The organism is Luteimonas huabeiensis HB2 (assembly GCF_000559025.1).
In the GTDB taxonomy this organism is placed as follows: Bacteria; Pseudomonadota; Gammaproteobacteria; order Xanthomonadales; family Xanthomonadaceae; genus Luteimonas; species Luteimonas huabeiensis.
This window is the reverse complement of the sequence record NZ_JAAN01000035.1, coordinates 1-225377: the sequence shown is the minus strand read 5'-3', so window position 1 is coordinate 225377 and position 225377 is coordinate 1. Positions and strand designations below refer to the sequence as shown.

At 71.6% G+C, this 225377-nt stretch carries 192 protein-coding genes, 1 tRNA gene, 2 pseudogenes and 2 riboswitches (1 of these 197 running past the window's edge); of the genes and pseudogenes, 107 read left to right on the top strand and 88 right to left on the bottom strand.

Annotated features, from left to right (window positions below; genetic code table 11):
- The 4 genes from Z164_RS0115350 to Z164_RS0115335 form a co-directional block, all read left to right on the top strand.
- Positions 1-220: the final stretch of a tryptophan 2,3-dioxygenase gene (locus tag Z164_RS0115350; RefSeq protein WP_024891569.1), read on the top strand. It extends 656 nt beyond the left edge of the window; only the last 220 of its 876 coding nucleotides appear in the window; its start codon lies off the left edge, out of view; its stop codon occupies positions 218-220.
- A gap of 10 nt (positions 221-230) precedes the next feature.
- Positions 231-893, top strand: coding sequence for an energy-coupling factor ABC transporter permease (locus Z164_RS20750; RefSeq protein ID WP_024891568.1), 663 nt, complete (start codon positions 231-233; stop codon positions 891-893).
- A gap of 58 nt (positions 894-951) precedes the next feature.
- Positions 952-2541 carry an AbgT family transporter gene (locus tag Z164_RS0115340; RefSeq protein WP_024891567.1) on the top strand — a complete coding sequence of 530 codons (1590 nt, stop codon included), beginning with the start codon at positions 952-954 and terminating at the stop codon, positions 2539-2541.
- A gap of 125 nt (positions 2542-2666) precedes the next feature.
- Positions 2667-4193, top strand: coding sequence for a peptide MFS transporter (locus Z164_RS0115335; RefSeq protein WP_024891566.1), 1527 nt, complete (start codon positions 2667-2669; stop codon positions 4191-4193).
- A 42-nt stretch (positions 4194-4235) separates the two neighbouring features.
- Here Z164_RS0115335 and Z164_RS0115330 read toward each other — a convergent pair whose 3' ends face one another.
- Entirely contained in the window at positions 4236-4748 is a 513-nt protein-coding gene (locus Z164_RS0115330; RefSeq protein WP_024891565.1) for a MarR family winged helix-turn-helix transcriptional regulator, read from the bottom strand.
- A gap of 103 nt (positions 4749-4851) precedes the next feature.
- Between Z164_RS0115330 and hppD the strand changes: the two genes are divergently transcribed.
- The 3 genes from hppD to Z164_RS0115315 all read left to right on the top strand — a co-directional run bounded on the left by hppD (position 4852) and on the right by Z164_RS0115315 (position 8118).
- Positions 4852-5958: a 4-hydroxyphenylpyruvate dioxygenase gene (gene hppD, locus Z164_RS0115325; RefSeq protein ID WP_024891564.1), complete on the top strand. Its 1107-nt coding sequence runs from the start codon at positions 4852-4854 to the stop codon at positions 5956-5958.
- A gap of 122 nt (positions 5959-6080) precedes the next feature.
- Entirely contained in the window at positions 6081-7403 is a 1323-nt protein-coding gene (hmgA, locus tag Z164_RS0115320) for a homogentisate 1,2-dioxygenase (RefSeq protein WP_052338483.1), read from the top strand.
- A 73-nt stretch (positions 7404-7476) separates the two neighbouring features.
- Entirely contained in the window at positions 7477-8118 is a 642-nt protein-coding gene (locus tag Z164_RS0115315; protein ID WP_024891562.1) for a hypothetical protein, read from the top strand.
- Between the two features lie 49 nt (positions 8119-8167).
- On the opposite strand, the gene mnhG is transcribed toward Z164_RS0115315, so the two are convergent.
- The 7 genes from mnhG to Z164_RS0115280 all read right to left on the bottom strand — a co-directional run bounded on the left by mnhG (position 8168) and on the right by Z164_RS0115280 (position 14978).
- On the bottom strand, positions 8168-8563 hold the full coding sequence (mnhG, locus tag Z164_RS0115310; RefSeq protein ID WP_425477234.1) for a monovalent cation/H(+) antiporter subunit G: 396 nt from the start codon (positions 8561-8563) through the stop codon (positions 8168-8170).
- Entirely contained in the window at positions 8563-8832 is a 270-nt protein-coding gene (locus Z164_RS0115305; RefSeq protein WP_024891560.1) for a K+/H+ antiporter subunit F, read from the bottom strand. The genes mnhG and Z164_RS0115305 overlap by 1 nt, the downstream gene beginning before the upstream one ends.
- Positions 8829-9317, bottom strand: coding sequence for a Na+/H+ antiporter subunit E (locus Z164_RS0115300; protein ID WP_024891559.1), 489 nt, complete (start codon positions 9315-9317; stop codon positions 8829-8831). The genes Z164_RS0115305 and Z164_RS0115300 overlap by 4 nt, the downstream gene beginning before the upstream one ends.
- Position 9318: 1 nt before the next feature.
- A complete protein-coding gene (locus tag Z164_RS0115295; protein WP_024891558.1) occupies positions 9319-10845 on the bottom strand; it encodes a monovalent cation/H+ antiporter subunit D in 1527 nt (508 codons plus the stop codon).
- Positions 10842-11204, bottom strand: coding sequence for a Na+/H+ antiporter subunit C (locus Z164_RS0115290; protein WP_024891557.1), 363 nt, complete (start codon positions 11202-11204; stop codon positions 10842-10844). Before Z164_RS0115290 ends, Z164_RS0115295 begins: the two co-directional genes overlap by 4 nt.
- A complete protein-coding gene (locus tag Z164_RS20745) occupies positions 11204-14005 on the bottom strand; it encodes a monovalent cation/H+ antiporter subunit A (RefSeq protein ID WP_081770203.1) in 2802 nt (933 codons plus the stop codon). The genes Z164_RS0115290 and Z164_RS20745 overlap by 1 nt, the downstream gene beginning before the upstream one ends.
- Positions 14006-14087: 82 nt before the next feature.
- Positions 14088-14978, bottom strand: a complete 891-nt coding sequence (locus Z164_RS0115280) for a universal stress protein (RefSeq protein ID WP_024891556.1) — start codon at positions 14976-14978, stop codon at positions 14088-14090.
- A 118-nt stretch (positions 14979-15096) separates the two neighbouring features.
- On the opposite strand from Z164_RS0115280, the gene Z164_RS0115275 reads away from it, so the two are divergent.
- Positions 15097-15996: an NAD-dependent epimerase/dehydratase family protein gene (locus Z164_RS0115275; RefSeq protein ID WP_024891555.1), complete on the top strand. Its 900-nt coding sequence runs from the start codon at positions 15097-15099 to the stop codon at positions 15994-15996.
- A 4-nt stretch (positions 15997-16000) separates the two neighbouring features.
- Here Z164_RS0115275 and Z164_RS0115270 read toward each other — a convergent pair whose 3' ends face one another.
- Positions 16001-16483: an Mpo1 family 2-hydroxy fatty acid dioxygenase gene (locus Z164_RS0115270; RefSeq protein WP_024891554.1), complete on the bottom strand. Its 483-nt coding sequence runs from the start codon at positions 16481-16483 to the stop codon at positions 16001-16003.
- A gap of 251 nt (positions 16484-16734) precedes the next feature.
- Here Z164_RS0115270 and Z164_RS0115265 point away from each other — a divergent pair, with 251 nt between their 5' ends.
- Positions 16735-19614 (top strand): TonB-dependent receptor domain-containing protein, encoded by a 2880-nt coding sequence (locus Z164_RS0115265; RefSeq protein WP_052338472.1) that lies wholly within the window; start codon positions 16735-16737, stop codon positions 19612-19614.
- Positions 19615-19670: 56 nt separating this feature from the next.
- Here Z164_RS0115265 and Z164_RS21465 read toward each other — a convergent pair whose 3' ends face one another.
- From Z164_RS21465 to Z164_RS0115250, 3 genes are all read right to left on the bottom strand, one after another.
- A complete protein-coding gene (locus Z164_RS21465) occupies positions 19671-21503 on the bottom strand; it encodes a tetratricopeptide repeat protein (protein WP_024891552.1) in 1833 nt (610 codons plus the stop codon).
- Between the two features lie 4 nt (positions 21504-21507).
- Positions 21508-21975, bottom strand: coding sequence for a hypothetical protein (locus tag Z164_RS0115255; protein ID WP_152540961.1), 468 nt, complete (start codon positions 21973-21975; stop codon positions 21508-21510).
- Between the two features lie 67 nt (positions 21976-22042).
- The gene (locus tag Z164_RS0115250) at positions 22043-22969 is read right to left on the bottom strand and encodes a phosphoribosylaminoimidazolesuccinocarboxamide synthase (protein ID WP_024891550.1); all 927 of its coding nucleotides are present in this window, start codon (positions 22967-22969) and stop codon (positions 22043-22045) included.
- Between the two features lie 165 nt (positions 22970-23134).
- On the opposite strand from Z164_RS0115250, the gene Z164_RS0115245 reads away from it, so the two are divergent.
- The 5 genes from Z164_RS0115245 (at position 23135) to trpE (ending at position 27472) form a co-directional block, all read left to right on the top strand.
- Complete coding sequence (locus Z164_RS0115245) at positions 23135-23461, top strand: J domain-containing protein (RefSeq protein ID WP_024891549.1); 327 nt, start codon at positions 23135-23137, stop codon at positions 23459-23461.
- 64 nt (positions 23462-23525) lie between these two features.
- Positions 23526-24200 (top strand): ribulose-phosphate 3-epimerase, encoded by a 675-nt coding sequence (rpe, locus tag Z164_RS0115240; RefSeq protein ID WP_024891548.1) that lies wholly within the window; start codon positions 23526-23528, stop codon positions 24198-24200.
- A gap of 4 nt (positions 24201-24204) precedes the next feature.
- On the top strand, positions 24205-24702 hold the full coding sequence (rraA, locus tag Z164_RS0115235; RefSeq protein WP_024891547.1) for a ribonuclease E activity regulator RraA: 498 nt from the start codon (positions 24205-24207) through the stop codon (positions 24700-24702).
- Positions 24703-24911: 209 nt separating this feature from the next.
- The gene (gene yegS, locus Z164_RS0115230; RefSeq protein WP_024891546.1) at positions 24912-25871 is read left to right on the top strand and encodes a lipid kinase YegS; all 960 of its coding nucleotides are present in this window, start codon (positions 24912-24914) and stop codon (positions 25869-25871) included.
- A 101-nt stretch (positions 25872-25972) separates the two neighbouring features.
- Positions 25973-27472, top strand: coding sequence for an anthranilate synthase component I (trpE, locus tag Z164_RS0115225; protein ID WP_024891545.1), 1500 nt, complete (start codon positions 25973-25975; stop codon positions 27470-27472).
- A 19-nt stretch (positions 27473-27491) separates the two neighbouring features.
- Here trpE and Z164_RS0115220 read toward each other — a convergent pair whose 3' ends face one another.
- Positions 27492-28643: an FAD-dependent oxidoreductase gene (locus Z164_RS0115220; protein ID WP_201769605.1), complete on the bottom strand. Its 1152-nt coding sequence runs from the start codon at positions 28641-28643 to the stop codon at positions 27492-27494.
- 134 nt (positions 28644-28777) lie between these two features.
- Here Z164_RS0115220 and Z164_RS0115215 point away from each other — a divergent pair, with 134 nt between their 5' ends.
- The 4 genes from Z164_RS0115215 to Z164_RS0115200 are packed head-to-tail and all read left to right on the top strand — an operon-like array spanning position 28778 to position 32059.
- Positions 28778-29356, top strand: coding sequence for an anthranilate synthase component II (locus Z164_RS0115215; RefSeq protein WP_024891543.1), 579 nt, complete (start codon positions 28778-28780; stop codon positions 29354-29356).
- Positions 29357-29398: 42 nt separating this feature from the next.
- Positions 29399-30448, top strand: a complete 1050-nt coding sequence (trpD, locus tag Z164_RS0115210) for an anthranilate phosphoribosyltransferase (RefSeq protein WP_024891542.1) — start codon at positions 29399-29401, stop codon at positions 30446-30448.
- 55 nt (positions 30449-30503) lie between these two features.
- The gene (gene trpC / locus Z164_RS0115205; RefSeq protein ID WP_024891541.1) at positions 30504-31322 is read left to right on the top strand and encodes an indole-3-glycerol phosphate synthase TrpC; all 819 of its coding nucleotides are present in this window, start codon (positions 30504-30506) and stop codon (positions 31320-31322) included.
- Positions 31319-32059 (top strand): haloacid dehalogenase-like hydrolase, encoded by a 741-nt coding sequence (locus Z164_RS0115200; protein WP_024891540.1) that lies wholly within the window; start codon positions 31319-31321, stop codon positions 32057-32059. The genes trpC and Z164_RS0115200 overlap by 4 nt, the downstream gene beginning before the upstream one ends.
- Positions 32060-32378: 319 nt before the next feature.
- On the opposite strand, the gene Z164_RS0115195 is transcribed toward Z164_RS0115200, so the two are convergent.
- Together Z164_RS0115195 and crp are read right to left on the bottom strand one after the other, a co-directional pair.
- Positions 32379-32843 carry a GNAT family N-acetyltransferase gene (locus Z164_RS0115195; RefSeq protein ID WP_024891539.1) on the bottom strand — a complete coding sequence of 155 codons (465 nt, stop codon included), beginning with the start codon at positions 32841-32843 and terminating at the stop codon, positions 32379-32381.
- A gap of 5 nt (positions 32844-32848) precedes the next feature.
- Positions 32849-33481, bottom strand: coding sequence for a cAMP-activated global transcriptional regulator CRP (crp, locus tag Z164_RS0115190; protein WP_043690273.1), 633 nt, complete (start codon positions 33479-33481; stop codon positions 32849-32851).
- Positions 33482-33668: 187 nt separating this feature from the next.
- On the opposite strand from crp, the gene speD reads away from it, so the two are divergent.
- From speD to maiA, 7 genes are all read left to right on the top strand, one after another.
- Positions 33669-34460, top strand: a complete 792-nt coding sequence (gene speD, locus Z164_RS0115185) for an adenosylmethionine decarboxylase (protein WP_024891537.1) — start codon at positions 33669-33671, stop codon at positions 34458-34460.
- 184 nt (positions 34461-34644) lie between these two features.
- Positions 34645-35073 carry a 50S ribosomal protein L13 gene (gene rplM / locus Z164_RS0115180; protein WP_024891536.1) on the top strand — a complete coding sequence of 143 codons (429 nt, stop codon included), beginning with the start codon at positions 34645-34647 and terminating at the stop codon, positions 35071-35073.
- 54 nt (positions 35074-35127) lie between these two features.
- Positions 35128-35520, top strand: coding sequence for a 30S ribosomal protein S9 (gene rpsI / locus Z164_RS0115175; RefSeq protein WP_024891535.1), 393 nt, complete (start codon positions 35128-35130; stop codon positions 35518-35520).
- 69 nt (positions 35521-35589) lie between these two features.
- Positions 35590-35664: transfer RNA gene (locus tag Z164_RS0115170), tRNA-Gln, on the top strand.
- 175 nt (positions 35665-35839) lie between these two features.
- Positions 35840-36577: a 2OG-Fe dioxygenase family protein gene (locus tag Z164_RS0115165; RefSeq protein ID WP_024891534.1), complete on the top strand. Its 738-nt coding sequence runs from the start codon at positions 35840-35842 to the stop codon at positions 36575-36577.
- 66 nt (positions 36578-36643) lie between these two features.
- Positions 36644-37627, top strand: a complete 984-nt coding sequence (locus Z164_RS0115160; RefSeq protein ID WP_024891533.1) for a fumarylacetoacetate hydrolase family protein — start codon at positions 36644-36646, stop codon at positions 37625-37627.
- 103 nt (positions 37628-37730) lie between these two features.
- Positions 37731-38387 carry a maleylacetoacetate isomerase gene (gene maiA, locus Z164_RS0115155; protein WP_024891532.1) on the top strand — a complete coding sequence of 219 codons (657 nt, stop codon included), beginning with the start codon at positions 37731-37733 and terminating at the stop codon, positions 38385-38387.
- A 17-nt stretch (positions 38388-38404) separates the two neighbouring features.
- On the opposite strand, the gene Z164_RS0115150 is transcribed toward maiA, so the two are convergent.
- A complete protein-coding gene (locus tag Z164_RS0115150; protein ID WP_024891531.1) occupies positions 38405-39538 on the bottom strand; it encodes a PilT/PilU family type 4a pilus ATPase in 1134 nt (377 codons plus the stop codon).
- Positions 39539-39629: 91 nt separating this feature from the next.
- Here Z164_RS0115150 and Z164_RS0115145 point away from each other — a divergent pair, with 91 nt between their 5' ends.
- From Z164_RS0115145 to Z164_RS0115100, 10 genes are all read left to right on the top strand, one after another.
- Positions 39630-40010, top strand: coding sequence for a DUF4398 domain-containing protein (locus Z164_RS0115145; protein ID WP_024891530.1), 381 nt, complete (start codon positions 39630-39632; stop codon positions 40008-40010).
- A gap of 4 nt (positions 40011-40014) precedes the next feature.
- On the top strand, positions 40015-40599 hold the full coding sequence (locus Z164_RS0115140; RefSeq protein ID WP_024891529.1) for a hypothetical protein: 585 nt from the start codon (positions 40015-40017) through the stop codon (positions 40597-40599).
- Positions 40600-40972: 373 nt separating this feature from the next.
- Complete coding sequence (locus Z164_RS0115135; RefSeq protein ID WP_024891528.1) at positions 40973-41194, top strand: HP1242/YdcH family protein; 222 nt, start codon at positions 40973-40975, stop codon at positions 41192-41194.
- 183 nt (positions 41195-41377) lie between these two features.
- Positions 41378-42754: a pyridoxal-phosphate dependent enzyme gene (locus tag Z164_RS0115130; RefSeq protein ID WP_024891527.1), complete on the top strand. Its 1377-nt coding sequence runs from the start codon at positions 41378-41380 to the stop codon at positions 42752-42754.
- 77 nt (positions 42755-42831) lie between these two features.
- A complete protein-coding gene (locus Z164_RS0115125) occupies positions 42832-44019 on the top strand; it encodes a cystathionine gamma-synthase (protein WP_024891526.1) in 1188 nt (395 codons plus the stop codon).
- Positions 43973-44854 (top strand): ABC transporter permease, encoded by an 882-nt coding sequence (locus tag Z164_RS0115120; RefSeq protein WP_081770200.1) that lies wholly within the window; start codon positions 43973-43975, stop codon positions 44852-44854. The genes Z164_RS0115125 and Z164_RS0115120 overlap by 47 nt, the downstream gene beginning before the upstream one ends.
- Entirely contained in the window at positions 44844-46202 is a 1359-nt protein-coding gene (locus Z164_RS0115115) for an ABC transporter ATP-binding protein (RefSeq protein WP_024891524.1), read from the top strand. The genes Z164_RS0115120 and Z164_RS0115115 overlap by 11 nt, the downstream gene beginning before the upstream one ends.
- Positions 46199-47845 (top strand): class I SAM-dependent methyltransferase, encoded by a 1647-nt coding sequence (locus Z164_RS22555; protein ID WP_024891523.1) that lies wholly within the window; start codon positions 46199-46201, stop codon positions 47843-47845. Before Z164_RS0115115 ends, Z164_RS22555 begins: the two co-directional genes overlap by 4 nt.
- Positions 47827-50112 (top strand): glycosyltransferase family 2 protein, encoded by a 2286-nt coding sequence (locus Z164_RS0115105; RefSeq protein WP_024891522.1) that lies wholly within the window; start codon positions 47827-47829, stop codon positions 50110-50112. Before Z164_RS22555 ends, Z164_RS0115105 begins: the two co-directional genes overlap by 19 nt.
- Positions 50113-50120: 8 nt before the next feature.
- The gene (locus tag Z164_RS0115100; RefSeq protein WP_236621808.1) at positions 50121-52382 is read left to right on the top strand and encodes a glycosyltransferase family 2 protein; all 2262 of its coding nucleotides are present in this window, start codon (positions 50121-50123) and stop codon (positions 52380-52382) included.
- Between the two features lie 800 nt (positions 52383-53182).
- On the opposite strand, the gene Z164_RS0115095 is transcribed toward Z164_RS0115100, so the two are convergent.
- From Z164_RS0115095 to Z164_RS0115040, 12 genes are all read right to left on the bottom strand, one after another.
- Complete coding sequence (locus Z164_RS0115095) at positions 53183-54607, bottom strand: hypothetical protein (RefSeq protein WP_024891520.1); 1425 nt, start codon at positions 54605-54607, stop codon at positions 53183-53185.
- Entirely contained in the window at positions 54604-55005 is a 402-nt protein-coding gene (locus tag Z164_RS0115090; protein WP_024891519.1) for a GtrA family protein, read from the bottom strand. Before Z164_RS0115090 ends, Z164_RS0115095 begins: the two co-directional genes overlap by 4 nt.
- A complete protein-coding gene (locus Z164_RS0115085) occupies positions 55005-56294 on the bottom strand; it encodes an NAD(P)/FAD-dependent oxidoreductase (protein WP_024891518.1) in 1290 nt (429 codons plus the stop codon). The genes Z164_RS0115090 and Z164_RS0115085 overlap by 1 nt, the downstream gene beginning before the upstream one ends.
- The gene (locus Z164_RS22550) at positions 56295-58475 is read right to left on the bottom strand and encodes a hypothetical protein (protein WP_152540960.1); all 2181 of its coding nucleotides are present in this window, start codon (positions 58473-58475) and stop codon (positions 56295-56297) included.
- Positions 58476-58522: 47 nt separating this feature from the next.
- Positions 58523-59785, bottom strand: coding sequence for a hypothetical protein (locus Z164_RS22545; RefSeq protein ID WP_152540959.1), 1263 nt, complete (start codon positions 59783-59785; stop codon positions 58523-58525).
- Positions 59786-59816: 31 nt separating this feature from the next.
- Complete coding sequence (locus Z164_RS0115070; protein ID WP_024891515.1) at positions 59817-60761, bottom strand: NAD-dependent epimerase/dehydratase family protein; 945 nt, start codon at positions 60759-60761, stop codon at positions 59817-59819.
- Between the two features lies 1 nt (position 60762).
- The gene (locus Z164_RS0115065; protein ID WP_024891514.1) at positions 60763-61491 is read right to left on the bottom strand and encodes an SDR family oxidoreductase; all 729 of its coding nucleotides are present in this window, start codon (positions 61489-61491) and stop codon (positions 60763-60765) included.
- A gap of 2 nt (positions 61492-61493) precedes the next feature.
- Positions 61494-62798 (bottom strand): FAD-binding oxidoreductase, encoded by a 1305-nt coding sequence (locus tag Z164_RS0115060; RefSeq protein WP_024891513.1) that lies wholly within the window; start codon positions 62796-62798, stop codon positions 61494-61496.
- Positions 62798-64180, bottom strand: a complete 1383-nt coding sequence (locus tag Z164_RS0115055; protein WP_052338470.1) for a UbiA family prenyltransferase — start codon at positions 64178-64180, stop codon at positions 62798-62800. The genes Z164_RS0115060 and Z164_RS0115055 overlap by 1 nt, the downstream gene beginning before the upstream one ends.
- A 30-nt stretch (positions 64181-64210) precedes the next feature.
- Positions 64211-65170 (bottom strand): lysylphosphatidylglycerol synthase transmembrane domain-containing protein, encoded by a 960-nt coding sequence (locus Z164_RS0115050; RefSeq protein ID WP_321166287.1) that lies wholly within the window; start codon positions 65168-65170, stop codon positions 64211-64213.
- A gap of 24 nt (positions 65171-65194) precedes the next feature.
- Entirely contained in the window at positions 65195-66133 is a 939-nt protein-coding gene (locus Z164_RS0115045) for an electron transfer flavoprotein subunit alpha/FixB family protein (protein WP_024891510.1), read from the bottom strand.
- A gap of 89 nt (positions 66134-66222) precedes the next feature.
- The gene (locus tag Z164_RS0115040; protein ID WP_024891509.1) at positions 66223-66969 is read right to left on the bottom strand and encodes an electron transfer flavoprotein subunit beta/FixA family protein; all 747 of its coding nucleotides are present in this window, start codon (positions 66967-66969) and stop codon (positions 66223-66225) included.
- A 210-nt stretch (positions 66970-67179) separates the two neighbouring features.
- Here Z164_RS0115040 and rfbB point away from each other — a divergent pair, with 210 nt between their 5' ends.
- The 8 genes from rfbB (at position 67180) to galE (ending at position 74403) form a co-directional block, all read left to right on the top strand.
- The gene (rfbB, locus tag Z164_RS0115035) at positions 67180-68235 is read left to right on the top strand and encodes a dTDP-glucose 4,6-dehydratase (protein ID WP_024891508.1); all 1056 of its coding nucleotides are present in this window, start codon (positions 67180-67182) and stop codon (positions 68233-68235) included.
- Positions 68232-69119, top strand: coding sequence for a glucose-1-phosphate thymidylyltransferase RfbA (gene rfbA, locus Z164_RS0115030; protein ID WP_024891507.1), 888 nt, complete (start codon positions 68232-68234; stop codon positions 69117-69119). The genes rfbB and rfbA overlap by 4 nt, the downstream gene beginning before the upstream one ends.
- Entirely contained in the window at positions 69116-69673 is a 558-nt protein-coding gene (gene rfbC, locus Z164_RS0115025) for a dTDP-4-dehydrorhamnose 3,5-epimerase (protein WP_024891506.1), read from the top strand. Before rfbA ends, rfbC begins: the two co-directional genes overlap by 4 nt.
- Positions 69670-70575, top strand: coding sequence for a dTDP-4-dehydrorhamnose reductase (gene rfbD / locus Z164_RS0115020; protein WP_024891505.1), 906 nt, complete (start codon positions 69670-69672; stop codon positions 70573-70575). The genes rfbC and rfbD overlap by 4 nt, the downstream gene beginning before the upstream one ends.
- Before the next feature lie 69 nt (positions 70576-70644).
- Positions 70645-71391 carry a CoA transferase subunit A gene (locus Z164_RS0115015; RefSeq protein WP_024891504.1) on the top strand — a complete coding sequence of 249 codons (747 nt, stop codon included), beginning with the start codon at positions 70645-70647 and terminating at the stop codon, positions 71389-71391.
- Entirely contained in the window at positions 71391-72029 is a 639-nt protein-coding gene (locus Z164_RS0115010; protein ID WP_024891503.1) for a CoA transferase subunit B, read from the top strand. The genes Z164_RS0115015 and Z164_RS0115010 overlap by 1 nt, the downstream gene beginning before the upstream one ends.
- Positions 72030-72060: 31 nt before the next feature.
- Complete coding sequence (locus Z164_RS0115005; protein ID WP_024891502.1) at positions 72061-73401, top strand: UDP-glucose dehydrogenase family protein; 1341 nt, start codon at positions 72061-72063, stop codon at positions 73399-73401.
- 27 nt (positions 73402-73428) lie between these two features.
- On the top strand, positions 73429-74403 hold the full coding sequence (gene galE / locus Z164_RS0115000) for a UDP-glucose 4-epimerase GalE (RefSeq protein ID WP_024891501.1): 975 nt from the start codon (positions 73429-73431) through the stop codon (positions 74401-74403).
- Between the two features lie 52 nt (positions 74404-74455).
- On the opposite strand, the gene Z164_RS20720 is transcribed toward galE, so the two are convergent.
- Together Z164_RS20720 and Z164_RS0114990 are read right to left on the bottom strand one after the other, a co-directional pair.
- Positions 74456-75772, bottom strand: a complete 1317-nt coding sequence (locus Z164_RS20720; protein ID WP_024891500.1) for a glycosyltransferase — start codon at positions 75770-75772, stop codon at positions 74456-74458.
- Positions 75769-77412, bottom strand: a complete 1644-nt coding sequence (locus tag Z164_RS0114990) for an electron transfer flavoprotein-ubiquinone oxidoreductase (RefSeq protein WP_043690270.1) — start codon at positions 77410-77412, stop codon at positions 75769-75771. Before Z164_RS0114990 ends, Z164_RS20720 begins: the two co-directional genes overlap by 4 nt.
- A gap of 56 nt (positions 77413-77468) precedes the next feature.
- Here Z164_RS0114990 and Z164_RS0114985 point away from each other — a divergent pair, with 56 nt between their 5' ends.
- The gene (locus Z164_RS0114985; RefSeq protein ID WP_236621807.1) at positions 77469-78092 is read left to right on the top strand and encodes an alpha-ketoglutarate-dependent dioxygenase AlkB family protein; all 624 of its coding nucleotides are present in this window, start codon (positions 77469-77471) and stop codon (positions 78090-78092) included.
- 31 nt (positions 78093-78123) lie between these two features.
- Here Z164_RS0114985 and Z164_RS0114980 read toward each other — a convergent pair whose 3' ends face one another.
- The 5 genes from Z164_RS0114980 to Z164_RS0114960 form a co-directional block, all read right to left on the bottom strand.
- On the bottom strand, positions 78124-79035 hold the full coding sequence (locus Z164_RS0114980; protein WP_024891497.1) for a branched-chain amino acid transaminase: 912 nt from the start codon (positions 79033-79035) through the stop codon (positions 78124-78126).
- 110 nt (positions 79036-79145) lie between these two features.
- Positions 79146-80408 carry a M12 family metallo-peptidase gene (locus Z164_RS0114975; RefSeq protein WP_024891496.1) on the bottom strand — a complete coding sequence of 421 codons (1263 nt, stop codon included), beginning with the start codon at positions 80406-80408 and terminating at the stop codon, positions 79146-79148.
- 192 nt (positions 80409-80600) lie between these two features.
- The gene (locus Z164_RS0114970; RefSeq protein WP_024891495.1) at positions 80601-81194 is read right to left on the bottom strand and encodes a hypothetical protein; all 594 of its coding nucleotides are present in this window, start codon (positions 81192-81194) and stop codon (positions 80601-80603) included.
- Positions 81195-81235: 41 nt separating this feature from the next.
- Positions 81236-82060, bottom strand: coding sequence for a methylenetetrahydrofolate reductase [NAD(P)H] (gene metF, locus Z164_RS0114965; RefSeq protein WP_024891494.1), 825 nt, complete (start codon positions 82058-82060; stop codon positions 81236-81238).
- Between the two features lie 37 nt (positions 82061-82097).
- Positions 82098-82445 (bottom strand): BolA family protein, encoded by a 348-nt coding sequence (locus Z164_RS0114960; RefSeq protein ID WP_024891493.1) that lies wholly within the window; start codon positions 82443-82445, stop codon positions 82098-82100.
- A 95-nt stretch (positions 82446-82540) separates the two neighbouring features.
- Between Z164_RS0114960 and Z164_RS0114955 the strand changes: the two genes are divergently transcribed.
- The 3 genes from Z164_RS0114955 (at position 82541) to Z164_RS0114945 (ending at position 84820) form a co-directional block, all read left to right on the top strand.
- Positions 82541-83098, top strand: coding sequence for a DUF3228 family protein (locus Z164_RS0114955; protein ID WP_024891492.1), 558 nt, complete (start codon positions 82541-82543; stop codon positions 83096-83098).
- 124 nt (positions 83099-83222) lie between these two features.
- Positions 83223-84383 (top strand): zinc-dependent alcohol dehydrogenase, encoded by a 1161-nt coding sequence (locus Z164_RS0114950; protein ID WP_024891491.1) that lies wholly within the window; start codon positions 83223-83225, stop codon positions 84381-84383.
- On the top strand, positions 84383-84820 hold the full coding sequence (locus tag Z164_RS0114945) for a hypothetical protein (RefSeq protein WP_024891490.1): 438 nt from the start codon (positions 84383-84385) through the stop codon (positions 84818-84820). Before Z164_RS0114950 ends, Z164_RS0114945 begins: the two co-directional genes overlap by 1 nt.
- A 54-nt stretch (positions 84821-84874) precedes the next feature.
- Here Z164_RS0114945 and ahcY read toward each other — a convergent pair whose 3' ends face one another.
- Positions 84875-86320, bottom strand: coding sequence for an adenosylhomocysteinase (ahcY, locus tag Z164_RS0114940; protein WP_024891489.1), 1446 nt, complete (start codon positions 86318-86320; stop codon positions 84875-84877).
- 30 nt (positions 86321-86350) lie between these two features.
- Positions 86351-86427: riboswitch (S-adenosyl-L-homocysteine riboswitch) on the bottom strand.
- Between the two features lie 118 nt (positions 86428-86545).
- Between ahcY and Z164_RS0114935 the strand changes: the two genes are divergently transcribed.
- The 3 genes from Z164_RS0114935 (at position 86546) to Z164_RS0114925 (ending at position 89946) form a co-directional block, all read left to right on the top strand.
- A complete protein-coding gene (locus Z164_RS0114935; protein WP_024891488.1) occupies positions 86546-86785 on the top strand; it encodes a CopG family transcriptional regulator in 240 nt (79 codons plus the stop codon).
- The gene (locus tag Z164_RS0114930; protein WP_201769604.1) at positions 86782-87270 is read left to right on the top strand and encodes a TA system VapC family ribonuclease toxin; all 489 of its coding nucleotides are present in this window, start codon (positions 86782-86784) and stop codon (positions 87268-87270) included. Before Z164_RS0114935 ends, Z164_RS0114930 begins: the two co-directional genes overlap by 4 nt.
- A gap of 207 nt (positions 87271-87477) precedes the next feature.
- Positions 87478-89946, top strand: coding sequence for a S9 family peptidase (locus Z164_RS0114925; protein ID WP_024891486.1), 2469 nt, complete (start codon positions 87478-87480; stop codon positions 89944-89946).
- Positions 89947-90386: 440 nt separating this feature from the next.
- Here the strand turns inward: Z164_RS0114925 and Z164_RS0114920 are convergent, their stop codons facing one another.
- The 3 genes from Z164_RS0114920 to Z164_RS0114910 all read right to left on the bottom strand — a co-directional run bounded on the left by Z164_RS0114920 (position 90387) and on the right by Z164_RS0114910 (position 93610).
- On the bottom strand, positions 90387-91118 hold the full coding sequence (locus tag Z164_RS0114920; RefSeq protein WP_024891485.1) for a proteasome-type protease: 732 nt from the start codon (positions 91116-91118) through the stop codon (positions 90387-90389).
- A gap of 78 nt (positions 91119-91196) precedes the next feature.
- Positions 91197-92198: an alpha-E domain-containing protein gene (locus Z164_RS0114915; protein ID WP_024891484.1), complete on the bottom strand. Its 1002-nt coding sequence runs from the start codon at positions 92196-92198 to the stop codon at positions 91197-91199.
- Complete coding sequence (locus Z164_RS0114910; RefSeq protein ID WP_024891483.1) at positions 92198-93610, bottom strand: circularly permuted type 2 ATP-grasp protein; 1413 nt, start codon at positions 93608-93610, stop codon at positions 92198-92200. Before Z164_RS0114910 ends, Z164_RS0114915 begins: the two co-directional genes overlap by 1 nt.
- A 221-nt stretch (positions 93611-93831) precedes the next feature.
- On the opposite strand from Z164_RS0114910, the gene Z164_RS0114905 reads away from it, so the two are divergent.
- The 3 genes from Z164_RS0114905 (at position 93832) to Z164_RS0114895 (ending at position 97656) form a co-directional block, all read left to right on the top strand.
- Complete coding sequence (locus tag Z164_RS0114905; protein ID WP_024891482.1) at positions 93832-94344, top strand: Hsp20/alpha crystallin family protein; 513 nt, start codon at positions 93832-93834, stop codon at positions 94342-94344.
- A gap of 125 nt (positions 94345-94469) precedes the next feature.
- A complete protein-coding gene (locus Z164_RS0114900; protein ID WP_024891481.1) occupies positions 94470-95552 on the top strand; it encodes a glycosyltransferase family 4 protein in 1083 nt (360 codons plus the stop codon).
- Positions 95545-97656 (top strand): amylo-alpha-1,6-glucosidase, encoded by a 2112-nt coding sequence (locus Z164_RS0114895; protein ID WP_024891480.1) that lies wholly within the window; start codon positions 95545-95547, stop codon positions 97654-97656. The genes Z164_RS0114900 and Z164_RS0114895 overlap by 8 nt, the downstream gene beginning before the upstream one ends.
- 102 nt (positions 97657-97758) lie before the next feature.
- Here Z164_RS0114895 and metK read toward each other — a convergent pair whose 3' ends face one another.
- Complete coding sequence (metK, locus tag Z164_RS0114890) at positions 97759-98988, bottom strand: methionine adenosyltransferase (RefSeq protein ID WP_024891479.1); 1230 nt, start codon at positions 98986-98988, stop codon at positions 97759-97761.
- Positions 98989-99194: 206 nt separating this feature from the next.
- On the opposite strand from metK, the gene olsF reads away from it, so the two are divergent.
- The 3 genes from olsF to Z164_RS0114875 all read left to right on the top strand — a co-directional run bounded on the left by olsF (position 99195) and on the right by Z164_RS0114875 (position 103203).
- Positions 99195-100883, top strand: a complete 1689-nt coding sequence (gene olsF / locus Z164_RS0114885; RefSeq protein WP_024891478.1) for a bifunctional ornithine lipid synthase OlsF — start codon at positions 99195-99197, stop codon at positions 100881-100883.
- On the top strand, positions 100880-101695 hold the full coding sequence (locus Z164_RS0114880) for a UDP-2,3-diacylglucosamine diphosphatase (RefSeq protein WP_024891477.1): 816 nt from the start codon (positions 100880-100882) through the stop codon (positions 101693-101695). Before olsF ends, Z164_RS0114880 begins: the two co-directional genes overlap by 4 nt.
- Before the next feature lie 443 nt (positions 101696-102138).
- Positions 102139-103203: a metal-dependent hydrolase gene (locus Z164_RS0114875; RefSeq protein ID WP_024891476.1), complete on the top strand. Its 1065-nt coding sequence runs from the start codon at positions 102139-102141 to the stop codon at positions 103201-103203.
- Between the two features lie 82 nt (positions 103204-103285).
- Here the strand turns inward: Z164_RS0114875 and Z164_RS21455 are convergent, their stop codons facing one another.
- The 4 genes from Z164_RS21455 to Z164_RS0114855 are packed head-to-tail and all read right to left on the bottom strand — an operon-like array spanning position 103286 to position 107685.
- Positions 103286-104362 carry an alpha/beta hydrolase family protein gene (locus Z164_RS21455; RefSeq protein ID WP_152540957.1) on the bottom strand — a complete coding sequence of 359 codons (1077 nt, stop codon included), beginning with the start codon at positions 104360-104362 and terminating at the stop codon, positions 103286-103288.
- Between the two features lies 1 nt (position 104363).
- On the bottom strand, positions 104364-105377 hold the full coding sequence (dusB, locus tag Z164_RS0114865) for a tRNA dihydrouridine synthase DusB (RefSeq protein WP_024891474.1): 1014 nt from the start codon (positions 105375-105377) through the stop codon (positions 104364-104366).
- Positions 105378-105416: 39 nt separating this feature from the next.
- On the bottom strand, positions 105417-106379 hold the full coding sequence (locus tag Z164_RS0114860) for a ribokinase (RefSeq protein WP_024891473.1): 963 nt from the start codon (positions 106377-106379) through the stop codon (positions 105417-105419).
- A 10-nt stretch (positions 106380-106389) separates the two neighbouring features.
- The gene (locus Z164_RS0114855; RefSeq protein ID WP_024891472.1) at positions 106390-107685 is read right to left on the bottom strand and encodes a NupC/NupG family nucleoside CNT transporter; all 1296 of its coding nucleotides are present in this window, start codon (positions 107683-107685) and stop codon (positions 106390-106392) included.
- 135 nt (positions 107686-107820) lie between these two features.
- On the opposite strand from Z164_RS0114855, the gene Z164_RS0114850 reads away from it, so the two are divergent.
- The 6 genes from Z164_RS0114850 to Z164_RS0114825 all read left to right on the top strand — a co-directional run bounded on the left by Z164_RS0114850 (position 107821) and on the right by Z164_RS0114825 (position 113981).
- On the top strand, positions 107821-108789 hold the full coding sequence (locus Z164_RS0114850) for an aldo/keto reductase (RefSeq protein ID WP_024891471.1): 969 nt from the start codon (positions 107821-107823) through the stop codon (positions 108787-108789).
- Positions 108790-108985: 196 nt separating this feature from the next.
- Entirely contained in the window at positions 108986-109183 is a 198-nt protein-coding gene (gene hemP, locus Z164_RS0114845; RefSeq protein ID WP_024891470.1) for a hemin uptake protein HemP, read from the top strand.
- 125 nt (positions 109184-109308) lie between these two features.
- Entirely contained in the window at positions 109309-111540 is a 2232-nt protein-coding gene (locus tag Z164_RS0114840) for a TonB-dependent hemoglobin/transferrin/lactoferrin family receptor (RefSeq protein WP_024891469.1), read from the top strand.
- Between the two features lie 2 nt (positions 111541-111542).
- Positions 111543-112175 carry a hypothetical protein gene (locus tag Z164_RS0114835; RefSeq protein ID WP_024891468.1) on the top strand — a complete coding sequence of 211 codons (633 nt, stop codon included), beginning with the start codon at positions 111543-111545 and terminating at the stop codon, positions 112173-112175.
- A 55-nt stretch (positions 112176-112230) separates the two neighbouring features.
- The gene (locus tag Z164_RS0114830) at positions 112231-113205 is read left to right on the top strand and encodes a DUF6607 family protein (protein ID WP_024891467.1); all 975 of its coding nucleotides are present in this window, start codon (positions 112231-112233) and stop codon (positions 113203-113205) included.
- Positions 113206-113702: 497 nt separating this feature from the next.
- Complete coding sequence (locus Z164_RS0114825; protein WP_024891466.1) at positions 113703-113981, top strand: DUF493 family protein; 279 nt, start codon at positions 113703-113705, stop codon at positions 113979-113981.
- Between the two features lie 228 nt (positions 113982-114209).
- Here Z164_RS0114825 and Z164_RS0114820 read toward each other — a convergent pair whose 3' ends face one another.
- Complete coding sequence (locus Z164_RS0114820; protein ID WP_152540956.1) at positions 114210-114695, bottom strand: hypothetical protein; 486 nt, start codon at positions 114693-114695, stop codon at positions 114210-114212.
- Positions 114696-114880: 185 nt separating this feature from the next.
- Between Z164_RS0114820 and lipB the strand changes: the two genes are divergently transcribed.
- From lipB to Z164_RS0114790, 6 genes are all read left to right on the top strand, one after another.
- Positions 114881-115540: a lipoyl(octanoyl) transferase LipB gene (lipB, locus tag Z164_RS0114815; protein WP_024891464.1), complete on the top strand. Its 660-nt coding sequence runs from the start codon at positions 114881-114883 to the stop codon at positions 115538-115540.
- A 64-nt stretch (positions 115541-115604) separates the two neighbouring features.
- Positions 115605-116618 carry a lipoyl synthase gene (gene lipA / locus Z164_RS0114810; protein WP_024891463.1) on the top strand — a complete coding sequence of 338 codons (1014 nt, stop codon included), beginning with the start codon at positions 115605-115607 and terminating at the stop codon, positions 116616-116618.
- Positions 116619-116797: 179 nt separating this feature from the next.
- Positions 116798-118984, top strand: coding sequence for a carboxy terminal-processing peptidase (locus tag Z164_RS0114805; RefSeq protein ID WP_024891462.1), 2187 nt, complete (start codon positions 116798-116800; stop codon positions 118982-118984).
- Between the two features lie 325 nt (positions 118985-119309).
- Positions 119310-120227, top strand: coding sequence for a drug/metabolite exporter YedA (gene yedA / locus Z164_RS0114800; RefSeq protein ID WP_024891461.1), 918 nt, complete (start codon positions 119310-119312; stop codon positions 120225-120227).
- Entirely contained in the window at positions 120224-121126 is a 903-nt protein-coding gene (gene rarD / locus Z164_RS0114795) for an EamA family transporter RarD (RefSeq protein WP_024891460.1), read from the top strand. The genes yedA and rarD overlap by 4 nt, the downstream gene beginning before the upstream one ends.
- A 10-nt stretch (positions 121127-121136) precedes the next feature.
- Complete coding sequence (locus tag Z164_RS0114790) at positions 121137-122471, top strand: FAD/NAD(P)-binding protein (protein ID WP_052338466.1); 1335 nt, start codon at positions 121137-121139, stop codon at positions 122469-122471.
- A gap of 30 nt (positions 122472-122501) precedes the next feature.
- Here Z164_RS0114790 and Z164_RS0114785 read toward each other — a convergent pair whose 3' ends face one another.
- The 6 genes from Z164_RS0114785 to Z164_RS0114760 form a co-directional block, all read right to left on the bottom strand.
- Entirely contained in the window at positions 122502-123560 is a 1059-nt protein-coding gene (locus Z164_RS0114785; protein ID WP_024891458.1) for an alpha/beta fold hydrolase, read from the bottom strand.
- 156 nt (positions 123561-123716) lie between these two features.
- Positions 123717-124040 (bottom strand): hypothetical protein, encoded by a 324-nt coding sequence (locus Z164_RS0114780; protein ID WP_024891457.1) that lies wholly within the window; start codon positions 124038-124040, stop codon positions 123717-123719.
- On the bottom strand, positions 124040-125386 hold the full coding sequence (locus Z164_RS0114775; protein WP_024891456.1) for an ABC transporter permease: 1347 nt from the start codon (positions 125384-125386) through the stop codon (positions 124040-124042). The genes Z164_RS0114780 and Z164_RS0114775 overlap by 1 nt, the downstream gene beginning before the upstream one ends.
- 3 nt (positions 125387-125389) lie before the next feature.
- Positions 125390-126547, bottom strand: coding sequence for an ABC transporter permease (locus Z164_RS0114770; RefSeq protein ID WP_024891455.1), 1158 nt, complete (start codon positions 126545-126547; stop codon positions 125390-125392).
- Between the two features lie 36 nt (positions 126548-126583).
- Positions 126584-127309 (bottom strand): ABC transporter ATP-binding protein, encoded by a 726-nt coding sequence (locus tag Z164_RS0114765; RefSeq protein ID WP_052338465.1) that lies wholly within the window; start codon positions 127307-127309, stop codon positions 126584-126586.
- Positions 127306-128553, bottom strand: a complete 1248-nt coding sequence (locus tag Z164_RS0114760) for an efflux RND transporter periplasmic adaptor subunit (protein WP_024891453.1) — start codon at positions 128551-128553, stop codon at positions 127306-127308. The genes Z164_RS0114765 and Z164_RS0114760 overlap by 4 nt, the downstream gene beginning before the upstream one ends.
- Before the next feature lie 206 nt (positions 128554-128759).
- Between Z164_RS0114760 and Z164_RS0114755 the strand changes: the two genes are divergently transcribed.
- The 4 genes from Z164_RS0114755 to Z164_RS0114740 are packed head-to-tail and all read left to right on the top strand — an operon-like array spanning position 128760 to position 133606.
- The gene (locus tag Z164_RS0114755; RefSeq protein ID WP_024891452.1) at positions 128760-129695 is read left to right on the top strand and encodes an ABC transporter ATP-binding protein; all 936 of its coding nucleotides are present in this window, start codon (positions 128760-128762) and stop codon (positions 129693-129695) included.
- The gene (locus tag Z164_RS0114750; protein WP_024891451.1) at positions 129692-130465 is read left to right on the top strand and encodes an ABC transporter permease; all 774 of its coding nucleotides are present in this window, start codon (positions 129692-129694) and stop codon (positions 130463-130465) included. Before Z164_RS0114755 ends, Z164_RS0114750 begins: the two co-directional genes overlap by 4 nt.
- A gap of 53 nt (positions 130466-130518) precedes the next feature.
- A complete protein-coding gene (locus Z164_RS0114745; protein ID WP_152540955.1) occupies positions 130519-132405 on the top strand; it encodes a CIA30 family protein in 1887 nt (628 codons plus the stop codon).
- Between the two features lies 1 nt (position 132406).
- Positions 132407-133606: a sensor histidine kinase gene (locus tag Z164_RS0114740; protein ID WP_081770209.1), complete on the top strand. Its 1200-nt coding sequence runs from the start codon at positions 132407-132409 to the stop codon at positions 133604-133606.
- Here the strand turns inward: Z164_RS0114740 and Z164_RS0114735 are convergent.
- Both Z164_RS0114735 and Z164_RS0114730 read right to left on the bottom strand, forming a co-directional pair.
- Positions 133603-134013 carry a type II toxin-antitoxin system VapC family toxin gene (locus Z164_RS0114735; protein WP_024891448.1) on the bottom strand — a complete coding sequence of 137 codons (411 nt, stop codon included), beginning with the start codon at positions 134011-134013 and terminating at the stop codon, positions 133603-133605. The two genes, Z164_RS0114740 and Z164_RS0114735, sit on opposite strands and share 4 nt — an antisense overlap.
- On the bottom strand, positions 134010-134276 hold the full coding sequence (locus Z164_RS0114730; RefSeq protein ID WP_024891447.1) for a type II toxin-antitoxin system prevent-host-death family antitoxin: 267 nt from the start codon (positions 134274-134276) through the stop codon (positions 134010-134012). The genes Z164_RS0114735 and Z164_RS0114730 overlap by 4 nt, the downstream gene beginning before the upstream one ends.
- 169 nt (positions 134277-134445) lie before the next feature.
- Here Z164_RS0114730 and Z164_RS0114725 point away from each other — a divergent pair, with 169 nt between their 5' ends.
- From Z164_RS0114725 to Z164_RS0114710, 4 genes are all read left to right on the top strand, one after another.
- Complete coding sequence (locus Z164_RS0114725) at positions 134446-135048, top strand: response regulator transcription factor (protein WP_024891446.1); 603 nt, start codon at positions 134446-134448, stop codon at positions 135046-135048.
- 71 nt (positions 135049-135119) lie between these two features.
- Complete coding sequence (locus tag Z164_RS0114720; RefSeq protein WP_024891445.1) at positions 135120-135317, top strand: zinc-finger domain-containing protein; 198 nt, start codon at positions 135120-135122, stop codon at positions 135315-135317.
- 13 nt (positions 135318-135330) lie between these two features.
- Complete coding sequence (locus Z164_RS0114715) at positions 135331-136440, top strand: glycosyltransferase (RefSeq protein WP_024891444.1); 1110 nt, start codon at positions 135331-135333, stop codon at positions 136438-136440.
- The gene (locus tag Z164_RS0114710; RefSeq protein WP_024891443.1) at positions 136437-137771 is read left to right on the top strand and encodes an O-antigen ligase family protein; all 1335 of its coding nucleotides are present in this window, start codon (positions 136437-136439) and stop codon (positions 137769-137771) included. The genes Z164_RS0114715 and Z164_RS0114710 overlap by 4 nt, the downstream gene beginning before the upstream one ends.
- Before the next feature lie 31 nt (positions 137772-137802).
- Here Z164_RS0114710 and lpxL read toward each other — a convergent pair whose 3' ends face one another.
- Positions 137803-138747, bottom strand: a complete 945-nt coding sequence (gene lpxL, locus Z164_RS0114705) for an LpxL/LpxP family Kdo(2)-lipid IV(A) lauroyl/palmitoleoyl acyltransferase (RefSeq protein WP_024891442.1) — start codon at positions 138745-138747, stop codon at positions 137803-137805.
- A 49-nt stretch (positions 138748-138796) separates the two neighbouring features.
- On the opposite strand from lpxL, the gene waaA reads away from it, so the two are divergent.
- Entirely contained in the window at positions 138797-140125 is a 1329-nt protein-coding gene (waaA, locus tag Z164_RS0114700; protein ID WP_024891441.1) for a lipid IV(A) 3-deoxy-D-manno-octulosonic acid transferase, read from the top strand.
- Positions 140126-140305: 180 nt separating this feature from the next.
- On the opposite strand, the gene Z164_RS0114695 is transcribed toward waaA, so the two are convergent.
- The 3 genes from Z164_RS0114695 to Z164_RS0114685 all read right to left on the bottom strand — a co-directional run bounded on the left by Z164_RS0114695 (position 140306) and on the right by Z164_RS0114685 (position 143210).
- Positions 140306-141673: a TolC family outer membrane protein gene (locus Z164_RS0114695; protein WP_024891440.1), complete on the bottom strand. Its 1368-nt coding sequence runs from the start codon at positions 141671-141673 to the stop codon at positions 140306-140308.
- An 87-nt stretch (positions 141674-141760) separates the two neighbouring features.
- On the bottom strand, positions 141761-142423 hold the full coding sequence (locus Z164_RS0114690) for a protein-L-isoaspartate O-methyltransferase family protein (protein WP_024891439.1): 663 nt from the start codon (positions 142421-142423) through the stop codon (positions 141761-141763).
- Positions 142424-142544: 121 nt separating this feature from the next.
- Entirely contained in the window at positions 142545-143210 is a 666-nt protein-coding gene (locus Z164_RS0114685) for a TetR/AcrR family transcriptional regulator (protein WP_024891438.1), read from the bottom strand.
- Between the two features lie 67 nt (positions 143211-143277).
- On the opposite strand from Z164_RS0114685, the gene Z164_RS0114680 reads away from it, so the two are divergent.
- Complete coding sequence (locus Z164_RS0114680) at positions 143278-144411, top strand: efflux RND transporter periplasmic adaptor subunit (RefSeq protein ID WP_024891437.1); 1134 nt, start codon at positions 143278-143280, stop codon at positions 144409-144411.
- 321 nt (positions 144412-144732) lie between these two features.
- On the top strand, positions 144733-147903 hold the full coding sequence (locus tag Z164_RS0114675; RefSeq protein ID WP_024891436.1) for an efflux RND transporter permease subunit: 3171 nt from the start codon (positions 144733-144735) through the stop codon (positions 147901-147903).
- A 51-nt stretch (positions 147904-147954) separates the two neighbouring features.
- Here the strand turns inward: Z164_RS0114675 and leuB are convergent, their stop codons facing one another.
- From leuB to ilvD, 10 genes are all read right to left on the bottom strand, one after another.
- Positions 147955-149043, bottom strand: a complete 1089-nt coding sequence (gene leuB / locus Z164_RS0114670; protein ID WP_024891435.1) for a 3-isopropylmalate dehydrogenase — start codon at positions 149041-149043, stop codon at positions 147955-147957.
- A complete protein-coding gene (leuD, locus tag Z164_RS0114665) occupies positions 149033-149656 on the bottom strand; it encodes a 3-isopropylmalate dehydratase small subunit (protein WP_024891434.1) in 624 nt (207 codons plus the stop codon). The genes leuB and leuD overlap by 11 nt, the downstream gene beginning before the upstream one ends.
- Positions 149656-151101: a 3-isopropylmalate dehydratase large subunit gene (leuC, locus tag Z164_RS0114660; protein ID WP_024891433.1), complete on the bottom strand. Its 1446-nt coding sequence runs from the start codon at positions 151099-151101 to the stop codon at positions 149656-149658. Before leuC ends, leuD begins: the two co-directional genes overlap by 1 nt.
- A 79-nt stretch (positions 151102-151180) precedes the next feature.
- Positions 151181-152755, bottom strand: coding sequence for a 2-isopropylmalate synthase (locus Z164_RS0114655; RefSeq protein ID WP_043690265.1), 1575 nt, complete (start codon positions 152753-152755; stop codon positions 151181-151183).
- Complete coding sequence (locus tag Z164_RS20710) at positions 152752-153900, bottom strand: threonine dehydratase (protein WP_052338464.1); 1149 nt, start codon at positions 153898-153900, stop codon at positions 152752-152754. The genes Z164_RS0114655 and Z164_RS20710 overlap by 4 nt, the downstream gene beginning before the upstream one ends.
- Positions 153900-154859 carry an aminotransferase class IV gene (locus tag Z164_RS0114645; RefSeq protein WP_024891431.1) on the bottom strand — a complete coding sequence of 320 codons (960 nt, stop codon included), beginning with the start codon at positions 154857-154859 and terminating at the stop codon, positions 153900-153902. The genes Z164_RS20710 and Z164_RS0114645 overlap by 1 nt, the downstream gene beginning before the upstream one ends.
- A complete protein-coding gene (locus Z164_RS0114640) occupies positions 154850-155086 on the bottom strand; it encodes an ACT domain-containing protein (RefSeq protein ID WP_024891430.1) in 237 nt (78 codons plus the stop codon). The genes Z164_RS0114645 and Z164_RS0114640 overlap by 10 nt, the downstream gene beginning before the upstream one ends.
- On the bottom strand, positions 155070-156887 hold the full coding sequence (ilvG, locus tag Z164_RS0114635; protein ID WP_024891429.1) for an acetolactate synthase 2 catalytic subunit: 1818 nt from the start codon (positions 156885-156887) through the stop codon (positions 155070-155072). The genes Z164_RS0114640 and ilvG overlap by 17 nt, the downstream gene beginning before the upstream one ends.
- Positions 156887-157915, bottom strand: coding sequence for a ketol-acid reductoisomerase (ilvC, locus tag Z164_RS0114630; RefSeq protein WP_024891428.1), 1029 nt, complete (start codon positions 157913-157915; stop codon positions 156887-156889). The genes ilvG and ilvC overlap by 1 nt, the downstream gene beginning before the upstream one ends.
- Positions 157916-157968: 53 nt before the next feature.
- The gene (ilvD, locus tag Z164_RS0114625; protein WP_024891427.1) at positions 157969-159861 is read right to left on the bottom strand and encodes a dihydroxy-acid dehydratase; all 1893 of its coding nucleotides are present in this window, start codon (positions 159859-159861) and stop codon (positions 157969-157971) included.
- A 547-nt stretch (positions 159862-160408) separates the two neighbouring features.
- On the opposite strand from ilvD, the gene Z164_RS0114615 reads away from it, so the two are divergent.
- Positions 160409-161488, top strand: coding sequence for a 3-deoxy-7-phosphoheptulonate synthase (locus Z164_RS0114615; protein WP_024891426.1), 1080 nt, complete (start codon positions 160409-160411; stop codon positions 161486-161488).
- An 84-nt stretch (positions 161489-161572) separates the two neighbouring features.
- On the opposite strand, the gene thrC is transcribed toward Z164_RS0114615, so the two are convergent.
- From thrC to thrA, 3 genes are all read right to left on the bottom strand, one after another.
- The gene (gene thrC, locus Z164_RS0114610) at positions 161573-162871 is read right to left on the bottom strand and encodes a threonine synthase (protein WP_024891425.1); all 1299 of its coding nucleotides are present in this window, start codon (positions 162869-162871) and stop codon (positions 161573-161575) included.
- A gap of 179 nt (positions 162872-163050) precedes the next feature.
- The gene (locus Z164_RS0114605; RefSeq protein WP_236621805.1) at positions 163051-164094 is read right to left on the bottom strand and encodes a homoserine kinase; all 1044 of its coding nucleotides are present in this window, start codon (positions 164092-164094) and stop codon (positions 163051-163053) included.
- Positions 164091-166652, bottom strand: a complete 2562-nt coding sequence (gene thrA, locus Z164_RS0114600; protein WP_024891423.1) for a bifunctional aspartate kinase/homoserine dehydrogenase I — start codon at positions 166650-166652, stop codon at positions 164091-164093. The genes Z164_RS0114605 and thrA overlap by 4 nt, the downstream gene beginning before the upstream one ends.
- A 336-nt stretch (positions 166653-166988) precedes the next feature.
- Here thrA and Z164_RS0114590 point away from each other — a divergent pair, with 336 nt between their 5' ends.
- Positions 166989-167342 (top strand): winged helix-turn-helix domain-containing protein, encoded by a 354-nt coding sequence (locus tag Z164_RS0114590; RefSeq protein ID WP_024891422.1) that lies wholly within the window; start codon positions 166989-166991, stop codon positions 167340-167342.
- A gap of 361 nt (positions 167343-167703) precedes the next feature.
- Here the strand turns inward: Z164_RS0114590 and Z164_RS0114585 are convergent, their stop codons facing one another.
- Positions 167704-169761, bottom strand: coding sequence for a TonB-dependent receptor plug domain-containing protein (locus Z164_RS0114585; RefSeq protein ID WP_081770197.1), 2058 nt, complete (start codon positions 169759-169761; stop codon positions 167704-167706).
- A 173-nt stretch (positions 169762-169934) separates the two neighbouring features.
- A riboswitch (TPP riboswitch) is annotated at positions 169935-170029 on the top strand.
- Between the two features lie 79 nt (positions 170030-170108).
- Here Z164_RS0114585 and thiC point away from each other — a divergent pair.
- Entirely contained in the window at positions 170109-171998 is a 1890-nt protein-coding gene (gene thiC, locus Z164_RS0114580) for a phosphomethylpyrimidine synthase ThiC (RefSeq protein ID WP_024891420.1), read from the top strand.
- A 115-nt stretch (positions 171999-172113) separates the two neighbouring features.
- A complete protein-coding gene (locus Z164_RS0114575) occupies positions 172114-172710 on the top strand; it encodes a DUF4136 domain-containing protein (RefSeq protein ID WP_024891419.1) in 597 nt (198 codons plus the stop codon).
- 31 nt (positions 172711-172741) lie between these two features.
- Here the strand turns inward: Z164_RS0114575 and Z164_RS21450 are convergent, their stop codons facing one another.
- Both Z164_RS21450 and Z164_RS21445 read right to left on the bottom strand, forming a co-directional pair.
- A complete protein-coding gene (locus tag Z164_RS21450) occupies positions 172742-173032 on the bottom strand; it encodes a contact-dependent growth inhibition system immunity protein (RefSeq protein ID WP_024891418.1) in 291 nt (96 codons plus the stop codon).
- A gap of 14 nt (positions 173033-173046) precedes the next feature.
- The gene (locus tag Z164_RS21445; RefSeq protein WP_024891417.1) at positions 173047-173790 is read right to left on the bottom strand and encodes an RNase A-like domain-containing protein; all 744 of its coding nucleotides are present in this window, start codon (positions 173788-173790) and stop codon (positions 173047-173049) included.
- A gap of 183 nt (positions 173791-173973) precedes the next feature.
- Between Z164_RS21445 and Z164_RS0114560 the strand changes: the two genes are divergently transcribed.
- The 4 genes from Z164_RS0114560 (at position 173974) to Z164_RS22040 (ending at position 181541) form a co-directional block, all read left to right on the top strand.
- Positions 173974-176337, top strand: coding sequence for a winged helix-turn-helix domain-containing protein (locus tag Z164_RS0114560; RefSeq protein ID WP_052338463.1), 2364 nt, complete (start codon positions 173974-173976; stop codon positions 176335-176337).
- A 111-nt stretch (positions 176338-176448) separates the two neighbouring features.
- Positions 176449-177291 carry a helix-turn-helix domain-containing protein gene (locus tag Z164_RS20695; RefSeq protein WP_043690262.1) on the top strand — a complete coding sequence of 281 codons (843 nt, stop codon included), beginning with the start codon at positions 176449-176451 and terminating at the stop codon, positions 177289-177291.
- Between the two features lie 297 nt (positions 177292-177588).
- A complete protein-coding gene (locus Z164_RS0114550) occupies positions 177589-180477 on the top strand; it encodes a TonB-dependent receptor plug domain-containing protein (RefSeq protein ID WP_024891415.1) in 2889 nt (962 codons plus the stop codon).
- Positions 180478-180881: 404 nt separating this feature from the next.
- Positions 180882-181541 (top strand): hypothetical protein, encoded by a 660-nt coding sequence (locus Z164_RS22040; RefSeq protein WP_236621804.1) that lies wholly within the window; start codon positions 180882-180884, stop codon positions 181539-181541.
- 88 nt (positions 181542-181629) lie between these two features.
- On the opposite strand, the gene Z164_RS0114545 is transcribed toward Z164_RS22040, so the two are convergent.
- Both Z164_RS0114545 and ppa read right to left on the bottom strand, forming a co-directional pair.
- Complete coding sequence (locus Z164_RS0114545) at positions 181630-182754, bottom strand: HDOD domain-containing protein (protein WP_024891414.1); 1125 nt, start codon at positions 182752-182754, stop codon at positions 181630-181632.
- A 124-nt stretch (positions 182755-182878) separates the two neighbouring features.
- Complete coding sequence (ppa, locus tag Z164_RS0114540) at positions 182879-183412, bottom strand: inorganic diphosphatase (protein ID WP_024891413.1); 534 nt, start codon at positions 183410-183412, stop codon at positions 182879-182881.
- A 218-nt stretch (positions 183413-183630) separates the two neighbouring features.
- On the opposite strand from ppa, the gene Z164_RS0114535 reads away from it, so the two are divergent.
- On the top strand, positions 183631-185163 hold the full coding sequence (locus Z164_RS0114535) for a M91 family zinc metallopeptidase (RefSeq protein ID WP_024891412.1): 1533 nt from the start codon (positions 183631-183633) through the stop codon (positions 185161-185163).
- A 264-nt stretch (positions 185164-185427) separates the two neighbouring features.
- Positions 185428-185967: a hypothetical protein gene (locus Z164_RS0114530; protein WP_024891411.1), complete on the top strand. Its 540-nt coding sequence runs from the start codon at positions 185428-185430 to the stop codon at positions 185965-185967.
- Between the two features lie 27 nt (positions 185968-185994).
- On the opposite strand, the gene Z164_RS0114525 is transcribed toward Z164_RS0114530, so the two are convergent.
- Both Z164_RS0114525 and Z164_RS0114520 read right to left on the bottom strand, forming a co-directional pair.
- The gene (locus Z164_RS0114525) at positions 185995-186798 is read right to left on the bottom strand and encodes a murein L,D-transpeptidase catalytic domain family protein (protein WP_024891410.1); all 804 of its coding nucleotides are present in this window, start codon (positions 186796-186798) and stop codon (positions 185995-185997) included.
- Between the two features lie 38 nt (positions 186799-186836).
- Entirely contained in the window at positions 186837-187874 is a 1038-nt protein-coding gene (locus tag Z164_RS0114520; RefSeq protein WP_081770208.1) for a L,D-transpeptidase, read from the bottom strand.
- Between the two features lie 63 nt (positions 187875-187937).
- On the opposite strand from Z164_RS0114520, the gene Z164_RS0114515 reads away from it, so the two are divergent.
- Complete coding sequence (locus Z164_RS0114515) at positions 187938-190163, top strand: TonB-dependent receptor domain-containing protein (RefSeq protein ID WP_024891408.1); 2226 nt, start codon at positions 187938-187940, stop codon at positions 190161-190163.
- A gap of 202 nt (positions 190164-190365) precedes the next feature.
- On the opposite strand, the gene Z164_RS0114510 is transcribed toward Z164_RS0114515, so the two are convergent.
- Positions 190366-192396 (bottom strand): sodium-translocating pyrophosphatase, encoded by a 2031-nt coding sequence (locus Z164_RS0114510; protein WP_024891407.1) that lies wholly within the window; start codon positions 192394-192396, stop codon positions 190366-190368.
- Positions 192397-192604: 208 nt separating this feature from the next.
- Between Z164_RS0114510 and Z164_RS0114505 the strand changes: the two genes are divergently transcribed.
- The 5 genes from Z164_RS0114505 (at position 192605) to Z164_RS0114485 (ending at position 197089) form a co-directional block, all read left to right on the top strand.
- Positions 192605-193126 carry a hypothetical protein gene (locus Z164_RS0114505; RefSeq protein WP_043690291.1) on the top strand — a complete coding sequence of 174 codons (522 nt, stop codon included), beginning with the start codon at positions 192605-192607 and terminating at the stop codon, positions 193124-193126.
- Positions 193127-193272: 146 nt separating this feature from the next.
- On the top strand, positions 193273-194211 hold the full coding sequence (gene rimK / locus Z164_RS0114500) for a 30S ribosomal protein S6--L-glutamate ligase (protein WP_024891405.1): 939 nt from the start codon (positions 193273-193275) through the stop codon (positions 194209-194211).
- A gap of 279 nt (positions 194212-194490) precedes the next feature.
- Complete coding sequence (locus Z164_RS20690; protein ID WP_024891404.1) at positions 194491-194973, top strand: hypothetical protein; 483 nt, start codon at positions 194491-194493, stop codon at positions 194971-194973.
- A 90-nt stretch (positions 194974-195063) separates the two neighbouring features.
- Positions 195064-195747 (top strand): response regulator transcription factor, encoded by a 684-nt coding sequence (locus Z164_RS0114490; RefSeq protein ID WP_024891403.1) that lies wholly within the window; start codon positions 195064-195066, stop codon positions 195745-195747.
- Positions 195734-197089, top strand: a complete 1356-nt coding sequence (locus Z164_RS0114485; RefSeq protein WP_024891402.1) for a sensor histidine kinase — start codon at positions 195734-195736, stop codon at positions 197087-197089. The genes Z164_RS0114490 and Z164_RS0114485 overlap by 14 nt, the downstream gene beginning before the upstream one ends.
- Before the next feature lie 55 nt (positions 197090-197144).
- Here Z164_RS0114485 and Z164_RS0114480 read toward each other — a convergent pair whose 3' ends face one another.
- The 4 genes from Z164_RS0114480 to Z164_RS0114465 form a co-directional block, all read right to left on the bottom strand.
- Positions 197145-197813 (bottom strand): ABC-type transport auxiliary lipoprotein family protein, encoded by a 669-nt coding sequence (locus Z164_RS0114480; RefSeq protein WP_052338477.1) that lies wholly within the window; start codon positions 197811-197813, stop codon positions 197145-197147.
- Between the two features lie 164 nt (positions 197814-197977).
- Positions 197978-198904 (bottom strand): MlaD family protein, encoded by a 927-nt coding sequence (locus tag Z164_RS0114475; protein ID WP_024891400.1) that lies wholly within the window; start codon positions 198902-198904, stop codon positions 197978-197980.
- A 2-nt stretch (positions 198905-198906) separates the two neighbouring features.
- Positions 198907-199695 carry an ABC transporter ATP-binding protein gene (locus Z164_RS0114470; protein ID WP_236621811.1) on the bottom strand — a complete coding sequence of 263 codons (789 nt, stop codon included), beginning with the start codon at positions 199693-199695 and terminating at the stop codon, positions 198907-198909.
- Positions 199696-199754: 59 nt separating this feature from the next.
- The gene (locus Z164_RS0114465; RefSeq protein ID WP_024891398.1) at positions 199755-200861 is read right to left on the bottom strand and encodes an ABC transporter permease; all 1107 of its coding nucleotides are present in this window, start codon (positions 200859-200861) and stop codon (positions 199755-199757) included.
- Between the two features lie 122 nt (positions 200862-200983).
- On the opposite strand from Z164_RS0114465, the gene Z164_RS0114460 reads away from it, so the two are divergent.
- Positions 200984-202234 (top strand): threonine/serine exporter family protein, encoded by a 1251-nt coding sequence (locus Z164_RS0114460; protein ID WP_024891397.1) that lies wholly within the window; start codon positions 200984-200986, stop codon positions 202232-202234.
- 66 nt (positions 202235-202300) lie between these two features.
- Here the strand turns inward: Z164_RS0114460 and Z164_RS0114455 are convergent, their stop codons facing one another.
- The 3 genes from Z164_RS0114455 to Z164_RS20680 form a co-directional block, all read right to left on the bottom strand.
- The gene (locus tag Z164_RS0114455; RefSeq protein WP_024891396.1) at positions 202301-202663 is read right to left on the bottom strand and encodes an H-NS histone family protein; all 363 of its coding nucleotides are present in this window, start codon (positions 202661-202663) and stop codon (positions 202301-202303) included.
- A gap of 304 nt (positions 202664-202967) precedes the next feature.
- The gene (locus Z164_RS20685; RefSeq protein WP_043690258.1) at positions 202968-204674 is read right to left on the bottom strand and encodes a proline--tRNA ligase; all 1707 of its coding nucleotides are present in this window, start codon (positions 204672-204674) and stop codon (positions 202968-202970) included.
- A gap of 138 nt (positions 204675-204812) precedes the next feature.
- Positions 204813-205220 carry a DUF4124 domain-containing protein gene (locus tag Z164_RS20680; RefSeq protein ID WP_052338476.1) on the bottom strand — a complete coding sequence of 136 codons (408 nt, stop codon included), beginning with the start codon at positions 205218-205220 and terminating at the stop codon, positions 204813-204815.
- A gap of 125 nt (positions 205221-205345) precedes the next feature.
- Here Z164_RS20680 and pssA point away from each other — a divergent pair, with 125 nt between their 5' ends.
- From pssA to rimI, 3 genes are read left to right on the top strand one after another with little or no spacing between them, the layout of a single operon-like run.
- Complete coding sequence (pssA, locus tag Z164_RS0114440) at positions 205346-206170, top strand: CDP-diacylglycerol--serine O-phosphatidyltransferase (RefSeq protein ID WP_024891395.1); 825 nt, start codon at positions 205346-205348, stop codon at positions 206168-206170.
- Complete coding sequence (locus Z164_RS23715) at positions 206167-206424, top strand: hypothetical protein (RefSeq protein WP_081770207.1); 258 nt, start codon at positions 206167-206169, stop codon at positions 206422-206424. Before pssA ends, Z164_RS23715 begins: the two co-directional genes overlap by 4 nt.
- Positions 206421-206906, top strand: coding sequence for a ribosomal protein S18-alanine N-acetyltransferase (gene rimI / locus Z164_RS0114430; protein ID WP_043690282.1), 486 nt, complete (start codon positions 206421-206423; stop codon positions 206904-206906). The genes Z164_RS23715 and rimI overlap by 4 nt, the downstream gene beginning before the upstream one ends.
- A gap of 4 nt (positions 206907-206910) precedes the next feature.
- Here the strand turns inward: rimI and lptG are convergent, their stop codons facing one another.
- Together lptG and lptF are read right to left on the bottom strand one after the other, a co-directional pair.
- A complete protein-coding gene (gene lptG / locus Z164_RS0114425; RefSeq protein ID WP_024891392.1) occupies positions 206911-208020 on the bottom strand; it encodes an LPS export ABC transporter permease LptG in 1110 nt (369 codons plus the stop codon).
- Positions 208017-209102 carry an LPS export ABC transporter permease LptF gene (gene lptF / locus Z164_RS0114420; RefSeq protein WP_024891391.1) on the bottom strand — a complete coding sequence of 362 codons (1086 nt, stop codon included), beginning with the start codon at positions 209100-209102 and terminating at the stop codon, positions 208017-208019. The genes lptG and lptF overlap by 4 nt, the downstream gene beginning before the upstream one ends.
- A 168-nt stretch (positions 209103-209270) precedes the next feature.
- On the opposite strand from lptF, the gene Z164_RS0114415 reads away from it, so the two are divergent.
- From Z164_RS0114415 to Z164_RS0114405, 3 genes are all read left to right on the top strand, one after another.
- On the top strand, positions 209271-210776 hold the full coding sequence (locus Z164_RS0114415) for a leucyl aminopeptidase (protein ID WP_024891390.1): 1506 nt from the start codon (positions 209271-209273) through the stop codon (positions 210774-210776).
- 15 nt (positions 210777-210791) lie between these two features.
- Positions 210792-211214, top strand: a complete 423-nt coding sequence (locus Z164_RS0114410; protein ID WP_024891389.1) for a DNA polymerase III subunit chi — start codon at positions 210792-210794, stop codon at positions 211212-211214.
- 142 nt (positions 211215-211356) lie between these two features.
- A complete protein-coding gene (locus Z164_RS0114405; RefSeq protein ID WP_024891388.1) occupies positions 211357-214128 on the top strand; it encodes a valine--tRNA ligase in 2772 nt (923 codons plus the stop codon).
- Positions 214129-214194: 66 nt separating this feature from the next.
- Here the strand turns inward: Z164_RS0114405 and Z164_RS0114400 are convergent, their stop codons facing one another.
- A complete protein-coding gene (locus tag Z164_RS0114400; RefSeq protein WP_024891387.1) occupies positions 214195-214719 on the bottom strand; it encodes an RDD family protein in 525 nt (174 codons plus the stop codon).
- 72 nt (positions 214720-214791) lie between these two features.
- On the opposite strand from Z164_RS0114400, the gene xerD reads away from it, so the two are divergent.
- From xerD to Z164_RS23710, 5 genes and pseudogenes are all read left to right on the top strand, one after another.
- Positions 214792-215757: a site-specific tyrosine recombinase XerD gene (xerD, locus tag Z164_RS0114395; protein WP_043690255.1), complete on the top strand. Its 966-nt coding sequence runs from the start codon at positions 214792-214794 to the stop codon at positions 215755-215757.
- A gap of 72 nt (positions 215758-215829) precedes the next feature.
- Positions 215830-216672: a DsbC family protein gene (locus Z164_RS0114390; RefSeq protein ID WP_024891385.1), complete on the top strand. Its 843-nt coding sequence runs from the start codon at positions 215830-215832 to the stop codon at positions 216670-216672.
- A gap of 71 nt (positions 216673-216743) precedes the next feature.
- Positions 216744-220775 (top strand): phosphoribosylformylglycinamidine synthase, encoded by a 4032-nt coding sequence (gene purL / locus Z164_RS0114385; protein WP_024891384.1) that lies wholly within the window; start codon positions 216744-216746, stop codon positions 220773-220775.
- Between the two features lie 854 nt (positions 220776-221629).
- Positions 221630-224449, top strand: a pseudogene (locus Z164_RS22825) (ESPR domain-containing protein); the annotation flags it as partial.
- An 85-nt stretch (positions 224450-224534) separates the two neighbouring features.
- Positions 224535-225377, top strand: a pseudogene (locus tag Z164_RS23710) (ESPR-type extended signal peptide-containing protein); the annotation flags it as partial.

Below are 225377 nucleotides of genomic sequence, written 5' to 3'. Positions count from 1 at the left end.
GTACTCGCTGTGCGAGGACCTGGTGGACCTGGAATCGCAGTTCCAGCTGTGGCGGTTCCGCCACATGCGCACGGTGATGCGCATCATCGGCTTCAAGCGCGGCACCGGCGGCTCCAGCGGGGTCGGTTTCCTGAAGCAGGCCCTGGAGCTGACCTTCTTCCCCGAACTGTTCGACGTGCGCACGCGGCTGGGCCAGCCGGCGCCGGGCGCGCCGGGCTGACGGCGCGCGCATGGGCGCCGCCGAGGTCGCGCTGCCGGCCTGGTCGCACGCGCTGGCCTGGGCGGGCGCGCTGCTGGCGCTGCTGCGCGGCGCCGGGCCGCTGCGCGCCTACGTGCGCGGCGCCGACGCGGACGCGCTGCGCCTGCTGCTGATCGCGACGGCCGCGCTGGCGGGGATGCGCTGGTTCAACACCGCCGCGCTGCAGGGGGTGATGCTGCACTTCCTGGGCGCGACGATCGCCACGCTGATGTTCGGCGCCGGCGTGGCCTGCTGGGCGATGGCCGCGGTCAGCCTGGCCGGCGTGCTGCTGGGCGCGGCGTGGCACGGCTGGGCGGTGGACTTCCTGGTCGCCGGCGCGCTGCCGGTGGCGGTCACCGCGCTGGTCTCGCGCGCGGCGCTGCGCTGGGCGCCGCGCAACATCTTCGTCTACGTGATGCTCAATGCCTTCGCCGCGGCCGCGCTGGCGATGGCCGCCTCGGTGCTGGCCAAGGCCGCGCTGACGGCCTGGCTGGGCGGGCGCGCGGCCGCTGCCTACCTGGCGGCGACGCCGCTGCTGATGTTCGCCGAGGCGTTCTTCGCCGGCACGGTGATGGTGCTGATCGTGGTCTACCGGCCGCACTGGTGCCGCAGCTTCGACGACCGCGACTACCTGTGGCCGCAGCGGCCCATGTGAGCGGGCGGGGAATGCTCTAGGATGCGGCAGGTCTCGATTCGACGGGGATCCCGACCGCATGACCCAGCCCGGCACCGACCCATCCGCGCCCGGCGCGCCGACCGGCCTCATGGGCCGCTTCCTGGACGCGGTGGAGCGCGTCGGCAACCGGCTGCCGGACCCGGCGATGCTGTTCCTGCTGCTGATGCTGGCGGTGTGGGCCCTGTCCTGGGCGCTGTCGGGCGTCGACTTCCAGGCCATCGACCCGCGCAGCGGCGAGCCGATCCAGGTGGTGAACCTGCTGTCGGGCGAGTCGCTGACCGGCTTCATGGCCAACATGGTGCGCACCTTCGTCGGCTTCGCGCCGCTGGGCATCGTGCTGGTGGCGATGCTGGGCCTGGGCGTGGCCGAGCACACCGGCTTCATCAACGCGGCGCTGCGGCGCGTGCTGTCGGTGACCCCGAAGCGGCTGCTGACCCCGGCCCTGGTCGCGGTGGCGGTGCTGAGCCACGTGGCGGTGGATGCGGGCTACGTGCTGGTGATCCCGCTGGGCGGGGTGATCTTCTACGCCGCCGGCCGGCACCCGCTGGCGGGCATCGCGGCGGCGTTCTGCGGCGTCTCCGGCGGGTTCTCGGCCACCCTGTTCGTGCCGTCCTCGCTGGATCCGATGCTGGCCTCCTTCACCCAGGAGGCCGGCCGGGTGCTGGACCCGGCGCTGGAGATCAACCCGCTCAACAACTGGATCTTCACCACCGCCTCGACCTTCCTGATCGTGGCGATCGGCTGGTTCGTGACCGACCGGCTCGTCGAGCCCCGGCTCCAGCGCACCGCGGTGGACGGCGATCGCGCCGATCTGCCGACGATGCAGCCGCTGAGCGCCGCCGAGCGCCGCGGGCTGCTGTGGGCGATGCTGGCGATGCTGGTCGCCGCCGGGCTGTTCGCGCTGAGCCTGGTGCCGGAGACCTCGCCCTGGCGCGCGCCGGCCGAGGCGGTGCCCGAGGGCAGCCATCCGCTGCTGGTGGCCGCGGCGCCGGTGATGCAGTCGATCGTGGCGCTGATCTTCGTGCTGTTCCTGATCCCGGGCGTGGTCTACGGCTACGTCGCCGGCACGGTGCACAGCCACCGCGACGTGATCGCGGCGATGACCAAGGCGATGAGCGGGATGGGCTACTACATCGTCATCGCGTTCTTCATCGCGCAGTTCCTCGCCGGCTTCAACGGCTCGGGCCTGGGCACGCTGATGGCGGTGGAGGGCGCGGACTTCCTGCGCGCGCTGGGGCTGCCGATGTGGCTGACGATCATCGGCCTGATCGCGATGACCTCGATCGTCAACCTGTTCATCGGCTCGGCCTCGGCGAAGTGGGCGCTGCTGGCGCCGATCATGGTGCCGCTGATGATGCAGCTGGGCGTGTCGCCCGACCTGACCCAGGCGGCCTACCGCGTGGGCGATTCGATGACCACGATCATCACCCCGCTGATGCCGTACTTCCCGCTGATCGTCGTGTTCTGCCAGCGCTACGTGAAGTCGGCCGGCATCGGCACCCTGGTCTCGCTGATGATCCCGTACTCGCTGGCGCTGTCGGTGCTGTGGACGCTGTTCCTGCTGGCGTTCTGGGCGCTGGGCGTGCCGCTGGGGATCGGCGCGAGCTACGACTACCCGGCAACGTAGCGCGCCGCCGGCCGCGGCCGGCCTTTGACGCGGACCGCCCGGGTCGGTAATGCTGCCGCGTCCCGCGGCCAGGCCGCGGGCGCTGGCCTTTCCGTCCCACCCGCGTCCCAGGGGAACCCTACCGCATGAGCGTCGACGCCATCGCGCCTAAACCCGCACCGATCCCGCCGCAACCGCCGGCCGAGCCGCCGACCTACCCGCAGTGGCTGGGGCATCCCAAGCCGCTGTGGATGCTGTTCATGACCGAGTTCTGGGAGCGCTTCGCCTTCTACGGCATGCGCTGGGCGCTGGTGCTGTACATCGTGGCCCAGTTCTACCGCGGCGACGCGTCCGGCGAGGCGCCGGCCAGCGAACTGTACGGGGCGTACCTGGCGCTGGTGTACGCGGCGGCGATCTTCGGCGGCTACGTCGCCGACAAGCTGATCGGCTACCAGCGCGCGATCCTGCTCGGCGCGCTGTTCATGGCCGCGGGGCTGTTCCTGATCACGATCCCTACCGATGCCTGGCTCAAGCTCGGCCTGGCCACCATCATCGTCGGCAACGGCCTGTTCAAGCCGATCATCTCGACCATGGTCGGCAAGCTCTACGCGCCGACCGATTCGCGCCGCGACTCCGGTTTCACGATCTTCTACATGGGCATCAACATGGGCGCGTTCCTCGCGCCGATCCTGACCGGCCTGCTGGCCGAGAAGGTGTTCGGCAGCGACGGCATGCCGGCCTACAAGGTGGTGTTCATCGCCTCGGGCATCGGCATGATGATCAGCCTGCTGTGGTTCTGGTTCGGCCGCAAGCAGCTCAAGGGCGTCGGCGCGGCCCCCGCCGGGGCGACGGGCCCGGGCCGGATGGTGGCGGTGACGATCGGCGCGCTGGCCGCGATCCCGGTCTACTACTTCCTGCTGACGATCGACGCCGGCGTGCTGAACTGGATCCTGATCGCGCTGTTCGTGGCGCCGGCGATCATGCTGCTGGTCGAGGGCATCCGCGAAGGCGCCAGGCAGCGCGACATGGTGATCGCCATGCTGATCATCTTCGGCTTCAACGTGCTGTTCTGGATGTTCTTCGAGCAGGCCGGCAGCTCCTTCAACTTCCTTGCGCAGAACATCGTCGATCGCGACCTGGGCGGCTGGATGTTCCCGGTCGGCTGGTTCCAGTCGGTCAACTCCATCGCGATCATCACCCTCGCGCCGATCGTCGCCTGGCTGTGGGTGAAGATGGGTTCGGCCAACCCGTCGATCCCGCGCAAGTTCGGCCTGGGACTGATCTTCAATGGCCTGGCGTTCCTGCTGCTGATGTTCGCGCTGTCGAGCCTGGTGGACCCCGCCACGCTGAAGATCCCGTTCTGGACGCTGTTCATGGTGTACGTCATCCAGTCGGTGGGCGAGCTGTGCCTGTCGCCGATCGGGCTGTCGATGACCACCAAGCTGGCGCCGGCCAAGCTCACCGGCCTGGCGATGGGCGGCTGGTTCCTGTCGATCGCGATCGGCAACAACCTGTCGGGCATGTTCGCCAGCAGCGTCAGCGGCGAGGGCGGCATGACGCTCGCCTCGGCGCATGCGGGCTACACGTTCGGCTTCTGGGCGCTGCTGGGCGCCGGCGTGCTGCTGTTCCTGATCGCGCCGCTGATCCAGAGGCTGATGCACGGCGTGAAGTAGCCGCGCGCGGCGCCCGCCCGGCGCACGCCGGGCGGGCACGCCTCATTCGCCCGGCGGCGGCGGGCCGGCGGCTTCGGCCTCGGCCTCCAGCTCCAGCCGGTCGAGCCGGTCCAGCAGGCCGAACAGCAGCGCGCGCTCGTCGTCGCTCATGCCCGCCAGCAGCCGGCGCTCGAAATCGAGCGCGAGCGGCGCGATTTCGCGGTAGATCCGCTGCCCTTCCGGCGACAGCCGCAGCACCGAGCGGCGGCGGTCGCCATCGTGGGTCTCGCGTTCCAGCCGTCCGGATTCCAGCAGCCGCGAGACCGCGCGGCTCACCGCGACCTTGTCCATCGCGGTGCGCCGGGCGACCTCGTTGGCCGACAGCTCCGGGAAGCGCCCCAGCACCGCGATCACCCGCCACTCGGTGATCGCCAGGCCGAAGCGGTCGGAATAGACCTGGGCGATCGCCGAGCTGACCCGGTTGGACAGCACGCTCAGGCGATAGGGCAGGAAGCGTTCCAGCCGCAGCGGCGGCTCGGGACCGGGGGCGGGAGCGGGGGAGGCGTCCTTCGGCATGCTGCATCGCACCTTGCAAATGGTTACAGGTGAAACTATAAAAGACGTTTCGAGCCAACAGGGCTGCCGCCGGCGGCCCGCCCGCCACGCCGAGGAGCCGACCATGAGCGCGCAGCCGCAGACTTCGAACCCGCCCGCCAATCTTGGCATGCAGGTCACCACGTTCGAGAACCCGATGGGCATCAACGGCTTCGAGTTCGTCGAATTCGCCGCGCCGGCGGGCGAGGGCCCGCGCATGCGCCGGTACCTGGAGAACCTCGGCTTCACCGCGATCGCCCGGCACCGCGAGCGCGACATCACCCTGTTCCGCCAGGGCAGGATCAACTTCCTGCTCAACCAGACGCCGGATTCGTTCGCCTCGGATTTCGCCGCCCAGCACGGGCCCTCGGCCTGCGGGTTCGCGATCCGCTTCCGCAAGGCGCCGGCCGAGGTGCTCGAGCACGTGCTGGCCAGCGGCGGCGAGAAGGCCGACCACAAGGCGGAGACCGGCGCGGTGGCGTTCCCGGCGATCAAGGGCATCGGCGACTGCATGCTGTACCTGATCGACGACGGCAGCGAGAACGTCTACGCCGACTACGAGCCTCTGCCCGGCGTGGAGCAGCACCCGCGCGGCTTCGGCCTGACCTTCATCGACCACCTGACCCACAACCTGTTCCTCGGGAACATGCAGAAGTGGTCGGACTACTACGAGAAGCTGTTCAACTTCCGCGAGATCCGCTACTTCGACATCAAGGGCGCCAAGACCGGCCTGCTGTCGAAGGCGATGACCGCCCCCGACGGCGTGGTGCGCATCCCGCTCAACGAGTCCAGCGACGAGAAGAGCCAGATCAACGAGTACCTGCGCGACTACAAGGGCGAGGGCATCCAGCACATCGCGCTGTTCACCGACGACATCTACGAGTCGGTGGAGAAGATGCGCGCGGCCGGGATCGAGTTCCTCGACACCCCGGACACCTACTTCGAGGTCATCGACCAGCGCATCCCCGACCACGGCGAGGACGTCGCGCGGCTGGCGAAGAACAAGATCCTGATCGACGCCGACCCGGAGACCAAGAGCCGCAAGCTGCTGCAGATCTTCACCCAGAACGCGTTCGGGCCGATCTTCTTCGAGATCATCCAGCGCAAGGGCAACGAGGGCTTCGGCGAGGGCAACTTCCAGGCGCTGTTCGAATCGATCGAGCGCGACCAGATGAAGCGCGGCGTGCTGTAGGCGCGGTCCGCTCCGGCCGCGCCCGGCGCCGCCCCGGATCCGCGTTCTGCCGCGCGAACCCGTGCCAGACTCCCCACCGGACCAAGCAGATGAACGCATCGACCGACGATACCGTGATCGCCATGCCGCAGCGCGACGCCGACGGCCTGCAGCCGCGCGGCTACATGAGCGGATTCGGCAACGAGTTCGCCAGCGAGGCGGAACCGGGCACGCTGCCGGTGGGCCAGAACTCGCCGCAGCGGGTGGCCCACGGGCTGTACGCCGAGCAGCTCTCGGGCACGGCGTTCACCGCCCCGCGCGCGCAGAACCGGCGCAGCTGGCTGTACCGCATCCGCCCGGCCGCCATGCACGGCGCGTTCGAGCCGTTCGCGCAGCCGCGGCTGCACGACGATTTCGGCGACGGTCCGGTGTCGCCGGACCAGCTGCGCTGGAGCCCGATGCCGCTGCCGGAGACGCCGGTGGATTTCGTCGAGGGCCTCTACACGGTGGCCGGCAACGGATCGCCGGCCGCGCAGACCGGCATCGGCGTGCGCCTCTACGCGGCCAACGCGCCGATGCGCGGGCGCTACTTCTACAGCGCCGACGGCGAGCAGCTGATCGTGCCGCAGCAGGGCCGGCTGCGGATCGCCACCGAGCTGGGCGTGCTGGACGTGGCGCCGCAGGAGATCGCGGTGATCCCGCGCGGCGTGCGCTTCCGGGTGGAACTGCCCGACGGCCCGTCGCGCGGCTACGTGTGCGAGAACTTCGGCGCCCTGCTGCGCCTGCCCGACCTGGGGCCGATCGGCGCCAACGGCCTGGCCAACCCGCGCGACTTCCTGACGCCGCAGGCGGCCTACGAGGACGTGGACGGCGAGTTCGAGCTGATCGCCAAGTTCCAGGGCCACCTGTGGCGTGCCGAGATCGGCCACTCGCCGCTGGACGTGGTCGGCTGGCACGGCAACTACGCGCCCTACAAGTACGACCTGCGCCGCTTCAACACGATCGGCTCGATCAGCTTCGACCATCCGGACCCGAGCATCTTCCTGGTGCTCACCTCGCCCAGCGACACGCCCGGCGTGGGCAACCTGGACTTCGTGATCTTCCCCCCGCGCTGGCTGGTGGCGCAGCACACCTTCCGGCCGCCGTGGTTCCACCGCAACGTGGCCAGCGAGTTCATGGGCCTGGTGCACGGCGTCTACGACGCCAAGGCCGACGGGTTCGCGCCGGGCGGCTGCTCGCTGCACAACTGCATGACCGGCCACGGCCCGGACGCGGCCACCTTCGAGAAGGCCTCGGCGGCGGACCTGTCGAAGCCGGACGTGGTGACCGACACGATGGCCTTCATGTTCGAGTCGCGCGCGGTGATCCGGCCGACCCGGCAGGCGATCGAGGCCGCGCACCGGCAACGCGACTACCAGGCCTGCTGGGCCGGGCTGCGGCGCCACTTCTCGCCGCCGCGGGGCTGACCGCGCCCGTTCGCGGGCCATCGACGCGCGCTGGCCGAGGCTGGCCGCTCCTACGCCGTTCCCGGAGCGCCCCGTGAGCAATCCCATCGCGCCATGGTCCGCCGCCTGCCTGCTCGCGCTCGCGCTGGCCGCCTGCGAGCGCGCGCCGTCGCCCGCGCCGGAGACGCCCTCGACCGATGCCGCCGCCGCATCCGTTCCGGACGCGCTCGACCGGCCCGACGCGCCGCCGCCGTTCGATGCGCCCGAGGCCGTGCCCGCACCGGGCGCGATCGGCTGGGCGGGCTTCGGCTCGGCCGCGTTCGGCGCCGACCCGGAGGCGGTGCGCCAGGCATGGGGGCGCGACCTCGGCGAAGCCGGGACGTCCGAACCCGGCGGCTGCCGCTACCTGGTCCCGCAGCCGCGGGGCACGGCCGGCGACCGCATCGCCTTCATGATCGAGGGCGAGCGCTTCGTGCGCATCGACGTGCGCGCCGCGGACATCGAGGCGCCGGGCGGCGGCCGCGTCGGCATGGACATCGCGCGGATCGATGCGCTGTATCCCGGGCTGGTCGAGCGCCGGCCGCACAAGTACGTGGAGGGCGCGCACGACCTGCGCATCCCGGCGCCCGACGGCGGGCGCAGCGTGCTGCTGTTCGAGACCGGCGCCGACGACCGCGTCGCGGCGTGGCGCATCGGCGTGCCGCCGCAGGTCGACTACGTGGAAGGTTGCGGCTGATCCGCGGACGCGCGCGGCGCCGGCGTGGGTGCCGGGCCGGGCCGGGCGCTCAGCCGTCGTCCCGCTCGCCGGCCCGCTCGGCCGCGCGCTCGTCGGCGTCGTCGCGGATGTGTCCTTCCGGGTCCGGGATTGTGGACGGGTCCGTGGGCCGGCCTTCCATCAGCGACAGCGCGGCGCGCGACATCAGGTGCGCGGCCACCGGCGCGGTCAGGAACAGGAACACCGTGATCAGCAGTTCGCGCGGATGCAGGCCGCTGCCGTACACGGTGTGGTAGACGATCGAGGCGAGCAGGATGCACCCCACGCCCAGGGTGCTGCCCTTGGTCGGGCCGTGGATGCGATGGAAGAAGCCGGTCATCTTGACCAGCGCGAAGCTGCCCAGGAACACGAAGAAGCACCCGATCGCGAGCAGCAGGATGGTGAGGCCGTCGAGCAGCGTCGCGATCATTCGACGATGTCCCGGCGGATCACGTACTTGCTCAGCACCACCGTGCCGAAGAAGCCGAGCATGGCGATGATCAGCGCGGCCTCGAAGTAGATCTCGGTGTCCAGGTGCATGCCGAACAGCACCAGCTCGGCGATGGTGCTCACGTACAGCGTGTCGAGCGCGAGGATGCGGTCGGGCGCGGAGGGGCCGCGGATCAGCCGCCACAGCGACAGCAGCATGGCCAGCCCGACCACGCTCATCCCCGCGACGATGGCGATTGCGATCATGGGAACACCTTGCGCAGGGGCGCTTCGTAGCGGCGCTTGATGCCGTCGACCATCCGCTGCGGATCGTCGATGTTGAGGCAGTGCACCAGCAGGTAGCGCCGGTCCTCGGAAAGCTCGGCGGTGACCGTGCCCGGGGTGAGGGTCATGATGCTGGCCAGCACGGAGATGCCGTGGATGTTGGTCAGTTCCAGCGGGACCCAGACGAAGCCCGAGCGCAGCTTCGCCTCCGGCCCCAGCACCTGGAGGGCGACGGTGACGTTGGCGACCACGACGTCCCAGATCAGCTTCAGCCCCAGCGGCACCAGGATGCCGACGTTGCCCAGTTGCGCGAACTCGCGCTGCAGCCGGGCGGCGAGCTGCGGCATCGCCCAGGCCAGCAGCAGCGCCATCAGCACGTTGCCGGCGCTGTAGTCCTCGGCCATCAGCAGCCAGAAGACGAAGACCGTCAGGCTCTGCGGGATGGAGGGCAGGAGGCGTCGTCTCATCTCAGGGCTCCCTCAGCAGCGGCAGGGTATCGCGGACCGCGCGCACGTAGTCGGCGGGGGCGAGCAACTGCGCGGCGATCGCCTGCGCGTGGCGCAGCACCGGTTCGGCGGCCACCGTCATCGCCAGGCCGTAGGCGATGAGCAGCACGGTCGCGCCGATCTCGATCCCGCGGATGGTCGGCGGCGGCGGCTGCGGCAGGTCCGGCACCTCGACCCGCCAGAACAGCCGGGTGCCGGTGCGCGTCAGGCCGATCAGCGCCAGCAGGCTGCTGCCCAGCACCGCGGCGTAGACCCAGCCCGCGTCCTCGCCCGGGACCGCGTCGAGCAGCAGGAACTTGCCGATGAAGCCCGACAGCGGCGGCAGGCCGACGATCGAGATCGCCGCGATCAGGTACAGGGTGCCGGTCAGCGCGCGCAGCGGCGGCGCGGGATCGAGGACGCGGTCGCCGATCCGGCCGCGCTCGCGCTGCACGATGTGCGCGATCAGGAACATCGCTGCGGCGGCGAAACAGCTGTGCGGCAGGTAGTACAGGCCGGCGGCGATGGTGCCCGGCCGGGCGAGGGCGAAGGCGACGAACAAGGTGCCGGCCGACAGCAGCACCAGGTAGGCGGCGCCGATGCGCAGGCGCAGCGCGCCGACCACGCCGAGCCCGGCGAGCACCAGGGTCACCATGCCGAACGTCAGCAGGGTGTCGCGGCCGAAGCCGGCCATCGCCCCGGCCTCGTCGCCGAAGACCAGGGTGGTCATGCGCAGCAGCGCGTACAGGCCGACCTTGGTCATGATGGTGAACAGCGCCGCCACCGCGGCCGGCGCCCGCGAGTAGGTCTCCGGCAGCCACAGGTACATCGGCAGCAGCGCGGCCTTGGCGCAGAACACCACCAGCAGCATCCCGCAGGCCGCGCGCACGATGGCCAGGTCCTGCGGGGCGACCTCGGCGATGCGCACCGCGATCTCGGCCAAGTTGAGCGTGCCGAGCAGGCCGTACAGCAGCCCCAGCGCGATCAGGAACAGCGTCGAGGCGGCGATGTTGAACACGACGTAGTGCAGGCCGGCCGCCATCCGCGCGCCGCGTCCGCCGGACAGCAGCAGGCCGTAGGAGGCGATCAGCATCACCTCGAAGAACACGAACAGGTTGAACACGTCGCCGGTGAGGAACGCGCCGTTGAGCCCGGCCAGCTGGATCTGGAACAGCGCGTGGAAGTGCAGCGCGCGCTTGTCCCAGCCGGCGCAGGCGTAGAGCAGGCAGGGGATGGCGAGCAGGGTGGTGGTCAGCACCATCAGCGCGCTCAGGCGATCGAGCATCAGCACGATGCCCAGCCGCGCCGGCCAGTCGCCGAGCAGGTAGACCTCGATGCCGCCCTGCGCGGCGCGGGCGAACAGCGCCAGCGCCGCGGCCAGCAGCAGCGACAGGCCGATCCAGGCGCCGGTGCGCAGCACCGAGGTGTTGTGGCGGCGCTCGAGCAGCAGCAGGATCGCGCCGGTCAGCAGCGGCACCAGGATCGGGGCGAGGATCAGGTGCTGCGTCATGGGCGCTCGTCGGGCTTGCGGTCGGGCTCATGGCCGTCCACGTGGTCGCTGTGCAGGTCGGCGTGGTTGCGCATGGCCACCACCACGGTCACCGCGGTCATCGCGAAGGCGATCACGATCGCGGTCAGCACCAGCGCCTGCGGCAGCGGATCGGCGTAGTTCGCCAGCGTCGGCTCGGCGCCGCCGCGCAGCACCGGCGGACGGCCCACGACCATGCGGCCGGCGGAGAAGATCAGCAGGTTGGTGGCGTAGGACAGCAGGGTCAGGCCCAGGATCACGTCGAAGGTGCGCGCGCGCAGCAGCAGGTAGACCCCCGCTGCGGTGAGCACGCCGATGGCGCTGGCGAGTGCGAGTTCCACTAGAGCTTGTCCTCCTCGGCCTGCTGGCGCTGCTTGACGGTGCCGATCGTCGACAGGATCAGCAGCGCGCCGGCGAACACCACGATGTAGACGCCGGTGTCGAACACCAGCGCGCTGGCCAGCGGCAGCTGGCCGATCACCGGCAGCTCGAGATCCAGGTGCCCGCTGGTGAGGAACGGCAGCCCGAACAGCAGCGAGCCGAGGCCGCCGATGCAGGCGACGATCAGCCCGACGCCGATGCCGCGCAGGTAGTCGAAGCCGAAGGTCGCCTCGACCGCGCGCGCGCCCTGCAGCACGTACTTGATCAGCACCGGCACCGCGATCGCGAGGCCGGCGATGAAGCCGCCGCCCGGCGCGTTGTGGCCGCGCAGGAACAGGTAGATCGACACCGTCATCGCCAGCGGGAACAGCAGTTGGGTGAGGTCGGCCGGGATCGGCAGCTGCACCGGCGGCCCGGGCACCACCTCGTCGGGCTTCAGCCGCGCCCAGCGCAGCAGCGCGTGCACCACCAGCGCGGCGACCGCGAACACGGTGATCTCGCCGAAGGTATCGAAGCCGCGGAAGTCCACCAGGATCACGTTGACCACGTTGGCGCCGTAGGCCTCGGGCAGCGAGCGGGCGAGCATCTCGCCGGAGATCGTCTGCGAGGGCCGCATCAGCACGCCGTAGGCCAGCGCGGCCACGCCGACGCCGGCGGCGGTGGAGATCAGCGCGTCGCGCCAGCGGCGCACGCGGGTGCGCGATTGCTTGGACTGCTTGGGCAGGTAGTTGAGCGCCATCATCATCAGCGCGATGGTGACCATTTCCACCAGCAGCTGGGTCAGCGCCAGATCGGGCGCTGACAGCAGGGTGAAGGCCACGCTGACCATCAGGCCCACCGCGCCGATCACGATCAGCGCGGTCAGGCGCCGCCCGTGCACGGCCACGGTGGCGAGGGTGCCGGCGACCAGCACCGCCCACACCACCCAGCCCAGCAGCGGCATCGGCTGCGGCGCGCCGAAACCCTCGAACCCGAGCGCGCGGTCGGCGGCGTCGCCGACGAACGGCGCCGAGCCGACCGCCAGCACCACCACGATCATCCAGAACAGGCTGCGGCGGATGCCGCCCGCGGCCACGCGTTCGGTGAACTTGCCGGCCGCGGAGAACAGCGCATCGATGTTGACCTGGAACAGGTACTGGCCCCAGGAGCGCAGCATGGCGTCGTGCAGCGCGAACAGCCGGCGCAGGGCGAAGTAGAACGCCACGCCGCCGACCACGCCCAGCACGCTCATCGCCAGCGGCAGGTTCCAGCCGTGCCAGACGGCGAGGGTGAAGTCGGGCGCGGCCGTGCCCAGGGTGCCGGCCACGGCGGTCTTGAGCATCGGCTCGACCGTCAGCGCGGGCAGGATGCCGACGGCCAGGCAGATCAGCACCAGCACCGCGACCGGGATCCGCATCCAGCGCGGCGGCTCGTGCGGGTCCAGGTCGAGGTCGCGCGGGCCGTGGCCGAAGAAAGTGTCGTGGACGAAGCGCAGGCTGTAGGCCACGCCCAGCACGCCGGCCAGCGCTGCGGCCACGGTCACGAACAGGCGCATGCCGTCCTGGGCCTCCACCTGCAGCGCCTCGGCGAAGAACATCTCCTTCGACAGGAAGCCGTTGAGCAGGGGAATGCCGGCCATCGCCAGCGAGGCGATGATCGCCAGCGCGCTGGTCCAGGGCAGGAAGCGGCGCAGGTTGCCGAGCCGGCGCATGTCGCGGGTGCCGGTCTCGTGGTCGATGATGCCCGCGGCCATGAACAGCGAGGCCTTGAAGGTGGCGTGGTTGACGATGTGGAACACGCCGGCGACCACCGCCATCGGCGTGGACAGGCCGAACAGCAGCGTGATCAGGCCCAGGTGCGAGATGGTCGAGTAGGCCAGCAGGCCCTTGAGGTCGTGCTGGAAGATGGCGTACCAGGCGCCGACCAGCAGGGTCAGCGCGCCGACCACGGTGACCACGTAGAAGAACAGGTCGGTGCCGGCGAGCGCCGGGTGCAGGCGGGCGAGCAGGAACACCCCGGCCTTCACCATCGTCGCCGAGTGCAGGTAGGCCGACACCGGGGTGGGCGCGGCCATCGCCTGCGGCAGCCAGAAGTGGAAGGGGAACTGCGCGCTCTTGGTGAAGACGCCGGCCAGCACCAGGGCCAGGATGGCGGGGTACTCGGCGCTGGCGCGGATTGCGTCGCCGGAGGCGAGCACCACGTCGAGATCGAAGCTGCCGGCCACGCGGCCGATCAGCAGCACGCCGCCCAGCAGTGCCAGCCCGCCCAGGCCGGTGATGGTCAGCGCCATCCGCGCGCCCTGGCGGGCGTCCTCGCGATGGGTCCAGAAGCCGATCAGCAGGAACGAACTGATCGACGTCAGCTCCCAGAACACCACCAGCAGGAGCAGGTTGCCGGCCAGCACCACGCCCAGCATCGCGCCCATGAACAGCAGCAGGTAGGCGAAGAAGCGCGGCGCGCAGTCGCGCGGGCTGAGGTAGTAGCGCGCATACATCACCACCAGCGCGCCGATGCCCAGGATCAGCCCGGCGAACATCCAGGCCAGGCCGTCCATCCGCAGGGTCAGCTGCAGGCCGGCCGACGGGATCCACGGCAGCACGGTCTTGGGCTGCCCGCCCGCCATGATCTCCGGCGTCAGCGCCGCGACGAGCGCCAGGCCGACCAGCGGCGCGCCCGCGGCGACCCAGGCGATCGCGCCGCGCGACAGCGTGCGCGGCAGGGCCGCCACCGCTGCCGCGACCGCGAACGGCAGCGCCAGGAGGATGAGGAGAATCGAAGGCATGCAGGGAATGCGCGATTCGCGAGCAAGGCGTTCGATTCTAGCAGGCGTTTTGCGGCGCTCCGCGAGCCCCCGGCCGGGCCGGTCAGTCCTGCCGGCGGACGATCAGCGTGTCGATGTCGACCGTGTCGAGCAGGCGCTGCGCCACGCTGCCCAGCAGCATGTCCGACAACGCGCTGCGCCCGTGGCTGCCCAGAATCGCGAGGTCGGCGCCGTCGGCGGCGACCCAGGCATCGATCAGGCGCACCGGTTCCACGGGCTCGATCACGCACTCGATCCGCCCGCGCACCCCATCGCCGAGGTCGAGTCCGTCGAGATGCGCGGCGGCGGCCGCGCGCGCTTCCCCGGCGGCCGCCGCGCCCAGCGCGGCGCGGCTGCGCGCGTTGTCGACCAGGCCCAGGCGCGGCGCGTCGGCGCCGTGGACCAGCGCGTAGCGCGGGGCGTCCGGAAACAGCCGTGCGGCGGTTTCGAGCGCGCGCCCGGCGGTGGCGGAGAAGTCGCTGGCCACGGCGAGCCTGCGGTACGCGCCGCGGACGCGGTCGTGGACCACCAGCACCGGCAGCGGCGAATGCCGCGCCAGCCAGGCGATCGTCGAACCCACGACCGGCCGCTGGAAGGCCTCGTTGCGCGCGATGCCGAGCACGATCAGGCCGCAGTCGTGGGCCCGGGCGGCCTCGAGCAGGGCCGGGCCCGGGGCGCCGTGGGCGATCACCGCCTCGGCCCGGGTCAGGCCGGCGTCGTCGAGGTCGCGGCGCAGCCGCCGCCGCGCAGCCTCCGGGGGCGATTCCCGGCGCGCCCACGCCGGCAGCGGCAGGACTTCGTCGCGGATCTCCTGCGCGCGTTCGTCGGGCGCGACCGTCGCGGCGACCAGCCGCGCGTCCCATTGCGCGGCCAGCTGGGCGGCGCGGTCGAGCGCGCGGTCGCAGCGCGCGCTGAGGTCGGTGGCCAGCAGCAGGGCCGAGGGCGGAAGGCGCATGTCCTGGTCCGGAAAGAGCGATGGCCGTTGCGAGTCTACCCGTCCCGGTCGCGCGGCGCGGCTATGCTGTCGCGATGACGCCACGCCCCCATCGCTGCGCACGTTCGGCGAGCCGCGCATGAGCGACCGCGCGCGACGGGCGCTGGTGTTCGGCGCCAGCGGGCAGATCGGCGCGGCGCTGCTGGCGCGGCTGCGCGCGGCCGGCTGGCGGGTCGATGCGGTGTCGCGCACGCCGCCGGCCGATGGCGACGATGCCGGGTTGCGCTGGCATCGCGGCGGCTTCCCCGGGTTCGAGCCGCCGTCGCCGGAGTACGACACGGTCTTCAGCTGCGGCCCGCTCGACCGCTTCTCGCACTGGTACGCCGCCGCGCGGCTGCGGGCGCCGCGGGTGGTCGCGTTCGGCTCGACCAGCCTGGCCACCAAGGCGGACGCCGAGGACGCCGGCGAACGCGCCCTGGCCGCCACCCTGCGCGAAGCGGAGGCGCGCGTGTTCGAGGCGGCGCGCAGGCATGGCGCGCAGGCGACGCTGCTGCGCCCGACGCTGGTCTACGGCGCCGCGCGCGACGCCAACCTGTGCCGGATCGCCGCGATCGCCCGGCGCTGCGGCGGCTTCGTGCTTCCGCGCGACGCCACCGGGCTGCGGCAGCCGGTGCATGTGGACGATCTGGCGCAGGCCGCCGTGGCCGCGGCCCGGGCACCGGCCGCCGGCGGCCGCGCCTACGCCCTTCCCGGCGGCGAGACGCTGCCCTACGACGAGATGGTGCGGCGCGTCCTGGCCGCGTTGCCCGGCAGGCCGCGGCTGTGGCGGGTGCCGGTCCCGCTGTTCCGCGCTGCGCTGGCCGCCGCGCACGCGGCCGGCCGCCTGCGCGGCCTGCCCGCCGGCGCGGTGGCGCGCCTGCGCGAGGACCTGGTCTTCGATGCGGGGCCGGCCCGGGCCGACCTCGACTATGCGCCGCGGCCGTTCCGCCCCACGGCGCGGATGCTGCTCGCCGACGCCGCCGATCCGAAGCGGCCGTGAACGCTCACCAGCGCAGGCCGAGCAGCCGGTAGCCCTTGGCCAGCACCCAGGCCGGACCGATCAAGAGGTACACCAGATCGGTCAGGAAGCTGGGCTTGCGCCCTTCGATCTTGTGGCCGACGAACTGCGCGATCCAGGCCGCCACGAACACCGCCAGCGCCAGGGCGAGCAGCCCGCGAGCGCCGAGCGAAGCGTGCAGGACGTGGGTGAGCGCGCCCATCGCGAGGAACATCCCCGCCATGCCCAGGCCCAGCCGGCGCGAGGCGCGGAAGTAGAACAGCCAGGCGGCGAACATCGCCAGACCCGCCCAGGCGCCGGGACGGAGCAGGCCCTCGGCAGTGGGAATGCACCACAGCAGGGCGATGACGCTCCACAGGATCAGCGGGACGGCGACGACGTGGATGCGCTGGTTGGTCCGGTTGCGGTGGTCGTCGGAGTAACTGGCGAACCAGCGGTCGATCGGGCGCTCGGCGGCGTGCGCGCTCATGTTTCCCTCCGGATGGTTTCTTCTGAAACATTATCTTCCGCCCCGGTGGGGCGTCCCGGCGGCATTCTGCGCCGGTTTGGGAACTGCAGCACGGTTGTAAAAATCCCGTATTGACGTCGAAAAATTTGTGTTACGTTCAGGTCGCGCCAGGGAGCCGGGCGTATTCGCCGATACCGATGCCCAGGGAGCGGGGGGGAGGGCAGGGGTTTCGAAGAACGAACACCAAGCATTTTTCACGCAAGGGGAGAATCATGACGCACGTCCGCAGAATCGCCGCTCGCCGCAATCGCTTGTCCGTCGCCCTCGCCGGGGCGCTGTGTTGTTCCGGGAGTTTCGGGGCCATCGCGCAGGACACCGTCCCGCCTCCGGCGCCCTCCGAGGATCCGGCCGCGACCCTGGATACGGTCACCGTCACCGGTACCCGCCTGCGCAGCCAGACCATGACCGCCGCCAGTCCGGTGGCGGAGATCCAGAAAGAGGAGTTCCAGTACTCGGGCGCGACCAAGGTCGAGGACCTGGTGAACCAGTATCCGCAGCTGGGCTTCCAGAACGGCTTCGACAACTTCATGAACAACCCGTCGCAGGGCTACGCCACCGTCGACCTGCGCGACCTGGGGCCCCAGCGCACGCTGACCCTGGTCAACGGCCGCCGCATTCCGAAGGGCCTGGGCGAGACGCCCGACCTCAGCATCATTCCCTCGGCGCTGGTGCAGCGCGTGGACGTGCTGACCGGCGGCGCCTCCGCGGTGTACGGCTCCGACGCGGTCGCCGGCGTGGTCAACTTCGTCCTCGACGACGAGTTCGAGGGCGTCAACGTCAACCTGGGCTACTCGGCCTACCAGCACGACAACGACAACCGCTACATGCAGGGCCTGATGGATGCGGCCGGCTACGATTACCCCACCGGAAATTCCGGCTTCGACGGCATCTCGCGCAACATCGACCTGTCCATCGGCGGCAGCTTCGGCAACGGCGGCCATGCCGTGGCCTGGGCGACCTGGCGCAAGAACGAGGCGATGCTGCAGGGCGAGCGCGACTATTCGTCCTGCGCGCTCAACAACAGCGGCACCGCCTGCGGCGGCTCCGGCGGCGCCGATCCCGCCAACTTCACCATCCTGGCGCCGTCGCTGACCGGCGGCAACACCGCGGCCCACCTCGGTGCCGACGGCACCTGGCAGCCCGGCGTCGGCGCGCTCTACAACTACGCGCCGATCAACTACTACCAGCGCCCGGACAGCCGCTACACCGCCGGCACCCGCATCAAGTACGAGATCACCCCGCACTTCGTGCCCTACGTGGAGGCGATGTTCGTCAACCGCCGCAGTTCCACCCAGATCGCGCCCAGCGGCACCTTCAACACCGACGTCGACGTGGCCTGCGACAACGAGATCATCGGCACCCTGTGCGGCGACCTGGGCATCACCGACGACGAGATCACGGTGCTGGTCAACAAGCGCAACGTCGAGGGCGGCCCCCGCATCTCCAAGGCCGAGTCCACCAACTACCGCATCACCACCGGCCTGGGCGGCGAGATCAACGAGCGCTGGAACTACGACGCCTCGTTCACCTACAACCGCAGCTCGATCAAGGAAGAGAGCGTCAACGACTTCATCACCGATCGCGTGCGCTCCGCGTTGCTGGGCTGCCCGGACGGCTCGTTCGACGGCTGCGTGTTCTACAACGTCTGGCAGGACGCGGTGACCGAGGAAGCCGCGCAGGCCCTGCAGGGCGTGGGCATCGTCAACTACGTGACCTCGATGAAGACCGTCAACGCCTACGCCTCGGGCGACCTGGGCGTCGGCCTGCCCTGGGCGGCGGACCGCCCGATCGCGCTGGCGCTGGGCTACGAATGGCGCGAGGAGACCTACGAGCGCACCCCCGACACCAACATGGCGACCGGCAACTTCACCGGCCTCGGCGGCCCGACGACGCCCCTGGCGGGCGAGTTGTACGTGCACGAGTTCTTCCTGGAGAGCGCGGTGCCGCTGATCGCCGATGCCGGCGCGCTGAGCGGGCTGGACCTGGAGCTGGGCTACCGCTATTCCGACTACAGCAACTCCGGCGGCGTGAACACCTACAAGGCCGGCCTCGGCGCCAGCTTCGACGACGGCCGCTACCTGCTGCGCGCCGGCTGGAACCGCGCCATCCGCGCACCCAGCATCAACGAACTGTTCAGCGCCCAGGGCATCGCCCTGTGGGGCGGTTCCGATCCCTGCGCGGGCCCGACGCCGACGTTCACCGTCGAGCAATGCGCGGCGACCGGTCTTGCGCCGTCCCAGTACGGTTTCGTGCCGGACAATCCGGCCGGCCAGTACAACCAGTTCGCGGGCGGCAACCTCGGCCTCGACCCCGAGACCGCGGACACCTGGACGATCGGCTTCGCCGCCAGCCCGATCGACGATCTCAACCTGGCCATCGACTATTACCGCATCGAGGTCGAGGACTCGATCACCGACATCGGCCCGCGGGTCATCATCGACCTGTGCGCGGGCGGGCAGAGCGCGATGTGCTCGCTGATCCGGCGCAATCCGACGACCGGCGACCTGTGGCTGGGCAGCAATCCGGAGACCTCGGGCCTGGTCGTCAACACCCTGGGCAACTACGGCAGCTTCGACTTCAGCGGCATCGACCTGTCCGCCTCCTATGCCTGGGCGCTCGGCCCGGGACGGATGACCGCCTCGATCGTCGGCACCCACCTGCTGGAGCAGACCTTCCAGCCGATCGCCGACGATCCGACCACCGCCTACGATTGCGCCGGGCTGATCAACGAAGCCTGCAACGCGCCCGAATGGCGGCACATCGCCAGCCTGCGCTACGGCTTCGACCGCTACAGCGTCGGCCTGCGCTGGCGCTACGTGGGCGCGCTGGACTACGAGGGCATCGACGGCACGCCGGGCACCGACGACCGACTGCTGATCGCCAACGGCCATCGCCTCGGCAGCTACAGCTACTTCGACCTGTCCGCCTCGATGGACCTGTGGGACGTCGCCACCTGGACGGTGGGCGTGAACAACATCGCCGACAAGGAGCCGCCGCTGGTGGGCGGCACGCTGGTGCTCAACGGCAACTCCCTGGGCGGCTACGACCAGGCCGGTCGCTACATCTTCAGCACGCTGAGCTTCCAGTTCTGACCGCACCGGACGGGCGGCGACGTCGCCGCCCGTCCGCAGGCCCGGCATGACGCCGCTCAGGCGGCGGGCAGCATGTCCACCGCGATGGTGAGCCGCGGCGCGGGGCTGGAGAACGGCACCGTGCCGTGCCAGACGTAGGAGGGAAACAGCGCCAGGCGCCCCGGCGCGGGCCGGACGATGCGCCGTGGCGGCAGCGCCAGGCCCAGGTCTTCCAGCGGCTGGCCCAGCTGCAGGCAGCCCGCGGGGTGGGGGCCCTCGCGCCGCACGTCCTCCGGCAGGGCGACGTAGAACGCCGAGCTCAGCCAGCCCTGCGGATGGATGTGGTTGGCGTGCCGCCCGGAGGCGCGCAGCCGCACCGACCACGAGCCGAGCATGCGCACGTCGCGGCGCTTGCGGCCGAGGAAGGGGTGGCGGTCGTCCTCGGGCAGCGCCTGCAGCCAGCCGCGCACGGCCTCGTGCAGCGCGGCCTGCGCCGCATCGAGAATCGGATCGCCGCGGCCGAACAGGCGCCCGGGCGTCTGCGAGCCGTTGCGCACGCTCTGGTCCACCGGCTCGCGCACGGCCCGGTGCAGGGCCTCGAGGCGGGCGGCGAGGGCGTCGAGGAAGGCGGCGGGATCGCGGTAGCCCGGCGGCGGCCGGACCTCGACGTCGCCGACCAGGCGATCGTAGTCGCACAGCCAGAACTCGCGCGCGTCGCCGGCCAGCCGCCAGGCGGTGCCCAGGTGGCTCCAGGCCTCCTGGTCGCCGGGCGCGAGCCGGGTCGCGGCCTCGGCGAGCTCGCCCGCGCGGCGCCAGTCGCCGCGGCGGAACAGGTGCCGCGCATGGGCGTTGAGGAAGGCGACGTGGTCGCGGCCGAGCGCGCGATGCGCCTCGGCGAACGCCGCCGCGGCCTCGTCCATCCGGTCCAGCCGGTCCAGCGCCTCGGCGCGCAGCCAGCACAGCGTGGGGTCGTCGCCGTGGCGCAGGCGCAACGCTTCGGCCGCGGCCAGCGCCTCCTCCGCGCGACGGGCGCGCAGCAGCAGCCGGGCGAACGCCAGCCACAGCGGCCGGTTGCCGGGCTGGGCGCGCGCGGCGGCGCGGAATCCCGCCAGCGGATCCTCATCCCCGTGTTCCCACAGCAGGCGGGCCAGGGTGTCGTGGCCGCCGGCGTAGGCCGGGTGCCGCATCACCAGGCGGCGGGCGTTGTCGAGCGCGGCCTCGGGCTGCCCCGCGTCCACCAGCGCCCCGCTGAGCGCGTCGAGCAGGTCGGGGCCGACCTCGCCCAGGGCTTCGGCGCGGCGCAGGCAGCGCAGCGCCGCTTCGACGCGCCCGGCCAGCCGGTGGACGGCGCCCAGCGCCGCCCAGGCCGGCGCGTGCGCCGGTGCGCGCGCGACCGCCTGCTCCAGCGCCTGCGCGGCGGCGTCCCAGTCGCCTTGCGCGCGCAGCGCATGGCCCAGGCCGAGCCAGGCTGCGGCGGAATCGGGCGCCAGCGCCAGGGCGCGCCGGCAGGCATCGACCGCGCGCGCGGGATCGCGCAGCTGCAGCGCGAGGCGGCTCTGCTGCAGTGCGGCCTCGGCGCTGCCGGCGGCGCGGCCGAGCAGGGCGTAGGCGTCCTCGAGGCGGCCCGCCCGGCGCAGGCAGGCGGCGGCATTGGAGAGCACCGGCACGCTGTCCGGTGCGCGCTGCAGCGCCTGCTCGAAGGCCGCCAGCGCTTCCGGCAGGCGCCCGCCGTCGGCCAGGCACATGCCGAGCAGTTGCCAGGCGTCGGCGGCCTCCGGCGCTTCCTGCAGCAGGCGCCGCGCCTCCTGTTCGGCCCGGAGCGTCTCGCCGTGGCGCAAGTGGCCCAGCGCGCGCGAAAACCGTGCCGCCTGCGAGGCCGTCAGCGGTCGCGGCCCGGCGGGCGCGGGCATCGCGTCAGCGCACCCGCCGCACGCGCAGCGAGACGCCCGCCGGCGTGCGCAGCAGGTAGCCGCCGAGCGCGCCGGTGCGCACGCTCACGCTGTCGCCCTCGGCGACGTGGCCGCGGCTGCCGCCCTCGGTGGTGGCCCAGGTCTGGCCGTTGTCCAGCGTCACCACCCGGCGGCCGCCATCGGCGTAGGTCACCCGCGTCACCCGTGCCTCGATGCGCTCGGGCACCGGTTCGGCGGCCGGCGCGCCGGTGCGATCGGGCAGGCCGAAGTCCTCGCGGGCCAGTTCCGCCGCCGCGTGCCGCGCCGCCTCGCTGGGCGGAAAGGCACGGTCGTAGCAGGCCAGCCGCTCCGCGGCGCGCGCCACTTCCGCGCAGGCGTGCGAGGCGGGCGGCGCCGCCGTCGCGATCGGGTGCGCGCAGATCGCGGCCGGCGCGCACGCCAGTGCGATCCGCAGGGCCATGTTCCGTGCCATCGGCATCTCCCCGGGGCCGTCTTCCGCCCTCGTCGGGAGCATACCCGAGCCGCGCGGCGGCGCGCGGTCAGCCGATCTCGATCCCGGCCAGGCGCTGCAGCGCCTCGGCGTAGCGGGCGCGGGTGCGCTCGATCACCTCGGCCGGCAGGCGCGGCCCGGGCGCGGTCTTGTCCCAGTCCTGGGTCTCCAGCCAGTCGCGCACGATCTGCTTGTCGTAGCTCGGCGGGCTGCTGCCCACGGCGTATTCCTCGGCCGGCCAGTAGCGCGAGGAGTCGGGGGTGAGCATCTCGTCCATCACGTAGAGCCGGCCGTCGGCGTCGGTGCCGAACTCGAACTTGGTGTCGGCCAGCAGGATGCCGCGCGCGGCGGCGTACTCGGCGGCGTAGCGGTACAGGCGCAGGGTGGCGTCGCGGATCTGCTCGGCCAGTTCCGCGCCGATGCGGCGGACCATGCTGTCGAAGTCGATGTTCTCGTCGTGCTCGCCGACGGCGGCCTTGGTGGACGGGGTGAAGATCGGCTCGGCGAGCCGCTCGGCCTGGCGCAGGCCGTCGGGCAGGGCGATCCCGGAGACGCGCCCGGTGCGCTGGTAGTCCTTCCAGCCGCTGCCGATCAGGTAGCCGCGCGCGATCGCCTCCACCGGCACCGGCCGCAGGCGACGGGTCACCACCGACCGCTGCGCGTAGGGCGCCGGGTCGATGCCTTCGGGCAGCACGTCGGCCACCGCGATGCCGGTCAGGTGGTTGGGCATCAGGTGCGCGGTCTTCTCGAACCAGAAGTTGCTGATCCGGCACAGCATCTCGCCCTTTCCGGGGATCGGGTCCGGCAGCACCACGTCGAAGGCGGACAGGCGGTCGGTGGCGACGATCAGCAGGTGGTCGCCGGTCCCGCGCGCGCCCTGCGGCAACTGGCGCTCGGGCAGGTCGAACACGTCGCGAACCTTGCCGCGATGGCGCAGCGGCAGGGGCAGGTCGGCTTGGATGAGCGTGGTGGACAAGGGCGTCGGCCCCGCGCACTGGAGGGCCGGGCAGTGTAGCGCGGGGCAGGGATCAGGGGGCAGGGGCCAGAGGCCAGAGGCCGGAGGCCAGGGGGCAGGGGATTCCACTCTTTGGCTCTTCCCTGATCCCTGGCCTCTGATCCCTGGCCCCTTACACTAAGCGCCATGAACCGCTGGTACGGGAAACTCCTGGGCTTCGTCGCCGGCTGGCTGCTGCTGCGCCACCCGGCCGGCGGGCTGGTCGGCCTGCTGATCGGCCACGCCCTGGACGCCGACTGGCTGCTGCCGCAGCGCGCGGCGCCGTACAAGGTGCTGGGCCTGACCCGCAGCGCCAGCGATGCCGAAATCGACCAGACCTACCGCCGCCTGATCTCGCAGTACCACCCGGACCGGGTGGCCAACGCCGAGCCCGAACTGCGCGCGCAGGCCGAGCGCCGCGCCGCCGAGATCAACGCCGCCTACAGCCGCATCCGTCGCCGCCGCCGGCGCTGATGCCCCGCGCGCCGCTCGGCCGCTTTCTCCATCCGCTCCCCTTCCTCCAGGCTCCCACGACACCATGCAGCCCACGATCATCGCGCCGTCCATCCTGTCCGCCGACTTCGCCCGCCTGGGCGAGGAAGTCGATGCCGTGCTCGCCGCCGGCGCCGACTGGGTGCATTTCGACGTCATGGACAACCACTACGTGCCGAACCTGACCATCGGGCCGCTGGTCTGCGAGGCGCTGCGCCGGCATGGCGTGACCGCCCCGATCGACGTCCACCTGATGGTGGAACCGGTCGATCGCCTGGTCCCGGACTTCGCCCGCGCCGGGGCGACGCTGATCAGCTTCCATCCCGAGGCCAGCCGCCACGTCCACCGCACGATCCAGCTGATCAAGGCCGAGGGCTGCCGGGCCGGGCTGGTGCTCAACCCGGCCACGCCGGTGGAGGCGCTGGACTACGTGCTGGAGGACCTGGACCTGGTGTTGCTGATGTCGGTCAACCCCGGCTTCGGCGGGCAGGCCTTCATCCCGTCGGCGCTGGACAAGCTGCGCCGGGTGCGCGAGCGCATCGACGCCACCGGCAAGCCGATCCGGCTGGAGATCGACGGCGGCGTGAAGCCGGACAACATCGGCGAGATCGCGGCCGCCGGCGCCGACACCTTCGTCGCCGGCTCGGCGATCTTCGGCCAGGCCGACTACGCCGACGTGGTCGGCCGTCTGCGCGCGGCCGCCGATGCGGCGCGGCGCTAGCGACATGGCCTCCCCGGGCGCGTTCTCCACCTGCGACCTGTGCGATCGGCACGGCGAGCGCGTGCGCGTGCTGGCGCTGCCCTGGCGCGACTACGGCGGGCGGGCGGCGTTCTGCGGCCCGGTCGCCACCGTGCTGGCGTTCGAGGACAACTCGCGCGTGCGCGAGGCGGTGAACGCGGCGGGCGAGGGCCGGGTGCTGGTGGTGGACGGCGGCGGCTCGCTGCGGCGTTCGATGCTGGGCGACCAGCTCGCCGAGGCCGCGGTCGCGAACGGCTGGGCCGGGGTGGTCGTGGCGGGGGCGGTGCGCGACGTGGCGGCGCTGGCGCGGCTGGACCTGGGCGTGCGCGCGCTGGGCGCGAGCCCGCGCAGGACCGACAAGCGCGGCCAGGGGCTGCGCGACGTGGCGCTGGAGATCGGCGGCGCGGCGATCGCGCCGGGCGATCTGCTGTGGGCGGACGCCGACGGCATCGTGGTCGCCGACGGCGCGCTCGACAGCCCCTGACGCACGAAGGGCGCGCCCCTTGGAGCGCGCCCTTCGCCGGAAGAAATTGGAGGCGATCCAGCCTCCGCCCGTCGTCCCTGATATGGCCTCCCATGTTCCGGGCCATTCGTGACGGCACGATGACGGCGGGCCGCTCGCGGCGCGCGCGCCGCACGCTCTACACTGCCGCGCCGGACCCCGCGTCCGCTTCCCGCCTCCCGCGCATGTCCATGGACGCAAGCTCCTGGTTCCTGATCCTCAACGGCAAGGCCGCGGGCGACGAGGCCCTGCGCGAGGCCGTGGCCGCGCAGCGCGAGGCCGGCCGGCGGCTGGCGGTGCGGGTGACCTGGGAACGCGGCGACGCCGAGCGCTACGTGCGCGAGGCCGTCGCCGCCGGCGCCACCCACGTGGTCGCCGGCGGCGGCGACGGCACGCTGCGCGAAGTGGCCGGGGCGCTCGCCGGCACCGATCGCGACGCCGGCGCGCTGCCGGCGCTGGGCGTGTTGCCGCTGGGCACCGCCAACGATTTCGCCAGCGCGGCCGGCATCCCCGAGGCGCCCGCGGACGCGCTGGCGCTGATCGCCGGCGCCGCGCCGGTCGCGGTCGACCTGCTGCGGCTGCGCGCCGACGACGCCGTGCATTGGTGCGCCAACCTCGCCAGCGGCGGTTTCGGTACCCGGATCACCCTGGAGACCCGCGAAGGTCTGAAGAAGATGCTGGGCGGGCTGGCCTACTTCCTGACCGGCATCGCCCGGCTGGGGCGCATCGAGCCCACGCCGGCACGGCTGCGCGGCCCCGGCTTCGAGTGGGCCGGCGACTTCATCGCCCTGGGCGTGGGCAACGGCCGCCAGGCCGGCGGCGGGCAGGCGCTGTGCCCGGAGGCGCTGATCGACGACGGGCTGCTGGACGTGACCGTGGTGCCGGAGCTCTCCGGCGAGGTGGCCGCGACGATCGGCGCGGTGGTCAGCGAAGGCAAGGCCGCCGCCCTGGAACAGGTCGCCGCGCGCGCGCGGCTGCCGTGGATCGAGATCGAATCCCGGCAGCCGCTGCCGCTCAACCTCGACGGCGAGCCGGTCCAGGCGCGCCATTTCCGCATCGACTGCGTGCCCGGCCGGGTGCGGATGGCGCTGCCGGCGGATTCGCCGCTGCTGGCGCGCACGCGCGAGCCGCACGCGCAGCCGCTACAGTAGCGCCCCATGTTTCGACACCGCCCGCTCCCGATGCCCGCCGCCCGCGCGCGATGGTGACGCCGCCAGCCGCCGTCGCCCGTCCATCCATCGTGGAGCCATTCGTGATCACCCAGCAGCAGTTCGACCGCTTCGCCGCCGAAGGCCATACCCGCATCCCGGTGGTGCGCGAGGTGCTGTCCGACCTCGACACCCCGCTGTCGGTCTACCTCAAGCTCGCCGACGGCCCGCACACCTACCTGTTCGAATCGGTCGAGGGCGGCGAGCGCTTCGGCCGCTACTCGATCATCGGCCTGCCGGCCTCGCGCGTGTACGCCTTCCAAGGCCGCACGCTGACCGTCGGCGAGTACGGCGAGACGATCGAGACGCGCGAGGTCGAGGACCCGTTCGCCGAGGTCGAGCGCCTGCGCGCCGAGCACCGCGTGCCGCGCCTGCCGGGTCTGCCGGGCTTCGCCGGCGGCCTGGTCGGCTGGTTCGGCTTCGAGTGCATCGAGTACATCGAGCCGCGCCTGGCGCGCGCGGCGCGGGCGGACGTGCGCGACGAGCTGGGGACGCCCGACATCCTGCTGATGCGCAGCGAGGAGGTCGCGGTGTTCGACAACCTCAAGGGCCGGCTGTACCTGATCGTGCACGCGGACCCGCGCCAGCCGCAGGCCTGGGCGCGCGCCGGCCGCCGGCTGGACGCGCTGACCCACCGCCTGCGGCAGGGCGGCGCCGGCTACCCGGAGACGCTGCAGCCGGCGGCGCTGGACGAGGCCGACTTCGTCTCCGGCTTCACCCGCGAGGGCTTCATCGCCGCGGTGGAGAAGACCAAGGAATACATCGCCTCGGGCGACGCCTTCCAGGTCGTGCTCTCGCAGCGGATGTCGGTGCCGTTCAACGCGCGGCCGGTGGACGTCTACCGCGCCCTGCGCGCGCTGAACCCGTCGCCCTACATGTACTTCCTCGACGTCGGCGGCACCCAGGTGGTCGGCAGCTCGCCGGAGATCCTGGTGCGCCTGCAGGGAACCGGCGACGGCGGCAGCGAGGTCACCGTGCGCCCGATCGCCGGCACCCGCCCGCGCGGCGCCACGCCGGAGGAGGACCAGGCGCTGGAGGCGGAGCTGCTGGCCGATCCCAAGGAGCGCGCCGAGCACCTGATGCTGATCGACCTCGGCCGCAACGACGTCGGCCACGTCTCCGAGCCGGGCAGCGTGGAACTCGGCGAGCGCTTCGTCATCGAGCGCTACAGCCACGTCATGCACATCGTCAGCGAAGTGACCGGGCGCCTGAAGCCCGGCCTGAGCTACGCCGACGTGCTGCGCGCGACGTTCCCGGCCGGTACCGTCAGCGGCGCGCCCAAGGTGCGCGCGCTGGAGATCGTCCGCAGCCTCGAACCGGTCAAGCGCAACGTGTATTCCGGCGCGGTCGGCTACATCGGCTGGCACGGCGACGCCGACACCGCGATCGCGATCCGCACCGCGGTGATCCAGGACGGCCGCCTGTACGTGCAGGCCGGCGCCGGCATCGTCTACGACTCCGATCCCGAGAAGGAATGGGACGAGACCATGAACAAGGGCCGCGCGCTGTTCCGCGCGGTGGCGCAGGCGGCGCGGGGGCTGTAGCGGCGCTGCCGGCGCGGCTTCAGCCCTGGCCGCCGAACAGGCGACGGTGGCGCGCCAGGATGTCCGCGGTGGTGGCCGGATCGGGGGCCGTGGACCATGCGCCGCGCTCGTGGGTGCCGCCCAGTTGCAGGCCGTCGCGGCGCGGGAACAGATAGGTGCCGCCGGCGCCGATGACCGCGTAGTCGATCTCCGGCTGCGGCACGATCACCGCCAGCTGGCCGCGTACCGGCTGCAGGCTGGCGTCGCCGAACAGCGCCCGCGCGCCGAGCCCGGTGCAGTTGACCGCCAGCCGCTCCGGCAGCGCGCGCACGTCCTCCACGCCGCGCAGCGCCCGCACCTCGATGCGGCCGCCGGCCAGGCGGAAGGCGTCGGTCATCGCCGGCAGGTAGATCGTCGGCTCGATGATCATGGTCTGCACTTCGTGCAGGTAGCGGTCGCCGAGCGGGTGCGTGCCGGGCGCGTGGGTGCGCGCGCGGAACAGCTCCGGGGTCAGCGCCCATTCCCAGCCCGGCGACCACGCCGGGCGCCGCGAGACGAAGTACAGCGGCATCCAGCGCACGCCGTAGCGCTCGCCCGGCAGCAGTTGGAAGCGGCGGTGGGCGAAGCGCGCGGCATGCGCGAGCTGGGCGCCGAAGGCGTCGCTGCGGTGCTCGGCGTCGAGCAGCCCGCTGGGCCCGAACTGCGCGCCGGCGACGTTGGAGACGGTATCGGGCGGCAGCTCGCGGGCGTAGATCGTGACCTCGAAGCCATGGTCCTGCAGCAGCCGCGCCGTGGCCAGCCCGACCGCGCCGCAGCCGAGTACCGCAGCGCGGCGCTCGGGCTGCGCCAGCGCGTGGCGCAGGACGAGATCGGCGGTGCCCCAGGACAGCGTCACCCCGCAGCCGCCGTGGCCGTAGTGGTGGATCACCAGGGTGTCGCCGAAGCGCTCGGGCTCCACCCGGAAGCCGGCCGGACGGAACGGTCGCAGGCCGGCGACCTCGCGGATCAGCAGGCTCGGGTCCAGGTCCGGCAGCGGCAGCGCGAGACGGCCGGCGGCCGGGACGGGCCCGGCCGCGCGCGTGGCGCAGCCGCCCAGCGTCAGCAGCGCGCCGCCGGCCAGCGCGCCGGCGAGCAGGCGGCGGCGCGAGCGGTCGTGGGTATCGGGCATGTGGTGCGGGGCGTCGGCGCGCATGGGCGGAAGCGGGCGGTGCGCGATGGCGGGGCGCCCGAGGGTAGCCCATCGGCGCCGCGCCGGGCGTGCGGGCGGCTGATAAGCTGGCGCCCCCGCGCGTGCCCCACGCCGATCCATCGATCGCGGACCGACCCATGCTGTTGATGATCGACAACTACGACAGTTTCACCTGGAACCTCGTGCAGTACCTGCAGACGCTGGGCGCCGAGGTGCGGGTGGAGCGCAACGACGCCCTCGACGCGGACGCGATCGAGCGCCTGCGGCCGGACCGCATCGTGATCTCGCCCGGCCCGTGCACGCCGGACGAGGCGGGGGTGTCGCTGCAGGTGATCGAGCGCCTGGGGGCGAGCACGCCGATCCTCGGCGTGTGCCTGGGCCACCAGGCCATCGGCCAGGCCTACGGCGGCAAGGTGGTGCGCGCCGGCCGGATCATGCACGGCAAGACCTCGGCGATCCGGCACGAGGGGCGGGGCGTGTTCGCCGCGCTGCCCGACCGCTACGAGGCCACCCGCTACCACTCGCTGGTGGTCGAGCGCGAAAGCCTGCCCGACTGCCTGGAGATCACCGCCTGGACCGAGCACGACGACGGCGGGATCGAGGAAATCATGGGGCTGCGCCACCGCGAGTACCCGGTGGAGGGCGTGCAGTTCCACCCCGAGTCCATCCTGACCGAGCACGGGCACGCGCTGCTGAAGAACTTCCTCGACCGCTGACCGCCCCGTCCGCCTCCCGATCCCGAGCCCCCGATCCCCGACATGCCCATTACCCCGCAAGAAGCCCTGCAGCGCACCATCGAGCACCGCGAGATCTTCCACGACGAGATGGTCGATCTGATGCGCCAGATCATGCGCGGCGAGGTCTCGCCGACGATGAGCGCGGCGATCCTGACCGGGCTGCGGGTGAAGAAGGAGACGGTGGGCGAGATCGCCGGCGCGGCCGCGGTGATGCGGGAGCTGGCGCGGCCGGTGCCGCTGGACGACCGCCGCGGCCTGGTCGACATCGTCGGCACCGGCGGCGACGGCTCGCATACCTTCAACATCTCCACCTGCTCGATGTTCGTCGCCGCCGCCGCCGGCGCCCGGGTCGCCAAGCACGGCAACCGCAGCGTGTCCTCGAAGTCGGGCAGCGCCGACGTGCTGGAGGCGCTGGGCGCGGCGATCGAGCTGCAGCCCGAGCAGGTGGCCGAGTCCATCGCCCGCACCGGCATCGGCTTCATGTTCGCGCCGGTCCACCACCCGGCGATGAAGGCGGTGGCGCCGGTGCGCCGCGAGATGGGCGTGCGCACGATCTTCAACATCCTGGGCCCGCTGACCAACCCGGCCGGCGCGCCGGCGATCCTGATGGGCGTGTTCCACCCGGACCTGGTCGGCATCCAGACCCGCGTGCTGCAGGAGCTGGGCGCCGAGCGCGCGCTGGTGGTCTGGGGCCGCGACGGCATGGACGAGATCTCGCTGGGCGCCGGCACCCTGGTCGGCGAACTGCGCGACGGCCGCGTGCGCGAGTACGAGGTGCATCCGGAGGACTTCGGCATCGCGATGTCGGCCAGCCGCAACCTGCGCGTGGCCGATGCGGCGGCATCGAAGGCGATCGTCCATGAGGTGCTGGCCGACCGCCCGGGCCCGGCCCGCGAGGTCGTCGCCCTCAATGCCGGCGCGGCGCTGTACGTGGCCGGAGTGGCGGACTCGCTGCCCGAGGGCATCGAGCGCGCCCGCGCGGCGATCGCCGACGGCGGCGCGCGGCGCCGGCTGGAGGCCTTCGTGCAGACCACGCGCGAGCTGGCCGCGGCGTCCGCCGCCGGCCGCTGAGCGCGCGCCGGGCGGGGACGGTAAGGTACCGTCCCCGCCGCAGCCGTCTTCGCCCATGTCCGACATCCTGCAACGCATCCTCGAACGCAAGCGCGCCGAACTGGCCGAGCGCGCCACGACGACTCCGCTGGCCGAGCTGCGCGCCCGTGCCGCCGATGCGCCGCCGGCGCGCGGCTTCGTCCGCGCGCTGGAGGCGGCGGTGGCGCAGGGCCGGGCGGCGGTGATCGCCGAGGTCAAGAAGGCCAGCCCTTCGAAGGGGGTGATCCGCGCCGACTTCGACCCCGTCGCGATCGCGCGCAGCTACGAGGCCGCCGGCGCGGCCTGCCTGTCGGTGCTCACCGACCGCGACTTCTTCCAGGGCGCCGATGCCTACCTTGCCGCCGCCCGCGCCGCCTGCGCGCTGCCGGTGCTGCGCAAGGACTTCACCATCGATCCCTACCAGGTCCACGAGGCGCGCGCGCTCGGCGCCGACTGCATCCTGCTGATCGTCGCCGCGCTGGACGACGCCCGCCTCGCCGAACTGGCGGCGCTGGCGCAGGCGCTGGGCATGGACGTGCTGGTGGAAGTCCACGACGGCGACGAGCTGGCCCGCGCGCTGCGGCTGCCGGCCACGGCCGGGCGCATGCCGCTGCTGGGCGTCAACAACCGCAGCCTGCGCACCTTCGAGGTCTCGCTGGACACCACGCTGTCGCTGCGCGACCGGGTGCCGGCCGGGCGCCTGCTGGTGGCCGAGAGCGGGATCCACGCGCACGAGGACGTGACCCGCCTGCGCGCGGCCGGCGTGCACGCCTTCCTGGTGGGGGAGGCCTTCATGCGCGCCGAGGATCCGGGCGCCGCCCTGCGCGCGCTGTTCCACGCGGACGCCGGGCCGTGAGCGCGCCGGCGCCCCCCTTCCCGGGCGAGCGCGAGGGCGCGCCGACGGTGGTCTTCGATTTCGACCACACCCTCTACGACGGCGATTCCGGCAGCCACCTCTTCGCTTGGCTGATCCGGCGCCACGCCTGGCGCGTCGTGCTGGCGCTGCTGGCCGCGCCGGTGCTCGGGCCGATGATCGCCTGGCTGCCCACGCGCCGCCGCGGCATTTCCGGCTTCGTCTGGATCGGCACCGTGGGCCTGCGCGGTCCGCGCACGCTGGATGCGCTGATCGACCGCTACGTCGCCGCCGACGCCGAGGCGATCCGCGCGCGCCTGCTGCCCGTCGCGCTGGCGGTGCTGCACCGGCATCGCTCGGCCGGCGACCGCGTGGTGGTGGCCACCGGCGCGCCGCCGGAACTGGCGCGCGCGATCCTGGCCTTCGTGGCCCACGAGACGGTCCCGGTCATCGGCAGCCAGACCGGACCGCGCGCCGGCGCGGTGCTGGTGACCCGGCACTGCCACGCCGAGGAAAAGATGCGGATGCTGCGCGAGGCCGGCTACGAGGCGATCGACGTGGCCTACAGCGACAGCACCGCCGACCTGCCGCTGCTGGTCGCGGCGCGGACGCCGGTGGTGGTCAATCCCAAGCCCGCGGCGGTGGCGCGCTTCCGCCGCCTGCTGCCGGCCGGCACCCCGATCCTCAACTGGGGCTGCCGCGAGCGCGGCGGCGAGCCGCTCGCTTCCGACGAAGCCTGAGCGCTATCCACATCCGGTGTGGATGGCGGCGAGGCAAAGCTGTGGGTAAGGCTGCCAAGCCATTGAGCGGACGACGGTCGGCGCTTGTGTGGCGAAAAAATGACCGCACCGGGGAAAGGCGCTCGGCGGCGTCGTGCGGGCCCGATTCGCGCGCGGACCGGCGGTCCGGTCCTGGCTATCCACATGCCGTGTGGATGGGGCCGGTACAAAGCTGGGGATAACGTTTCCAAGCCATTGAACGGACAGCGGTCGGCGAATGTGTGGCGAAAAAATGACCGCGCCGGGCGCGGTCGGCGCCAACCGTCGCCGTGACGGGCGGTCAGGCGTCGCCGAGGCGCTTGATGAAGCGCAGGGTACCGTCGCTGTAGCCGCAGGCCTTGTAGAAGGCGTGGGCATCGGTGCGCTGCGAGCCGCTGGTGATCTCCAGCCGCGCCGCGCCGCCGAAGCGCGCCCGGCGCTCGGCCTCGCGCAGCAGCTGCCGGCCCAGGCCGCGGCCCTGGGCGTCGTTGCGCACCACCAGGGCGGTGATCCGGCACGTGGTGGTGCCCAGCGGCAGGTAGTACATGAAGTCCAGCGCCAGCAGGCCGCAGACCACGCCGCCGCAGCGCGCGACCACCAGGGCCTGGCGATCGTTGTCGATGATCGCGCGGATGCGCTGGGCGGCGTCGTGGACGTCGCAGGGGTAGCCCATTTCCGACAGCAGGGCGGCGACGTCGTCGGCGTCGACCAGGGAGGCGCTGCGCAGGTCGGCTTCCGGCAGCGCGGTCGCGTCGGCGCGGCCCATCGCGGTCAGCGGGTCCCGTACAGCACGATGGTCTTGCCGCGGGCGTGCAGCTTGCCGTCGGCCTGGAGCTTCTTCAGCACCCGCCCGGCCATCTCGCGCGAGCAACCGACCAGCCGCGCCAGTTCCTGCCGCGAGATCCGCAGCTGGGTGCCGTCGGGATGGCTCATGGCCTCCGGCTCCCGGGTCAGGTCGTGCAGCGTGCGGACGATGCGGTCGGTGACGTCCAGGAACGCCAGCCGGCCGGCCTTGCGGCTGGTGTCGATCAGGCGCCGGGACAGCTGCGCGCCGATCGCGTACAGGATGCGGGTGGCGTCGTGGGCCAGCGGGCCTTCCAGCAATTGCTGCAGGCGCTCGTAGCTGATCTCGGCCAGCTCGCACTGGATGCGGGTGCGCAGGATCACCTCGCGGCTGTCGGAGTCGATGAACAGTCCCATTTCGCCCACGAACTCGCCGGCGCCGAAGTAGCCCAGCACCAGTTCCCGCCCGTCGTCCTCCTCGGCGATGATGCTGACCGAGCCGCTGACCACGTAGTAGAGGGTGCCGGCGGGGTCGCCCGGCCTGAAGATGTCGGTGCGCGGCGGGTACCGGCGGCGGTGGCAGTGCGCCAGGAATCGTTCGATGGTCGCCGGCGTGGGCATGAGGGGGTGCACCGGTCGCTGGATCGGAGGAATGACGGCCACAGTGGTCGCGCTCATCGCCTGAACAGAGAGGGGAATGCCGCGAGAGTAGGCGGTTGCGGGCCAGTGGGCAAACCCGGGGGGGCGGACTCGGGGCGATTGCCTCATAATTCGCCCTTTCGCCGGTCCAGCAGTGAGGGTCGACCACGTGGTCAAGCCGTTGCCCCGCCTGAAGCTCCAGGGCTTCAACAACCTGACGAAGGCCCTGTCCTTCAACATCTACGACGTCTGCTACGCCGCGTCGGAGGACGAGCGACGCCGGTACATCGAGTACATCGACGAGGTGTACAACGCTGACCGGCTGACCCAGATCCTGACCGACGTGGCCGAGATCATCGGCGCCAACATCCTCAACATCGCCCGGCAGGACTACGACCCGCAGGGCGCCTCGGTGACCATCCTGATCTCCGAGGAGCCGGTGATCGACAGGAAGGACGCCAAGGGCGTGATCTCCGACGCCGTGGTGGCGCACATGGACAAGTCGCACATCACCGTGCACACCTACCCGGAAACCCACCCGGACAACGGCATCGCCACCTTCCGCGCCGACATCGACGTCGCCACCTGCGGGGTGATCTCGCCGCTGAAGGCGCTCAACTACCTGATCGAAAGCCTCGAGTCCGACATCGTCATCATGGACTACCGGGTGCGCGGCTTCACCCGCGACATCAAGGGCAAGAAGCACTACATCGACCACAAGATCAACTCGATCCAGGACTACCTGGCCAAGAACATCCGCTCGCGCTACGAGATGCTCGACGTCAACGTCTACCAGGAGAACATCTTCCACACCAAGATGCACCTGAAGGACTTCGACCTCGACCAGTACCTGTTCGAGGAGAAGGCGCGCAATCTCTCGTTCAAGGAGCGGATGAAGATCGAGGCGCGCCTGAAGCGCGAGATCGAGGAGCTCTACCACGGGCGCAACCTGGCCGACTGAGGGCGGCGCGCCTTCCGGGCCGGCCCCCGCGGGGGCCGGCCGGCCACTTGCGGCGGCGGGGCGGGCCCGCTATGATTCCGCTTCTTTGTTCCGCCCACATCGCGAGGCGACCTTCCGCGCCCGGCCCAGCCGCCGCCCGGAAGCAGCCCGACCAGCGACCGAGCCGAGTACCGGAAATCCCGTCATGAAGACTTTCAGCGCCAAGTCCGAGACCGTCCAGCGTGACTGGTACGTCGTCGATGCCACCGGCAAGACCCTCGGCCGCCTCAGCAGCGAGATCGCGCGCCGCCTGCGCGGCAAGCACAAGCCCGTCTACACCCCGCACGTCGACACCGGCGACTACATCATCGTGGTCAACGCCGAGAAGGTCGCGGTGACCGGCAAGAAGCTGACCGACAAGCACTACCACCGCTTCACCGGCTACATCGGCAACCTCAAGACCGAGTCGCTGGGCCAGGCGCTGGAGCGCCATCCCGAGCGCGTCATCGAGATCGCCGTCAAGGGCATGCTGCCGAAGAACCCGCTGGGCCGCGCGATGTACCGCAAGCTCAAGGTCTACAAGGGCGCCGAGCATCCGCACGCCGCCCAGCAGCCGCAGCCCCTGGATATTTAACGCGAGTCCTCGCAAGAGCCCGCGCATCCACGCGGACTTCCAAAGGTAGAACCCATGGCTATCTCCCAGAATTACGGCACCGGCCGTCGCAAGTCCTCCGTCGCCCGCGTGTTCCTGCGCAAGGGCTCGGGCAACATCACCGTCAACGACCGTCCGCTGGACGAGTTCTTCGGCCGCGAGACCGCGCGCATGATCGTGCGCCAGCCGCTGGAGCTGACCAGCAACACCGACAAGTTCGACATCGTGGTCACCGCCGTCGGCGGCGGCACCACCGGCCAGGCCGGTGCGATCCGCCTCGGGATCGCCCGCGCGCTGGTGGAATACGACGAGTCGCTCAAGCCCGAGCTGCGCAAGGCCGGCTTCATGACCCGCGATGCCCGCGAGGTCGAGCGCAAGAAGGTCGGCCTGCACAAGGCGCGTCGCGCGACCCAGTTCTCGAAGCGTTAACCGGCGTTCCCGCCGGTGCTGCCCCACGGGGTGCGGCGTCGGCGGATCGACGCTACAATCGGCATCCACAGCCCCGTCGCCAAGTGGTAAGGCACCTGACTCTGACTCAGGCATTCGGTGGTTCGAATCCATCCGGGGCTGCCAATTTCCGCGCCGCCGCGCCCGCCCCTCGGCGCGCACGAAAAACCCGCCGCCCGGCGGGTTTTTCTTTGGCCGGCTCCATGCCCGCATGGGCCGGCGGTTCGCGCGCGGGTGGCCGCTGGCGGCCCCGCAGCGCGACAATGGGCGCCGGCCGCCGCGGCCGCTGTCAGGATCGCGCATGAACGCAATGCTCCCCCCGCCCTCCACGCCGTTGGCCGACGTGGCCGCGGCCATGCGCGACCGCGGCTTCGCGGTGCTGACGTCCTCCGACGTCGCCCGTCTGGCCGGCGTTTGCGTGGACGACCTCGAGGCGATGCGCGAGAGCTGGGACCGGCTGCCGCCCGATACCTACCTGATGGACGGCGGCCGCTATCGCCGGCGCCGGCATGCCTGCTTCGTGGTCGAGGGCGGCGCGGTCGTGCAGGCCCCGCACCGGGCCCACTGGCAGCCGCGCGACTACAACGCCCTGCACGGCGGCATGCGCCGCTGGTTCGAGCCGGTGGAACCCGGCATCGTCGAGCGCCGCGCCTGGCAGGGGCTGGTGCGCGGTCTGGCGGGGCTGGCCGACGCCCTGCGCGGCGCACGGACGTGGTACGTGGAGGCGCACCAGTTCCGCATCGACACCAGCGACGGCATCGGCCGGCCCACGCCGGAGGGGGCGCACCGCGATGGCGTGGACCTGGTGGCGGTGGCGCTGGTGGCGCGGTCGGGCATCAAGGGCGGCGAGACCCGGGTGTTCGAGGCCGCCGGCCCCCACGGGCAGCGGTTCACCCTGTCCGCGCCGTGGTCGCTGCTGCTGCTCGACGACGCCCGGGTGATCCACGAATCCACGCCGATCCAGCCGCTGGCCGGCCACGGCCATCGCGATACGCTGGTCCTCACGCTGCGCGCGGGCGGGTTCCAGGGCGACGATTGAACGGCCGGTCCGCGCGGCCGGCAAATGGTTACAATTGAAATCGATTGTCCCGGAGAAGAGGCGTCCATGAAGCTCGGTTCCCTGAAGGAAGGCGGCCGCGACGGCACCCTGGTGGTGGTCTCGCGCGACCTGGCCCGCGCGGTGCGCGCGGATGCGATCGCGCCCACGCTGCAGCGCGCGCTCGAGACCTGGGCGGACGCCGCGCCGGCGTTGCAGGCGCTGGCCGAGCGGCTGGAGCGGGGCGAGGCCGACGGCGCCTTCGACCTCGACGTCGAGCAGCTCGCCTCGCCGCTGCCGCGCGCCTACGAGTTCGTCGACGGCAGCGCCTACCTGCCCCACGTGGAGCGCGTGCGGCGCGCCCGCGGCGCCGAGGTGCCGGAGAGCTTCTACACCGACCCGTTGATGTACCAGGCCACCAGCGCCGGCTTCCTGGCCCCGCGCGAGCCGGTCCGGGTGACCAGCGAGGACTACGGCATCGACTTGGAGGCGGAGATCGTCGTGGTCACCGACGACGTGCCGATGGCCGTGGATCCCGCGCGGGCCGCCGGCCACGTGAAGCTGGTGGGGCTGGTCAACGACGTCTCCCTGCGCAACCTGATCCCGGCCGAGCTCGCCAAGGGCTTCGGGTTCCTGCAGTCCAAGCCCCGCTCGGCGCTGTCGCCGGTGTTCGTCACGCCCGACGAACTGGGCGAGGCCTGGCGCGAGAACAAGCTCCACCTGCCGCTGGTCACCCACGTCAACGGCCAGTGGTTCGGCGCGCCGGATGCCGGCGTGGACATGCAGTTCGATTTCGCCCAGCTGATCGCGCACGCGGCGCGTACCCGCCCGCTGTCGGCGGGCACGCTGGTCGGCTCGGGCACGATCGCCAACCACGACACCTCGAAGGGCGCCTCCTGCTTCGCCGAGAAGCGGACCGTCGAAACGCTGGAGCACGGCGCGCCGCGCACGCCGTTCCTCGCCTTCGGCGACGTGGTGCGCATCGAGATGCTCGATGCGCAGGGGCGTTCGATCTTCGGCGCGATCGAGCAGCGCATCGAGCGGGCGGACTGACGAAAGCGCGTCCCGCACGGGACGGACGGCATGCGCGCGCGCGGGCGGCCGGGTTAACGTGCCCTTCGGTCCGGCAGCGCGCCGGCGGGGCAGGGGACGACACATGACCGAGCGCCTGGCGCTGTATTCCTACTGGCGATCGAGCGCGGCCTACCGCGTGCGCATCGGCCTCAACCTCAAGGGCCTGCCGTACGAGACCGTGCCCGTGCACCTGGTGCGCGACGGCGGCGAGCAGCTCCGGCCCGAGTACGCCGCGCAGAATCCGCAGAAGCTGGTGCCGGTGCTGGTGCACGGGCAACGCCGCATGCGGCAGTCGCTGGCGATCCTGGAGTACCTGGACGAGGTGTGGCCGCAGCCGCCGCTGCTGCCCTCGTCCGCCCGCGGCCGCCAGCGCGTGCGCGAACTCGCGCAACTGGTCGCCTGCGACATCCATCCCCTGAACAACCTGCGCGTCATGCGTTTCTTCGAGCACGAATGGCACGTGCCGCAGCCCGAGCGCGACGAGTGGATGAAGCACTGGATGACCGAGGGCCTGGGCGCCTTCGAGGCGCTGCTGCGCGATCACCCCTCGACCGGCGCCTTCTGCGACGGCGACCAGCCGGGCCTGGCCGACTGCTGCCTGGTGCCGCAGCTCTACAACGCCCGGCGCTTCGGCGTGTCGCTGGATGCCTTCCCGACCCTGGCCGCGGTCGAGCGGGCCTGCCTCGCGCTGCCGGCCTTCGACGCGGCGCGCCCCGAGCGGCAACCCGACGCGCCGTAGCGCCGAGACGGCGGCCGTCAGCCGGCGACCGGGCCGCTGCGCAACGGCTCCTCGGCGGAGAACACGTCGGCGTAGGGATCGTGCACGTCGCCGCCCTCGGAGAGGCGGAACTTCAGCGCCAGCCCGTCGCGGGAGTCGGCCGCCTTCAGCGCTTCCTCCAGGTCGATGCGGCCTTCCTTGTGCAGCCGGAACAGGCACTGGTCGAAGCTCTCCATGCCTTCCTCCAGCGATTCCTCCATCGCCTGCTTGATCTCGTGCACCTGGCCGCGGCGCAGCAGGTCGCGGATCATCGGCGTGTTGATCAGCACCTCGGCGGCCGGCAGCCGCCGCCCGTCGATGCCGACGACCAGGCGCTGGCTGACCACCGCGCGCAGGTTCAGCGCCAGGTTCATCAGCACGTTCTTGTGCGCGGACTCGTTGAAGAAGTTGAGGATGCGCTCGATCGTCTGGTCGGCGTTGTTGGAGTGCAGCGTGGCCAGGCACAGGTGCCCGGTCTCGGCGAAGGCGATCGCCGCCTCCATGGTGGTGGCGTCGAGGATCTCGCCGATCAGGATCACGTCCGGCGCCTCGCGCATCGCGTTCTTGAGCGCGTTGTGGAAGCTGTGGGTGTCCAGCCCGACCTCGCGCTGGTTGACGATCGACTTCTTGTGCCGGTGCAGGTACTCGATCGGGTCTTCGATCGTGAGGATGTGGCCCGGGGTGCTGGCGTTGCGGTGGTCGATCATCGAGGCCAGCGTGGTCGACTTGCCGGAGCCGGTGGAGCCGACGATCAGCACCAGCCCGCGCGGCGCCATCACGATCTGCTTGAGCACCTGCGGCAGTTGCAGCTCCTCGATGCTGGGAATCGTGCTGCGGATGGCGCGGATCACCATGCCGATCTCGCCGCGCTGCTTGAACACGTTGACCCGGAAACGGCCCGAATCGCGCAGCGACAGGGCCATGTTCAATTCCAGCTCGCGTTCGAACACCGGGACCTGGCCCTCGTCCATCAGCGAATAGGCGATCTTCTTGACCATGCCCGGCGGCAGGCTGGTGTGGCCCAGCGGATAGAGCCGGCCCTCCACCTTGATGTAGACCGGGGCGCCGGTGGTCAGGAACATGTCCGACGCGTTCTTTTCCGTCATCAGCTTCAGGAAGTAGCCGATGTCCATGAATGATCCCCCTGGCAAGCCCGGCCGCCCGTTGCGCGGCGGGCGGATGCTATCGACAATTGGCCGCGTGTTCCCCTTCCGGCGCGGACCGATGCTCACCACTTTCGCACAAATTCCGCGGGTCCTGCAGGCGCTCGCGCTCGCAAGCGTGCTGGCGCTCACAGCTTGCGCCAGCCTGCCGCCGCCGACGGCGGAACTCTCCACCGCGCAGCAGGCGGTGGCGCGTGCGACCGCCGCGGATGCCGACCAATACGCGCACGACGAGATCGAGCGCGCGCGCGCCTTGCTGGCCCAGGCGCAGTCGGCCATGGCCGCCGGGCGCGACCACGAGGCGCGCGACGCCGCGCTGGCGACGGCGGCGCTGGCCGACCTCGCCCATGCCCGCAGCCGCCAGGCGGTCGCCGACAACGAGTTCGCCCAGCACCGCGCGCAGATCGACGACCTGCGCCGCCAGCTGCAGCTCGAGGACTGAACCGATGAAGACCCTCCTGCCGATCCTCCTCGCCGCCGCGCTCGCCGCCGCGGCCCCGGTCGTCCTGGCCGACGACGGTGATGCCGCGCTGATGGCCCAGCGGCTGCAGGCGCTGGAGGCCGACCCGGCGACCAGCGGCTTCGCGGCGCTGGAGAAGCTGCAGGCCCGCCAGGCCATCGAGGCCTACCTGGGCGCCAACGCCCGTCAGCGAGATACCCTGCGCCGGGTGGCCGGGTGGCGGGTGGAGACCGCCGAACTGGCCGCGCGCACCGAAGCGCGCCGGCGCGAGATCGATCGCCTGGAGCGCACGCGCGCCGAGTTGCTGGTGGAGGCCGCCCGGCGCGAGGCCGACCGCGCCCGCGCCGAGGCCGAGCGGATGCGCGTGCAGGCGCAGATCCAGGCCGAGGAAGCCGCACGCCTGCGCGAGGCGGCGGATGCCGAGCTGATGGCGCGGCAGCAGGCCGAGAGCGTGCTGGAAGGCGTGGCCAGCGATCAGGCGGCCCGGCTGCGGGCGGCCCGCGCGCGCGAGGCCGAGCTGGCGCGGAAGGAAGCCGAGCTGCTGCGCCAGGCCGAGCAGGACGGCGACTGACCCGCCGTCGCCGTTGCGATGGCGTTCAATGAAATCACGAGTGGGGTGAATAGGCTGGGGGCGCGCAGGCACGCCACGTCGCGGCCCCCGGCGTCCGTTCCGTGTCCGCAACGTGCCCGGTCCCGCGCATGCTTGGCCCTTGTCGGTCTCTCGCTCTGGGAGTAGGGTCGAAGCCGGACCGGGACGTGCCGTCCCGCCCAAGCAGGCCATGACGACGACGCTCCCGACCCCCGCTGCGATTTGCGTCCAGGACCGAGCGGTCCGCGGCGAGGTGGCGGTGGATGTCCGTTTCCGGTCTGCTGCCCCGATCGCGCCCCGGCCCCTGGCCGGGGCGTTGTCGTTTCCACTCCAAGCGAGTACAGAGGAGGCTTCCATGTTCGAAGGGCAACCCCAGGCGGAGATCGAAGCGGTGTTCCAGGCCAATCCGGAGTTCCGGCGGCTGTACCACCACCACCAGGAGCTCGACAAGAAGGTCATGGATGCCGAACTCGGCGTGCTGCCGATCGACGAAACCACCCTGGCGCAGATGAAGCGCGAGAAGCTCCACGCCAAGGATCGTCTGATCCGGATGTACGACGCCCTCCAGCGGCATTGATGCGGCGGCGGGCCGCGGCACCCCGCGGCCCGCCAGCCCGGGCGGTCCGCCGCGCCCGCTCCGGCGGGCGGCCCGGCTCCTTTTCTTCCGCGGGCGACGCCGGCTTCCTCGTCGGCCGGCGCCGCCCGCGGGGAATCCGCGGCGGTGCGATAATCGCGGCCCCGCCTTTCCGCCGCGAGCGCCATGCCGATCCACGCCTCCGTCCTCGACCTCATCGCCGACACCCCGATCGTCAAGGCGCAGCGCCTGGATGCCGGCGTATGCGAGCTCTACTTCAAGCTCGAGAGCCAGAATCCGGGCGGATCGATCAAGGATCGCATCGGGCTGTCGATGATCGAGGCCGCGGAACGGCGCGGCGACATCCGCCCGGGCGACACCCTGGTCGAAGGCACCGCCGGCAATACCGGCATCGGCCTGGCGCTGGTGGCCCAGCAGAAGGGCTACCGGCTGATCCTCGTGGTGCCGGACAAGATGAGCCGCGAGAAGATCTTCAACCTCAAGGCGATGGGCGCGGAGGTGGTGCTGACCCGTTCCGACGTGGCCAAGGGGCACCCCGAGTACTACCAGGACCTGGCGGCGCGGATCGCCGCCGAGACGCCCGGCGCCTACTTCATCAACCAGTTCGGCAACCCGGACAATCCGGCCGCGCACGAACACGGCACCGGTCCGGAGATCCTGCGGCAGATGGCCGAGGTCGGCGGGCTGGACGCGATCGTGTTCGGCTGCGGCAGCTCCGGCACCATGACCGGGCTGTCGCGGCACTTCGCCGCGCACGCGCCCGGGGTGGAGATGATCCTGGCCGACCCGGTGGGTTCGATCCTCGCCGAGTACATCAACCAGGGCACGCTGAGCGAGAAATCGGGCAGCTGGATGGTGGAGGGCATCGGCGAGGACTTCCTGCCTTCGATCTCCGATTTTTCCCGGGTCCGCAAGGCCTATGCCATCAGCGACAAGGAGAGCTTCCTGGCCGCGCGCGAGCTATTGAGCGCCGAGGGCATCCTGGGCGGGTCCTCGACCGGCACCCTGCTGGCCGCCGCGCTGAAGTACTGCCGCGAGCAGACCGTGCCGAAGAAGGTGCTGGTCTTCGTGTGCGACACCGGCAACAAGTACCTCTCCAAGATGTACAACGACTACTGGCTGCTCGACAACGGCTTCGTCGAGCGCGAGCAGCACGGCGATCTGCGCGATCTGATCCTGCGCCCCTACAGCCGTCGCGACACCGTGGTGGTCGCCCCGGGCGACCTGCTGATGACCGCCTACCAGCGCATGAAGCTGTACGACGTCTCGCAGCTGCCGGTGATGGACGGCGAGACGCTGGTGGGCATCGTCGACGAGAGCGACGTGCTGCTGCACGTCTACGGCGACGAAGCCCGGTTCCGCGATCCCGTCTCCACCGCGATGGTCAGCAAGCTCGACCGCCTGGATGTGAACTCCCCGATCGAGGCGCTGCTGCCGGTGTTCGACCGCGGCCAGGTGGCGATCGTCGTGGACGGCGAGCGCTTCCTCGGCCTGATCACCCGCATCGACCTGCTGAACTACCTGCGCCGGCGGGTGCAGTGAGGCCGTCCGCATGCTGAACGGAGGATCCGGCCCGCGCTGCTAGAATCCCGCCACTTCACCGGAGTCCCCCATCCGAAATGTCTGACCAAGAGCCACGGCGCCAGGAGCGCGCGAGCGAGCTCTCGCCGGCCACGCTGGCGATCCACGGCGGCCAGCGGCCCGACCCCTCCACCGGGGCCGTCATGCCGCCGATCTACGCCACCTCGACCTACGCCCAGACGAGCCCCGGCGAGCACCAGGGCTTCGAGTACTCGCGCACCCACAACCCGACCCGCTTCGCCTACGAGCGTTGCGCCGCGGCGCTGGAGGGCGGCAGCCGCGGCTTCGCGTTCGCCTCCGGGATGGCGGCCACCGCGACCCTACTGGAACTGCTGGACGCCGGCAGCCACGTGGTGGCGATGGACGACGTCTACGGCGGCACCTACCGCCTGTTCGAGCGGGTGCGTCGGCGCAGCGCCGGGCTCGAGGTGAGCTGGACGGACCTGAGCGACGCCGCCGCCTTCGAAGCGGCGATCCGCCCGGAGACCCGCCTGGTCTGGATCGAGACGCCGACCAACCCGATGCTGAAGCTGGTCGACATCGAGGCCATCGCCGCGGTCGCCCACCGGCGCGGACTGCGGGTGGTGGTCGACAACACGTTCGCCTCGCCGATCCTGCAGCGGCCGCTGGCGCTGGGCGCCGACCTGGTGCTGCATTCGGCGACCAAGTACCTCAACGGCCATTCCGACATGGTGGGCGGGATGATCGTGGTCGGCGACGACGCCGAGCTCGCCGAGCAACTGGCCTTCCTGCAGAACTCCGCCGGCGCCGTGCAGGGCCCGTTCGACAGTTTCCTGGCCCTGCGCGGGCTGAAGACCCTGCCGTTGCGCATGCGCGCGCACTGCGAGAACGCCCAGGCCATCGCCGAGTTCCTGGCCGCGCACGACGCGGTGGCGCAGGTGATCTACCCGGGACTGCCCTCGCACCCGCAGCACGCGCTGGCCAAGCGGCAGATGTCGGGCTTCGGCGGCATCGTCTCGGTGCGGCTGAAGGGCGGCTTCGAGGCCGCGAAGCGCTTCTGCGAGCGCACCGAGCTGTTCACGCTCGCCGAATCGCTCGGCGGCGTGGAGAGCCTGGTCAACCATCCCGCGGTGATGACCCACGCCTCGGTGCCGGAGGCGCGGCGCGCCCGCCTGGGCATCGCCGACGAGCTGGTGCGGCTGAGCGTGGGGATCGAGGATGCGAACGACCTTATCGACGATCTCGACCGGGCGCTGGGGGGCTGACGTGCATTCGAGTTCGATCCATCCTCCGGTCCTCACGCTGACGGGGCCGTTCAACGCCTGGCTGAAGCATCGTTCGCTCACCATCGAACTGGCCCGGCGCGACGTGCTCGGCCGCTACCGCGGCGCCAGCTTCGGGCTGCTGTGGTCGCTGATCAGCCCGTTCTTCATGCTGGTGGTCTACACCATCGCGTTCGGCTACATTTTGCGCGCGCGCTGGCCCGGCACCAGCGGCAACACCGCCGACTTCGCGATGCTGCTGTTCATGGGCCTGATCGTGCACGGCTTCTTCGCCGAGTGCTTGACCCGCGCGCCGTCGCTGATCGTGGGCAATGCCAATCTGGTCAAGAAGATCGTCTTCCCGCTCGACGTGCTGCCGTGGACAGTCGTGCTCTCGGCGCTGTTCCACACGCTGACCAACTTGCTGGTGTTCCTGCTGTTGAACCTCCTGTTGCGCGGCGAGATCCATGCGACGGTGCTGTTGTGGCCGCTGGTGATCCTGCCCCTTGGCTTGGTGGCGTTGGGCGTGATCTGGCTCGTCTCCTCGTTGAGCGTGTTCCTGCGCGACATCGGTCAGATCACCGGCGTGCTGGCCACCGCGATGCTGTTCCTGTCCTCGGCGATCGTGCCGGTGGACACGCTGCCGGCGCGCTACCAGGTGATCTTCCGCCTGAATCCGCTGACCTTCATCATCGACCAGACGCGGGAAGTGGCGTTCTGGGGGCGGGCGCCAGACTGGGCGGGGCTCGGTGCCTACGCATTGGGGGCGCTGCTGTTCGCTTACTGTGGCTTCGCGGTGTTCCAGAAGACGCGTCGGGGGTTTGCCGATGTCCTCTAACGGCCTCGTCGCCGCGGCCGCCGGCGAAGATCTGATCATCGATGCCCGTGGCCTGGGCAAGTGCTACCACGTCTACGACCGGCCCTCGCATCGCCTGTTGCAGGGCCTGTTCGGCGACAGCCGGCGCTACTACCGCGAATTCTGGGCGCTGCGCGGGGTGGACCTGCAGGTGCGCCGTGGCGAGACGCTGGGCATCATCGGGCGCAACGGTTCGGGCAAGTCCACGTTGCTGCAGTTGATCGCCGGTACCCTGTCGCCGACCGAGGGCTCGATCCAGGTCCGCGGCCGCATCGCCGCGCTGCTGGAGCTGGGCAGCGGCTTCAACCCCGATTTCACCGGGCGAGAGAACGTCCACCTCAACGCTTCGATCCTGGGTCTTTCGGCCGCAGAGATCCAGGCGCGGATGGAGGCGATCCTGGCCTTCGCCGATATCGGCGAGTTCATCGATCAGCCGATCCGAAACTATTCCAGCGGCATGGTGATGCGGCTGGCGTTCTCGGTGATGGCCCACGTCGACGCCGACGTGCTGATCATCGACGAAGCGCTGGCGGTGGGCGACGCGTTTTTTACCCAGAAGTGCATGCGCTTCCTGCGGGAGTTCAAGGAGCGCGGCACGCTGCTGTTTGTCAGTCATGACGACGCCTCGGTGAGCGGCCTGTGCGACCGTGCGATGTGGCTGGACGGCGGCACCCCGCGGGGCTATGGCCCTTCGCGCGACGTGGTGCAGATGTACCTGGAATCGGTGATCGCCGCGCGCCAGGGCGAAGCGGGGGTGCGCACCGCCGGCGGCACCGGCGAGTCGGCCGAGCGCGAGCGCTACGACATGCGCCGCGACTGGATCAACCGGACCAACTTGCGCAACGACATCGAGGTGGTGCCGTTCGACCCGGGCACCCCCGGTTTTGGCGAAATGCGCGCGCGCATCGGCGACGTGACGTTGCGCGACGGGGGCGGCCGCGAACTCGCCTGGTGCGTGGGCGGCGAATCGGTACGGTTGGAGGTTGAGGTGATCGCCGATGCGCCGGTGACCCGGCCCATCGTCGGTTTCTATCTCAAGGACCGGCTGGGCCAGCTGCTGTTCGGCGACAATACCTACCTCACCACGCTGGGCAATCGCGTCGATGCCGGCGCCGGCGAGCGCTTGCGCGCGGTCTTCGAGTTCGAGATGCCGCGTCTGAAGGCCGGCGACTACTTCATCACCATCGGCGTGGCCGACGGCGGCAGGGACGACCACGCGGTCCAGCACTGGGTGCACGAAGCCCTCGCGCTGAAATCCAACTGCCAGTCCTGGTCGATTGGCATCCTCGGTCTGCCGATGGCGCGCATCGCACTGGAGAAGGTCCCATGAGCGGGGAGTCCACGAGCGGACGCTTCCGGCTGGAAGCGCATCCGGTGGTGCTGCAGAAGCCCCGGGTCGCGCAGCCGTACTCCTGGGTGGGACACATTCCCTTCGCCTACCTGGTGGTCGATCTCGTGCGGCCCGACGTCCTGGTGGAGCTGGGTACCCACACGGGCAACTCCTACCTGGCGTTCTGCCAGGCGGTGGATCACCTCGGTCTGGCCACGCGCTGCGTGGCGGTGGATTCCTGGCAGGGCGACGATCATGCGCAGCGCTACGGCGAAGGCGTGTACGCGACGCTCAGCGCCTATCACGATCCGCGCTACGGCCGCTTCTCCACCCTGAGCCGTAAGTTTTTCGACGAGGCGGTGGGCGATTTCGCCGACGGCTCGATCGACTTGCTGCACATCGACGGGCTGCACACCTACGAAGCGGTCAAGCACGACTTCGAGACCTGGCTCCCGAAGCTGAGCACGCGCGGGGTGGTGTTGCTCCACGACAGCGCGGTGGCCGAGCGCGACTTCGGCGTCGGGCGGTTCCTGCAGGAACTGTCGGCGCGTTACCGCACCTTCGAGTTCCGCCACAGCAACGGGCTGGGCGTGGTCTTCGTGGGCGAGCAGCAACCGGCGCCCTTGGTGGCGTTCGCTGACGCGCTGGAGGCCGACCCGCAGTTGGGTGCGTTCCTGGCTGCGATGGCGCCGCAACCCGGCGCCGTCGGCGACGCGGGCTCGGGCGTGGAGGCGTTCGAGGACGTGCGCGTCTACTTCGGCCAGACCGGCAGCGACTATGCGGAGACGCGGCAGAGCTGCGCCAGCCGCGACCTCGCGGCCGGCCCGGCGGTCTTGCGCCTGTCGTTGGAACAGGCCGGTGCGTTTTCGCGAATCCGCATCGACCCCGCCGAGCGTCCCGGTATCTTCGGCATCGCGCGCTGCGCGCTGCTGGCCGAGGACGGCGCAGTGCTGCGCGAGATCGAAGGGCTGGAGCGCCGCGTGCTGTCGGTGGGTGGTGTCGGGTTGCCGCCGGCTGCGCCCAACTGGGTGCGCTGGGGCGCGCTGGACGCAGACCCGTTCGTCGAGCTCGATCTGGCGGATGCGCTCGCGGACCTGCCGCGTCCTCCCGCAGCGCTGGAAGTGACGCTCGACTACGAGGCCATCGTGACCGACCCCGCAGGCGCGAGCGTACTCAAGGTGGTTCGCGACTCCCTGTCGAAGGGCTTGCAGCGGCGGCAGCACCTCCAGCACATCGAGAACATGCTCGGCACCGCGCTTCACGAACTGCGGGAGATGGCTGCAGCGGCCCGGGACGATTCGGCGACCCTGGTCGCGCTGCGCACCGGACAGGACGAGTCGCTGATCGCGATGGACGCCTTTCATGAACGTCTGTCGGACATCGCGGGCTCCGTACAGGGCATCGGATCGGACACGTCTGCGCTGCGCGACGCCCTCGCGTCGTTGCAGCATGCGGCCAACGGGGCCGCCCAGCATGCCCTGAACCGCGTCGAGCGCGACGAGGCCCTGGCGGCCGAGACCACCGCGCGGCTCGAGGTGTTGCAGCAGGCGGCGCAGGATGCCCTGGCGCGTCTCCAGGCGGCACAGGATGCCTTGACGCATCTCCAGGCGCTGCAGGAGCGGCGATGGTGGAAACCGCGGTGACGCTGGCCGGCTCCGATTCCGAACCAGGCGCATCGATGGTGTCAGGCGCGCGCTGGCCCGACGGCTTCGTCCAGCTCGAGCGTCGCGATGCGGACGAATGGGACAGCCTGGGTGAAGACCCGCAGTTCCTGTACGGCTTGCGACCGCCGCTGCCGGCCGGCTGGTACCGGCTGCGCGCGACGCTGCGCGCCGTGCGAGACTATGTGGTTGACCCCTGCCTCTACGTGGACCTCGGCCGGGGTTTTGGCGAGGATCAGCGCATGCCGCTGCGCTACGACCCGAGGACCGGCCGTCTCGACGCGATCGTGCGCTTCGACGGCGAGGCCTGTCGCCTGCGCTTCGACCCCACCACGACGGCCTGCCGCTTCGTGTTCGGTGGCCTGCGCTGGGACCGGCTCGGCGAGGCGGAGGCGACCTGGCTGATGGCGCGCGCGCTGGTGCGCGGCGGCGCGCCGGACCCCTACCACGCCGCGCGCCTGTGCGAAGGCCTGCGCGCCTCGCGGCGGGAGGACGGACCGGCCGCGGCGCTGGAACTGGCCTGGGCCGAGTACCGCGGCGACGGTGAGGCGCAGGACGACGCGGCCTATCTGGACTGGATCCGGGCGCAGGAGCAGCCCGCGCTCACGCAGAGCGCGCCTCCGCCTGCGAGCGCCGGCGCGCCGACATTCACCGTCGTGCTGCTGCCGTCCGGTAGCCGGGCGGGCCAGGAGGCCTGCCTCGATGCGCTGCTCGGGCAGTCCTATCCGCATTTCGAGATTCTGGTGCCCCGGGGCATGGCCCGGCCCGACGTCGCCGGCGCGCCCGTCGTGCGTGAGCTCGACGACGAGAGCGCCGCCTGTCCGGGCGCGAGGCAGGCGAGCGGCCGCTACCTGACCTGGATCGACGGCAGGCAGCGGATGCCCCCGCACGCGCTGGCCAGCGTGGCACGGGCACTCGAGTCCTGCCCGGACGCGAGGTTGCTCTATACCGACGAGGACTTTCTGGCCACCGATGGTACCCGCCGCCGGCCCTACTTCAAGCCCGCCTGGGACCCCGACCTGCAAGCGCAGCACGACTACGTAGGGCCGTCCTCGTTCCTGTCGCGCGCATGGCTGGTGTGCTGGCTCGATGCCGCGCGACCGTCGCGCGCCTGGCGCTACGCCGCCATCCTGGCGGCTGGTGCCGAGGCGGGTCCGGGCGGCGTCCTGCACCTGCCAGTGGTCGCCCGCCACCATCTCGGTCCGCCGGGCGAACCGGCGGCGCCGCTGGATGCGTTCGCCGCCACCGGCGACATGGACCGCGCGCTGACGATGCATCTCGCGCGGACGGCGCCGGAAGCCGAGGCCGTCGCGCAGGGCGCGGGGCGGTCCACGCGTGTGCGCTATCCGCTGCCAGATGGCGTTCGCTGCGACATCGTCATCCCCACCCGCGACCGCGTGGACCTGTTGGCGGTCTGCGTCGACAGCATCCTGGCGCTCACCGATGGCGCCGACTACCGGGTCACCATCGTCGACAACGGCTCGGTGGAGCCTGCGACCCACGCCTACTTCGAGCGCGCGCAGCAAGATGCGCGCGTGCGGGTGCTGGCCTACGACGCGCCGTTCAACTATTCGGCGATCAACAACTTTGCAGTGTCGCACTGCGAGAGCGACATCGTCGTGCTGCTCAACAACGACATCGAGGTCATCGACGGCGGCTGGCTGCGCGAATTGGCTTCACAGGCCTGCAGGCCCGGCGTCGGTGCGGTGGGCGCCAAGCTGCTGTATCCGGATCGGACGCTGCAGCACGCCGGGGTGATCCTGGGCGTGAAGGGCGTCGCCGCGCATCCGTATGCGCGCCGTGGCCGTGGGCATCCGGGCCAGTTCGGGCGGGCGCTGGCGGTGCAATCGATGTCCGCGGTCACCGCCGCCTGCCTGGCGGTGAGCCGCAGCGTCTTCGACGAGGTCGGTGGGCTCGACGAGTCGCTGGCCGTGGCGTTCAACGACGTGGACTTTTGCCTGCGCATCGTACGTGCGGGCTATCGCAACCTCTGGACGCCGTATGCAGAGCTGCTGCACCACGAATCGGCGAGCCGGGGCTACGAGGACGACCCGGTGAAACAGGCCCGCTTCGCCTCCGAAGTCGAGACGATGCAGCAGCGTTGGGGCGAAGCGCTGGAGCGGGATCCTGCATACAGCCCGAACCTCTCGCTGAGCGGCCGGGCGTTCACCGTCGATCCGCTACGGGAAGCGGATTTCACGCCCAGAACCGCGGCGCTCCCGATGCCGAGCTCCAAGGACGAATCATGAGCGACCCCATGTCCTTCAACCTGCGACCGTTCAACCAGCTCGAGCCCGTCGGACCCGCCGGCGCGCAGCCGCAGCGCTGGCGCGCCGCCGGCAACGACCCGTCGTTCGATGTCGAACTGGCGAACGGCCCGCTAGCTGGCGGGTGGTACGAAGCCCAACTGCGGCTTAAGGTGTTGCGCGGCCGCCTCCACGCGCCCTCGCTGTATCCGGACTACGCGCGCGGCTATGTGGTCGAAGCGGAGCGGCAAGTGCTCCCGCTCTCGGACGCGCGTCCGGGTGCTCATTCGGTCTCGCAACTAGTGCGATTGACTTCAGACGTCACCCGTCTGCGCTTCGATCCCAGCGTACTCCCATGCGAATTCGAGATCGAGGCGTTCACGCTGCGGCGGCTCAGCCGAGTGGAGGCTGGGCGCTACATGTTCGGCCGGGTGCTGGGCTCGCGCGAGGGGCTGGGCAAGTTGCGCTTCTCCGCGGCGACGTTTGCCGATCTGCTGCGGGGCGGGCCGAGGCTGATGGCCGAGCGGCTGTACCACAAGTACGCCACCTACACCGCCGACAGCGACTTGTCCGACTATGCGATTTGGGTCGATTTTTACGACGACTGTTCCCCGGAGGGGATCGCGCAGGCTCTGGCGGCGATGCCGCCGCTGGAGCGCACGCCCAAGTTCTCCATCGTGGTGCCCACCTACAACACCGACGAGCGCTGGCTGCGCGCCTGCATCGATAGCGTGATCGCGCAGGCCTATCCGCACTGGGAGCTGTGCATCGCCGACGACGCTTCGCCGGATTCCACGGTCTGGCGCACGATCGAGCAATACGTCGCGGCCGACAGTCGCATCCGCGCAGTCCGGCGGGAGACCAACGGCCATATCGCGGCGGCCTCCAATAGCGCGTTGGAGCTGGCTACGGGAGACTACGTCGCGCTGCTCGATCACGACGACGCGCTCCATCCGCTCGCGCTGCAGCACTGCGCGCTTGCGCTGCAGCAGAATCCCTCGTGGCGGATGCTGTTCACCGACGAGGACAAGATCGACGAAGCAGGCAGACGCTCCGATCCATATTTCAAGTCGGACTGGAATCCGGACCTGTTCCTGTCGCAGAACTGCGTCTGCCACCTCGGCGTCTATGCGCGCGACCTGGTGACCGAGATCGGTGGGTTCCGTCAGGGCTACGATGGCGCACAGGACTGGGACTTGGCGCTGCGGGCGGCCGAGCGGCTGCGTGCCGACGAGATCGGCCACGTGCCTCGGGTGCTCTATCACTGGCGCATGATCGAGGGCTCGACCGCGCTCGCACCGGGTGAAAAGAACTATGCGCATCTCGCTGCACTACGGGCGATCCAGGACCATTTCGACCGCACCGGAACGCGTGCCACGGTGAAGGAGATTCCGGGCTTTAGCGGCTACTATCGCACTGTGTATGAGATTCCAGATCCCGCGCCACTGGTTAGTATCCTCATTCCTACGCGCGATCGGGCGGATCTGCTGAAGCAGTGCATCGACTCGATCCTGGAACGGACCGATTACCCGGCCTTCGAGATTTTGGTGATCGACAATGGTTCGCGCGAACGGGCGACTTTCGCTTATTTCGCAGCGCTGGAGAAATTGGGCAACATCCGTGTCCTGCGCGACGACAGTCCCTTCAACTACTCCGCACTCAATAACTGCGGCGCGCGTGAAGCCAAGGGTGAGTTGATCGGGTTGCTCAACAACGACGTCGAAGCAATACATCCCGAGTGGTTGTCAGAGATGGTCTCGCACGCGCTCAGGCCCGAGATCGGCGTCGTAGGCTGCATGCTCTACTACCCTAACGACACCATCCAGCACGCCGGTACTTTTCTCGGGATCGGCGGCGTGGCGGGCCATGCCTACGTCGGCATGTCGCGCGGCTATCCCGGCGACAAGCACCGCGCTGGCCTCGTTCAGAACGTCAGCGCGGTGACTGCGGCGTGCGCCGTGGTGCGTCGCGAGGTCTTCGAGCAGGTCGGCGGACTCGACGAACAACTGGTCGTGGCCTTCAACGATGTCGACTTCTGCCTGCGGGTGCGTGAGGCCGGTTACCGCAACCTCTGGACGCCGTTCGCAGAGCTTTACCACCACGAATCGGCATCGCGTGGCTACGAAAATACGCCTGAGAAAATCGAGCGTTTCAAGCGCGAGGAGCGTTTCATGCAGGAGCGGTGGGGCAAGCTCTTGGAGCTCGATCCATACTATAATGTTAATTTTAGCTTGGTGGATGCGCCTTTTACTCTGGCATATCCGCCCAGATAATCATCTGGCTGAGCGCGCCTTTGGAGATGTTGTAATCGGTTCTGCGGCGTGACGCGATGGAAATGCCAGTTCTGTGCCCTGCCAGTACATTGCTGGCCCGCAGTTCGGATTCTAGACGACGCTCAGTAAAGGGCCTGGGGACTGGCCTGCGCGCTTGGTCGTACAAATCGCTCCAACTGACTGGTCTCCAGCTCGTTCGGAAATTCGTCGGGCTCTCGCGGACTAGGTCGATCTTATCTCAAAAAACCGTTAACTGAGGATCTTCCATGCGCTACCGTTGTGCCGTGCTTGCTTCTGTTCTAATCGCGATCTTTGGCATTGGCTGCTCTAGGCATGAAGCGCCAGTCCCCGAAACGCCCGTAAGCGGGGGCGGAGGCGCCCAGGCAAACTCTTACTCCCCCCCGCCCGGCCTCGTCGCCGGAGGGAACTGCGCGTTGGATGCGGTCGGTGGCGTGAGCCCGGCGGAAGCGCGCCCGCGATCAGGCGAGACATTGGTATTCGCGGGGTGGGTCAGTGATGCCGATGGCAAGGCTCCCGATCGCGCGTATCTTGTTCTGGTGGGGGGCGCGAGCTCCTTTCAGTTTAGAATCCGGGTCGGCGATTCCAGGCCGGATGTGGCTGCAGCTTTTGGAAATCCAGCCCTGGGACTCTCTGGTTACAATGCGCTCATCAATCTGGTGAACGTGCCGCCTGGCTCGTATCGCATATCCATTCTCATGACAGATGCGGCGCCGGTCGAATGTTCTCCGGGGGCGGAAATCACTATCGACCCGTAGCCAGTGATCAATCTTTTGCTGCGCTCAACTGCCAGCGGGCGCGTCTTCGGGCTCTGCCGAGGGCGGCGGGAGTGGCGATGTCCAACCAAGCGCCTGCCTGATCGAGTGGTTATCCAGTAACGCTTTCAGGCGTGTGTGGTCAGGGTAGGGGAGGGCGAAGAAGGGTACGTCGAGCGCAGCAGGATCGTTGGAGCGGAGATATCGAAGGGTGTTGGATTGCTGTACTGCCAACGCTTCCGAGCGCGTACGCAATTGTTGGAAGTCAGCCGGGGTGCGGGCCAAGAGACCGCCTATCAGGACGGCGAAGAACGCCACTGATAGTGTCGCTGCCGGAATGCGCGTGCGCCACGGTTCCCTGAAGCATCCGGCGAGCATGGACAAAGCGAACCAGGCATTGGCGAAAAGGCCGGGTATTAGGAGTTCGACATAGCGGGAGGGCACCTCGACAAGGCCTTCGCCGCGGCCCGCGCCGATCGCGAGGGCTTGAACGAGGCTCCAGCCATAAAGTCCCGCCATCACAAGGTCGGTGCGCGTCACCGTCTTGTGCGCCGCCCGCCAGGTCAGGGCCACCGGTGCCGGGAGCCACAGATAGAACATGGCCCAATGATAACCAGTAATTGGCCATCCAAGGAGATGATTGAGCGCATCGAGAACAGCGATCGCAGTTTTCGGACGAAGGATTTGGTGCTGAGGAATCTGCGGTGTCGTGGCATAAGCCGCGATAGCCATAGCGAGGAGGAGGACGCTGGTGACCGCGGCAGGCCATCGCCGGCCCGGTAAGAAGACGCACGCCATCGCGAGAACGCAGGCCGCCACAAGCGGCGTGATCAAGCCAGACGCCATGGTGAGACAGGCGAATGCCGACAATAGAAAAATGCCCCCTGCTGCGAGTACGTTGCTATGGTGCCGTGCCGCTAGGATCACCGCCGCGATGCTGGCCGCGAGCATGAAGTAAAACTGGCTCTGGAACCCCACCAGGGTGTTCTCCCATGAGAAGGGGAGCACGGAAAACAGGAATATGAGCGCGGCTAACGCTTTGTGGACCAAGGTCGGGCGACCGCCGTAAGAGCCAACGGTCGCACTCCAAAGCAGCATTGCTGGAATCAACCCATAGATGCATGCGCTCAAACGCGCCTCGTCCATGTTGCTCCAGCGACCGGTGAGCTCGTACAGCACGATGGTGACCAGTTTGGTCGGGAGGATCCGGTGCTCATTGTGGGCGCGCAACAGGTGTTCCATGCCGAAATGCCCTTCGATCCAAGGACGGAGGACATGGTCTGCCTCGCCATCCCATTGATCCCAGAACGGCATCGGAGAGGAAAATAGTTGTACGTAGACAAGCCGGACGAAGATGGCGCAGAGTGCAACGATTCCGACGAATAGCCAAGGGCGCGCAGTAGTCTCGTGGGCCGGGCCTGGCCCCGTCCTTGCACCAGTGTGCACCGTCATGCCTTCCGACTCCTGAATGTCAGCGCCCTGTGCCCTATGTAGCTGGTGACCACAGGCACCGCGACTCCGAACGCGTGCGCAACGGTCTCCGGATAAAAAGTCATGCCGATGACGGGGAACAGCCAGCGTGCCAGCAGCAGGCTTATCGCGAGTGTCTGCAATACCGCGAGTATATTGACCAAGATGAACCACGTCGCTTGTGAGTGCAGTGAATTGTCCGCGTGTGTAAACACGAAACGGCGATTCAGCGCGAAGGCGGCGGCCATCCCTATGCAATAGGCAACTGCTATCGCCGCGGTGTAGGGAAGTGCCAAGCTGAGAATGATGCGGGAACCGAAGTTCGCGATCGCGGCGACGCCGCCGGCCAAGATGAATAACAGGAATTGACGGGACGCCATCAACGCAGGGCTACCTCGGCAAGACGGCGACCTACGTCGAGGCTTTCGGAAATCGATCGGTCCTCCGGGTAATAGTATCCGGTATCCGCCATGTAGAACCCCGCAATCGGCGACTCCATCGGGGGAAGGGCACCCTGGAAGCCGGGCGGACAGATGGTTTGCGCGAACTCGTAGCGATGGCAGCTCGTCGCCATCACCCAACTGGGATCGAAGGACGAATTGAGCATTGGCAGATAGCTCACCACCTCGTCGATCAGAGCTTGGTCTGTACTCTTCCACTTGGGGTGCGTCTTCGGCATGTAGAAGGGGGCGTAAAGAATATGTTGCTTCCCGTCCAGTGGATTCAAGTTGCTGTACTCAATCACTCCAGGAATTTCAATCCGCGAATCGCTTATGTTCATCCAGAAATTATCGGAAATAGCGTGCCTGAGCTTGAGGATCACACAAGCGACAGGGATATTTTCGATGGACTCGATCTTTCTCCGGTAGTCTTCAGGCAGCGTGGGAACCATGCGCGGCACATACTGAATCGGAGATGTAGAGAGCACGCCGTCATACGCAGCCCAGCCACGGGCCGACAGAATGCCAGTGACTTTCCCGTCCTGGGTGGTCACTTCCTGGACCGGGGCGGCCAGTAGAATGCGCCCTCCGCGCGCCTGGATATCGCCCGCCAGGGCATCCAGTACGAGATCCGAGCCTCCTTCTAAGTAGCCCAGGCTCTCCTTGAAAAGGCTCTCTCGCGACAGCGCGATACGCTTGATCCGGGTGCCGATCCAACTCGCTGACAAGTTATCTGCGTACTCGAAGAACTTCAGCCGGAAGGAGTCTCTCCACATTACTTCGTATGCGCCATCGCCAATCCATTTACGAATCCAGGCCCCTGCTTCTTCCTTGTCGAGCGCACTCCAGTCCCGGATCCCCTTCGTATGCATGACATGCAAGGCGTAGCGTATCTTTTGTATCGGGCTTAGGTGCGGAAACGCCAAGAGGGCGAGCGGCGAGCCCCATTTGTAGAGCTTGCCCCGATAGAAGTAGCCCATTTTTGTGTTCGTCCACTTCAACCGATCGGATAGGCCGTAGCGCTTCAGGAGATCGAACAGGGGGTAATCGGTCCGGCAGACGAAATGATAGTAGCGCTCGATGTCGAGCCCGTTGAAGTCGAAATGCGCGGACATGCCGCCGATGCGGTCGTCACGCTCGTAGACATCGACATTATGGCCGGCATCTATTAGCGCGGTCGCAGCTCGCAGGCCCATAGGGCCGGAGCCGATAACGGCAAAACGTGTCATTCAATTAATCCTTGGGTGCGATCGGGGAGTGTGTATGGTGCTGCTTAGAAAACCACCGAATATCAGGGTGCCAAGAGTAAAAACACCGGCCACGTAAAATCCGTGCAGCACGACTGCGGAATGAGCGCGGTCGAAGGCGAATACATATAAGGCGAGAAGGATGCTGCACAGCGCGAGACTGCGGAATAGGCCGGGCGCCGCATGCCATGTCAACGTCATCACAATCAGCATCGCGAGCATCGGTAATGCATAGGCGCCCTGGTGCACGGAGACCGACCCGGGCTCGAACATCGCCGCGATCCAAACGAGCAATCCGCAGCAGGTCGCCAAAAAAGCCGCCATGAATCCAGGAGGCACGCGGCGACGTCGTGCAAGTAACACAATCAAAGCGAGGGCTGCCACGGCGGGACCGAAGAACCAAAGCGAGTGGGAGAAATGGAAGAAGCTGCCAGCATAGAGCTGTTCCCACGCAGCTCGATGGGCCATGGGATCGCCGAAGCTCTTCATTAGTTCATAGAGAGCGCGGAAAAAGTCCACCGTTCCTGTCGCGATGTGTCCGACGTTCTCTAGCCGGCCTTCCAGCCATGTCCTTGGAGTGAGCTCGGAATACGAGTCAGCGAGCGTTTCGCCGAGAGACCGGTCGTCGACGTCGATCTGTCCAGCGAGATGCCACTTTGCCAGACGATCTCCGGGCGGGTCTATGTATCGCTGATATAGCATCCACGGGGCGTATACGGCCAGCGACAACGGCGCGATGGATAAGAGAGGTCGGAACGCGGTCTTGGGCTGCAGGGCGAGTGCGGCGACTGTCGTGCCCAACAACGCAAAAAGCGCGCCGCCGTGGGACAGCATCGCCAAGCCTGCAGCCAGCGCGGCGGCCAAGTTCAGCCATCGTGAGGACATCTGTGCGTTCCGGCCAGAGAACAGAGCGATGTGATAGATCAGACAGAAAGTCGCGGCGAGGAGCTTTGGCCAAACGAAGAGCGTGTTCACGAGGAAGATGGGGCTGAACACGACCGCGGCGATCGCGAGCACGCTGTCGCGACGGCTGGAGAACCAGGCTGCCAGCATATGCCCCATGGGCACAAGGATGAGACATTGCAACCAAGTTGCAAGGGCTTGGTACCAGACGCCGATAGGCGCGAGCTTGGCTGGCAAAAACATGAGATAGAGGCCGGCCTGCAACGGTGGACGATCACTGCTCAGCCAATCGCCTACCATAGGCGTGATCAGCGAACCCGACTCCAGCATTTGAGCGAGAACAAGCGGTAGCCAATTGTCGACCGGCAGGCCGGCCCAGCGGGTCGCCGGTACCTCCCAGCTGGCGCCATCCCACTCGAAAGGGTACAAGCCGAGCCAGAGAACAAATGCGGCAGCGAACGTCACAGGCATGAAAGCGGTGCTCTCATCAAGCCAGCGAGCCACAGGCCTGCGCCTCACCTTTGCGGCCAGGTAACATGCCGCCGGTGCGACCAATAGTACGCTCGAGGTAGCGAAGCCGGCGGCAGGGGATGCCCACCACGCAAAAAAAGAGACTGCGCCGGCACCGCCAAGGACCAGAATCGCGCAGGCCGCTCTCCAGCCTGGCATGCCGACCCGCCCAGCAACTAGGGTCGACGTGGTGGCACACCATAAATGAGCCAGGGCCAGCGGCAATGCTAGCGCCAGCGCACCGAGCAGGATGGTTTTGGTCGAAGTATGCCTGGCTACGCCTAGTCCAATCCATCCGCCAAAGCCGGCGGCGTTGTCATCCGCCACGATTTTAAACGGATGCGGCTGGAACTCCGGCGGAACCTCCAGCACCGCTGACGTCCACGATTCCTGGCTGTTGGGAAGGGTTATGGGGTGGATGCCGGCGGGACCCTGGAGAGTCAGCTCGATACCTTCCAGAGATGGGTAGCCGGCGTATAGAAGCGGAATGGCGGTCGTGCCCGCTGGAACTTCAGTGGACTGGATGCGGCCCGTCCAGGCGTCGCCATTATCACAGTACGAGATGCGTCCCGATTCGAGTCTGCTATCGTCCGCTAGGTAGGGTGAGCTGGATGTGGCGCAGCCACCCTCGAATTCGACGGCTACGGGTGACGAATGCGCGGGTCCCGCGAAATGCATCGCCACTGCAAGGAACACAAGATAGGCCGACAGGCGAACGAAGACGCCAGCCACGAGCCGGTGGGTCGCCATGGGGGCTATTCCTGTTCTCGGCAGATGCGGGCATGAACCGACATCGATCAACTCCGCGATCGCGCGAAGGCTCCCTGGCTGATCAGGCGTGCACAGTCAGAGGGGCGGATCTTGAAGTGCCAAAGCTGGTCCCGATGTCCGGCGAAGTGGATTGGCAGTAGGTATTCGTCGCCACGTGACGCCGCGCACTCTGCTAGCTCAAGGCGCCAGTCCATGGGGTGATGGCCGCGGGGCGCATGAGCGCCGAATGCCTGCGTGCTCGCGAGAAGTAGAGACAGGAGAACACCAGCAAAGATCCTGTGGGAGATCGATGCCACCTGCAGCAAGGTCCAGCTGAGCAGGATGTAGGGATAAAAGAAGTAGCGTGGTCCGGCGAAGAAGGGGTCGATGATCTCCACCGGCGCGCGGGCGATCGAAATCACCACAGAAACCACGAAAGCGCCGGCAAGGACGACATGCGTCCATTGGATCTCGCGCCATCTGGATGCCGCCCCCGCCAAGAGCGCTGCCAAGACTATTCCAGACAGCGCCAAAGCCACATTGCCGGAGGCGGGCCACCATACGAAATACCCTAGAAATTTCTGAGCCACTGCAAGTATCGATATGTGCTCAGGCAGGCCGGCCCCCGGCGTTCCTGTGGACTTAATAAAATAGTATTGCAGGCCGGCGCCGCCAGCCATGCAGATTAGCAGAATCCACTCACTTGGGCGGCGTCTCCATAACGCATTGATCACGAATAGCGGTAGTAGTGCGATGACCAATGGTGATGAAAGCGCACCAAGTGCTGAAATTGTTAATCTGAGCGGGAGCTTCCCGGCATCGGGGCGCCAAAGCAGGGCGGGAATCAGTAATAGTGACCCCCACCAGAATGCATAATGCGAGGTCCCGAAAACTTCGGAATCAGTGGGGATGACGAGCGGCGCAATGGCGCAGACATACTTCCAGCGCAGCGTGGTCGGTGCATAAGCGATGCAGCATAGGACCAGCCACGTGAACACTATCGTGCCGATCATCGCCAGTTCCGGATAGTAAAGGCCGGAGATCCAGAGCGCGGCGAGCTGGATCAGCTTCGAGGGTAGAATGAGATAGCCCGCGACGGGCTCACCCAAATAGCGCCACCCGTGCTCGAGATACTGCTTGAGGCTGACGGTTCCATCTTCGACCCAAATGTAGGGCGAAAAAAACTGATCGGGTCGGCGAAAGTATAGAACGACAACGACAAGCGCTAGCAGGAGCGCCGCCGATGCCGATTTTCGTGCCCACCACTCCCGCTGATCGGTGGTCGGGCTAGGATCCTTCAAAATATGCATCAGTTGGTTCGGCTCTTGAACGGCGCCCTGGTCATCGCTTCAGCACGATGCTCGAATACGTGGGGTGGGTATAGCTTTCGAGGATGGCGTCTTCGAATGGCGTTTGTTTCACGCCAAAGACGGCCTCCGTATCAACCCCCTTGAAATCGTCTCCCGCGCTTAACGCCTTCAGTTGGTCCGCGGTGAACGGCGGCTTGGTGCTGAATAGGGAATAGGTGCGCAGCAGAAAGGCGAACAGCCCGATAGGAATGTGCACGATTATGGTACGCAGGTTTTTGGCTCGCTTGATGGTGCGGATGATGTCGACATAGTCGATCCTTGTGGCACCGACGATATCGTAGATCTCGCCGTCCGGTTCCCGCTCGATGCACTTGACGATGCAGCGGCAGAAGTCGCGCTCGTACAGCGGCTGCCGCATGAATCGTCCGTCTCCCGGGATCGGGAACACCGGGGTCCGGGCCATGAAGCGCGATAGCCAGCCGAGGTGCTTGGGGTCGAACCAGCCGAACATCAGCGTGGGACGCAGCACGCAATGGCGAAGCCCGCTGGAGACCACCATTTCCTCCTGAGCACGTTTGGTGTTGGTGTAGTCATCGACAGCCACCGAGTTGACGACCGACGAACTGATGTGCACCAGGTAGGGCACGGCAGCCGCTTTCATGGCGTCGAGCACGTGCCGGGTCGCGGTCAGGTTGTTCCTGTTGAATATCTCGGTCGTCTTCCCGGTAATCTGCGCATGCAGTTGCACCACGCAGCTTGCGTCCCGGAACTCTTCCGACCATTCCCCGGGTTCGGCGAGATCGGCCAGGACGGTGCGAACCTGCGGATGCAGGCCCTGGAGGATGCCGAGATTGTGCGCGTGTTTGTCGATCGCGACCAGCCGAGTATAGCCCTGCTGTTCGAGCTCAACGATCAGGTTCTGGCCTACCAGGCCGGCTGCGCCGGTGATGACGATCTTCGCGTGCTTGTCGGTCATGTCAGAGGCGGATCCTGCGGAAGATTGGCTCGGGGATGGCGCGGATGACGTACATGATCGCCCACCAGAACGCGGGCAGATACACCACGGCCTTGCGACGATCGATCGCCCGGACGATGCCCCGTCCCACCCTGTCCGGCGTCGCCCAGAGCGGCCCCTTTTGGAAGGACGCAGTCATGGGCGTATCGACGAAGCCGGGCTTGACGGTCAGCACGTTGATGCCGGACGGGCGCAAGCGTTGCCCCAAACCGCTCAGGTAGGCGCTGACGGCTGCCTTGGCGCTGCCGTAAAGATAGTTGCTGGCACGCCCCCGGTCGCCGGCGACGGACGAGATTGCGGTGAGCGTGCTGCCGGCCCGGAGTCGTTGGGCCAGCGCGGCGCACAGCGCGATCGTCGCCGTGCCGTTGGTCTCGAACTCGCGCAGCGCCAGATCCACCGATGCGTCGCACGCGTCCTGGTCTGGAAGGGTGCCGTGGGCGATCAGGGCCACATCGACGCCGCCCAGCTCGGTCCAGGCGGCGTCGAGCGCTTGGCCGTGCTCGTCGACGTCGTTGACGTCCAGGATGCCAATGCTGACGCGGGCGCCGCGCGTGCCGAGATCGTCGGCGATGGCCTGAAGCCGCGCGTGCTGGCGGCCCAGCAGATGGATGGCGGCGCCGCGGGCGGCGAAGCGCCTCGCTGCGGCCTCCGCGATCGCCGACGTGGCGCCGATGATGAGAACGCGTTGCATCTCTACTCCATGACTCGGCGCCAAAGGCCGGAGGAAAGGCGTGGATCGACGAAATCGCGGAAGTCGGTCCAGCGGGGGTACGCCCGCCTGAACGAAGCGCCCGGCATTCTCGCATCCTTGGCAGGATAGATCGCGCCTCCTGCCTCGTCGACGATGCGATCCAAGCGTCCGAGCAGTTGGAGCACGCTGTCTCCGGTATTCGGGAAATCCAGTGCGAGCGTGGTGCCGGCGCGGGGAAACGACAGCATGCCCGGCGAGGGGCGGCCGCCGAATTCCTTCAGCACCGCGAGGAAGGAGCCGCTGCCGCTCTTGGCGATCTCGGCGAGCAATGCGGCGATCCCTGCGTGCGCCTCCGATGGGGGCAGCACACACTGGTACTGGAGGAAACCGTTCGGTCCGTACATGCGGTTCCAGTCCCGGATGCCGTCCAGCGGGTAGAAGAAGGGCAGCAGGTGGCTCGTCTGCCGCTTGCGCGGCGCGGGCTGCCGCCAGTAGTAGGCGGCGTTGAAGGGCCGCAGCGTCAGCCGGTTGACCATCGAAACAGGCGGGGTCAGCGGGATCGCTAGTCCCTGTCCAGGGGCGGGCGGCCGCTTGGAAAGCAGCTGCGTCGCGTGGTCGGCGCGGGTGAAGTGCCCGCGGCCGCAGGCGTGCCCGCTCGCCAGGCAGTCGATCCAGGCGACACTGTACTCGAAGCGGTCGGCGCTCTCCCGCGAGAGCGCGAAGAATTCGTCCAGATTGCCGAAGCGGACGTTCTCCGTCTCCAGGTAGGGGCCGGGCACACGTCGCAGCTGCAGTTCGGCCCAGGTGACGAGCCCGGTGAGCCCGAGGCCCCCCACGGTCGCCTCGAACCATCCGCCGGACGCCCCGGGAACGAGGTTCCGGCGGCTGCCGTCGCTGCGCAACAGCTCCAGCGAGCGCACATGATGGCCGAAGGTGCCGACGCGATGGTGGTTCTTGCCGTGTACGTCGTTGGCGATGGCCCCGCCGACCGTCACGTAGCGGGTGCCGGGCGTCACCGGCAGGAACCAGCCCAGAGGCAAGACCAGTTCGATGATCTCCGCCAGGGTGACCCCGGCCTCGCAGCGCAGGATGCCCGTGGCCGGGTCGAAGGCGATGAAGCGGTCCAGCCCGCGCGCATGCAGCAGCGTGCCGCCGGGATCGAGGCAGCTGTCGCCGTAGCTCCGGCCGTTCCCGTGGGGCAGTGCGTGTCCGTCGAAAGCGGGCATGGCGGCGTCGCGGTCGACGAGCCGCACCATACGCTGCTCGACGCGGGGATATCTGCCCCAGGACTCGCCTGCTCGCGGCATCAGATAGCGCTCAGCAGGAAGATGCCGCAGAGCGCGACAACCACTTGGCTGACGCGATCGGTAGCGGCGAAGACGATCGGGTCGTCGTGCATCTGGCCGCGATGGGCCACGATCCACACACGGCTCACCCAGTACAGCAGGACTGGACACAGCAGCCACAATGCCTGGGGCCGGGTATACAGCTCCAGACTCTGCGGGCTATTGATATAGAGCGCCATCACCATGACCGCGATGTATCCGGAAGCCGCGCCTAGCGATTGGAGGAGCGGCAGGTCTTCTACGGAATAGCCTCTGCCGCTCGCCTTGTTCTTTCCGCTGGCCAGCATGGCGTGCAATTCGGTATACCGTTTGAGCAGGGCGAGCGAGAGGAACATGAACATCGAGAACGCCAGCAGCCAGAACGACAGCTCCGCGTCGATGGCGACAGCGCCGCCGATGATGCGCACCGTATAGAGCCCAGCGAGCATGACGACGTCGATCATTACGATGCGCTTGAAGCGCAGCGAATATGCCAGGGTGAGGACGTAGTACGTCAACAGCACAAGAGTGAAATTGAGTCCGCACGCGATGGAGAGGGCCAATCCCGCGAGCGTCAGCGCTGGCGCTGCGAATATCCCCTGCAGAAGCGGCAGATGTCCGGCTGCGAATGGGCGTTGCCGCTTGCGGGGGTGCTGCCTATCCGGGACCAGGTCGAGCAGGTCGTTGAGCACATAGACGCCGGATGCGCACAATCCGAAGGACACCACTGCGATCATGGCCTGCCAAAGAGCGTCTGGCTCGAACACTCTATGCGCCATCACCAGGGGCACCAGGACCAGCAGGTTTTTCAGCCACTGGTGCAGGCGCAGTGCCTTGAGCCAAGCCTTTGCTCGGGCAGGCGCTGGCCAGTGGGCATGAACGCGAGTAAGACGCGCAACGGCCTCCGCAAGCGCGGTGTCGTTATTGACGACCCAGGCGCCGGATGCGTGCCGCCAGACTTCGAGGTCGACGCGGCCGTTGGCCACATAATCAAAGTTCTTTTCGCCGAATGCGTCCACAAGCGCTTGCGCTTTGTGTGATCCGGCGAGATTGCGTTGCCCATCGCTTGCGATGACCTGCTCGAAGAGCCCAAGGTGCTTGGCGATCGGCTCCACCAGCAGCATGTCTGACGCAGTGCAGAGCACTCTGGGCCGTTGTGTGGTCGTCCTCAGGAGTTCAAGCACTGCCGGGTTGTAGGGCAGGGCATCGGGTGGGAGCTGTACGCGCCGGGCGAGCTCTCGCTTGAGCGCTGCTTTACCCCGCAACAGCCATAGCGGCAGCATCAGGAGATAAAGCGGGTTGCGCGCGAGCAGCGCGAGCAGCTGGCCTCCTCGCGGTTGTCGGGCGTGGCCGCGGGCGGCCACCGCGGCGCAGGCAGCGGCCGTGACGGTCGATCAGCGGTTAGCGAGCGCGGGCCGCAACTCCAGCCAGGCGAGGCATGCCATCCCCAGCACGATGGACACCCAAAGAGTCGCCAATCTGATCGCGATCGCAACCGTTATCGCGTCGGGAAAATCTATGCCGAGGGTGCCCAGGAGCACTACGATCGCCGCTTCGGTCGTTCCCAGGCCGCCAGGCACGAACGACAAAGCGCCGATCAGCATGGCCGCCGGGTATAGGCCGATCAGGGTCCACCAGGGGAGCGAGATACCCAGGGCCTTGCACAGCACGCCGAACGCGATGCTCGGAAGCAGCCACGCGAGCGCGCCCAGGCCCAGGCTAGGGCGGACGGTCTGCCAAGCGAGCAATGGGCGGACGCCGGCAAGCCCGTCCAGTAGCGCTGCCGCAGCGCGTGCGATCCAGTGCCCTGGTGCCCTGACGTGGATACCGCGTCGGAGGAGGCGCAGCACGAGAGGGGCCCGGGCGCAGAGCACGATCGCGGCCAGAATCGCGGCGATGACGACTGCCAGTAGGGCGAACGCCGGCACCAACACCGCGACCACCGCGGCGAGCCCCAGCACGACAGCCAGATCGCATGCCCGCTCGAAGACGAATGCCGAGATCGTCCGTGCTGCTGGCACGCCTTGCCGGAGGAAATAGCGGATCCGGATCAGCTCACCTGCTTTTCCGGGCGAGGCCGTGAAGGCGAAGCCGGCGAGATAGGCGGAAAAGCTCGACAGGGCGATGGGATGGCCCGACCGCTCCAGCAGGAGCCGCCAGCGGAGAAAACGCAAAGCGAAGCTGCCGAGGGCCAGCGGCAGCGTCGCCAAGAGCGGCCCGGAGATCGAGCGCAACCGGCTCATGATTTCCAGGTCGTGTTCCAGCCAGAGCAGCGCGATGAAATAACACGCCGCTGCGACGCAAAGCCATGCAGCGGACGAGGCCTTGCTGCTTAGACGCAATAATGGGCGCACTCGCTGTCGCGCGTTGTTGGACTGTCAGAGCGTCGCTTCCAGCTCCGGCAGCACCTTGAACAAATCCCCCACTAGCCCGATGTCGGCGATCTCGAAGATCGGCGCGTCGGCATCCTTGTTGATGGCGACGATGGTGCCGGCGTCCTTGATGCCGGTCAGGTGCTGGATCGCACCGGAAATGCCGATGGCGACGTAGAGCTCGGGCGCGATGATCTTGCCGGTCTGGCCGACCTGCAGTTCGTTGGGCACGTAGCCCGCGTCCACGGCCGCGCGCGAGGCGCCCACCGCCGCGCCAAGCTTGTCGGCGAAGTCGAAGATGATGCGGAAGTTCTCCTCCGAGCCGACGCCGCGGCCGCCGGCGACGACGCGGCGCGCGCTCTGCAGATCGGGGCGGTCGCTGCTGCCGGCCGCCAGGCCGACGAAGCGGGTGTGGCTGGGCAGTTGGGCCTCCACCGATACGGCTTCGACCTCCGCGCTGCCGCCGCGGGCGGCTTCCGGCCAGGAGGCGGAGCGCACGGTCGCCACGACCGGCCGGTCGGTGGGCGCCTGGACGGTGACGATCGCGTTGCCGGCGTAGATCGGGCGCTTGAAGGTGTGCGTGCTTTCCACCGCCATCACGTCGGAGACCTGCGCGGTGCCCAGCAGGGCGGCGACGACCGGCATCAGGTCCTTGCCGAACGTGGTGGAGGGGCCGAACACGTGGCTGTAGCCCTGGGCGAGCTTGGCCACCTGCGGCCCCAGCACCTGCGCGATTGGGTGCGCATTGGCCTCGGCGCTGACCGCCAGTACCTTGCGCACGCCTTCGATCTGTGCAGCCTCGGCGGCCACGGGCGCGGCGTCCGCGGCCAGGACGACGATGTCGACGGCCTCGGGCTGCAGCGCGCCGGCGGCGGCGACGCACTTGGCGGTGGCGCCGTTGAGCCGGCCTTCGTGGTGCTCGGCGACGATCAGAACCTTGGACATGACGTTCTCCTGAGAGTGGGGCGGGTCGCGGCGGCGTCGGCCGCGCGCCCCGGCCCCGCGCTTCCCTGCGGAAGCGGCGATGGGACGGGTTACAGCAGGCCCTTTTCCTTGAGCTTGGCGACCAGTTCGGCGGCATCCTTGACCATCACACCGCGGCTGCGGCCGGCGGGCGCGGCATAGTGCGTGGTCTCGAGGAAGTCGCCGGGATCGACGCCGAGATCGGCGAAGGGAATCGTTTCCAGCGGCTTGCTCTTGGCCTTCATGATGTCGGGCAGCTTGATGAAGCGGGGCTCGTTGAGGCGCAGGTCGGTGGTGACCACCGCCGGCAGGTCCACTTCCAGGGTCTCCAGGCCGGCGTCCACCTCGCGGATCACGGTGGCCTTGTCGCCCGCGACCTCCAGCTTCGATGCGAAGGTGGCCTGCGGGCGGCACCACAACGTGGCCAGCATTTGCCCGGTCTGGTTGGCGTCGTCGTCGATGGCCTGTTTGCCCAGCAGGACCAGCCCGGGCTGCTCCCTCTCGATCAGCTTGAGCAGGGTGCGGGCCGCGGTCAGCGGCTGGATGGCCCGGTCGCTGACCACGTGGATGGCGCGGTTGGCGCCCATGGCCAGGCCGTTTCGCAGGTGCGGCTGGGCGTCCGCCGGGGCGATGGTGGCGACCACGACCTCGCTGGCGACGCCCTTGTCGCGCAGGCGCAGGGCTTCTTCCAGCGCGATCTCGTCGAACGGGTTTGGCGAGAGCTTGACGCCGTCGGTGACGACGCCGGAGCCGTCCGGCTTGACCTGGATGCGGACGTTGTAGTCCACCACGCGCTTGTAGGCGACGAGGATCTTCATCAGAGCGGGATTCCTTGAATGCTGGCGGGTCTCTCCCGGCCGCGGCGGCCGGCCCGGGGCGAACCCCGGGATTCTAGCGGCTGGGGGGCGGCCGTGCGACCGGCCCTGAGTTCAGCTTTGGCCGGGCGGCGGACGCCGGGAAGCGTATATCCTGTTTCAGCGGCTTTACCTCGACTCGGCGCGTTGCGCCCCCACAAGGAGATCTACCCAGTGCCAACCTGGCTCGTGACCGGCGGGGCCGGCTTCATCGGCGGCAACTTCGTACTCGAGGCGGTGCGCCAGGGCGCGCGCGTGGTGAACCTCGACGCGCTGACCTATGCGGGCAACCTGCACACGCTGGCCTCGCTCGAGGGCAATCCGGACCACGTGTTCGTGCACGGCGACATCGGCGACCGCGCGCTGGTGGCGCGCCTGCTTTCCGAGTATCGGCCCGATGCGGTGCTCAACTTCGCCGCCGAAAGTCACGTCGATCGGTCCATCGACGGACCGGCGGCGTTCGTGCAGACCAATGTGGTCGGTACCCTGGCCCTGCTGGAGGCCGTGCGCGATTACTGGAAGGCGCTCGACGGGGAGGTCAAGGCGGCGTTCCGCTTCCTGCACGTGTCCACCGACGAGGTCTACGGCTCGCTCGGCGAGACCGGCAAGTTCACCGAGACCACCCCGTACGCGCCGAACTCGCCGTATTCGGCCTCCAAGGCCGCCTCGGACCACCTGGTGCGCGCCTTCCACCACACCTATGGCCTGCCGACGCTCACCACCAACTGTTCCAACAACTACGGGCCCTATCACTTCCCGGAGAAGCTCATTCCGCTGACGATCGCCAAGGCGCTGGCCGGAGAGCCGTTGCCCGTGTACGGCGACGGCCGGCAGGTGCGCGACTGGCTGTTCGTGACCGATCACTGCGAAGCGATCCGCACGGTGCTGGCGAAGGGGCAGGTGGGCGAGACCTACAACGTCGGCGGCGATGCCGAGCGCGAGAACATCGAGGTCGTGCGCACGATCTGCCGCCTGCTCGACGAGCGCCGCCCGCGCGAGGACGGCCGGCCGCGCAGCAGCCAGATCGCCTTCGTCGCCGATCGCCCGGGTCACGACCGGCGCTACGCCATCGACGCTTCCAAGCTGCGCGACGAACTCGGCTGGCGCCCGCGCCACGACTTCGACAGCGGCATCGCCAAGACGGTCGACTGGTACCTGGCCAATCAGGACTGGGTGCAGCGCATCCTCGACGGCAGCTACCGGCTGGAGCGCATGGGGGCCACGGCATGACCGCGCGCAAGGGCATCATCCTCGCCGGCGGCTCCGGGACGCGGCTGTACCCGATCACCAAGGGCGTGAGCAAGCAACTGCTGCCGGTCTACGACAAGCCGATGATCTACTACCCGCTCAGCGTGCTGATGCTGGCGGGCATCCGCGAGGTGCTGATCATCAATACCCCGCACGAACAGGCGCTGTTCCAGGCGCTGCTGGGCGACGGCGCGCAGTGGGGCATGGACATCCAGTATGCCGTGCAGCCGAGTCCGGATGGGTTGGCCCAGGCCTATCTGATCGGGCGCGATTTCGTGGGCGGTCAGCCGAGCTGTCTGGTGCTGGGCGACAACATCTTCCATGGCCACGGCTTTCGCGACATCCTGCACCGTGCCGATGCGCGTACGCACGGTGCGACGGTCTTCGGTTACTGGGTCAACGATCCAGAGCGCTACGGCGTGGCCGAGTTCGACGCGCAAGGCAAGGTGATCGACATCGCCGAGAAGCCGGAACGCCCGCGCTCCAACTACGCGGTGACGGGGCTGTACTTCTACGACGGCCGCGCCAGCGACTACGCCGCCGAGCTGAAGCCCTCGCCGCGCGGCGAGCTGGAGATCACCGACCTCAACCGCCGCTATCTCGACGAGGGCGCCTTGTATCTCGAGCAACTCGGCCGCGGCTATGCCTGGCTCGACACCGGCACCCACCAGTCACTGCACGAGGCGGCCAACTTCATCGAGACCATCCAGACCCGGCAGGGGTTGCAGGTCTGCTGCCCCGAAGAGATCGCATTCGGGCAGGGCTGGATCGACGCCGAGCAGCTGGAGGCGCTGGCCGCCCCGCTGCGCAAGAACGGCTACGGCCAGTACCTGCACACGCTGGCGCAGCGCGGGGTGGTGCCATGAAGATCGAACGCACCGAATTGCCGGGCTGCACGATCATCGAGCCTGCGGTGTTCGGCGATGCGCGCGGCTTTTTCTTCGAGACCTGGAATGCCGAACGCTTCGGCGAGCACGGGCTGCCGACTCGTTTCGTGCAGAGCAACGTCTCGTCCTCGGCCCAGGGCGTGCTGCGCGGCCTGCACTACCAGTGGCCGCGGCCGCAGGGCAAGCTGGTCAGCGTGCTGGAAGGCGAGGTCTTCGACGTTGCCGTGGACATTCGCCGCGGTTCGCCCCACTTTGGTCGCTGGATCGGCGTGGTGCTGAGCGCGGAGAACCGCAGGCAGCTCTGGATTCCGGAGGGCTTTGCGCACGGTTTCGCGGTGCTGTCCGAGCGCGCGGTCTTCAGCTACCTGTGCACCGACGTCTACGTGAAGGAGGCCGACGCCGGCGTGCGCTGGGACGATCCGGACATCGGCATCGACTGGCCGATCGCATCGCCCGTGCTGTCGGACAAGGACGCCGCGGCGCCGCGGCTGGCCGACGTGGCCGAGGAACGGCTGCCGGTCTACGCGCCATGACGATCCTGGTCTTCGGCGCCAACGGGCAGGTCGGGCGCGAGCTGCTGCGCGCGCTGGCCGGCGGCGATCGCCTGGTGGCGGCAACGCGCAGCGGCGCTCTGGCAGATGGCAGCCCTTGCGCTCGCGCCGATTTCGCCGATGCGGGCCAGGCGCTGGCGCTGCTGGACCGCGAGCGCCCGTCCGTGGTGGTGAACGCCGCGGCCTACACCGCCGTCGACCGTGCCGAGAGCGAGCCCGAGGCGGCGTTCGCCGCCAATGCGCGCGCGCCGGGGGCGATCGCCGGCTGGTGCGCCGCGCACGGCGTGCCGCTGGTGCACTACTCGACCGACTACGTATTCGACGGCAGCGCCACGCGCCCGTACCGGCCCGACGATGCCACTGCGCCGCTCGGCGTCTACGGCGCGAGCAAATTGGCCGGCGAGGCGGCGATCCGCGCCGCCGGCGGCCGCCACCTGATCTTCCGCACCGCCTGGGTCTACGCCCCCCACGGCCACAACTTCCTGCGCACCATGCTGCGCCTGGGGGCCGAGCGCCACGTCCTGCGGGTGGTGGCCGACCAGGTCGGCACGCCGACCCCGGCCGCGCTGATCGCCGACGTCACCGCGCGGGCGCTGGCCGCGGGGGGCGAACGCTCCGGCACCTGGCACCTGACCGCGGCCGGCCAGACCAGCTGGCACGGCTTCGCCGAGGCGATCTTCGCCGGTGCGGTGGCGCGCGGCCTGCTGGCGCGCGCGCCACGGGTCGAAGCGATCGCCACGGCGGACTATCCGACGCCTGCGCGCCGCCCGGCCTATTCGTGCCTGGATACCGCCTCGCTGCAGCGCGATTTCGGCGTCGCGCTCCCGGACTGGCGCGACGGCCTGGCGGGCGTGCTGGATGCGCTGGCGGCCGCGGCGGATTGACCGAAGGTCCAAGGGCACGGCGGGCGGCTCGGGCTAGAATGGCGGGCCATCCCCGCGCGAGACCGCCCGATGAGCGAAACGACCTCTCCCGAGCGCGCCGCACACGGCGCCGGCAAGCTCTTTCCCAATGCGCGCGCCGCGCTCGACGGCGTCGTCGCCGACGACCAGACCCTGGCGGTCGGCGGCTTCGGCCTGTGCGGCATCCCCGAGGCGCTGATCGCCGCGCTGCGCGATTCCGGGGTCTCCGGACTGACGGTCATCTCCAACAACGCCGGCGTCGACGGCTTCGGCCTCGGCCAACTGCTGGAGACGCGGCAGATCCGCAAGATGATTTCCTCCTACGTGGGCGAGAACAAGGAATTCGAGCGCCAGTACCTGGGCGGCGAGCTGGAGCTGGAGTTCAATCCGCAGGGCACGCTGGCCGAGCGCCTGCGCGCCGGCGGCGCGGGCATCCCGGCGTTCTTCACCGCCACCGGCTACGGCACCATCGTCGCCGAGGGCAAGGAAACCCGGGAGTTCGACGGCAAGCACTACGTGCTGGAGACCGCGCTGGTGGCCGACGTCGCGCTGGTCAAGGCGTGGAAGGCCGATCGCGCCGGCAATCTGGTGTTCCGCAAGACCGCGCGCAACTTCAACCCGGCCTGCGCGATGGCCGGCAAGATCTGCGTGGCCGAGGTGGAGGAACTGGTGGAAATCGGCGACATCGACCCGGACCACGTGCACCTGCCGGGCATCTATGTCGATCGCATCGTCGTCAACGCAACGCCGGAGAAGCGCATCGAACAGCGCACCGTGCGCCAGACAGGAGAACACTGATGGCCTGGACCCGCGACCAGATGGCCGCGCGCGCCGCGCGCGAGCTGACCGACGGCGCCTACGTCAACCTCGGCATCGGCCTGCCGACGCTGGTGGCCAATCACATCCCCGACGGGGTCGACGTCTGGCTGCAGTCGGAGAACGGCCTGCTCGGCATCGGTCCGTTCCCGACCGAGGACGAGGTGGATGCCGACCTGATCAACGCCGGCAAGCAGACCGTCACCGCGCGCAAGGGCGCCAGCTACTTCGGCAGCCACGACTCGTTCGCGATGATCCGCGGCGGCCACATCGACCTGGCGATCCTGGGCGCGATGCAGGTGACCCATCGCGGCGACCTGGCCAACTGGATGGTGCCCGGCAAGATGGTCAAGGGCATGGGCGGCGCGATGGACCTGGTCGCCGGGGTCAAGCGCGTGGTGGTGCTGATGGAGCACGTGGCGAAGGACGGTAGCCACAAGATCCTGCCCGAGTGCACGCTGCCGCTGACCGGCGTCGGGGTGGTGGATCGCATCATCACCGACCTGGCGGTGTTCGACGTCGCGCCGGACGGACTGGTGCTGGTGGAGACGGCCGACGGCGTGGGCCTGGACGAGCTGCGGGAGAAGACCGGCGTGCCGTTTGTAACAATCGCGCACTAGAGTCCGCCTGTCGCCAGGAGCGGGTGTGCGAATGAAGGTCGCGATCTTCGGCGCGGGCTACGTCGGCCTGGCCACCGGGGCGTGTCTTGCCGAGATCGGCCATGACGTGACCTGCGTCGATATCGACGAAGCCCGGGTCCAGGGGCTCCGCGACGGGATCGTTCCGTTCTACGAGCCGGGCCTGGAGGGCCTCGTCCGCAGCAACCACGCGGCCGGGCGGCTGCGCTTCACCACCGAGCCCGGCCCGGCGATCGAGGCCAACGAACTGCTCTTCATCGCCGTCGGCACGCCGCCCGACGAGGACGGCAGCGCCGACCTGCGGCACGTGCTGGCGGTGGCGCGCACCATCGGCGAGCATCTCGCCGCGCCCGCGATCGTGGTCAACAAGTCCACCGTGCCGGTCGGCACCGCGGCGCTGGTCCGGCGCGAGGTGGCGGCCCAGCTCGAGCGCCGCGGGCTGGAGCTGAAGTTCGAGGTCGTCTCCAATCCGGAGTTCCTGAAGGAGGGCGCGGCGGTCAAGGACTGCATGCATCCCGACCGCATCGTCATCGGCACCGACGACGAGGACGCCGCACTGGCCCTGCAGCGCCTGTACGCGCCGTTCGTGCGCAATCACGATCGTTTCGTGGTGATGGACGTGACGTCCGCGGAGCTGACCAAGTACGCGGCCAACGCGATGCTGGCCACCAAGATCAGCTTCATGAACGAGATGGCGAACATCGCCGAGCGCGTGGGCGCCGACATCGAGCGGGTGCGCCTGGGGATCGGTTCGGATCCGCGCATCGGCTGGCACTTCATCTATCCGGGCGCCGGCTATGGCGGGTCCTGCTTTCCCAAGGACGTGCAGGCGCTGGTGCGCACCGCGCAGAAGCTCGGGGTGGCGCCGCAGCTGCTCGAGGCGGTGGAGGCGGTCAACGCGCGGCAGAAAGAACACCTCTACTCGCTCGTCCGGCGTCACTATGGCGCCGAGCCGGCGGGCAAGACCTTCGCCGTGTGGGGGCTGGCGTTCAAGCCGGACACCGATGACATGCGCGAGGCCTCCAGCCGCCGCCTGCTCGAGCAGCTCTGGGCGGCCGGCGCGACGGTGCAGGCCTACGACCCCGAGGCTGCGGACGAGGCCAGGCGCCTGTATGGCGAGCGGCCGGATCTGCGCCTGTGCCGTTCCGCGGCCGAGGCCGTCGCCGGTGCCGATGCGCTCGCGATCGTGACCGAATGGCGCGAGTTCCGTAGTCCAGATCGCGGGTTGCTGGGCGCGCTCGCCGACCGGGTCGTGTTCGACGGGCGGAACCTGTACGATCCGGCGGAAATCGAATCGTTCGGAGTCGCCTACTATGGCATCGGTCGCGGCCGCTCGATCGTGTCCGCCGCTTAACGGAGCGGTCGTTCATCGGAGTCGCGGGTGAGGGTCCTGGTCTGCGGCGGCGCCGGCTATATCGGCTCGCACATGCTCGCCCACCTGGCGGCCGCCGGCCATGAGGCCGTGGTGTTCGACAACCTCTCCACCGGCCATCGTGCCGCGGTGGACGATGCGCCGCTGGTCGAAGGCGACTTGTTGCGCCCGGGCGATCTGGAAGCGGCTTTCGCCGGCGGACGCTTCGATGCGGTCATGCACTTCGCCGCGCGTTCTTTGGTCGCCGAATCAGTGCGCGCGCCGCTCGCCTACTACGAGAACAACGTCGCCGGCACCCTGCGCCTGCTGCAGGCGATGCGAGGCGCCGGCGTCGAGCGGCTGGTGTTTTCGTCCACCGCCGCGGTCTACGGCGAGCCGCGCAGCGACGCCATCGACGAGACGCACCCGATCGCGCCGATCAACCCTTACGGCGCCAGCAAGGCCATGGTCGAGCGCATGCTCGCCGATGCCGCGGCCGGCTACGGGCTGCGTTCCGTCTCGTTGCGTTACTTCAACGCGGCCGGCGCCGCCCCCACGGGCAGGATCGGCGAGTCGCACGATCCCGAGACCCACCTGATCCCCAACGTGCTGCGCGCGATGCGCGGCGAGGGCCATGGGCTGACCGTCCATGGGGCGGACTATCCCACGCGCGACGGCACCTGCGTGCGCGACTACGTGCACGTGGATGACCTCGCCGCCGCGCACCTGGCTGCGCTGGACTACATGGATGCGGCGCCGGGCGCGCACGCTTTCAACCTCGGTAACGGCGACGGCTTCAGCGTGCTGGAGGTGATCGCGGCCGCCCGCGCGGTCGTCGGGTGCGAAGTGCCCTTCACGGTGGGCGCGCGGCGGCCGGGCGACCCGGCGGTACTGGTGGCCTCCAGCGCGCTCGCACGCGAACGTCTGGGTTGGCGCCCGGCCTATACCGACATTGGCGAGATCATCGCCACCGCCTGGGCCTGGCACCGCGAACCGCGCTATTAAAGCGGCGCCCCGCGGCAATGACCGCGCGGGCCCGCGCTCCTGGCGGCCGCGGTTACGTGGGCCCCCGTGCCGTTCCTGCCGGACGCGGCAGCAGCGCCTCTAGCGTGCGTGCGGCTGCGGCGGGGGAAAAGTGCGCCTCGACGTTCTCCAGGCCGCCGCGCACGAGCCGGTTCCACAGCGCCTCGTCCTCGTGCAAGTCCACGACCGCAGCGGCGAAGGCCGAGGCGTCCTCGACGATCAAGGCGTCGTGCCCGTGCGCCAAGTGCATGCCCTCGGCGCCGATCCGGGTCGTGACCACCGGCAGGCCGTGGCTCATGGCGGTATTAATCTTGCCCTTGACCCCCGCACCCGAGAGAAGCGGTGCCACGCTTACCCGCGCGGCGTCGAGCAGCGGCGCCAGCTCGACGACCCGGCCATGCACGGTCACGCCGGCGCGCTCCAGCGCAGCGGCGTCCTTGGGGGGCACGTCGCCGACCAGGTGCAGCGGCAGGCCCGGCAGCGCTTCGCGCACGCGCGGCAGGATCTCGCCGACCAGCCAGGCGACCGCCTCGCGGTTGGGTGGGTGGCCGAAACCGCCGATGAAGATCATCCCGTGTCGTGCCGTGAAGGCCGGCCCAGGACCCCGCGCCTCGTGCACGTTGCTCAATACCTCGATGCGTGCCTGGGGGCAACGCTCGGCAACGTAGTCTCGCTCGACCGTGCTGACCACCAAGGTGGCGTCGCAGCGTGCGACCAGATCGAGTTCCATGCGCTCGATGCGGCGTACGCGGGCGAGTCCCCGCGCATCTCCTGCGCGCCGTGCCGCGCGGCGCTCGCGCAGGTGGTGCAGGTCGACGGTGTCGAAGACCGCCAGCGCGTCGGGTGCCAGGGCGCGGACCAGCGACAGGTGGCGGCTGGCGACTTCGCAGCGGCACAACAGCACCATGGCGCGGCGTCCGGCTGCGGCCTTCAGCCACGCGGGCAGCGCCGGGGCGCCGGGCAAGCCGATCAGCGCCACGCCTATCGCGCGCAGTCGTGCAGAGGCTTCCGGCACGTCGCGACCGTTGTCGGGCATGAAGGCGACCCGGCGACCACTAGCCTGCAGCAGTCGTAAGATCGCCAGCAGGCGTACCGAACCGGAATCGCGAGTGGGATCGGGCAGCATCTGGTCGATGACGAGCACGTCGGCGACCGTGTCGCCGGCCGGCAACGTACTAGCGGCCATCGGCTCCGCCGACATCGTGGCACGTCGCCGCAGCTCCGCAGCGATCGCCTCGACCGAGCCGCGCAACCCGCGGCGGCGCAGGCCAGCCCAGGTGTTACGCAGGCGGTAGCCGATGCGACCGATGCGCCAGCCCATGGCGACCAGCGCGGCGCGCGCCCCGCTCACAGGTTCTGGTAGTTCGGCCCAGAGCCGCCCTCGGGGGTGACCCAGGTGATGATCTCGTAGGGGTCCTTGATGTCGCAGGTCTTGCAGTGCACGCAGTTGGCGGCGTTGATCTGCAGGCGCTTGCCGTGCTCGGCCTGGGCATCCTCGACGATCTCGTAGACCGCGGCCGGGCAGAAGCGCGTGCAGGGGTTGCCGTACTCCTCCACGCAGCGGGTGACGCAGATCGAGGTGTCGTGCACGTGCAGATGCACCGGCTGGTCCTCGTCGTGCTCGGTGGCGGCGAAGTACACCCCGGCCAGGCGGTCGCGCGGGGGCAGCGTGCGCTGCACGTAGTCGCGCCGGGGCCGCTCCTGCGCGCCGGCGCGGGCGTCGAGGCGGTCGAGCGAGGACCAGTCCGGCGTCACCTTCAGCGTCCATGGCGACTTGCCGGCGGTCGCGGTCTCCCAGGCGCCGTTGGCCAGGCCGAACCACAGGCCGCGCTTGAAGCCGGGCTTGATGTTGCGCACCTTGTGCAGCTCGCGCACGGCCTCGGAGGCACGCAGGGTGGCGTCGAAGCCGGTCGGCGCCAGTGCGTTCTCGACGAGGTGTTCGGCGGCGAGCATGCCGCTGCGCACGGCCTGGTGGGTGCCCTTGATCTTGGGGACGTTGAGCAGCCCGGCGGCGTCGCCGATCAGCAGTGCGCCGGGCATCTCCACCCTGGGCAGCGACTGCCAGCCGCCGGTGACGATGGCGCGCGCGCCGGCGGAGAGAATGTTGCCGCCTTCCAGCAGCGGCTTGATCAGCGGGTGGTGTTTCCACTGCTGGAACGCTTCGTAGGGCGCGTATTCCGGGTCGCGGTAGTCCAGCCCGCTGACGTAGCCGATCGCCACCTGGTCGTGCTCCAGGTGGTAGAGGAAGCTGCCGCCGTAGGTGCGGTTGTCGGCCGGCCAGCCGAGGGTGTGGACGATCTTGCCCGGCTGCGCCCGGCCGGCCGGCAATTGCCACAGTTCCTTGATGCCGATCGAGTAGGCCTGCGGATCGCTGTCGGCGTCGAGCCCGAAGCGGCGCACCAGGCGCTTGGTCAGGTGGCCGCGCGCGCCCTCGGCGAGCACGGTGACCTTGGCGCGGATGTCGATCCCGGGTGTGTAGCCGGGCTTGTGGCTGCCGTCGCGGGCGATGCCCATGTCGCCGATGCGCACGCCCAGTACGGTGCCGTCCTCGTCGTGCAGGGTCTCGGCGGCGGCGAAGCCCGGGTAGATCTCCACGCCCAGCGCCTCGGCCTGCGGCGCGAGCCAGGCGCACAGGGCGCCCAGCGAGACGATGAAGTTGCCGTGGTTGCGCATGCCCGGCGGCACGATCGGCGCCTTGCGCCCGCCGTCCCGGGTCAGCAGCCAGAACTCGTCCTCCTTCGCCGGCACGCAGACCGGCGGCGGCGCCTCGCGCCAGCCGGGCAGCAGCGCGTCCAGCGGGCCGGGCTCGATCACCGCGCCGGAGAGGATGTGGGCGCCGATGGTGCTGGACTTCTCGATCACGCAGACCGACAGCTCCGGGTTCAGCTGCTTCAGGCGGATCGCGAACGACAGGCCCGCGGGCCCGGCGCCCACGGTGACGACGTCGTACTCCATCACGTCGCGTTCGATGGCGTCGGCTGGCTGGTTCATGCTGGCTCCCGGGTCGCAGGCCGCGATTGTCGCGGTTCAGGCGTGAATGCGGCAAATTGAAGGGCTCCATCGCGAAGGACGCCCGCGCCGCCGTGCCGCTCGAACCGCTGCCCCTGCCCGGCGCCGACCTGCGCTTCGACCCCGCCTGGCTGCCGGGCGCCGAGGCCGATGCGCTGCTCGCGATGCTGCAGCGCGACCTGCCGTGGGAGACCCATCGCATCCGCCTGTTCGGCCGCGAGGTCGCCAGCCCGCGGCTGAGCCTGTGGATCGGCGATCCGGGGGCCGTCTACCGCTACTCGGGCGCGCGCTTCGCCCCGCATCCGTGGCCGCCGGCGCTGCAGGCGCTGCGGGCGCGGCTGGAGGCGGCGACCGGCGCCGCGTTCAACAGCGTGCTGGCCAACCTGTACCGCGACGGCCGCGACGGCATGGGCTGGCACAGCGACGACGAGCCGGAGCTGGGGCCGCGGCCGCTGATCGCCTCGCTGAGCCTGGGCGCGCCGCGCCGCTTCGCGCTCAAGGCACGCACGGGCGACGCCCGGCTGGCCCTGGCGTTGCCGCACGGCAGCCTGCTGCTGATGGCCGGCGACACCCAGCGCCGCTACCGCCACGCGCTGCCGAAGACCGCGAAGCCGGTCGGCCCGCGGATCAACCTGACCTTCCGCCTGGTCCGGCCGCCGTAGGCGCATCGCGCGCGCCCGGGCGCGCGGCGCGCTACACCCGCTCCAGCCAGCCGTGGACGTCCGGCGTGCGGCCGTCGAAGAGGCCGAAGAACAGTTCCTGCAGCCGCCGCGTCACCGGCCCGGCGCGGCCCTCGCCGACCTGGCGGCCGTCGACCGAGCGGATCGGGGTGATCTCGGCGGCGGTGCCGCACATGAACAGCTCGTCGCACAGGTACAGGTACTCGCGCGGCATGTCGCGCTCCACCACCTCCAGCCCGGCCTGGCGGGCCAGCACGATCAGGCTGTGGCGGGTGATGCCGTTGAGCAGGGCGGCGCTGACCGGCGGGGTGTGCAGCACGCCGTCGAAGACCAGGAACAGGTTCTCCCCGGCGCCTTCGGACAGCAGCCCGGTGGAGGCCAGGGCGATGCCCTCGCCGAAGCCCAGCCGCCGCGCCTCGCGCGCCACCAGCTGGCCGGACAGGTAGTTGCCGCCGGCCTTGGCGCCGGCGGGGATGGTGTTGGGCGCGAAGCGCTGCCAGCTCGACACGCAGGCGTCGATGCCGCTCTCCAGCACGCCTTCGCCGAGGTAGGTGCCCCAGGGCCAGGCGCCGATGGACACCTCGATCGGGGTCTCGGCGGTCAGGCCGAAGCCGCCCAGGCCGCGGAAGGCCACCGGGCGGATGTAGGCCGCGTCCAGGCGGTTGCGGCGCAGCACCTCGCGGGTGGCGGCGTTGAGCTCGTCCAGCGAATAGGGGATGGCGAAGTCGTGGATCTTGGCCGAGGCGTGGAGCCGACGGTTGTGGTCGCTGAGGCGGAAGATCGCCGGGCCGTCGGGGGTGCGGTAGCAGCGGATGCCCTCGAACACCGAGGAACCGTAGTGCAGCGCGTGCGCCATCACGTGGGTGGTGGCCTCGGCCCAGGGCTTGATCTCGCCGTTGTGCCAGATCCATTCGGGGTATTGCATCGCGCGCGCCTGTGTGCCGGGGAGGCGGCATTCTGCCATTCTCCCGGGCGCTCGGGCACGGCCGCCCCGACGAATGCGGCGAGCCCGTCCCTGGGCCCGCCGGAGGTCGCTCAGCGGAACGCCGCCACCGTGGCGCGGCGCAGGTTGAGCACGCGCGCGTTGTCGTGGGTGGACGCGGTACCCATCGGCACGCCACCGTAGGTGACGCCCGGGTTGGACCAGTAGTTGACCCGCGGGCAGCCGCTCGGGCAGTTGTAGGCCATCACCGTGCGCCAGGTGCGGGCGGGGGCGAGGTAGCCGTGGCCGTAGGGGTAGATGGTGTTGTTGGCCGGCGCCTCGGGGTTGTGGTGCGCGCCGAAGTTGTGGCCGATCTCGTGGGCGAAGGTGTAGTAGCCGGTGGCGCAGCCGTAGTGGGTCACGCTGAAGGCCGTGCTCGCGTTCGAATTGAGGTAGCCGATTCCGCAGGACGAACTGTTGTTGATGATCAGCACGCTGAGATCGGAGGCGGTGCTGTTGCGGGTGGCGTGCCAGGAGTCCATGTTGCCGTCGCTGGTGCCGGCGAAGTGGCTGAGCGCGGTGCTGAAGTTGGTGCCCGAGTAGCTCGTCGTGCCCAGGTAGGACAGCTGCAGGGTGACCTGGATGCCGCTGTTGGCGAAGCCCTGGTTGCTCTCGGCGATGGCGAGGTTGGCGAAGCCGGTCAGGTCGCCGATCGCGCTGGCCGCGGAACTGGAGACCAGCACGCCGACGCGGATCACGGTGTTGGCCTTGTCGGCGGGCTCGGCCAGGGCGTCCAGGTCCAGCGGCTGGACCAGCTGCGTGCGGTAATCGGCCGGGTGGTCGGGCGGCATGCGGCTGAGGTCGAGCCGGCTCAGCACGTGGCCGCCGTCGGCCAGCGGGCGCAGCTGGTAGACGTCCTCGCCGGCGCGGATGGTGCCGGTGAGCTTGTCGCCGTTGCGCACGATCAGCACCGAGGCGTCCGATGCCTCGAGCGCCTCCGCGTCGCCGAAGCGGCGCAGGCGCGCGGCGGGGTCGTCCAGGCCCTCGATCCGGCCCGACCAGACCACGGTGCCGTCGGGGTTGGCGTAGGCGTAGTCCTGGTGCGCGCGGATGCTGCGGCCGGGCGCGAGTTGCAGGTCGAGGGCGGGGGTGGATTCGGTGAGGTGCGCGGCCTGCACCGCGACCGACTCGATGGTGTCGGTGGCAGGCTCCGCGCGGATCGCCGATAGCACGCGGTCGCCGCTGGCCGCCTTGGCCGCTGCGCCGCCCGGGACCAGGGAGACCAGCAGGGGCGGTTGCGCCGCGGTCGCCGCGGCTGCGAATCCGGACAGGAGCAGGGCGGCGAGCAGGCGTCGCCTGAAGACGCGAACGATCATGACGTACTCCTTGAAGGTGGGTGTCCAGCGTCGACGTCGCGGCGACGCCCGCCCAGAGTAGGTCCGGAGCGGGCGACCCCGTGGCCATTCAGAAAGTGCGGCCCAGGCCGATCTCCGGGACTGTGAGCGGCTCGCCGGTGCGTTTGTGACCGTCATGGCGGAACCCGGCGCATCGGGTCCGGCCGGCCGCCGTCAGAGGCTCACCCACCAGCAGCCCATGTGGCGCCGCAGCGAGAGCAGCATGCGCCTGCGGGCGCCGTCCTGGCCGGCCTGCTCGAGGCGCAGGGCGGTGGGCGGGCGCCGGGCGGCCGCCGCGGTGGCCTCCGCGGCGTGCGCCGCGCTGGGCACCGCCGGCCACGATGCCTCGGGCGCGGCGGCGGCCGGGCGCAGCGCGACGATGTCGATCAGCGGCCGCTGCACGATCAGTTCCAGGCGGTCCATGACCGCATAGCCGCCGCGGTGCGACATGCCGGCGAAGTGGTAGACCCCGCCGAGCCGGTTGGCGTCGCGGCCATCGATGGCCGCGGTGACCTCGTGGACGAGGTCGCGCAGGTTGCGCGCGCATCCGCGCGTACCGCGCCGCGCGCCGCCGTCGGCATCGCTCCGGCCGGCCGCCACCGCGCCGACGTCGCTGCAGCGCTTGTCGGTGTACACGGTGACCCCATCGGCGCTGCGGCAGCGGTTGATCTGCGACTGCGCCTGCGCCGGCCCGCAGGCCGCGACGGCGGCGAGCGCCGCCAGCGTCGCGGCGGCGAACGCCAGCAGCGGGGGCGGAGAAACGGTCATGGCCCAAGCCTAGCAGTTCGGCCGGGCGCGCCCGGCGCGGGTCAGCGCAGGCGGGCGAGCACCGCCTGGGTCGGGCGGGCGAGGTTGAGGGTGTAGAAGTGCAGCGCCGGCGCGCCGCCCTCGATCAGGCGACGGCACAGGCCGGCCACCAGGTCGGCGGCGAATTCGCGGATCGCCGCGGCGTCGTCGCCGTAGCCGGCCATGCGCCTGCCGATCCAGCGCGGGATTTCGGCGCCGCAGGCCTCGGAGAAGCGGCGCAGCTGGGAGAAATTGGCGATCGGCATCACGCCGGGGACGATGGGGACCTGCACGCCGAGCCGGCGCGCGTCCTCGACGAAGCGGAAGTACGCGTCGGCGTTGTAGAAGTACTGGGTGATCGCGGCATCGGCGCCGGCATCCACCTTGGCCTTGAAGTGGCGCAGATCGGTCTGCGCGTCCTCGGCCTGCGGGTGGGTCTCGGGATAGGCGGCCACCTCGATGCGGAAGTGGCGGCCGGTCTCGGCGCGGATGAAGGCCACCAGCTCGGCGGCATAGCGCAGGTCGCCGGGGTGGCCCATGCCAGACGGCAGGTCGCCGCGCAGCGCGACCAGGCGGCGGCAGCCGATCGCGCGGTAGAGCTTGAGCAACTCGCGGATCTCCTCGCGCGTGCCGCCGACGCAGGACAGGTGCGGCGCGGCCTCGAAACCGTGCTGCTGGTGCAGCCGGCGCACGGTCTCCGGGGTGTAGCTCAGCGTCGAGCCGCCGGCGCCGAAGGTGCAGGACACGTATTCGGGCGCGTGCGTCTTCAGCCGTCGTGCGGTGCGGTCCAGCTGCGCGCGCTGCTCGTCGGTCTTGGGCGGGTAGAACTCGAAGCTGAGCGGAACCATGGCGAGGGCCTGCTGGGAACCGACGCAGTTTATCGCTTTATCGCGATGGATGTGTGGTCTCGCCCGGGCGCGGGTCCGCGCCGGGGCGGCCGCCGCCCCGGCAGCGCGGCGAGTCCGGAGCCTTGCCCTGGCGCTGCGCCCATTCTTCCGGCGTCCAGGCATGCAGCGCCAGGGCATGGATGTCCTGCATCAGCGCCCCCAGCGCGGCATGGACCTTCCGGTGGCGCTGGACGCGGCCGAGGCCCGCGAACGCTTCGCTGGCGATCACCGCCTTGTAGTGGGTCTGGCGGCCGCGGCTGTGCATGCGGCTTTCGTCGATCAATTCGAGGTGGGTGGGCGCCAGCGGCTGAAGCGCGGCGCGCAGGCGGTCGATGGTCAGGGTCATGGATGCGAATCGCGGGCGCGGGCGGCCGATGATGCCACGCCGTGCGCAGCGGCCCGTCGTGGCGGCTACCCTGAGGCCTTTTCGCCGGAGGTTCCATGTCGATCGTGCTCACCGACTTCGCCCGCGCGCGCCTGTTCCCGTCGCCCCCGCGGGCCAACACGATCCGCGATTGCAGCGCGGAGGCCTTCGAGCGCCGGCTCAACGAGGCGCCGCCGGAGCGCGTCATCGCCGGCTACGCGCCGTTCTGCCGCCTGCACGCGCATCGCAACTGGACCTCGACCCGCTGCCTGACCATCCCGATCACCGACGCCAACCGCCACCTGCTGCGCAGCGCCTACGAGGCGCGCACGCGCGAGGAGCTGCCGGTGCTGGTGCGCTGGTTCGAAGGCCTGGAGGCGCCGGTGGCGCGCTGGCTCATCCCGATCCTCTACAGCCGCGAGCAACTGGCGAAGGAGGGCACGCCGATCGACGCCGAGTGGGGCGTGGTCGGCTGCCTCTACACCCTGGAGCCGGAGGAGATCCCGATGGCCCCGATCACCATGATGCGCAACGCGCTCGGCGTGGAGGAGGGCGGATCGGGCGTGCCGCTGGACCGCGAGGCCTATCGGCGCAGCGTGGCGTTCTGGGAGGCCAACGCCAACTGGCGGTCCTGAGGTTCCTGACTGCGCGATCTCCACGCGACGACGACGCGCCCCACGCGCTGCGTTCACTCGCGACGCGAGAAGGTCGGGGCCGTGCCGGCGCTGCCGGCCGCGTCCGTCCCCACCGGAGAGCCTCATGCTGGCCACCACCTACCGCCGACCGCGCAAGATGCGCATCGAGCGCGTCGCCGAGCCCGAGATCGAGCATCCCAACGACGCGATCGTGCGCGTCACCCGCTCGTGCATCTGCGGCTCCGACATCCACATCTACAACGGCCTGGTGCCCGACACCCGCGTCGGCTCGATCATCGGCCACGAGTTCTGCGGCGTGGTCGAGGAGATCGGCCCGTCGGTGCGCAACCTGAAAGCCGGCGACCGCGTGCTGGTGCCGTTCAACATCTTCTGCGGCAGCTGCTTCTTCTGCCAGAAGGAGCTCTACGGCAACTGCCACAACGTCAACTCGCAAGCCAGCGCGATGGGCGGCTTCTACGGCTATACCCATACCGCAGGCGGCTACGATGGCGGCCAGGCCGAATACGTGCGGGTGCCCTTCGCCGACGTCGGTCCCACCCTCATTCCCGACGACATCCACATCGAGGATGCGGTGCTGCTGACCGACGCCTTCCCGACCGGCTACCAGGCCGCGGAGATGGGCAGCATCCGCGAGGGCGACACCGTGGTGGTGTTCGGCGCGGGCCCGGTCGGGCTGTTCGCGGCCAAGAGCGCGTGGTTCTTCGGCGCCGGCCGCGTGATCGTGGTCGACCGCGAGGACTACCGCCTGGCGTTCGCGAGGAAGTTCGCCCACTGCGAGACGGTGAATTTCACCGAAGTGGACGACATGGCCACGCACCTGAAGAAGATGACCGACTGGCTGGGCGCGGACGTGTGCATCGATGCGGTGGGCTGCGACGCCACCGGCAGCGCCTTCCACAGCTTCACCGGCAAGACGATGATGCTGCAGGCCGGCTCGCCGATCGCGCTGCACTGGGCGATCAACAGCGCGCGCAAGGGCGGCAGGATCTCGATCGTCGGCGTCTACGGCCCGACCTTCAACATGATTCCCATCGGCAACGCGGTCAACAAGGGCCTCACGCTGAGGATGAACCAGGCCAGCGTGAAGCGGCACCTGCCGCGCCTGATCGAACACATCCGCGCCGGGCACATTTCGCCGCGCGAGATCATCACCCATCGCATCCCGCTGGAAGACGTCGCCGACGCCTACGACCTCTTCGTCAACAAGCGCGACCACTGCATCAAGCCGGTGCTCATCCCGCCGTCGGCGCGGGATGCCGCGTGATGGCCGGCACCGAACGGGAGACCCACATGGACAGCGCCAAGCAGTACGCCCACATCCCCGGCTGGGGATCCGACCTGGACCGAGAGAACCGTCCGGCGGTGCCGATGGAGCGCACGCCGCCGCGGCTGGACGTGCCATGGAGCGATCCGCCGCCGCAGCAGCCGATGACCGTCGAGATCCTGCGCTCGGCGGAACGTCCGGAGCACTCGCGCACGTTCGGCACGCGGCTGCCGCCGAAGGGCCTGAGCGGCGCGATCCGCCGGGCGGCGTTCCGTCGCAGCGAGAACGACATCGGGCACTGGCTGCTGCTGATCGCCGCCGACCGCGTCGACGTGGCGGAAGGCCTGGCGGCCGACCTGCGCCGGTCGCCGGGCAAGGCGGCGCTGGCCGGCGCCGGCGCCGCGCTCGCCGCCTGGTGGCTGTTGCGCAGGCGTTAGGCCAACGAAAACGGGCGCCGCGAGGCGCCCGTTTCGTATCCACCGCAGCGCGGATCAGTAGCGGTAGTGCTCCGGCTTGTACGGGCCTTCCACCGGTACGCCCAGGTACTCGGCCTGCTCAGGGGTGAGCTTGGTCAGCTTCACGCCGATCTTCTCCAGGTGCAGCCGCGCCACTTCCTCGTCGAGCTTCTTCGGCAGGATGTAGACCTTCGGCTCGTAGACGTCCTTGTTCGCCCACAGGTCGATCTGCGCCAGCGTCTGGTTGGAGAACGAGTTCGACATCACGAAGCTCGGGTGGCCGGTCGCGCAGCCCAGGTTCACCAGGCGGCCCTCGGCGAGCAGGAAGATGCTGTTGCCGTTGTCGAAGGTGAACTTGTCCACCTGCGGCTTGATGTTGGTCTTCTGCGCGCCCGAGGCGTACAGCGCGTCCACCTGGATCTCGTTGTCGAAGTGGCCGATGTTGCAGACGATGGCCTGGTCCTTCATCGCCTGCATGTGCTCCAGGCGGATGATGTCCTTGTTGCCGGTGGTGGTGACGTAGATGTCGGCCTCGCCCAGGGTGTCCTCGACGGTCTTGACCTCGTAGCCGGCCATCGCCGCCTGCAGCGCGCAGATCGGGTCGATCTCGGTGACGATCACCCGCGCGCCGTAGGCCGACAGGCTCTGCGCGCAGCCCTTGCCGACGTCGCCGAAGCCGCAGACCACGGCGACCTTGCCGGCCAGCATCACGTCCATCGCGCGCTTGAGGCCGTCGGCCAGCGATTCGCGGCAGCCGTAGAGGTTGTCGAACTTGCTCTTGGTGACCGAGTCGTTGACGTTGATCGCCGGCACCAGCAGCTTGCCGGCCTCGGCCAGGTGGTAGAGGCGATGCACGCCGGTGGTGGTCTCCTCGGAGACGCCCTTCCAGTCGCGCACGACGGTGGTCCAGAAGCCGGGGCGCTCCCGGGCCACGCGCTTGAGCAGGTTCTTGATGACCTGCTCCTCGTGGCTGCCGGAGGCGCTGTTCACCCAGCCCTCGTCGCCCTGCTCGAGCTCGTAGCCCTTGTGGATCAGCAGGGTGACGTCGCCGCCGTCGTCCACGACCAGCTGCGGGCCGAGGAAGCCGCCGTTGCCGTCGGGGAACGACAGCGCGTCGAGCGTGCAGTCCCAGTACTCCTCCAGCGTCTCGCCCTTCCAGGCGAACACCGGGGTGCCGCCGGCGGCGATCGCGGCCGCGGCCTGGTCCTGGGTGGAGAAGATGTTGCACGAGGCCCAGCGCACGTCGGCGCCGATGTCCTTCAGGGTCTCGATCAGCACCGCGGTCTGGATCGTCATGTGCAGCGAGCCGGTGACCCGCACGCCCTTGAGCGGCGCTTCGGGCGCGTACTTGCGGCGGATCGACATCAGGCCCGGCATCTCGTGCTCGGCGATGTCGATTTCCTTGCGGCCCCAGTCGGCCAGCGAGATGTCGGCGACCTTGTAGTCGCCTTGGTCGGAGAAGGGTTTGGCCTGTGCGTTCATGCGGATGCTCCGTGAGTGCGGTGGATTGCGGGTTCACGGGCGCCGTTGCGGTTCGCTGCCCGGCGAGCCTGGCCGTGCCGTGCACGGTCGCAGCGCCCCTCGGCGGGACTGCGAATTATATAAGGAAGGGCAGCCTCCAGGCCGCTGCGCCTGCCGTCGGACGACGGGTTGACGGGAGATGCCTGATGCGTGATGATCGATGCACTCCGTAATGCGGCCAACGCCATGCGTACCACCCTGCGACTCGACGAAGACGTGCTCGCCGCCGCGAAGGCGCTGGCCGCGCGGCAGGGGCGCACCCTGGGCGAGGTGGTCTCCGAACTGGCGCGCAAGGGGCTGGCACCGGCGCCGGCGGCGGCGCGCTACCGCAACGGGATTCGCCTGATGCCGGTGCGGCCGGATGCGCGCCCCACCTCGCTGGACGAGATCAACAGGCTCCGCGACGAGGTTCCTGACGCGCCATGACCCGGTCCCGTGCCCTGCGGGTAGAGGACGCCGGCGAGCCGTCGCTTCCCGGGGCCATCACCTGGCTGCTGGACGTGAACGTCCTGCTGGCCCTGCTCGATCCGGTGCATCCGCACCACGCGCTGGCGCACGAGTGGTTCGCCGAGGCCGGCGCCTCGTGGGCCAGTTGCGGTGTCACCCAGAACGGCGCCCTGCGGATCATGTCGCACCCGCGCTACGGCAACGCGGTGGCGTCGACCGCGGTCGCCGCGGAACTGCTGGCCGATCTGTGCGGCCACCCGGGCCACGTCTTCTGGGCTTCGGATCTCAGCCTGCTGGATTCGCCGCTGATCGACCGCGAGCGCCTGCTGGCATCGGAACAGGTGACCGATACCTATCTGCTCGCGCTGGCGGTGAAGCGCGGCGGGCGGCTGGCGACGTTCGACAAGCGGATGGCCACGAGCGCGGTGCGAAACGGCGAGTCGGCGCGCTTCGTGATCGCCTGACCGGCACCTCCAGGCACGGGGCGCGGGCAGCCCGGCCCCGCGGGCTGGGCTCGCCAGTCCGGCGGCGAAGGGACGCGTACGCGAGCGAGATCGTGACCGTCGGCATGGGCCTTTTGCTTGCCTGCTGGCCTAGGCTGTGCCGTTATCCAGACCAGAGCGAGCCCGCGGATGCAACTGTCGGAAAAGATCGCCCGTTTCGCCCTGTCGATGGCGATGGCGGTGTCGCTGCTGCCGTTGCCGGCGGCGGCGCGGGAGCCGGTGAAGGCGGACGTCGCGGCCGAGGCGGGCTACCGATTGCCACCGCCGGCGCTGCAGGCGCTGGTGGATGCGCCGCGCCCGCCGCGGCTGTCGCTGTCACCGCGCCGCGATCTCGCCGCCTACCTGCGCACGCCGGCTCTGCCGGGCATCGAGGCGGTCGCGCAGCCGGAGCTGCGGCTGGGCGGGTTGCGCATCCACCCGCGCACCTACGCGGCCAGCCGATTCTCGTTCGCCGACGACCTGTGGCTGCAGGACATCGACAGCGGGCAGGAGCGCCGCATCGCGGGGCTGCCGCAGCCGCTGGCGATCGATGCGATGGCCTGGTCGCCCGATCAGCGCCATATCGCTTTCACCCAGGTCGATGTGCGGGCCGGGCGGGTCGAGCTGTGGCTGGTGGACGTCGCCGCGCTGCGCGCGCGCCGCCTGCTCGAGCAGGCGCTCAATACCGTGGCCGGCGACGGCTTCGGGTGGCTGCCGGACGGGCAGGGCCTGCTGGTCCAGTTGCGCCCGCAGGGACAGGGCGCGCCGCCCGCGGACGATGGCATCCCGACCGGCCCGAACATCCAGCAGACCGACGGCGGGGGCGGCGTGCAGAGCCTGCGCACCTACCAGGACCTGCTGCGCAACCCGCACGACGAACAGGTCTTCGCGCATTTCCTGACCACCCAGCTGGCGCGCGTGGACCTGGCGGGGCGGACGACGCCGATCGGCGCGCCGGACCTGCACGTCGGCGCTTCGATCTCGCCCGATGGGCGCCACATCCTGCGCCAGCGCATCGAGCGGCCGTTCTCGTATCTGGTGCCGTACGCCCGCTTCCCCCGCCGCATCGATGTCGTCGGCCTCGACGGCGAGGTGCTGCACACCGTGGCCGCGCTGCCGCTGATCGAGGGGCTGCCGACCGGACGCGATGCGGTGCCGACCGGCGTGCGCCGCATCGGCTGGCGCGCCGATGCGCCCGCCACCTTGGTCTGGGCCGAGGCCCAGGACGGCGGCGACCCGGCGCGCGAGGCGGAGGTCCGCGATCGCGTGTTCGCGCAGGCCGCGCCGTTCCGCGCACCGCCGCAGGTGCTGGCCGAGCTGACGATGCGCTACCTGGGGACCCAATGGGGCGACGGCGAGACCGCGCTGCTGACCGAGACCTGGTGGCGCACGCGGCAGGTGCGGGAATGGCGGCTGGCCCCCGACGCCGGTCGCGCGCCGGTGTTGCTGCGCGAAGGTTCGTTCGAGGACCGCTACGCCGACCCCGGCGTCGCCGTGACCCTGCCCGACGAGCGCGGCTTCCCGCGCCTGCTGCTGTCGGCCGACGGCGGCAGCGTGTACCGCATCGGCGAGGGCGCTTCGCCCGAGGGCGACCGGCCGTTCCTGGATCGCCAGCCGCTGGACGGCGGCGCGCCCGAGCGGCTGTTCCGCTCGCAGGCGCCCTGGTACGAGATGCCGCGCGCGGTACTCGACGCCGGCGCCACGCGCATCCTGACCACCCGCGAATCGCCGACCGAACCGCCGAACTTCCAGTTGCGCAGGCTGGGCGCAGGCGCCGGCGAGCCGGTCGCGCTGACCGCGTTCGCGCACCCGACGCCGCAGCTGCGCGACGTGCGCAAGGAGCAGATCCGCTATCGCCGCGCCGATGGCGTGGCGCTGACCGGCACGCTGTACCTGCCGCCCGGCTACGATCCGGCCCGCGACGGCCGGCTGCCGCTGCTGATGTGGGCCTACCCGCAGGAGTTCAAGTCCGCCGACGCGGCCGGCCAGGTCACCGATTCGCCCTACCGCTTCAACGCCATCGGCTACTGGGGACCGCTCGCGTATCTGGCGGCAGGCTACGCCGTGCTCGACGACCCGGCGATGCCGATCGTGGGCGAGGGCGACGCCGAACCCAACGACACCTACGTCGAGCAACTGGTCGCCAGCGCGCAGGCGGCCGTGGACGAGGTGGTGCGTCGCGGCGTGGCCGACCGCGAGCGCATCGCGGTCGGCGGGCATTCCTACGGCGCCTTCATGACCGCCAACCTGCTGGCGCATTCGCGCCTGTTCCGCGCCGGCATCGCCCGCAGCGGCGCGTACAACCGATCGCTGACCCCGTTCGGCTTCCAGGCCGAGGAGCGCAACTACTGGCAGGCGCAATCGACCTACCAGCGGATGTCGCCGTTCAACTACGCCGATCGGATCGAGGCCCCGCTGCTGCTCATCCACGGCGAGGACGACAACAATTCCGGCACCTTCCCGCTGCAGAGCGAGCGCATGTTCGCCGCGATCAAGGGGCTGGGCGGGCAGGCGCGGCTGGTCATGCTGCCGCGCGAATCGCACGGCTATCGCGCGCGCGAATCGATCCTGCACATGCTGTACGAGACCCACGCCTGGCTGGAGACCCACGTGCGCAACGCCGCGCCGCGCGAGGCGGCCGACGCCGCCTCGCCGTAGCGCCGGGGCAGCGAGGGCTACCCGCAGACACTCGGTTCCCGGCCGCCACCGCCTGCAATTCCCCGCAAGCGGGGGAAGGTGCCGAAGGCGGATGGGGGCACGCGCTTGCGGGAGAAGGAACGGCATGCCCCCGCTTGCGGGAGAAGGGACAGCATGCGCCCGCTTGCGGGAGAAGGAACGGCATGCGCCCGCTTGCGGGAGAAGGAGAAAACAAGGTGTGCCCGCTTGCGGGAGCGGACGACAATCTGCCGCTTGCGGAAGCGGGGACCGCCTCGGCGCTGCAGGTCGAGTGTCGATACACCCCAGGAGCGGCTCCGGGCTGCCGGCCGTCGCTCGCCGTCGCCCGCGCGCGGGGGCGCGGTCTTCTGCGGACGGGGTGCCGCTGGCGCCTTGCCGGTCGCGCGCGAGCGCGCTCCGCCGACGAGGACGAAGTTGCGGCCCTACAGCCAGTCCGGCTGCGGCAGCGCCGCGATCGCGGTGCGCAGGCTGTCGTTCCACTGCTTGCGCACGGCGGCGAAGTAGGGGTCGTCCTCCTGCAGGCGTCGTTGCGCGTGCACCTGCAGGCTGTCGCGGCGGTACACCAGCAGGTCGATCGGCGGCCCGACCGAGAGATTGGAGCGGATGGTGGAATCGAACGAGACCACCACGCACTTGGCCGCTTCGACCAGCGAGGTGCCGCGGTCGATCACCCGGTCGAGGATCGGCTTGCCGAACTTGGTCTCGCCGGTCTGGAAGAACGGCGTCTCGTCCGAGTTCTCGATGAAGTTGCCCTCGGAGTAGACCAGGAACAGCCGCGGCGCCTCGCCGCGGATCTGGCCGCCGAGGATGAAGGTGGCGCCGGGATCGACTCCGCTGGCCTTGAGATAGGCCTCGTCGCGGCCGCGGATCTCGCGCATGGCGTCGCCGAGCAGAGTGGCGACCTCGAACATCGAGCGCGCGTTGTGCACGCCCAGCTGCGCGGGCGCGTGGCGGGCGCGCTGCTCCAGCAGGTTGAGCGCGTTCTGGCTGACCGACAGGTTGCCTGCGGACAGGGTCACGATCACCCGCTCGCCGTCCTCGGCGATCACCCGCATCTTGCCGAAACGGCCGATGTCGTCGAGGCCCGCGTTGGTGCGCGAGTCGGAGGCCAGGATCAGGCCTTCCTGGAGATTGAGTCCAACGCAGTAGGTCATCGCGGCGGCGGCATCCGGAAGGCGGGTCGACGGCGTGTGAAGATACTGGCCCCGGCCGCGCGGCGGAAGGGTTGACCTTCAGCCCATGCTCTGCCACTGGCGGCGGCCGCCGACCCGGTCGCGCGACAGGGTCGGCACCATGAACTGCGCGTGGATCGCCTGCCCGAGCGCGGTCAGCCGGTCCAGGGTGTCCTGCAGGTAGGGCTCCAGGCCGCCGGCGATGACCTCGTCGATGCGCGCGTAGCGCGATTGCGCCCACAGCGCGCCGGCCAGCCGCTCGACCTCCATCGCCTCGCCGCCGGAAAGCTTGCGCAGCACCCGGTGCAGGGTGCCGACGCAGGTCAGCAGCGAGCGCGGGTTCTCCTCGCGCAGCAGTATCAGTTCGGTCACGCCGACCGGCGTCACCGATTCGCGGTACAGCCGGCGGTACATCTCGAACGCCGACAGCGACTGCAGCAGCGCGCTCCACTGGAAGTACTCCACCGCGTCGCGCGCCTCGCCGCCCTCGGGCAGATCGGCATCGCTGCCGATCACGTCGAGCAGGCGCACCGCCCAGTCGGCGCGCTCGATGAAGGCGCCCAGCGCCAGGAAGTGGTAGCCCTCGCCGCGGCCGAGGGTGCCCAGGGTCACCCCGCGGAACGAGGCGGAGCGGCTCTTGACCCATTCCAGCACGTTGCTCACGCCCTCGGCGCGGATGCGCGGCCAGCTGCGGGTGCGGAACTCCAGCCACGAGGCGTTGAGGTCCTCGTACATTTCCGAGGTGATGGCCACGCGTTGGGCGCGGGCGTTCTCGCGCGCGTCGCGGAAGCAGCTGTAGATCGACGAGGGGTTGTCGGGCGCCAGCAGCAGGTGCCGCAGCACGTGCTCGGAATCGATCGGGCCGTGCAGCGAGGCGAACGACTCCGCCAGGCCCAGCGCGTCGAGCGCGCGCCGCCAGGGCGCGGCCTCCGACTTCCCGCGGTCCAGCCGCTCCGGCAGCATGGCGATGCGCAGGGTCACGTCGATCAGGCGCGCGGTGTTCTCGGCGCGCTCCATGTTGCGCGAGACCCAGTACAGGTCGTTGGCGGTCCGGCAGAGCATCAGCCCTCCAGCACCCAGGTGTCCTTGGTGCCGCCGCCCTGGGACGAGTTCACCACCAGGGAGCCTTCGCGCAGCGCGACCCGGGTCAGGCCGCCTGGGATCACGTGGATGCGCTGCCCGCTGAGGATGTAGGGACGCAGGTCGACGTGGCGCGGGGCCAGTCCGCTTTCGACGAAGGTCGGGCAGGTCGACAGCGACAAGGTCGGCTGCGCGATGTAGTTGCCGGGATCGGCCAGGATGCGCGCGCGGAACTCCTCGATCTCCGCGCGGCTGGCGGCCGGGCCGACCAGCATGCCGTAGCCGCCGGCGCCGTGGACTTCCTTCACCACCAGCTCGTGCAGGTGCTCCAGCGCGTAGCGCAGATCGTCGGGATCGCGCAGCATGCGGGTGGGCACGTTGTGCAGGATCGGCTCCTCGCTGAGGTAGAAGCGGATCATCTCCGGCACGTAGGGATACACCGACTTGTCGTCGCCGACGCCGGTGCCCGGCGCGTTGGCGAGGGTGACGTTGCCGGCGCGGTAGGCGGCGAACAGGCCGGGCACGCCCAGCAGCGAGTCCGGGCGGAACACCGTCGGGTCGAGGAAGTCGTCGTTGATCCGGCGGTAGATCACGTGCACCCGCTGCGGGCCGCGGGTCGTGCCCATGTAGACCATGTCGTCGCGCACGAACAGGTCCGCGCCCTCCACCAGTTCCACGCCCATCTGCTGGGCGAGGAAGGCGTGTTCGAAGTACGCCGAGTTGGCCGCGCCCGGGGTCAGCACCGCGACCGTGGGGTTGTCGATGTTGGCCGGCGCCGCCTGGCGCAGCACCTCCAGCAGGGCGTCGGGGTAGCGCTCGACCGGCGCGATCTGCTGGCTGGCGAACAGCTCCGGAATGAGCCGGGTCATCATGCGGCGGTTCTCCAGCATGTACGACACGCCCGAGGCCACCCGCAGGTTGTCCTCCAGCACGTAGTACTCGCCGTCGCCGGCGCGTACCAGGTCGATGCCGGAGATGTGCGAGTAGATGCCGCCCGCCACCGGCAGGCCGTGCATCTCGGCGCGGAACTCGCTGTTGTCGAGCACCAGTTCGGGCGGCACCCGGCGCTCGCGCAGGATGCGCTGCTCGCCGTAGATGTCGCCCAGGAACAGGTTGAGCGCGTGCACGCGCTGGCGCAGGCCGGCCTCCAGCATCCGCCACTCGGCCGCTGGCACGATCCGCGGCACGATATCGAACGGGATCAGCCGTTCGTTGCCGGCCTCCTCGCCGTAGACCGAGAACGTGATGCCGACGCGATGGAAGGACACCTCCGCCTCGCGCCGCTTGTGCGCGAGCTGCTCCTCCGGGGTGCTGCGCAGCCAGGCGTCGAGCGCACGGTAATGGGGGCGGACCTCGCCCGTGGCATCGTGCATCTCGTCGTAATGGGCGCTCACCCGGGCTCCATGGCGGACTTCCGCGACAGGGATAGCACGTCGGCGGTGGCTTGCAAAGCGCCCCCCGGGGCCGTGGCGGTCGGGGGGCTTGAAATCCGCCCGCCCGCACCTACCTGCGGCCTTGCCCGGTCCCGCGGGCCGCGCCGCCGCCGTCCGGCGAGCGTGGCGCCGGCCTCCGGGGCGGCCGGGCGCCGAGCCAAACGATTCGAGGAGATACTGTCATGAGCGTGAGTCAGTTGATTCCTTGGAACCGCGGCCGTGGCCGCGATCGCGGAGCCGTCGCGTCCCCGCGCGACATGCGCGATCCCTTCGATGCGCTGCATCGCGAAATGACCCGCCTGTTCGACGACCTGTGGCGCGAGGTGGATGCCGTGCTGCCGCAGGCCGGGTCGTCGGCGGTCGCCGGCTGGCCGCGGGTCGAGGTGGTGGAGCGCGACGACGAATACGCGGTCAGCGCCGAGCTGCCGGGCCTGCGCGAGCAGGACGTCGAGGTGGAGTTCGAGAACGGCGACCTGGTCCTGCGCGGCGAGCACCGCGCCGAGCGCGAGGAGCGCGGGCGGCGGATCAGCGAGCGCTATTACGGGCGCTTCGAGCGCCGGATCGCGCTGGACACCGAGGTCGACGTGGACCGGGCCAGCGCGCAGTTCCGCGACGGCGTGCTGACCGTGGTTCTGCCCAAGACCGAGCAGGCGCGGGCGAAGCCGGTGCGCATTCCGATCGCCAAGGCCGCCTGATCGCCGGCGTTCCGGCCGGCCGCGCGGCGCGACCGCCGTCGCGCGGCCCACCCACGTGCCCCTTCACCGCGTCCCCGGTGCGGTTCGCCGCGCCGGGGCGCCCTCGACCGTATCCCGCCCCCGCCATGCGCATCGCCCACATCGCTCCGCTCTACGAGGCGGTGCCGCCGAAGCTGTACGGCGGCACCGAACGCATCGTCGCCTATCTCGCCGACGCCCAGGTCGAACTGGGCCACCGGGTCGCCGTGTTCGCCAGCGCGGAGACGCGCACGCGCGCCGAACTGTTCCCCATGCGCGACCGCGCCATCCGCCTGGACCCGGCGCCGCTGAAGTCCGATCTCGCCGCCCACCTGTCGATGCTGCAGGAGGTGCGGCGCCAGGCCGGCCGCTTCGACATCCTGCATTTCCACGTCGACCTGCTGCACTTCCCGTTCTTCGAGGACATCGCCTCGCGCACGGTGACGACCTTGCACGGGCGCCTGGACCTGAAGGATCTCGCCGAGGCGTACCGGCGCTGGCCGCAGTACCCGCTGGTTTCCATCTCGCACCAGCAGCGCGGCCCGCTGCCGATGGGCAACTGGGTGGCCACGGTGCCGCACGGCCTGCCCGAGGATCTGTACGCGCCGGTGGCGTCGCCGCGTGGCGACTATCTGGCCTTCCTGGGCCGGATCTCGCCGGAGAAGCGGCCCGACCGCGCGATCGCCATCGCCCGGCGCGCTGGCCTGCCGCTGCGCATCGCCGCCAAGATCGACGCGGCCGATGCCCACTACCACCGGCAATGCATCGAGCCGCTGCTGGCCGGCGGCGGCGCGGAACTGATCGGCGAGGTGGACGACGCCGGCAAGCGCGAACTACTCGGGCACGCGCGCGCGCTGCTGTTCCCCATCGATTGGCCCGAGCCGTTCGGGCTGGTCATGATCGAGGCGATGGCCTGCGGCACGCCGGTGATCGCCTGGGATTGCGGCTCGGTGCGCGAGGTGATCGAGGACGGCATCACCGGCTTCATCGTCGATTCCGAAGAGGCCGCCGCGGCCGCGGTCGAGCGCGCCGCCACGCTGGATCGCGGCGCGATCCGCCGGCGCTTCGAGGCGCGCTTCGGCGCGCGGGTGATGGCCGAGCACTACCTCGACGTCTACCGGCAGCTGCTGGGGTCCGAGCGGGCGAGCCCCGTGGTCGGGCACGCGCTGGACGCCCGGGCCCATGCCTGAGCGCGACGACGCACCCGCGGCCCGCTACGCGCTCAAGGATGGCGACGCGTTCCTGGTCTGCGATGCGCGCGGCGATCTGGTGGACGGCGACGCCGACGGCCTGTACCGGGACGGCACGCGCGTGCTGTCGCGGCTGCGCCTGCGGCTGGGCGAGGAGGCGCCCAGCCTGCTGAGCGCGGGCGTGGGCGCCGACAACGTGTTCCTGACCGTGCACCTCACCAACCGGCCGCTGCCGCCGCTGGGCGACAGCGCATCGCCCGAGGGGGTAATCCACGTCGAGCGCGCGCGCTTCCTGTGGGGCGCGCGCATGTACGAGCGCATCGCCTGCCGCAACTACGGCACCGCGCCCGCGAGGTTCGGCCTGGCCCTGGAGTTCGACGCCGACTTCCGCGACATGTTCGAAGTCCGCGGCGCGCGGCGCAAGGAGCGCGGGCGCCGCCTGCCCGCCGAACTCGATGCGCAGGCCGCGACCCTGGCCTACGTCGGGCTCGATGGCCAGCAGCGGCGGTTGTGCCTGGCGTTCTCCCGCGCGCCGCGTCCGTTGCGCGAAGGCCGCGCCGACTTCGAGTTCGAGCTCGCGCCGGGGCAGGCCGAAACGCTCTACCTGGAGGCCGGCGCGGAGCCCGCCGCCCCCGGGCGCGAGCGCTTCCGCCGCGCCGCCGCCGCCGCCCGCCGCGCGATGCGCGCGCGCCGCCGCACCGGCGCGCGGCTGCGTAGCGGCAACCGCCTGTTCAACGCCTGGCTGGAACGCTCGCGCGCGGACATCGCCCTGCTCACCACCGAATTGCCGACCGGCCCCTATCCCTATGCCGGCATCCCCTGGTTTTCCACGCCGTTCGGCCGCGATGCGGTGATCACCGCCTTGCAGACCCTGTGGCTGGACCCGGCGCTCGCGCGCGGCGTGCTGGCCTACCTGGCCCGCCACCAGGCGCGCGAGGCCTCGTCCTTCCGCGACGCCGCGCCGGGCAAGATCCTGCACGAGGCGCGCAAGGGCGAGATGGTCGCGCTGGAGGAGCTGCCGTTCGCCCGCTACTACGGCGGCGTCGATACCACGCCGCTGTTCCTGCTGCTGGCCTGCGAGTACGCCGCGCGTACCGCCGACGGCGAGTTCATCGACGCGCTGTGGCCCTCACTGGTCGCCGCCGCCGGCTGGATCGAGCGCAGTTGCGATGCCGACCGCGACGGCCTGCTCGCCTACCGGCGCGGCGAGGCCGGCGGGCTGCTCAACCAGGGCTGGAAGGACAGCGGCGATGCGATCTTCCACGACGACGGGCGGATCCCGCCGGGGCCGATCGCGCTGGTGGAGGTGCAGGGCTACGTCTGCGCGGGACTGTCCCGGCTGGCGGTGCTGGCCGCCGCGCGCGGCGAGCAGGAGGCGGCGATCCGCTGGCGCGCCCGCGCGCAGGCGATCCGGGCGCGCATCGAGCGGACCTTCTGGATGCCCGAGCAGGGCTACTACGCGATCGCCCGCGACGGCGAGGGCCGGCCCTGCCGGGTGCGCGGCTCCAACGCCGGGCACCTGCTCTATGCCGGCGCGGTGCCGGCCGAGCGCGCGCGCCAGGTGGCCGCGCAACTCGCGTCGCCCGCCTTCGACAGCGGCTGGGGGATCCGCACCCTGGCCGCTGGACAGGCCCGCTACAACCCGATGTCCTACCACAACGGTTCGGTCTGGCCGCACGACGTGGCGCTGTGCGCGGCCGGCGTCGCCCGCTACGGCGACCGCGCGCACGCGGCGCGGTTGCTGGCCGACCTGTTCGAGGCCGCGACCCGCTTCGGCATGCGGCTGCCGGAGCTGTTCTGCGGCTTCCCGCGCACGCCCGGCCAGCCGCCGGTCGCCTATCCGGTGGCCTGCCTGCCGCAGGCGTGGGCCGCGGGCTCGGTGTTCATGCTGCTGCAGGCCTGCCTGGGGCTGCGCATCGATGCCGCGCGCCACGAAGTGTCGGTGGACCGGCCGCGGCTTCCGGAAGGCGTGGACCGCCTGCACCTGCAGCGCCTGCGGGTGGGCGAGGGCTGGCTGGACCTGCGTTTCGAGCGCGCGGGCGATCGGGTGCTGGTCGCGCGCGATGGCGGCGACGAGGAGGTGCGTCTGAGCGTGCGGCTGTAGCCGGCGGCGGCCGGCGGCCGCCGCCGCGCCGTCATGCAAAGGCAAGGCGAAAAAACGACGGGCCGCGCGAGCGGCCCGTCGGGTCGTGCCTTGCGGGCGGCCTTACTTCAGCCCGGCGTCCGCGCGCAGGGCGGCGGCGCGGTCGGTCCGCTCCCACGAGAACGCGGTCGCTTCCACCCGCTCGCCGGCGCCGTTGGTGTAGGCGAACGCCTTCGGCTTGCGGCCGAAGTGGCCGTAGGAGGCGGTCTGCTGGTACATCGGATGGATCAGGTCGAGCATGCGGATGATGCCGTAGGGGCGCAGGTCGAAGTGCGCGCGGATCAGCTTCTCGATCTTCTCGTCCGGGACCTTGCCGGTGCCGAAGGTGGTGACCGAGATCGAGGTCGGCTCGGCCACGCCGATGGCGTAGCTCACCTGCACCTCGCACTTCTCGGCCAGGCCCGCGGCGACCACGTTCTTGGCCACGTAGCGCGCGGCGTAGGCGGCCGAACGGTCGACCTTGGAGGGGTCCTTGCCGGAGAACGCGCCGCCGCCGTGGCGGGCCATGCCGCCGTAGGTGTCGACGATGATCTTGCGCCCGGTCAGGCCGCAGTCGCCGACCGGCCCGCCGATGACGAACACGCCGGTCGGGTTGATGTGCACCTTGTTCTTCGGCAGCGTCTCCAGCCACTTCTTCGGCAGCACCGGCTTGAGCACGTGCTCGCGCACGGCCTCGATCAGGTCCTTCTGCTTGATGTCCGGATCGTGCTGGGTCGACAGCACCACCGCGTCCAGGCCGACGACTTCGTTGTTGCCGTCGTAGCGCAGGGTGACCTGGCTCTTGGCGTCCGGGCGCAGCCACTTCAGCTTGCCGTTCTTGCGCACCTTGGCCTGCTGCTCGACCAGCCGGTGGCTGTAGTAGATCGGGGCCGGCATGTATTCCGGGGCCTCGTCGCAGGCGTAGCCGAACATCAGGCCCTGGTCGCCCGCGCCCTGTTCCTCGGGCTTCTTCTGCTTCTTCCGGGTGCCGTCCACGCCCGCGGCGATGTCCGGCGACTGCTTGCCGATCAGGTTGAGGATGCCGCAGGTGTGGCCGTCGAAGCCGACGTCGGAATTGGTGTAGCCGATGCCGTTGATGACCTTGCGGGTCAGCTCCTCGATGTCCACCCAGGCGCTGGTGGTCACCTCGCCGGCGACGATCGCCACGCCCGTTTTGACCATGGTCTCGCAGGCCACGCGCGCGCGCGGGTCCTGGGCCAGGATCGCGTCCAGGACCGCATCCGAGATCTGGTCGGCGACCTTGTCCGGATGGCCCTCGGACACCGATTCGGAGGTGAACAGGTAGCTCGACATCGGCAATATCCCTTTATTCGGATGAAAAGATGGTCGCGCATGATACAGGGGCGACCGGTGCTTTGCATGGCGGCGGGGCCGGCATTGAGCGTAGGTTAAACCGGAAGCCGGCGGCGGCCGCGGTCATCAGGCCGACGCGCGGCGGCAACCGCGCTGTCGTCTGCCGGGCGCAGGCTGCCGGCCATCCGGGCCGCCCAGCGACGCCGATGCCACCGCTCGAAGACCGTCTGCAGCAGCGCTACCCGCACTGGTTTCGCGGCCGGCGCGCCGGCATCGCCCGCCCGCTGCTGCGGCAGGTAGGCCGCTGGTCGCGGCTGCAGGCGATCGAGGACTTCCTCGCAGCCCACCCCGGCCTGCGCGGCTTCGCGTTCGTCGCCGCCGCGCTGGCGTACCTGGGCGCGCGCTACCTGGCGATGGACGCATCGCGGATTCCGCCGCGCGGGCGGCTGCTGCTGGTCGCCAACCATCCGTCCGGCGCGCTCGACGCCCTGGCGCTGCTGGATTGCGTGGGCCGGGTCAGGCGCGACGTGCGCATCGTCGCCAACGACCTGCTCGCCGGCCTGGCGCCGCTCGAGGAACTGCTGCTGCCGGTGCGCGTGCTCGGCGGGCGGCCGTGCCCGCGCAGCCTGCAGGCGGTGGAGCGGGCGTTGCGGGAGGAGTGCTGCGTGATCGTGTTCCCCGCCGGCGAGGTCTCGCGGCTGTCGTTGCGCGGCGTGCGCGACGGCCGCTGGCGCCGCGGCTTCGTCCGTTTCGCGCGGCGCACCGGCGCGCCGGTACTGCCGGTGCGCGTGGGCGCGCGCAACTCGGCGCTGTTCTACGGCGCATCGGCGCTGTTCAAGCCGGCCGGCACCGCGCTGCTGGCGCGCGAGATGTTCGCGCGCCGCGGGCGACCGCTGACGCTGTGGGTGGGCGAGCCGCTGCGGTTGCCCGAGGACGAGGACGCCGGCGCGCAGCTGCGCCGGGTGCGCGAGGCGCTGTACGCGCTGGGCCGGCGGACCGCGCCGGCGCAGCGGCCGCTGGCGTCGCCGGTCGATCCGGCGCGGGTGGCGGCGCAGCTGGCGGGCGCGGAACTGCTGGGCCAGACCGCCGACGGCAAGCAGATCCGGCTGGCGCGCTGCGCGGCCGGCTCGCCGCTGTTGCTCGAACTGGGGCGGCTGCGCGAGCTGACCTTCCGCCGGGTCGGCGAGGGCACCGGCCGCGCGCGCGATCTCGACCGCTTCGACCCCGACTACGAGCACATCGTGGTCTGGGATGCGACCGCCGCGCGCATCGCCGGCGCCTATCGCGTCGCGCGCGGCGCACGGCTGCTGGCCGAGCGCGGACTGGGCGGGCTCTACACCGCCTCGCTGTTCCGCTACGCCGACGATGCCATCCCGCGCATCGCCCAGGGGCTGGAGCTGGGGCGCAGCTTCGTCGTGCCGGAGTGCTGGGGCAGCCGCAGCCTCGACTATCTGTGGCAAGGGATCGGCGCCTACCTGCGGCGGCATCCGCGGGTGCGCTACCTGCTCGGCGCGGTCTCGATCAGCGCCGCCATGCCGCGCGAGGCGCGCGAGCAACTGGTGGCCTACTACGCGCGCTACTACGGCGCCGGCGAAGCGATCGCCGAGGCCGCGCGCCCGTTCCGCTACCTGGCCGCGCCGCCGGACTTCCCCGGGCTCGATGCCGAGGCCGCCTTCGAGACCCTGCGCGCCAACCTGGCCGCGCTGGGCGCCACCGTGCCGGTGCTGTACCGGCAGTACACCGAGCTCTGCGAGCCGGGCGGGGCGCGCTTCCTCGCCTTCGGCGTGGACCCGGATTTCAGCGACTCGATCGACGGCCTGATCGAGGTCGATCTGCACCGGCTGCGCGCACGCAAGCGGCAGCGCTACCTTTCCGCCACCGGGATGCCCGCATGAAGACCCTGCAGCCGATCCGACGCGCCGTGTTCCTCTCCGACACCCATCTGGGCTCCCGGCACTGCCATGCCGCGGACCTGGCCCGCTTCCTCGCCGGGTTGCGCTGCCAGCGGCTGTACCTGGTCGGCGACATCTTCGACCTGTGGTGGCTGGCGCAGCGGCGCGCGCACTGGGGGCCCGCGCACCACGAGGCGATCGAGGCGCTGCACGCGCTGCGCCGCGCCGGCACCGAGTTGATCTACATCCCCGGCAACCACGACCGCGCGCTGCGCCGCGCCTGCGGGCTGGCGCTGCCCGCCGCGCGGGTGCGCCGGCGCGCGGTCCACGTCACCGCCGACGGGCGCCGGCTGCTGGTGACCCACGGCGACGACTACGACGGCGCCACCCGCTTCGGCGGGCTGCAGGAGGCGCTCGGCGACTGGCTGCACGACCGCATCCTCACCGGCAACCTGCTGCTCAACGCGCTGCGTCGCCGGCTCGGCCTGCGCTACTGGTCGCTGGCGGAGTTCCTCAAGCGCCGCAGCGGCGCCGCCGAGCGCTACATCGAGCGCTTCGTCCGCGCCGGGCTCGACGACGCCGCGCGGCGAGGGCTGGACGGGATCGTCTGCGGCCACATCCACCGCCCCGCGCTGTGCGAGCGCGACGGCCTGGTCTACGCCAACGACGGCGACTGGGTGGAAAGCCTGACCGCGCTGGTCGAGGACCCGGACGGCCGCCTGCGGCTGCTGGCCCACACCGGCGAGACCCTGGCCGAGTTGCCGCCGCGCACCGGCGAGGCGCCGCAGGCGCCGGCGCTGCCGCGCGCAGCCTGAGCGCCCGGAAGGCGCGTCGGTGCGCGAGGTGCCATTCGCGCGGGCCGGTCGAATCGACATTCGACCGGCAACGTCGAACCGTCCCGTCTCCCGCAAGCGGGGGCCTGCGGTCCCTTCTCCCGCAAGGGGGCGCACATCGTCCCTTCTCCCGCAAGCGGGTGCATGCTGTTCCTTCTCCCGCAAGCGGGTGCATGCTGTCCCTTCTCCCGCAAGCGCAGCGCCGGATGAGGGCGGCTTTTGCACGCCTGCGGCATGCCCCCATCCGCCTTCGGCACCTTCCCCCGCTTGCGGGGACGGAAAAAACAGAATGCCCCCCGCTCGCGGGGGCAGGAAAAAACAGCATGCTCCCCGCTCGCGGGGAAGGGAAAGACAGGATGGTCCCCGCAGGCGGCCGAAGGGATCGCCTACGCGCGCTGGGTGCCGATACGCTCTAGCATGCGCGCATGGATTCGCTGACCCAGATTCTCCTTGGCGCTTCGGTCGCCGCGGCCGTGGTGCCGGCGCGGCACCGCCGCGCGGCGATGGCCGCCGGCGCCGCGCTCGGCACCCTGCCGGACCTCGACACCTTCCCGCTGATGCTGCTGACCGACGATCCGGTCGCGCTGATGACCCTGCACCGCGGGCTGACCCATTCGCTGCTGGTGCTGCCGCTGGCGGCCTGGGCGATCTGGGCCTGGTTCCGGCGCCGCGGCGGACGCGTGACGGAAGCGCCGCGACGCTGGTTCTGGGCCATCCAGCTCGCCCTGGTCACCCATCCGCTGCTCGACGCCTTCACCGTCTACGGCACCCAGTTGCTGTGGCCGCTGCCCACGCCGCCGGTGATGTGGTCCAGCCTCTTCATCGTCGATCCCGCCTACACGGTCTGGCTGCTGGCCGGCGTGCTGGTCGCGCTGTGGGCCGGGTCGCGCCCGCTGTCCGGGCGCGCGCTGGCGGTCGGCCTGGCGTTGAGCACGGCCTATCTCGGCTGGTCGCTGCTGGCCAAGGCCCTGGTCGATCGCGAGGCCGAGCGTGCGCTGGCGGCGATCGGGTTGCAGGACGCGCCGCGCTTCTCGGTGCCGATGCCGTTCAACACCCTGCTGTGGCGGGTGGTGGCGATGACCCCCGACGGCTTCCTCGAGGGCGAGCGCTCGCTGGTGGCCGATCGCGGCCCGATGCGCTTTCGCGCCTACGCCTCGGACACCGCTGCGCTGCGGGCCGCTGCCGACATCCCGGCGGTACGCCGCCTGGCCTGGTTCAACCATGGCTTCATGAAAGCGCAGGTGCAGGACGGCACGCTGGTGCTGAGCGATCTGCGCATGGGCATGGAACCGGCCTACACCTTCAACTTCGCCGTCGCCGAGCGGGACGGCGGCGCTTGGCGCGCGCTGGCGCCGCCGCGGCAGCTGCCCGGCGCGCTGCCGCGCCAGGACCAGCTCGCAGCGGCATGGCGGCGTATCTGGCAGGCGCCGGTGCCGGCGGCGGATGCCGGGGCGCAGCCGGCGCCGGCCACCGATGCCGCCTCGCGCTGAGTACCCAGGCTGCGGGGGCGGGCCTCAGCCCCAGCGCGCCGCGAACTCTCGTCGGTCCGGCGGATGCTCGGCCTGCATCCGGCTACAGCGTCGCGTCGAAGAACTTCGCTGCATCCCGGCCGATGCGGCCATGCAGCTCGTCCCGGTCGATTCCCGCCGCGTCTTTGCACAGCGCGCCCACGAACATCTTGCCGCGCAGGCTGCATGAGGCGAGAAAGGCGTAGTGGCCCGCGCCGGGAATGATGAGCACCTCTGCATCCGGAATGCCCTCATCGACCGCGTCCCGCGTCGCGGACAACAGGATCTGCTCGTCGTTCTCCGCCAGCACGATCCTCGTTGGAACCTCGAGCGAGGAGAAGTCCTGCCTCGTCATCAACGAGACGAAGGCCGGGGCGATCGCATAGACGGCGCGGATGCGAGAGTCGCCAACGGGCTGCGCATCGCGGACGAGCGCTTCCTGGAACGCGGCATCCGAGCCCGCCAGGGCCTGCAGGTCGGCTTCGGTGAATCCGGCTTCGGGAGGCAGGACGCAAACGGGATTGCCGGGTTCGCTTTCGCAACGCACTTGCCTGTCGGCGGCCTTCAGGTGCGCGCCTGCGGACGCCAGCGCGCTGTATCCGCCGATCGAGAAGCCGGCCGCGCCGATGCGGTCGGCGTCGATGCGCGGCCCGATGTCTTCGTCGGCCAGCAGTCGGTCGATCAACGCCGAGATATCGCGCGCGCGTTCCGCCGGGAGCGCGAACCCATGCGGCCAGGACACCTCTTCGGCCGCGGTGTTGCCGTGGTGATTGACGCCGGCGACCAGGTAGCCGGCCTCGACCAGACCTTCCGCCAGCCATGAAAGCTGGGCCGCGCTGCCGCCGGTGCCGTGGGACAGGATGACAAGGGGGCGCTTTCCGGCGTCGGCGAACGGCGCGTCCAGTGCATTGCGACCGAATCGGAACACGCCGACGCGCCAATCCGACTCGGTGCTGTCGTCCGGCGCCCGGTACCAGATCGTGGTCGCGAGCGGGCGCGGGCCGGCGTTGGCCCAGTCCGTTCTGGTGGTGTCGGCGTAGGTGCGATGCAGGCGGCCCACCTTCGCCTCGCGTCCGGCGGGTTCCGCGCAGCCGGCCAGAACGAGGCAGGCCGTCAACGCGCAGATCGAAAGATATCGCATGTCATGCTGCCCATGAGCGGTGGATCCGGTGCGCCCCGGGATCGCCGCCGGCGATCAGCGCATCGAAGTAATCGCGGGTGAGCTCGAGTTGCGCCTGCGCGGTCTCGGCGCGGTTGACCACCGCGCGGAAGGCGTGCTGTTCCGGTCGATCCTTGGCGTACCAGCCCAGGTGCTTGCGCGCGATGCGCACGCCGGCCGGTTCGCCGTAGAAGGCGTGCAGCGCCTCGAGGTGGCCGAGCAGCAGGTCGCGCACCTCGTGCAGCGACGGCGGCGGCAGGTGCGCGCCGGTGGCCAGGTGGTGGGCGATCTCGCGGAAGATCCACGGCCGGCCCTGCGCCGCGCGGCCGATCATCACCGCGTCGGCGCCGGTGCGGCGCAGCACGTCGGCGGCCTTGTCCGGGGAGTCGATGTCGCCGTTGGCGATCACCGGGATCGCGGCGCGGGCCTTGATCGCGGCGATGGTGTCGTACTCGGCGCGGCCGGTGTAGTGCTGGTCGCGGGTGCGCCCGTGCACGGCCAGCGCGGCGATGCCGGCGGCCTCGGCGATGCGGGCGATCTCGGGCGCGTTGCGGTGCGCGGCGTCCCAGCCGGTGCGGATCTTCAGCGTCACCGGCACGTCCACCGCCGCCACCACCGCCTCCAGGATGCGCGCGACCAGCGCCTCGTCGCGCATCAGCGCCGAGCCGGCCCAGGCGTTGCAGACCTTCTTCGCCGGGCAGCCCATGTTGATGTCGATGATCTGCGCGCCGTGGTCGGCGTTGTAGCGCGCGGCCTCGGCCAGCACGGCGGGCTCGGTGCCGGCGATCTGCACCGAGATCGGCGCCGGCTCGCCGGCGTGGTCCATGCGGTGGCGCGACTTGCGGGTGCGCCAGAAGCGCGGGTCGCTGCTGGTCATCTCCGAGACCGCCAGCCCCGCGCCCAGGCGCTTGCACAGCTGCCGGAACGGCTTGTCGGTGACCCCGGCCATCGGGGCCAGGATCACGCGCGGTTCGATGCGGTAGGGGCCGATCTGCATGCGCGCATTGTAGGCCGGCGCCCGCGGCGCCCCCGGGCGTCAGTCCGCGTCCGCGTCGCCGGGCCGCAGCCGCGGCATCGCGACCGCGGCGCCGGCGGCCTCGGTGGAGGCGGCGGCGTAGCGGTTGGCGAACCGCACCTGCGCCGCGAACGGCCGGCCGGGCCGCTGCGCCAGCGCCGCGGCGAGCGCGCCGTTGAAGGCGTCCCCAGCGCCGGTGGTATCGACCACGCGGGCAGGGCGGGCGGGGACGCGGTAGCGGGCGTCGCCGTCGCCGCAGGCGGCCGGATCGGCATGGGAGACGAAGCAGCCGGCGGCGCCCAGGGTGACCACCACGCTGCCGTGCGGGAGCAGGGCGCGGCACAGTGCGTGCAGGGCGTCGTCGTCGAGCGCGGCGACGGCGTCGGGGTCGACGCGCTCGCCGCCGTGCGCGGCCAGCAGCGCGGCGAACTCGCTCTCGTTGGGGGTGACCAGGTCGCAGGCGGCCAGCAGCGCCGCGTCCACCGGCGCGTTGGCCGGCGCCGGGTTGAGCATCGCCAGCGCGCCGCCTTCGCGTGCGGCGGCCAGCGCGGCGCGCACCGCCTCCGGCGGGGATTCCAGTTGCGCCAGCACCACCGCCGCGCCGGCCAGCGCCTGCGCCTGCGCGGCGACGAAGGCGGCGTCGAGCGCGGCGTTGGCGCCGGGGCCGATCACGATGGAGTTGCGGCCCTCGGCGTCGGTATAGATGCCGGCGGTGCCGGTCGGCGCGTGGCTGGCCAGCGCGTGCAGGCCGATGCCGTCGGCCGCGGCCAGCTCGCGCGCCAGCGCGCCGCCGGCATCGTCGCCCAGCGCGCACAGGAAACGCACTTCGGCGCCGGCGCGGCGCGCGGCGATCGCCTGGTTGAAGCCCTTGCCGCCGGGCCCGGTGGCGTATTCGCCGCTGAGCGTCTCGCCCGGCCGCGGCAGCCGCGGCGCGCGCCAGACGTGATCGACGTTGAAGGATCCGACGACGGCAACGTGCGGCATCGCGGCCGGCTCAGGCGAAGTGGGTCAGCACGCCGGCGATGGTGGCGGTCATCATCGTGGCGATGGTGCCGCCCAGCACCGCGCGCAGGCCGAAGCGGGCGAGGTCCTGGCGCCGGTCCGGGGCGAGCCCGCCGATGCCGCCGATCTGGATCGCGATCGAGCTGAAGTTGGCGAAGCCGCACAGCGCGTAGGTGGCGATCAGCCGGCCGTCCTCGGTCAGGCTCACCCCATCGACGCGGCCGTTGACGATCTCGGACAGCTGCAGGTAGGCGACGAACTCGTTGATGACCACCTTCTGCCCGATCAGCGAGCCGACCACGCCGGCATCCTGCCACGGCACGCCGATGACCCAGGCGATCGGCGCCAGCACGAAGCCGAAGATCGTGGCCAGGTCGAGCGGGCGCCCCAGCGAGGCCTCCAGGCCGCTCCATTGTCCGAACCAGGTCAGCGGCGCGTTGATCATCGCGATCAGCGCGATGAAGGCCAGCAGCATCGCGCCGATGTTGAGCGCCAGCCGCAGGCCGTCGCCGGCGCCGGCCGCGGCGGCGTCGATGATGTTGCTGGTGGTCTTCTCGACCTCCATCTTGACCGTGCCGCGGGTCAGCGGATCGCCGGTCTCGGGGATCAGGATCTTGGCGATCACCAGGGTCGCCGGCGCGGCCATGATCGAGGCGGCCAGCAGGTGCTTGGCGTAGAAGGCCTGTTCCTCCGGATCGCCGCCGCCGAGCATGCCCACGTAGGCGGCCAGCACGCCGCCGGCGATGTGCGCCATGCCGCCGATCATCATCGTGATCAGCTCGGACTCGGTCATGCGCGAGATGTAGGGGCGCACCGTCAGCGGCGCCTCGGTCTGGCCGATGAACACGCTCGCGCAGACGCTGGTGGTCTCGGCGCCGGACACGCGCATGACCTTGGTGATCGCCAGCGCCATCATCCGCACCACGAACTGCATGACGCCCAGGTGGTAGAGCACGCCCATCAGCGCGGCGAAGAAGATGATCGTCGGCAGTACCTGGAAGGCGAAGATGAACCCGTAGGTCTCGGCGTCCATCAGGTTGCCGAAGATGAACTTGGAGCCCTCGGTCACGAAGCCCAGGATCCTGACGAAGCCGTGGCCCAGCCAGTCGAACACCTCGCGCCCGCCGGGCACCAGCAGCACCAGCGCCGCGAACGCGATCTGCAGCGCCAGCCCGGTCGCCACCAGGGTCCAGTCCACGCGGCGCTTGTTGTTGGAGAACAGCCAGACGATGCCGACGAGCACCGCCAGACCGAACAGGCCGAACCCGACCCGTGCCAGACCTTCCATCGAACGCCCCTGGACCCTTGCAGACCGCGCAGGTTAGGCGAGCGGCCGGGTGGCGGCAACCGCGGCGCGCCGAGCGCGGGCGAGGGCCGGGCCCGGCGCGGCTAAACTGGCGTCCCGCTCCCAGGATCGCGCGCCATGCAGTACCGCCGCCTCGGCCACTCCGGCCTGCAGCTCTCCGCCCTCTCGCTGGGGGCCTGGGCGACCTTCGGCACCCGGGTCGGCCGCTCGGAGGCCCGCGAGCTGGTGGCCGCGGCGTGGGACCACGGCGTCAACTTCTTCGACAACGCCGAGAGCTACGCCCACGGCGACGCCGAGCGGATGATGGGCGACGTGATCGCCGACCTGCGCCTGCCGCGCGACGGCTACTGCGTGTCGAGCAAGGTCTACTTCGGTGCGGCCGCCTCGCCGCGGCCGACCCAGCGCGGCCTGTCGCGCAAGCACGTGCACGACGCCTGCCACGCCGCGTTGAAGCGGCTGCGCGTGGACTATCTCGACCTGTTCTTCTGCCACCGCCCGGATCCGGACGCGCCCGTGGCCGAGACGGTCTGGGCGATGGACACCCTGATCCGGCAGGGCAAGGTGCTGTACTGGGGGACATCGGAGTGGCCGGCGCCGCAGATCCGCGAGGCCGCCGACCTCGCCCGCAAGCACCGCCTGCACCCGCCGACCATGGAGCAGCCCGAGTACAACCTGCTGCACCGGCGGCGGGTGGAGCTGGAATACGCGCCGCTGTACGGCGAGCTGGGCCTGGGCACGACCACCTGGTCGCCCCTGGCCTCGGGCCTGCTCACCGGCAAGTACAACGCGGGCGTGGGCGACGACAGCCGGCTCGGCCACCCCGCCCACGCCTGGCTGCGGCCGGGCGTGCTGGAAGAGGGGCAGCGGCTGGAGCGCGCGCGGGCCTTCACCGCGCTCGCCGCCGAGCTGGGGCTGGCGCCGGCGCCGCTGGCCATCGCCTGGTGCCTGCGCAACCCGCACGTGTCCACGGTGCTGCTGGGCGCCAGCCGGGTAGCGCAGTTGCTGGAGAACCTGCAGGCGCTCGATCTCGCGCAGCGCCTCGACCAGACCGTCTGGCGCCGGATCGAGGCGGCGACGGACGCCTGACCGCGGCCCGGCCCCCCGCGGGCCCTGGAGCTCGTTCCGAGCCGGACCCGGAATCGGGCCCGCGCTTTGCCCGTTCCCGCGGCGCACCGGCGACCGCGTCGGCGATCGTGCGCGGGTCACGAAGCCGCGAAAAGGGACTTGACTGGCAAATGAGAATCATTAGCATCGTTGGCTCCCATGCACAGGAGTCCCGCCGATGTTCGTCGCACGCCCGCATGAAGCCGCCCCGGTCGAGTCCGCCGGCGTCGCCCACCTGAGCCCGGTCGCCTCGGACCTGGTGATCCTGGACAGCGCCCGCCTGCTGAAGGGCCAGCGCGAGATCCGCATCCGCCACGGCAACGAGACCTATCGCCTGCGCCATACCCGCAACGACAAGCTGATCCTGACCAAGTAGTCCCACGGCGGCGCCGGCGGTTCCGCCGTCGCGTCGCCGTCGCCCCGTCTGTCCGGGGGGCGCCCGCCACGGTCGCCAGTCGATCGTGCCCGCGCCGCCCGGGCTCACCTCACCTGCGAGCCCCCATGCGTTCCCATCCGTTGTCCCTGGCCCTCGGTCTGGCCGTTGCCGCCCTGTCCTGTTCCGTGTCCGCCCAGCCGCTCGCCGGCGCCGATGCCGCGCCCGAGCAGGCGCTGGATCGGGTCGTGGTCACCGCCACCCGCACCGAGCGGACCATCCTCGACGTGGCCAGCACCGTGGACGTGATCGACCGCGCGCGCATGGACGAACGGCTGGTCCGCGACCTCAAGGACCTGTTCCGCTACGAGCCTGGCATCACCGTCACCAACAGTTTCGGCCGCTTCGGCATCGGCGACATCCGCGTGCGCGGGCTGGGCGGCAACCGGGTGCGCATCCTCACCGATGGCGTGCCGGTCTCCGATGCGTTCTCGATCGGAAGCTTCTCCAACGCCAACCGCAACTTCGTCGATCCCGACACGCTCAAGCGCGTCGAGGTGGTGCGCGGGCCGACCAGCTCGCTCTACGGCTCGGATGCGCTCGGCGGCGTGGTCGCCTTCTTCACCAAGGATCCGGCGGACTACCTGTCCGAGGGCGAGCGCGCGCACGTGGGCGCGCGCATCGGCTACGACAGCGCCTGGGACGGCACGAACCTCGGCGCCACCGCCGCCTGGGGCGGCGAGCGCTGGTCGGCGCTGGTCAACGTCGGCCACCGCGACGGCCACGAGACCGAGAACATGGGCGAGGTCGGCGGCGAAGGCGCCGCGCGCACCCGGCCCAATCCGCAGGACCGGCAGGACAGCAGCGTGCTGTCCAAGCTGGTGTTCGCGCCCAGCGCCGACCAGCGCTTCCGGCTGACCGCGGAAGGCAACGAAGGCCGCGCCAGGACCGACATGCTGACCTCGCTCGGGCGCCAGGCGCTGACCGGCGCCGAGAACACGCGGGTGCACGCCGACGACCGCCAGACCCGCGCGCGGGTGACCTTCGGCCACGAGATGGACGCCGTCGGCGCCGCCTTCGCCGACTCGCTGGACTGGCAGGTCTACCGCCAGGACAGCGAGACCACCCAGGACACGCTGGAGGAGCGCGTGACCGCCGCCGGCGTGCCGGAGCGGCGCGAGCGCAGCTTCAACTTCGACCAGCGCACCTACGGCCTGCAGGCCAACTTCTTCAAGGCGTTCGCCACCGGCGGCGCCGAGCACGCGCTGAGCTGGGGCCTGGACCTGGCGCGGACCGACACCCGGCAGAAGCGCGACGGGCGGTTGACCAACCTGCGCACCGGCCAGGTGACCAACAGAATGCTGCCCGACGTGTTCCCGGTGCGCGACTTCCCGGTCAGCCGCACCGACACCGCCGCGCTCTACGTGCAGGACGAGATCGTGTTCGGCGACGGCGCGCTGCGGCTGGTGCCGGCGCTGCGCGTGGACCGCTACGAGCTCAAGCCGGAGATCGACGGCATCTTCGCCGAGGACAACCCCGGGCTGGAGGTCGCCGACCTGACCAAGACCCAGGTCTCGCCCAAGCTCGGCATGGTCTGGCGCTTCCGGCCCGACTGGTCGCTGTTCGCCAGCTACGCGCACGGCTTCCGCGCGCCGCCGTACAACGACGTCAACATCGGCTTCACCAATGCCGCCTTCGGCTACACCGCGATCCCCAACCCGGACCTCAAGCCGGAGACCAGCAAGGGCGTCGAGGCGGGCATCCGCCACAGCGGGCCTGTCGTGCACGCGGCGCTGACCGGCTACCACAACCGCTACGACGACTTCATCGAGTCCACCCGCTTCATCGGCTTCAACGCCGACGGGCTGATGGTCTACCAGTCGCAGAACGTCGCCGAGGCGCGCATCTACGGCGTCGAGCTGAAGGCCGGCGTGGACCTGGGCGGGCTGTCCGACGCCTGGGCCGGCTGGAGCCTGCAGGGCGCGGCCGCGTGGTCGCGCGGCGACGACCGCACCGCCGACGAGCCGCTGGACTCGGTCGACCCGCTCACCGGAACCCTCGGCATCGCCTACGACGCCGAGACCTGGGGCGCCGAGCTGGTCGGGCGCTTCGTCGAGGGCAAGCGCCGGGCCTCCGCCGACGACCTGTACCTCTCGCCGGGCTACGGCGTGCTGGACCTCTACGCGCGCTGGCAGGTCACCCCGCAGCTGCGGGTGAACGCCGGCATCCGCAACCTGACCGACCGCACCTACTGGGCGGCCGGCGACCTGCCGCTCACCGTGGCGACCACCAGCGGCACGCTCGACCGCTACACCTCGCCGGGCCGCAACGTCGCGGTCAGCCTGGCGGTGGACTTCTAGCCATGGCGGCCTCCGCGCGCCGCCACGCCTCTGCGCCGTCCGCCGCCGTGCAGGCGGCGCGGCCCGGCGGGGCGGCGCGCGCGCGGCCGGCGCTGCCGCAGCCGTGGCAGCTCGCGGCGCTGGGCACGGTGCTGTGCCTGTATCGCGCGCGCGGCGGCGAACTGGACGGCTGGCGGCGCGCGGCCCGGGTGGAGGTCTGCAGCGCGCTGCACGCCGACGCGCTGTACGAGAGCCTGCAGTTCCACGACGGCGACGGCCTGGGCTGCTGGCGGCTGTTCCTGCTGCCCGACACGGATTTCCTCGCCTGGGAGGCGCTGGCGCGCAGCTTGCCGGCCGCGCCCGTCGCCGGCGGCGGCATCGCCGAGCGACTGTGGCGCCGGCTGGCCCACGGCGTGTCCGGGGCGGCATGGCGCTGCAGCGTGCTGCGGCTGACGCTGGCGCCGGAGGGCGAGGGCGCCGGCGAACGCCTCAGCGCCAGCCTCGCCACCGTGTCCGCGCTCGGCGCCGAGGTGGCGCAGCGCATCGTCCAGGCCGAGGGCGTCGAGGGCGCGGCGCGGATCGACGAGTGCTGCTGCGAGCGCAGCGCGCGCCTGGCCGCCGCCGCGCCCCGCCGGCTGCGGCCGGGCCCCCTTTGAAGCGCGTCCCGCGCAACCGACAAGACCCGTAGTTCAGACCGAGACGATGCCTGCCATGAAGCCAGCCCGACCGTACCCGTCCTCCCCCCTGCCCCTGGCGGCCCTGATCCTGCCGCTGGTATCCCTGCTGATCGCCGCGCCGGCCGCGGCCGCGCAGCCCGCCGCCGACCCGGCCCGCGACCGTGCCGCCATCCTCGCCATGCAGGGCGAGTACGACGTCGACTTCGCGTTCGACGAGACGGTGGTGTTCGCCCCCGGCTACGAGCGCGCCGAGCCCAAGCGCAGCGGCGGCAGCGAGATCGTGCTGGTGGTGGAGGACACGCCGACCCGCGTCGTGCTGCAGCACATCCTGGTGCACGCCCCGACCGGCCACGTCACCAAGCACTGGCGGCAGGACTGGATCTACGAGGCGCCGCGGCGGTTCGAGTTCAGCGCCGACCAGACCTTCAGCGTCCGCGACATCCCCGTCGAACAGACCCGCGGCGCCTGGACCCAGTGCGTGTACGAGGTCAGCGACGCGCCGCGCTATTGCGGCACCGGGCGCTGGGTCCACGACGGCGGGATCTCGACCTGGACCTCCGACCCGGGCTACCGGCCGCTGCCGCGCCGCGAGTACACCACCCGCGAGGACTACAACGCGCTGCAGGTGGTGAACCGCCATACCATCGTGCCCGGCGGCTGGACCCACGAGCAGGACAACGTCAAGACCGTGCGCGGCGCGGACGGCAGCACCCGCGCGATCGTGCGCGAGTTCGGCTTCAACGACTACCGCAAGGACGACAGCGTGGACTTCACCCCGGCGCTGGACTACTGGAAGGCGACCGCCGACTACTGGGCGCGCGTGCGCTCGCGCTGGGACGCGCTGCTGTCGCGCCCGCCGGGCCTGCGGCTGAAGACCCCGATCGACGGCATGGCGATCATCGAACCGCTGTTCGGCCAGGCGCAGCGCCTGCAGGAAGGCGGGCAGGTGACCGATGCCGAGATCGACGCCGTGTTCGCGCAGTGGGTGGAGCCGGCGCCGGCGCCCTGAGCGTCGGCGCGGTGCGTCGCCGCGCCCGCGCGCGGCATGGCCGCGCTCCCGCGTCGTCCCCCGCGAGCGAGTAGCATCCTGTTCTCCCTTCCCCCGCAAGCGGGGAGCATCCTGTTTTTCCCTTCCCCGCAAGCGGGGAGCGCTCTGTTTTTCCCTTACGCCGCAGGCGTGCAAAAGCGGCCCTCATCCGGCGCTGCGCGCCACCTTCTCCCGCTTGCGGGAGAAGGGACAATGTGGTCCCGCTTGCGGGAGAAGGAACGACATGCGTCCCGCTTGAGGGGGAACGACGTCATGCGTCCCGCTCGCGGAAGAAGGGGCGATGGACTTGCCGCGGGAGCAGGGCGACAGGGCCCTGTTCGGAACGGATAGCGTCGGCGTGGCAGGTCGACTGTCGATTCGGGGGGCAACGGCGGGCGAAACGTTCGCCTCGAGCCTTCCGCCGTCGCGGTCGGGCGCGCGGGCTTGGAAAGCCGGGCGCGGGCGCCCACAATCGGGCGATGGAGATCAAGTCCGACAATCCCGAGCACGGCTTCCAGTTCCCCGGCGAGTTCGAGATCACCGCCATGGGTCCGGCCAATGCCGGACTGGAAGCCGACATCCCGCGCCTGTTGCAGGCCGCTGGCCTGACGGTCCTGGAGGAATCGATCCGCTGGCGCGAATCGAGCGGCGGCCGGTTCGTCTCGGTTCGCCTGAGTTTCCGCGCCGCCTCGCGCGAGGAGTACGAGACCGCGCATACCGCGCTGCGCGAGCATCCCGAGGTCCGCTGGACGCTGTGAGCCCAGCCTCCGGCCCGGACGTTCGCGAGGCGGACGGCAGCGGATCGGGCGGCGGGCGGTGGCACCGGCCGGCTTCTTCGGGCCGCCGTGGCGCGTAGCGCGCGCGATCGCGGCCTGCCCGCAGGGGGCGGACCGGGGCGTAGCCGCTGCCGGTACACGCCGGCCCGGATATGGGAAGGGCCGGCATGGCCGGCCCTTCCGGGGATGCAGCGTCGGACTGCCGCGCGGTTACGAGGCGGGTACGATCTGGATCGAACGGCCCGAGCCGAACACCCGCACGCGCCCGCCCTTGGACAGGTGGGACGCGTTGGGGATCTGGATCGCGGACTCCTGGCCGTCGTCGAACTTGACCAGCACCATGTAGGCGGTCTCGGTCTGCCCGCCCGACGCCGTGGCCCCGGCCGCGACGTCGGCCACGACGTCCTGGGTGGTGGCGTTGGCCACCTGGTAGGCGTCGTAGGAGTAGTCGCCGGTCACGCGGCTGACCGCGCGGCCGGCGGCGCGCCCGAGCATGCGCCCCAGCGCGCCGGTGGTCCTGTTGTTCTGCTGCTGCGGCTGCGCCTGCGCGGGGACCTGGATCGGCGTGATGTCGGTGACGACGCCGCTGCGGAACGAGGTTTCCTGGGCGAAGGACGCTGCCGATGCCCACATCAGCATCAGCATCGTCGCGAATGCGATCGGCCACGAGGCTGGCTTCCTGGCGGTGGATTTCATGGGTTCTCTCCTGAACGGATGGCCGGAAATATCCGCGCGTGAACGCGCGGTGAACGCACTCTAAATGGGTTCCGTGACCGTTACAAGTTCGCCCGGGCCGGGGCAATCCGGCTTGGTATTCCCCCAGGCCGCGCGGATAATCCCGTCGTGGACATCGCACCCCCGCGCAACCCTCCGGACGTGACGTGGCGCCCGTAACGCCGCCGCCGGCCCTCGTCCGCGATCTCGGCCGCCGCGCCTACGAGCCGGTCTGGCGGGCCATGCAGCGCTTCACCGACGCGCGCGATGCCGCCACCGCGGACGAACTCTGGGTGGTCGAGCACGATCCGGTGTTCACCCTCGGCCAGGCCGGCCGCGAGGAGCACGTGCTGGCGCCCGGCGACATCCCGGTGCTGCACGTGGACCGCGGCGGGCAGGTGACCTACCACGGGCCGGGCCAGATCGTGGTCTACCCGCTGCTGGACCTGCGCCGGCTGGGGCTGGGCGTGCGCGAGTACGTGGAACGGCTGGAACAGGCGGTGATCGACACCCTGGCCGAGTGGAACATCGGCGCGGCGCGCCGCGAGGGCGCGCCCGGCGTGTACGTCGGCGGCGCCAAGGTCGCCTCGCTGGGCATCCGCGTGCGTCGCGGCTGCACCTTCCACGGGCTGGCCTTCAACGTGGCGATGGACCTGGAGCCGTTCGGCCGCATCAACCCCTGCGGCTACCAGGGGCTGCAGGTGACCTCGGTGCTAGACTTGGGCGGTCCGTCCGGCATGGAGGCCGTCAAGCCGGTACTGCTCGCCGAGCTGGCGCGGCAGTTCGGGCTGCGGATCGAGACCGCGCCGCCGGCGGCCGCGGCATGAATCCGGCCCGCCGCGTCCCGCGCCGTCCGCGCCCCTTCCTGCACCCCGCGGCTGACCCCACGCCATGACCGAATCCACCGCCACCGCCCGATCCATCCCGCTCGCCGTCGTCGGCGCCGAGGCGCCGTCCTCGCCGCAGCCGGGCGTCAAGCAGGTGGCCAGCGACAAGATCGCGCGCTCGCCGGTGCAGTTCGCCGATGCGCCGGTGCTGCGCAAGCCGTCCTGGATCCGGGTGCGCATCCCCTCCAACGGCGCGGTCGCGGCGCTGAAGTCCAAGCTGCGCGCCAACCGCCTGGTCACCGTGTGCGAGGAAGCGAGCTGCCCGAACATCCACGAGTGCTTCGGCCACGGCACCGCGACCTTCATGATCCTGGGCGAGGTCTGCACCCGCCGCTGCTCGTTCTGCGACGTGGCCCACGGCCGGCCGAAGCCGCCGGACCCGTCCGAACCCTTCAGCCTGGCCGCGACCGTGGCCGACATGGGCCTGAAGTACGTGGTGGTCACCAGCGTCGACCGCGACGACCTGCGCGACGGCGGCGCCCAGCACTTCGTGGACTGCATCGCGGCGATCCGCGCGCGCACCCCGTCGACCCGGATCGAGATCCTGACCCCCGACTTCCGCGGCAAGGGCCGCATGGAGCGCGCGCTGGAGATACTGGCGCAGAATCCGCCGGACGTGTTCAACCACAACGTCGAGACCGTGCCCGACCTGTACCGCAACGTGCGCCCGGGCGCCGACTACCAGTGGTCGCTGACCCTGCTGCAGAAGTTCAAGGCGCAGCACCCCGGCATCCCGACCAAGTCCGGCATCATGCTCGGCCTGGGCGAGACCATGGAGCAGGTGCAGGGCACCCTGCGCGACCTGCGCGCGCACGACGTGGACATGGTCACCATCGGCCAGTACCTGCAGCCCAGCCCGCACCACCACCCGGTGCTGCGCTACTGGACGCCGGAGGAATACAAGGCGCTGGAGGTCTACGGCATGGGCCTGGGCTTCAGCCACGTGGCGTCGGGGCCGCTGGTGCGCTCGTCCTACCATGCCGACCGCCAGGCGATGGAGGCCGGCGTCGCCGCCTGACACGGCGCGCGCCCCGGGGCAGGCGCCGTTCACGCCGGTGCCACCCCGCGCGGTTAGAGTGAATTCGCGCGCTGCCGGGCCGCGCCGTGCAACTTCCGGCGCTGGAAGCCGTCTATGGAACGCCACATACTCCCGCTGAGGCGCCGGCTGCCGTCGGCGATCCAGGAACCCGCCCCCGCATGAAATTCCATCGCCTGCTTTCCGCTTTCGTGATCGCGCTGGCCCTGTCGGTCCCGCTGGCCCTGATGGCCCGCGCCGACGGCGAAGCGGCCATCCCGGCCTCGCCCAGCGTGGATCAGGTGCGCACCGCCCAGCTCGTGCACGGGCTGCTGTCCGACAGCCGCTACGCCTACCGGCCGCGCCAGCTCGACGCGGCGATGGAGCGCGACATCCTCAAGCGTTACCTGGAGTCGCTGGACCCGGGCAAGATGTTCTTCACCGCCGCCGACGTGGCGCGCTTCGAGCCGCTCGCGCCGAAGCTGGGCGATGCGATCCGCAAGGGCCAGCTGGAGCCCTCGATCGCGATGTTCGTGCTCTACAAGGAGCGCGTGGACGAGCGCGTGGCCTACGCGCGCGGGCTCCTCGACCAGGACATCTTCGACTTCACCGCCGACGATCGCTGGGAGTACGACCGCGAGGACGCGCCGTGGCCGGCCGATTCGGCCGCGCTGGACGCGGTCTGGCGGCAGTCGGTGCGCAACGACTGGCTGCGCCTGAAGCTGGCCGGCCGCGAGCCGGAGCAGATCCGCGAGACCCTGGACCGCCGCTACCGCAACCTGGCCACCCGCATCGCCCAGCTCAACGGCGAGGACGCGTTCCAGTCCTTCCTCAACGCCTACACCGGCTCGATCGACCCGCACACGTCCTACTTCAATCCGCGCAGCACGCAGCTGTTCAACCAGAGCATGTCGCTGTCGCTGGAGGGCATCGGCGCGCAGCTGCAGCCGCAGGACGACGTGATCGTGATCCGTGAGCTGATCCCCGGCGGGCCGGCCGCGCTGAGCGGCAAGTTCAAGGTGGGCGACCGCATCGTCGGCGTCGGCCAGGGCGCCGACGGCCCGATCGAGGACGTGGTCGGCTGGCGCATCGACGACGTGGTCGAGAAGATCAAGGGGCCCAAGGACACCCAGGTGCGGCTGGAGGTCATTCCCGCCGGCGCCAGCCTGGACAGCGAGCCGGTGCGGATCGTGCTGACCCGCGCGCGGGTGCGGCTGGAAGAGCAGGCGGCCAAGTCCGAGATCGTCGAGATTCCCGGCGTGGACGGCGACGTCGATCATCGCATCGGCGTCATCAAGCTGCCGGCGTTCTACCAGGACTTCCAGGGCCGCCGCACCCAGTCCGGCGACTACGCCTCGGCCACGCGCGACGTGGCCCGCCTGCTGGAGGGCTTCAAGGCCGACGGCGTCGACGGCGTGGTGCTGGACCTGCGCAACAACGGCGGCGGTTCGCTCAACGAGGCGGTCGAGCTGACCGGGCTGTTCATCGATACCGGCCCGGTGGTGCAGGTGCGCGAGTCGGGCGGGCGCGTCAGCGTCGAGGCTGACCGCAATCCCGGCGTGGCCTGGGAGGGCCCGCTGGCGGTCTTGATCAACCGCGGCTCGGCCTCCGCCTCGGAGATCGTCGCCGGCGCCATCCAGGACTACGGCCGCGGCCTGGTGATCGGCGAGACCACCTTCGGCAAGGGCACCGTGCAGAACCTGGTCGATCTGGACCGCTGGCCGGGCAACGAGCAGAAGCGCTTCGGCTCGGTGAAGCTGACCGTGGCGCAGTTCTTCCTGCCCGGCGGCAGCAGCACCCAGAACCGCGGCGTGGTGCCGGACATCAAGTTCCCGGTCACGGTGGACGCCAGCGAGTTCGGCGAGAGCACCTACGACAACGCGTTGCCGTGGACCCGCATCGCCGCGGTCACCCACACCCGCTACGGCGACTTCGCTCCGCTGCTGCCGCAGCTCGAGGCGCTGCACCAGGCGCGCATCGCCGAGGACCCCGAGTTCCGCTGGTGGATGGAGGACGTGGAGGAGCTGCGCCGCGAGCGCGAGAAGAAGTACGTCTCGCTCAACGAGGCCGAGCGCCGCGCCGAGCGCGAGCGCCAGGAACAGAAGCGCCGCGACCGCCAGGCGCAGCGCCGCGAGCTGGGCCTGCCGCTGGACCCGCTGGCCGAGGACAACGACGACGGCCTGCAGGCCAACGAGCGCGACGTCGCCCTCGACACCGCGCGCGAGAAGGCCGCCGAGGAGCGCCCGGACCCGCTGCTGCACGAGTCGGCGGCGATCCTCGCCGACGCCATGCGCCTGCTCAACCGCGACCAGCGCCTCAACGCGCAGGTGCTGCCGGAATCCACGCGCCCCAACAGCTGGGCGCGCTAGGCGCCGAAGGCCGCCACAACCGCAGTACGCGAACGCCGCCTCCGGGCGGCGTTCGCGTACTGCGGCGATGCGTCCGCGTCGATCCGGGGCCGTGCGCGAGCGCGCTCCCACGGAAGCTGGCCTCGCAAGCGCGCGCTCGCGCCCGCCCACGTGCCACGTCCGCGAACGACCGGCCTGCGGCCCGCAGCGCGGGCAGGATGGCGTGGCGGCCGGGAATCCCCGCGATGGCGGAACACCGTGTCGCTTCGTCGGCGCAGCCGACAGGCGTACCATGGCGGCCTGCGCGCCGTCGCCCCGCGCGCGCCCCTTTCCCCCGGACCTTTCCATGAGTGCCCCGTCGCTCGTGCCGCGCCCCGTTTCACCGCTCGCCGTGCTGTTCGCGCTGGCGCTGCTGTACGTGATCTGGGGCTCGACCTACCTCGCCATCCGCTTCGCGCTCGAGGGCGGCTACCCGCCGCTGCTGCTGGCGGGCATCCGCTTCGTGCTCGCCGGCGGCCTGATGTACGCGGTGCTGCGCTGGCGCGGCGTGCCCGCGCCGACGCGGCCGCAATGGCGCAACTGCGCGGCGATGGGCGCGCTGCTGCTGGGCCTGGGCAACGGGCTGGTGTGCATCGCCGAGCAGTCGGTGTCCTCCGGCCTGGCGGCGGTCGCGGTGGCCTCCGCGCCGCTGTGGATCGGCCTGTTCTCGGCGGTGCGCGGGCAGTACCCGCGCGGGCTGGAATGGCTGGGGTTGGCGATCGGCTTCGCTGGGGTGCTGTGGCTCAACGCCGGCAGCTCGCTGACTGCCTCGCCGGTGGGCCTGGTGGCGCTGCTGATCGCGCCGGCGGCCTGGGCGTTCGGCTCGGTGTGGAGCCGTGGCCGCGACCTGCCGTCGCCGTTCATGACCGCCGCGGCGCAGATGCTGTGCGGCGGCGTCGGCATGCTCGCGGTGGGCGCGCTGCTGGGCGAGCGCTTCGCGGCGCTGCCGAGCCTGCAGGCCACGCTGTCGCTGGCCTACCTGACGACCTTCGGCTCGATCGTCGGTTTCACCGCCTACATCTGGCTGCTGCACCACGTGCGGCCGACCCTGGCCGGCAGCTATGCCTACGTCAACCCGGCCGTCGCGGTGCTGCTGGGCGCGTGGCTGGCGGCCGAGCGTTTCGGGCCGAACGACATCGGCGCGATGGCGGTGATCCTGGCCGGCGTGGTCGCGATCAGCCTGGCGCGCGCGCGGCGGCCCGCGCCGGCGGCGAAGCCGGGATGAGCCAGGCCCTGGATCGCCGCGGCCTGTGGATGGCGGCCGGCGCCTTCGTGCTGTGGGGCGTGATGCCGCTGTACTGGCATCTGCTGGCCGCGGTGCCGGCGCTGCAGATCGTGCTGCATCGCGTGGTCTGGGGCGCGCTGCTGGTGGCCGGCTGGCTGTTCTGGCAGCGCGGCCGCGGCTGGCTGCGGCAGACGCTCGCGCGGCCGCGCGTGGCCGCGATGCTCGCCGCCAGCGGCTGCCTGATCGCCTTCAACTGGGGCCTCTACATCTGGGCGGTCAACAGCGGCCACGTGATCGAGACCAGCCTCGGCTACTTCGTCAATCCGCTGCTCAACGTGGTGATCGGCGTGGCGGTGCTGCGCGAACGGCTGAACCGGGTGCAGTGGGCGTCGGTGGCGATCGCCGCCGGCGGCGTGCTGTGGCTGACCTTCAACTACGGCAGCTTCCCCTGGATCGCGCTGTCGCTGGCGGCCTCGTTCGCGCTGTACGGGCTGATCCGTCGCCAGGCCGCGGTGGACGCGATCCCCGGCCTGGGCGTGGAGAGCCTGTTCCTGCTGCCGGCGGCGCTGGTGGCCCTGACCTGGCTGGAGGCGAGCGGCCAGGGCGGCTTCTTCGGCCACTGGCCGCTGGCGGTGGACGCGCTGCTGGTCGCCGGCGGCGCGCTGACCGCGCTGCCGCTGATCGGCTTCGCCTACGGCGTGAGGCGGATCCCGTTCGTCCTGGTCGGCCTGCTGCAGTACATCGCGCCGACCCTGCAACTGCTGATCGGCGTGTTCTTCTTCAACGAGCCGTTCGGCAGCGACCGCGCGATCGGCTTCGCGATCATCTGGGCGGCGCTGGCGCTGTTCATGGCCGACGGGCTGGCGCGCGCGCGCCGCCGCGCGGCGAGGGGCGGGTAGCATGCAGGGCATGGAGCACGATGTCGCGATCGCCGGCGGCGGCGCCTCGGCGGTGCTGCTGGCGCTGCAGTTGCGCCGGCGCTGGCCGGACTGCCGCATCGCCATCGCCGAGCCCGCGGCGCGGCTGGGCGCGGGCGCGGCCTATTCCACCCGCTGCGACGAGCACCTGCTCAACGTGCCGGCCGGCGGCATGAGCGCCGATCCCGAGACGCCGGACGACTTCGTCGCGTACCTGCGCGCGCAGGGCTTCGACGCCGGCGTGGCCGCGCGCTACGTGCCGCGCCGGCGCTACCACGACTACCTGGCCGCGCGCCTGCGCGCGCTGCCCGGCACCGCGCCGCACCATGCGCGCGCCGAGGCGGTCGGCTACGACGCGCAGGACCGCGCGCTGATCCTGGATTCGGGTGCGCGTCTGCGCGCGCGCGCGCTGGTGCTGGCCACCGGCAACCGCGCGCGCGGGCTGCCGATCCCGGTCCCGGCGCAGGCGGCCGGCCGCGCGATCGGGGCCTGGGACCACGACGCGGTCGCCGCGCTGCCCGCGACCGCCGACGTCGCCATCGTCGGCACCGGGCTGAGCATGGTGGACGCGGCGCTCACCCTGCATGCGCGCGGCCACCGCGGGCGGATCGTCGCGCTGTCGCGGCACGCGCTGCTGCCGCTGCCGCACGCCGCCCCCGGAGAGGCGGCGGTCGATCTCGATGCGCTGCTGGCGCTGCCGCTGCGCGCGCGCTTGCGCGCGCTGCGCGGCGAAGCCGAGGCGCTGCGCCGCGCCGGCCGCCCCTGGCAGTGGCTGATGCAGGCGCTGCGCCCGCACGGGGTGGCGCTGTGGCGCAGCCTGGGCGATGGCGACCGCGCGCGTTTCCTGCGCCATGCGGTGCGCTACTGGGACGTGCATCGCCACCGGATCGCGCCGGAGGCAGCGGCGGTCCTGGACGGGATGATCGCGCGCGGCGATCTGGTCCTGGCGCGCGCGCGCCTGGAGGCGATCGCCTGCGAGGACGGCCGCCTGCGGCTGGATGCGCGCGCGCATGACGGCCGTGCGCTGTGCTGGCGGGTGGATGCGGCGCTCGACGCCACCGGCATCGAGACCCGGCTGGCGCGCAGCGCCGATCCGTTGCTGGCCGCGCTGCGCGACGCCGGCCTCGTGCGCGCCGGGCCTTGCGGGCTCGGCCTGGACGTGGAGGCCGATGGCGCGGTGCGCGACGCCGCCGGCCGCGTCCACGACGATCTGTACGCGATCGGCAGCCTGCGCATCGGCACGGAATGGGAGAGCGTGGCGATCCCGGAGCTGCGCGTGCAGGCGGCGACCATCGCGGCGCGGCTGGCCGCGGCCGCGCGCGGCTGACCGGCGCGCGGCAGGCATCCGGGCGGGCGCTCAGCGCGCGGCGAACCCCGTGCGCGCGCAGGGGCGCTCGAACCAGTCGATCACGGTCGGCGCCAGCCGGTCCAGCCGCATCGGCAGGCTGAGGTGGTCCTCGCCTTCGAGCTCGAGGTAGCGCGCGTGTGGCGCCGCGGCGGCCAGCGCGCGGCCGTGCGCGACCGGGACGTGGCGGTCGGCGGTGCCGTGGACCAGCAGCACGCAGGCCGGCGCGCGCGCCAGCGCCGCGCCGACGTCGACCTCGTCGAGCGACAGGTGCAGCGCGCGGCCGGCCTGCGCGATCGCCGCGTCGAGCGCGGCGGCATCGGTGCGCCAGCGCATCCAGTGCTGCAGCGCACGCTGCCCCCAGCCCTCAGGTTCGGTCGCGAGCATGTGCGGGACCATGTCGCGGATCGCCGCGCCAGCGTTGTCGAACGATTCCAGCGCCACCACCCGCTCGGCCCGCAGCGCCGGATCGGCCGCGGCGAACAGCGCCGTGGCCGCGCCGTAGGACACGCCCATCAGGTGCAGGGGGCCGGCGATCTCGCCGCGCGCGCGCAGCGCCGCGACCGCATCGACGACGTCCGCGGCCTCGCGGGTGCCGTAGCCCGAGGGGCCGTGGCCGGAGCGGCCGTGGTTGCGCAGGTCGATCGCGATCGTGCGGTAGCCGGCCTCGGCCAGCCGCAGCGACCACGGCAGCAGCGAGCCGCCGTCCATCATCCAGCCGTGCAGCAGCACCACGGTGCCGCGCGGGGCCGGTGCCGGTGCGGTCGGCACGTCGAAGTCGAGCGCGAAACGGATGTCTTCCGCGTGCGCGCCGCGCGACCAGGCGTAGCGCAGCCGGTAGTCGCCCGGATCGAAGGCGCTCCAGAACAGTGCCACCCCGTCGCGCGCGGGCACGTGGCCGCTGCGATGGGGCAGGCGCGCGTAAGCGGCCTCGATGCGCTCGCGCGGCAACAGCGGCGAGGCCCCGGACGGCGCGACCAGATGGCCGGCCAGCGCCGCCGGGCGCCCGGGCAGCGAGCCGAAGCCGGCGACCAGCAGGCAGGCGAGGATCAGGCAGGCGAGGCGCATCATCCGGGCGGGGGAGGGCGAACGGGCCGCGCAGACTAGCCGACGGCGGCGCGGCCCTCTATCGCGTTGCGATGACAATGCGGTGACAGTGCGGCGTCCGTTCATCGCGACCGGCCGATCGCATCGGCACCGCGCGGTGCCGGGCGCGGAACGCCGCGCTCAGCCCGGCGCGCGCGCCAGCAGCCAGGCGATGGCCGCGCCGCCGACGGCGAGCGTCGCGCCGGCCGCGATCCACCAGCGGCGCGCGCGCAGGCGCAGCCGGCGCACGCGCTCGGCGTGCAGCGCGCGTGCGCGCTCGATCAGCGGCGCGGCCTGCGCCCCGGCGCGGGCGGTCGCGGCCTCGCGGCCGAGCCGGCCGCTCTCGACGGCCAGGTCGGCGTCCTCGTAGCAGGCGAACACCTGCCGGTGCAGATCGGCGTAGCGGCGCTCCAGTTCCGCGCTGGAGAGCGCGCGCAGCGCCGCCGCGTCCTCGGGCGCGGCCATCAGGTTTCCCGCAGCGCGGTGGTGACCGGCAACTGCGCCGCGCGCAGCGCGGGGAACAGGCCGCCGACCAGGCCGATGCCCAGCGCCCACTTCAGCCCGTTCCACAGCAGCTCGGGGGTCACCCGGAACTGGAACACGACCTGGCTGAAGTTGCTGCCCAGCGTGGACACGCTGTAGTTGTTGAAGACCAGCCAGGCCAGCAGGCCGCCCAGCGCGCCGCCGGCCAGCGCCAGCAGCATCGTCTCCAGCATGATCGCCACCACCACCGGCACGCCGCGGAAGCCGATCGCGCGCATGGTGGCGATCTCGCGCGCGCGGGTGGCCACGGCGGCGTACATGGTGTTGAGCGCGCCGAACACCGCGCCCACCGCCATGATGGTGCCGATCACCTTGCCGAGGATGTCGATCAGCGTGGACAGCCCGCCGGCCTGGCGGCGGTAGTACTCGCGGGTGGTGGCCACGTCCAGCTTCAGCCGCGGGTCGGCCTCCACCGCGGCCTTGAAGCGCGCGTAGCCGTCGGGGCCGCTGGTGCGCACGGTGATCGACTGGTAGATGCTGTGGGAGGCCGCGGCGGCCAGGGTCTCGGCGTCGGTCCACAGCTCGGACTCGTGGGCGTCGCCGGAGGCGAAGGCGCCGACCACGGTCCAGCGCTGCTTGCCCAGCTGCAGGGTGTCGCCGACTTCCAGGTCGCGGAACTGGTTCTGCGCGCCCAGGCCGACCACGATCTCGTTGAGCCCGGGGCGGAAGCGTCGGCCCTGCACGATGCGCACCTTGTCGTGCACCGCCCAGGCCAGCGGGCCGACGCCGCGGAACTGCGCGTTGACGTCCAGGCCTTCCGACTTCGAGACCAGGTTGACCACCTGCGACAGCTCGGCCGACAGCAGCGGCCGGCCCTGCGCATCGCGCGCCACGCCGGGCAGGGTCGCCAGCAGCGGCACCTGTTCGCGGGTGATGACGGAGTTGGTCTCGGCCTGCGAGCCGCCGCGCAGCACGATCGCGGTGCGGTCGTCGCCGGTGCTGGCCAGGGTGGCCTCGAAGCCGCGGCCCATCGCCAGCATCGCCACCAGCACGCCGACCACGCCGGCGATGCCGACCACGATCACCGAGGAGGCGCCCCAGCGCTGCGGCAGGCTGCCCAGGCCGATGCGGGTGGCCGCCAGCGCCAGGCGGCCGCTGCGCGTGCCCCGCAGCCACGCGGCCAGCAGCAGCGCGAGCAGCAGCACGCCGGGCCAGGGCAGGGCGACCCAGACCGCCAGGCCGACGGCCAGCAGCAGCACCGACAGCGCGGTGCGCAGCCAGCCGGGCAGGCCGCGGCGGCGCGAGGCGGGTGCGGTCGCGGCGCTCATGGCCTAGCGCCCCGCCAGCGCATCGACGATGCGCAGCCGGCTCGCGCGCAGCGCCGGCAACAGGCCCACGATCACGCCGATGGCGACCATCAGCGCCAGCCCGGTCAGCCAGGTCTGCGCCGGCACGCCGGGCAGGGCGATCATCCCGCCGCTGGCCGCGCTCACGCCGGGCATGACCCCGGCCGCCAGCGCCAGCCCGGCCAGGCCGCCGATCAGCACCAGCAGCACCGATTCCACCATCACCAGGGCCAGCACCGTGGCGTCGGTGAAGCCCAGCGTCTTCAGCGTGGCCAGCTCCGGGATGCGGTCGCGCACGGCCTGGGCCATGGTGTTGCCGGTGAGCAGCAGCAGGGTGAAGAACACCGCGCCCATGATCGCGGTGACGATCAGGCCGATGTCGCCGAACTGGCGCGCGAAGGACTGCTGGAACGCGGACTCGGTCTGGGTCTTGGTCTCGTGGTCGGAGTTGGCCGACAGCGCGTCGATGGCCTGCGCCACGCGCGAGGCGTCGTCGGGATCGGCGAGCTGCACCGCGAACCAGCTCACCCGGTCGCGGATGTAGTCGTTGGACTCGTTGAAGTACTTCCAGTGCATCATCAGCTGGTTTTCCGCCTGCACCTGGCTGCGGTCGCGCATGCGGAAGATCGCCTTGAGCTCCAGCGGCCAGTCGTTGCTGCCGTTGCGCGGGAAGATCGTGGCCTGCAGCGGGATGGTGTCGCCGATCTTCCAGCCGAACTTGCGCGCCAGCGACTCGCCCACGATCGCGCCGGCCTGGGTGTCCTGGAAGGCGCGCAACTGCTCCGGCGGCACCTCGAACTCGCCATGCACCTCGAAGTAGTTCGGCGAGACGGAGAAGTTGGGAAAGAAGTTGCGCCGGTCCTGGTAGATGCCGCCGAACCACATCGCGTAGGCCACCCGGCGCACGCCGGGCACCGCGGCGATCTCGTTGGCCAGGCGCATCGGCAGCATCTCGGTGATCGACAGCCTGGAGGCGACCACCAGCCGGTTGGCGCCGTCGACGCTGCCGCCGGCGCTGAAGGCCACGCGCACCGAATCGAGCATGCCGAACAGCATGAACGCCGCCACCACCGACAGCAGCGTCAGCAGCGTCCGCGTGCGGCTTCGGAACAGCTGCGCCCACACCAGCGAGAAGTACTTCACCGGCGCCCCCCGGTTGCCGGCGCGCGCGCCGGCGGCTCAGTGCGGTACGGCCGGCGCATCGACCAGTTCGCCCTTGTCGAGGTGGATGGTGCGGGTGGCGTATTCGGCCGCGCGCGGGTCGTGGGTGACCATGACGATGGTCTTGCCGTAGTCGCGGTTGAGTTCCTGCAGCAGGCCCAGGATCTCCTCGGCGGACTGGCGGTCGAGATCGCCGGTGGGCTCGTCGCAGATCAGGAACGTCGGGTCGGAGACGATCGCCCGCGCGATCGCCACGCGCTGCTGCTGCCCGCCCGACAGTTCGTTGGGCTTGTGGGCGCGGCGCTCGGCCAGGCCGACCAGGGTCAGCGCGATCTGCGCGCGGCGGCGGCGCTCGGCGGCCGACAGCGAGGTCAGCAGCAGCGGCAGCTCCACGTTCTTCTGCGCGGTCAGCATCGGCATCAGGTTGTAGAACTGGAACACGAAACCGACGTGGCGGCTGCGCCAGTTGGAGAGCTGGCCGGCCGACATGCGGTCGATGCGTTCGCCCTCGATGGCGATCTCGCCGGAGGTCGGCGAATCCAGCCCGCCGATGAGGTTGAGCAGGGTGGTCTTGCCGGAGCCCGACGGTCCCATCAGCGCGACGAAGTCGCCGCGCGGGATGTCCAGGTCGATGCCGTGCAGCACGTCCACCGTCTCCGGTCCGCGGCGATAGGCCTTGTGCAGGCCGCGGATGGTCACCAGCGGCGCCGCGGCCTGCACGGCTTGCGCGCCGGCGTCGGTCATGGCGCCCGGCCGGCGTCGTCCGCCGCGGCGGCCACGCGCACGCGCGCGCCGTCGGCCAGCGTGGGCGGCGGGTCGAGCACCACCGTCTCGCCGGCGGCCACGCCCGAGAGCACCTGCAGGTCGCCGGCGAGGTCGGCGCCGGTCTCCACCGGGCGCTGCGCGACCCGGCCGTCCTCGACCACGAAGGCCACCTGGGCGTCCTCGCGCTGCACCACCGCATTGGCCGGCAGGCGCACGCCCGCCGGCGCGTCCGCGCCCGCGGTCGACGGCGGCTGCAGGAAGCTGACCCGCGCGCCCATGTCCGGCACGATGCGCGGATCGCGCACCTTGAGCGCGATGCGCACGCGCACCGTGGCCTTGCCGCGGTCGGCGGCGGGGATGATCGCGATCACTTCGGCCGGGATCTTCCAGTCCGGGTAGGCGTTGAGCGTGGCCTCGACCGGCATCTTCGGCGTCACCCGGCCGATGTAGGCCTCGCCGACGTCGACCTCCACCTCCAGCGAATCCATGTCGACGATGGTGCCGATGCCGGTGCGGGTGAAGCCGCCGCCGGCCGACAGCGGCGAGACGATCTCGCCCGGCTGCGCCGCCTTGGCGGTGACGATGCCGGCGAACGGCGCGCGCACCACGGTGTTGTCCACGCCGATGTCGGAGATCGCGAGCTGGTCCTGCGCCACCTGGGCGTTGCGCTGCGCGGTCTCCAGCTCGGCGCGCAGCGCGTCGCGCTGGGCCACCGCCTGGTCGTACTGCGAGCGCGACACCAGTTGCCGGCCGACCAGCGCCTGCAGGCGGGACGCCTCGGCCGTGGCCTGCTCCAGCCGCGCGCGCACCCCGGCCAGCTGGCTGCGCGCCGCGGCCAGCTGCGAGGCCGCCAGCGCGCGCTGGGCGTCGGCATCGACCGGGTCGAGCGTGGCCAGCACTTCGCCTTCCTCCACCCGCTGGCCTTCCTCGATCATCACCTCCAGCACGCGTCCGGTGATCTTGGCCGAGACGGTGGCGGTGCGCCGGGCCACCACGTAGCCGCTGGCGTCGAGCACCGAGGCGCTGGCGCCGCCGGGCTCGATCGCGGCGGCGACCGCGGTGCGCACCTCGGGCGCGGCGCCCAGGCGCGGCAGCAGCAGCGCCGCCAGCAGCGCGAGCACGGCCGCGCCGATCGCATAGGGCAGCCAGCGCCGGCGCCGGGGCGGCGGCGCTGCGCCGCGGTCGATGCGCAGTTCCTTGAGCAGATCCGCTTTCGTGTTCATGTGGGCCCAGATGCGGGAATGGCGCGGAATGTGACCGGGCTGCCGGCGGCTTCGCCGGCCGTCGCGGCCGCAACGGATGGCGCCAGTGTGCCTGCCGCCGGTGCCCGCGGTCACCTGACGCCTGTCATGCGCGATCGCTGACGCCTGCGACTGCCGCCGTACCGGCGCCGCGCCGAGACTGTGGGCGAATCCCGACGAGCGCCGCCATGACCGCATGCTGTTCGCCCCGAACGCCGGAGCCCGAGCCGCTGGCGCTGTTGCGTGGCGTGCGCCGCCGCCGCGGCGCGGTGCAGGCGCTGGACGGTATCGATCTGGAGCTGCCGGGCGGCCGGCTGACCGCGCTGCTCGGGGTCAACGGCGCCGGCAAGAGCACCGCGATCGAGGTGCTGCTGGGGCTGCAGCCGGCCGACGCCGGCGAGGCGGCGCTGTTCGGGCTGCCGCCGCGCGCGCGCGGCGCGCGCGAGCGCACCGGCGCGATGCTGCAGCAGGCACAGCTGCCCGAGCGCCTGACCGCGGGCGAACTGCTGCAACTGGTGCGCAGCTACTACCCGGCGCCGCGCAGCGTGGCCGATTGCGTGGCCCTGGCCGGGCTCGACGGCCTCATGGGGCGCCGCTACGGCCGCCTGTCGGGCGGCCAGCAGCGCCGCGTGCAGTTCGCGCTGGCCTTGTGCGGCCGGCCGCGGCTGCTGTTCCTGGACGAGCCGACCACCGGCCTCGATGCCGGCGCCCGCGCCCAGGTGTGGCGGGCGATCCGGGAACTGGTGGCCGGCGGCGCGGCGGTGCTGCTGACCACGCATTACCTGGAGGAGGCGGAGGCGCTGGCCGACCGTGTCGTCGTGCTCGACCGCGGGCGGTTGATCGCCGCCGGCGAGCTCGCCGCGGTGCGCGGCCGGGTCTCGCGGCGGCGGGTGGCCTGCCGCTGCGCGCTGGCGCCGGAGACGGTGGCCGGCTGGCCCGGCGTGCACCGGGCGGTGCGCGAGGGCGAGCGGCTGGTGGCCGCCTGCGACGACGCCGAATCGCTGGTGCGCCGCCTGCTCGACGCCGACCCCGCGCTGGCCGAGCTGGAAGTGAGCCGCGCCGGCCTCGCGGACGCCTTCGCGGCGATGACCGGCACCGAAGCGGCGCGGGAGGACGCGGCATGAGCCTCGACACGAGACGGCCGCGCGCGCCGGCGCAGCGCCTGCACGCGTTCGCGATGGAACTCCGCTGCGAGGGCATGCGCCTGTGGCGCGAACCCATGTACGTGCTGCCGACGTTGCTGTTGCCGGTGGCGTTCTACGCGATGTTCGGCCTGCTGCTCGGCGGCCGCGGCGACGGCGGCGCGGCGCGCTACCTGCTGGCCACCTACGGCGTGTTCGGCACCATGGCCGCGTCGATGTTCGGCTTCGGCGTCACGGTGGCGATCGACCGCGAGCGCGGCTTCCTCGCCCTGCGGCGCGCGCTGCCGGCATCGCCCGCCGGCTGGATGCTGGCGCGCATGCTGATGGCGATGCTGTTCGCCGCGGCGATCGCGCTGCTGCTGGGGCTGCTGGCGGCGGGTTTCGGCGGCGTGCGGCTGGCCGCCTCGCAGTGGCTGCTGCTGGCCGCGGTGCAGGTGCTGGGCGCGCTGCCGTGCTGCGCGATCGGCCTGTACCTGGGCGCGCTGTGCAGCGCCAACGCGGCGCCGGCGGTGGTGAACCTGCTGTTCCTGCCGATGGCGTTCCTGTCCGGCCTGTGGCTGCCGCTGTCGATGCTGCCGGACGCGCTGGAACGCATCGCGCCGGTGTGGCCGTCGTGGCATCTGGCGCAGCTGGCGCTGGCGGCCATCGACGATGCGCCCGCCGACGGCGTGTGGATGCACCTGCTGGTGCTGGCGGTGGTGGCGGCGTGTTGCTTCGTGCTGGCGATGCGCCGCCTGGCGCGGGTGGGTTGAGCGGCGCGGCGCGCGGGCGCGCGATGGCGAACGACGAACGAGGAGACAGGCAGATGACGAGCAGGAAGATCCGGAGGGCCGGCCGCTGGCTGGACATGGCGGTGGCGGCGGTGCTGATGGCGGTGCTGGGCGGGGCGGTGGCGCGCTGGGCCGGCCCGCTGGCGGATGCGGCGGAGGGCGAGGCGGCGCCGGCCGGCGCGCCGGCGTTCGCGATCCGCGACGTGCGCATCTTCGACGGCGAGCGCGCGATCGAGCGCGGCACGGTGGTGGTGCGCGACGGGACGATCGCGGCGGTCGGCGCCGACGTGGCGGTGCCGGAGGGGCTGCCGACGATCGACGGCGCCGGCGGCACCCTGCTGCCCGGCCTGATCGACGCCCACGTGCACGCCTGGGGCGAGGCCCAGGCCGACGCGCTGCGCTTCGGCATCACCACCGCGCTCGACATGCACGGCATGGCCGAGCGCCTGCCGGCGCTGCGCGCGCAGCGCGAGTCGCGCGCGCCGACCGCGCAGGCCGACCTGTGGGCGGCCGGCTACGCGGTCACCGCGCCGGGCGGCCACGGCACCCAGTACGGGTTCCCGGTGCCCACGGTCGATGCCGCGACCGACATCCCGGCCTTCGTCGCCGAGCGCGTGGCCGAGGGCGCCGACTTCGTCAAGCTGATCGTCGAGGACCTGAGCGGCTACGACGCCGAACGGCGGCTGCCCACGCTGTCGCCGGCGCAGGTGCGCGCGGTCGTCGCCGCCGCGCATGCCCACGACAGGCTCGCGCTGGCGCACGTCTCCACCGCCGCCAGCGCGCGCGAGGCGCTGGCCGCCGGCGTGGACGGCTTCGTGCACGTGTTCGACGATGCCGTCGCCGACGACGCATTCGTGGCCGAGGCCGCCGCGCGCGACGCGTTCGTGGTGCCGACGCTGTCGGTGATCGCGTCGGTCGCCGGCGACGATGCCGGCCGCCGGCTGGCCGCCGACCCGGCGCTGTCGCCGCTGCTGAGCGCGGGCCAGCGCGCCAGCCTGGACGCGACGATGGCGGGGCAGCCGCGCCCGCAGCGCCTGCGCGATGCGCTGGAGAGCGTGCGCCGGCTGCACGCGGCCGGGGTGCCGATCCTGGCCGGCACCGACGCGCCCAACCCCGGCACCGCGCACGGCGCCAGCCTGCACGGCGAACTGGACCTGCTGGTGCGCGCCGGCCTGAGCCCGCGCGAGGCGCTGGCGGCGGCGACCTCGCGGCCGGCCGAGCGCTTCGGGCTGCGCGACCGCGGCCGCATCGCGCCGGGCCTGCGCGCGGACCTGGTGCTGGTGGACGGCGACCCGCTGACCGACATCGCCGCCACCCGCGCGCTCCGCGGGGTGTGGAAGAACGGCCATCGCGTGGCGCGTGCGACGCCGCCCCCGGAGACCGCCGGCGCCGCGCCGCAGGCGACGCGGATCGCCGACTTCGACGGCGAAACGATCGAGGCCGCGTTCGGCAGCTGGCAGCCGACCAGCGACCGCATCGCCGGCGGCGCGTCGGACGTGCGCCTCGCGCTGGCCGAAGGCGGCGCGGCGGGCTCGCGCGGGGCGCTGGAGGTGAGCGGCGAGATCGCGCCGGGCTTTGCCTTCCCGTGGGCGGGCGCGATCTTCTTCCCGGGCGCGCAGCCGATGCGGGCGGTGGACCTGTCCGAACGCAGCGAGCTGGTCTTTCATGCGCGCGGCGACGGGCGCACCTATCAGGTGATGCTGTTCTCCGGCGCCTCCGAGCAGGCCATGCCGAGCATGCAGCCATTCGTCGCCGGCCCCGAGTGGCGCGAGGTGCGCCTGCCGCTGTCCGCGTTCGCCGGCGCCGATCCCTCGCGCCTGCGCGGCATCGCCTTCGCCGCGGGCCTGCCGGAAGGCGCGTTCGCGTTCCGCATCGATGGCGTCGAGCTGCGCCGACCGCCGCCCGCGGACGATGCGCCGTGACATGATCGGCGCGGGCGCTCCCGCCCGCGCGCCAGGACCGCAGGTGCCTCCCCCGACCTTCCCGCGCCGGTTCTCGCCGGCGCCCGATTCCCGGTTCGCCGTCAGCCGCCGCCACGGCCGGCCGCCGTGGGCCGACGCCATCCACCTGCTGTGGTCGGCGTGGGTGTTCGTCGTTCCGATGTTCTCCCCGCACGGCTACGACCTGCGCTGGGCGCTGCTGACGGCGCTGTCCTATCCGCTGTTCCTGGCGCTGTTCGCCGGCAGCCTGCTCGCGTCCCAGACGCGTGTGCGCCGGTACGCCCTGGGGATGATCGCGCTGTGCCTGGCGCTGCTGCCGTGGTACCCCTCGGGCCTGAGCTATTTCGTCTTCGGCTGCGTGCTGCTGGGCGCCGGGGGCTGGCGCTCGGTCTGGGCCTACCTCGGCGCGCTGCTGCTGCTCAACGCGCTGCTGCTGCTGTGGGCGCGCGGCATCGGCTACCCCTGGTCGGCGCTGGCGTGGCTGCCGGTGACCACGCTGGTCATCGGCCTGATCGTGCAGGTGGAGCGGCGGATCGAGGACAAGGACGCCGCGCTGCGGCTGTCGCACGAGGAGGTGCGGCGGCTGGCGGCGCTGGCCGAGCGCGAGCGCATCGGCCGCGACCTGCACGACCTGCTCGGGCACACGCTGTCGATGGTGGCGCTGAAGTCCGACCTGGCCGCGCGCCTGCTGGCGCGCGACCCGGAGGCCGCCCGTCACGAGATCGCCGAGGTCGGCCGCGCGGCGCGCGAGGCGCTGGTGCAGGTGCGCGGCGCGGTGAGCGGCATCCGCGCCGCGGGCCTCGCCGGCGAACTCGCCGCGGCGCGGCTGCTGCTGGAGACCAGCGGGATCGCGTTCGACTACCGGATCGGCGAGCGCTTCGCCGAGCGCGCATTGACCGCGGAGGCGGAGAGCGCGCTCGCGCTGGCGGTGCGCGAGGCGGCCACCAACATCCAGCGCCACGCCGGCGCGCGGCGCGCCGAGGCCGTGCTGGCGGTGGAGGGGGGCGAGGCGGTGCTGCGGATCGCCGACGACGGCCGCGGCGGCGCCATCGTGCCCGGCAACGGGCTGTCGGGCATGCGCGAGCGCCTCGAGGCCCTGCGCGGCAGCCTGCGCATCGAGGCCGGGCCCGGCCGCGGTACCCGGCTGCTGGCGCGGGTGCCGCTGGCCGCTGACGGCGCCTAACCGAGGAGGGACACGTTGAGCCCTTGGACCCGCTGGAACGACGCGTCGCCCGTCAGCAGCACGTGCGCCGGCCCCAGTTGCAGGCAGCTCGCGGCTTGCAGGGCATCGGGCGTGCGCAGCCCGTGCCGGACGCGAATGGCGGTGGCCAGCTCCACCACGTCCCGGCCCAGTTCCACCCACACCAGGTCCGGTCGCGCGAAGAAGGCATCGAACAGCGCCAGGGTCGAGGCGTCGCCTTGCCTGAGTGGCCCCGCCCGACATTCCAGCCAGGACAGGCGGCTGACCGCGGCGCCCAGGCCGGGATGCGCTTGCGACACCGCGGCGAGCTGGCTGCGCACGCGTTGCGCAAAGGGCTCGTTGCCCTCGATCAGATAGATCAGGACGCTGGCGTCGAAGAACGCAATCACCAAGCGCGCTCGTCGGCCAGCGATGCGTCGATGTCCGCCTTGTCGCGGTGGCCGGCGGCGGGTTGCGCCAGCAGCCATTGCAGGGCGGTCATACCGGGGCGGCCGGGCGGCTGCTCGCCGGTGAGACGCAGATAGTCCTCCTCGCTGAGCACGACCGCGGCCGGCTTGTTGCGCTTGACGATCCGCAGCGGACCCCGCTGGAGGCCTTCTTCGATCGCGGCCATGCCGCGGCGTTTGATCTCGGCGACGGTCACGCTGTTCATGGCGCTGTTCCAGTACTTTTATGAGGGCTGATGATACCGATTTCGGTACTGTCTTTCCATCGTGCGCGCTGGCCTTGCCCGTTTCCGGCGCTGCCGCGCGGTCTGGGAGGCCGGCGATGCCGGCGCGCTCTGCTAACGTCGCGCGCATGCCGCCGCGCCGCGACCGCCGATGATCCGCATCCTGCTGGCCGAGGACCAGGCGCTGGTGCGCGGCGCGCTGGCCGCGCTGCTGGGGCTGGAGCCGGACCTGGAAGTGGTGGCGGCGTGCGCCGACGGCGAGCGCGCCTGGGCCGAGCTGCAACGGCTGACGCCCGACGTGCTGGTCGCCGACATCGAGATGCCCGGGATCACCGGCCTGGAGCTGGCGCAGCGGGTACAGCGCCACGGGTTGCCGGTGCGGGTGGTGATCGTCACCACCTTCGCCCGCGCCGGCTACCTGCGGCGCGCGCTGGACGCCGGGGTGGCCGGGTACCTGCTCAAGGACGCGCCGGCCGAGCAACTGGCGCAGGCGCTGCGGCAGGTGCACCGCGGCGGCCGTGCGATCGATCCGCAACTGGCGCTGGAGGCGTGGTCGGAGCCCGACCCGCTCAGCGATCGCGAGCGGCAGGCGCTGCGGCTGGCCGGGGAGGGGCTGTCTGCGGCCGAGATCGCCGCCCGGCTGCGCCTGTCGCACGGCACCGTGCGCAACTACCTGTCCGAGGCGATCGGCAAGCTCGGCGTGGGCAACCGCATCGAGGCGTACCGGCTGGCGCGGCAGAAGGGCTGGCTCTGAGCGCCCGCCCCGGGGGCCCGTATCCGCGCTTGCCGGTAGACTGTAGCCCCCGTTCCGCCCGGCCTCCTGCCATGTCCGCATCCGCCCAGCCCGAACAAGCCAACGCCCAGCAGCGCTACGAGGTCCACCGTAGCGACCTGCCGCTGAGCTGCCCGCTGCCGTCGATGGCGCTGTGGAACTCGCACCCGCGCGTGTACCTGCCGATCGAGGCCGAGAACGGCGAGGCCGATTGCCCCTACTGCGGCGCGCACTTCGTCCTTGTCGACTGAGCGCGCTGCGCCCGTGCGCCGGCTGCGCGTGGTCCAGCTGCTGCCGGCGCTGAACGCCGGCGGCGTGGAGCGTTCGACCCTGGAGATCGCGCGGGCGCTGGTGGCGGCCGGCCACGAGGCGTTGGTGGTGTCCGCCGGCGGCCGTCTGGTCCCCGCGCTGGAGGCGGCCGGCGCCGAGCACGTCGCGATCGACATCGGACGCAAGTCGCTGTTCGCCCTGCGCCACGCGCGCACGCTGCGGCGGCTGTTCGCCGAGCGCGCGCCCGATCTGGTGCATGCCCGCTCGCGGCTGCCGGCCTGGCTCGGCTGGCGGGCGCTGCAGGGCCTGCCGGCCGCGCGCAGGCCGCGCTGGGTCACCACCGTCCACGGGCTCAACTCGCCCTCGCGCTACAGCGCGATCATGACCCGCGGCGAGCGCGTGATCTGCGTGTCGGAGACGGTGCGCGCCTACGTGCTCGCGCACTACCCGGGCACCGATCCGCAGCGGCTGCGGGTGATTCCGCGCGGGATCGACCCGGCCGCGTTCCCGCGCCGGCCCGCGCCCGACCGGGCCGCGCGCGCGGCGGTGGCGGCCGCGCACCCGGCGCTGGGCGGCGACGGCCCGCTGCTGCTGCTGCCCGGCCGCGGCACCCGGCTCAAGGGCCACGGCGACGGCATCGCCCTGCTGCGCGCGTTGCGCGCCGACGGCCTGGATGCGCGGCTGTGGATGCCCGGCGCGCGCGAGCCCGGCCGCGAGCGCTACGTGGCCGAGCTGGAGTCCGAGGCGGCGTCGGCGGGCGTGGCCGGCGCGCTGGCGCTGACCGCGCCCACCGACGCCATCGCCGAGGCCTATGCCGCCGCCGATCTGGTCCTGCAGCTCTCGCGCAAGCCCGAGGCCTTCGGCCGCACCGTACTGGAGGCGCTGTCGGTCGGCCGGCCGGTCCTCGGCTGGGCCCACGGCGGCGTCGGCGACCTGCTGCGCGAGCGCCTGCCGGAGGGCGCGGTGGCGCCGTTCGATACCGACGCGCTGGCCGCGCGCGCGCGCGCGCTGCTCGCCCGCCCGCCGGCGATTGCTACGATGCCCGACACCCTCGCGGCCATGCAGGCCGCCACGCTCGCCGTCTACGCCGAACTCTGCCCATGATTCCGACCCCGCCCCCCGCCGCTTCCGAGGCGCCCGGATGGCGCTGGGCGCCCCACTGGGTGCTCGCCTTCGTGGCCCTGTGGCCGATGCCCGGCTACGCCGAGGGCGTGATGGTGGTCGGCGCGCTGATCGCGATCGTGCGCCTGCTGATGGCGCGCTTCCGCGGCGGCAAGGCACTGCTGAGCCCGCAGGCCTGGGCGCTGACCACGGTGCTGTTCGCCGCCTACTGGCTGCCGGAGGTGTTCTCGGTGATCGGCGCGGTCGATCCGGGCCGCAGCGCCCGCGAGGCGGTGGTGGACATCCGCTACCTGCCGTTCCTGTGGCTGGTCGCCGCCGCGGTGGCCGACGACCGCGGCCTGCGCATCACCCTCGGCGGCATGGCCGTCATCGTCGCGGTGTGGACGCTCGACGCGCTGGTCGAGGGCCTGTTCGGCACCAGCCCGCTGTTCTGGGGCCTGGACGCGGCCAAGCAACTGGTCAGCGGCCGGCCGATGTGCAGCGCCGAGGACGTGGCCGCGCTCGATCGCCTCGGCGGCGTGCTGGGGCCGTGCAACCTCAAGATGGGCGTGGTGCTGGCCAGTCTGTCGCCGTTCCTGCTCTACGCCGCCGGCCGCCGCTTCGGAGCGGCCGGCTGGATCGCGGCGGCCGCCGCGGTGGGCGTGATCGTGCTGCTGGCCGGATCGCGCGCGTCCTGGATCACCTACGCGCTGGTGCTGCTGTTCTCCGGTTGGCGGCTGCTGGGCTGGAAGCGCCTGCTGCTGGTCTTCGCCGCCGGCGCCGCGCTGATGGCCGCGCTGACCGTGTTCTCGCCGCAGGTGCGCGAGCGGGTGGCGCGCACCGCGCAGGCGCTGAGCGCCGACGACTCCGGCGTGGACATGGCGCTGTCCGGCCGCGCGCGGATCTGGGGCTCGGCGGTGTGCATGATCGGCGAGTCGCCGGTCAACGGCGTCGGCGTGCGCGGCTTCCGCAAGGCCTTCGACGGCTGCGACCCGGCCGCCGGCGAGATGCCGGTGTGGGGCGAGGGGCCCGCGCTGCACGCGCACCAGATCGTGCTGGAGGTGGCCTCGGAAACCGGCGTGCTGGGCCTGCTGCTGTGGCTGGCCGGTGCGGCCATGGCCTGGCGCGCCTGGCGCTATGCCGATGCGGCCGCGCGCGAGCGCGCGCGCCCGGCGATGCTGGCGCTGGCGGTCACGGTGTTCCCGCTCAACACCCATCTCGCGTTCTATTCGACCTTCTGGGGCGGGCTGACCCTGCTGCTGGCCGCGCTGTACGCCGGCAGCCTGCTGGGGCGTACGGCGCGCCCGCCGGAAGCCGCGCCCGCGACGGCGTAGCGCAGCGGGCGCGCCGCCGCGCGGTATGCCGTCAGGCGGGGTCGCGGGCCGAGTCGCCGTAGACGTCGCGCCCTTCGGGCTGGCGCTTGAAGCGGCGGTGGATCCACAGGTACTGCGCCGGCGCCGCGCGCGCCATCGCCTCGATGCCGGCGATCACCCGCGCGGTATCGTCGTGCGCGCTGGCGGAAGGGAAGTCCGCCAGCGCCGGCGACAGCCGCAGCGTGTAGCCGCCGTCGGCGCGTCGCTCGTGCTGGAACAGCACCACCGCCGCGCCCGACATCCGCGCCAGCTGGTGGGTGGAGGTCAGGCTGTGCGCGGGCTGGCCGAAGAACGGCACGTAGACCGCGTCGCCGCGGCTCGGGTCCTGGTCGGGCGCGTACCACAGCAGGCCGCCGCGTTTGAGGTGGCGCACGGTGCCGCGCACGTCCTGCTTGGGGAACATCGCCTGCGCGTAGCGCGCCCGTCCGCGCCGCACCGCCCATTCCATCGCGCCCTCGGCGTGCGGGCGGTACATCCCGGCCAGCGGCACGTGGTCGCACATCAGCCGCCCGCAGACCTCCAGGGTGGTGAAGTGCCCGGACACCACGATCACGCCGCGGCCGCCGGCGCGCGCCGCCTCCAGGTGTTCCAGGCCTTCCACGACCAGGCCCCGGCGCATCGGCGCCACCGAGCCCCACCAGGCGCGCGAGAACTCGAAGAAGCCGATGCCCAGCGCGTGGAAATGCGCGCGCAGCAGCGCATCGCGCGCGGCCGCGTCCAGCTCCGGGAAGCACAGCGCCAGGTTCCGCGCGGCCACCTCGCGGCGCTGCCGCAGCGCGCCGCGCAGCGCATCGCCCAGCGCCCGCCCCAGCGCGCGCTGCCAGGACCACGGCAGGCGGGCCAGCGCGGCGGCCAGCCCGATGCCCAGCCATGCCGGCCAGTGGCGCGGGCCGAGCGGGGGAGGCGTCCCGGCGCCGGAGGGGGAGGAGGCGGACATGCGGGCATTTTACCGGCGCCGTCCGCGGGCGCGGTTATCCTTTCGCCCCATGTCGATCCTCCGCACCGAGCGCGTGCTGCGCGCCCTGTACTCCGCGCTGCTGTACGTGCTGGTGCCGGTGACCGTGTATCACCTGATCTGGCGCGGCTTCCGCCAGGCCGAGTACCTGCACCGCTGGAGCGAGCGCTACGCGGTCTACAGCAGCGAGGCGCTGGCCGCCACGGTGTGGGTGCACGCGGTCTCGGTGGGCGAGGTCAACGCCGCCGCGCCGCTGATCGACGCGCTGCTGCGCGAACGCCCCCACCACCGGCTGCTGGTCACCACCATCACCCCGACCGGCTCGGCGCGCGTGCGCGCGCTGTGGGGCGACCGCGTGGAGCACGTCTACCTGCCCTACGACCTCACCGGCGCGGTGCGGCGCTTCCTCGATCACTACCGGCCGCGGCTGGGGCTGATCGTGGAGACCGAGCTGTGGCCGAACCTGCTGTTCTGCTGCCGCGACCACGGGATCCCGGTCTACATCGTCAACGCGCGGCTGTCGGCGCGCTCGCTGCGCGGCTACCGCACCCTGCGCCCGCTGCTGGGGCGCGCCTTGCGCACGTTGCGCGGGGTGGCGGCGCAGTCGGCGGACGATGGTCGCCGCTTCGTGCGGCTGGGCGCGCGCGCGGAGCAGGTCGTGGTCACCGGCAACCTCAAGTTCGACATGTACGTCGATCCGGCCTGGGCCGCCTTCGTCGAGGACTTCCGCGCCCGCGTGGGTCCGCGGCCGGTGTGGATCGCGGCCAGCACCCACCCGGAGGAGGAGGCGGCCGTGGTCGCGCTGCACCGGCGGCTGCGCGCGCGCTGGCCGGATCTGCTGCTGCTGTGGGCGCCGCGTCATCCCGAGCGCTTCCGTGCCGCCGTGCAGGCCGCCATCGACGCGGGCTTCGGCACCGCCACCCGCACCCTCACCCGCTGGCCCGATGCGGGCGACGCGGTGTTCGTGATCGACACCCTCGGCGAGCTGCTGCGCTACTACGGCTGCGCGCAGGCGGCGTTCGTCGGCGGCAGCCTGCAGGACATCGGCGGCCACAACCTGCTCGAGCCCGCCGCCACCCGCACCGCCATCGTCACCGGTCCGCACCTGCACAACTTCGCCGACATCGCCCGCCAGCTGCAGCGCGCCGGCGCGATGCGCATCGGCCAGGACGCCGACGGCGTCGGCGATGCGCTCGAGGCGTTGCTGGCCGATCCCGGCGAGCGCGCGCGCATGACCGAGGCCGCCGCCGCCCTGGTGGAGCAGGGCCGCGGCGCGCTGCGGCGCACCCTGGCGCTGGTGGAGGCGGACCTGGCGGCGATCGACGAGACGCCGGCCGTGGCGGCGCTGGCGCGCGATTGACGGGCCAGGCACCGGGGCCGGGGGCTGGGAGCAGAGGAAAGGTGCTTCTGCCGAGCGACGGACGACCATGCCGCGCACGATGGTCTGGTCGGGGCCGTGGGACATGGTGCCCGGTATCAAGCACCACGAAAAAGCCCCCGCGGACGGGGGCTTCCGGTGCCGGTGCGAACCGCGCCGACGCTACTGCTGCGCGCCGGTCGGCGCGGTCGGGGCGGTGGCCGGGGTGCGGGCATCCACGGTCAGCAGGCGGTTGATCTCCTGCAGGTCAGAGATGTCCAGGGTGCCCACGGCCTGCTCGAGCAGCAGCCGGTTCTGCAGGAAGCTGTAGCGCGCCAGCGCGTACTGCTGTTCGGCGCTGAGCAGGTTCTGCTGGTTGATCAGCACGTCCACCACGGTGCGGGTGCCGACTTCCAGGCCGACCTCGGAGGCCTCGTAGGCGGCGCGGGCGGAGATCACCGCCTGGCGGCGCGCCTCGACCTCGGTCACGCCGGCGACGACGGTCTGGTAGGCGTTGCGGGCGTTGCGCTCCAGCGCGCGACGGGTCTGGATCAGCTGGTCCTCGGCGATGTCGCGGCTGGCGATGGCCTGGCGCACGCCGGACTGGGTGGCGCCGCCGGAGAAGATCGGCACGGTCAGGGTCAGGCCGATGCTGTGGCCCTCGGAGCGGCGCGCGCCGGTCGGGTTCTCGGGGGTGACGTTCAGGTCGCCCCAGTAGGTGTTGTTGTTGTAGCCGGCGCCCAGCGCCAGCCGCGGCAGGTGGCCGGCCTTGGCGCCGGTGACGTTGTGCTCGGCGGCGCGCACGGCGTATTCGGCCGCACGCAGCGAGGGGTTCTGCTCCAGCGCCGCGGCCACCCAGGCATCGGCGTCGCCGCCGGCGGGCAGTTCGGGCTGGAAATCCTCGGGCAGCGCACGCAGGTTGCGCACCGGCACGCCGGTGATCTCGGCCAGGGCCTGGTAGGCGTCCTCCAGCGCGTTGCGGCTGGTGATCACCCGCGCGCGCGCGTCGTCGAACTGGGCGCGGGTCTCGTGCACGTCGGTGATCGGCGCCAGGCCGACCTCGAGGCGCCGGCTGGCGAAGTCGAACTGCTTCTGCAGCGCTTCCTGCGCGGCCTCGGCCGCGGCCAGGGTCTCGATGGCGACCAGCACGTTGAAGTAGGCGGCCGAGGTGCGGGTGATGAGGTTCTGGTTCTCGGCTTCCAGGTCCAGCCCGGCGGCGACGTTGAGCTGGCGCTGGGCGCGGTAGCTGGAGATCAGGCCGAGGTCGAACACGGTCTGGTTGAGGCTGGCGCCGAGCGTGCGCGTGCGGGCGTCGCCGTCCTGGCCGGCCACGTACTGGCGGTTCAGCCCGACGCTGCCGTTGAGCTGCGGCAGCAGCTGCGCGCGCGCCTGCACCTCCGACTCGCGCGAGATGGCGCGGTTGGATTCGGCGATGGACAGTTGCGGGTCGCCGCTGCGGGCCAGTTCGTAGGTCTGCACCAGGTCCTGGGCGAAGGCCGACGCGGGCAGCAGGGCGAGGGTCAGGGCGAATGCGAGGGGGCGGCGCAGCATGGAGGGTCCTTGGCTTCGGTGGAACGACCGCGCCGCACGGGGCGCAGGCGGGGGCGGGGCGCGCCCGCGCGGATCAGAACGCGTGGATCAGAGCTGGAACTCCGCGGCCGGTTCGGCCCCGGCGAGGTAGGCCAGCTCGGTTTCGAACAACGATTCGATGCGCACGGCGTTGACATCCTCGCCGGTGCGATGGATCAGCACCGCCTCCATCGCCGGCGCCCGGCCGCGCACCGCGAACAGGCGTCCACCCGGACGCAGCCACTCGAGGAAACGTGACGGCACCTGGTCCACCGCGGCGTTGACGCAGATCGCGTCGAAGCGGCGCGTGGTCTGCCAGGCCAGCGCATCGGCATGTTCCACGGCGACGTTGAGCACGCCCAGTTCGCGCAGGCGCTCGGCGGCTCCGGCGGCCAGGTCGGCGTGGCGCTCGAGCGAGACCACGTCGCGGCCGAGGCGGCCCAGACAGGCGCTGACGTAGCCGCTGCCGGTGCCGATCTCCAGCACGTCCTCGCCGTCCTGGACCAGCAGCGCCTGCAGCAGGCGCCCGGCCACGACCGGCTTGAGCATGCGCTCGCCGTGGGCCAGCGGGAGCTCGATGTCGCCGTAGGCCATCGCCCGGTAGGGCGCGGCGACGAAGCGCTCGCGCGGCAGTTCGGCCAGCACGTCGAGCACGCGCAGGTCGAGCACGTCCCAGGGTCTGACCTGCTGTTCGACCATGGCTTCGCGGGCGGCGGCGTAATCGATCGTCATCGTGCGGTCTCGTGCGCGGGGAGCGCGATTTTACCGGGCCGGGCCGGTGGGGGCAGCATGGGGCGGGGGGCGGTGGGCGCTGAGTGCCAGAAGTCACCGCGACCGCGGTCATGGGGCGAGTTCATCGCGGCCTGCCGTAGGCGCGCAGGAACATGTCCACGCAGGCGGCGATGTGCGCCTCCTGCGTGTCCGGGTCGAGTTCCGAGCGCTCGCAGCAGCCGAACACCAGGCGCTGGTGGGCCTCGCCCTTGAGCAGGGCGAAGAACTGCGAGGAGGCCAGCGCCACGTCGTCGATCCGCAGCTCGCCGGCGGCGATGCGCCGCTCAAGCATGGCGGAGAACTTGTCCTGCACCCGCTGCGGCCCGCTCTCCCAGAACAGCTGCGCCAGGCGCTTCTCGACCATCTGCGGGGTGCACAGCATGCGGTGGCCGGCGATGGCCTGCGGCGAACTGATCATGCCGAAGAACGCCCTGCCCACCGTCATCAGGCGCTCGCGCAGCGGCACCGCGGGATCGGGGTCGAAGGCCGAGGTCGGCATCTGCTTCTCGCAGTGACCGCGCGCGGCCTCGGCGAACAGGGCCTCCTTGTCGCCGAAATGGCTGTAGACCGTCAGCTTGGAGACGCCCGCCTCGGCGGCGATCTGGTCCATGCTGACGCCCTCGTAGCCGTGCCGCAGGAACATGCGCTCGGCGGCGGCCAGGATGGCCGCGCGCTTGGCCATGTCCTTGGGGCGGCCGGGGCTGGCCGTGGGCCGGACCGCGGGCTTGCTGGAGGCTTGTTGGGGCATCCGACAATACTAGACCAATCAGTTTGATATTTATACTCTACGCCCCGGCTCCTTCATCGCCTTCCGCATGAACGCCCCACGCCTGCTGTTCCGCGCCGCGCTGCTGGCCGCGGCGCTCTTCACGTCCGCCTGCGGGCGGGACGAGGCCGCGCCCGAGGCGGCGCGGCCGGTGCTGGTGGACGCGGCACCGGCGGGCGCCGCGGCCGCGGCGCTGGCCCTGCCGGGCGAGATCCGCGCGCGCGAGGAGAGCCCGCTGTCGTTCCGGGTCGGCGGGCAACTGATACGCCGCCACGTCGATGCCGGCGCCGAAGTCCGCCGCGGGCAGGTGCTGGCGGAACTGGATTCCGGCGACCTGCGGTTGCAGGTGCAGTCGGCGCAGGCGCAATACAGCGCCGCGGAGGCCGAGCTGGTGCGCGCCCGCGCCGAGCAGGCCCGCTATGCGGAGCTGGCGCGGGAGCGGCTGGTCAGCGCCTCGGCGCTGGAGGCGCAGACCACGGCGCTGCGCGCGGCGGAGGGCCAGGCCCGTGCCGCGCGGGCGCAGCTGGACGTGGCCCGCAACCAGTCGGACTATGCCGAACTGCGCGCGCCCGAGGACGGCGTGATCGCCAGCCGCGAGGCCGAGGCCGGGCAGGTGGTCGGCGCGGGCCAGACCGTCTACGTGCTTGCCGCCGACGGCGCCCGCGAGGTCGCCATCGCGCTGCCCGAGACGCGGATCCACGCGTTCTCGCTGGGCCAGCCGGCGGAAGTGGAGCTGTGGAGCGCGCCGGGCCGGCGCCTGCCTGGGCGGATCCGCGAGATCGCGCCGGCGGCGGATCCGCAGGCGCGCACCTACGCCGCGCGGGTGGCGCTGGACGATGCCGCGCTCGACGAAGTAGCGCTCGGCCAGAGCGCGCGGGTCTACCTGCGGCAGGCCGCGGACGCACCGCGCAGCGTGCCGCTGTCGGCGGTACAGCGCGGCGAGGACGGCGCGCCGGTGGTATGGATCGTCGCCGCCGACGGTACCGCGCAGCCGCGACCGGTCGAGCTGGGCGCCTACGGCGAGGAACGGGTGCCGGTACGCTCGGGCCTGCCGGAGGACGCCCTGGTGATCGCCGCCGGCGCGCACCTGTTGCGCCCGGGTCAGCGGGTGACCCCCGTCGACCGCAACAACCGCCCCATCCAACCGAACGTCCCGAAGCCGGATGGCGCGAAGGCCGACTGATGCCGACCGAAGCGGCTCCCGCCTGGCACCGTCGCCCTTCCCCCGCCTGCGGGGGAAGGGATGGGATGGGGGCGACGCATCCAACCGAACGCCCCGAAGCCCCGCCCGGAAACGATTCCGTGACCGCCCCGGAGCGACTCCCGCCCGGCACCCTCGCCCTTCCCCCGCTTGCGGGGGAAGGGATGGGATGGGGGCGATGAGTCCAGCAGAGCCCCCAGAAGCGCCCGCATCAGGCGCTTCGCGCCACCTTCTCCCGCTAGCGGGAGGAGGGGCAGTTGCTCACGTCCTTCCCCTTGACGCCTGCCGCATCCCGCCCGCCTCATGAGCCGCTTCAACCTTTCCGAATGGGCGCTGGGCAACCGCGGGCTGGTGCTCTACGCGATGCTGGTGGTGGCGATCGTCGGCACCTGGTCGTACCTGCGCCTGGGGCAGTCGGAGGATCCGCCCTTCACCTTCAAGGCGATGGTGATCCGCACGGTCTGGCCCGGCGCCACCGCGCAGGAGGTCTCGCGCCAGGTCACCGAGCGCATCGAGAAGAAGCTGATGGAGACCGGCGACTACGAGTTCATCCGCTCGTATTCGCGGCCCGGGGAGTCGCAGATCGTCTTCATGGCGCGCGACTCGATGCGCTCGCGCGACATTCCCGAGCTCTGGTACCAGGTGCGCAAGAAGGTCGGCGACATCCGCGCCACGCTGCCGCAGGACGTGGTGGGGCCGTTCTTCAACGACGAGTTCGGCGATACCTTCGGCAACATCTACGCGCTGACCGGCGCCGGCTTCGACTACGCCGTGCTCAAGGACTACGCCGACCGGCTGCAGCTGCAGCTGCAGCGCGTGCAGGACGTGGGCAAGGTGGAGCTGGTCGGACTGCAGGACGAGAAGATCTGGATCGAGGTCAGCAACACCCGGCTGGCCACGCTGGGGATCCCGCTGGCGACGGTGCAGGAGGCGCTGGCGCAGCAGAACGCGGTGACGCCGGCCGGCTTCTTCGAGACCGGGAGCGAACGCGTGCAGCTGCGCGTGGACGGCGCGTTCGATTCCGTCGAGGCGATCCGCGCGTTCCCGGTGCGCGCCGGCGACCGCACCATCCGCCTGGGCGACATCGCCACCGTCCGCCGCGGCTTCGCCGACCCGGCGGCGCCGCGGATGCGCTTCATGGGCGAGGACGCGATCGGCATCGCGGTGTCGATGCACGACGGCGGCGACATCCTGCGCCTGGGGCGGGCCCTGGAGGCGGAGTTCGCGCGCCTGCAGGAGACCCTGCCGGCCGGCATGCAGCTGCGCAAGGTGGCCGACCAGCCGCGCGCGGTGAAGGATTCGGTGGGCGAGTTCGTGAAGGTGCTGGCCGAGGCGGTGATCATCGTGCTGCTGGTGAGCTTCTTCTCGCTCGGCTTCCGCACCGGCCTGGTGGTGGCGGTGTCGATCCCGCTGGTGCTGGCGATGACCTTCGCCGCCATGCACTACTTCGGCATCGGCCTGCACAAGATCTCGCTGGGTGCGCTGGTGCTGGCGCTGGGCCTGCTGGTGGACGACGCGATCATCGCGGTGGAGATGATGGCGATCAAGATGGAGCAGGGCTACAGCCGGCTGAAGGCGGCCAGCTACGCCTGGGACCACACCGCGTTCCCGATGCTCACCGGCACCCTGGTCACCGCCGCCGGCTTCCTGCCGATCGCCACCGCCGCATCCTCGACCGGCGAGTACACGCGCTCGCTGTTCGAGGTGGTGACGATCGCGCTGGTGGTGTCGTGGATCGCGGCGGTGCTGTTCATTCCCTGGCTGGGCGACCGGATGCTGCCCGATCTCGCCCGCCCGCGCCCGCCGCGGGCCGGCTCGCCGGCCGCGCGCTGGCGGGCCTGGCGCCAGCGCATGGCCGACCGCCACCCGGCGCTGGCCGCCGCGATCGCGCCGCGTCCGCCCGATGCGCACGGCCAAGACCCCTACCAGCGCCCGTTCTACCGCCGCTTCCGGCGCTGGCTGGAATGGTCGCTGGTCCATCGCTGGCTGGTGATCGGACTGACCGCGGCCGCGCTGGTCGCCTCGGCGCTGCTGTTCCGCTTCGTGCCGCAGCAGTTCTTTCCCGACTCCACCCGGCTGGAGCTGATGGTCGACATGGAGCTGGCCGAGGGCAGCTCGCTGCGCGCCACCGAGGCCCAGGCGCTGCGGTTGGAGGCGATGCTGCGCGACCGCCCGGGGGTGGAGAACTACGTCGCCTACGTGGGCACCGGTTCGCCGCGCTTCTACCTGCCGCTCGACCAGCAGCTGCCGGCGGCGAACTTCGCCCAGTTCGTGGTGACGACCGCCGACACCGCCGCGCGCGAGGACGTGCGCGAATGGCTGATCGGGGAGGTCGCGCCGCGCTTCCCGGAGCTGCAGCTGCGCGTGACCCGGCTCGAGACCGGGCCGCCGGTCGGCTACCCGATCCAGCTGCGGGTGTCCGGCGAGCACATCGACCGCGTGCGCGCGATCGCGCGCGAGGTGGCCGAACGGGTGCGCGCGAACCCGCACACGGTCAACGTCAACCTGGACTGGGACGAGCCCAGCAAGGTGGTGCGCCTGCGCATCGACCAGGACCGCGCGCGGGCGCTGGGCGTGAGTTCGCAGCAGGTCGCGCAGTTCCTGTCGGGCTCGCTTTCCGGGCTGCGCGTGAGCGTGTACCGCGAGGACAACGAACTGATCGAGATCCTGATGCGCGGCCCCGCCGACGAGCGGACCGGCCTGGAGATGCTCGGCAGCCTGGCGGTGCCGACGCCGGGCGGCCCGGTGCCGGTGTCGCAGATCGCCGCGCTGGAGTACGCGTTCGAGGACGGCATCATCTGGCACCGCGACCGCCTGCCCACGGTGACCGTGCGCGCCGACATCCGCGACGCCACCACGCCGCCGACGGTGATCGGGCAGATCCTGCCCACGCTCGAGGACATCCGCCAGGCGCTGCCGCAGGGCTACCTGCTGGAGACCGGGGGCACGCTGGAGGACTCGCAGCGCGGCCAGGACTCGATCGCCGCCGGCATGCCGCTGTTCCTGTTCGTGGTGATGACCCTGCTGATGCTGCAGCTGCGCAGCCTTTCGCGCAGCCTGCTGGTGCTGCTGACCGCGCCGCTGGGGCTGATCGGGGTGACCCTGTTCCTGCTGCTGTTCCGGGTGCCGTTCGGCTTCGTCGCCATGCTCGGCACGATCGCGCTGGCCGGCATGATCATGCGCAACTCGATCATCCTGGTCGACCAGATCGAGCAGGACATCCGCGCCGGGCATGCGCGCTGGGACGCGATCGTGGAGGCGACGGTGCGGCGCTTCCGTCCGATCGTGCTGACCGCGCTGGCGGCGATCCTGGCCATGATCCCGCTCTCGCGCAGCGTGTTCTTCGGGCCGATGGCGGTCGCGATCATGGGCGGACTGACCGTCGCCACGGTGCTGACGCTGATCTTCCTGCCCGCGCTGTACGCGGCCTGGTTCCGGGTGAAGCGGGACGAGGCGCCCGCGGCGGGCGGCTGACGCGCATCGGCGCGACGTCCCGGGGCCGCGGCGCGGCCCCGGGTCCGCCTTTCAGTCGCGCAGCTCGCTGACGTGGCAGGCGGTCGCCAGCGCGTCGATCACCGCCGCGGCGACGGCCTCGGTACCGAGCGCGCGGCCGTCGCCGGCCAGGTCGGCGGTGAACGCGCCGGCGTCCAGCGCGGCGCCGACCGCGCGCTCCACGCAGACCGCCTCCGCCTCCAGCCGCAGCGAGTGCCGCAGCAGCAGCGCGGCGCTGAGGATCGCGCCGACCGGGTTGGCGATGCCGCGCCCGGCGATGTCGGGCGCGGAACCGTGGATGGGTTCGTACAGTCCGCGGTCGCCGTCGCCGAGGGACGCCGAGGGCAGCAGGCCCATCGAGCCGGCGAGCATGGACGCCTCGTCGGTGAGGATGTCGCCGAACATGTTCTCGGTGACGATCACGTCGTAGGCGCGCGGCCGCGACAGCAGGTGCATGGCCATCGAGTCCACCAGCTGGTGTTCGAGGGTCACGTCGGGGAATTCCTCGCCCACCACGCGCTCGGCGGTCTCGCGCCAGAGCCGCGAGGTCTCCAGCACGTTGGCCTTGTCCACCGAGGTGACGTGGCGGCGGCGGCCGCGCGCCAGCGTGCAGGCGCGGCGCACCACCCGCTCGATCTCGGCCACGCTGTAGCGGCACAGGTCGCTGGCGCCCTCGGCATCGCGGGTCTTGTCGCCGAAGTAGATGCCGCCGGTCAGCTCGCGCACCACCAGCAGGTCCACCCCGGCCAGCAGGTGCGGCTTGATCGGCGACGCGCCCAGGGTGGCCGGGTGCGGCTGCACCGGGCGCAGGTTGGCGTACAGCCCGAGGCCGCGGCGCAGCGCGAGCAGGCCCTGCTCCGGGCGCACCGGCGCGTTCGGGGCGGACCACTTCGGGCCGCCCACCGCGCCCAGCAGCACCGCGTCGGCGTTGCGGCAGGCGTCGAGCGTGGCCGCCGGCAGCGGGTCGCCGTGGCGGTCGATGGCGATGCCGCCGATGTCGTGCTCGGCGAAGGCGAAGCGGTGTCCGTGGCGGTCGGCGACGGCCTGCAGGACCGCGACCGCGGCGGCGGTGACCTCGGGCCCGATGCCGTCGCCGGGCAGGACGACGATGTCAGCGTGCATGGAAGCGTTCCTCGTACAGTTGGATGCGGTCCTGCCGCGACAGCAGGTAGCCCAGTTCGTCGACGCCTTCGAGCAGGCAGGTGCGGGCGAAGGCGTCGAGCGGGAAACGGAACACGCCGTGGTCGGGCGTGCGCAGCTCGCGGGTGGCGATGTCGATCTCCAGTTCGTCGTCGGGCCGGGCCATCAGCGCCCGCACCGCCGATTCGGGCAGCACCACCGGCAGCAGGCCGTTCTTCAGCGCGTTGTTGCGGAAGATGTCGGCGATCTCGCTGCTGATCACCGCGCGCAGGCCGAGGTCGCGCAGCGCCCAGGGCGCGTGTTCGCGCGAGGAGCCGCAGCCGAAGTTGCGCCCGGCGATCAGGATCGTGCGGCCGGCGTTCTCCGGCCGGTTGAACGGGAAGTCCGGGTCCGGGCTGCCGTCGGCGCGCCGGCGCCAGTCGCTGAAGGCGTGCTGGCCGAGCCCGCTGCGCTCGGTGGTGGAGAGGAAGCGCGCCGGTATGATCTGGTCGGTGTCGATGTTGGGCTGGTCGAGCACCACGCTGCGCGAGCGGATGCGCACGCGCGCGGCGTCGGCGGCCGAGGCGACGGAATCGGGGGAGTGGAGCGCGCTCATCAGGCCACCTCGCGTTGCGGTTCGGGCGTGGGGGATGCGGGGCGCAGGGCCTCACGCGGATCGGCGACGACGCCGCGCACCGCCGCCCACGCCGCCGACAGCGGCGAGGCCAGCACGGTGCGCGCGCCCGGGCCCTGGCGGCCCTCGAAGTTGCGGTTGCTGGTGCTCACCGCGAGCTGGCCGGGCGCGACCAGGTCGCCGTTCATGGCGATGCACATCGAGCAGCCCGGCTCGCGCCATTCGGCGCCGGCCGCGCGCACGATGGCATCGATGCCCTCGGCCTCGGCCTCGCGCTTGACCTGGCCGGAGCCGGGCACGACCAGCATGCGCACGCCTTGGGCGACGCGGCGGCCGGCCAGCACCTGCGCCACCTCGCGCAGGTCGCGCAGGCGGCCGTTGGTGCAGGAGCCGACGAACACCACGTCCACCGGCATCCCGGCCAGCGGGCGGCCGGGCTCGACGCCCATGTAGCGCTGGCCCTTGCGGTCGGCCTCGTCGTGCGCGGCGGGCACTGCGCGGTCGACGGCGATCGCGGTGCCGGGATGGGTGCCCCAGGTGAGCGTCGGGCGGATGTCGCGCGCATCGATGGTCACCTCGGCGTCGAAGCGCGCGCCCGCGTCGCTGCGCAGCTCGCGCCAGCGCGCCTTGGCGGCCTCGAAGGCCTCGCCCTTCGGCGCGCGCGGGGCCTTTTCCAGCCAGGCGAAGGTGACCTCGTCGGGCGCCACCATGCCGGCGCGCGCGCCGGCCTCGATCGACATGTTGCACAGGGTCATGCGCTGCTCCATGTCCATCGCGCGGATGGTGGAGCCGCGGTACTCGATGACGTGGCCGGTGCCGCCGTTGACGCCGATCGCGCCGATCACGTGCAGGATCACGTCCTTGGCGCCGACGCCGGGCGCCAGCTCGCCCTCGACGGTGACCGCCATCGTCTTCGGCCGCCGCTGCAGCAGGCACTGGGTGGCCAGCACGTGGCCGACCTCGCTGGTGCCGATGCCGAAGGCCAGGGCGCCGAACGCGCCGTGGGTGGAGGTGTGGCTGTCGCCGCAGACGATGGTCATGCCGGGCTGGGTGAAGCCCATCTCCGGCGCGAACACGTGGACGATGCCGCGCTGCTCGGAATCGAAGCCGAACAGCTCGATGCCGGTGGCCCGGCAATTGTCGATCAGCCTCTGCACCTGGGCCTGCGCCGCCGGGGTGGAGTACGGCTGGCGGCCGTGGGCGTCGGCGGGCAGGGTGGGCGTGGAATGGTCGAGGGTGGCCTTGGTGCGCTCGGGCCGGCGCGGGGCGAGGCCGCGCGCGCGCAGCTCGGCGAAGGCCTGCGGGGAGGTGACCTCGTGGATCAGGTGCAGGTCGATGTAGAGCACCGCGGGCGCGGCTTCGCTCTCGGGGACGACGACGTGCGCGTCCCACAGCTTGTCGAACAGGGTCTTGGGCGTGGCGGTCATGCGAGTGGTTTCGATCCGGTGTGGGTGGGCGCGCGTTCGCGCGCTGCCTTGCGTTGGAGCAACGCGGTGCGCTCGCGCGTCAGGCGTGGGCGGTGTCGCGGCGCGCGGCGTCCGCGCGCGGGGCGCGCGCGCGCAGCAGGCGGTTGGCGACGTCGAGCCAGGCCAGCGCGCTGGCCTCGATGACGTCGCGGCTGGTGCCGCTGCCCTCGTGGACCGCGTCGCCGTCGCGCACGCTGAGGTTGGCCTCGCCGCGCGCGTCGGCGCCGAGACCGACGCTGTGCACCTGGTAGCTCTCCAGCGCCAGCGCGAGGCCGGTCGCGGCCGACAGCGCCGCGAACAGCGCGTCCACCGGGCCGTCGCCGAGCGCGCTTTCGGTGACCTTGCGGCCGTCGGGATCCGACAGTTCCACCTGCGCGCTGGCGCGCCCGCCGCGGTCGCTGACGGTCATCGCGGCCAGGCGGTAGCCGTCGCCGGCGACCTCGCCGTGCATCAGCGCCTCCAGGTCGCGATCCTCGACCACGCGCTGGCGCTCGCACAGCGCCTTGAACGCGGCGAACACCGTGTCCAGCTCGGCGTCGTCCAGGGCGTAGCCCAGCGCGCGCAGGCGGTGGGAGACCGCGGCGCGCCCGCTGTGGCGGCCGAGGACCATCTTCGAATCGCTCCAGCCCACGTCCTCCGGGCGCATGATCTCGTAGGTGCCGCGGTGGCGCAGCATGCCGTGCTGGTGAATGCCCGACTCGTGGGCGAAGGCGTTCGCGCCGACCACCGCCTTGTTGCGCTGGACCTGCATCCCGGTCAGCCGGGTCAGCAACTGCGAGGTGGCGACCAGGCGGCGGGTGTCGAGGGCGGTGTCGGCGCCGTACCAGGCGCCGCGCACCTTCAGCGCCATCGCCAGTTCCTCGACCGCGCAGTTGCCGGCGCGTTCGCCGATGCCGTTGACGGTGCACTCGACCTGGCGCGCGCCGCCCTCGATCGCGGCCAGCGAATTGGCCACCGCCAGGCCCAGGTCGTCGTGGCAGTGCGCGCTGAAGACCACGTCGCGCGCGCCCGGCACGGTCGCGATCAGGAACCGGAACAGGTCACGGATCTCGTCCGGGGTGGCGTAGCCCAGGGTGTCGGGGACGTTGATGGTGGTCGCGCCGGCGGCGATCGCCGCGCCGACCACCTCGGCCAGGAAGTCGCGTTCGGTGCGGGTGCCGTCCTCGGTGGAGAACTCCACGTCGTCCACGTGCCGCCGCGCCAGCGCCACCGAGGCGGCGGTGGCGTCGACGACCTGCTGCTTCGACATGCGCAGCTTGTGCTCGCGGTGCAGCGGGCTGGTCGACAGGAAGACGTGCAGGCGCGGCCGCGCGGCGCCCTCCAGCGCGCGCACGGAAGCTTCGATGTCGCCCGGCAGGCAGCGCGAGAGCACCGCCAGCGTAGGCCGCCGCACCTCGCGCGCGATCAGCCGCGCCGCCTCGCGGTCGGCCTCGGAACTGGCCGGGAAACCGGTCTCGATCGCGTCCACGCCGAGCGCGTCGAGCGCGCGCGCCATCACCGCCTTCTGTTGCGGGGTCATGCTGCAGCCGGGCGACTGCTCGCCGTCGCGCAGGGTGGTGTCGAAGATGCGGATCGGGGTCGCGACGGCGACGTCCGGGTCGGCGGGCTCGTTCATGCGGGGACTTCCTCGGCTTGGGCGCGGCGGGCTTCGCCGGCGCGTGCGGATGCGGGGGGCATGGGGGATGCGGTGGGTGTGGGGACGACGCGGTGCGGCGCGGCGGTGGAGAACGGGGCGGCCGGCGCCTCGTGCATGGCGGCAACGGTGCGGCGGCGCGGCTTGCGCGGCGGGCGCGGGCGCACGTCGGTGAGCAGCCGCGCCAGCACGCCGGCGTCGAGGTTGCCGCCGGAGACGACCGCGCACTTGCGGCGCGCGGCCACGCGCTTGCCGGCCGCCAGCGCCAGCGCGCCGGCGCCCTCGGCGATCACGTGCTCCTCCAGCGCCAGCCGCACCAGGGTCTCGCGCAGCTCGGCCTCGCGCACGACGACGATGTCGTCGAGCAGCTCGGCCAGCAGGCGCCGGGTCAGGTGGCCGGGATCGGCCACGCGCACGCCGTCGGCGAGGGTCTCGCGCGGCGCGACCGGCGCCTCGCCGCGCAGCACGCGCGCCATCGCGTCCACGCCCTCGACCTGCGCGCCGACCACGCGCACGCGGCGACCGCCGCGCGCGGCCGGCTGGCAGGCGGCGCGCAGCGCCAGCGCCACGCCGGCGGCCAGGCCGCCGCCGCCGATCGGCACCAGCACCACGTCGGGTTCCAGCGCGGCGGCGATCTCCAGGCCGACGGTGCCCTGGCCGGCGATCACGTCGGGATCGTCGAAGGCCGACAGCAGGCGGTAGCCGTTCTGCTCGGCCAGCGCCGCGGCGAAGGCCTTGGCGGCGTCGTAGTTGTCGCCATGCAGGCGTACCGTCGCGCCCCAGTGGGCGACGCCGGCCCTCTTGGTCTGCGGGGCGTTGTCCGGCATCACGGTGATCACCGGCACGCCCAGCCGCCATGCCGCCCAGGCCAGGCCCTGCGCATGGTTGCCGGCCGAGGCGGCGATGACCGGGCGCTCGTCGCCGCGCTCGCGCGCGGCCAGCAGCGCGTTGAGCGCGCCGCGCACCTTGTAGGAGCCGGTGCGCTGCAGGTTCTCCAGCTTCAGCCAGCAGCCGAAGCGCTCGGCGTGGTGCAGCGGCGTGGCCGCCAGGTACGGGCGCAGCCGCGCCTGCGCGGCGAACACCTCGGCCACGGGCACCGTCTGCGCGCGGGCGACATCGGGTTCCATCAGACGACGGTCAGCCAGTGCGAGTACGCCGGCTCGGCGCCGCGGATCACGCGCCCGTACAGCGCGGCCAGCTCCTGCGCCACCGGACCGTCGCCGTAGCGGCGGTCCTCCAGCTGCGCCATCGGCGCGACCTCGGCGGCGGTGCCGCAGGCGAACACCTCGTCGGCATCGAGCAGCTCGTCCAGGGTCACCGCGCGCGAGCGCGCCCCGGTCAGCGCGATCAGGGTCTGGCGGGTGATGCCGGGCAGGGCGTCGCGATGCTCGACGGCGGTCACCTCGCCGTGCTTGACCAGGAACACGTTGGCGCCGGTGCACTCGACCACGAAGCCGTCGCGATCGACGAACAGCGCCTCGTCGAAGCCGCGCGCCTTGGCCTCGCGCTTGGCCAGGATCGAGTTGACGTAGCCGCCGCACAGCTTCAGCGGCGGCAGCGAATCGGCCGGGTTTCGGCGCCAGCGCGAGACCGCCACGCGCGCGCGCTGGCCGTTGAGGTGCACGCGGGTGGCGGTGGTGGAGACCATCAGGTGCTGCGGGTGGCCGTCCACGTCCAGGCCGAAGCCGCCGGCGCCGAACCAGGCCAGCGGGCGCACGTAGGCGTTGCGGTGGCCGTTGGCGCGCAGGGTGGCCAGCACCGCCTCGGTCGCCAGGCCGACGTCGAAGTCCATGCCCAGCAGCTCGGCGCCCTGGCGCATGCGCTCCAGGTGCTCGGGCAGGCGGAACACGGCCGCGCCGCCGTCGGCGGTGGCGTAGGCGCGGATGCCCTCGAACACGCCGCTGCCGTAGTGCATGGCGTGGGTGGTCAGGTCGGCCTGCAGCGATTCGACGTCGGCCAGCGCGCCGTCGAACCACAGCTGCGTGCGCGCGGCCGGCGCCGGCTGCGCGAACGCGGCCGCGTTGGCCGCCGCGGTGGCCGCGGGCGGCACGGCCTCGGTCCCCTCGGATTGCGGGTTCAGTTGCATGGCGACACCTCCACGGCGAGACAGTCGTACAGCTTGTCGAGCTGCTGGCGCAGCGACTCGCCGGGGCGGTCGCCCTCCACGGTCATGCGCAGGTGCCAGCGATCGCCGTCGGGCTGGGCTTCGCCGTCCACCGCCAGCGGGCGGAAACCGCGGCGCTCGGCCGCGCCGACCACGCGGGTCAGCGCGCCCTCGGCGCGGCGCAGGGTCAGGTCAAGCCGGTATCGCATGGGTCGGTTCCTCGGGCGTGGGGGTGGGGGGCGCGGCGGCCGCGTCGGCGTCGGCGTCGTGCCCGCCGTGGAGCATCTGCGCGTTGTTGTGGTTGGGCGGCACCAGCGGCCACACGTTGGCGGCCGGATCGATCGCCACGTGCAGCAGCGCCGGGCCGTCCGCGGCCAGCAGCGCGGCCAGCGCGTCCTCGACGCCGTCGGCGCGGTCCACCGACAGCGCCTGCACGCCGAACGCGCGCGCGACCTCGGCGAAGTCCGGGTTGTCGGACAGGTCGATCTCCGAATAGCGCTTCTCGAAGAACAGCTCCTGCCACTGCCGCACCATGCCCAGCGCCTGGTTGTCCAGCAGCACGATCTTCACCGGCAGCCGGTAGCGGCGCAGGGTGGCCAGCTCCTGCACGTTCATCAGGAACGAGCCGTCGCCGCTCACGCACACCACCTGCGCCGCCGGGTCCTGCAACTGCGCGCCGATCGCCGCGGGCAGGCCGAAGCCCATCGCCCCCAGCGCGCCGCTGGTCAGGTGCCGGCGCGGGTCGCCGAAGCGGCAGTGCTGGGCCACCCACATCTGGTGCTGGCCGACGTCGCAGCTGATCACCGCATCCGGCGCGATCTCCGACAGCCGCTTCAGCAGCGCGGGCGCGTACACGCCGTCGCCCGGCGCGTCGTAGCGGGCGGCGAAGCGCGCCCGCCGCGCCTGGCATTGCTGCAGCCAGTCGCGCCGGGCCGCGGCGTGGCGGCCCTGCCGGGCCTGCATCGCGCAGGGGCCGGTCAGCCGCCGCAGCGCCTGGGCGACGTCGCCCTGCACGCCGACGTCGGCCGCGCGCAGCTTGCCGATCTCGCAGGCGTCGGCGTCCAGGTGCACCACCCGCGCCTCGGGCGCGAACTCGGCCAGCTTGCCGGTGGCGCGGTCGTCGAAGCGCGCGCCGACCACGATCAGCAGGTCGCAGGCCTGCACCGCGTGGTTGGCCGCGCGGCTGCCGTGCATGCCCAGCATGCCCAGGTTGCAGGCGTGGCCGGCGGGCAGCGCACCCAGCCCCTTCAGCGTCAGCACGGTGGGGATGCGGGTCTGCTCGACGAACTCGCCGAAGGCTTCCACCGCGCCGGCCAGCGCGATGCCGCCGCCGCCGTAGACCACCGGCCGTTGCGCCTGCGCGATCAGCGCGGCCGCGGCGTGCAGCGCGGCGTCGCTCGGCGCCGGCACCGGCTCGGCCGGCCGCGGCGCGTGCGGCGGCAGGTGCGAGGCGTCGCCGATCTGCACGTCCTTGGGCAGGTCGATCAGCACCGGTCCGGGCCGGCCGCTGCGCGCGATGCGAAACGCCTCGGCCACCACCTCGGGCAGTTCGTCGACGCTGCGCGGCAGGAAGCTGTGCTTGACGATCGGCAGGGTCATGCCGAACACGTCCAGCTCCTGGAAGGCGTCGGTGCCCAGCAGCGGCGTGGCCACCTGGCCGGTGACGACGACCATCGGCACCGAGTCCAGCATCGCGTCGGCGATGCCGGTCACCAGGTTGGAGGCGCCGGGGCCGGAGGTCGCCACGCACACGCCGACGCGGCCGCTGGCGCGCGCGTAACCGTTGGCGGCGAAGGCCGCGCCCTGCTCGTGGCGCACCAGCACGTGGCGCAGGCCGGCGCCGTGCAGGGCATCGTAGAAGGGCATGATCGCGCCGCCCGGGTAGCCGAACAGCGTGTCCACGCCTTCGGCCTGCAGGGCGCGCACCAGCCAGCGCGCGCCGTTGCAGGGCGCGGCCGCGCCGGCCGCCGCCGTCGTGGGCGCGTCGTCGTCGTCGGCTGGCGCGTGCATCACGCGGCCTCGGTTTGCGCTGTGGCCGGGCTCGCCGCCGGCTTCGCGGCGACGGGGCGCGCGTCCTGCAGCCACTGCATGGCCGCGCGCAGCTTGCGGCCGGTCTCCTCGATCGGGTGGTCCAGGTCGGCCTGGCGGTGGCGCTTGTAGTTCGGCAGCCCGGCTTCGTACTCGGCGATCCAGTTGCGGGCGAAGGTGCCGTCCTGGATGTCGGCCAGGACTTCCTTCATGCGCGCCTTGGTGCCCGCGTCGATGATCCGCGGGCCGCTGACGAAGTCGCCGTACTGCGCGGTCTCGGAGATGAACTCCAGCATGCGGCCGATGCCGCCCTCGTAGAACAGGTCGACGATCAGCTTCAGCTCGTGCAGCACCTCGTAGTAGGCGATCTCGGGCTGGTAGCCGGCTTCCACCAGGGTCTCGTAGCCGGCCTGCACCAGCGCGCTGGCGCCGCCGCACAGCACCGCCTGCTCGCCGAACAGGTCGGTCTCGGTCTCCTCCTTGAAGGTGGTGCGGATGACGTTGGCGCGCGCGCCGCCGATGCCCGCGGCATAGGTGCGGGCCAGCGCCTCGGCGCGGCCGCTGCGGTCCTGCTCGACGGCGAAGATGCAGGGCACGCCGCGGCCGATCTCGTACTCGCGGCGCACCAGCGCGCCCGGGCCCTTCGGCGCGACCAGGATCACGTCCAGGTCTTCGCGCGGGGCGATGCGGCCGTAGTGGACGTTGAAGCCGTGCGCGAACAGCAGGCAGGCGCCTTCGCGCATGTTCGGCGCCAGCACCTCCTCGTACAGCTTCGCCTGCACCATGTCCGGGGTCAGCACCGCGACGATGTCGGCCTTGGCCGCGGCCTCGGCGGGGGTGACGACGGTGAAGCCGTCGGCGGTCGCGCGCTGCTCGGTGGGGCCGCCCGGGCGCAGGCCGACGGTGACGTCGAAGCCGGAGTCGCGCAGGTTGAGGGCGTGGGCGCGGCCCTGGCTGCCGTAGCCGATCACGGCGATGGTGGGCTGGCGGTCGGTGTGCTGCTGGGTCATGGCGGTTTCCGTTGGACGAGGTGCGTGGGAAGGAAGGAAAGGGAGCGCGGTGGTCAGTCGTCGACGAGCGCGGTGTCGATGGGGCGGCGGGGGAGCGGTGGGGCTTCGCTGTTCGCCCCCTCCCCGCTTGCGGGGGAGCGGGCGGGGGGCGTTGGGGTGTCGATGGGGCTGCGGGTCTGGGTCTGGCCCTCACCCCATCCCTCTCCCGCGTTGCGGGAGAGGGGGCGTCGGTTGTCGGCGGGAGCGGCGCCCGGGGCGTGCGGGGCGGTGGAGCGGTCGCGGATTTCGGGGCCGACTGATGTCACGGCGCCCTTCGAGGCGGAGCCGACCAGGCGCGCGAACTTGGCCAGCGCGCCGGTGGTCGCCCGCGGCGCGATGCGCACCGGCTCGCGCGCGTCCAGCGCGGCGTCGGTGGCCAGGGTGCGGGTGGCGGTGTCGATGGTGACGATGTCGCCCTCGCGCAGCCGCGCCAGCGGCCCGCCCGCGGCGGCTTCCGGCGCGATGTGGCCGACCATGAAGCCGCGGGTGGCGCCGGAGAAGCGGCCGTCGGTGATCAGCGCCACGTCGTCGCCCAGGCCCTGGCCGACCAGCGCGGCGGTGACCGCCAGCATCTCGCGCATGCCCGGTCCGCCGGCGGGGCCCTCGAAGCGGATCACCACCACGTCGCCGGGGCGGATCGCGCGCGCCTGCACGGCGGCGAAGCAGGCTTCCTCGGAGTCGAACACGCGCGCCGGCCCGCTGTGGCGGCTGCGGCCGTGCCCGGCCAGCTTCAGGATGCAGCCCTCGGGGGCTAGGTTGCCGTACAGGATCGCGTAGCCGCCCTGCGGCTTGATCGGGTCGGCCACCGGGCGCACCACGTCCTGCGGCACCGCGGCGCGTTCCAGCGATGCGCAGGCGTCGTCCAGTTCCGCGAACAGCGAACGCCCGGCGACGGTGGGGATGTCCTCGATCAGGCCGGCGGCGCGCAGCTCGCGCGCGACCAGCGCGGTGCCGCCCTGCTCGTACATCTCGGCGGCGCTGTAGCGCCCGCCGGGCTTGAGGTCGGCGATGACCGGCGTGGCCGCGGCGGCGTGGAAGTCCTCCAGGTCGAAGGGCAGGCCGGCCTCGTGCGCGATCGCCAGCAGGTGCAGCGCGGCGTTGGTGGAGCCGGCGGTGGCCGACACCGCGCGTGCTGCATTGCGCAGCGCGATCGGAGAGAGGATCTCGCGCGGTGTCGGGCCGCCGGAAAGCAAGGCCCGCATCACCAGCTCGCCGCAGCGGCGCGCGGCGGCCGCCTTGTCGGGATCGGTGGCGGGGATGTCGTTGAGCCCCAGCGGCGACAGCCCCAGGAAGGTGAGCACCATCGCCATGGTGTTGGCGGTGAACTGGCCGCCGCAGGCGCCGGCGCCGGGACAGGCCGCGGCCTCCACTTCGCGCAGGCCGGCCTCGTCGAGGGTGCCGGCGGCATGCTGGCCGACCGCCTCGAACACGTCCTGGATGGTGACCGGGCGGCCCTGACAGCGGCCGTGGCGGATGGTGCCGCCGTAGAGGATCACGGTGGGGATGTCCAGGCGCGCGGCCGCCATCGCCGCGGCGGGGATGGTCTTGTCGCAGCCGCACAGCAGCACCATCGCGTCCAGGCAATGGCCGTCGACCGCCAGCTCGATGGAGTCGGCGATCAGCTCGCGCGAGGCCAGCGAGGCGCGCATGCCGGAGGAGCCCATCGCGATGCCGTCGGTGACGGCGATGGTGTTGAACTCGATCGGGGTGCCGCCGGCGTCGCGGATGCCGGTGGCGGCGTGCTCGGCCAGGTCGCGCAGGCCCAGGTTGCAGGGCGAGACGTTCGACCAGGTGTGCACCACCGCCACCAGCGGCCGCGCGATGGCGTCGTCGTCGAGGCCTGTGGCGCGCAGCATCGCGCGCGCGGGGGCGTGGTCGGGGCCTTGCTTGATGGCATCGCTGCGCACTTGCGGTTCCTTCGGTTGGGAACCCGGGTCCGGAAACGAAAAACCCCGCGCCTTTCGGGCGCGGGGTCTTGGTTCTTTCGACCTGGGTTTGTTTTCTACCTACGCAAACCCGATTCCCGCGCTTGTCGAGCAGGTAATAAGGAGGACGACGACGAGGACGAGGACCGCCGGGACGCGCGGACCCGCCGCGCCCGGGAGGGCGGCGTTGCGGGGCTGCGGCTGGCTGTTGCGCTGCGTCATGGGGTCGAGATAAACACGCCGTGGAGGCCGTGTCAACAGTTTCGTCGACAACTTCATCCATCCCGGGATGCGGCAGGGCGAACCACGCTTGCTTCCGGCGCGCGCGCCGTGTTACCAAGACCGCCATGCAGCGCTCCGCCCTCCGCCTCGATGCGTGCCTCCGCTCCTATGGGTGGTACTTCGGCTTTCCGATGCCGGCGGCGGACGGGGTGCGCACGATCTGACGGATCGCACGATTTCCCGAAAAGCCGCCAGCGACCCTGGCGGCTTTTTTCATGCCGCCGGCCGCCCCCACCGGAGCATGAGCTTGAACACCCGTACCGACGACCTGCGCATCCGCGACATCCAGCCCCTGGCCACGCCCGGGCAGGTGATCCACGGCTGCCCGCTGCCCGAGTCCGTGGCCCGCCACGTCGCCCGCGCCCGCCGCGCCGCGCAGGACATCCTGCACGGGCGCGACGACCGCCTGCTGGTGGTGATCGGCCCGTGCTCGATCCACGACCCCGAGGCCGCGCGCGAGTACGCGCAGCGCCTGGCCGGCGAGCGCGCGCGGCTGGGCGGCGCGCTGGAGATCGTGATGCGCGTGTACTTCGAGAAGCCGCGCACCACCGTGGGCTGGAAGGGCCTGATCAACGATCCGCGCCTGGACGGCAGCTACCGCATCGACGAGGGCCTGCGCCTGGCGCGGCAGCTGTTGCTCGACGTCAACGCCGCGGGCGTGCCGGCCGGCTGCGAGTTCCTGGACATGATCACCCCGCAGTACCTCGCCGACCTGGTGAGCTGGGGCGCGATCGGCGCGCGCACCACCGAGAGCCAGGTGCATCGCGAGCTGGCCTCCGGCCTGTCGTGCCCGGTCGGCTTCAAGAACGGCACCGACGGCAACGTGCGCATCGCCGCCGACGCGGTGCAGGCCGCCTCGCACCCGCACCGCTTCCTCTCGGTGACCAAGCAGGGCGTCAGCGCGATCGTCACCACCGCCGGCAACGAGGACGGCCACGTGATCCTGCGCGGCGGGCGCGCGCCCAACTACGACGCCGCCAGCGTGGACGAGGCCGCGCGGGTGCTGCAGGCCGCCGGCCTGCCGCCGCGGCTGATGATCGACGCCAGCCACGCCAACAGCGGCAAGCGGCCGGAGCGCCAGCCGCAGGTCGTCGAGGACATCGCCGCGCAACTGGAGGCCGGCGAGCGGCGGATCGTCGGCGCCATGATCGAGAGCCATCTGGTCGGCGGCCGCCAGGATCTCGTCGACGGCCGCGCCCTGGTCTACGGCCAGAGCATCACCGACGGCTGCCTGGGCTGGGAGGATTCGGTGCGCGTGCTGGAGCGCCTGGCGCGCGCGGTGGAAGCGCGTCGCGCGAGCGCGCCGGCGGAAAGCGCCGCGGCCTGAGGAACGCCGGCGCGGAGCCGCCGCGCGCGGGGCGGACGGCGAGCGCGGCAGGTTCTCGGCGCGACCGATGCCGGCGCGCTTCGATCAACCCGGCGCGTCCGCGAGCAGGCGGCGCAAGGCGTCGTCGTCGGCCGGCAGGTCGTCGCCTCTGGCCGGGCGCGCCAGGCACTCGGCCAGCGCCGGCGGCGGTGGGACCGCATGGCCGACCAGCGGTTCGACGATGGTCTCGAACTTGGCCGGGTGCGCGGTGGCCACGACCGCCCAGGGGCGCGCGTCGCCGCGGGCGCGCAGGGCCTCCAGCGCGTGCAGCGCGGTGGCGGTGTGCGGACAGGGCACGATGCCGTGCCGCGCCGGCGCGCTGCGGATCGTCTCGCGGATGGTGGCGTCGTCCACCGACACCGCGCCGATCGCCGCGCGCAGCGCCGCGTCGTTGCCGCCGAACAGGTGGCGCAGGCGCTCGAAGTTGCTCGGCGCGCCGACGTCCATCGCGTTGGCCAGCGTCGCGCGGGTGGGTTGCGCGGCGTAGTCCTCGCCGCCGAAGTAGCGCGGCAGCGCGTCGTTGGCGTTGCAGGCCAGCAGGATCGGACCGATCGGCGCGCCCATGCGCTGCGCGAGCGCCGCCGCGCAGGCGTTGCCGAGGTTGCCGGTGGGCACGATGAAGCCGAGCCGCGCGCCGGTCTCGGCGTGGAAGCGGGCGCTGGCGTGGGCGTAGTAGGCCATCTGCGGCAGCAGCCGGCCCAGGCTGATGCTGTTGGCCGAGGTCAGCCGGCGCCGCGCGCGCAGGCCGGCATCGGCCAGCACCGCCTTCGCCATGCGCTGGCAATCGTCGAAGCTGCCGGCCACCCGGAACGCGCGCACGTTGTCGCCCCAGCACTCCAGCCCGTGCGCCTGGCGCGGCGAGACCCGGCCCTCGGGGTAGAGGATCGTGACCCGGAAGCCCGGCCGGCCGTGGAACGCGGCCGCCACCGCGGCGCCGGTGTCGCCGGAGGTGGCGACGACGATTTCCGTGTCCTCGTCGTCGCCGTCGTGCAGCCGGGCGAGCGCGGTTGCGAGGAAGCGCGCCGCGTAGTCTTTGAACGCCGCGGTCGGGCCGTGGAACAGCTCCAGCGCGTGGTCGCCGTCGCCGGCCAGCGGCCGCAGCGGGGCATCGAAGGCGTAGGCCTCGGCGCACATCGCGGCGAGCGCGTCGCGCAGGCGCGAGCCTGCGAAGTATGGCGCGAGCAGGCGCTGCGCGGTGGCGGCGAGCGTGGGCAGCGGCGCGACGTCTTCCAGCGTCGGGATCGCTGCCGGCACGTACAGGCCGCCGTCCGGCGCGAGGCCGGCGGCCAGCGCGTCGTCGAGGGAGGAGGCGGGGGCGTGGCCGCGGGTGCTGACGAAGTTCATGGGGGGCTGTCCCTTCTCCCGCGGGCGGGAGGTGTGCTTGTTCCTTCTCCCGCAAGCGGGAGGCGTGATTGTTCCTTCTCCCGCAAGCGGGAGCATGATTGTTCCTTCTCCCGCAAGCGGGAGAAGGTGCCCCGAAGGGGCGGATGAGGGGCTCTTGGAAGAACGCCGCGCGTCGGCCCTCACCCCATCCCCTCTCCCGTGGACGGGAGAGGGGCGTGGGTGCCATGCGGGAGCCGCTCCGATCGGCCGTGCGGAGGGTGTCCGAGCGTGGGCGCCGGGGAGGATGGGATCAGGGTCGCGGCCTGGGCCGCGACGGGGCTCACGTAGGCGCGGGCATCGAAGCCTGCGTCGCGAAAGCCTTGCCGCATCGCCGGCGCGGCGGCCTGCGCCCTGGCGCGCGATTCGAACCAGGCGAACGCGCTGGGGCCGCCGCCGGAGATGCTGGCGCCCAGCGCGCCGTGGTCGAGCGCGGCCTGCTTCACCTGGGCGAAGCCGGGGATCAGCCCGGCCCGCCGCGGCTCCACCAGGATGTCGCGCAGGCCGGCGCGCAGCAGCTCCGGATTGCCGCGCTCCAGGCCGAGCACGAACTGGGCGAGGTGCGCGCCGTGCGCGACGATGTCGTGCAGCGGGTAGGGCTCGGCCAGCACCGCGCGCGAGCGCCGCGTCTCCAGGACCTGATCCGGGTGGACGACGACGGCGTGCAGCCAGTCGGGCACGCGCAGCGGCAGCAGCCGGGACGGCGTCGCCAGCACCGCGCCGCCCAGCAGCATCGGCGCGACGTTGTCGCCGTGCCGGCTGCCGCTGGAGACCGATTCGCCGTCGAGCGCGTACGGGTACAGCGCCTCGCGCGGCAGCGGCGCGTCGAGCAGCGCGTTCGCCGCCACCAGCGCCGCCACGCAGGAGGCGGCCGAGCCGCCGAGGCCGGAACCCAGCGGGATGCCCTTGTCGATGCGCAGCGCGAAGCCGAAGGGAAGCCGCAGCGCCTCGCGCAGCGCCAGCAGCGCTGCGCCGGCGGTATTGCGCGCGGCCTCCAGCGGGATCGCACGGGCGCCGGCGACCTCGCCGCCGATGGCCTCGATCCGCACCTCGCGCGCCTCGATGCGGCGCACGTGGGCGACGTCGCGCGGACCCTCGATGGCGTGGCCGAGCAGGTCGAAGCCGACGCCGATGTTGCCCACGCTGGCCGGCGCGAACGCGCTCGCTTCCATCGCCGGCGCGCTCATGCCGCGGCCTCGCCGTGGCGCAGGAACGGCAGCCCGGCCTGCCGGCCCAGCGCGTTGGCGATGGCCAGCACGTCGCCGAACACGCCGGCGGCGGTGACCTCCGGGCCCGCGCCGGGCCCCTGCACGACCAGCGGATTCTCGGCGTAGCGCGCGCTGCGGAACTGCACCAGGTTGTCGGTGAGCCGGGTGTGGCAGCAGGCGTGGTCGGCCGGCAGCGCGACCACGCCCACGCTGGCGCGGCCGTCGGCGTGCAGCCGCGCCAGATGCCGCAGCGCGTGGCCCTGCGCGCGCGCGGCGTCCAGGCGCGCGCGCATCGGCGCGTCCAGTTCGGGCAGGCGCTCGAGGAAGGTCTCCAGCGGCACGTCGCGCAGGGATTCGGGCACCAGGCTCTCCACGTCCACGTCGTCGATCGACAGCTCGCGTCCGGCCTCGCGGGCCAGGATCACCAGCTTGCGGGCCACGTCCAGCCCGGACAGATCATCGCGCGGATCGGGCTCGGTGTAACCCAGCGCGCGCGCCTCGCGCACCAGCGCGGAGAACGGGCGCGCGCCGTCGTAGGCGTTGAATAGCCAGGCCAGGGTGCCGGACAGCATGCCGTCGATGCCGTGCAGCGCGTCGCCGGTGTCGAGCAGGCTGCGCAGAGTCTGGATCACCGGCAGGCCCGCGCCCACCGTGGCCTCGTAGAGGAAGCGGCCGCCGCCCTCGCGCTGCGCGGCGCGGATGGCCGCGTAGCGCGCCCAGTCGCCGCTGCCGGCGTGCTTGTTCGGGGTCACCACGTGGATGCCGGCGGCGAGCCACGCGGGGTACTTCGCCGCCACCGCATCGCTGGCGCTGCAGTCCACGATCAGCGCGTGCGGCAGGTGGGCGGCGCGCACGTGGGCGGCGAACGCGTCCAGGTCGGCCGCGGGGGCGGAGTCGGCGAGCAGACGTTCCTGCGCCTCGGCCGGCGTCATCGACGCCGCGTCCAGCACCATGCGCCGGCTGTCGGCCAGCGCGCGCAGGCGCAGGTCCACGCCGGAGCGCGCGCGCAGCGCCGGCGCCACCTCCGCCAGCTGCGCCAGCAGCGCGCGGCCGACGTGGCCCGGGCCGATGACGCCGACCGACAGCGTCTGCGGCGAGAGCCAGAACGCCGAGTGCGCCGCGCGCAGTCCGCGCGCGGCCTCGGCCTGGGCGACGACCACCGACAGGTTGCGTTCGCTGGCGCCCTGCGCGATCGCGCGCACGTTGACCCGCGCCTGCGCCAGCCCGCCGAGCAGCCGCGCGGCGACGCCCGGGGTGCCGACCATCCCGTCGCCGACCGCAGCGAGCACGCACAGACCGTCCTCCACGCGCACGCCCTCGACCTGGCCGGCGGCGACCGCGTCCGCGAACGCCGCTTCGATCGCCGCGCGGCCCAGCGCGGCCTGCGCCTGCTGCACCACGCAGCAGATCGAGTGTTCGGACGAGCCCTGCGAGATCATCGTCACCGACACCCCGGCGCCGTGCAGTGCGGCGAACAGCTTCTCCGCCACCCCGGGCACGCCGGTCATGCCGCTGCCGGCGAGCTCCAGCACCGCCATGCCGTCGACCAGGCTCAGGCCCTTGACCGGCGAGCGCGCCGGTTCGCCGCGCGCGGCGATCAGGGTGCCGGGCGCGGACGGGTCCAGGGTGTTGCGGATCGACAGCGGGATGCCGCGCGCCTGCAGCGGGGCGAGGGTGCGCGGGTGCAGCACCTTGGCGCCGAAGTAGGCCAGCTCGCAGGCCTCGGCGTAGGACATCGAGGCCAGGCGCACGGCATCGGGCACCAGCCGCGGGTCGGCCGAGAGCACGCCGTCGACGTCGGTCCAGATGGTCACCGCCGCCGCATCGAACAGGTCGGCGAGCAGGGCGGCGGAATGGTCGCTGCCGTTGCGGCCGAGGGTGGTGGCGTGGCCGTCGGGCGTGCGGGCGACGAAGCCGGTGGCGACCACGTGCGGCTGCGGGTGGCGCGCGCGCCAGGCGCGCAGCCGCGCCAGGCTGGCGTCGCGATCCAGGGCGATGCCGATCTCGCCCGCGCGCACCACCAGCGCCTCGCGCGCGTCCAGCCGCGCCCAGCCCGCCGCGTGGCCGCCGAGCGCGGCGTGCATCAGCCAGGCGCTGCACAGTTCGCCGTGCCCCCAGGCGCGCTCGCTCAGGCGATCGGCGTCGCCGGCGCCGGCAGCGAGCGCGTCGAGGTCGGCCCGCAGCGCGTCGCTCTCGGCGTCGAGCGCGGCCAGCAGCGGCTCGGGCTCGGCCGGTGCCAGCGCCAGTGCGGTGTCGCGATGGCGCTGGCGCAGCGCCTGCCAGCCTTCGCGCCAGTCCTCGCCGTTGCGGGCGCGTGCGGTCAGCGCCACCAGGGCGTCGGTAACGCCGCGCATCGCCGAGACCACCACCACGCGCGGGCCCGCGTCCGCAGCGACCAGGCCGGCGGCGGCGCGGATGCGCTGGGCATCGGCGAGGCTGCTGCCGCCGAACTTGTGCAGCCGGCACCCGGCGGAAGCGGGGGACGGCGGGGCGGCGGGCGCGTGGGGCGGATCGGAGAGGGCGGCGGACGACGACATCGGGAAGCTCCGGTAGGGGCGTCCGCGTTCTCGTTCGGGCGTGGACCTCGTGCGTCCGCGTTCCCGGGTTCGGGAAGCGGAGCGGCAGGGGTCAGATCAATTGCGTGCGCGCGTCCGCATCCCGGGGCCGGTGGTACCGGTGCCGGTGGTGGTGGTAATCGCGATCGACGCGGCCGTCGCCCGGCCCGCGGCGTGCGGGATGCGGGGGGCGGTGACGGCAGCGGCGTGCGGATGCGGCATGGGCGACAGCAATACCCGACCTTGCTGCGCCGCGTCAAGCGCCGCGCGCGGGGCGCCACGGCTATCATCGCCGGGAGGCGGGACGAGGAAAGCGGCATGGCGGGACCGGACAGGGCGGGACGATTGCGGCTGCGGGTGCTGTTCGCCCCCGACATCGTGCTCGGCCCCGGCAAGGCCGACCTGCTGGAAGGCATCCGCGAGACCGGCTCGATCTCCGCGGCCGGGCGCCGCATGGCGATGAGCTACAAGCGCGCCTGGGACCTGATCGATGCGATGAACCGCTACTTCAGCGAGCCGGTCGTGCAGACCAGCAAGGGCGGCAGCGGCGGCGGCGGCGCCAGCCTGACGCCGATGGGCGAGGAGGTGCTGGCGCTGTACCGCAGGATCGAAGCGCGCAGCGCCGAGGCCGTGGCCGCCGAGCTCGCGCAGTTGCGGCAGAGACTGAAGTAGCGCCGTCGCCGGGGCGAGCGAGTCCTGGGTGTATCGACCTTCCTGCAGCGCCTGCCGCTTCTCCTGCAAGCGGATGCATAGCCTTCCTTCTCCCGCAAGCGGGAGAAGGTGGCGCGCAGCGCCGGATGAGGGCGGCTTTTGCACGCCTGCGGCGTACCCCCCCCATCCGCCTTCGGCACCTTCCCCCGCTTGCGGGGGAAGGGAAAAAGAGAATGCTCCCCGCTTGCGGGGGAAGGAAAAAAGACTGCTCCCCGCCTGCGGGGGAAGGGCAAAGCAGGATGTTCCCCGCAGGCGGGGGAAGGGAAGCGCAGGATGGCCGCCGCAGGTGGGGGAAGCCTGGCGCGCCGAATGCCGATCCGGCTTAGAAGCCGACCTGCATCTTGGCGTAGAAGGCGCGCCCTTCCTCGGGGAAGCCCCAGGCCAGTGCGTAGGTCTCGTCGAGCAGGTTGCGGCCGCCCACGGCGAAGCGCAGGTCGGGCCGCGCCTGCCATTCGATCTGCAGGCCGGCCAGGGTGTAGCGGCCGGTGCGCAGGTAGCCGCCGCCGGGGCCGTCGCTCCAGCGGTCGCCGGCGTATTCCAGACTCGGGGTGAACGTCCACGCTGCCCACGGCGTCCAGCTCGCGTAGAGCAGCGCCTGGTGCGAGGGCGTGCCGATGGGCCGGTAGCCGGGCTGCAGCGGATCGCGGATGACGCGGCGCAGCCAGGTGACGTGGCCGCCGACGACGAGCGTCTCGGCCACGGGGGCCTGGCCGCCAAGCTCGACGCCGTAGGATTTGCCAGCGCCGACGTTGCGGGTCTGCGTGGTCTGCGGGTCGGGATCGACGATGACGGTCTGGATCATGTCGGCGATGTCGGCATGGAATACCGCCGCCTCGAGGCGCGCATCGGTCGAGAATTCGCGCCGCCAGGACAGCTCCAACTGGGTGGCGCGTTCGCTGGACAGGTCGGGGTTGGGGAGCGCGGTGCCGAAGCGGGTGCTGAAGCGCTCGAAGCTGGTCGGGAAGCGGGTGCGCGAGGACAGGCTCAGGCCGAACCGCGAGCCGTCCTCCGGCGTCCAGTACGCCGCGGCTTGCCCGTTCCAGGCGTCGCTGCCGCCGGTCGGGTAGGCGTACACGCCGCGCGCGGCGTCGTAGTCCTGGGCGAGCTTGATCTCGTTGCGGTCATAGCTGGCGCCGGCCACCAGCTCAACCGCCTCGCCGGCGCGCCAGGCGTGCTCGGCGGCCAGCGACCAGGTGTCCTCGCGGCTGCGCTGGGTCGGCTCGCGGCTGCTCAGCGTGGGGTGGGTCGGGCGATTGAGGCTGTACTCGGCATGGCGGTCGCTGCGCCAGTGCGCGGCCAGCCGGGTCCGGGCGCCGGACGCCGGGCTGAAGCCGAACTCGACGCTGCCGCCATAGCCTTCGTCGTCGTAGACGCTGCGGAAGCGGCCGTTGTTGGACTGGGTGGTGTAGGTGTCGTCGTCGTAGGCGTCGAGGACGTTGTCGAAGGTGTTGTGGAACAGCCGGGTCTTCAGGAACGACGTTTCGCCCAGTTGCGTGTGGGACAGGAAGTACAGGTTGCCGATGTCCCAGGTCGGCCAGTCCCAGTAGCTGTTGCGCGGGTTCGGCGGATCGTTGTGGACGTTGAGCGGTGCGCCCTTGCTGCCGTCCTGGCGGGTATAGCTGAGGGTGTACTCGTCGGTCGCGTTGGGCACGAAGCCGAGCTTGAGGTTGATCCGCGAGTCGCGGCTGGCCGAGCGGTCGCGCGCGCCGGCGGCCTGGATCGAGGTCGGCGTGTAGGCGCCCGGCAGCCGCCACCGCTTGCGATCCTGGTAGCCGACGCTGGCGTGAGCGTAGAAGCGCTCGCGCCGGGTGCCGACCGAGGCGTAGCCGTTCCAGGCATCGTGGCGCCCGTCGCGGCCCAGGTCCACGCCGGCCTGGAACTGCGATTCGAACGCGCGGGTCGGCTTGCGCGTGACCAGGTTGATCGCGCCGCCCATCGCGCCGGGGCCGTCGACGACCGACACGTAGCCCTTGCGCACCTGGATCTCGGCCAGGTCGGCGGTGAGGAAGCGGCGGAAGTCGAGGCGGTTGTCGGCGGGCAGATAGATGCGCACGCCGTCGATCGACAGCGGCACCTGCCAGCGGCCGAAGCCGCGGATCAGGATGTCGTGCTCGTTGCGGCGGCCGTTGGTGTCCTGGGTGGCGGTCACGCCGGGCACCAGCTTGACCGCATCGACGAGGGTGGGCGTATCGAAGCGCCACAGTTCCTCGCGCTCGATTACGTCGTCGCCCACCACGGGCGAGACGAGGCGCTCGCCGGTGACGGTGAGGCGGCCGAGGGTGAACGCATCGTCCGCGCCGGCGGCCTGGGCCAGGCACGGCGGCGCAGCCAGCGCGCAGGCGACGGCGGCGGCGAGGCCGCGGTGGAACGGCATGGTCATCCGGAAGTCCCCTTGCCGCGTCCGGGCGTGGCCGCGGTCGATATATTTGAAGAAATATATCGAATCCGCCCACGGTTTCACAATGCCTTCACGAGGATCGGCGAGGGCGGGCCGGCGGCGGCGTGATGGCGTCTCTGCGTGCTGGCGTCCTCCCGGGTTTCCCGGTCTAATGGCGCCCGAAGCGGGGGTACCGGCGTCGCCGGTTGAGACAGTCCCTTCGAACCTGACGCGGTTGATACCGCCGTAGGGAAGCTTCGCGACGGTGGCGCGCAGGCGCCGCCGGTGCGCCTTCGCTTCGTCCAGCCGCCCGGAACTCCCTCCCGGCAGCCAACGACAGGACGATGCCGATGAACGCGATCCCGAACGACGCCTCCGCCCGCCTGCTGCAGCGCACCGGCGAGCTTTCCGAGTCCGTGACCCGGCCGATCCCCGGTTCGCGCAAGATCTTCGTCCAGGGCTCGCGCGCGGACCTGCGCGTGCCGATGCGCGAGATCGCGCTCGCCCGCACGCCGACCCTGTTCGGCGGCGAGGACAATCCGCCGGTCACCGTCTACGACACGTCCGGCCCCTACACCGATCCCGAGGCGACGATCGATCTCGCCCGCGGGCTGCCGCCGCTGCGCGCGCGCTGGATCGCCGAGCGCGGCGACACCGAAGCGCTCGACGGCCTCAGCTCCGACTTCGGCCGCGCGCGCGAGGCCGACCGTCGGCTGGATGCGGTGCGCTTTCCGGCGCGCGCGCTGCCGCGGCGCGCGCGCGCCGGCGCCAACGTCACCCAGATGCACTACGCGCGGCGCGGCATCGTCACCCCGGAGATGGAGTTCGTGGCGATCCGCGAGAACCAGCGCCTGGACGCGATGCGCGACGCCGGCCTGCTGGCCCAGCACCCGGGGCAGTCCTTCGGCGCCAGCATCCCGCGGGTCATCACCCCGGAGTTCGTGCGCGACGAGATCGCGCGCGGCCGCGCGATCCTGCCGGCCAACATCAACCACCCCGAGAGCGAGCCGATGATCATCGGCCGCAACTTCCTGACCAAGATCAACGCCAACATCGGCAATTCCGCGGTGAGTTCGGGGATCGCGGAGGAAGTGGAGAAGCTGGTCTGGGCAATCCGCTGGGGCGGCGACACGGTGATGGACCTGTCCACCGGCAAGCACATCCACGAGACCCGCGAGTGGATCGTGCGCAACGCACCGGTGCCGATCGGCACGGTCCCGATCTACCAGGCGCTGGAGAAGGTCGACGGCCGCGCCGAGGAGCTGACCTGGGAGATCTTCCGCGACACCCTGATCGAGCAGGCCGAGCAGGGGGTGGACTACTTCACCATCCATGCCGGGGTGCTGCTGCGCTATGTGCCGCTCACGGCCAGGCGCGTGACCGGCATCGTCTCCCGGGGCGGCTCGATCATGGCCAAGTGGTGCCTGGCGCACCACCGCGAGAGCTTCCTCTACGAACGCTTCGAGGACATCTGCGAGATCATGAAGGCGTACGACGTGGCGTTCTCGCTGGGCGACGGCCTGCGCCCCGGCTGCATCGCCGACGCCAACGACGCCGCCCAGTTCGCCGAGCTGGAGACGCTGGGCGAGCTGACGAAGATCGCCTGGAAGCACGACGTGCAGACCATGATCGAGGGCCCCGGCCACGTGCCGATGCAGCTGATCAAGGAGAACATGGACAAGCAGCTGCGCGAGTGCGGCGAGGCGCCGTTCTACACGCTGGGGCCGCTGACCACCGACATCGCGCCCGGCTACGACCACATCACCAGCGCGATCGGCGCGGCGATGATTGGCTGGTACGGCACCGCGATGCTCTGCTACGTCACCCCCAAGGAGCACCTGGGCCTGCCGGACCGCGAGGACGTGCGCGAGGGCATCATGGCCTACAAGATCGCCGCCCATGCCGCCGATCTCGCCAAGGGCCATCCCGGCGCGCAGGTGCGCGACAACGCGCTGTCCAAGGCGCGCTTCGAGTTCCGCTGGCAGGACCAGTTCCATCTCGGCCTGGACCCGGAGCGCGCGCAGTCGATGCACGACGAGACCCTGCCCAAGGACGCCCACAAGCTGGCCCACTTCTGCTCGATGTGCGGGCCGCACTTCTGCTCGATGAAGATCACCCAGGACGTACGCGAGTACGCCGCCGGGCAGGGCCTGGATGCGGTCGAGGCGCTGTCGGCCGGGATGGCGGAGAAGGCCGCGGAATTCCGCGCGCAGGGGGCGGACGTGTACCGGCCGGAGTAGGATGGGTGCGGGCCGGATGAATCCGTTCAGCCGCCGTCGCGGCCGGACCACGGCCGGGCGGGTACTGTGCGCGCGAGGGCGGGCGCCGGCCCGGCCCCGTACTGGAGAGACGATCATGAGCACGTTCCGCCGCTTCGCCGTCTGCTTCGCGGCCGCCTGTGCGCTCGCCTTGCTGGCCGGCTGCGCCACCGGCCCGCGGGTGACCACCGAGGCCGACCCCCGCGCCGACTTCTCCGCCTACCGCACCTGGGCGTTCTACTCCCCCCTGGCCATCGAGCGCGACGGCTACGAGACCGCCGCCAGCGAGGTCGCCAAGGCGGCGGTGCGCGCGCAGATGGAGAGCCGCGGCTACCGCTACGACGAACGCAATCCGGATCTGAAGGTCAACATCAACGCCTACCTGGAGCGCCGGACCGACGTGAGCAGCGTGCCGACCGTCGATTACGCCTATTACTACAGCTATCGCGCCCGCGGCTACGTGGCGGTGCCGTACTGGAACGACCGCACCCAGGTCTACCGCTACACCGAGGGCACGATGAACATCGACATCATCGACGTGCGCCAGAACCGCCTGGTCTGGGAGGGCATCGCCGTGGGGCGCGTGGGCAGCAGCCGCGACCCGGCGGAGCGGTCCGCGCGCATCAACAGTGCGGTGGCGGAAATCTTCGCCCGCTACCCGCACCGCGCCGGCGCGAGCGGCGCGGCCCAGTAAGAGCGCGCGCGGTGCGGCCGGTGCGGCCCGGTCAGGGCGGCGCCAGCCGCCGCCGCAGCGAATCCAGCCAGTCCTGCCAGCTGCGGCCGTCGCGGGTCGGGTCGTACTCCGATCCCAGCCTGCGCGCCAGCTGCGCCAGCGCGTGTTCGTCGTAGCCCTGGGCCAACAGCCGGTCGAGTTCTTCGCGCGCGGCCGCCAGCTGGTCGGCGGATTCGGCGCCGCGGTAGTAGTCGATCACCGCGTCCGCGGTGGCGTGTTCGGCGGCCCAGTCCTGATGGAAGTAGGCGGCGAAGAAGTTCTCAAGCGCGGGATAGTCGCTCATGCGGTCGCGGCGGCTCAGGGCGGGGTCGGGTAGCCGGTCACGATTCTATAGCCGATGTCCAGCGCGTTCGAACGCTCCAGCACGAGGCGGACGGAGAACACGTCCTCGGCCCGGGTGTCGCCGCGCTGCACCGAGATGCCGGTGCTGGCGTCGAAGCGGGCATCGACCACGAGGCGGTTGCCGCCCTGGCCGTCGAGCCAGGCGTCGATGCGGTCCCGGTGCTCGGCGAGGGTCTCGGCCACGAAGTGCTCGGCGGCCGGCAGGTCGCGGAAGCTCGACGCCGCGCTGATGTTCTCGCTGGCGACGCGATCGGCCAGCCATTGCTCGCTCTTGCCGACGTGACGCTCGATCAGGTGGCCGCCGACGTCCTCGTGCGCCTCGAGCCCTCCGCCCGGCACCTCGGCCGCGGGCGCCTCCGGCGGCTCGGGCAGGTAGGCATCCAGGCGCGAGAGCGTCTGCTCGACGCGCTCGCGATCGGCGGCGTCCAGGCGTTCGGTGGCCAGCGCGCCGAGCCCATCGCGAATGCGGCCGAGCAGGGAATCCAGCTGCTGGGCGAAGATCGGCGATTGCGCGGCCAGGTCCAGCGCCTCATCGGTCTGCGACAGGAACCCGGACAGTTCGCCCGATTCGGCGAGTTCGGCGATGTGCGCGTCGAGGTCGAGGCCGGCGGCCGCGGCGGCGTCCAGCGCGCGCAGGCCCTGGCCAGGAAGTTGCAGCGGCGCTGGGGCCGGAAGCGGCGAGGCGGCGATCTCTGGCACGGCAAGGGATCCGAGCGGAACTGCCGGCAGATTAGGCGTGGTGGCGCGGGGCCGGACACTAGGTCGTGCCCCAGGTGGCGCGCCGGCTGGACGCCGACTTTGCCGAATCCGCGCGTTGCCTTGCCAGGCGTTCAGCGTTGGGTTGGCATCATGCAGGGCTCATCTTGTTGACCGCGATCTGAATTGGAGACCGTTCGGGCCATCGAAGGCGACCGCTGGCGGGTGGGGCAGGCGCTCGTCGATGCGCCCACGCGCGAGATCACCATGGAGGGCGGGCGCGGGAGCGTCCGCATCACGCCGAAGGCATTGGCCGTGCTGCGGGTACTCGCCGCGCAGCCGCACCAGGTCGTTTCGCGCCAGGACCTGCTCGCTGCGGTCTGGCCGGAGACGCTGCCGACCGACGACGTCCTCAATCAGGCGATCGCCCAACTGCGCAAGGCGTTCGGCAGCGGCCCCGGCGGGGCGGCGGAGGGACGTGCGTACATCGAGACCATCGCCAAGAGCGGCTATCGCCTGATGCGCGACGTGGAGCCGGCGATCGAAGAAACCGGGCCGGCCGTCGAAGAAACCGGGCCGGCCGTGCCGGAACCGCCCGACGACGCGCCTCGTGCGCTGCGGCCGCAGGCCGCGGACGGCGGCGCGGACCGGTCCGGCGAATCCGCGGAGGCCGATCCCGTCGCGACGACGTCGGCGGTCGATTCCGGCGGGCGCCGCGTCCGGCCGGCGGCCTGGCTGGCGCTGTCGGCGCTGATCGGCCTGCTGGCGATCGGTGCCGCCGCCCTGTGGTGGTGGGGGCAGGGCACGGGCGAGGCTTCGGTCCTGCTGGGCGAGGGGACGGACCAGGGTTACCGGCTCATCACCTCCTCGCTCGGCCTGCGCGCCTCGCCGACGCTGTCTCCCGACGGGCGGCAGGTCGCCTACGTGTCCGCGGACGGCGAGCGCCTCCAGGGCACGATCATGGTCCAGCCCACGCGCAGCGCGCCGCCGCGGCGCCTGACCCGCGGCGCGTCCGGGATGAGCGAGAGCGAGCCGAGATGGTCCCGCGACGGGCGCGATATCGCCTTCCTGCGCCGGGGCGACGACGGCGCCTGCAGCGTGATGATCGCGCCGGCCGACGGCAGCGGCGCCGCGCGCGAAGTACTGCGATGCACCGGGGCGCAGACGGTGAGCTTCGACTGGACGGCGGACGGGCGCGGCCTGGTGTTCGGCACGATGGACGGCCCGGTTCCGGCACCGGGCCTGCGCGTGCTCGATCTCGCCAGCGGCCGATGGCGCGCCATCGACTACGACCACGAGCCGGGCGTCATCGACCATGCCCCGCGCTACTCGCCCGACGGCCGCTGGATCCTGTTCGCGCGCAACCCCCAGCTCGGCGACCTGTGGCGGGTGCCGGCCGCCGGCGGCAAGGCGGAGCGCCTGACCGACCTGCAGGGCGATCTGCGCGGCTGGGCCTGGCTCTCCGACGAAACGGTGATCTTCGGTCGCCGGGTGGACGCGCAGGTCCGGCTGTTCAGCCTGGATCTGCCGGGCGGCGACGTGCGCGACCTCGGCGTCGACGATGCGCAGAATCCCACCGCCTCGCTGGCCAACGGCGCCCTCGCGTTCGTGAGGCGCCGCCCGCAATTCGGCCTGTTCCGCGTCCACATCGGACAGGACGGAACGCCGCGCAAGGAACGCCTCTTCGCGTCGTCGGGCCGCGACAACCTGCCGGTCGTGTCCCCGGATGGGCGGCGACTCCTGTTCGCCTCGGACCGGGCCGGCCCGTACGAGCTCTGGCTGGCGGACCTGCTGGAGCCCGAGGCGACGCCGATCCCGGTGGCGGGCCTCAATCCGGAGGGCAACCATCCGCCCATCTGGTCGGCGGACGGCCGCAGCTTCGTGGCCGCGGGGCTCGATCCCGGGGCGGACGGCGATACGGCGCTGTTCGAGGTGGACGCCGCCCGCGCGACCGCGACCAGGCTTGCAGTGCCCGAACGCCGGCCGCTGCAGGGCGCAAGGCTCGACGACGGCCGGCTGCTGGTCGGCACCGAGGCGGCGGCCGGCGCCATGCGGCTGGTCCTGTACGAACGCGGGCCGGACGGGGGATGGCGCGCGGTCCGGACCGTCCCCGACGTCTCGCAGTTCCGCTACCAGCCCGAGCAGCGGCGCGTTCTGTTCACGCGCCTGTCCTCGGACGGGCTCTGGGAGGCGGACGCGAGCCTGGCTCCGGACAGCATCCGCTTGCGCGACCGGGCGCGGCCGACCCGGCGCGACTATCGGTCCTGGTCGCCCTCGGTGCGCGATGGCGTGGACCATGTCGTGTCCACGCCCGCCTGCCTGAGCGAGCTGCACAGGACGGGGCCGGTTGCCCGCGTTGCCTGCCTGGCGCGGGATCGACACAGCGCGACCACGGGCTTCAGCGTGGATCGGCGCACCGGAACCCTCTACGTGGCGATGGTGGTCGACGAGAGCTCCGACATCGGCTTCGCGCAACTGCGCCCGCGGCCGAGGAAAGACCTGATCGCGCTGGTCAAGTCATTGATCCAGAAGAACATCCTGGCGTCGTAACAATTTCGTACGGATTTCCGATCGATTTCGCACAAGATTCGCCGGGAATTCGCAAAGGGCCGGGCGAGGCGGGGTATCAAACGCCCCTCCCTCTCCAGATACGACGCCACGATGCGAGATCCTGCCTGGGCCGACCGCGGCCAGATGCTCCAGTTCGACCTCGACGACGCGCCGAGGCCGCCGGCCTGCGTGGCGCTGTCCAGGATGGGAAGCGTCCGCGTGACCGGCGGGGCCTGCTCGGTCTGGATGGCGGTCAGGGGGCACCTGTGGATCGATTGCAAGGAAGGCCGGTTCCGCTTGCGCCGGGGCGAGTGGATGGTGTTCGAGCGCGACTCGCACCCCGTCCTGCAGAGCAGCGAGCAGGGCCTGGGCCTCGGGCTGCTGCTGACCGCGCACGATCTCCAGGCGCTTGAGCAACTGTCGGACGAGATCCTCTATCCCGGCAGGGGGCGCTTCGGCAGCCGCGACCGGCGCGTGGCGATGCGCCTCTGGCGCACCGCCAAGGAGAGCGGCGAGTCCGAGGCGCTGCGTCCGATCCTGCTGCACATGGCGCGGGCGCAGCGCGACCTGGCCGAGCGGGTGCAGCTCTGCCCCGGGCGATCGCGCAGCCGCAAGCGCCAGGTCTTCGGCCGCATGCAGCGCGCACGGCTCTACCTCGAGGGACATAGCGATCGCGTGGTCCGGATCGGCGAACTCGCCGACATGACCAACTTCTCCAGCTGGTACTTTTCCAAGGCGTTCCAGAGCCTGTACGACGAGAGCCCGCAGGCGCTGTCTGCGCGGCTGCGGCTGGAGCGCGCGGCCGACCTGCTGCGGACCACCCAGATGACGGTGAGCGAGGTCGCGGCCTCGTGCGGCTTCGACAACTGCTGCAGCTTCGCGCGCGCGTTCCGTGCCCGGTTCGGAACCTCGGCCACCCGGTATCGCGCGATCGGGCCACGGAGCGCTGCGTAGGCAGCGCCCGCCGCGCGGTCCATTTCTCGCCTCCTGGAACTGCGCACACCCCCGTTGCGGGCCCGCCCGCGTCGGGCCGCGCCTCGTGCGCGGTCGCCACTGGAGGCGGCGCGGGCGGGGGGGGGGGCGTTCAGATTGCTGGCCGCGCGTCGGGACGCAATGGACGCTGAGACGAGAACGTTCGGACAGGATCGGCAAAGTCAGAGGGCCGTGCCTGCAAAGCATGTAACGTTGTGGAAACGTTAACGTGCGAAGGCGTCTTAACGCGTCACTAACGCAATTCTGGAGAGAGAATTAATGAAAGCTCGCATTCCAGCGATGCGGCGGGGCTTGCTCCCGGCCGCCATCCTGACGGCGCTCGTCCCCGCGTCGGCCGCCTTCGCCCAAGACGGCGCAGCTAGCGGCGCGACCACGCTCGACCGCATTGAGGTCACCGGCTCGCGCATCCGCAAGGTCGACGTCGAGACCGCGCAGCCGATTCTGTCGATCTCGCGCGCCGACATCGAGAACCAGGGCTTCCAGTCCGTCGGCGACATCCTGCAGAACATCGCGGTCACCGGCTCCCCGGCGCTCAGCCGCAGCTCGCCGCTCAACGCCGGCGAGAGCCCCGGCGGCACCTACGTCGACCTGCGCAACCTCGGCCCCGAGCGCACCCTGGTGCTGCTGAACGGCCGCCGCCTGGGCGTCAACAACGACGGCCTGCAGGACCTGGCGACGATCCCGTCGTCGATGGTCGAGCGCATCGAGGTGCTGAAGGATGGCGCGTCGGCCCTGTACGGCTCCGACGCCGTGGCCGGCGTGATCAACGTGATCACCCGTCGCAACTTCGACGGCGCCGAAGCCAATGCCTACATCGGCCAGTACGGCGAAGGCGACGGCCAGACCCAGTCGTTCGACTTCACCATCGGCTCGGTCGGCGAGCGCAGCGCGATTACCTTCGGCGTCCAGTACGACGAAGAAAAGCCGGTCTGGGCGCGCGACCGCTGGTGGGCGCTCGACACCTATCCGGGCCCGGCTGCGCTGGAGCCCTACAGCTGGACGATGGTGGGTGCGCGCGGCAACATCCGCAATCCCGACCAGCCGAACGCCAGGGCGCCCGACGCATGGCTTGTCCTGCGCGACGGCGGCGACCCGACCAATCTGGGCGACTACCGTGCCCAGCTCGATCCGTTCGATGGTGAGTACGGCGACTCCAGCCGCGCTGCCGAGCAGATGATGGTCAAGACGGGAATGGAGCGGTTGTCGCTCTTTACCAGCGCCTCTTTCGATCTGACCGACAATACCCGCTTCGTCACCGACGCCAGCTTCAACCGTCGTGAGACCAGCGTGCAGGTCGCCGGCTATCCGTACCAGAGCGCTAACGTCGACGTGCAGACGCCGATCAGCGCGGACAGCTACTTCAACCCGACCGGTGAGGTGCTGAACTTCCGCCGCCGTGGCTGGGAGGTGCCGCGTACCACCGACCGCAAGCTCGATACCTATCGCTTCAGCGGCATCTTCGAGGGCACCTTCGACTTCGGCGACCGCTTCCTCGATTGGAATGCCGGCTATCTGTACACCCGCGGCGATGCCACCATCCGTGCCCGCGGTGACTTCAACAAGCTGGCCGTCGCCCAGGCGGTCGGACCGTCGTTCCTGAACGCCGACGGCGTCGTGCAGTGTGGTACGCCGGATGCGCCGATTTCGCTGGGCGATTGCATCCCGTGGAGCCCGGTGCTGAGCGAAGGTCCGAACTCGCTGGCCAACCCGGATATCCAGAACAAGTTCTTCCTTTGGGAAAACGCGACCTCCGAGACGACCACGCACAATTACTTCGCCGACGTCAGCGGCGTGATCGCCGCACTGCCGGCCGGCGAACTCGGCTTCGCAGCCGGTGTGGAGCACCGGAAGGTCGAAGGTCGCTACTCGCCCGACGCCTTCGCCCAGACCGGCAACTCGACCAACCTGGCGGCCCAGGAGACCTCGGGCGGCTACTCGGTCGATGAGTTCTTCCTCGAACTCGACGTCCCGTTGCTGGCGGACCTGCCGGGTGCTCAGGAGCTTTCGCTCAACGTCGCCAGCCGCTATTCCGACTACGATGTCTTTGGCGATACCACTAACAGCAAGGCGAGCTTCCGCTGGCGCCCGATCGAAGACCTGCTGGTCCGCGGAACCTGGGCCCAAGGTTTCCGCGCTCCGTCGGTGTCCGATCTGTACGGCGGCGTCGGCCAGACGTTCGACTACTATTCCGATCCGTGCGACACGGTGAACGGAGTTGCGGCGAGCAATGCCGATGTCTATGCGCGTTGCGCGGGCGACATCGCTAACTACGCCGGCTTCGTTCAACTCGGTCAGGGCGGCAGCCCCGCCTATGGCGGCCAGACCGGTACGCCGTTCCTCAGCGGTTCGAACCCCAACCTGACCCCGGAAACCACGACCAGCCGTTCGCTGGGCGTCGTCTACAGCCCGAGCTACGTTGAAGGCCTGGGCGTGTCGCTGGACTGGTGGCGCACCAAGATCGACAACGTGATCACCGCGTTTACCGCCAACGGCATCCTCAGGGACTGCTATGTCTACGACATCGCCTCGCAGTGCCAGTACTTCACTCGTGGTGAGGATGGCGTCGTCGATTCGCTGACCCGGATCGGGCGCAACGCCGGCTACTGGGACGTGGAGGGCTTCGATTTCGAGGTCAACTACCGGCTTCCCGAGACGCGCTTCGGCGATTTCTCGGTTAACTGGCAGAGCACCTACTACTCGAACTTCGAGACCAAGGCGGACAACACCGAAAACACCACCCCGCAGCCCAACGTCGGCTGGGCGGGTTCGGGCATCGTCTTCCGTATCCGCTCGGTAGCCAATCTGAACTGGGAGTACGGCGACTTCGGTGCGACCTGGACGGCGCGTTATTTTTCGGGCTTCCGGGAAAGCTGCCTGATCGAATCGCTCGCGGAGATTTGCAACAACCCGGGCTATATCGATCACGATGGGATCGCGTACGGCGTCAATGAGATGGGTTCCAACACGTTCAACGACGTCCAGATTCGTTGGCGCGCGCCGTGGAACGCCACGGTCTCGTTTGGCGTGAACAACGTGTTCGATCGCGAAGGGCAGGTGGTCTACGCGGGGCCGAGTAGCGGCTTCTCGTACTATGGTGGCTTCGACTTCGGTCGTTTCACCTACATGAAGTACCAGCAGCGCTTCTGATCGGTAGAAAGAGGAGGCGGGCCGTAAGGCCCGCCTCTTTTTTTAAGAGTCCGCGATAAATCTGTATTTTGCATCAGTCTCGCAATTGAAAGTGTTTTGCCTTCAGTTTAACCATATGTTAGCTTCAGTCTCCCCTTTTCCTTGGATGGAATGAATTGATGGATGTCAAGGGCATTTTATTGGCGGGTGTTTTTGCTGCGTCTATGCTGGCTGCTTCTCGAGCCGAGGCCCAGTTTTATAAACCCCTCAGATGCGATAGCTGCGCGACTAGCGACCAGTTCCGTGGGCGGGCTATATCTGCTGGTCAGGGCCACCATTTGGTGTACAGCCTAACGAACAATCGAATTGAATACTGGCACGTTACTTCCGGGGGGAGCGGTCCGGGCGGCCCGCCTGGTACTCCCATGAATGTGGAGGGCGCCACCGCTGCAGTTGCAAGTTCGACTGCTTTAGAACGTATCCCGCCTGTGGAGGCTGTTAATGAGCTGAATAAAGCTCACACGCTTCATGCAATTGGCGGTGATCTGCGTCCCATGTTCAACGTTCCAGTTCACATGTTGGGTCTTCCTGCTAGTCACCGGACTAAAACCGCATATGAATTCGTCAAGGATTACAATATGCGGTCTATGGTTTCTTCGGCAGTTGGTGACGCTGGCGTTATATCGCAAGTCACATCTTCCAACTTGATAGGCGCATTGCAAGATCTCAAATCATTGGTGACTTCCTACCTGGGCTTGCGTGATCAAGCGGGGCTGATTTTCAAGGTTGTGTTCACAGATGGAAGTTATGTTCAATTCACCGTCGATATAGATAGCCCTCTCGGAACCTATATTGAAGATTCTGCTAGGACTGCAGCAGGGCAGGCCATTCCATCAAGCATTGATGATGTGAGGGGTACTTGGACGAATGGGGGTGGGGATAATCTTGGTCCCATGGCTGATCATTTTGGCCGTCTGGGCGCTACGATGACGTTTGTGGGGGCGGCAGGTGGCGCGATTACTTCGATCGTATGTAGTGGGGTCGGCGCCGAAAAAGTGTGCAGAGTGACAAGAGTTATTTATTGATTGCTTGCTGAGGAGTTACGTTTTGAAGCCCCATTGGAGTGGGGCTTTTTTATTTTCTCCTGAGCTGGTGATCCCGATCAGCTGCGCCTCACACCGCCTCAGCCCCCGCGCGCGACGACCGCGCGCTCAGCTCATCGACCAGCCCGCGCCAGGCCGGCAGGCGCTCCAGCACGCCCGCACGCTGCAGATAGTCCTCGTCCACCGCGGCGCCGGCGGCCAGCGCGGTGGCGACGTGCACGGCGCCGGTGACCCAGAAGCTGCGGGTGCTCGAGCGCGCCGGCGTGCGCTGGAAGGCGACGGCCTCGATGATCGGCATCGGCAGGCCCCACAGGCCGAGCAGGTAGGCCCCGGCCTCGGTATGGCCCGGCGCGTCGGGCGGGGCCGGCGATGTCGTCTCGCGTTCGTCGCGCACGCCAGGCAGCAGCAGGCCGATGTCGGCGAGCAGGGCGGCGGTGGCGCCGAGTTCGGCGCTGGCCTCGGGCAGCATGCGCCGGGCCAGCTGCGAGGCCAGCAGCGCGCGCTGCTGCAGCGCATGGCGATCGGCGCCGGCCGCGGCCGGCTGCGCGAACACTTCGCTGGCCAGCACCAGGTCGCGCAGCGTGGCCAGGCCGAGGCGAGTCACGGCGGTGCGCAGGTCGGCAATGGTGCGGCCGGCGGCGAAATAGGCGGAATTGCACAGCTGCAGCACCTTGGCCGCGATCGCGGGATCGCCGGCCACGAGCCTGGCGATGTCGGCGGCACCGGTGTCCTCGTCGGCCTCCAGCGCCTGCATCAGCGCAAGATAGGTCTGCGGCGGCGAGGGCAGGCGGTCGATGCGGCCGATGTGCTCGCGCAGGCGCGGATCGCCGAGCAGGTCGCGCAGCTCCTCCAGGCTGCCGACCGCCTCCAGCAGCAGTTCCTCGCCCAGCGGCAGCGGCAGGAAGCGGTGCGCCAGCGACAGCACGCGCACCGGCGGCGGCTGGCCGGCGGCGATCAGGGCGATGCGCGAGGTCTCCGGGCGCAGGGTGCGGATCTGGCCCAGCAGCGTCGCGGCCGGCATGTCCGGCAGCGTCGGCGCCACCACCACCACGTCGAGCGCCGCGGCGGCGGCCTGCGCGCTGGCGGCGCCGCCGTCGCCGACCCGATGGACTTGCCAGCTCGCGTCGAGATCGGCGACCAGATCGACGAATCCGGGCGGGAAGCTGTCGTCTCCGCCCACGAACAGAATGCGCACGCGATGTTTCCCCCTGTCGGCCGGGCCCGATCCGCCCGGTCCCGGCCGGGGCGGATGTTAGCACCGGCGTCGGGCGCGGCCGGCCGCGGCTTGCGCGAACTGCGACACGTGCCCGTCGCCGCCGTCAGGACTCGGCGCGATAGGCGGCGATCGCCGCTTCCAGGATGGCGCGCGCTTCGGCGGCGTCGCCCCAGCCGTCGACCTTGACCCACTTGCCCTTCTCGAGATCCTTGTAGTGCTCGAAGAAGTGGCCGATGCGCTCGAGCCAGTGCGCCGAGACCTTGTCCAGGTCGTCGACGTGGGCGTAACCGGCGAACACCTTCTCCACCGGCACCGCCAGCAGCTTCTCGTCGTTGCCGGCCTCGTCGGACATCTTGAGCACGCCCACCGGGCGGCAGCGGATGACCGAGCCCGGCACCAGCGGCAGCGGCAGGATCACCAGCACGTCGGCCGGGTCGCCGTCGCCGCAGACGGTGTTGGGCACGTAGCCGTAGTTGCACGGGTAGCGCATCGGCGTGGACAGCACGCGGTCGACGAAGATCGCGCCGCTGGCCTTGTCGACCTCGTACTTCACCGGCTCGGCGTCCTTCGGGATCTCGATGACGACGTTGATTTCGTGCGGCGGGTTCTTGCCGGTGGTGACGAGGTCCAGGCCCATGCGATGACGACTCCGGTAGGCGGGCGCGGCGGGCGCGTCCGGGAAAGGGGAAAGCCGCTCATTCTACCGAGCGCGCTGCTGCGGTGCAGCGAGCGAGGACCGGGCCTGGGATCCGCCCGCGTGCTGGGGTCGCCCCCAACTTGGGGTACGCCCTAGCTTTCGCCGCGCCCATACCATCCCGTATCTGTACACCACCGTACCGATTCCAGGGCCCGTCCATGTCCAGCTTCGACAGCAGCCTCCAGACCTCCGCCCCACTGGCTCCCCAGGGCTACTGGGACAACCAGCGCGCGGCCGAGACCGATCGCTTCGCCGAAGCGCCGCTGAGCCCCGGAGAGTCCGCGCCGGTCGAGCGGGCGATGCGCAACGTCGCCGACACCGCGATCCCGATCAGCGGCAACGACCGCGGCACCAGCCTGCCGTCCACCCGCACCCCCGACGGCAAGCCGGTCGCCCACGCCCAGCTCCACGAGGGCCAGCAGGCGACGGTCACCCGCGAGCGCACCGACGCGGGCGGCTACGTCAGCAGCGACCAGGTGGTCTTCACCACCAAGGGCGGCGGCGACGATCACATCCAGATCAGCCAGCGCGACGACGGCACGCTCGACATCGACGTCAACGGCGAGCAGTACGCGGTGCGCCTGAATACCCAGCAGGAGCTGACCCTGCGCACCGGCGACGGCAACGACACCATCGTCGCCGCCCCCAACGTCACCGTGAACCTGGTCGTCGATGCCGGCGCCGGCGACGACACCATCCGCACCGGCATGGGCGACGACCGCATCTTCGGCGGCGACGGCAACGACACCATCGAGACCATCGGCGGCCGCAACGACATCGACGGCGGCAACGGCGACGACGTGATCACCGCCACCGACGGCGAGAACATCATCTTCGGCGGCGACGGCGACGACGTCATCCAGGGCGGCAACGGCTTCAACTTCATCGAGGGCGGCCGCGGCAACGACGAGATCCGCGGCGGCACCGGCCACAACGTGCTCTCCGGCGGCCGCGGCGACGATGCCATCCACGCCGACGCCTCCGGCGAGAACTACATCTACACCGGCCTCGGGCAGGACACCGTCGAGGGCGCCGGCGACCGGGGCGCCGTGTACGCCGAGGTCGGCGACCTGATCAACGCCGCCACCAACGCACGGCCGACCGTGGTCAACGTCGAGATCGACGCCAACGCCGGCAATACCGTGACGGTGCAGGGCTCCGAGCAGTTCCGCCAGCGCATCGAGGCCGAGCTGGACTTCCTGCGCGCCTCGCCGAACGGCACCCAGATGCTGAGCGAGTTCGATGCCGCGGCCGCCAGCAAGGGCAACCGGGTGACCATCCAGGAGCTGGCCAACGAGCAGAACGGCTACGCCCAGACCCACGGCCGCGGTAGCGCCGAGATCGTCAACGGCCGCCCCGGCGCGGGCGGCGACGTGACGATCAGCTACAACCCGTCCTTCCACATGGACGCGTTCCCGGCCCCGACCGTGGTGCTGTACCACGAGATGTCGCATGCCTACAACGGCGTGAACGGCACCTTCCTGCCGGGCACCTACCGTGGCGAGGGTCCGGATGACGGCCGCGTGCCGAACGCCGAGCGCCAGGCCGTGGGGCTGGAGACCTCCGCCCCCGCCTACGATTTCGACGGCGACCCGCGCACGCCCCCCACCACCCACAACCCGATCCACCTGACCGAGAACGGCCTGCGCCGCGAGCTCGGCCTGCCGGATCGTCCCAGCTACGCGCTGTAGGCGCCGACGGCCCGCGCCCGGGTCGTATGGAACCCGCGATCAGGGGATGGTGCGACGGGCGGCCTGCGCGCATGCAGGTCGCCCGTCGTCCGTTAGGCTAGCCTGCGGATCCACGGATCGCCGCGCCCACGCCTTTCCCGAGGCCCGTCCATGTCCAACCGCCCCTCGTTTCCCGTACCGTTGCGACTGACCGCACTGTTGGCGTCCGTGCTCTGCGCGGGCTGCGCGCAGTCGGCCGACCGCGCCCCGTCAGGAACCCCGCCCATGTCCGAGCCCAGCACCACCACCGTCGAGGCCGCCGGCGGCCGGCTGACCGCGAGCTTCGCCTACACGCCCAGGACCGGGGCCGTGGAGGTGCGCTACCGGTTCGACAACCTCGGCCAGGCGCCGCTGGCGGTCTTCGATCGCGGCGACCGCCACGCCGTGCTGGTCGGCCGGCAGCACGGCGGTGCAGTGGGCGCACCGCACTTCCAGGAGGAGGTGCCCGGCGATGTCGTCCTGCGCCATGCCGCGCGTCCGCTGCCCGAGCCGTCGCCCACGGTCCCGCCGACGCCGCTGGCGGCGCGGGTCGAGCCCGGCGGTTCGCTGACGGGCGAGTTCGCGTTCGCGCCCCCGACCGAGCGCGAACCGCGGCGGATCCGCTGGTGCCTGGGCGTCGCGCCCTTCGACACCGAGGCATTCGCCCAGCCCGAAGAAATCGATGGCGTGGAGGTCTGGCGCGGCGGCTTCGACCTGGCCGCACGGCAGACCCTGCTGTGCACGCCGTGGTTCGACGTGGCCGCGCAGCGCTTCGAGGCCGCCTGAGCCGGCAGGAGCGCGCTCCTGCCGGAGCTAGTGCGCGGCGACCGCGTCCGCCGTCGCGCCGTGGCTCGCGAGCCGGGCGCCGGCGCAGTCCTCGAGCAGCAGCTCCGAGGTCCGCAGCCATTCCGGGTCCGGGTAGTAGGCCACCAGCAGCGAACCGCCGCGGATGGTGTCGATCAGCTCGCGCGCGATCGCCGGCCGTACCGCGGGGCAGCCGAGGCTGCGGCCGAGACGGCCCTGGCCGGCGGCCGCCTGCGGGTTCACATAGGGCGCACCGTGGACGACGATCGCCCGTTCCCGCGCCAGGTCGTTGAAGCCGGGCTCCAGCCCGCGCAGGCGCAGCGAGTAACCGTTCCGGCCGACGTAGCTCTCCTCGGTGAGGAAGGCGCCGATGCTGGACTGGAAGCTGCCTTCGACGTTGGAGAAGCGGGTGGCGAGGTTCTCGCCGGTGTTGCGGCCGTGCGCCACCCATTCCTCGAACAGCAGCGCGCCGTCGCGGAGGTCGAACACCCACAGGCGGCGCTGGGTCGAGGGCAGCGAGTAGTCGATGACGCCCAGGGTCCGCGGCGCGGTCGCGCCCGGCTGGCGCATCGCGCAGCCGAGCGCGCGGGTGGCGATCCGCAATACGTCGCGATCCAGCGCCGGCGCGTTGCGGGCCAGGCGTTCCAGCAGCGGGTCCGGGGCGGGCACGGCCTTGGCCAGGCGCGCCGCGGCGTGCGGCGGGACCGGGTTCGCGGCAGGCGGCGCGTCGGGTGCGGAGGTTGCCGGCGCGGCGGAAGTGGCCATCGCCGGCAGCAGGGCGGCGAACAGGCAGGTCGGGAGCAGGCGGCGCATGGGCGCGAGGATAGCAGCGCGCGGCGCGCGCGGCCGGTTCAGCTGCCGTCGCCGGGGTCGGATTCCAGCACCGGCGCCCGCGGCTGCGCCGAGGGATCCGGCCGCACCGCGGGCAGGTCGGTGAGCAGCACGGTCGCGCCCGGGGCCAGTGCCGCATAGAGACGCTGCGCGAAGGCCGGATCCACCCGCAGCGGGCGCTGCTGCAGGCGCAACTGCAGCACCGCCAGCGATTCGGCATCCACGCCCAGCAGCGGATAGGCGGTCCAGCGGTGCCGCGGCCGGTCCGGATCGATCAGGCTCGGCACGGCTTCGGTCTCGCTGCCGACGACCATCAGCACCGAGCCGCCGACCTCGAAGCCCGGCTCCACCTCCAGCGCCGCCTCGCCGACCGGCACGCCGTCGCGCAGCGCGTACACGCGGCGCTGGGCCAGGCTGACCAGCACGCTCAGCGGCCCGTCGACATCGGCGTCGTCGTTCCACGCGGCCGCGGCGGCGGGCAGGGGCGCGAGCGGGCGGCCGGCGGCATCGACCGGCGCCAGCACCGCCGGATGCACCAGGCTCGCCGGCGCGGCCGGACCGCCGGCCACCACCACGGTGTCGCCGTTGCGGGTGACGGCGAACAGCTTTTCGGCGAAGGCTTGCGGCAGGCGCACGCAGCCGTGCGAAGCCGGATAGCCGGGCAGGGGGCCGCCGTGCAGGGCGATGCCGTCCCAGGTCAGCCGCTGCATGTAGGGCATCGGCGCATCGTTGTAGAGATTGGAGCGGTGGTCGCGGCGCTTCTGCAGGATGGTGAACACCCCGGTGGGCGTTTCCTTGCCTTCGCGGCCGGAGCTGATCGTCGATACCCCGATCGCGATGCCGTTGCGGTAGGCGTAGGCGCGCTGTTCGTCGAGACTCACGACCAGGACTACCGGCCCCTCGGGCGCGGCCTCGGGGTACCAGAGGTAGTCGCCGGGGCGCAGGGGGCGCAGGAACTTGTGCATGGGCGGGCCGGCCGGGGAACGGGCCCCGATGATCGCACGCGCCCGGCGCGGGGGCGACCGCGCGTTGCGGCGCAGCGATCCCCGGCGTACCATCCGCGCCGCCAGCGAGTGCGTGCACGCCAGCGACGTACCGTCACTCACTCCTGGGGATCGATCATGAAACACACCGCGCTTTCCGCGGCGCTCGCGCTGGCCGGCTGCCCGGCGCTCGCGTTTGCCGCCGGCGGCTGCGACGCCGCTCTCGCGTCCTCCCGCGCCTCGTGCGCCGCCCATGCCGAACCGGACGCCTGCGTCGCCGCCGCGCTGCCGCCTGCCTGCCGTGCGCACGCCGCGCCGTCCGACGCGCCGACGCAGGAGCTCGACCGCATCACCGTGGTCGGTACGCGCTTCGGCATCGACGTGCTGAAGTATCCGGGCTCGGCGTCGGTGCTGGTGCCGGAGGACCTCGACGACACGCCCGATCTGATCCAGTCGCTGAAGAAGATCCCGGGCGTGGACACCGGCAACGATGCCGGCCGCGCGATCGGCCAGCACTTCACCATCCGCGGCTTCGGCCACGGCTCGGAGAGCCGCGTGATCGTCATGCAGGACGGCGTGCGGCGTTCGGCCAACCTGTTCGCCAACCAGGTTTCGGGGTTCAGCATGGACAGCGATCTGCTCAAGCAGGTGGACGTGGTCCGAGGGTCGTCGGGCATCTCCTACGGCGGCGGCGCCATCGGCGGCGTGATCGGCGGCACCACCAAGGACGCCGCCGATTTCCTGCGCCCGGGCCGCGATGCCGGCGTGGCGGCGAGCTACCGGTTCGACTCCAACAACCAGGTCCAGGGCTATGGCGCGTTCGCGATCGCCCCGCAAGGCTCGCCGTTCGAGCTGCTGGCGTTCGTCAAGCGCGCCGAGCGCGGCGACATGGCCCAGGTCGGCCGGCTGCAGGACGACGAGGGCCGGACCCGCCGCAACGTCGCCGACAACGACGAGGAGATCGGCACTGCGTTCCTCAAGGCGGGCTGGACCTTCGCCGAGGGTCACCGGCTCACGCTGAGCCACTACGACCAGTCCATCGACGCCCGCACCGGCTGGAACAGCCTGTACCACGCCACCTTCAGTCCCGCCAACGGCGCGGTGATCGGCGAGCGCCGGCAGCGCGACAGCGTGCTCGGCTACGCGCTGAATCCGGCCGGCAACCCCTGGCTCGACCTGTCGCTGTCGGCCTACCGCACGCGCGCCCACTACGAGCGCGGCTACGAGCGCGGCGTGGACCTCTACTACCGCAACCAGGACGATCGCTGGGGCTTCAGCGCGCAGAACCTGATGCGGTTCGCCACCGGCGCGGTCGGCCACCGGCTGCTGCTCGGGCTGGATTACGAGCACCGCGAGGAGGACGGCCTGTACGTGCTCGACGGCGAGATCACCAGCTTCAACTCGATGCCCAACGAGTACCGCGACCTGGGCGTGTTCGTGCAGCACGAATCGCGCTGGCTGGACGATCGCCTCGCGCTGCAGCTGGGCGGGCGCTACGACCGCTTCGAGCGCGAGGTGCAGGGCGTCGCCGAGGACTACGACAACAGCCGCTTCTCGCCGCGCGTGGGCGTGAGCTACGCGCTGGCCGATGGCCTCCATCTGCTCGCCAACTACTCCGAGGCCTTCCGTGCGCCGACCCCGCACGAGACCTCGTCCTCGGGCCCGCTCAACATCCACTACTGGTACCAGCCCAACCCGGACCTGCGCGCGGAGACCTCGTCGGAGTACGAGGCGGGCTTCTCCTGGGCCAGGAGCGGCCTGTTCGCCGCCGACGACCGTTTCCGCGCCAAGGCGATGTACTTCAGGGGCCGCATCGATGACATGATCCGGCTGGTGGTCGACTATGGCTCGCAGTCGCCGGCCGACAGCGAGTACGTGCGCTACGAGAACGTCGACGGCGTGGATCGCGAGGGCCTGGAGATCGAGGCCGCCTACGACCGCGAGCGCTGGGGCCTGTTCGCGACCTTCGAGACGCTGGACATGCGCGACGTGGAGACCGGCCACAAGACGCCCTCGGCGTTCGCCGATCGCGCAAGGCTGGGCGTGCAGTGGCGGCCGTTCCGCGACGATTTCACCGTCTCGGCGGACTACACCCACTGGTTCGCGCCCGACCAGAATCCGGAGACGCTGCTCTCCGGCGGCAAGGTCTACCACTACGTGCGCGAGTCGTTCGGCCAGACCAACCTGCAGCTGCGCTGGCGGCCGATGGCCTCGTCGGTTGGCTTCCTCGACGGCAGCACGCAGTTCCTGTTCGGCATCAACAACGTCTTCAACGACCGCCGGCTGATCGCCTCGGGCGTGGAGACCAGCTCGCGCACCGGCCTGGCCCGCAACGTGTACCTGAGCGTCGGCAAGCAGTTCTGAGGCCGGAGGCCCCGACCCGGGGCCTGGTTCCGCCCCTCCCGCCGGCGGGAGGGGCGCGGCGGCCGCCCGGCGCTACAGCAGCGGCACCATCAACAATGCGACGATGTTGATGATCTTGATGGGCGCCGTCGGCGCGCCCCCATCCCATCCCTTCCCCCGCAAGCGGGGGAAGGGCGAAGGCGGGACGCGGGACCGCTTCGCGCTACAGCAGCGGCACCATCAACAATGCGACGATGTTGATGATCTTGATCAGGGGGTTGATCGCCGGGCCGGCGGTGTCCTTGTAGGGATCGCCCACGGTGTCGCCGGTGACCGCGGCCTTGTGCGCCTCCGAGCCCTTGCCGCCGAAGTGGCCGTCCTCGATGTACTTCTTGGCGTTGTCCCAGGCGCCGCCGCCGGTGGTCATCGAGATCGCCACGAACAGGCCGGTGACGATGGTGCCGATCAGCAGGCCGCCCAGCGCGCGCGGGCCCAGCAGCAGGCCGACTACGATCGGCACCGCCACCGGCAGCAGCGAGGGCAGGATCATCTCCTTGATCGCCGAGCGCGTCAGCATGTCCACCGCGCGGTCGTACTGCGGCTTGCCGGTGCCGTCCATGATCCCGGGGATCTCGCGGAACTGCCGCCGCACCTCCTCGACCACCGCGCCGGCGGCGCGGCCCACCGCCTCCATCGCCATCGCGCCGAACAGGTAGGGGATCAGGCCGCCGATCAGCAGGCCGATGATGACGTAGTGGTCGGACAGGTCGAAGGCGAAGGCGGTGCCCGGGTGCTTGGCCTGCAGGTTGTGGGTGTAGTCGGCGAACAGCACCAGCGCGGCGAGCGCGGCGGAGCCGATCGCGTAGCCCTTGGTCACCGCCTTGGTGGTGTTGCCCACCGCGTCCAGCGGGTCGGTGATCTCGCGCACCTCCGGCGGCAGCTCGGCCATCTCGGCGATGCCGCCGGCGTTGTCGGTGATCGGGCCGTAGGCGTCGAGCGCGACGATCATGCCTGCCATCGACAGCATCGAGGTCGCGGCGATGGCGATGCCGTACAGGCCGCCGAGCGCATGGCAGGCCCAGATCGCCGCGCACACCGCCACCACCGGCAGCGCGGTGGACTTCATCGACACGCCCAGTCCCGCGATGATGTTGGTGCCGTGGCCGGTGGTGGAGGCCTGCGCCACGTGCTGCACCGGCTTGTACTGGGTGCCGGTGTAGTACTCGGTGATCCAGACGATCGCGCCGGTCAGCACCAGGCCGATCAGCGCGCAGACGTAGAGGTTGGTCGCGCCGTGGCGGTTGTCGGCCATCAGCTCGGCGGTGATCGGGTAGTAGAGGATCGCGGCGATGACGCCGGAGACGATCACGCCGCGGTAGAGCGCGCCCATGATCGAGCCGCCAGGCTTCACCTTGACGAACAGCGCGCCCACGATCGAGGCCAGGATCGAGGCGCCGCCCAGCACCAGCGGGTACAGCGGCCCGTTGCTGCCGACCTCGAGTACCATCAGGTAGCCCAGCAGCATCGTCGCGATCACGGTGACCGCGTAGGTCTCGAACAGGTCGGCGGCCATGCCCGCGCAATCGCCGACGTTGTCGCCGACGTTGTCGGCGATCACCGCCGGGTTGCGCGGATCGTCCTCGGGGATGCCGGCCTCGACCTTGCCCACCAGATCGGCGCCGACGTCGGCGCCCTTGGTGAAGATGCCGCCGCCCAGGCGCGCGAAGATCGAGATCAGCGAGGAACCGAAGGCGAGCCCGACCAGCGCGTGCAGCGCCTGCTCGCCGGTCAGCCCGAGCACCTGGTTGAGCAGCACCCAGTAGCCGGCCACGCCCAGCAGGCCCAGGCCGACCACCAGCATCCCGGTGATCGCGCCGCCGCGGAAGGCGACGTCCATCGCCGGGCCCATGCCGCGGCGCGCGGCCTCGGCGGTGCGCACGTTGGCGCGCACCGAGACGTTCATGCCGATGTAGCCGGCCGCGCCCGACAGCACCGCGCCGATCAGGAAGCCGATCGCGGTCGCCCAGTCGAGCGCGAAGCCGATCGCGGCCAGCAGCACGACGCCGGCGATCGAGATCGTCAGGTATTGCCGGTTGAGGTAGGCGCGCGCGCCTTCCTGGATCGCGCCGGCGATCTGCTGCATGCGTTCGTTGCCGGCGGGCTGCCGGCCGATCCAGCGCGCGGAGACCACGCCGTACAGAATCGCGACGACGGCGCAGGCGAGCGCCATCCACAGACCGTGTTGCTCGAGCATACGACCCCTCCCGGAATGAGATGCCAGGGGGCGCCCGCCAAGACGAGGGCGACCCTCTCCTGCACAGCGGTGATGCCCGGCGACTATGGCACAGGGCCGCGAGGCCGCGCCAACCGCAGTGCGGCAAACGCGTGCCGGGGGCGCGTGGAAGCGGGATTCAGCGATGGCGTGACAGCCTGTGCGCCCCTTCCCGACCGGCGTCGCCGCCATGCCCTGGAACCGATGCGTCCCGCTCCTCGCCGCCGCGCTGCTTTCGGGCGCGGCCGTCTCCGCCCCGGCGCAGGAGCACCCGGAGGTCGCCCGCGAGCCGGCGCCCCCGCAGGCGGTCGGCGCGGCGCATACGCTGCGCCAGATCCCCGAGGCCTGCGCCCGCATCGAGGGCGTCTTCACCGGGCAGGCGGAGCCGCCGTACCGCTTCTCGGTCAAGGAGAGCTACCCCGGCTGCCAGCCGCGCGCGCGCCTGGTCAACGCCGACGAGGTACGTCCCGACCCTGCCCAGGGCTGGATCTACCACGACGAGATCCGCATCCCCAGCGCCGCCTGCCCGGGCCAGGCCGCGGTCGCCCGCATCTGGCGCAAGCCCGGCGCCGGCGGGCTTGCGCTCGACGCGCAGGGGCGCGCGCGCATCTATCTGGATCAGGCCAAGGCCGACGCGGATGCGGGCAAGCGGCCGGAGCCGGCGCTGTATGCCGCGCAATTGCGGGTGGAAGGCGAGAACTGCGGCGGCTGAAGCGCGGCCGGCGGGGGGCGCTCCCGGCCTCCACCCTCCGGTCCGGCGAGCGAGGCATCGATCCCGATGGAGGGGCCGGCGGCGAGATTGCCGCGGGCGTCGCTGCCGCTGCGGTATAACGTCGCGTCCCCTGCACCCGCTGCCCCATGAAGCTCGCCATCCTCTCGCGCAACACGCGCCTGTATTCCACCCGGCGGCTGGTCGAGGCGGCGCGCCGGCGCGGCCACACCGTGCGGGTGCTCGACCCGCTGCGGTGCTACCTGCGGATTGCGTCGGACGGGTTTTCCATGCACTACAAGGGCCGCCCGATCGCGGACTTCGACGCGGTGATTCCCCGTATCGGCGCCTCGGTGACGCGCTACGGCAACGCCGTGCTGCACCAGTTCGAGCTGATGGGCGTCTACACGCCCAATCCCTCGGCGGCCATCGCCCGCGCCCGCGACAAGCTGCGCAGCCACCAGATCCTCGCTGCGCAGGGGATCGGCCTGCCGGTGACGGTGTTCGGCGACAATCCGGACGACACCCAGGATCTGCTGTCGATGCTCGGGCCGCCGCCGCACATCATCAAGCTCAACGAGGGTGCGCAGGGCGCCGGGGTCATGCTCACCGAGAAGCCGTCGGCCTCGCGCAGCGTGATCGAAGCGTTGCGGGGCCTGTATGCGACCTTCCTGGTGCAGGAGTTCATCGGCGAGGCGGAAGGCTGCGACCTGCGCTGTTTCGTGGTGGGCGACCGGGTGGTCTGCGCGATGCGGCGCGAGGCCCCGGTCGGGGACTTCCGCTCCAACCTGCATCGCGGCGGTACCGGGTCGCCGGCCGAGGCCAGCACCGAGGAGCAGGCGGCCGCGGTGCGCGCCGCGCAGGCGCTGGGCCTGGGCGTGGCCGGGGTGGACCTGATCCGCTCGGCGCGCGGGCCGCTGGTGCTCGAGGTCAACGCCTCGCCCGGGCTGGAGGGCATCGAGGGCGCGACCGGCCTGGACGTGGCGGGCCTGATCGTGGAACACGTGGTCGCCGAGGCCGGGCGCGCGCCGCAGCGCCCCCGCCGGGTCCGCGGCCGCGCGCGTAACGCGCGGCTACCGCGCGTTTAACGCCTGCTTAATCGCCCGGCCGGTAGGGTGAGGCTCCGTGGTCCAAGGCCGGTTGCGCCGGCCCGGAAGACGGTCATCGGGGCGGTACCTTTTCTCACCCAGGCGGCGTGTCCGCCTGGGTTTTTTGTGGCCCCTGCGCGGCGACGCGGGGCCGGGCGCGCGCGTTTGTGCCAGAATCGGGGCGGGCGCGGACGAGGCTGGATCCCGCGGCCCGTTATGTCTAGGGATAAACGTCAGGTTCCGCTCCTCGAATCAGGAGCGTCCAAAGCGAGGGGGCAGATGAGAAAGATGAAGACGAGCCGTATCGCGGCGATGGCGATGGGGGTGGTTGCGATTCTGGCGTGCGGCGGCGCTTTCGCGCAGCCGGAGCGCTTCGATGCGCTCGGTGGCGGGTTCGACGAACAAGCGCAGCGGATCCGCAGCGAGTTGGCGACCGGCCAGCGCTATTCCGAGATTTCGCCCGAGCAGCGCAGCGAGGTGCTGGGGCTGCTCGATTCGATCGAGAGCCAACTCGGCAGTGTCGATACCGTCGACCGGCTGACGCCGCGGGCGAAGGCGGAGGTTTTCAGTCAACAGGAGCGGGTCCGGGCGCTGCTCGGACAGGCCGCCGCGGACAGCCGCCTGGTCTGCCAGCGCGAACGGCCTTCCGGGACGCGCCGTTCGATCACGGTGTGCAGAACGGTTGCCGAGTTGCGTGGCCAACGCAACGAGGCCGAGACCTGGATGCGGGGACTCCAGCGCAATCCTGAAGCTACGAAGTAACGCCGCCGGCGGAGTGCTTCCGCCGGTTTCACACTTCGGTACAGTGTGCGCAGACAGCATTCCCACCTTTGGCCATTGCAAGACACCCCGATGCGCATACTCGTGATTGAAGACAACCAGGACATCGCCGCCAATCTCGGCGATTACCTGGAAGACCGTGGCCACACCGTGGACTTCGCCGCCGACGGCGTCACCGGCCTGCACCTGGCGGTGGTGCACGACTTCGACGCCATCGTCCTCGACCTCAACCTGCCCGGCATGGACGGGCTCGAGGTCTGCCGCAAGCTGCGCAACGACGCGCGCAAGCAGACTCCGGTGCTGATGCTCACCGCCCGCGACTCGCTCGACAACAAGCTGGCCGGCTTCGACTCGGGCGCCGACGACTACCTGATCAAGCCCTTCGCGCTGCAGGAGGTGGAGGTGAGGCTCAACGCGCTGTCGCGGCGCGGGCGCGGGGTGCAGACGCGGGTGCTGGAGGTCGCCGATCTGGAGTACAACCTCGACACGCTCGAGGTGCGGCGCCAGGGCAAGCTGCTGCAGCTCAATCCCACCGCGCTGAAGGTCCTGCAGGCGCTGATGGAGGCGGCGCCGGCGGTCGTCACGCGGCAGGAGCTGGAGACCCGGGTCTGGGGCGAGGAGCTGCCGGATTCCGATTCCCTGCGCGTGCACATCCACGGCTTGCGCGCGGTCGTGGACAAGCCCTTCGAGGTTCCGCTGATCCAGACCCGTCACGGCATCGGCTACCGCATCGCGGCGCCCGATGGCGGCAGCTGACCGGCACGGTGCCCCGGCGCCGTTGCGCGGCGCGCGGCGCTACCGCCGCCGCCTGCGCAGCCGCATCATCCTCTCGTTCCTGCTGCTCGGCCTCGGCCTGACCCTGCTGTTCGCGTTCGCCACGCAGTACGCCCGCAACCGGGTGGAGAACGCGCTGGTCGAGGACGTGATGAACCGCAACATCGACGAGTACGCGCGGCTGTACTACAGCGATCCCACGCGCAGCCCGGACCTGCCGGTCCAGCAGATGCGCGCGTACGTGTTCACCCCGGACCGGATCGACCGATTGCGGCGCGACTTCCCGGAGTGGGTGGAGCTGGGCAACGGCAACCACAGCCTGACCGGGACCGACGAGGACGGCACCTTCTCCTATCGGCTGGCGGTGCGCAAGACCGACAGCGAGTGGTTCTTCCTGGCCTACGACATGACCGAGTCGATCCGCGGCGAGGCGCAGTTCCAGCGCGCGATCTACGGCTCGGTGGTGGTGTTCTCGCTGCTGTCGCTGCTGGTGGGGTGGTGGGCCGCCTCGCGGGTGATGAGCCCGGTGTCGGAGCTCGCCAACCGCCTGCGTCGCTCCGGCCCCGGCCAGCCCGAGCCGCTGGCCGCGCATTTCCCCGACGACGAGGTCGGCCAGCTGGCCAGCGCGCTGGACGACTACGCCGCGCGCCTGACCGAGGTGGTGCAGCGCGACCGCGAGTTCAATGCCGACGTCAGCCACGAGCTGCGCACGCCGCTGGCGGTGATCAAGGGCGCCGTGGAACTGCTGCTCGCGCGGCCGGACCTGGACGAGAAGATCCGCACCCGGCTGCTGCGCATCCAGCGCGCGGAGCAGCAGTGCACCGACCTGATCAGCGCGCTGCTGCTGCTTTCGCGCAACGAGCGCGGGCATGGCGCCACCGACGTCGTGCGCGTGGCCGAGCAGCTGCTGGACGCGCACCGCGCCCAGGTCGGCGTCAAGGCGCTGGAGCTGCGGCTCGAAAGCGGGCAGGGCAGCCTGGTGGTGGATGCGCCGGAGGCCGCGGTCGCGGTGGCGCTGGGCAACCTGATCGGCAACGCGGTGAAGTACACCCAGGCCGGCGAAGTGGTGGTGCGGGTGCTCGACCAGGCGGTGGAGGTCATCGACAGCGGCCCCGGCCTCAGCGCCGAGGACGCGGCACGGCTGTTCGAGCGCGGCTACCGCGGCTCGCACGCCGAGCATTCGCAGGGTGGCGGCATCGGGCTGTCGATCGTGCGCCGCCTGTGCGCGCTCTACGGCTGGAGCGTGCGCGTGGTGCCCGGCCCCGTCCGCGGCGTGATCGCGACCTTGTCGTTCCGGCCCGAGGCCGACGGCGCCGCCGCGTAGGATCGCGCTGGCACGCGAGCGGTCGCCCCGTCTTGGCGCGCGACCTGCAACCGCCTCAGCGCGCGGGCCCCGTGGGCTCGAAGCGGGGGCCGGCCGGCGCGGCCGGTCGCGGACGCTGCGCGTCGGCCTGGCCGCTGGCCAGCGTCCAGCCGACCACCTCGCCGCCGATGCGCGCCAGCGCCTGCTCGAAGGCGGCCACCACCGCCCCGACCTCGGTGCCGGCGGCCGGCACGGCCTGGAGGAAGGTCCGCGAGGCGACCACGCGCTGGTCGCGGTTGTACAGCAGCTTGGCGTTGAGCTCGATGGTGGCGCTGGGCGTCGCCTGGCCGGCGTAATCGGCCTCGAACCGGCGCAGGTCCAGTACCAGCCGGTAATCCGGGCGGAGCCCGGTGCCGGCGGACGCCACCGCGGCGATCCGCCCGGAGTCCTCGAAGGTGCGCAGGATCGCGCCTTCCACCATGTCCGTGGCCGGCTGCGCCCAGGTGGCGCCGGCGTAGACCTGCAGCTCGGCAGGCGTGGGCCGCACCGCGATCCGCGGGCTGTCCACCATCCGCGGCGCGGTGGTCCGGGCCAGCGCGAGCTGCCACTCGACCTGGGGCCACGCCGGGTCGGCGGGCACCCGCACCTGCGGCGAATAGATCGTCGCGCGCTCGTCGGAGCCGCCTCCGCCGAGCAGGCTGCCGCAGCCGGCGAGCACGGCTGCGAGGGTCAGGACGAGGGCGATGGAGAGGGCGCGGGGGCGGGGGGCGCCCTCACGGGGCGTGCCCTCGCCCCAACCCCTCTCCCGCGGGCGGGAGAGGGGCGATGGTGCCGGGCAGGCGTCACGATGCCGAGCGTCCGGGGCGCGTTCCGGAGCGCGCGGAACAGGTCGAGGATGGGTTGGGGGGCTCATTCGGGCTCGAACTCCTTGGGCGCGTCGCGGCCCAGCAGGTAACGGGCGGGGTTGCCTTCCAGGCGGTCGCTGATGCGGCGCAGGTCGCGCACCAGCGCGCGCAGCTCCGACAGCGTCGGACCGAGCTGGGACAGGCCGTCGTTGGCGAAGCTGCTGATCGCCGCGCGGTTCTCGTTGAGGATGGCGTCGGCGCCGTCCGCGGCGGAGTCGAACTTGGCCAGGGTGGAATCCAGCCGGGCGACCAGGCGCGGCAGCTCCTGCACCAGTTCGCGGTCGATGTTGGAGACGGTGCGCTGGGTGGTCTCCAGGGTCTGCTCCAGGCGCTGGCTGGCCGAGCGCGCCGAGGCCAGCAGGCCCTGGATGTCCTCGCGGCTGTCGGCCAGCGAACCGGTCGCGCGCTCGATGTTGGCCATCGTCTGCGAGATGCTGGCGACGTTCTCCTCGCTCAGCACGTCGTCCAGGCGTTCCACCAGCCGGTTGGCGGTATCGGCGATGTTCTGCAGCGCCGACGGCTCGGTGAGGATGATCGGCACCTCGCGGTCGGACACGTCCACCAGCCGCGGCAGATCGGGGCTGCCGCCGGTGAGCTGGATGATCGGCGAGCCGGTGAGGCTGGTCATGGACATGCGCGCGCGGGTGTCGGTGCGCACCGGCGCGCGCGCGTCCAGCCGCAGCTGCGCCACCACCTGGCGCGGGTCGTCGGGCGCCAGCTGCAGGCTCTGCACGGTGCCCACGGCGATGCCGTTGTACTGCACGCTGCTGCCCTCCGACAGGCCGGTCACCGGTTCGGTGAAGACCACCGCATAGTCCTGCCAGCTGCGGTCGGAGGCGTACTTGGCCGCCCACAGCGCGAACAGCAGGCCGAACACCGTCACCGCGATGGTGAAGGCGCCGATGAGGACGTAGTTGGCTTTGGTTTCCATGGTCAGGCTTCCAGCGCGCGTGCATCGTTGGAGGCGGCGCCGTCGCGCGCGGCGCGCGCGCGAGGGCCGTGGAAGTAGGACTGCACCCAGGGGTGATCCACGCGCTCGATCTCCGCCAGCGGGCCGACCGCGAGCACCCGCCGGTCGGCCAGCACCGCCACGCGGTCGCAGATGGCGTACAGCGTGTCGAGGTCGTGGGTGATCAGGAACACGGTCAGTCCCAGCGCCTCCTGCAGGGTCCGCACGAGTTCGTCGAACGCGGCGGCGCCGATCGGGTCGAGGCCGGCGGTGGGCTCGTCGAGGAACAGCAGCGGCGGATCGAGCGCGAGCGCGCGGGCGATGCCGGCGCGCTTGCGCATGCCGCCGGAAAGCTGCGCCGGCAGCTTGTCGATCGCGTCCGCCGGCAGGCCGGCCAGCTTCACCTTCAGCAGCGCCAGCTCGTAGCGCAGCTTGGCGTCGATGCCGGGGTAGTGTTCCTTCAGCGGCACCTCCACGTTCTCGCCCACGGTGAGCGACGAGAACAGGGCGCCGTCCTGGAACAGCACGCCGGTGTGGCGGTCGATGTAGGCGCGCTGCTCGTCGTCGGCGTCGGCGGTATCGATCCCGAACACCTCGATGCGGCCGGCGTCGGGGTGACGCAGGCCCAGCACGGAGCGCATCAGCACCGACTTGCCGGTGCCCGAACCGCCGACCACGCCCAGGATCTCGCCGCGACGCACGTCCAGGTCCAGGCCCTCGTGCACCACCTGACGGCCGAAACGGTTCTCCAGGCCGCGCACGCGCACCACGATGTCCTCGCCGCCGGCGTCGGCGCGGGCGGCGTCGTCGCGAGTCCCGGTGCCCGGCGCGCTCACCAGCCCATCTCCATGAACCAGATCGCGGCCAGGGCGTCGAGCACGATCACCAGCGAGATCGCCTGCACCACGCTCGAGGTGGTGCGCTCGCCGACCGACTGCGCGGTGCCTTCCACCTGCAGCCCTTCCAGGCAGCCGATCAGCGCGATCAGCAGCGCGAACACCGGCGCCTTGGCCAGGCCCACCAGCATGTGCCGCAGCTCGAAGGTGTCCTGGAACCGCGCCAGGTACGCCTGTGGCGGGATCTCCAGGCTGAAGGCGCCGACGGTCAGGCCGCCGGCCAGGCCGGCCATCATCGCCAGGAAGGTCAGCAGCGGCAGCATGATCATCAGCGCGATCACCCGCGGCAGCACCAGCAGGTCGATCGGATCCAGGCCCAGGGTGCGGATCGCGTCCACCTCCTCGCGGCTGACCATCGCGCCGATCTGCGCGGTGAACGCGCTGGCGGTGCGGCCGGCCAGGATGATCGCCGTCAGCAGCACGCCGAACTCGCGCAGGAAGGCGATGCTGACCAGCTCCACCACGAAGATCTGCGCGCCGAACTCGGCCAGGATCGTCGAGCCCAGGAAGGCGATCACCGCGCCGACCAGGAACGACAGCAGCACCACCAGCGGCACCGCGTCCAGGCCGACCTGCTCCATGTGGCTGACGGTGGGGGTCAGGCGGAAGCGCGAGGGTTCCCTGACCAGGCGCAGCAGCTTGGCCAGGTTCTCGCCCAGGAAGCTGATCAGCGTCATGATCTCGCGGCCGTTGTCGACCACGGCGTAGCCGAGCCGGCCCAGCGCAGCGGCGAAGCCGTATTCGCGCTTGCGCCCCGGGCGGTCGTCGTGCACGTCCTCGATCGCAGCCACCAGCGCGCGATGGTCCTCGCGGAAGCGGAAGCCGTCGAAGTCCAGCTCGCGCTTCTGCGCGAAGCGCAGCAGCTGCAGCACGCCGACCGAGTCCAGCCGCTCGACCCCGGTGGCGTCGACCTCGCGCGTGCCCTCGGGCGCTTCGCGCAGGCAGTCGCCGATCGCCCCGGCATGGCTGAGCGTCCAGCGGCCGCGCAGGCTGATCCGGCCGCTCTTCGGATCGGCGTCGAGACTGGGCGCGGAGGCGGGCATGCGGCGGGGCGGCTCCTGGGCGGATGCGATGGCGCATAGAGTACGCAATCCCGTGATCGGGCTGTGCATGCGCGCGCAGGGTGGCGGGTGCGGCGGTGGGGGCGGCGTGCGATCCTGTGCGGATGGACCGCCCGCTCCCGCGCACCTACGGCTATGCCGCCCGGATCGCCTTCGTGGTCGAACTGGCCGAGCACCTGCATGCCTACGGCACCACCGCCCAGCGCCTGGAGGCGGCGGTCATGGAGGTCTCCGAGCAGCTGGAGCTGGACTGCGAACCCTGGGTCAACCCGACCGGGATGATCCTGTCCTTCAGCGACCCGCACCGGCCGCCCGGCGAGAGCGACACCACCCGGGTGATCCGCATGGCGCCGGGCGATACCGACCTCTACAAATTGTGCGAGGCCGACCGCATCACCGAGGAAGTGGTGGCCGGCCGCATCGATCTGGCCGAAGGACACGCGGCGCTGCGCGCGCTGGACCGGGTCAAGCCGGACTGGCGCGCCAAGACCGTGCACGTGCTGGCCTACGGCATGGTGGCCGCCGGCGTGGCTGGGCTGTGGCGGTTGCCCTGGCTGGACATCGCCACCGCGGCCGCCATCGGCCTGCTGATCGGGCAGCTCGACCTCGCCACCCGCCGCAGCGCGCGCATGCGCGAATCCTCCGATGCGGTGGCCGGCATGATCGCCGGCCTGGTCGCCATCGGCGTGGCGGGCTACGTGGCGCCGCTCAATCTCAATACCGTCGTCATCGCCTCGCTGATCGTGATGCTGCCCGGCATGGCGCTCACCAACGCGGTCAACGAGCTGACCAGCCAGCACCTGGTCTCGGGCACGGCGCGGCTGGCGGGGGCGCTGACCACCGTCATGAAGCTCACGGTGGGCACCATCATCGCGCTCACCGTGGCCCGGCTGGCCGGCGTGGAGCCGCAGGTGCGCGCGCTGCGGCCGCAGCCGGACTGGGTGGAGTGGGGCGCGCTGCTGCTGACCGCGCTGTCGTTCGCGGTGCTGTTCCGCGCCGGTCGCCGCGACTACCCGCTGGTGATGCTGGCCGCGATCTCGGGCTATCTGGTCTCGCGCTACGTCGGGCTGGCGCTCGGCGCCTCGATCGGCCTGTTCGCCTCGGCGCTGCTGGTGACCGCGGCCGGCAACGGCTACGCGCGCTGGGCCAACCGCCCCGGGGCGATCATCCGCGTGCCCGGCATCATCATGCTGGTGCCCGGCAGCGCCAGCCTGCGCGGACTGATGACGCTGTTCCAGCAGCAGGACATCGCAGTCGGGCAGCAGGCGATGCTCGGCGTGCTCAACATCGTGCTGGCGCTGGTGGCCGGGCTGATGTTCGGCAGCCTGCTGCTGCCGGCGCGCAAGAGCCTCTGACCCGGCGCCGGCAACGAAAAACGCCGGCCCGGGGGCCGGCGTTCCGGTTCGGCCGCGTGGCGCGGATCAGGCCTTGATGAGGAAATCCTCGATCTTCTTGCCCTTGGCGAGTTCCGCGGCCAGCCAGCGCGGGTGCTTGCCGCGACCGGTCCAGGTCTCGGCCTTGTTGGCCGGGTTGCGGTACTTCGGCGGAACCTTGCCCAGCTTGCGCGCGGTCTTGGCCGGCGCCGCGGCCTTGCGCACGCGCCCGGTGCCCGCGCTGCCGAACAGTTCGGCCACGGTATAGCCCTCGGTGCGGGCCAGGGCTTCGATCTTGCGCCGGACCACCGCCGCGGACTTGCGCTTCTTCAGCGTGGTCTTGCGCTTCTTCGCCTGGTTGATCAGCGAATCGAGCTCGCGTGCGGACAGGGTGTTCAGGTCGATGGCCATGCTTGCTCCAGAAATGGATGGAAGGAAAGGCGCCGTCCTGGGCAGATCGGGGATGATAATGGAACGAAATCGGCAGGGATATACCCGATTCGGTAATCGCACCGAATCAGGGCCGTCAGGCGCCGATTCCACGAGGCGCCCGGCGGGCCGCCGCGCACGCTGCGGCGGGCGCGGATTTTTAGGGGATTTCGCCCGGATTCCAGGCCGGAATCCCCGCCGCGCGCGGCGGGGATAATCGGATCCGCGGCCGCGATTATGGGGCGGGGTCGGCCTTTTGGTCGGCGCCCTCGCCCGGCGCCGGGATTCAGCTGGCGTCCAGCCCCAGGCGCACGCGCAGGCTGCCGCGGTCCAGATTCTCGGATTCGCCGCCGGCGCGGGCGCGGTATTCGAAAGTGCCCGCCGCCAGGCCGCGTTCGGAGACCACCACCCGGTGCGGGATCCCGATCAGTTCGATGTCGGCGAACATCGGCCCCGGGCGCAGGCCGCGGTCGTCCAGCAGCGCGTCCACGCCGGCCTCGCCGAGCTCGCGGTACAGCGCCTCGGCCGCCTCGGTCACGTCCGGGTTCTGCTTGGGATTGATCGGGCACACCGCCACCCGCCACGGCGCCATCGGTTCCGGCCAGACGATGCCGGCCGGGTCGTGGTTCTGCTCGATCGCCGCGGCGACGATGCGCGATACCCCGATGCCGTAGCAGCCCATCGCCGGCACCACCGCCTTGCCGTGCTCGTCGAGCACGCTGAACCCCATCGCCTCGGCGTAGCGGCGCCCGAGCTGGAACACGTGGCCGACCTCGATGCCGCGGGCGATGCGGATCTCGCCGCCGTCGGCCGCGCGGTCGCCGTCGACCACGTCGCGCAGGTCCGCGACCCGCTCCGGCTCCGGCAGGTCGCGGCCCCAGTTGACCCCGGCCAGGTGGAAGCCCGTGGCGTTGGCGCCGACCACGAAGTCCGCCATCGCCGCGACCTCGCGGTCGGCGATCACGCGGACCGCGGTCTTCGGCGCGACCGGGCCGAGGAACCCGGGCTCGCTGCCCAGGTGCTCGGCGATCTCGGCCTCGGTGGCCAGCCGGTAGTCCCCCAGGCCGGGCTGCTTGGCCAGCTTGATCGGGTTCGCGGCGTGGTCGCCGCGCAGCAGCGCGACGACGAAGCGCCCGTCCTCGCCGACCAGCGCCAGCGTGCGCACCGTGCGCGCCAGCGGGATGCCCAGCAGCGCGGCGACGTCATCGCAGGTCCGCTGCGTCGGCGTGTCCACCCGGCGCATGGGCTCGGCCGGCGCCGGGCGCGGGCCCGGCTCGGCGGCCTGCGCGAGTTCCACGTTGGCCGCGTAATCGGAGCCGGTGGAAAACGCGATCGCATCCTCGCCGGAATCGGCCAGCACGTGGAACTCGTGCGAGGCGCTGCCGCCGATCGCGCCGGTATCGGCCTCCACCGCGCGGAAGCGCAGCCCCAGGCGGGTGAAGATGCGCGCGTAGGCGTCGTACATGGTCTGGTACTGGCGCGCCATGCCGGCATCGTCGAGATCGAACGAGTAGGCGTCCTTCATCAGGAACTCGCGCGCGCGCATGACCCCGAAACGCGGGCGGATCTCGTCGCGGAACTTGGTCTGGATCTGGAAGAAGGTGACCGGCAACTGGCGGTAGCTCGACAGCTCGCCGCGGGCGAAATCGGTGATCACTTCCTCGTGGGTCGGGCCGTAGCAGTACCAGGCGTCCTTGCGGTCCTGGAAGGTCAGCAACTGGTCGCCGAACTTGGTCCAGCGCCCGCTCTCCTCCCACAGTTCGCGCGGCTGCACCGACGGCATCAGCAATTCGATCGCGCCGGCGCGGTTCATTTCCTCGCGGACCACCGCCTCGACCTTGCGCAGCACGCGCAGGCCCAGCGGCGACCAGGTGTACAGGCCCGCGCCGAGGCGGCGGATCATGCCGGCCTTGAGCATCAGCTGGTGGCTGACGATCTCGGCGTCGGCCGGGGTTTCCTTGCTGGTATGGAGATGGAACTGCGACAGGCGCATCGGGGCGGTCGGGTGGCGGCGGAGCCGGGCATTGTGCCACCGGAACGCGGGCGAATCCCGGCGCAGCGGCGATACCGGCGGCGAAGACGCGGAGTTTCTGCGCGAAAACCTTCCGCCGGCGGCCGACGCCGCCCGCGCTCAGTCGCAGTAGGCGCGCGCGGCGGCCTGCGCGAATTCCAGTTGCGCGGCGCGCTCGGCGTCGGTCAGCGTGCGCGGCGCGCCGCTGCCGTCGTCCTGCTGCACGGGCGCGTCGCCGCTCAGGATCTCGATATTGCCGCGCGCGGTCTCGCATTGCGCCGCGCGCGGGTCCGCGGGCGCGGCAGCGGCGGTCCTGGCCTGCGCGGGCGCGGCGGCCGCCGCCGCGGGCTGCGCGGGTGCCGGCTGCGCGATCCGGCGCCGGGTGTAGTCGCCGCGCTCGGGCGGGCTTTCGGAATAGTGGGTGACGCCGCTGGCGTCCTTCCACTGGTAGATCTCCTGCGCCGCGGCGCTGCCGGCCGGCAACGCGAGGGCGAGCCCGAGGGCGAAACCGGTGACCGGGTGGCGCATGGCGAAGCTCTCCTGGCGGGCCGTGGCGTGCGCCGATTGCAGCATCGCGCCGACGGGGGCGCAAGTCGGCGGCGCGGCCGTCGCCGCCGCACGGTCGGCGCGCGGCGGCCTGCTAGACTCGCGCGATGGATCGGGACGCACCGGAACGGGACGATACGCAGCAGGGCACGACGGGGCGGGCGCCGCCGCCGCCCGCGGCGCCGCGATTGCGCGGGCGCGGCATCTACCTGCTGCCCAACCTGTTCACCACCGGCGGCCTGTTCGCCGGCTTCTTCGCCATCATCGCCGCTTCGCAGGGCCGCTTCGGCGCCGCCTGCGTGGCGATCTTCGTCGCCGCGGTGCTGGACGGCATTGACGGCCGCGTGGCCCGGCTCACCAACACCCAGAGCGAGTTCGGCGTGCAATACGACTCGCTCGCCGACCTGATCAGCTTCGGCATGGCGCCGGCGCTGGTGATGTACCACTGGTCGCTGGTGGCGCTGCGCCTGGACGGGCCGACGCTGGGCAAGATCGGCTGGCTGGCGGCGTTCCTGTACGCGGCCTGCGCCGCGCTGCGGCTGGCGCGCTTCAACAGCCAGGTCGACGTCGTCGACAAGCGCTGGTTCATCGGCCTGGCCAGTCCGGCCGCGGCCGGGCTGATGGCGAGCTTCGTGTGGACCTGCGACGAGCTCGGCCTGCGCGGCGCCGACCTGCGCTACGCCGCGCTGGCGGTGACGGTCGTGGCCGGCCTCGCCATGGTCAGCCGCATCCGCTACACCAGCTTCAAGGGCAGCGGCACCGGCCCGCGCTCGGACCGGGTGCCGTTCGTGGCGCTGCCGATCGCGGTGGCGGTGCTGATCGCGCTGTGGATCGATCCGCCGCGGACGCTGCTGGCCGCTTCCGCGCTGTATCTGCTGTCGGGTCCGGCGCAGTGGATCTGGCGCCGCCGCGCGCGGCAGAGGGCGGCGTGAACTGGGACGGCGTCCAGCGCGGCGCGCTCGAGGCGCTGGGCTATCGGCTCTATCGCCGCGCCGGTCCGGCAGCGCCGCCGGCGCCCGACGACCCGCTGTCGCGGGCGTTGCTGCGCGCCGCCGGCGTCGATCCCGACGATCCCGAGGCCGGGCGCCTGTGCGGCGAGTGGCCGGCGCCGGCGCAGTTGCGCACCGCGGCCGCCAAGCGCGCCCTGTGGCCGCGCCTGCGCGCGCTGCGGGCCCGCCGCGGATGAGCGCCCGGGCGGCGGACGAGGGCGCGGCGCCGCAACTGCGGCCGATGCGCGAGGCCGACCTCGACGCGGTGATGGTCGTGGAGCGGCAGGCCTATCCGTTCCCCTGGACCGCGGGCATCTTCCGCGACTGCCTGCGCGCCGGCTACCCGGCCTGGCTGCTGCAGGAGGGCGACGCGGTGATCGGCTACGGCGTGCTCAGCGTCGCCGCCGACGAGGCGCACGTGCTCAACGTCTGCGTGGCGCCGGCGGCGCAGGGCCGCGGCCACGGCCGCCGTCTGCTGCGTGCGCTGCTGCGCATCGCGCGCGGGCACGGCGCGGCGCGGGTGTTCCTCGAGGTGCGCCCGTCCAATCCCGGCGCGATCGCGCTCTACCATGCCGAGGGCTTCAACGAGATCGGTCGCCGCCCGCGCTACTACCCGGCCGTGGGCGGTCGCGAGGACGCGATCGTGATGGCGCTCGAACTGCTGCCCGACGAGACCTGACCGGCTAGCCGCTGCGGCGACGGAACAGCGCGAACGAGATCGCCATCATCAGCAGCGGCGGGATCAGGTAGGCGATGCGGAAATCGAAGCGGTACACGCCGGCCAGGCGCACGAACTGGTTCTGCAGCAGCCAGAAGCCCAGCGCGAACACCACGCCGATGAACAGCCGCCGGCCCAGGCCGCCGCTGCGCAGGCTGCCGAAGGCGAACGGGATCGCCGCCAGGCACAGCGCCAGCACGTTGAACGGGTAGAACCAGCGGCCCCAGTAATGCTCCTCGTACTCGGCGGCGTCGAGGCCGTTGCGCTCGCGGTACTCGATGCCGCGCTTGAGGTCGGCCGCGGTCTGGTAGCGCGGCCGCCACAGGTTGCCGGCGGTGGCCAGCGAGGCGGCGTCGAGCTGCGAGGCCCAGGTCTCCTCCATCGCCTCCGTGCGCGTGACCGCGCGCTCCTCGAACCAGGTGCGGTGCACGCCGCGCAGCAGCCAGCCCGAGCCGGTGTGCTCGGCCAGTTCGGCGCGCGCCACCGAGACCAGGCGGCCGTCGTCGTCGAACTCGAACAGGCGCACGTCGCCTAGTTCCAGCCACTGGCGGTCGCCCTCGCTGCGCTGCTGGCCGACCTGGGCGTTGAGGAAGGTGTTGCCTTCGCGCGCCCACAGGCCCGAGTAGCGCGCGACCACCATGTCGTTGGAGCGGGCCGCGGCCTTCAGGGTATCGCCGGCGCGCTGCGCCCACGGGCCCAGGGTCTCGCCGTTGACGATCATCAGCGCGGTCAGCGCCACCAGCGGCACCGCGGCGGCCAGGCTGATGCGCCGGCGCGAGAGGCCCAGCGCGCGCAGCGCGGTGAGTTCCGAGGTGGCCGCGAGCTGGCCCAGGCCCATCAGCGCGCCGATCACCGCGGCGGTGGGGAACATCATGTAGGCGCGCCGAGGCACGGTGTAGAGCACGTAGGTCAGCGCGGTCGCGGCGGTGTAGTTGCCCTCGCCGATGTTGTCGATCTCCGACAGCAGGCCGCTGACCACCAGGTCCACGCCCACCAGCACCGCCCAGGTCAGCAGCACCGTGACCAGCACCGTGCGCGCCACGTAGACGGTATGGATGCGCGGCAGCAGCCTCATCGCGCGGCCCTCCTGCGGCGGCCGAGCCGGCCGTCGCGCACGTAGCTCCAGATGGCGAAGGCCAGCAGCGGCAGCAGCAGCCACCATAGCCCGAGGCCCGGCGAAAGCTTGCCGTCGGCGATCCAGTCCTGCCCCAGCAGCACCAGGTTCACCGAGACGAAATAGCCGAGGAAGGCGAGCATGGTGCGGCCGTAGCGCGACTGCCGCGGCGGGCTGCGCGCCAGCGGTACCGCCAGCAGGCCGAAGGCCAACGCCAGCAACGGGGGCGCGATGCGGAAATGCAGCTCGGCGCGGGCCTCGGTCCGGTCGTCGCCGAGCAGCGCGAGGGTGGGCGCGGTCTCGGGGTCGTCTTCGTCGCGCCGGCCCTCGGCATCGGGCAGCTGCAGCTCGTTGCTGGCGAAGCGCATCATGCGGAAGTCGAGCCCCTCGCGCAGCGGTCCCTCCACGCGGAAGCCGTCACCGAGCTCCAGGAAGCGGTCGCCGCTGCCCTCGACCTTCAGTACGCCGGTGGCCGCGGTGGTCACGTCCATGCGCGCCTCGTCCTGCTGGTAGACGAACACGCGCGCCATGTGGCTGCCGTCGTCGGACATCCCGCCCACGTAGACCACGCCGCGCCCGCCCGGCAGCTCGACGAAGCGGCCGGCCTCCAGGCCGGCCAGCAGCAGGCTGCGGTTGCCGGCCTCGATCATCCGCTGCGAGTAGTCGCGCGCCCACGGGCCCAGCCACAGCGAGCACAGCGCCACGAACGCCACCACCGGCACCATCAGCATCATCACCGGCCGCAGCAGCCGGCCGGGACCGACGCCGGCCGCGGTGAGCACCGGCATCTCGGAATCGCGGTAGAGCCGGCCCACCGAAAGCAGCAGCCCGAGCATCAGCCCCAGCGGCAGGACCAGCGGCAGATAGTTCAGCACCTGCAGGCCGAGCTGGGACAGCATCATGCCGGCGGGGACCCGGCCGCGGGCGATGTCGCCGAGCACGTCGGCGAACACGCCGCCGAGGCTGACGACCATCAGCACCACCAGCACCGCGAAGGTGGCCTGGGCGAATTCGCGGAACAGGTAGGTATCGAGTTTCGGCATCGTCCGGCGGGTTGCTTTAGACTAGCGGGTCCATTCCCGGCGCTTCGCGGTGCCGGCCCAGGTTCGGGCCCGCGCGGCCGCGACCGCAAGCGGGCCATTGTAGGGAATGGTTGTAAAGAAAGCGCCGAGCGCACCGCGCGCCCCTCACCCGCTGATGGAATCTGGTCGATGACCCTCGAATTCACCCTGAACCGCGAAGACCCCGCCACCGTCGACGCCGGCTGCGTCGTGGTCGGTGTATTCGCCGACGGGCGCCTGTCGCCCGCCGCGCAGGCGATCGACGCCGCCTCCGGCGGCCGCCTCGGCCGCCTGGTCCAGCGCGGCGATCTCGCCGGCAAGTCCGGCCAGACCGCGCTGCTGCACGATCTCGACGGCGTGACCGCGCCGCGGGTGCTGGCGGTCGGGCTGGGCGAGGCGGGCAAGTTCGGGGTGGCGCAGTACCTCAAGGCGGTCGCCGACGCGGTGCGCGCGCTGCGCACCGGGCCGGTGACGGACGCCCTGCTGACCCTGAGCGAACTCGACGTGCCCGGGCGCGATGCGGCCTGGCGCGTGCGCCAGGCGGTGGTCGCCGCCGACCACGCCGCCTACCGCTACACCGCCACCTTCGGCGCCAAGAACCGCAAGCGCGACGAGTCGGGCCTGCGCGCGCTGGCCGTCGCCGGCGAGGACGCCGCGGCGCTGGCCCAGGGCGTGGCGATCGCCAACGGCGTCGAGTTCGCCCGCGAGCTGGGCAACCTGCCGCCCAACATCTGCACCCCGGCCTACCTGGCCGAGCAGGCGCAGGCCTTCGCCGCGCGCTTCGACAAGGCCGCCTGCACCGTGCTCGAGCGCGAGCAGATGGAGGAACTGGGCATGGGCGCGCTGCTGGCGGTGGCCCGCGGCTCGGCCAACCCGCCGCGGCTGATCGTGCTGGAGTGGAACAACGGCGGCGACGCCAGGCCCTACGTGCTGGTCGGCAAGGGCATCACCTTCGACACCGGCGGCGTGAACCTCAAGACCCAGGGCGGCATCGAGGAAATGAAGTTCGACATGTGCGGCGCGGCGACGGTGATGGGCGCCTTCGTCTCCGCGGTCGGGCTCGGCCTGCCGATCAACCTGCGGGTGGTGGTGCCGGCGGTGGAGAACGCCATCGACGGCAACAGCTACCGGCCGTCCGACATCCTGACCAGCCTGTCCGGCAAGACCATCGAGGTCGGCAACACCGACGCCGAGGGCCGGCTGATCCTGTGCGACGCGCTGACCTACGCCGCCCGCTTCGAGCCCGAGGCGCTGGTCGACGTGGCCACCCTGACCGGCGCCTGCATGGTCGCGCTGGGCACCCACGCCAGCGGCCTGATGAGCCAGCACGACGACCTCGCCGGCGAACTGCTGAGCGCGGGCGAAGCGGTCTTCGACCGCGCCTGGCGCCTGCCGCTGTGGGACGAATACCAGGGGCTGCTGGATTCGGCGTTCGCCGACGTCTACAACATCGGCGGCCGCTGGGGCGGCGCGATCACCGCCGGCTGCTTCCTGTCGCGCTTCGCCGAAGGCCAGCGCTGGGCGCACCTGGACATCGCCGGCAGCGCCAGCGGCAGCGGCAAGCTGGGCATGGCCACCGGCCGCCCGGTGGGGCTGCTGTCGCAGTGGCTCATCGACAGGGCCGGGCCTCGGGACTCGGGACTGGCGACTCGCTAAGAGTCCCGGCTCCCCATGCGCGCCGATTTCTACCTGATCGCCAAGCCGCGCTTTCGCGACGAGCCGCTGCGGCTGGTCGCGGAGCTGGCGCGCAAGGCCTACGACGCCGACCTCTGGACGCTGGTGCTGGCGCGCGACCGCGCCCAGGCCGAGGCGCTGGACGACCTGCTGTGGGACATGGGCGACGAGGTCTACATCCCGCACCAGATCGCCGGCACCGACGACGAGGACGACGCCTGCCCGGTGCTGATCGCCAGCCCTGAGTTCGATCCGCCGCAGCGGCCGGTGGTGATCAACCTGCGCGACGCGCCCGTGCCGGACGGCTTCGAGCGCGTGCTGGAGGTGGTGCCCGCCGACGAATCCGCCCGCGGCCCGCTGCGCGAACGCTGGAAGCACTACAAGGCGCGCGGCATCGAGCCGACCAAATACGATATGTAGCAGTCGAAGGCGGGGAGCGCACTCGGCATTCGGCGGCCGCCGGAACGAAGTACGGCGAACGCAACGGCCTCCGTGGATTCCGCGGCTTCCGGTCCCCGCTCTCCGGTCCCAACCCCGAATCCCCCATCTCCGGCGCCCGCCCATGACCCTCGCCCCCAGCTACGACCCCCAGTCCTTCGAGTCCCGGCTGTACGCGCGCTGGGAGGCGTCGGGCGTGTTCGCCCCGCAGGGCGACGGGCCGGCCTACAGCATCCTGCTGCCGCCGCCCAACGTCACCGGCACCCTGCACATGGGGCATGCGTTCCAGCACACGCTGCAGGACGCGCTGGTGCGCTACCACCGCATGCGCGGCTACCGCACCCTGTGGCAGGTCGGCAGCGACCACGCCGGCATCGCCACCGAGATGGTGGTGGCGCGCAACCTCGGCCGCGAGGGCCGCGGCGAGACCCGCGATTCGCTGGGCCGCGAGGGCTTCGTCGCCAAGGTGTGGGAGTGGAAGGCGGAATCCGGCGGCACCATCGAGCGGCAGATGCGCCGGCTGGGCGCGTCCGGGGACTGGAGCCGCAGCGTCTTCACCATGGACGAGGGCCCCTCGCGCGCGGTCGCCGAGGCGTTCGTGCGCCTGTACGACGAGGGCCTGATCTACCGCGGCCAGCGCCTGGTCAACTGGGACCCGGTGCTGAAGACCGCGATCTCCGACCTCGAAGTGGTCAGCGAGGAAGAGGACGGCCACCTGTGGTCGATCCGCTATCCGCTGGCCGACGGCAGCGGCGAGGTGGTGGTGGCGACCACGCGCCCGGAGACCATGCTCGGCGACACCGCGGTGATGGTGCACCCGGACGACGAACGCTACGCGCACCTGGTCGGCAAGACGGTCAGGCTGCCGCTGACCGGGCGCGAGATCCCGGTGATCGCCGACGCCTACGTGGACCGCGAGTTCGGCACCGGCGTGGTCAAGGTGACCCCGGCGCACGATTTCAACGACTACGCGGTCGGCCAGCGCCACGGCCTGCCGCTGATCAACGTCTTCACCCCCGAGGCGAAGGTGACCGGCGACGTGCCGGAGGCCTACCGCGGCCTGGACCGCTTCGAGGCGCGCCAGGCGGTGCTGGCCGACCTGGAAGCCGGCGGCTTCCTGGTCGAGACGAAGGCGCACAAGCTGCAGGTGCCGCGCGGCGACCGCACCGGCCAGGTGATCGAGCCCTACCTGACCGACCAGTGGTTCGTGCGCATGGACGAGCTGGCGCGGCGCGGGCTGGCGCGGGTCGAGAACGGCGACGTGCGCTTCGTGCCGCCGAACTGGCTCGGCACCTACCGCCACTGGCTGGAGAACATCCAGGACTGGTGCATCAGCCGCCAGCTCTGGTGGGGGCACCGGATCCCGGCCTGGTTCGGCGACGACGGCTCGGTCTACGTGGGCCGCGACCTCGACGAGGCGCGCGCGCGCGCGGCCGAGGCCGGCTATCGCGGCGAGCTGCGCCAGGATGCGGACGTGCTGGAGACCTGGTTCTCCTCGGCGCTGTGGCCGTTCAGCACCATGGGCTGGCCCGATGCCGATGCGATGGCCGAGCGCGGCTTCGACGCCTTCGTGCCCTCGAGCGTGCTGGTGACCGGCTTCGACATCATCTTCTTCTGGGTCGCCCGGATGATCATGATGACCGACAAGCTGGTCGGCGAAGTGCCGTTCCGCGACGTCTACATCACCGGCCTGGTCCGCGACAAGGACGGGCAGAAGATGTCCAAGTCGAAGGGCAACATCCTCGATCCGATCGACATCATCGACGGCATCGCGCTGGAGGATCTGGTCGCCAAGCGCACCACCGGGCTGATGAAGCCCAAGGACGCGCCGAAGATCGAGAAGGCCACGCGCAAGGAATTCCCCGACGGCATCGCCGCGCACGGCGCCGACCCGCTGCGTTTCACGATGGCCGCGCTGGCCGGTCCCGGGCGCGACATCAAGTTCGACCTCGGCCGCGCCGAGGGCTACAAGAACTTCTGCAACAAGCTGTGGAACGCCGCCCGCTTCGTGCTGATGAACACCGACGGCGCGCGCTTCGCCGGCGCGCCGCAGCCGCGCACCGACGCCGAGCGCTGGATCCTGGCGCGGCTCGACCGCGCCGCCGCCGAGGCCGCCGAGCATTTCGCCGCGTACCGCTTCGACCTGCTCGCGCAGGGGCTGTACGAGTTCGCCTGGAACGCGTTCTGCGACTGGTTCGTGGAGCTGGCTAAACCTGCCCTCAACGGCGAGGACGCGGCCGCGGCCGAGAGCACCCGCCACACCCTGCTGTACGTGCTGGAGGCGCTGCTGCGGCTACTGCACCCGCTGGTGCCCTTCGTCACAGAGGAACTGTGGGGGCACGTCGCGCCGCGGCTGGGCGTGGACGCGCAGACCATCTCGCTGCAGCGCTACCCGCAGGCGGGCGACATCGACGTCGCCGGTTTCGCCGCCGCCGAGGCGGACGTGGAATGGCTGCGGCAGATGGTCTCGGCGGTGCGCCGGGTCCGCAGCGAGCTGGGCGTGTCGCCCGCGCGGCAGGTGGAGCTGCTGGTGCAGGGCGCCGCCGCCCAGGACGCCGCGCGCATCGCGCGCTTCGCCTCGCAGCTCGCGTTCCTGCTGCGCCTGTCGGGCATCCGCGAGCTCGCCGGCGATCCGCCGCCCTCGGCCGCCGCCGTGGTCGGCGAGCTGCGCCTGTTCGTGCCGCTGGAGGGCCTGGTCGATCTGGACGCGGAGCGCGCGCGGCTGGACAAGGAACTCAAGCGCGTGGATGCCGAGATCGCCAAGTGCAACGCCAAGCTCGGCAACGCCACCTTCGTCGCCAACGCACCCGCCGCGGTGGTGGAGCAGGAGCGCGCGCGCTTGGCCGACTGGACCGCGCAGCGCGAGGGCCTGGCCGCGCAGCGGGGCAGGCTGTGAGGGTCGGGGGGCGGGGGCCAGAGGCCAGAGGCCAGAGGCCAGGGAAAAGCGGCTAAAGGCTAAGGCTCATCGCGACGCGCGCGTGCCTTCAGCTTTTCCCTGACCCCTGACCCCTGACCTCGGCTCCCGCACGATCCGGGTGCCGCTGGCGCGGTCGTGCCAGGTCAGCCGGTCGCGGTCGAACCAGGCCCACCAGAAGCCGAGCCCGCCGGCCAGCAGGGAGACCGTGCCCACGGCGTAGCGCACCCAGGCCGCGCGCGCGCCGACCGCGTCGCCGTCGGCGGCGACCGCGCGCAGCCGCCAGGGGCGCATGCCCAGGGTCTGGCCGCCCCGGCGCCAGCTGGCCGTGGCGTAGAGGCCGGTCACGATCCAGCAGCAGGCCCAGAGCAGCCACTGCAGGCCGCTGAACGGCGCGATGTTCTCGTGCGGGTCGTGGTGGCCGAGGAAGGTGTAGCCCAGCGCGAAGACGAATCCCAGCACGAACCACAGCGCCACCGCCGGCCACAGGTCGTAGAACAGCGCCGCCAGGCGCCAGCCGATCCACGGGCGCGGGCGTGCGGGTGGGGCGGAGCGGTCGGCGGTCGCGGTCATCGCCGCCAAGGATAACGGCCCCGCCGCGCGCCCGGGCTGTCGTGCGCGCGGCCGAGCGCCTACGCTGTGCGCATGCTCGCCACGCCCGCCGATCGCCGCGCCGCTTCGATGGCCCTGCCGCCGCTGCGCGGCGAGGACGAGGCCGCCATCGACGCCTGGCTCGACGCCGCCTGGGCCGAGCGCGGGCTGGCGCGGCAGACGCTGGACAGCTATCGCCGCGATCTCGTCCTGCTCGCGCGCTGGCTCGATGGCCGCGCCGGTGGCGTGGGCGGGGCGACGCGCGCCGATCTGCTCGATTACCTGGCCTGGCGCGCGCGCCAGGGCTATACCGCGCGCAGCAATGCGCGCCTGCTGTCGGCGTTGCGCGCGTTCTACCGGTACCAGGCCGCGCGCGGCGCCCGGGCCGACGACCCGACCGCGCTGCTGGAAGCGCCGAAGCAAGGCCGTCCGCTGCCCAAGGCGCTGACCGAGCGGCAGGTCGAGGCATTGCTGTCGGCGCCCGACCTGTCCACGCCGGAGGGCCTGCGCGATCGCGCCATGCTGGAACTGATGTACGCCTGCGGGCTGCGCGTGAGCGAGCTGGTGGGCCTGGCGGCCAACGGCGTCAACCTGCGCCAGGGCGCGCTGCGGGTGACCGGCAAGGGCAGCCGCGAGCGCCTGGTGCCGCTGGGCGAGGAGGCGCAGCACTGGCTGCAGCGCTACCTGGCCGAAGCCCGGCCGCTGCTGGCCGGCCGTGGTGGCGCGCAGGTCGCCGGTACCGAGCCGCTGTTCCTCGGCGCCGGCCGCGTCGCGCTGTCGCGGCAGGCGTTCTGGGCCACGGTGAAGCGCTGCGCGGCGATCGCCGGCCTCGATCCGGCGCGGGTCAGCCCGCATGGCCTGCGCCACAGCTTCGCCACCCACCTGCTCAACCACGGCGCCGACCTGCGTGCGCTGCAGATGCTGCTCGGACACAGCTCGCTGTCGACCACGCAGATCTACACCCTGGTCGCGCGCGAGCAGCTCAAGCGCCTGCATGCGCGGCACCACCCGCGGGGCTGACCGCGGGCCGGCATCGCGCGCCGGGCATGCGACAATCCGGCTTTCGCCAAGACGCGCCGCCTGGATCCGCCTATGCTCGCCCGCACGAAGTCGCTGCTGTCTCCCCCGGCCGTCCTGGCCCTGCTGGTCGCCTCCTTCAGCCTGAGCGCCTGCGCGCAGGCGCCGGCGCCCGGCGCGACGGACGGGCAGGCCGCCGATGCCCCGGCGGACGCGCCCGCGCCGGCCGGCCCGGAGGTCGCCCCGGGCAGCGCCGAGGCGCGCGCGGTCGAGGCCATCCGCGCCATCAACCCGCGCATCGAGGTGGAGGCGGTGGGGCCGGCGCCGATCGACGGTTTCCGCGAGGTGATCGTGAGCGGGCAGGTGGTCTACGTCAGCGACGACGGCCGCTACCTGCTGCAGGGCAGCCTGTTCGACGTGCCCGCGCGCCGCGACCTCAGCGAGGAGGCGGTGGCCAAGATCCGCCGCGCGCTGCTGGCCGAGGTGCCCAAGAGCGAACGCATCGTGTTCGCGCCGGCCTCGCCGAAGTACACGGTCAGCGTGTTCACCGACGTCGAATGCGGCTACTGCCGCAAGCTGCACCAGGAGATCGCCGAGTACAACCGCCTGGGCATCGCGGTGGAGTACCTGGCCTTCCCGCGCATGGGGCCGGCCAGCGAGGACTTCGCGAAGATGGAGGCGGTGTGGTGCGCGCCCGACCGCGCCGCCGCGCTGACCGCGGCCAAGGCCGACCAGGACGTGCCGCGCCGCGCCTGCACCAGCCCGGTCGCGCGCCACTACGCGCTGGGCCAGCGCATCGGCTTGGCCGGCACGCCGCTGATCGTCGCCGAGGACGGGACCCAGCTGCCGGGCTACATGCCGCCGGCGGCGCTGCTCGAGGCGCTGGAGAACCTGCAGAAGAACGCCGCCGGCGGTTGACCGGCGCGCGCGCCGGCCGGGCCCGGGGCGGTCCGCTACAATACCGCCCCCGCCTTACCCAGCCGCCGGACATGATCGTCCTCGAGGGCCTGCCGGCCCTGTCCGCGTTCCGCCTGGAACGCCTCGAAGCCCGCCTGCAATCCCGCGTTCCAGGCCTGCGCCTGCTCGGCGCCCGGTACGTGTACTGGATCCGGCCCGAGGACGGCGCCACGCCCGATCTCGCCGCCCTGCGCCGCATCCTGGACGCCGACGGCGATCTCGCGCCCACGCCGGAGGGCGCGGTCTCGCGTTTCGTTTCCCCGCGCCTGGGCACGATCTCGCCGTGGGCCAGCAAGGCCACCGAGCTGCTGCGCGGCGCCGGGCTGGCGGTGCGGCGGGTCGAGCGCGGCACCCGCTTCGATCTGGCCGGCTGGCCCGACGGCGAGGGCGCGGCGGCCGTCGAGCGGCTGCTGCACGACCCGATGACGCAATCCCTGCTCGCCGCAGCCGACGAGGCCGAGGGCCTGTTCGCGGCGCCGCCGCGCGGCGCGCTCGAGCGGATCCCGCTGGAGGCGCTGGAGGCCGCCAACGAGCGGCTCGGGCTGGCCCTGGCCGAGGACGAGATCGCCTACCTGCGGCTGCGCTTCGGCGAGCTGGGGCGCGCGCCCTCGGACGTCGAGCTGATGATGTTCGCGCAGGCCAATTCCGAGCACTGCCGGCACAAGATCTTCAACGCCAGCTGGACCCTCGACGGCGAAGCGCAGCCGCTGTCGCTGTTCCGGATGATCCGCAACACCCACGCGCACACGCCGCAGTACACGCTGTCGGCCTACAGCGACAACGCGGCGGTGGTGGAAGGCTATCCGGCGCGCCGCTTCCGGCCGGACCCCGCGACCGGCGAGTACGCCGCCGGCCCGCTGGTCGACAGCGCGTTCTGCATCAAGGTGGAGACCCACAACCACCCGACCGGCATCTCGCCGTTCCCCGGCGCGGCGACCGGCGCCGGCGGCGAGATCCGCGACGAGGGCGCGACCGGGCGCGGCGGCCGGCCCAAGGCCGGGCTGTGCGGCTTCTCGGTCTCGCACCTGCGCATTCCCACGCTGCCGCAGCCCTGGGAGCGCCCGCGCGCGCTGAACCCGCGGCTGGCCCCGGCGCTGGAGATCATGCTCGACGGCCCGATCGGCGCGGCCGCCTTCAACAACGAGTTCGGGCGCCCGAACCTGGCCGGCTACTTCCGCAGCTTCGAGCTGCCGCACGGCGAGGGCGGCTTCGCGTACGCCTACGACAAGCCGATCATGCTCGCCGGCGGTCTCGGCGCGGTGGACCGCGAACAGGTCGCCAAGCGGCGGCTGGCGCCGGGCTCGGCGGTGGTGGTGCTGGGCGGGCCGGCGATGCTGATCGGCCTGGGCGGCGGCGCGGCCAGCTCGGTGGCCGGCGGCAGCAGCGACGAGGCGCTGGACTTCGCCAGCGTGCAGCGCGAGAACCCGGAAATGCAGCGCCGCTGCCAGGAGGTCATCGACCGCTGCGTGGCGCTGGGCGAGGACAATCCCATCCTCTCCATCCACGACGTCGGCGCCGGCGGCCTGTCCAACGCGATCCCCGAGCTGCTGCACGATTCCGGCGTGGGCGGGGTGATCGACCTCGACCGCGTGCCCAGCGACGACCCTTCGCTCTCGCCCATGCAGCTGTGGTGCAACGAGTCGCAGGAGCGCTACGTGCTCGGCATCGCGCCCGAACGGGTCGATGAATTCGCCGCGCTGTGCGCGCGCGAGCGCTGCCCGTTCGCGGTGGTCGGCTACGCGACCGCCGAGGAACACCTGCGGGTGGGGCATGGGGTGCTGCAAGAGGCCGGGACTCGGGACCCGGGACCCGGGACTCGGGGCGATGCCCCCGTGGATGCCGAGGGCGCGTCGTCCGCCATTCCTTCCCCGGCGACCGTAGGATCTCCCCGCACCGCCGACACCGCTTTTCCCGAGTCCCGAGTCCCGGGTCCCGAGTCCCGGCTCGAGCCCCAGCCCCACCCCATCGACCTGCCGATGGACGTGCTGTTCGGCAAGCCGCCGAAGGTGCACCGCGACGCCGAGCGCCCGGCGCCGGTGCGCTGGCCCACGCTGTCGGGCCAGGCGATCGACCTGCACGATGCCGCGCTGCGCGTGCTCGCGCACCCGGCGGTGGCGGCCAAGCAGTTCCTGATCACCATCGGCGACCGCACCGTGGGCGGCCTGACCGCGCGCGATCAATTGGTCGGGCCCTGGCAGATGCCGGTGGCCGATTGCGCGATCACGCTGGCCGGCTTCGACGGCACCGCCGGCGAGGCGATGGCGATCGGCGAGCGCGCGCCGCTGGCGCTGATCGATGCCGCCGCCGCGGCGCGCATGGCCGTGGGCGAGGCGATCACCAACCTGTGCGCCGCGCCGGTGGACTCGCTGGAGCGGATCAAGCTGTCGGCGAACTGGATGGCCGCCGCCGGCCACGCGCACGAGGACGCGCGCCTGTTCGAGGCGGTCCAGGCGGTGGGCATGCAGCTGTGCCCCGAGCTCGACCTCAGCATCCCGGTGGGCAAGGACTCGCTGTCGATGCAGGCGCAGTGGCGCGACGGCGGCGAGGCGCACAAGTCGGTCTCGCCGGTCTCGCTGGTGGTCAGCGCGTTCGCGCCGGTGGCCGACGTGCGCGGCCAGCTCACGCCGCTGCTGTCGCGCCGCCGCGACAGCGAACTGTGGCTGATCGGCCTGGGCGGCGGGCGCCGCCGCCTGGGCGGCTCCATCCTCGCCCAGTGCCACGACGCCTTCGGCGGCGCATGCCCCGATCTCGACGACCCCGCGCGCCTGCGCGCGTTCTTCGAGCTGATCCGCGACGCGCGCGCGCAGGGCCTGTTGCTCGCCTACCACGACCGGTCCGACGGCGGCGCCTTCGCCGCGCTGTGCGAGATGGCCTTCTGCTCGCACGTGGGCCTCGACATCGACCTCGACGGCTGGGGCGCGGAGCGCAGCGAGGACGTGTTCCGCATGCTGTTCGCCGAGGAATTGGGCGCGGTGGTGGAGATCGCCGCCGAGGACCGCGTCGCCTTCGCCGACCTGGTCGAGCGCCACGGCCTGGTCGAGTGCGCGCAGCGCATCGCCCGTCCGGTCTCCGCGCCCGCCATCCGCGTGCTGCACGGCGACACCGTGCGCGCGGAGTGGAGCTGGGAATCGCTGTTCGATGCGTGGTGGTCGGTCAGCCACGCGATGCAGCGCCTGCGCGACAACCCGGCGTGCGCCGACGAGGAGTTCGCCCGCGCGCGCCGTTTCCACGATCCCGGCCTGCAACCGCGGTTGAGCTTCGATCCCGCCAAGGCCCCGGCCGCTCCCGCGGTGATCGGCACGGCGCGGCCGCGGGTGGCGATCCTGCGCGAGCAGGGCGTCAACAGCCAGACCGAGATGGCGGCGGGCTTCGACCGCGCCGGTTTCGCCGCGGTGGACGTGCACATGAGCGACCTGATCGCCGGCCGCGCGCGGCTGGCCGATTTCCAGGGCCTCGTCGCCTGCGGCGGCTTCAGCTACGGCGACGTGCTCGGCGCCGGTCGCGGCTGGGCGACCTCCATCCTCGAGCGCGCCGAGCTGCGCGACGCCTTCGCCGCCTTCTTCGCGCGCGCCGACACGTTCTCGCTGGGCGTGTGCAACGGCTGCCAGATGCTCTCGCAGCTGCGCGAGATCGTGCCGGGCGCGGAGCACTGGCCGCGTTTCCTGCGCAACCGCAGCGAGCAGTACGAGGCGCGCCTGGGCCTGCTGGGCGTGGCCGAATCGCCTTCGCTGTTCCTGGCCGGCATGGCCGGCTCGCGCCTGCCGGTGGCGATCGCCCACGGCGAAGGGCGCGCGAGCTTCGACGGCGGCGACCCCGCGCAGGCGATCGTCGCCCTGCGCTACCTCGACCACGACGGCGAACCGACCATGGCCTACCCGGCCAACCCCAACGGCTCCGTCGACGCCATCGCCGGCCTGACCAGCCGCGACGGCCGCGCCACCATCCTGATGCCGCATCCCGAGCGCACCCTGCGCAGCCTCAACTTCAGCTGGCATCCCGCGGACTGGCCGGACGAATCGCCGTGGATGCGGATGTTCCGCAACGCCCGGCGGGCGGTGGGCTAGGGCCTTTTCCCTACCCCCCGCAAGCGGGGGGGGGGGCGCTCTGTTTTTCCTTCCCCCCGCAAAGCGGGGAGCACTCTGTTCTTCCCTCCCGCAAAGCGGGGAGCACCCTGTTTTTCCCTTCCCCCGCAAGCGGGGACCCTCCTGTTTTTTCCTTCCCCCGCAAGCGGGGAGCATCCTGTTTTTTCCTTCCCCCGCAAGCGGGGGAAGGTGCCGAAGGCGGATGGGGGCACGCCGCAGGCGTGCGAACGCGCCCTGAGCCGGCGCTGCGCGCCACCTTCGTCGCTGTCGCGCTGCGCCTGGGCGCGTGGGCGGGCGACACATTCGCCCGGCATCGTCTGGCCGACGGACCCGTGCAATGGGCAGCCGGTGCATGCATCGTCTGGGGCAACTCAATAGTTAAAAACTATCAATAGCCGGGCCGGCCGAAACGCCGGACCGTGCCTGCCCTCGGCCCCTGCAACGACCTCCTGGAAGAGGACGCGTTGCGTCCCGTCTGTCAAGCAAAACGGATGCTGAATCAATCGCTTGGCGACGTTTTTTCGTCTCCTGCAGGCCCATTCAGTGACGCATGGCGTCACTTTGGCTGGCGTGTTCTGCCGTCAACGTCGAGTGCGCGGGGTATTGACTGACGCAGAGAGTCAGTAGGAGTATCGGGTCACGCTTTGACCTGTTAGGGGAAGATTCAGTTGTCCAGGTCGTTCCGCGACGCCGCGCGCGTCGCTCCCGAGGATTTTCTGTCGTCGTCCCTGGCGCGCCGCGCCTGAAGCAGACCCTTCGCCGCTTCTCCATTCAGCGAGAGGCCCGAGGGATGCACTCCCGAAACTCCGGCTCACAACATAGGAAGGGCAGTCTCGATGAACCGCATCTATCGAAAAGTGTGGAACAGCTCGCTGGGTCAGCTGGTCGTGGCATCGGAACTGGCCTCGGGCGACAGCGCCGGGATGCGGACGGACGACGGCACGACGAAGACGGTGACCGGGCACGCCCTGGCGGCGCTGGCGCTGGCGATCGCGATGGGCCTGGCGACGGCCGCGGTGCCGGGCGAGGCGCTGGCGCAGGCCGTGTGCTACGACGCCGACGGCAACCCGGTCGGAACCGCCGATGCCGCCGGCGCGGTCGCCTGCGGCGAGGGCGCGTTCGCCACGGGCAGCGACGCGACCGCGCTCGGCGCCAGCGCGGCCGCGGAAGCCGACTACGCGACCGCGGTGGGCGCGGCGGCGCAGGCGACGGCGGAAGGCGGGTCGGCCTTCGGCAGCGGCGCGTTCGCGCTGGAGCAAGCCGCGACCGCGATCGGCTACAACGCGCTGGGCGCCGGCGAGGGCGCGGTGGCGCTGGGGGCCGGCGCCGAAGCGTGGGGCGATGCGGGCATCGCCATCGGTGCCGGGGCGCGCGCCGACGCGCAGGGCGCGACCGCCACCGGCGCCGGCGCGGTCGCCGAGGCCGACGACGCCACCGCGACCGGCAGCGATGCGCTGGCCTCGGGGACCCATGCCACCGCCACCGGCGTCCTCAGCGAGGCGACCGCCGACGCGACCTCGGCCTACGGCGGCTACGCCGCGGCGAGCGGCTATGCGGCGACCGCCGTGGGTTACGACGCGGCCGCGCAAGGCGACTACGGCACCGCCGTCGGCGCCGGCGCGCTCGCCAGCGGCCACGACGCCAGCGCGTTCGGCGCGGGCGCGGTCGCCGCCGGCGAGAACAGCGTCGCCCTGGGCCGCGATTCGCTGGCCGATCGCGACCATACCGTGTCGGTCGGTGCGGCCGGGGAAGAGCGGCAGATCGCCAACGTGGCGGCCGGCACCGAGGCCACCGACGCGGTGAACCTGGAACAGCTGCAGGCGGCGACCGCCGACAGTCGCTACTTCACCGCCACCGGCGAGGGCGAGGCCTTCGCCACCGGCGAGGAATCCACCGCCGCCGGTTCCGGCGCCTACGCCGAGGCCGACTACGCCACGGCCGTCGGCGCGGGCGCCACCGCCTACGGCGTGGGGGCGTCCGCGCTCGGCACCGGCGCCCTGGCCGGCGGCCAGTACGCGCTGGCCTCGGGCTATGGCGCGGTCGCCGAGGCCGATTCCAGCACCGCGATCGGCGGCACGCTGTATGCGGTGGGCGAAGACGGCGCCATCGTGCTCGACCAGGTCACCACGGCATCCGCCGAGGGCGCCTCGGCGCTGGGCGCGGGCGCGCAGGCCACCGGTGCCTACGCCAGCGCCACCGGCGCGGCCGCCACGGCGAGCAACACCCAGGCCACGGCCACCGGCTACCGCAGCATCGCCAGCGGTCTGGCTTCGACCGCCAACGGCGGCTTCAGCGAGGCGACCGGCGATTTCGCCACCGCGCTGGGCTACGGCACCGAGGCGAGCGGCGCGCGAGCCACTGCGGTGGGCATCAGCGCCACCGCGAGCGGGGCGACCAGCGTCGCGCTGGGCTCGTCGTCGAGCGCGACCGGCCTGAACGGCGTCGCGGTCGGCGGTTCGGCCTGGGCCACCGCCGACCACACCACCGCCGTCGGCCAGTTCGCCTGGGCGACCGCGGCGGGCGCCACCGCCATCGGTCGCGATGCCTATGCCTATGGCGCCAACGCCACCGCCCTCGGCCTGAGCGCCTGGGCCAACGGCGCCAGCAGCGTCGCGTTGGGCGCGGGTTCCCGCGCCACCCAGGAGAACGTGGTCTCGGTCGGCAACGGCACCGGCGCCGGCGGGCATCCGGCCACGCGGCGGATCGTCAACGTGTCCGACGGCGTCGACGCCCACGACGCGGTCAACGTCGCCCAGCTGGAAGAAGTCGCGGACCTCGCCGAGGGCACCCAGCGCTACTTCAAGGCCAGCGGCGAGGGCGAGGCTTTCGTGACCGGCGAGCAAGCGCTGGCGGCCGGCGCCAACGCCGCCGCCGACGGCGACTACTCCAGCGCCGTGGGCTCGAGCGCGGTGGCGCTCGCCGAGGGCGCGTCCGCGTTCGGCAGCGGCGCCTTCGCGCTGGAGGCCAACGCCACCGCCATCGGCTTCAACGCCTCGGCGATGGCGGCCAACGCGCTCGCGCTGGGTGCGGCGTCGAGCGCCAGCGGCGAGTACGCGATCGCGCTGGGCGCCGAGAGCGAGGCGTCCGGCGAACTGGCCACGGCCACCGGCGCCGGCGCCGTCGCCAGCGGCGACGGCAGCCTCGCCTCGGGCGCGCTCGCCAGTGCCTCCGGCATCGAGGCCACCGCGGTCGGCTTCTACGCCGACGCCTCGGGCGAGGGCGCCACCGCGGTCGGCGCCGAAAGCATCGCCAGCGGCGAGTCGGCGGCCGCGTTCGGCCTGCTGGCCGAGGCGGGCAACGACTACGCCACCGCGATCGGCGGCTATGCCGCGGCGACCGGCCTCAACGCCACCGCGCTGGGCAACTTCAGCACCGCATCGGGCTCGAGCAGCGTGGCGCTCGGCTCCGACAGCGTCGCTTCCGGCAGCTACAGCACGGCGGTCGGCCAGGCGGCGCTCGCCAGCGGCATCAACAGCGTCGCCGTCGGCGGCTCCCTGGCCGGCCTGCTGCCGACCGAGGCCGCGGGCGACTTCTCCACCGCCATCGGCGGCGCCGCCTACGCCGGCGGCGACAACAGCACCGTGGTCGGCAACTTCGGCGAGGCCTACGGCGAGAACACCGTGGTCCTGGGCGCCGACGCGGTCGCCAGCGCCGACGGCAGCGTGGCCCTGGGCCAGGGGTCGCGGGCCGACCGCGCGAACACGGTGGTACTTCCGCGCCACCGGCGAGGGCGAGGCCTTCGTGACCGGCGAGGAAGCGCTGGCCGCCGGTTCCAACGCCACGGCCGACGGCGACTATGCCACCGCGGTGGGCTCGGGCAGCAACGCCTCCGCGGAAGCGTCTTCGGCCTTCGGCAGCGGCGCGTTCGCGCTGGAGCAGGCGGCGACGGCGGTGGGCTTCAACTCGGTCGCCGGCGGCGCGAGCGCGGTGGCGCTGGGCGCCTACGCCGAAGCCTGGGGCGAATCGAGCACGGCGCTGGGCACGGGGGCGCAGGCGCAGGAGATCGGCGCCACCGCCAGCGGCGCCGGCGCGATCGCCGACGGCGCCTATGCCACCGCCACCGGCAGCGAGGCGCAGGCCTCCGGTACCCAGGCCACGGCCACCGGCTTCCGCAGCGAGGCCAGCGCCGACGCCGCGTCGGCCTATGGCGGCTACGCGACCGCGAGCGGCTTCGGCGCGACCGCGCTGGGCTACGGCGCCGAGGCGCAGTCCGACAACAGCACCGCCGTCGGCTTCGGCGCGGTGGCGGGCAACTACGACGCGACCGCCGTCGGCGCCAACGCCATCGCCAGCGGCGACAACAGCGTGGCGGTGGGCGGTGCGTTCTGGGGCTTGCTCCCGACCGAGGCCTCCGGCGACTACGCGACGGCGATCGGCGGCGCCGCGAGCGCCAGCGGCTTCAACAGCACCGCGCTGGGCAACTCCAGCCAGGCCCACGGGGACCACTCGCTGGCGCTGGGTTCCGACAGCGAGGCCGGCGGCGAAGGCAGCGTGGCCCTGGGCCGGGGCTCGGTGGCCGACCGCGACCACACGGTGTCGGTCGGCGCGGCCGGGGAAGAGCGGCAGATCGCCAACGTGGCGGCC

What these genes read in the sequence shown, in the direction of transcription:
- Z164_RS20750 (WP_024891568.1), top strand. Translation starts at nt 231, where the DNA reads ATGGGCGCCGCCGAGGTCGCGCTGCCGGCCTGGTCGCACGCGCTGGCC.
- Z164_RS0115340 (WP_024891567.1), top strand. Translation starts at nt 952, where the DNA reads ATGACCCAGCCCGGCACCGACCCATCCGCGCCCGGCGCGCCGACCGGC.
- Z164_RS0115335 (WP_024891566.1), top strand. Translation starts at nt 2,667, where the DNA reads ATGAGCGTCGACGCCATCGCGCCTAAACCCGCACCGATCCCGCCGCAA.
- Z164_RS0115330 (WP_024891565.1), bottom strand. Translation starts at nt 4,748, where the DNA reads ATGCCGAAGGACGCCTCCCCCGCTCCCGCCCCCGGTCCCGAGCCGCCG.
- hppD (WP_024891564.1), top strand. Translation starts at nt 4,852, where the DNA reads ATGAGCGCGCAGCCGCAGACTTCGAACCCGCCCGCCAATCTTGGCATG.
- hmgA (WP_052338483.1), top strand. Translation starts at nt 6,081, where the DNA reads ATGCCGCAGCGCGACGCCGACGGCCTGCAGCCGCGCGGCTACATGAGC.
- Z164_RS0115305 (WP_024891560.1), bottom strand. Translation starts at nt 8,832, where the DNA reads ATGATCGCAATCGCCATCGTCGCGGGGATGAGCGTGGTCGGGCTGGCC.
- Z164_RS0115300 (WP_024891559.1), bottom strand. Translation starts at nt 9,317, where the DNA reads ATGAGACGACGCCTCCTGCCCTCCATCCCGCAGAGCCTGACGGTCTTC.
- Z164_RS0115295 (WP_024891558.1), bottom strand. Translation starts at nt 10,845, where the DNA reads ATGACGCAGCACCTGATCCTCGCCCCGATCCTGGTGCCGCTGCTGACC.
- Z164_RS20745 (WP_081770203.1), bottom strand. Translation starts at nt 14,005, where the DNA reads ATGCCTTCGATTCTCCTCATCCTCCTGGCGCTGCCGTTCGCGGTCGCG.
- Z164_RS0115280 (WP_024891556.1), bottom strand. Translation starts at nt 14,978, where the DNA reads ATGCGCCTTCCGCCCTCGGCCCTGCTGCTGGCCACCGACCTCAGCGCG.
- Z164_RS0115275 (WP_024891555.1), top strand. Translation starts at nt 15,097, where the DNA reads ATGAGCGACCGCGCGCGACGGGCGCTGGTGTTCGGCGCCAGCGGGCAG.
- Z164_RS0115270 (WP_024891554.1), bottom strand. Translation starts at nt 16,483, where the DNA reads ATGAGCGCGCACGCCGCCGAGCGCCCGATCGACCGCTGGTTCGCCAGT.
- Z164_RS0115265 (WP_052338472.1), top strand. Translation starts at nt 16,735, where the DNA reads ATGACGCACGTCCGCAGAATCGCCGCTCGCCGCAATCGCTTGTCCGTC.
- Z164_RS21465 (WP_024891552.1), bottom strand. Translation starts at nt 21,503, where the DNA reads ATGCCCGCGCCCGCCGGGCCGCGACCGCTGACGGCCTCGCAGGCGGCA.
- Z164_RS0115255 (WP_152540961.1), bottom strand. Translation starts at nt 21,975, where the DNA reads ATGGCACGGAACATGGCCCTGCGGATCGCACTGGCGTGCGCGCCGGCC.
- Z164_RS0115245 (WP_024891549.1), top strand. Translation starts at nt 23,135, where the DNA reads ATGAACCGCTGGTACGGGAAACTCCTGGGCTTCGTCGCCGGCTGGCTG.
- rpe (WP_024891548.1), top strand. Translation starts at nt 23,526, where the DNA reads ATGCAGCCCACGATCATCGCGCCGTCCATCCTGTCCGCCGACTTCGCC.
- rraA (WP_024891547.1), top strand. Translation starts at nt 24,205, where the DNA reads ATGGCCTCCCCGGGCGCGTTCTCCACCTGCGACCTGTGCGATCGGCAC.
- yegS (WP_024891546.1), top strand. Translation starts at nt 24,912, where the DNA reads ATGGACGCAAGCTCCTGGTTCCTGATCCTCAACGGCAAGGCCGCGGGC.
- Z164_RS0115220 (WP_201769605.1), bottom strand. Translation starts at nt 28,643, where the DNA reads ATGCGCGCCGACGCCCCGCACCACATGCCCGATACCCACGACCGCTCG.
- Z164_RS0115215 (WP_024891543.1), top strand. Translation starts at nt 28,778, where the DNA reads ATGCTGTTGATGATCGACAACTACGACAGTTTCACCTGGAACCTCGTG.
- trpD (WP_024891542.1), top strand. Translation starts at nt 29,399, where the DNA reads ATGCCCATTACCCCGCAAGAAGCCCTGCAGCGCACCATCGAGCACCGC.
- trpC (WP_024891541.1), top strand. Translation starts at nt 30,504, where the DNA reads ATGTCCGACATCCTGCAACGCATCCTCGAACGCAAGCGCGCCGAACTG.
- Z164_RS0115195 (WP_024891539.1), bottom strand. Translation starts at nt 32,843, where the DNA reads ATGGGCCGCGCCGACGCGACCGCGCTGCCGGAAGCCGACCTGCGCAGC.
- crp (WP_043690273.1), bottom strand. Translation starts at nt 33,481, where the DNA reads ATGCCCACGCCGGCGACCATCGAACGATTCCTGGCGCACTGCCACCGC.
- rplM (WP_024891536.1), top strand. Translation starts at nt 34,645, where the DNA reads ATGAAGACTTTCAGCGCCAAGTCCGAGACCGTCCAGCGTGACTGGTAC.
- rpsI (WP_024891535.1), top strand. Translation starts at nt 35,128, where the DNA reads ATGGCTATCTCCCAGAATTACGGCACCGGCCGTCGCAAGTCCTCCGTC.
- Z164_RS0115165 (WP_024891534.1), top strand. Translation starts at nt 35,840, where the DNA reads ATGAACGCAATGCTCCCCCCGCCCTCCACGCCGTTGGCCGACGTGGCC.
- Z164_RS0115160 (WP_024891533.1), top strand. Translation starts at nt 36,644, where the DNA reads ATGAAGCTCGGTTCCCTGAAGGAAGGCGGCCGCGACGGCACCCTGGTG.
- maiA (WP_024891532.1), top strand. Translation starts at nt 37,731, where the DNA reads ATGACCGAGCGCCTGGCGCTGTATTCCTACTGGCGATCGAGCGCGGCC.
- Z164_RS0115150 (WP_024891531.1), bottom strand. Translation starts at nt 39,538, where the DNA reads ATGGACATCGGCTACTTCCTGAAGCTGATGACGGAAAAGAACGCGTCG.
- Z164_RS0115145 (WP_024891530.1), top strand. Translation starts at nt 39,630, where the DNA reads ATGCTCACCACTTTCGCACAAATTCCGCGGGTCCTGCAGGCGCTCGCG.
- Z164_RS0115140 (WP_024891529.1), top strand. Translation starts at nt 40,015, where the DNA reads ATGAAGACCCTCCTGCCGATCCTCCTCGCCGCCGCGCTCGCCGCCGCG.
- Z164_RS0115135 (WP_024891528.1), top strand. Translation starts at nt 40,973, where the DNA reads ATGTTCGAAGGGCAACCCCAGGCGGAGATCGAAGCGGTGTTCCAGGCC.
- Z164_RS0115130 (WP_024891527.1), top strand. Translation starts at nt 41,378, where the DNA reads ATGCCGATCCACGCCTCCGTCCTCGACCTCATCGCCGACACCCCGATC.
- Z164_RS0115125 (WP_024891526.1), top strand. Translation starts at nt 42,832, where the DNA reads ATGTCTGACCAAGAGCCACGGCGCCAGGAGCGCGCGAGCGAGCTCTCG.
- Z164_RS0115120 (WP_081770200.1), top strand. Translation starts at nt 43,973, where the DNA reads ATGCGAACGACCTTATCGACGATCTCGACCGGGCGCTGGGGGGCTGAC.
- Z164_RS0115115 (WP_024891524.1), top strand. Translation starts at nt 44,844, where the DNA reads ATGTCCTCTAACGGCCTCGTCGCCGCGGCCGCCGGCGAAGATCTGATC.
- Z164_RS22555 (WP_024891523.1), top strand. Translation starts at nt 46,199, where the DNA reads ATGAGCGGGGAGTCCACGAGCGGACGCTTCCGGCTGGAAGCGCATCCG.
- Z164_RS0115105 (WP_024891522.1), top strand. Translation starts at nt 47,827, where the DNA reads ATGGTGGAAACCGCGGTGACGCTGGCCGGCTCCGATTCCGAACCAGGC.
- Z164_RS0115100 (WP_236621808.1), top strand. Translation starts at nt 50,121, where the DNA reads ATGTCCTTCAACCTGCGACCGTTCAACCAGCTCGAGCCCGTCGGACCC.
- Z164_RS0115095 (WP_024891520.1), bottom strand. Translation starts at nt 54,607, where the DNA reads ATGACGGTGCACACTGGTGCAAGGACGGGGCCAGGCCCGGCCCACGAG.
- Z164_RS0115090 (WP_024891519.1), bottom strand. Translation starts at nt 55,005, where the DNA reads ATGGCGTCCCGTCAATTCCTGTTATTCATCTTGGCCGGCGGCGTCGCC.
- Z164_RS0115085 (WP_024891518.1), bottom strand. Translation starts at nt 56,294, where the DNA reads ATGACACGTTTTGCCGTTATCGGCTCCGGCCCTATGGGCCTGCGAGCT.
- Z164_RS22550 (WP_152540960.1), bottom strand. Translation starts at nt 58,475, where the DNA reads ATGGCGACCCACCGGCTCGTGGCTGGCGTCTTCGTTCGCCTGTCGGCC.
- Z164_RS22545 (WP_152540959.1), bottom strand. Translation starts at nt 59,785, where the DNA reads ATGCATATTTTGAAGGATCCTAGCCCGACCACCGATCAGCGGGAGTGG.
- Z164_RS0115070 (WP_024891515.1), bottom strand. Translation starts at nt 60,761, where the DNA reads ATGACCGACAAGCACGCGAAGATCGTCATCACCGGCGCAGCCGGCCTG.
- Z164_RS0115065 (WP_024891514.1), bottom strand. Translation starts at nt 61,491, where the DNA reads ATGCAACGCGTTCTCATCATCGGCGCCACGTCGGCGATCGCGGAGGCC.
- Z164_RS0115060 (WP_024891513.1), bottom strand. Translation starts at nt 62,798, where the DNA reads ATGCCGCGAGCAGGCGAGTCCTGGGGCAGATATCCCCGCGTCGAGCAG.
- Z164_RS0115045 (WP_024891510.1), bottom strand. Translation starts at nt 66,133, where the DNA reads ATGTCCAAGGTTCTGATCGTCGCCGAGCACCACGAAGGCCGGCTCAAC.
- Z164_RS0115040 (WP_024891509.1), bottom strand. Translation starts at nt 66,969, where the DNA reads ATGAAGATCCTCGTCGCCTACAAGCGCGTGGTGGACTACAACGTCCGC.
- rfbA (WP_024891507.1), top strand. Translation starts at nt 68,232, where the DNA reads ATGACCGCGCGCAAGGGCATCATCCTCGCCGGCGGCTCCGGGACGCGG.
- rfbC (WP_024891506.1), top strand. Translation starts at nt 69,116, where the DNA reads ATGAAGATCGAACGCACCGAATTGCCGGGCTGCACGATCATCGAGCCT.
- rfbD (WP_024891505.1), top strand. Translation starts at nt 69,670, where the DNA reads ATGACGATCCTGGTCTTCGGCGCCAACGGGCAGGTCGGGCGCGAGCTG.
- Z164_RS0115015 (WP_024891504.1), top strand. Translation starts at nt 70,645, where the DNA reads ATGAGCGAAACGACCTCTCCCGAGCGCGCCGCACACGGCGCCGGCAAG.
- Z164_RS0115010 (WP_024891503.1), top strand. Translation starts at nt 71,391, where the DNA reads ATGGCCTGGACCCGCGACCAGATGGCCGCGCGCGCCGCGCGCGAGCTG.
- Z164_RS0115005 (WP_024891502.1), top strand. Translation starts at nt 72,061, where the DNA reads ATGAAGGTCGCGATCTTCGGCGCGGGCTACGTCGGCCTGGCCACCGGG.
- Z164_RS0114990 (WP_043690270.1), bottom strand. Translation starts at nt 77,412, where the DNA reads ATGAACCAGCCAGCCGACGCCATCGAACGCGACGTGATGGAGTACGAC.
- Z164_RS0114980 (WP_024891497.1), bottom strand. Translation starts at nt 79,035, where the DNA reads ATGCAATACCCCGAATGGATCTGGCACAACGGCGAGATCAAGCCCTGG.
- Z164_RS0114975 (WP_024891496.1), bottom strand. Translation starts at nt 80,408, where the DNA reads ATGATCGTTCGCGTCTTCAGGCGACGCCTGCTCGCCGCCCTGCTCCTG.
- Z164_RS0114970 (WP_024891495.1), bottom strand. Translation starts at nt 81,194, where the DNA reads ATGACCGTTTCTCCGCCCCCGCTGCTGGCGTTCGCCGCCGCGACGCTG.
- metF (WP_024891494.1), bottom strand. Translation starts at nt 82,060, where the DNA reads ATGGTTCCGCTCAGCTTCGAGTTCTACCCGCCCAAGACCGACGAGCAG.
- Z164_RS0114960 (WP_024891493.1), bottom strand. Translation starts at nt 82,445, where the DNA reads ATGACCCTGACCATCGACCGCCTGCGCGCCGCGCTTCAGCCGCTGGCG.
- Z164_RS0114955 (WP_024891492.1), top strand. Translation starts at nt 82,541, where the DNA reads ATGTCGATCGTGCTCACCGACTTCGCCCGCGCGCGCCTGTTCCCGTCG.
- Z164_RS0114950 (WP_024891491.1), top strand. Translation starts at nt 83,223, where the DNA reads ATGCTGGCCACCACCTACCGCCGACCGCGCAAGATGCGCATCGAGCGC.
- Z164_RS0114945 (WP_024891490.1), top strand. Translation starts at nt 84,383, where the DNA reads ATGGCCGGCACCGAACGGGAGACCCACATGGACAGCGCCAAGCAGTAC.
- ahcY (WP_024891489.1), bottom strand. Translation starts at nt 86,320, where the DNA reads ATGAACGCACAGGCCAAACCCTTCTCCGACCAAGGCGACTACAAGGTC.
- Z164_RS0114935 (WP_024891488.1), top strand. Translation starts at nt 86,546, where the DNA reads ATGCGTACCACCCTGCGACTCGACGAAGACGTGCTCGCCGCCGCGAAG.
- Z164_RS0114930 (WP_201769604.1), top strand. Translation starts at nt 86,782, where the DNA reads ATGACCCGGTCCCGTGCCCTGCGGGTAGAGGACGCCGGCGAGCCGTCG.
- Z164_RS0114925 (WP_024891486.1), top strand. Translation starts at nt 87,478, where the DNA reads ATGGCGATGGCGGTGTCGCTGCTGCCGTTGCCGGCGGCGGCGCGGGAG.
- Z164_RS0114920 (WP_024891485.1), bottom strand. Translation starts at nt 91,118, where the DNA reads ATGACCTACTGCGTTGGACTCAATCTCCAGGAAGGCCTGATCCTGGCC.
- Z164_RS0114915 (WP_024891484.1), bottom strand. Translation starts at nt 92,198, where the DNA reads ATGCTCTGCCGGACCGCCAACGACCTGTACTGGGTCTCGCGCAACATG.
- Z164_RS0114905 (WP_024891482.1), top strand. Translation starts at nt 93,832, where the DNA reads ATGAGCGTGAGTCAGTTGATTCCTTGGAACCGCGGCCGTGGCCGCGAT.
- Z164_RS0114900 (WP_024891481.1), top strand. Translation starts at nt 94,470, where the DNA reads ATGCGCATCGCCCACATCGCTCCGCTCTACGAGGCGGTGCCGCCGAAG.
- Z164_RS0114895 (WP_024891480.1), top strand. Translation starts at nt 95,545, where the DNA reads ATGCCTGAGCGCGACGACGCACCCGCGGCCCGCTACGCGCTCAAGGAT.
- metK (WP_024891479.1), bottom strand. Translation starts at nt 98,988, where the DNA reads ATGTCGAGCTACCTGTTCACCTCCGAATCGGTGTCCGAGGGCCATCCG.
- olsF (WP_024891478.1), top strand. Translation starts at nt 99,195, where the DNA reads ATGCCACCGCTCGAAGACCGTCTGCAGCAGCGCTACCCGCACTGGTTT.
- Z164_RS0114880 (WP_024891477.1), top strand. Translation starts at nt 100,880, where the DNA reads ATGAAGACCCTGCAGCCGATCCGACGCGCCGTGTTCCTCTCCGACACC.
- Z164_RS0114875 (WP_024891476.1), top strand. Translation starts at nt 102,139, where the DNA reads ATGGATTCGCTGACCCAGATTCTCCTTGGCGCTTCGGTCGCCGCGGCC.
- Z164_RS21455 (WP_152540957.1), bottom strand. Translation starts at nt 104,362, where the DNA reads ATGCGATATCTTTCGATCTGCGCGTTGACGGCCTGCCTCGTTCTGGCC.
- dusB (WP_024891474.1), bottom strand. Translation starts at nt 105,377, where the DNA reads ATGCAGATCGGCCCCTACCGCATCGAACCGCGCGTGATCCTGGCCCCG.
- Z164_RS0114860 (WP_024891473.1), bottom strand. Translation starts at nt 106,379, where the DNA reads ATGCCGCACGTTGCCGTCGTCGGATCCTTCAACGTCGATCACGTCTGG.
- Z164_RS0114855 (WP_024891472.1), bottom strand. Translation starts at nt 107,685, where the DNA reads ATGGAAGGTCTGGCACGGGTCGGGTTCGGCCTGTTCGGTCTGGCGGTG.
- Z164_RS0114850 (WP_024891471.1), top strand. Translation starts at nt 107,821, where the DNA reads ATGCAGTACCGCCGCCTCGGCCACTCCGGCCTGCAGCTCTCCGCCCTC.
- hemP (WP_024891470.1), top strand. Translation starts at nt 108,986, where the DNA reads ATGTTCGTCGCACGCCCGCATGAAGCCGCCCCGGTCGAGTCCGCCGGC.
- Z164_RS0114840 (WP_024891469.1), top strand. Translation starts at nt 109,309, where the DNA reads ATGCGTTCCCATCCGTTGTCCCTGGCCCTCGGTCTGGCCGTTGCCGCC.
- Z164_RS0114835 (WP_024891468.1), top strand. Translation starts at nt 111,543, where the DNA reads ATGGCGGCCTCCGCGCGCCGCCACGCCTCTGCGCCGTCCGCCGCCGTG.
- Z164_RS0114830 (WP_024891467.1), top strand. Translation starts at nt 112,231, where the DNA reads ATGAAGCCAGCCCGACCGTACCCGTCCTCCCCCCTGCCCCTGGCGGCC.
- Z164_RS0114825 (WP_024891466.1), top strand. Translation starts at nt 113,703, where the DNA reads ATGGAGATCAAGTCCGACAATCCCGAGCACGGCTTCCAGTTCCCCGGC.
- Z164_RS0114820 (WP_152540956.1), bottom strand. Translation starts at nt 114,695, where the DNA reads ATGAAATCCACCGCCAGGAAGCCAGCCTCGTGGCCGATCGCATTCGCG.
- lipA (WP_024891463.1), top strand. Translation starts at nt 115,605, where the DNA reads ATGACCGAATCCACCGCCACCGCCCGATCCATCCCGCTCGCCGTCGTC.
- Z164_RS0114805 (WP_024891462.1), top strand. Translation starts at nt 116,798, where the DNA reads ATGAAATTCCATCGCCTGCTTTCCGCTTTCGTGATCGCGCTGGCCCTG.
- yedA (WP_024891461.1), top strand. Translation starts at nt 119,310, where the DNA reads ATGAGTGCCCCGTCGCTCGTGCCGCGCCCCGTTTCACCGCTCGCCGTG.
- rarD (WP_024891460.1), top strand. Translation starts at nt 120,224, where the DNA reads ATGAGCCAGGCCCTGGATCGCCGCGGCCTGTGGATGGCGGCCGGCGCC.
- Z164_RS0114790 (WP_052338466.1), top strand. Translation starts at nt 121,137, where the DNA reads ATGGAGCACGATGTCGCGATCGCCGGCGGCGGCGCCTCGGCGGTGCTG.
- Z164_RS0114785 (WP_024891458.1), bottom strand. Translation starts at nt 123,560, where the DNA reads ATGATGCGCCTCGCCTGCCTGATCCTCGCCTGCCTGCTGGTCGCCGGC.
- Z164_RS0114780 (WP_024891457.1), bottom strand. Translation starts at nt 124,040, where the DNA reads ATGGCCGCGCCCGAGGACGCGGCGGCGCTGCGCGCGCTCTCCAGCGCG.
- Z164_RS0114775 (WP_024891456.1), bottom strand. Translation starts at nt 125,386, where the DNA reads ATGAGCGCCGCGACCGCACCCGCCTCGCGCCGCCGCGGCCTGCCCGGC.
- Z164_RS0114765 (WP_052338465.1), bottom strand. Translation starts at nt 127,309, where the DNA reads ATGACCGACGCCGGCGCGCAAGCCGTGCAGGCCGCGGCGCCGCTGGTG.
- Z164_RS0114760 (WP_024891453.1), bottom strand. Translation starts at nt 128,553, where the DNA reads ATGAACACGAAAGCGGATCTGCTCAAGGAACTGCGCATCGACCGCGGC.
- Z164_RS0114755 (WP_024891452.1), top strand. Translation starts at nt 128,760, where the DNA reads ATGACCGCATGCTGTTCGCCCCGAACGCCGGAGCCCGAGCCGCTGGCG.
- Z164_RS0114750 (WP_024891451.1), top strand. Translation starts at nt 129,692, where the DNA reads ATGAGCCTCGACACGAGACGGCCGCGCGCGCCGGCGCAGCGCCTGCAC.
- Z164_RS0114745 (WP_152540955.1), top strand. Translation starts at nt 130,519, where the DNA reads ATGACGAGCAGGAAGATCCGGAGGGCCGGCCGCTGGCTGGACATGGCG.
- Z164_RS0114740 (WP_081770209.1), top strand. Translation starts at nt 132,407, where the DNA reads ATGATCGGCGCGGGCGCTCCCGCCCGCGCGCCAGGACCGCAGGTGCCT.
- Z164_RS0114730 (WP_024891447.1), bottom strand. Translation starts at nt 134,276, where the DNA reads ATGAACAGCGTGACCGTCGCCGAGATCAAACGCCGCGGCATGGCCGCG.
- Z164_RS0114725 (WP_024891446.1), top strand. Translation starts at nt 134,446, where the DNA reads ATGATCCGCATCCTGCTGGCCGAGGACCAGGCGCTGGTGCGCGGCGCG.
- Z164_RS0114720 (WP_024891445.1), top strand. Translation starts at nt 135,120, where the DNA reads ATGTCCGCATCCGCCCAGCCCGAACAAGCCAACGCCCAGCAGCGCTAC.
- Z164_RS0114710 (WP_024891443.1), top strand. Translation starts at nt 136,437, where the DNA reads ATGATTCCGACCCCGCCCCCCGCCGCTTCCGAGGCGCCCGGATGGCGC.
- lpxL (WP_024891442.1), bottom strand. Translation starts at nt 138,747, where the DNA reads ATGTCCGCCTCCTCCCCCTCCGGCGCCGGGACGCCTCCCCCGCTCGGC.
- waaA (WP_024891441.1), top strand. Translation starts at nt 138,797, where the DNA reads ATGTCGATCCTCCGCACCGAGCGCGTGCTGCGCGCCCTGTACTCCGCG.
- Z164_RS0114695 (WP_024891440.1), bottom strand. Translation starts at nt 141,673, where the DNA reads ATGCTGCGCCGCCCCCTCGCATTCGCCCTGACCCTCGCCCTGCTGCCC.
- Z164_RS0114690 (WP_024891439.1), bottom strand. Translation starts at nt 142,423, where the DNA reads ATGACGATCGATTACGCCGCCGCCCGCGAAGCCATGGTCGAACAGCAG.
- Z164_RS0114685 (WP_024891438.1), bottom strand. Translation starts at nt 143,210, where the DNA reads ATGCCCCAACAAGCCTCCAGCAAGCCCGCGGTCCGGCCCACGGCCAGC.
- Z164_RS0114680 (WP_024891437.1), top strand. Translation starts at nt 143,278, where the DNA reads ATGAACGCCCCACGCCTGCTGTTCCGCGCCGCGCTGCTGGCCGCGGCG.
- Z164_RS0114675 (WP_024891436.1), top strand. Translation starts at nt 144,733, where the DNA reads ATGAGCCGCTTCAACCTTTCCGAATGGGCGCTGGGCAACCGCGGGCTG.
- leuB (WP_024891435.1), bottom strand. Translation starts at nt 149,043, where the DNA reads ATGCACGCTGACATCGTCGTCCTGCCCGGCGACGGCATCGGGCCCGAG.
- leuD (WP_024891434.1), bottom strand. Translation starts at nt 149,656, where the DNA reads ATGAGCGCGCTCCACTCCCCCGATTCCGTCGCCTCGGCCGCCGACGCC.
- leuC (WP_024891433.1), bottom strand. Translation starts at nt 151,101, where the DNA reads ATGACCGCCACGCCCAAGACCCTGTTCGACAAGCTGTGGGACGCGCAC.
- Z164_RS0114655 (WP_043690265.1), bottom strand. Translation starts at nt 152,755, where the DNA reads ATGAACGAGCCCGCCGACCCGGACGTCGCCGTCGCGACCCCGATCCGC.
- Z164_RS20710 (WP_052338464.1), bottom strand. Translation starts at nt 153,900, where the DNA reads ATGGAACCCGATGTCGCCCGCGCGCAGACGGTGCCCGTGGCCGAGGTG.
- Z164_RS0114645 (WP_024891431.1), bottom strand. Translation starts at nt 154,859, where the DNA reads ATGCAACTGAACCCGCAATCCGAGGGGACCGAGGCCGTGCCGCCCGCG.
- Z164_RS0114640 (WP_024891430.1), bottom strand. Translation starts at nt 155,086, where the DNA reads ATGCGATACCGGCTTGACCTGACCCTGCGCCGCGCCGAGGGCGCGCTG.
- ilvG (WP_024891429.1), bottom strand. Translation starts at nt 156,887, where the DNA reads ATGCACGCGCCAGCCGACGACGACGACGCGCCCACGACGGCGGCGGCC.
- ilvC (WP_024891428.1), bottom strand. Translation starts at nt 157,915, where the DNA reads ATGACCCAGCAGCACACCGACCGCCAGCCCACCATCGCCGTGATCGGC.
- thrC (WP_024891425.1), bottom strand. Translation starts at nt 162,871, where the DNA reads ATGAACTTCGTCAGCACCCGCGGCCACGCCCCCGCCTCCTCCCTCGAC.
- Z164_RS0114605 (WP_236621805.1), bottom strand. Translation starts at nt 164,094, where the DNA reads ATGAGCGCGCCGGCGATGGAAGCGAGCGCGTTCGCGCCGGCCAGCGTG.
- thrA (WP_024891423.1), bottom strand. Translation starts at nt 166,652, where the DNA reads ATGTCGTCGTCCGCCGCCCTCTCCGATCCGCCCCACGCGCCCGCCGCC.
- Z164_RS0114590 (WP_024891422.1), top strand. Translation starts at nt 166,989, where the DNA reads ATGGCGGGACCGGACAGGGCGGGACGATTGCGGCTGCGGGTGCTGTTC.
- Z164_RS0114585 (WP_081770197.1), bottom strand. Translation starts at nt 169,761, where the DNA reads ATGACCATGCCGTTCCACCGCGGCCTCGCCGCCGCCGTCGCCTGCGCG.
- thiC (WP_024891420.1), top strand. Translation starts at nt 170,109, where the DNA reads ATGAACGCGATCCCGAACGACGCCTCCGCCCGCCTGCTGCAGCGCACC.
- Z164_RS0114575 (WP_024891419.1), top strand. Translation starts at nt 172,114, where the DNA reads ATGAGCACGTTCCGCCGCTTCGCCGTCTGCTTCGCGGCCGCCTGTGCG.
- Z164_RS21450 (WP_024891418.1), bottom strand. Translation starts at nt 173,032, where the DNA reads ATGAGCGACTATCCCGCGCTTGAGAACTTCTTCGCCGCCTACTTCCAT.
- Z164_RS20695 (WP_043690262.1), top strand. Translation starts at nt 176,449, where the DNA reads ATGCGAGATCCTGCCTGGGCCGACCGCGGCCAGATGCTCCAGTTCGAC.
- Z164_RS0114550 (WP_024891415.1), top strand. Translation starts at nt 177,589, where the DNA reads ATGAAAGCTCGCATTCCAGCGATGCGGCGGGGCTTGCTCCCGGCCGCC.
- Z164_RS22040 (WP_236621804.1), top strand. Translation starts at nt 180,882, where the DNA reads ATGAATGTGGAGGGCGCCACCGCTGCAGTTGCAAGTTCGACTGCTTTA.
- ppa (WP_024891413.1), bottom strand. Translation starts at nt 183,412, where the DNA reads ATGGGCCTGGACCTCGTCACCACCGGCAAGAACCCGCCGCACGAAATC.
- Z164_RS0114535 (WP_024891412.1), top strand. Translation starts at nt 183,631, where the DNA reads ATGTCCAGCTTCGACAGCAGCCTCCAGACCTCCGCCCCACTGGCTCCC.
- Z164_RS0114530 (WP_024891411.1), top strand. Translation starts at nt 185,428, where the DNA reads ATGTCCGAGCCCAGCACCACCACCGTCGAGGCCGCCGGCGGCCGGCTG.
- Z164_RS0114525 (WP_024891410.1), bottom strand. Translation starts at nt 186,798, where the DNA reads ATGCGCCGCCTGCTCCCGACCTGCCTGTTCGCCGCCCTGCTGCCGGCG.
- Z164_RS0114520 (WP_081770208.1), bottom strand. Translation starts at nt 187,874, where the DNA reads ATGGTACGCCGGGGATCGCTGCGCCGCAACGCGCGGTCGCCCCCGCGC.
- Z164_RS0114515 (WP_024891408.1), top strand. Translation starts at nt 187,938, where the DNA reads ATGAAACACACCGCGCTTTCCGCGGCGCTCGCGCTGGCCGGCTGCCCG.
- Z164_RS0114510 (WP_024891407.1), bottom strand. Translation starts at nt 192,396, where the DNA reads ATGCTCGAGCAACACGGTCTGTGGATGGCGCTCGCCTGCGCCGTCGTC.
- Z164_RS0114505 (WP_043690291.1), top strand. Translation starts at nt 192,605, where the DNA reads ATGCCCTGGAACCGATGCGTCCCGCTCCTCGCCGCCGCGCTGCTTTCG.
- rimK (WP_024891405.1), top strand. Translation starts at nt 193,273, where the DNA reads ATGAAGCTCGCCATCCTCTCGCGCAACACGCGCCTGTATTCCACCCGG.
- Z164_RS20690 (WP_024891404.1), top strand. Translation starts at nt 194,491, where the DNA reads ATGAGAAAGATGAAGACGAGCCGTATCGCGGCGATGGCGATGGGGGTG.
- Z164_RS0114490 (WP_024891403.1), top strand. Translation starts at nt 195,064, where the DNA reads ATGCGCATACTCGTGATTGAAGACAACCAGGACATCGCCGCCAATCTC.
- Z164_RS0114485 (WP_024891402.1), top strand. Translation starts at nt 195,734, where the DNA reads ATGGCGGCAGCTGACCGGCACGGTGCCCCGGCGCCGTTGCGCGGCGCG.
- Z164_RS0114475 (WP_024891400.1), bottom strand. Translation starts at nt 198,904, where the DNA reads ATGGAAACCAAAGCCAACTACGTCCTCATCGGCGCCTTCACCATCGCG.
- Z164_RS0114465 (WP_024891398.1), bottom strand. Translation starts at nt 200,861, where the DNA reads ATGCCCGCCTCCGCGCCCAGTCTCGACGCCGATCCGAAGAGCGGCCGG.
- Z164_RS0114460 (WP_024891397.1), top strand. Translation starts at nt 200,984, where the DNA reads ATGGACCGCCCGCTCCCGCGCACCTACGGCTATGCCGCCCGGATCGCC.
- Z164_RS0114455 (WP_024891396.1), bottom strand. Translation starts at nt 202,663, where the DNA reads ATGGCCATCGACCTGAACACCCTGTCCGCACGCGAGCTCGATTCGCTG.
- Z164_RS20685 (WP_043690258.1), bottom strand. Translation starts at nt 204,674, where the DNA reads ATGCGCCTGTCGCAGTTCCATCTCCATACCAGCAAGGAAACCCCGGCC.
- Z164_RS20680 (WP_052338476.1), bottom strand. Translation starts at nt 205,220, where the DNA reads ATGCGCCACCCGGTCACCGGTTTCGCCCTCGGGCTCGCCCTCGCGTTG.
- pssA (WP_024891395.1), top strand. Translation starts at nt 205,346, where the DNA reads ATGGATCGGGACGCACCGGAACGGGACGATACGCAGCAGGGCACGACG.
- rimI (WP_043690282.1), top strand. Translation starts at nt 206,421, where the DNA reads ATGAGCGCCCGGGCGGCGGACGAGGGCGCGGCGCCGCAACTGCGGCCG.
- lptG (WP_024891392.1), bottom strand. Translation starts at nt 208,020, where the DNA reads ATGAGGCTGCTGCCGCGCATCCATACCGTCTACGTGGCGCGCACGGTG.
- lptF (WP_024891391.1), bottom strand. Translation starts at nt 209,102, where the DNA reads ATGCCGAAACTCGATACCTACCTGTTCCGCGAATTCGCCCAGGCCACC.
- Z164_RS0114415 (WP_024891390.1), top strand. Translation starts at nt 209,271, where the DNA reads ATGACCCTCGAATTCACCCTGAACCGCGAAGACCCCGCCACCGTCGAC.
- Z164_RS0114410 (WP_024891389.1), top strand. Translation starts at nt 210,792, where the DNA reads ATGCGCGCCGATTTCTACCTGATCGCCAAGCCGCGCTTTCGCGACGAG.
- Z164_RS0114405 (WP_024891388.1), top strand. Translation starts at nt 211,357, where the DNA reads ATGACCCTCGCCCCCAGCTACGACCCCCAGTCCTTCGAGTCCCGGCTG.
- Z164_RS0114400 (WP_024891387.1), bottom strand. Translation starts at nt 214,719, where the DNA reads ATGACCGCGACCGCCGACCGCTCCGCCCCACCCGCACGCCCGCGCCCG.
- xerD (WP_043690255.1), top strand. Translation starts at nt 214,792, where the DNA reads ATGCTCGCCACGCCCGCCGATCGCCGCGCCGCTTCGATGGCCCTGCCG.
- Z164_RS0114390 (WP_024891385.1), top strand. Translation starts at nt 215,830, where the DNA reads ATGCTCGCCCGCACGAAGTCGCTGCTGTCTCCCCCGGCCGTCCTGGCC.
- purL (WP_024891384.1), top strand. Translation starts at nt 216,744, where the DNA reads ATGATCGTCCTCGAGGGCCTGCCGGCCCTGTCCGCGTTCCGCCTGGAA.